We start from the raw sequence: 230,686 nt of genomic DNA, 5'->3' as shown, positions 1-230,686 counted from the left end.
GGCGGGGTTTGATGCTCCTCAGGATTTGAAGATGGGAGAACTTATTCGAATGGAGCCACCCATTGCAGTCTATGCCAATGAATTAGTTGCTTTCAGCATTGATCGGGTGATACTTGATCTGAGTGAGGAAGCTACTCCTCCAGAAGTGCTGGAGCATTTCGGTGTAGACGAGGCTTGGAAAGGATTATATATTGGTCAAGCCTTACTTTTCTTCAATAATGATCAGGGTGTAGGTTTCAATTTCAGGGTCAATGACTTACTAGTTTCTACCAATGGGGAGGTTAGTTTTGAAGCAGCACTGGATATTTATTTAAACAGCACCTTGGGCATACTCACCGCAGAGCCTACTTTTTATAATGGAGCTACTAAAGTCACAGAAATCAGAAGAGGAGTAATTTTTCCTCCTGTACCTACCAGACCCAGCGGCACACCTGCTGGCCAGGTCACTGTACTTCCCGGAGCTGTGATGCATTTGCAGATTCATGGGGGAATGCCGACATATCTCACTCAAGTACTTTTGCAGGATGGGACAGACATTTGGGATGCATCGAGCAGAACAGCTACTTTTTCAGACCTTGGCAATCAGGATATCTTTATTATAGTCACAGATTCTTCTACTGGAGCGGGTAGCCCATTGCGTAGTTCAGAATACTTAAGAGTGAAAGTCGAAATTGAAGAGGAAGCGGCTCCGCCAGATGGACTCCCAGAAGATAGGCCTGAGCCAGAAGATGCGCTACAGGCACTTACTCCTTTTGCAATCACTGGAAACACGGATAATAGAAGTCTTATCATGGTGTCCAATGGTCAAAATGTAGATCTGGAAATCAGAGGAGCCGGTAATTTCACTGTAGAATTAAATGGTTCTAGAAATGGAGCTCCATTGACCCAGACTTTTACAAACCAGCGAAGAATTTCCGTACCTGCCCCAAATGGGACAGAGTTGGATGTAGCAGTGAATTTTCCGGCCAGTACCGCACCTAACATTGTTCACGAAGTCAAATTCCAATTTGCAAGACCAAAAGATGGCCAACAATCAGGGTACATTTCCTATGCAAGCTCAGGCAATATGGGCGAGCCAGATCCTATTTTCCTAAGTAGTGTCAATGAATTACTCAACAATCACCTACCTACACCAAATTTAATTTCGTCGATTAATTTTACTGGGTATGCGAGCAAAAACAGACAATCAGCAGACGCAGACAGGGATTTGGCAAGTCGTAGAAATGAAGTAGTTAGAGCAATACTTCGAAGCAATCTTCCTACCGCCATTTCTATTCCTTTAGGGACGCCGAATGGACAAGATATTCCTCTTCCCTATTCTCCTGTAACCAATCCTAATAATCGCATGGTAAGAGTGACTATAGAACATAGCACCCTAGATCTCACCGAATTAACTGCAAAAATCGAACGGCCTGAGGTGCCAGCCACTCCAGACCCAACGCTTCCTGTGGAGCAGCCAGAGGAGGCTCCTGAGGCTCCAACTGATCCTCGGGATATTCCAGACGTCCTGAAGCAACTGGGAATAAGAATTAAATTTGAGCGGAATGAAATGAGTTTGCTTGAGCTCTATGGGAAAATTGATTTTGAAACTAAATTAGAGTCTGAGATACGATCAGAATCAACAGAACTTATCACGGGTGAGCTAAGAGAGGGAGGAAATCCTCAAGATGGACTAGTGGATTTTAAATTGGGTTACCAATACAATCGAGCAACTAAAGAGACTGCGTTGAGCTTTTTGCTCAAAAGTGACGAACGAGATACGGATGGCATTATTCCTCCATTGACTAATAATGCCTCAAATGACAATCTCCTCATCAATATTTTTGGAGCACTACTGATCTTTGCCCCTATCATAAACAGTGCTGCCAAAAATGTTGGAGAAAACAATGAAGATGGAGCTGCATGGGTTGGTCTAGGCGCTTCTGTAGCTGTACCCATAGTGATTGGTAGCTTAGGTATATTCCGCACCCGAAAAATAATTCTGCATGGTGGAGAAGCCCGAACAAGATGGGTGACACCTGCACCGGGTGAGCCATTACGAAGTCTGGATGTAGGGATTGTCTTTGACTATGAAGTACACTTTGATATAATCGTTCAGCCGTTAGGAATAGGACTGGATCGACAACCAAGAGAAGGACACACCTTACCAGAGCCATTGAAGGCTAGGTATAAAGCAATTGGATTCAATCTGAATTATTCAAAAACGGAAGAATATGATGGCCTGACCTATGAGCCAATTTTTGATGCTAGCAAAGGTTATGACTTAGACCTAAGTGATCCTGCATTATTTGCGATTCCAGAACCACTAAATAGCTTATTTAACATTGCAGGAGCACGTTTAGCTCGATTTAATCCGACTACGCTAGAAGTTGACTTTGTGATAAAAGTTGATCTTGGTATTATCACGGTAGATAAGTTTAAATTAAAAATCCCAATCGACACGGATGACGCCCCACAGATTATTCCTAGTGGGGTTAAAGTAAATATTCCAGGAGTAATAGTTGGAAATGGATTTGTGGAAATCATTGACTCCAAATACATAAATGATTTAGGGGTAGAAATTTCAACCAAGGGAGTAGAAGGTGGATTGGATTTAACTTTAGTTAGCCTTAAAATCAGGATTGCTGCCAATGTTGGAATAGGCACTTTGAAAGACCCAATCTCCAAACGTGAAGCTGTAAGTGTATTTTTAGGTCTTCGGGTAGAGTTCCCAACACCAATAATCCTGGGTGCAACTGGACTTGGAATCTACGGGCTGATGGGTCTTTTTGCCATGCACTATAAGCGACTGGAAGCTGAGCCAGATCCTACTAAAGCAGTGGGACCAGCATTAAATTGGCTGATCAAAGCAAGTGGTGACCCTACCAAATTGCGTACTGATTCCGCAGAGACCACAGCAATGCTACCCACAGGTAATAAGCTATGGGGAATGGCATTTGATCGTTGGAGCTTTGGCATAGGAGTGCTTCTGGGAACAGTCGAAGGAGGATTCTTGGTCAATTTGCAAGGAATGCTGGTACTGGAACTTCCTGGGCCTAGGATTCTCATCATGGTGAAAGTCAAAATGGTGAGTGTGCTTCCCTCCAATCCTGCAGATCCTGCCAAAAATCTAGAGATGGGGATCATCGGAATTGTAGATATAGATTTCGGCAGAAAGCAATTGACTCTGGGTGTGATGATCAACTTCAGCATAGAGGAGATTTTGGAGATTTCATTACCTATTGAGCTATTCTTCAAATGGGATGAGCCTAGTAATTGGCATTTGTACCTGGGTACAATTGCTCAGCCTGCCTCTGCTACTATTCTGAACATAGTAAGAGGTAGTGCTTATTTGATGATTCAAGGAAATCAGCTTGTCTATAGCGAATTCGGATCACGAGTTCCAGAGTTCTTCCGTGACAAGACGTTAAATGGAATTGCGATTGCAGTTGGGCTTGAGGCCTCCATTGTTTTTGGAAGAGAAAGTAGCGGCATTTATCTTAAAATTGCCGCAGGTGCACATTTAGGCGTAAGCTTTGCCCCTTTCTTGGTGGTTGGCAACATGTATTTTGAAGGTCATCTACGTCTATTGATAGTGAGCATCAGTGCTCGTGGAGAGTTCAATATCCTTGTGAGTAAGAGATCCGGACAAGAAGGATTAAAGACATATATCAATGGCAAGGTTTGCGGAAGCATAGACCTTTGGTTCTTTGAAATATCAGCATGTATTGGTGTGGAGATCGGAGACGAGGGCTATGAAGTAGAGCCACCTAAATTAGTTAGAGGCTTGTATTTGCAGAGTTTCAGCCCTGTATTGAACAGTGGTCAGGGTAGTATCAAGCCTATTGATGCAAGCCTTGGAAACGGAGAAGAAATTACGCTGGGGGCGATTCCTTCGGAGCTTATCAAAGTTCCCATTGATACACTTCCAGTCATTCAATTCCACGCCTCTCCTAGGATAGCAAGTACGTTTGTAGGTGATTCCTTTGTGACAGACCCAGGCACTTTTAGTGGTATAGGTGGAAAGTTACAATTGAGTGAGGAAGTGGAAGTAGAGTATATTTTGAACAAGGTCCAACTACTGGAAAATGGAGCTGTTTATGAAAGTACATCTGAAGAAAAACCACCTTCAGTTTGGCGAATTGATAGACCTAGTAATGGTAGCACAACCGATACTGCTATAGATCTTGCCACCTTCAGTCGAACTCCAGCTACTGCTCCCTATGCGATAGAGCGTAGTTCTGAACTAAATACAAATGTCGAGATAACTTGGAAAGATGCCTGTAAACAAGCAGCGCCTCCAGCTTCAGTATTTTTTAGTTTCTGCGGACAACACATTGGGTACTCGCAGTCTGGATGGACTCTAGACGGAATAGCAAAAGCTGACCCGGAAGACACCATACGTGTAAAGCCTGTTGATAAAACTATGCGTGTAATTCACGATAGAAAAGCTCAGGCAGACCTAGCAGATATTTTCTTGGAAGGAATTGGGTTTCCACATTCTAATCAAGCTCAGGTGATTGGTATTGACAAAATCAGCATCTCACCTACCTCGAGAAAAGAGAAAAAATGCTTCAATACCTTAGTGAAAGTCAAAGACAAGTATGAATCAACTTATACGTTTGGCAAGGAAATTAAAATTTCACTTCTGAACCAAGGTATAAAGCCTATTGCTCCAGATATTAAAGTAGTTGCAAATCCAGCAGGAATTAAATTAGATCGAATCATCATTACCAAACCTATTAGTGGTACAAATACCATTAATACTCCATTAAAAGATCAACCTAAAGAGAGAGTCACGAATCTTAAAAACTTAGCAACTATTATGGATGCTCCAATTATTAAGCGTCCAGATTTGGTGTTTCCTGAGAGGTTTATTGAAGCTAAGGAGACTGGGATTCCAGTAGATCCAGAGATCAGAATACACTTCTTAAACACACCTGTGACGACTGCTTTAATAAATTTTGAATATGAAAATACCACCCTGATTAAAAGCACAAGGTTAACAGCAATTGCATTTGATACTAAAGGAATAATCATAAGTGAACAAACATTTTCGCCTAAATCTACAAAACCTGGAAAAGGATCAATCACGCTATCTGGTCAAGACATATCATACGTGCAGGTACATGCTTCCAAATTCCATGTTGAGGTTATAGAAGTATGTTATGAAAAAATCATAGTTACTCAACCCACAGAAGCTCAGCTGACCTTTCCCTGCTTCCGCGCTTTGCAGCTTCCATGGTTCCAAAATCAAGATCGCGAATTACTAAAACGATACAATAAGCTTGTCAAAGCGGTTGAAAATGACACAAAATCTCTACTCGACCAAGAGGCGGGTGTAATTTTCGAAACTGGCGCTTGTGATGAGCTATTCATTCTTGGAGCAAACTTCAAAAAGGGAACTTCTTTCGTCTGGATGGAAGAATTAAGTAGTGCAGGAGAAGTCCTTGAGCGCTATCAATTTAACAGCCTACCTGTACAAACATTAATTAATTACTCAACAACATTGCCTGCACATTGGATTATGCCAGGAGCTGCTCTTCGAGAAAAAGTGCTTTATCTACTTTCATTCCTATCCACAGAGGATTTGAAGAACTATTATAAGTTCACATTAAACTTTAAGCCTAAGAATTCAAAGATGACTAAGCTTAGAATGTTTGTGACAGGTGGAATGTCAGGAGCTCCCATGTTTCTAATCAGTGCGATTGAAGTACTGAGAAAATCAGAAGTTCAGCATCATGCAGATCTGCAGATCAAACAAGATACAAGTAGAACAACACTAGATGCATTCATCAATAATGACTCTGAAATCCCCATGTTACGACCTGGTAAGACCTATCAGCTGATTGTTGATTACACTTCAATAGTTCGTACAAGAAAGAATAAGAATGAAGCATATGTGGAACATTCAAAACCTGGAAACCAAGTTTTTGCTTTTGCTACAGATAATACACCTCCGCTGCCACTGGCGCCTTATGTGCTAGGAACTACTCCTGAAATGGACGAACAATTTCATTTCTTCCAAGATCCAATTAAGGTGGTATTCAATGACAATGCATTCTTGAAAATGTATGACCTATACGGTAAGGAATTGCAAGGTATTATCAGAGGTGCAGATGGTAAACCAGTACTCAATAGCCCTGAAGCTGTGGAAGAGACCGGTAGTATTCCTGCAATTATTACTAGTCCCTATCGAGCAGCAGTAGAGCGATTGATAGAACTAGGATTTTTGCCTTGTACTGGAGTTCTGAATATTCCTTTACATCCAGTTTATACTCCAAGTTTTGAGCTTAAGCCTAATATGCCATACACATTTGATATTGACATCAGTCCAGAGATGCCACTTCCGGAATCAGGAGTAAAGACACCGTTTTTCCGTAGAAGCTTTAAAACCAGTCGCTATGCAAATTTGGAAGGTATGGCTGATCATATTAAAAAAGGTCAATACTATCAAAAAGCATTGACAGCTCAATTGTCTGCCACACCTGGTGGATCTGGGCCTGATATTCCAGTCGCAATTCTAGAAGATTCGCAGATGGAATCAATGCTGAGGAATGCTGGCTATATGCCAAAGGATGCCCCAGAGGAAACCATCATTACATTACTTTGGGTGCAAATGGGAAGCTCGGGTGATTTTGTCCCTTATGGAATTCTAATTGATGCGTTGGAGCCACTTTGGAGAGACATCACTATCTCTTCTGAGACTAATCCTAGAAACGAACAGAACCAAATTATTGATCCAAATTTCATTATCTACGAAAACCATAAAACCAAAAGTGTTGAGCTTGTCGCATTGCCTGGTGAGGATAGAATTACCAAGTTTATTAGGACGAGTTCTGGAGCTAGAACATTGATTCTTCTAGATCCTACTGTGCTATGGAATCCGGACGGAGAAGAATTAACGATACAAATAAGGCAAAATCAAATCGCCTTCTATGAAATGACGGAGAAAACCGTAGACCTCATATCACTTCCGATATTCCCGGATGCACCATGGGAAGAAAGCTAAGTCATACCAATAGTATTTATTCAAACCAATGAACTCTTTTTGACATGCGTATTACTCATCCTTCTTTCAAACTAATCTTAGCCCCTCTTTCTGATGCATTTCAGGAAGGAAAAATGAAACAGTTTGTGGATTTTGCCCGAAATCATGATCAGCTTCAAACGCTTAAATTCAATTCTGAGCAAATGCCAGTGGCACTACGATGGAATATGCATCCTGAATTTGGATTTCCGCGCCAGCCATTTTCTGTCTATCGTAGAGTCTCAGATTATTCTAAATTTCAAATCAAGTCCATCATTTCTGACACCTCAGCACCGATCGTTTTTCAAAGGCAATTCATCTCTTCAGTAGATGTGTTTTACTTAATGGTGGTCTCTGTGACCGTCACCCCAGGACAAAGTATGGTGCTCACGCCAATGGGTAAAGGCATGATTGAGATAGGAAGTAAAACTATCACACTAAATCAATCTGGAACTGTGCTTTTTAAAAGTCCATTTATGATAGGAGTGAAATGTATAGGGCACGGGACGATGACTCGCGTGGAAGGAATTCTACAAGACGATATCCTAAATGCTTCAGATTGGGGTAAAATCCAAACAGTTGGTCTTCCATTTAGAACTGGAAAAATTCAGGGTGAAGGATATAATGGGGATCTGCAAGGATTCAATCCACACGTGATGATAAATGCAAAAGATGCAGCGCTTTTTAGACTTATGATCGGTCAGTTCTTTTCTGGCAAACCCGGATCACTTACGAGTATTGATAGTCAGGTACCAGATGTGGACTGGCAGTTTCCTGATCCCGGACAGTATTTAAATTTTTTGAGTAGTGGCTCTGGCAGTCAATTAGATATAATTAAATCATGTCTAGAAAAGTCAAAAGATCAATCTTGGCTTTCAATCGAAAGGCAACCTGCCTATGTATATGAAACTTCCATCGATGGAATAAGTCAAGTCGGAAGTGGGAATACCGGTGAAGATGCTAATGTTAGGATTCCAGTTGTAGCTCATACATTACTTAGCGTATCAACTGAAAGTCCGGCTGCATTAGGGCTGGGTTTTGGCACAACAGACTTTATAGAACCTGCGAGAAATGCTCAAACTAGTAAAGACAGTAAACCGTTGGTAATACATAGTGCTGCGTCAAGTCAAACTCCAGTTACATCTGGTTTGATGGATTTGACCTGTGATTACATGATTGGAGCAAGTTATACTATCAGACCATCAGAATTTATTGAGTTACCATTCTTCAATCAGGTTTCAAAAGAGACAGAATTCTGTGCTTTGGGAGATGAGATGCCTATTTTAGTTCAAGTTCAAGATTTAGTAGTATTAGGGCTTCGCCAAAACAGACCTGAGCGAATTGATTTGTCATATACTGAATCTCTAAAATTCAGGTGGGGAAAGCCAAATTTTATAACTAGTTCTGCTTTTGCAAAAAGCTATTCTCCCAGCATGGTGGAATTGGAAAACGACCACTATCCTTTCAACGATAAAGCCAGGATTGGAATTTTCTCACCTATACCAAAAGATCAGTCCAGTGATTGGGAAAGAGCTGATCACGGAAAACCTTTACATACCTTGCCAGAGGAACCAGTTCCTATGGTTGGTAGCCAGGTCAACACCTATTTCATGGCACCAATTGATGTGTTTGGAAGATGGGGGGCCTGGATAAGAAAAAGGCATTCCGTCTCCGCTCCTAAGCCTCAAAAGCCAGGAATAATGTCCGTAAGATTGGTCTTGCCAAACGGAGAAGACACAAGTGGCTTTAGTCCTTCTATTAATCAGGTGGAGTGTAGATTGGAAATAGAATTTTCTTGGGATTGGATTGATCGTTCACCAAGGAAAATTGAGTTTACTGGGAAATTCTTTTCGGCCTTATTAGCTACACCATCAGGTCCTGTACCTACCAGTTTTGCAAAGTCAGATCCAAGCACAACTGCAGATAAAATCGTAATTACTTTTTCCAATGCAGGAATTAATCAAACTCCCAGTACATCTATAGGATCTGTGAGTTTGATCGAGTCTTCAATCCCCGCTGATGACAGTGGCAATCCTACTTTTGGTAGTCAGGAGAATCCTGCTGCCAACCTACGCAAATACAAACTGATCATTGATGATATGACTGCAACTTTCACAGGAGCATTTCCTTATGAAGTAGCTTATGCTCTCTATGCCAGAGGCTTAGAAAAGGTCAGGGAAACAGCAGATGTGTGGAGTGCGTGGCTAGAAATTGACACTTCTATACCAGAGTCTCAAAGAGATAGACCAGCAATTACTCGTCTGCCAGACCCACGTCCTCCAGCAGTGACCGCAGTTCTAGCTGACGTACAATACACTGCTCTTCCAGACAACACAAGGGTTGCAAGGGGAACTTTAAACTGGCCGGCAGCAAGTGGAGCTATTTTCTATCATGTTTGGGAGGCTTCGGAATCGGCAATAAGAGCAGTTTTGGAAAAAGAATTAAAAAGAAGATTCCCAACTTCTCCAGAGCTACATTTATTACCATTCACATCAGGCTTAGTAGCTAGAGCGACGCAAATCAAAGATCTTCTCGATCAGGCTGAATATATGAACATGTGTCAAAATACGTTTAGCAGGATCTCCAAAACTCCTTTAACTGGACGAAGTTTTCAGATAGAAATCCCAGGTGGAAGTCAAGCATTGATGCTCTACTCTATCTCTTCAATGAATAGTGCAAATATAGAAAGTGGAAAAAGCAATCGAGCATTTTTTGCTGTTCCCAAAATTGTAAAACCTTCCGCTCCTTTAATTCAAATAACAAGCCTACCGACAAAATTCTCACCCCCAGGAACGGTGGAAGGTGTCGAGGTGAAAGTGATCAATAACGGAAGAGATGAACCCGAAGGCTACAGACTATTTAGAATACGAAATATGCCAATAAACAATGACGTCGGAACTATGGGTTTACCAATCTTGAAAGAAGGTGATCTCACATGGGAAGATGCTACGATGAACCTCCCAGATGGCACTATATTATCCGGTAAGAAATTCATTAACACAAGCATCGCAAGAAGCTGGAAACCTCTCGTTTACCAGGCAGTAGCTATAGGACAAAGTGACCCAGCCAATGGAGTATATGGTGGTGAAAGTGACGCTAGCGTAACTAATATCGCTTGGTTCACGCCAAAGACTGCACCTTCCTTATTGTTAATATCAACCTCTGGCAATGCTTTGGGACAAGTCTATATTCTCTCAACATCCATCACTTTTGAGCATATCCCACTTGGTAAATCAGTGATCCAAATCTTGGAGTTACATGAGGATGGTTCTCGACAGAAGGTTTTCGAATTCATTGCTTCAGATACCGCCAGAGGTCAAAATTCGTTGACCCTTCCTTTGAACGCTGCAGAAGTAGCCAGCTACCCACGAATAGTAAGAAAAAAAGCAGTGCTGGCCACAGGCATCACAGAATTTAGCATAGCGATTCCATTGAATCCAAAACCTTTGATTCTTAAGGTGATTGATCCTCAGAACAGAGCATCGGAAATTGAGCTCTAAAGCAACTTTTATCATAATAAATCCCTATCCGCATGACACTTCTCCAAACACTCGCTAAGACTAGCCTTAAGGAAAAAGGGATAGAGGGCCTTGGTCTAACTATGCCTGCCTGCACCCCAAAGTGGATAGATGTTGCTGATATTGATCCAGGATTGACTTTGAATGAGGCTACTTTGACCTTGTCTGGTTCATCTGAGAACTGGCTAGCCCCGCTCCCTGGGCTCTTTTCTAAAACAAATACTTCAGATCGTCCCATTCAATTTTCATTACAAAAAGCAGATGGCTCCATGATAAATTCTATAGGAGCAGTGATTCAGATTTTTCCACAGGTTATTTTGAGATTGAGAAGACTTATAGCATTAAAAACAGAGACTGAAAACACTCATACTCCCCTACGCGCTGAAGGCACTACAGTAAGACAAGTACCTGCATTTATTTTTATTGAAGGAACGGCACCAACAGACTTGATATCTACCAGTATCCAAGCAGGAGAAGATTCTGAAATATCTGGTACGATTAGTTTCTTTGACGAACAAGGATTTATACTCCATCCACTTTATGTCGCTTCAATGCTCAATGCAATACTTAAGTTCTACCCTATTTTGTCTATAGAAGGAAGTCCTGAAAATCAATTGCAAACAATAATTGGACTGCAAACTGCAAGCAAAATGATCAGGGTTGTAGAAATGAATGGATTACCATACACTGGAGATCAGTTTGAAGGCATCACAGTTAGAGAATCCAGCGCTGCATTATTTGATCTTGATGTATATACTGGCTCGGACACTGAACTTCAGGGAGAAATAAAAAGAAAAGCAATCACCACAGCTGCAGATGGGGATTTCCCAGCAGAATTAGCAAATAAATTCTTGATAAGTAATGTGTGCTATGGAAGAATGCTTGCTGAGGTAGTTGTTCCAAAAATGAGTATTCCTGAGACTGATGATCCAAATTGGATCCATGATTTTTTTACTTTTCAAGTAATGGACCTAAGGAACTTCCTTACTGGCTCTCCAAATATTGAATTCAATGGTACAAAGTTGGAGCCTAAACCATATATCCGATTAAATCAAAATCTGACACTTTTGTCAGACGGAAATTCAATCTTAGGTCATTTAAACGAGCTATTCTCAGATACTCCAGATGAAAGTTTGCTAGTAGCTCCTACGATTGATACGAAAATACCTTTGCCCCCAAACTCTATAGATTCGAGATGGCCAAGCTTTCCTACGATCCCTGCAAGTATTACACCTCCAGCAGATGATGTTTTTTTTCCCACCAATTTTAAAAGTCAAGTCCAAAGCAACAGCACCGCTCAATTTATCAATCATCCGGCAGCAGGTCAGCCCACGGAAGTTCTATTGACATTAAGAGGAATTCCTTCTGGAGCGGCAGTAAGAGTTTTCAATCGAGATTTTGATGATGATGCAACTGTCTCTCGAGGCGATGGAAAAGGTGGTGTCTGTATCACTGAAATTGTTGCGGAGGACGGAAGGACATTTAACGGGGAGCTTATCCTAAAACTGTCAGATCCTCTAGGTTTACTAAGACCTACCGGAACCACTACCGTTCCTACAGACCCGGAGTTGATCTTCGATATGATGATAATCCGTCAAAACCCTAAAACAAAACGACTATTTGGAGCACTGACGATCCCCATCACAGCTCCGAATGTGGTAGATCCAACTGCTCCCGCAGACAATAGTTTTGAATCTGTAGCTAAAAAAGGGGTTTGCAATTCGGCAATTCTAGGATTAAAAAACTCTTTTTCTGGTGATTTCGACTTTAGTGATTCCACAAGTACTCTGAACACAATTCTCAGTTTCATGGGCGAGACCAATCCTAGAGATGCACCTCGCCAACCTACCATGGCTAGACGAGAAGTGCTCTATGCTACCAAGAAAAATGATGTTTGGAAGGGAGGAATCTCAGGAGGATTGCTAAATGCTTCATTCCATCATGCCCAGCAAGATCTGGGCTCTCCTGGCTCTCCAGGTGGAGCAGAAAATACTGTAACGGGAATTCAAACTTCTGGTCAACTTGCTTATGATCTTGCGAGAATGGCATTCAGAAGAACAACCTCTTTTTATGAGCGATTTTTGCCTATTCGAGACGATTTATGGGAACAGCCAGATAACCCTACAGCCTTAGCGGCATCTGATAGCCCTACAGTTAGTGCAGGAATTTTCGCAGGTGCCTTATTACAAACAGTCAGTCCTAACTGTGAAACTCCAGAGCTTTCTATTTCGAAAATTTTCTTAGAAGATAGGATTGATGATATCCCAAAAAATCTTGATGAATTAATTGATCTACTTGTAGAGTTTATAGATAATTTGAATCTCGATTTATCTGGAATGCCTGAGCCAGTTGGAGGCGCTTTAGGCAATATTGAGACTGAATTAAAAAATCTTTTAAATGGATTAAAAGATGGAGATCCACTTTCTGAAAGCCAAAATGAGCGATTTTATAATGAAGTTCTTAGAGAGCTAAGTGCCTCAATATATGGAAGAAGAGATAGTCAATGGGCTTTGGAGCAAGCAATAGGTCAAGCGCGAAAATCTATATACATCGAGAGTCCAGGTTTTAATTTTACAGAAGGAGAAACACCCGCGAATTATACCGTCAATCTTTTAGCAAAATTAAGTGCAAGACTTGCTGAATGTCCAGGATTAAAACTAATTATATGTATTCCTAAACATCCTGACTATTCATTTGCATACAACCAATGGGAGAAAAGTGAAGTAAAAGAACGCTATGACTATTTGCAGGCAGTATCTGGAAGGCAAATGGTAGTTTTTCACCCTATCGGCTTTCCTGGACGTCCAAGCAATATATCTACACAAACCGTACTGATCGACGACAACTGGGGAATGGTTGGATCGGGTTCATTTAGACGTAGAGGTCTGACTTTTGACGGATCAAATGACCTAGTCTTCACTGCATTTGATAGAGTTCATGGTAAGGTAAATGAACTTAAGGAGTTTAGAAAGTCAATTCTAGCTCAGCGCATTGGTGTAGATTTGAGCAATGCTGATGATTCAAGAAACCAACTATTACAAGATTTTGGAGCTACTTTTCAGCTAATCCGTGAAATGCTTGTTGTTGGTGGGCTTGGAAAGATAGACAGACTTTGGAATGGCCGCACAGCAAATATTCCATATGTGGAACCTACTATTCACAAAGATTTGGCTAACCCAGAAGGTTTGGAGTTCAATGCATTAAGTGCAAGTATATTCAATATGTTTTCCACCTTGGAAACATAGTATTGAATCATATCTTAAACTCATTATCCTTAACTCTTCAGAAATTCGAGCAATAACTTATTCACTTCTTCGCGATGCGTGAGATTCAGTCCATGTGGAGCATTTGGAATCAGATGGTACTCATTGTTTTCGATTCCTTCAGCCGCTTGCTTTGCAGAAGTTTTATAAGGCACAATATTGTCAGCATCTCCATGTATGATCAACGTTGGTACGCTGACATTTTGCAGTTCATTTCTAAAATCGGTGGTCGCCCAGGCTTCCGCAGATTTTAGCGTGGCAATAGGTGAAGCATGACTTGCTATAGAAAAATCATAATCCAAATTCGCCTGACTCACTTTATCATCTTTCAGTTCTTTGAAATTGTAGAAATTCTCATGAAATCCTTTAAGGAAACCAATCCGATTAGAAGACAATGCCTCCACAATTTCATTCAGATTTTCCTGCGGTACTCCATCCGGGTTATCATCTTTTTGAGCTACCAAAGGTATAATTGAAGCAATCAGCGCTGCTTTTATAACTCTTTCTCCTTTAAAATCTGTAAAATATCGAACTACTTCTCCACCCCCCATGCTAAACCCTACCAAGGTGACATTCTGAAGATCGAGCTCCACAATCAGCTCCCGCAAATCAACTGTCAAGGTACTGTAATCATAATTTCCACAGGGCTGAGATGATTTGCCAAATCCGCGTCTGTCATATGCAATTACTCTATAACCTGCATCTACCAAATCACTAATTTGTCCCTCCCAAGCTTGGTGGCTCAAAGGCCAACCATGTAACAAAATTACAGGATCTCCTTTACCGTAATCTTGGTAAAAAATTCTAATTTTTTCACTTCCGTTACTGTGTTTTAAAAATGGCATAATATGGTTTTGTTTTGTGGATGAATTCTATAAAACTGGTTTTAAGCTGTAATAGTCTAAAGTCACTACTCTTAAATTTTTATATTATATAATATGATTATCCGCATTCTTGCAAGCAGCCATTAATTCTTTGCTCATCCGGCTGGAAGACCGAAGACAGGTGACCTCCCTTACGGTAGGCAGGTCGAAGTAGCCTAAAATTTAGAGTTGAGCTTATTTTGTATTGCTTTAGTCTGCTTACTGGTAGAATTGCGGATATACACATTATATAATGTAAGAATCTATAATGTAATTCAGGCAAAAACGTGTTTACCCTAGCACAATACATTTCAATGGTGGCATGGATGAAGCTTTTTAATCTAATACTTTAAGACTTCCTGAGGAATAGAATGGCTGTAGCGTAGCTTTTTTCTCCTTCATTCCAGCTAATTTTTTGCATTCTTCAGCGCAGGATTTACAGGCATCCACACATAGTTGGAGCATCGAACCAATGTCATGCCCTACGGATTCGCAAGCGACTAAGCAATCGTTACAAGCTACTATACAAACTTTGCTTAGTTCAATACAGCGTTCCATCCCTGAACGCTCATTTTGAGTACTAATGATTAGCTCGCAATCCTTAATACATTGCTGTAGTGTCTTTAGATATAAGGAATTTTCTTGTGTCGGAGTTTTCATGGCAGCAGAATTTTAGTCATGAAAAAACATCCAAATACTCCGCCAATTGGAACAATTATAACTATACGCTAATCAGAGGCAGGTAAAGCATATTTCGTCATCCTAGCGAAAAAATTTACAAGGAAAAAAAACCTCACTTTGTAGAGGACTTCACATAAATAAATTCCCTACTGTGCATTCTAAGTTGAATTAAAGATCCTTAATGCACATCGACGCTATAATTCTTTTGGTCTTACAGCGGCTTTTGATTAAAAGAATTTCTCTGATTTTGGCTTAGTAAGTCCTCGTTTTCTTAGGATTTTCTTAACATCTCCACATGCTCAATACCATCCTCATCGTAGGTGTCTCCATCGATTTTAAAACCCAGAGAAGAATAAAAACCCAAGGCATAGGTTTGGGCACCAATCCGAATATCGCTGGCACCAAAAAGTTGCTCACATGCAGCTATAGAGTGTTCCATTACTTTTCTTCCCAACCCTTTTCCCCTACCAGCAGTCGAAGAAACCACTCGACCTATGGACACTTCCTCATATGATAAGCCCGCAGGAACAAGTCGGCTATAACCCACCAATTTACCCTCTGAATGTAAAAGTAGATGGTGACACTTCTGATCTTTATCATCCTGATCCAAGAAAACACAGTTTTGCTCCACAACAAACACCTCGCTCCTGAGCTTCAGGAATTCATATAATTCATCTACGCTGAGTTCTTGAAAAGCTTTTACAGTATGTGTTAGGGTCATAGATTTATATTTTTGGAAGGTAAGTAATTGGTAAAGTTAAAACTCATCTGGCAATCTGTGTTTATATCTTTTTATATAACCAATACCTCATCTGGAAAGACAGGATAAATCTTCGCACCCGCAATCTCCTTTAGAATATATAGACCAGTCAACTTCCCGAAAGCTGGAAGTATCAAAGATTGCTCATGATAATAAAAACAAGGTAAACGGAAGAGCTGTCGGCCTTTGCCTTTGATCATTACTCCCGGATGTATATGTCCTGAAATATTTAATTTATCTTCTTCCAAATCGATCATTGGCTCATGAGTTAGCAGGAGATCATTCCCTACTTCCAATTCATCTACCACCTCTATCGATGTATTTTCCATCACCTTCGGTGAAAGAATATCATGATTTCCTTTTGTCAACACAAAACGAATCATAGGATACTTTCTTAGGAAATCCTTCAATTCCTCCCATTCTTTATTTAAGCTACTATGAAACAAATCTCCAAGAAAAACCACTGTAGATGGGTTTAACTTATCTATCAACTCATCCATTTTTAGCAAATCTGGAGAAACGTTTGGCAATGGAATCATGATTCCTGCTTTTCTGAAATGGGAAGCTTTTCCCAAATGAAGATCGGCAACAACCATCATTTGATGTCCTGGCAAAAAAGCTACTTTCTCGGGTAATAGTTGTATTAATTCTTCCTTGTAATAAAAATCCATGATTGATACTGGAGCTGTCATTTCTCCAGTCTTTCTTTGAGTTTGCTTAAGCGTGTCTGCCAATCCTCGTTGCTGTACTTTTCTCGGAATGACTCTGCAAAAATAGGAAAAGAAAAGGGAGTAAGTTTATCTGGAAAAGTCAAATTAATCGCATGCGTGCTGATCCGGACAAATGCCGCATACATCCGCGCAGATTCCAATTGAAAATCCATAACCTCGTCGTATGCTTGTCGCAGCAGCAGATTACCAGGATCATAATCTTCAAAAACCGAAAAAAACAAGGAGGAATTGGCTTGGAGATGTTTGGTTTTCATAGGCTTGCCAGGATATCCCTGAAAAACCAAACCAGCAATACTGGCGATATCTCTAAATCTACGTCTAGCCATCTCCGTTGTGTTGATTCCCAAACGAATATCTGCCATCAAATTGTCCGTAAAAAACAAACCTAACTCAAGCGCTTCTTCCACAGGAATAGGTGAATCAGAAAGCAATTCAAATCCATACTCATTTGTAGCAATACTGAAGGTAGCAGCTTTGATCTTACTCAATCTATACGCGATAACAGCCGCCATTCCTTCATGGACAAATTTTCCCTCAAAGGGATAAACAAAGAGATGGTACCCGTATTTGGTTTGAATACTTTCCATCAGAAGCGTTCCTTCTTCAGGAAGTGCGGAAAGTTCTTTTTGTTTAAGAAAAAGCGGTTTTAAGAAATGTAATTCCGGATTACTCTTGGTGATTGGCTGGTGGACACTGTCCATAGCGTGTCGCAACGCCGCACCCAAATCTGCTGAAAGTGGCAGCCTACCTCCCATCCATGAGGGTATTGCGCCTTTTTTGCCAGAACTATTCCTGACCAAGGCCTGCATCTCTCGCACTTTGATCAATTCTAGATTTCTTCCCGAAAACCAAAATGTATCCCCTGGCTTCAATCTGGATATAAACCACTCTTCTATAGTACCCAGGAATTTTCCGCTCATAAATTTCACCTGCATCATAGCATCGCTGACGATGGTACCGATATTTAGCATATGTCGATGGGCGATCCGGCGACTAGTCACTTTAAATACACCCTCTTCTGCCACCACCTTGTGAAATTCATCATAAGCACCCAAGGATCTTCCGCCTTTGGTGATCATTAACAAACATTCGTTGAATTCGTCAGTGGTGATGGATGAAAAACAATGCGTGCTTTTCACTTCTCTATAGGCTTCCTCAGCTTTAAATCCTTCGGAAATCGCAAGTGTGACTAGGTACTGGATCAGTACGTCAAAGGATCGGACGTAGGGAATTCGCTTTTCCATCATGCCTTCTTTTACCGCATATTTCAAAGACGCTCCCTCCATAATCTCCAGAGAATGGGTGGGTAAGAAATAAACTCGGCTGAGTGCGCCAGGCTGATGGCCACTTCTTCCTGCCCGCTGTAGAAAGCGTGCAATTCCTTTTGGAGAGCCTATCTGAACTACCGTATCCACAGGCCTGAAATCAACGCCAAGATCCAAGCTACTTGTGCAAATGACGGCTTTCAAACTTCCCTCATGGAGCGCTGCTTCCACCCAAACACGGATCTCGTTACTCAAAGAACCATGGTGAAGAGCAATTGCTCCCGCCCAATCTGGCTTAAGTTCAAGTAACTGTCTGTACCAAATTTCAGCCTGTGAGCGGGTATTGGTGAAAAGTAAGGTTGATTGACTTTTCTCGATGATGGGAATGACTGTAGCTGCCATGTGTACGCCCAAGTGGCCTGCCCAAGGAAAACGCTCTAAGACCTCTGGCAAAAGTGTCTCTATCTGAATCTTCTTTTTTATCGCCGACTTTATTAAAACACCTGCGTTCTCGGTGCCCAGAAGGATTTCCTGTGCTTCCTCCAGATTACCGATAGTAGCAGAGATTCCCCAAATTTTCAATTTTGGATTCAGCGCTTTCAGTCTGCTCAAAGCGAGTTCGATCAGCACGCCTCTTTTACTTCCCATCAGTTCATGCCACTCATCCACAATCACAAATTCCAGTTCTGAAAAGTAATCAGTGTAGCCTTTGCCAGCGAACAAAATATGTACACTTTCTGGTGTAGTCACCAATGCTTGCGGTGGTTTCTTCTTTTGCTGCTGACGAACCTTAGTGGATGTATCTCCTGTCCTCAATCCAATCTGGTAATCAAGCGCAAGATCATCGCTAACGATATTGGTGGCTTGATAAATTTCACTGGATAAAGCGCGCAGAGGTGTAATCCAGAGGCAGTGAAGCTTTCTCTCACTTTTACCTTTTTTTACTTTCCGCTGTATGTAGTAATGATGAAGCACGCCAAACCAAATAGCCATGGTTTTTCCATAACCAGTAGGTGCATTTAATAAGCCAGAATTGCCATTGGCCATAGCTGACCAAGTTTTTTTTTGAAAAGCATGTGCCGTCCAACCTTCATTTGAAAACCATGCGTCTGCAAAACTGTTCATGAATTAACGGCTTCAAGTAATTGCAATAAATCATTTTTGGTATTCGCATCCTTGACAGACTTATCTTTTCTCCATCTCAAAATTCTAGGAAATCTAAGTGCCACACCAGACTTATGTCTTGGGCTGGAATTGATCCCCTCAAAAGCAATTTCAAATACATACTCAGGTTTTACACTTCTCACAGGGCCAAATTTATCAATAGTGTTTCGCTTGATCCAATTGTCCAAGACATTGATTTCTTTGTCGGTCAGACCCGAATAGGCTTTGGCAAAAGGAACCAGCACATCTCCATCCCACACAGCAAAGGTGTAATCCGTAAAGAGATTCGCTCTCCGACCATGACCACTTTGTGCGTAAAGCAAAACCCCATCCACCGTCATGGGTTCTGTTTTCCATTTCCACCAATTGCCACGCCTTCTGCCAGTCTCGTATTCACTAGTTTTTCTTTTTAGCATCAATCCTTCACAGTTGAAGTCACGAGCATTTCTTCTAAACTTTCCTACCTCTTCCCAAGCCTTAAAATCCATCGCTTCGGATAGTAGCAACTTGTTTTCGGTATGCTTTGCTATTACTTCGTTCAGAATTTCTCGCCTTTCAGACAAAGGTCTAGCTCTTAAATCAACTCCGTTGTATTCTAGGATATCAAAACATACCATGACCAATGGTGCTTCTTTGAGGTATTTAGGAGAAATATTCTTCCTGCCAATTCTGGTTTGCATTATTTGAAAAGGCAAAGGGCTACCATCTCTCCAAGGAATGATTTCTCCATCCAGTACCGTCCCATTTGGAAGGGAGGTTTGAAGGGAGTTGAACTCAGGAAATTTATCCGTTAGCAATTCTTCTCCTCTGCTCCATACAAAAAGCTCCTCATTTCTCACGATGATCTGGCCACGTATTCCATCCAGTTTTCTTTCTATATACCAGTTATCAATATCTCCTAAAGTAGCGGGATCCGTATCTAAGGGATACGCCAAAAAGAAAGGGTAAGGCAGGTAGTTTTTGTCCAGATGTGTTTCCCCGGCAAACATCGAATCCATGGTTTCTGCATAAGGATCCCACTTTCCCATCAACTGATGCGCGATAGAAGTTTGCTCTTGTTCTAAATATTTCGCGAGCGCTTTGATTACCAATTGCTTGGAAACACCCATTCGGAAATTTCCTGTGATCAGCTTATTAAACACGAAGCGCTCTTGAACTTCAGCGCTCATCCAATACTCTATAATTCTAGCCTTTTTAACCTCCAAGGGCAAATCAGTCAATTCGGAAAGAAATTCTAAATTCTCACGGAGGGAAACATGTTGTTCTTTATCTGGATCTGGAAGCATCAGGGCTATTGCTTCAGCTAAATCCCCGACAATGTGATAAGACTCTTCATAAAGCCACATTGGGAGCTCGGCTAGTTCTGCAGCCCATTCTTTTAGCTCAGAAGTTTTTACAGGTCTTTTAGGCTTATTGCCTATTAAGATAGAAACCGCAAATATCTTATCCTCCTCCTCAGCATGAGTAAAATAATCTACCATGGCCTGAACCTTTTGGTTGGTCTTAGTGGTCTGATCTATGGCGGTAAATAATGCTGTGAATGCCTTCATGAATAGTTTATTTGAGTTTCCGAAATAGCGGCAATAAAAGACCAAATTGGCCTCTTACATGGCAAATACCAGAATTGAGGTTACTTCGGTCACCTACCATCGGTCTTCCAATCTGGCAGGCATAGAAAATAAGGCTATAGATATGATTGTGGATAAACATATTAGTCTAAGTCTCCTGTGGCAGGTTCAAATTGAGTCTTTATTTCAATAGCATTAAGTTGATATCGATCGCATAACCATTTCGCATAGGTAGTTTGATAGCCATGGGTCACATAGATGTTTTCCGCTCCTGTTGCCAAAACAGCTTCGTTAAGTTGTGACCAATCGCAGTGATCAGATAATACAAACCCTCGGTCAACTCCGGAGCGTCTTCTCGCTCCTCTAAGTTGCATCCATCCACTGCAAAGTGCGGCACGTGAAGGTGAAAATTTCCGGATCCAAGGAGTGGATAAGGCAGATGAAGGAGTCACTATCATTGCTCCTTTGATAGCTTTGCGATCCATTTCTGGACTCACCCATGTGCCGGGGAAATTATGTCCATTTTCGTTAAATGCATTATTGACATTTGCTACAGCTCCATGCAGAAATATGTCTCCTATCTCCTGATCCAAATGATGTAGAATGGATTGAGATTTCCCCAAGGCATAAGCGATTATTACAGAATTGAAGCCCTCAGCAGCATTTTGCTTCCACCATTGATTAATGCTAGCATATACTTCTTCTGTGGAGGGAAAATTGTAAATAGGTAAACCAAATGTAGATTCTGTGATAAAATGATGGCATTTGACCGGTTCAAATGGAACGCTCAATCCATCAGGAATGAGCTTATAATCTCCGGAAACTACCCAGATCTCACCTTTATATTCCAGGCGAACTTGAGCTGAACCTATAATATGACCTGCAGGATGTAGGCTGATTTTGACTCCGTTGATGCTAATTTCTTGATTATAAGGCAAGCTTTGCACGTTTATGTCAGCCCCTAATCTCAACCTGAGGATTGGCATTGTTTCAGTATGACAGAGGTAATTATTCATCCCACTTCTAGCATGATCACTATGTCCATGGGTGATAATGGCGTTTTTTACCGGTTTCCACGGGTCGATGTATAGATCAGCCTGCTTACAGTAAATACCTTTGTCAGTAAATTTCAGCATAAGAAGGGGTTACAGTTTTGATAAGTGACTGAAAGAAATACAACTTTTGTACCGATCGGAATGTTTGATGGAATTGAAACTGAATGAGTAAATAATTGATGATGACAGATGGAAATTTAAAGATTGTGCCAGGGTAAAAATTTTATAAAATGATGTAATATCGATCCTAATTTTTGGCACTTTTTATAGATCCTAACTTTGGTGTTTTACCCAGAATTGTATTTTGAAATTTTACAGTTCATGTGAAAGGCTAAATATTTAGAAGCAACAAATGTAATTGTGTTCAGACCACGAGTTTAAGGCAAACTTTGTCAAAATATCAAACTGAGAAAAAGTTATACCCATAGATCAAATAGGCATAAAATGAGGCCTAATATTTTTAGCTAAAAATTTCGATTAATCTCTGTTTCTAATCATATTTCACAGCAATTTAAATCCCAAAATACTGTTAATTGAACATCAGGTAAGCTTAAATCAAAAAAATGCAAAATAGATCCAAAGGTTTAAATCAATGAGGATTACACATAGATTTAAACCTTTGGAAATCAAAAAAAATACTTGATGATTGAATTATAATTTTGAAAAAAGATCTGATTATTTAATTATGATCTCATCTTCCTCATCAAAAGAAAAGGTGCCAGCATTTAACTTCCCACCACTTCTTAAAACTAAATAAGCACCCACTACACCTAGTGCAATTCGCAATCCCACATGTTTTTTAGTAACAGCAAGAGATAGCACATAAGTACCAGCAATTAATGAAGTCAAACCTTCTGAGTAGTCAGTGATTCTTCTTACTCCAGACTTAATATGATAAATTTCAGTTTTCATGATTTTGTATTTTATACTAGTAGTTCAAAATACATGCTAAAGGCAAATTGCTTCCAGCGTGCTCAGTTTTCATTATTTCATTTCAATAATCTGCAAAAACAAGTATTATCTGCCCCAGATTGGGGATTGATGTTATATTAGCGACTGGCAATTCTACAAGTCATAGCATAGAGATCCTGTTATAGATTTAGCAGTAAATACAAGACATTATTTTTTCGGTAAAACCAATTCCCGAAGAAAGCCATAATTTGGGATAAACTATCAATACAACAGTAACACCAAACCTATTCTTACCTTCAAATTCAGTACATGCGTATTTCCAAAAAACTAAAACTAGTCTATGGTGTTTCACTGGTCATTTTTGCCAGTTGTACACCTCAAAAATCCCCCTTTGACGTTTCTCCTGCTGATTCTTTAGATCCAAAAAGAATGGAAGCTCCTTACCCATCTATTACTATTCCCGATGGCACAGATATGGAATCTCCGAGATGGAAAGGCATAGACCTAAGTCCAGTCCCGCCAGTAGTTCCTGTCTCGGCAAACGAGCAATTGAAATCATTTATACTTCAGCCGGGCTATAAACTGACTCCTATTCTTTCTGAACCACAGATCAAAGAACCTGCGGCTATTCAATTTGACGGGAATGGTAGAATGTATGTGCTAGAGTTAAGAACTTATATGCAGGATATTGATGCAAATGGAGAGCTAATGCCTACTTCTAGGATTTCTAGATGGGAGGACACAGATAATGATGGCGTCTATGATAAAAGTGTGATTTTTCTAGACAGCCTAGTTTTCCCTCGCTATGTGGTTCCTTTTGGAAAAAACACCATTTTGTCCATGGAATCTAATGAAGATAATGTCTATAAATACACAGATACTGATGGAGATGGTAAAGCTGATAAGAAAGAACTTTTCGCTTCAGGCCTAGGAAGATCAGGAAATGTTGAGCATCAGACGAGTTTCCTGACTTGGACGATGGACAACTGGATGTACAGTACCTATAATTCCCATAGAATTCGCTGGACGCCAGACGGGGTAATTCAAGAACCAACTGGAAATCCATGGGGACAATGGGGCGTAACACAAGACAATTATGGTCAGGTGTGGTTTCAAGATGGAGCAGGAGGCATTCCACAAGGATACCAGTTCCCCCTTGTCTATGGCAATTTTAGTGTAAAGGGTCAGTTGAAAGAAGGTTTTAGAGAACCATTCAGTTTGGTGAAATTAGCGGATTTCGAACCTGGGATGCGAGAAACCAAGCCAGATAATTCATTAAATAACGTGACAGGATCGGCAGGGAATGATGTATTCCGTGGAGATAGACTTCCGAAAGAACTTCAAAATCAATACTTCTACGGAGAGCCAGTTGGAAGGATTGTACGTCAAGTGCAGGTAGAAAAAACTGAAGGCCTCTCCTATCTTCAGAACCCCTACCTAGAACAAAAATCTGAGTTCATCCAATCCACAGATCCACTTTTTCGGCCAGTTGATATGGCTACGGCACCTGACGGCACGATGTACATTGTAGATATGTATCGGGGAATTATCCAGCAAGGAAACTGGACTCAGGAAGGCAGTTACTTGCGAACCAAAATTCTCCAGTATCAAATGGATGATATTGCAGGAAATGGCAGAATTTGGCGATTGACCTATGAGGGAATGGAGAGAAATACAGAGAAGCCAAGAATGTACGAGGAGACTTCTGCTGAACTTGTCCGCCATCTAAGCAATCCAAATGGATGGTGGCGCGATCAAGCGCAGCAGTTGATTATTTTAAATCAAGATAAATCAGTTGTGAAGGAGTTGGAAAACTTGATAAATACTTCTGATAATGAATTGGCTAGAATCCATGCACTGTGGACATTAGAAGGATTGAGCTCATTGAAGGTTGATCAGGTCCGAAAGCTGATGAAAGACGGCAGTCCTCAGATTCGGATTCAAGCATTACGAGCCAGTGAAAGTTTGTATAAATATGGCGAGAAAAGTCTGGAGGAGAATTATAGAGAATTGATCAAGGATTCATCTACTGAGGTGGCCTTGCAAGCATTGCTTAGCGCTTATATATTGAATATAGATCAAGTAGAAAATTTGATCAAAGCCACTTTGAAAGGCAATCAAGCACAAGGAATTCAGGTGGTTGGAACCCAGCTTTTGGAGAGAATGTCAAAAGAGAAAGAAATGGCTTCAACCAAGTTTGCACCACAAGAACTAGCACTTTTTACAAAAGGAAAGAGCATCTATGATAGCTATTGCTCTACCTGCCACGGACCAAATGGTCTCGGCACACCTATTGGAGGTGGCGAACTCCTCGCTCCTGCATTTTCAGGTTCTCCTAGAGTTATGGGGCATCCTGAATATGCTGTTAAAACGCTTCTTCATGGTTTGACAGGTGCTATAGAAGGGAAGGAATATGAGGGTATAATGATTGCTATGGATAGCAATGATGATGAATACATTGCTTCTGTTGTTTCATATATCCGAAATGACTTCGGGAATTCAGGAAGTTTCGTGAGTCCAAAGTTTGTCGCTCAACTACGAAAAGAAACAGCTAGTAAAGAAGGTACTTATGATTTTGATGAATTGATCGGAGAAATCCCTAAGGCAATTTCTCTCCAGGATAACTGGAAAATCACGGCAAGTAGTACTGCTTTACAGGGCGTGGGTTCAACCAAGGATCCATCTTATGCATTTAGCTTCAAGGGATGGAAAACTGAAAGCCCGCAAGAATCTGGTATGTGGTTTCAGATAGAGCTACCAAAGGAGAAAAACTTAGCTGAAATACAATTCAATTCCGGTGAGAAAGAATATCCTAAAAAGTATAAAGTATCGCTTTCTGCAGATGGAAAATCCTGGACTGAAGTGGCGAGCGGATCTGGAGTAAAAGGCATAAATACTATTCAGTGGAAAGCTCAGGAGAATACAAGATTCCTGAAAATCGAAGCGTCTGAAAATGGCGAAGAACATTGGGCAATGAAGCAGTTTATGCTTTTCGCTAGGTGATTACCAACTTATAAATGGCTTGATAAGAAAAACGATGGGTGAATAGCTCATCGTTTTTTTATTTTATTAATGTGTTTATAAACAGTTGATTACATTAGTTGAAGTTAGTCCAGCGGAGCTTTCCATAACTCAAACAGATCCTTGAGTGAGCTCCCTATTCCTTGAGGATCGCGATTGATGATCATTGCACCAAGAATGAGAATTCCTGTGGCCACATTCAGGCCTTTTTGGATATTCTTCAGGTCTTTAATTGAATCCTTTATCTCTTGCGTAATTGTATTTATTTTTCCCAAAGAATCAACAACTTCATCCATGATTAGAGTTGTGGAAAGTGCCAGAATATTCTCACCAAAACTTAAAAGAGAATATTGAATATCACTGAGTTCTTTAATATCATCATCAGATAACTTCTCCCAGTTTGCAACCCTGAAGTCCAGCATCGAAGAACTCAGGTAATAAAAATTATCTGACAGTCTTATAGCTTGGTCGGAAGTCAAATTTGCCATGGGTTTAGTCGTTAAGTTTGTTAAATTCAGAGATCAGATCCTGTATATTACTGGAGTAGTCTATCATTAAGCCTGAGATATCTTTTACCGAAAGTTTATTTCTATTCTCATACAAGACCTGATGTGCCTGAGCAATCTGATTAATACTTTTTGAAAAAACTTCCAATTCCTTTTCCTTTCGTTGAATGGCTTCTAATGCCTGATAATAATCAGAAGTAGCCTTGCCTTTTTCATAGTCAGAAAGCAAGGTCCTATTCATTTTCATCTCTATATAATAGCCGTAAAGTCGCTCTCTTTTGAATCGCAGTTCTCCTTTAAGCGAGGTTCCTACAATTACCCCAAACTTTTCAATTAAAACTTGAATTGGTTCATTTGCCTGTTCGATATATAACTCTAATTTTTTGCGCCTGTAAGTATCTGTTGAAGCTCTTAGCAGCAGATTGGAAAGACTGGAGAAAGCATTTACCGTGCGCTCGTCAATTTTTACAGGACCGAGTTCATCGGAACTCAGCGCCTCCATCACCCCATTTGTACTATAGTTTGTAAGTTCATTGTATGAGAGTTTACTAAGCCCTTCAAAGTACCCTTCAATTGATCTGTAGATAACCTGAGTGACACTGTCAGCTTCTATAAAGATCGAGCAATCGCAATCTTGAATCCGTTTTATCTCATATTTTCGAATCGCTTCATCAGTACATCTATCCAAGCAATGTTGCAAAAAAGAGTAGTCAATCTGCTCAAAATTCTGGATTCCTATCACGGATGTTTCAGAATAATCAGCAACAGTCTGCAGATTTATACAACTAAAAAACCAGATTGGTGATCCTAATAGAAGAAGTAATTGTGCCGTATTTAATCTGCGTCTTATCATCTATAGCCTCATTAAAAGTGATCATTACTTATCTTTTGAAATTCTTTACCTAAAAAGATAGCATATTACTAATGAATAAGATACAAAGAAGATTCAAAAGAAAGCTTATCAAAACTCCCCTTTTAAAAGTCTCAGAATACAGGTCTGAGCCAATAATCAAAAATTTGTTTTAAATGAATTGCGAAGTGTTTCATTATCAAAAATGAATATCTAGGAAGGCTGACATTAGGTGGCAATATTTATAATTAGGGTATTACCTTTATGTTTTCAGGCTAAAATACAGTTTAATGAACTTACGATTTGTCTTTTTTTTCTTTTGTATTGTTTCCTCCGCAGCATATTCTGGAGAGATAAAGTCTGATGTTATTATAAGCACATATACTGTCCCGTTAGGCGGTAATGCGTACCAAACCAAAGGAGTTTCTCAGGAAAAAATATCTGCTGATGGTATTACAAATTGGAAAAATTCGGATACTGAGTTTTCGATTTTTGTGAAATCTAATGTGGATTCAAGGGTTTTATTGGATCTCGATATTTTTGCTCAGGAAGGCAATAGCGAAATCAGTATTGATCTAAATGGCCAAAATCAAAGGGTCGAGATTTCTTCTGGAACTTCTGGGCTTGTATCTGCAGGTGAGCTGAAACTGATAAAAGGTTATAATGAGATCAAACTGCAGGGAGTAGAGAAATTAGGAACTGACTTCGTCAAAATTAAAAATATTGAAATCAAGTCGGATGACGTAATAGTTTTGGACTACGTCAAAGACAATATCGATAATCGTTTTTACTGGGGACGTAGAGGCCCATCGGTCCATTTAAGTTACTCCCTTCCCACCGACAAAAACTTCCAATGGTTTTACAGTGAGGTTACCGTACCAGAAGGCTCCGATCCAATAGGCTCTTATTTCATGGCCAATGGTTTTGGGGAAGGATACTTTGGAATTCAGGTCAATTCGGAGATTGAAAGACGAATACTTTTTTCCGTTTGGAGTCCATATAAAACAGACAATCCAGGAGAGATTCCTGATGCCGAAAAAATTATCCTTTTGAAAAAGGGGGAAGATGTATACACAGGTGAATTTGGAAACGAAGGTTCTGGCGGACAGAGCTATCTCAAATACACTTGGAAAGCCGGCAAGACCTATAGCTTCCTCAATTCAGTGACCCCTGATGGTAAAGGAAACACGGTTTATACAGCCTATTTTAAGGATCCAGAAGTTGGAGAATGGATGCTGATAGCAAGTTTCTTACGGCCAAAGACAGATACTTGGTACAAACGACCACATTCATTTTTGGAAAACTTCGTCCCAGAAACTGGCTATCAAGAACGTAGTGCTAACTACGGGAATCAATGGGCCGCTGATACTGAAGGCAATTGGCAAAAACTGACAGAAGCGAAGTTCACTGGTGACGACATCGCGAAACGAGGCTATAGAAAAGACTTTGAAGGCGGAGAAAAAGCTGGGCATTTCTACCTTAGAAATGATGGCTTTTTTAATGGCCATGTCAACTTGAATAGCGTGCATCAACGAAAACCTATAGGAGTCTCTCCTACTGTGAACTTCGATAAACTACCCTAATCTCGGTTTAATTGCATCACCATTGACTTGTGTCACAGAGCACACTACTAGTTTTACTCACAACCTATTTATAAATGAATTATACCCTCCAATCAGCTGATCTTTCAGTTGAAATAAATCCTATAGGCATGGAGCTAAGCTCCATAAAGTCATCAACAACAGGTATTGAATACATTTGGCAAGGAGATTCAGCTATTTGGGCAGGCCAAGCACCAGTACTTTTCCCAATAGTTGGTGCATTGAAAGAGGGTTTTACCCTGATTGCTGGCAAGAAATATGAAATGCCTAAACATGGCTTGATTCGTAATTCCAACAAACCGAAACTCATTGAGCAAACGGATACTTTCCTTAGATTTCGATTGACATCGGATGAAGAATCTTTGCAGAATTACCCGTTCCAATTCCAATTTGATATGGTTTTCCGGCTGTTCGATAAAACTCTTACTATAGAGCATCACATTTCTAATTTAGGAGCTAATGTTATGCTTTATTCGATTGGAGCTCATCCAGCATTTAATTGTCCATTGAGAGAAGGAGAAGTTTATGAAGATTATTCATTAGAATTTGCTCAAGTTGAATTGGCGTACACACAGCTAGTGGACCCTTCAGGTCTAATAGGATTAAATCAGAGGCTAGTGCTAGACAACACGGCTAAACTACCGCTTCATCCCCATTTATTCGTTGATGATGCCTTGATTTTCAAGCAACTTAAATCGCGAGAAGTTACCATTAAACACAAGGACAAAGGTGATATACTATCAGTAAACTTTGAGGATTTTGACTACCTGGGTCTTTGGGCAAAACCAGAAGCTCCGTTTGTATGTATCGAACCTTGGTTGGGTATAGGAGATAGTTCTGATTCTAACCATCAGTTTGCAGAGAAAGATGGTATTATGAAATTGGAAGCTAATCGAAGTGAGATGAAAACTTACTCGATTACAATCATAGAGTAGCTCATCAAATGCTCTAAAGCAAAAAGTGGCTGATTCTCATAGGAATCAGCCACTTATTTTTTAAATTATCTGAGGTTATTTAGCCCATTCGATGTAATCTCTATTTACCTGACCATCTAAGATTGTTTCATTGGAGTAAATGATAATTCTATACTTGAATGTAGCTGATTGACCTTTATCCAATTTAAAATTAAGCTCATCCTTGCCATCACTAAGCGCTTTTTGACCCAATGGATTAGCAGAAAACAATCCATATCCACGTGCATGCCAGTAAGTTGGATAGCCTGGATTGGATGGATAGTCTAATATAGCAACAGAGATATCTTCGTTGTCAATCTTTCCACTAAGACTGACCCACGCTCCTCTTGTACCCCATACATCATCCCCTTTTATCCCTTCACTGCTGAGGTACAATCCTGTAATACCCTCATTATTCATTGTAGGCACATCTGTAGCTTGCCCTGAAGCATCTGTGAAAATCTCAGGTTTATTCGATGGATGCTCCAGTTGCCTTGCTGTACGAAGTCCAAGCATACCTTCCTTGTTGTCTGTAAGTTTCACTTCCCCGTTTGGAGCGGTTAAGGTTGCTATTCGATCGATGCTACGCTGATCATCATTTCCTCTGAAAATAAAGGTTGTGTTCTCAGTCAAAAGCACTTCACCTTTGCTGTTTACCCAATCTAAACTCACTTTCAATACGCCTTCTTCATTTCCGCTTTTTGCCGACACAATTGATTTATGCACGATATGGCCATAGTTCGTCTTGTCTTTGATATCGGAGGAATTGTTCCAAAAATCCAGACCATTCACATCTCCATAGTTAAACCATAGTCCTAAGTGATGCGGATGATCTACTCGCTCTCCAGCTCTAGGTGTTAAAGGCCAACCTCTCGTGATTGCATTTTCGTTTGCAGTGTTGATTGGATATAGAACGGGTTTCTCCAGAGAGTCTGGATAGATATAAGATGTAAAAAACTTCCCATCAATGATGACATCTACTTTCTTTGCAACATCGTCACGAACAAGTTCAATTCTATCTTTCTTTTGCTCAGCGCTATGTTCTGTCTCGGCTTTAGTCTCTTTACTTCCGCAAGCGAAAGCCACTGCTGATAAGGCAATTAAGGCAGTGTAGTTAAAGAGTATTACTTTATGTTTTTTCATGTTCTAATTTCCAGATCTGTTATTATTTTTTTGGTAATGGAGTAGTTAAATATTCGGTCTCGAAGATTATTATTTTATCAATTGATTGAATAATGCCAACTGCTCTTTCAGAGCGGCCACTCGATCTGCTGGTTCTGTTCGTGCTTCCATCAGAATCCATCCTTCGTATTTAATCCCCTTGAAAAGTTTGAAAAGTTCTGGATAGGGATAATCTCCTTCGTTGAATTCCCGTACGTGTACGGTATCTCCAAACCATTTCTTCACTGAATTGAAATTTGCTTCCAATCCTGGAGCTAGCAAATCCTCTGCATTACAATTCCAGCAAATCTTCACTGCAGGTTCTGTCACTTGGTCGAAAATTGCCTTCATAATTGGAAGTTCCTGTGTCAAATTTCCGTGGACTTCCACTCGCACCAATTGTCCATAATCAGCTGCAAATTTCCCAACTTCATTGAATGAAGCTGCGATCTGTGCGATGGTTTTTTCTTTCGGCACATCCGCGGGCAAATTGTTTGGCTTCACCTTGATTCCAGTCGCCCCTATATCTTTACAAAGCTTGATGTATTCCTTCGTTTCTTCTATGTTTTTACGAACCACCGCCGGATCTGGGCTGTGGTATTCGAAGTTACTTCCATAACCCAAGCAAGTCACTTTGCTATTTTTGAAGCGCTTTTTCACTTCGGCCCTTTCTGCTGCATTCAGGCTTGTCTCTACACCATGTGCGTGCTCAGTACGAAGCTCCACTCCTAGCACACCTGCTTTTTCACAGTTTGCTATGAGTGTAGGCAAATCCCAATCCTTGCCCCATTGGTAGGTTACCAAGCCGAATTTCATCCCTGATTTCGCCATTGCTAATGCTTCAAAGGGAAATTGCATTGCTGCTAGACTTATTCCAGCAGCTGCACTTTTTTGCATAAAATCTCTTCTGGAATTAGACATTGCTTCTTTAGTATTCACTTTTTTTGAATTCATAAAAATTAAACCTTAGATGGAACAGTGTATGGATCACGGTAATCTCTCGTAAGCAATTTATCCGCTTCTTTGTCCTTGATAAACTTTTCAGTATTTCCATCGAATCTCAATTCACGTTTGGTGAGGTAAGAAACATTAGCGATCAGCGGCAGAACTGAAGATCTGTGACCTTCTTCTATATCACAATGAAGTGCTTGGTCATTTCCTGCACGGATGGCATCGAGGAAGTTGGCATAATGCTCTGCACCTCCTGGCGCTGCCAACACTTGTGTGCTTTGCGCTGGCGCAGTTGCCTTTTTCGATTGGGCAAATGGTTCGGTTTCTTTCTGTCGAAAGGCTTTCCAAGTTCCCCCATCGAGTTCCAAATAACCATCTGTTCCGTAAAACACATTTCCAATATGTATTCCTAAGCTTGATTCTCCATTGGTATACCTTCCCCGAGTTTCAAATTCCAGCATAGTTCCATCTGCATATTTGAAAGTGGAGGTTTGTGTATTTGGCGTCTCTTGAGAGCATTCATTTGGGTCGATACCATAGATTCCTCCTGCGGAATAAACAGAAATTGGATGCTCATTCTTGTTCATCCCCCATCGAGCTACATCAAACTGATGCGGGCCTTGATTTCCTGTATCACCATTTCCTGTGGCCCAATGCCAATGCCAGTTGTAGTGCACTTTCTTCTCATTGTAAGGTATCATCTGTGCCGGTCCTCTCCAGTAGTCGTAGTGCAAGGAAGCTGGCGGTGCACTATCGGGCACTTTTCCAAAAGAATCACGTGGTTTGTAGCAGGTACCACGCGCCATGTAAATATCGCCGATTCCACCGCTATGAAGGAATTCCATCGCTTCCATCACATTAACAATGGAACGGTTCTGAAAACCAACCTGCACTCTTCTATCATACTTACGGGCAGCCTCTACCATTTTTCTACCTTCCCACACGTTGTGGCTGGCAGGTTTTTCTACAAACACATGTTTTCCTGCCTGACATGCCCAGATAGTTCCCAATGCATGCCAGTGATTTGGAATTGCTAAAGAAACCGCATCTATCTCCTTATCTTCCAATACCTTGCGCATGTCCCACTCGGTCACTGGAGTAATTCCAGTTTTCTCAATTACAATTTTTGACTTTGGTTCGAAGTATTGCTCATCTGCATCACATAGTGTCTTTAGCCTCACGTTGCGGTTATCTTTCAATGCGCACCACTGGTTGATGTGATTGCTTCCTTGTCCACGGATTCCGACCACTGCAATATTGATTCTTTCGTTGGCTCCAATAATAGATCCATAAGATTTCGCACTCATGCTCATTCCGGCCATTGCGATTCCAGCAGTGCCTAAGAGACTTTTCTTTATGAATTCTCTTCTTTTTTCCATGTTAATATTAGGTAATTGGGTTTGTTGTTTTTCTTAAAAAGCTTCTTTAATATTCTATTTATTCACTGATAGACAGTATTTAAGCTATTATTTTTTAATCTAAACATTCTCATCCTACCAATCAATACTATTTATTTGGATGCCATAATAAGATGTGCAAACGATTGCGTATTTTTTATTCCTTCGCTAATAAACTCAAACACTTTATCACTACTTACGGTGATAATCTGATATATCACCATTTACGGTGATATTTGGATATATCACCATTTACGGTGATATTAGCGATATGATTGCATTACTTACAGGAGACATTATCAATTCGAGAGAACTGAAGAACCAGAATTTATGGCTCATTCCATTTAAGCAACTGCTTTCACACTGGGGAGAAACTCCGAAACAGTGGGAAATCTTCAGAGGCGATAGTTTTCAGCTGGAAATCTCAGACCCAAAAGAAAGTTTGCTTGCAGCCTTACAGATCAAAGCATTGATGAAAAGCCTGCCTTATCCAGATCAAAATAAAAGAAGCTCTCCCGTAGATGTGCGAATGGCAATTGGGATAGGCACAAAATCCTATGATTCAGATAGAATCTCCGAGAGTAATGGAGATGCATTCATAAGATCCGGAGAGAAATTTGAGCAACTGAAAAATGAAATGATTACCCTGGCTATCAATTCACCATGGACAGAATGGAACGATGAAATGAACCTTTACCTCAAACTGGCGGGAATACAGATGGACAGCTGGTCGATCTCTTCAGGCGAATTGATGTCCGAGATATTCTCCAATCCAGATCGAACGCAAGCTGAAATTGGCGAGGTACTTCATATCAACCAAAATTCTGTGAGCAAGAGATACAAGGCAGCAAATGGCGAGGACATCTTGTCAATGGAAAAGCTATTCAGAAAGAAAATCAGCCAGTTGATATAATGTTAGTCCTAATCAAACTTATACTCGCTCATCTAATCGGAGATTTTCTCCTACAACCTACCTCATGGGTGCAGGAGAAAGAAAGCCGAAAAGCAGCTTCTCCAAAACTATATATCCATGTATTAATTCATGGTTTACTTATACTGATACTTCTCTGGGATCTTAGCCTTTGGTACCTGGCAGTATCAGTGGCTGTAGTTCACTTAGCTATAGACCTCACCAAACTTTACGCTCAGAAAATCAAAACCAAAACAACTTGGTTCATTGCCGATCAAGCGATGCATCTAGTAAGTATTGTCATCATATGGGCATCATTTACAAATGTTGCGGTGGATTGGCAGTCGATATTTGAAAACCCTTCAACTCTAGGGTTGATCACACTCGTACTTTTCCTCACTCAGCCTACCTCGATTATACTTTCCAACTTGCTCAAAAAATGGTCTGATTCCATACCTTCTCAGCCTGATCAGTCTCTTCAGGATGCAGGTAAATACATAGGAATCCTAGAGCGTCTTTTTGTCTTTACATTTATTGTTACCGGAAACTGGGAAGCAGTAGGATTCTTACTGGCTGCCAAATCTGTATTTAGATTTGGCGATTTAAAAAAATCCAAGGAGCGAAAACTCACCGAATATATTTTGATAGGAACCTTGCTTAGCTTCGGTACAGCTATGATTTCAGGACTTATCTATTTATCTATTTCGAATTAAATGAACACAAGCAATGAACTAGATTCAATTCAACTCAATTTCTCTTCCAGTGATTTATTACTATTGAATCTGGCGCTTGCGCTGATCATGTATGGAGTAGCGCTGGACCTGAGATTTGAAGATTTTAAATACTTAGCTAAAAATCCCAAAGGCTTTATTTTGGGCATTTTATCTCAGTTTCTACTATTACCATTTCTCACTTGGTGTCTGGTATTGATCATGAAGCCACCACCCTCGGTGGCTTTGGGTATGTTCCTGGTAGCTGCTTGTCCTGGGGGAAATGTTTCTAATTTCCTAAGCAGTCTCGCAAAAGGAAATACAGCACTATCGGTCAGTCTAACGGGGTTTTCCAGTATAATTTCCATTATTAGTACACCTTTAAATTTTGCGCTTTGGGCAGGATTCTATGCGCCCACTTCAAATTTGCTCAGGGAAATAAGTCTGGATTATTCAGAAGCATTTACCACCGTAGCATTGATTCTTGGCATCCCTTTGATCCTAGGAATTATCACACACATGTATACACCTAGCTTTGCGGAAAAAGCTTCAAAAATCCTTAAACCCTTAAGTATTATCATATTTGCGGCGTTTGTGGTGATTGCCTTTGCAGGGAATTTCGACCTGTTCACCAAGTATATTTCCCTGATATTCCTCTGGGTCTTAGCGCATAACTTCGTAGCCTTGGGAACAGGATTTTTTACTGCGAAACTATTCAAATTACCCCTGCCTGATGTGAAGACTATGACGATAGAGACAGGTATTCAAAATTCAGGTTTGGGTCTGGTTTTGATTTTCACTTATTTTGATGGCCTTGGCGGAATGGCTATTATTACGGCTTGGTGGGGTATCTGGCACTTAATCTCAGGTATGACACTCGCAAGTCTTTGGAAATTAAAGGTCTGAATATGACAACAGTCTGTGAATTATTAACAACTCAATGAAATACTTAATCAACCAATACCTTCGCTTTCTGGTCAAGCTCTCATTGAAAGGCTATTACAAAAAAATCATAGTCGATGGCAAAGAAAATATCCCGAAAAATGTCCCAGTTATTATGGTATCAAATCACCAAAATGCACTGATAGATCCTTTGCTAATAGGTACACATACTACAATAGAACCTTACTTTCTGACACGTGCCTCTGTTTTCAAAAAGCCTTTGGTTGCTAAATTCCTGCACTACATTCAAATGCTTCCTGTCTATCGTGTACGAGACGGGTTTTCCACTATTCAGCAGAATCAAGATACTTTTGATCAAACATATGAAGTACTTCGAAACAATGGAGTAGTACTTATTTTTGCTGAAGGAAGTCATAGTCTCATCCGTAACCTTCGACCACTGAGCAAGGGATTTACCAGAATGGCTTTTGGCCTCAAAGAAAAATACCCTGAAACACAACCTGTGATATTGCCTACCGCTATCGATTATTCTACTCACAAAAGATCTGGCGGCAAGGTGAGAATAACTATAGGAAAAGCTATTCCAGTCGATATGCTACCTTCCAAATCAGGATTGCTCACCAAAGCTGTAGAAAGGGCATTGAAAAGTATGGTAGTAGAGATTCCTATGGACACTTACGAACAAGATTTGGCTAGGCTGATTGAAAACGACGTAGACTTAACTAGCAAATCAGACGTAAGCCTATTTATTGAAACCGGTCAAGTTCGAAATCCTGTTTCAGCCCCATCAGGATTGGCAAATAAACTGATGAAAATCTTCCATTTCCCTCTGTATTGGATTTGGCTATGGAAAAAACCAAGTGTTAAGGATCCTGTTTTTTCATCTACATGGAAGTTGATGATAGGCTATGTTTTAGCTCCTACATATTACTTGGTGTTAGTTTTACTCGCCCTATATACCTCCTTAGGTTCTTGGGCTTTGGCATTCCTGATTATGGCGTGGATCTCGTTAATAGTGAATAAAAACCCTCAGGAATAAAGATCTTTTGACCAAATATTCTTTGGGTTATTTTGTAACTTTGATTAATTAAATAACCCAAAAATAACTTTGCTATGAGTCAAGACTTCCTCCCAATAAATGGGACTGACTACATCGAAATGTACGTCGGAAATGCCAAGCAATCTGCTCTGTATTACCAATATGCCTTCGGTTACGAACTGATTGCTTATGCTGGACCAGAAACGGGCATAAGAGATAGAGCTTCCTACGTTCTGAAGCAGGATAAAATCAGATTAGTTCTCACCACACCTATTTTCCCCGAAGGACCTATCGCAGAACATATTCTAAAACATGGAGATGGTGTGAAAGTTCTGGCGCTTTGGGTAGACGATGCGCGGAAATCCTTGTATGAAACAACTTCCCGAGGTGCCACTGCTGCAATCGAGCTACAAACATTTTCAGATGAATTTGGTGAAGTAAAAACAGCGTCAATTCATACCTACGGTGATACTATACACACCTTTGTAGAGCGTAAAAACTACGCAGGAATCTTCCTTCCGGGATATCAACCTCGTAAGAGTAAATTTACCCCGAAACCCATAGGACTGAAGTACATTGACCATTGTGTAGGAAATGTGGAGCTAGGCCAAATGAATCGTTGGGTAGAATTCTATGAAACTGTCATGGGTTTTAAATTACTAATGACTTTTGACGACGAGGATATCTCTACAGAGTATTCAGCATTGATGTCCAAGGTCGTCTCCAACGGTAACGGCTTCATCAAATTCCCTATCAATGAACCTGCAGCTGGGAAGAGAAAATCTCAGATCGAAGAATACCTTGACTTCTATAGAGGACCAGGCGTTCAGCACATGGCTATTGCAACTGATGACATCATCGAGACTGTTTCAGAATTAAGAAAAAGAGGTGTAGAGTTCCTTGAGGTACCTACTTCCTATTATGATGATCTATTAGACCGAGTAGGCAAAATAGATGAAGACTTACAGCCTTTGAAAGACTTGAATATCCTAGTTGACAGAGATGACGAGGGTTATTTATTACAGATTTTCACCAAACCAATCCAAGACAGGCCGACACTTTTCTTTGAAATAATCCAGCGCAAGGGTGCCAAATCCTTCGGAAAAGGGAATTTCAAAGCTTTATTTGAAGCCATAGAGCGAGAACAGGAATTGAGAGGAAATTTATAAGATGGAAAGCCGATTAGAAATAGTCGGCTTTTTCCTTATTGATTCTTAGTTCAAGAGATTTATTTGCAAAGCAATATGAAGAATAACATCACAAAGACTTGCATGAGACTTGTAATGATTTTAGATCAAACGCTAACATCACAAATACATGGTTACTGCAGCCGAACTCCCAAAAGGTCTTGTGTATATCCGAGATTCACAGCCAGGAATAATTAGAAAAAAAAGAGGCCGTGGCTTTACTTTTTTAGATAAAGACAACCAAAAACTTTCAGATAGCTCCCATTTAGCGAGGATTGAAGATCTGGTGATACCTCCAGCTTGGAAAAATGTATGGATCAGCCCAAAAAAGAATAGCTATCTTCAGGCCACAGGAGTGGATGATAAAGGAAGAAAGCAATACCTCTACCATACAAAATGGTCAGAATATTCATCTAAAATCAAATACAATGACCTGCTCAAGTTTGGGTTTTATTTACCCAAACTGCGAGAACGCTACCAAAAAGACTTAAGAAAGAAAACTTGGGACAAAAATAAAGTTCTGGCGCTGGCAACAGCACTTTTGGATGAGCTGCATCTGCGTGTTGGTAATAAGCAATACACTGAAACTAACAAAACTCATGGCTTGACCACACTCCGACGTAAGCATTTAAAAGAAGATGGATCTAATCTTTTAATTAATTATATAGCTAAAAGTGGCAAGGAGCGATCAGTAGCTCTCACCAATAAGCGATTGATAAGGTTGCTCAAAGATTGTTCTCAGCTACCTGGACATGACCTTTTTCGATATCAAGAGGATGGCAAATGGTACACGGTAGATTCTTCAGAGTTAAATGAATATATAAGCCATGAGGCTCCAGAAGGAGATTATTACACTGCCAAATACTTTAGAACTTGGGGAGCAAACTGTGTTTGTATTAAGCATACTGATAAAGTGGCCACGCTGTGTCAAGAAAGTAGGAAAAAGCCAGAAACAACTTTGATTAAAATGGTTGCAGAAGATATGGGACATACCGTGGCAGTTTGCAAAAGCTCCTATTTACATCCCGTGATTTTATCCCAATGCCTGAATCCAGAAGAAATTAAGTACTGCTTACCCAATGATTTTTCCGAAGAAGGATACAAATCAGAAGAAATCAAACTCATGCAAATTTTATGTTCGCAGGTGAGCGAACACGTAACAAGCTGATTATGGCATGTTTTTTTGACATCCTACTTTAAAATAAGAACTATCTATTTATGAATTTAGCACAGATTTTCGGGTATGACACCCAACATGTTTTTGATAAAATCACAAATAAACTAGGCGGATGGCTTGACATCATAATAGTAAACCTACCAAATTTTGTACTTGCTATAATAGTTTTATTCGGGGCTATTTTCCTAGCAAAAACAATAAAACGATTCTCAGCTAAGTATATACAAAAACTAGGTACGAGTGCAACAATCAGTAGATTTTTAAGTCAATTGATATTTATAGTGATACTTGTTTTTGGTGTGATGCTGGCCTTATCAGTCATGGATCTGAGCAAGACCGTATCATCAATTCTTGCAGGGCTTGGGATTATAGGTTTGGCACTAGGTTTTGCCTTCCAAGACACAGCTGCTAATTTCATCTCAGGTGTTTACATCACTTTTAATCAGCCATACAAACTTGGTGATATTATTAAAACTCATGAAGGACATGAAGGATCAGTAATTGACATCAATCTAAGAGTTACTAAAATTAGAACTTTCAATGGTCCTATCGTATATGTCCCAAATCGATATTTATTTCAAGAAAGCTTTACCAATTTCACAGAATTTAAAAAACGAAGAGTTCAGATTGAATGTGGAATAAGTTATGGGGAAGACCTTGAGCAGGTACAAAAAGTAGCATTAGAGTCAGCTAGAAATGTTTCAAGCCGATTAGAGTCAGAAGAGCCCACCTTACACTGGACTGGGTTTGGTGATAGTTCTATTAATTTCACCCTTAATATCTGGTGTGAATACAAGGAAACAAATTTGACACTTGTAGCTGTTCGAAACGAAGCAATAATTTCTTTGAAGAAAGCCTTTGATAAAAATGATATTATGATCCCATACCCAATCCGCACTTTGGATTTTGGAATAAAAGGAGGCGTTCCGCTAAACAATGAGCTGGTAGGATTGTCAAATACATCGCAAAACGGCAACACTAACGAAGGTGAAGGCTAATGGAAACTGAAGAAAATATGGGTACAATAACCCCCAATCGATTTAAAATAACGCACATCCCCAGCTTAATGGTGGAGAGTTTTAAGCAGTGGAACAATGCTGATCCATGGAGACTCAGTGCTGTAATCGCGTATTATGCGGTATTATCTCTCCCCGCATTATTAGTGGTTGTAATCAATACGGTAGGTTCAATTTGGGGTGTGGAGATAGTAACGGGACGACTAAGTAATGAGTTGTCTTCCGCGATGGGCCCAGAGACTGCAGAATTTCTTACGAGCATGGTAGCGGAAACTCAGTCGAGCGGAAAGTCCACAATGGCTTCTATATTGGGTATTGGCGTTTTGATTTTTGGTGCTTCAGGAGTGTTTTTACATTTAAAAATAAGTATCAACGCGATTTGGGGTTTGAAGCAAAATGCCGATGTGAAATGGTATCAGATGTTTTTGGACCGCGCGGTAAGTTTTGGGTTTGTTTTAGTACTTGGCTTTCTATTATTCATAAGCTTTGCGCTCACAGCACTACTATCCTTCTTTAGCGATTACATTAATAGCATTTTACCAGAAGTTGTAATTGTTTTAGCTTTCTTGATTGAGTTTATTATTTCATTCGGAGTGATTGCCTCGCTATTTGCATTAATATTCAAATACCTTCCCGATGCCAAAATCCAATGGAAATCAGTTTGGATGGGTGCTATCCTAACCTCTTTGCTATTTTCAATTTCGAAATATCTATTGGGAATTTATTTCACGACTGCTGAGCCTGGCTCTACCTATGGAGCAGCAGGATCCATCATTCTTGTGTTGCTCTGGGTCTCTTATTCCTGTTTGATATTTTTCTTTGGCGCCGAATTTACCAAAGTTTTTTCAATCAGATACGGCTATGGGATCATCCCTAGAAAGAAGTATTCTAGGGTAAAAAAAAAGGAAATAATTCTTAAAGGTGATTTTATTCCACCCCCAGCGGATCCATTACCGGAAGGGGAAGTAGATGACCTTGAAGAAGATTTAAATAAGGAAATTTAGTTTAAGAATACTGGAGTCATATAGTTATGAAATATTGATTACTTAGCTAATCTCTTGGCATTATCATAAACACCCTTTCAATAGGCTCTATATTTTCATAATTCAAAAAATAAAAGTTAAGAACTTACAATCAAAACCTGTAACAGGTGGCATATTTTGGGTTTTTATATATCTTAGAACTCAAACAATTTTTAAAACATGAATACCATAGACCCTACAATTCAAGCTAAGGCTGACGCTTGGCTGAACGGCACTATCGATGAAGATTCGAAAGCCCAAATCCGTACACTTATAGATCAAAACCCCACTGAATTAACGGATTCCTTCTATCAGGACTTGGAATTTGGCACAGGTGGTCTCCGAGGATTGATGGGTGTAGGCACGAATCGTATGAATGTGTATACGATTGGAATGGCTACTCAAGGCCTGGCAAATTACCTACTGAAATGCTTTCCGGGTGAAACAATCCGTGTGGCTATAACGCATGATAGTCGGATTAACAATACGCTTTTCGCCATGACCACTGCAAATGTGTTAACAGCAAATGGTATTCACGTTTTGTATTTCAAGGAAATGCGCCCTACCCCTATGCTATCTTTTGCCGTAAGGCATTTTGATTGCAAAAGTGGTGTGATGATCACAGCTTCCCACAATCCTAAGGAATACAATGGCTACAAAGCATATTGGGATGATGGTGCACAAGTAGTAGCTCCCCATGACAAAAACATTATCGATGAAGTGAAAAAAATCACTTCGTTTGATATGGTAAATTTTGATAAAAACGATTCTCTATTTCAATACATAGAGGAGGACTTTGATGAAATTTACATGAAGTTAGTGAAAGGATTAAGCTTATCTCCTGCTGCTATCCAAGCTCAAAATGATATGCCGATCGTTTTTTCTCCAATTCATGGAGCCTCCGGTAAAATGGTGCCTGCGGCATTAAAAGCTTATGGATTTGATAACGTGAATATAGTAAAAGAGCAAGCAGAGCCAGATGGTAATTTCCCTACGGTAATTTATCCAAATCCGGAAGAAGCAGAAGCATTAACGCTTTCATTGAAGCTTGGAAAAGAAGTGGGCGCTGAATTGGTGCTGGCTTGTGATCCTGATGGTGACCGTTATGCTGCCGCTGTTCCAAATGGTTTCGGAGAGTTTGAGTTGTTGAATGGTAACCAAACTGGTGCTCTACTTACCTATTATTTACTTAGCAAATGGAAAGAGACTGGAAAATTAGATGGTAAGCAATTCATGGTAAATACCATTGTTACTACGGAACTTATTGATAAAATCTGTGAGGGCTTCGGGGTGAAATGCTTTTCGGTACTGACTGGCTTTAAAAATATCGCTGCCATCATCAAGGATCTTGAAGGCAAAGAAACCTTTATCGGCGGAGGTGAGGAATCATACGGCTATTTGATTGGTGACTTCGTACGTGACAAAGACGGCGTGAGTGCTTGTGCTATGGTGGCTGAATTGATTGCATACTATAAGACTCAAGGCAAAACAGTTTTTGATGTCCTTGCTGAAATTTATAACCAATTTGGTTTCTATAAGGAATCGCTAATCTCGGTTACCAAAAAAGGTAAAGACGGAGCTGAGCAGATTCAGGCTTTGATGATGGATTTCCGTGAAAAGCCACCTAAAGAAATGAATGGAATCAAAGTTGCAAAAATAGTGGATGTCAAAAAGAGTACGGTGACAGATGTACACACAGGCAAATCAGAGAATTTTGCTATGGATAAGTCTAATGTGATGCAGTTCTACCTAGTCGACGGAAGTAAAATCTCAGCAAGGCCATCAGGTACTGAGCCAAAAATTAAGTATTATTTCTCAGTAAATGCACCACTTACTACTGTTGCTGATTACAGATCAGTAGAAGCCGAGCTTGAAGAAAGAATCGAAGGCTTGAAGCGATATTTCAGTTAAAAATTTAGATATGACAAAATGAAAGCACTGAGAAATCAGTGCTTTCATTTTGATTTATGAGAATTTGACGATCGAAAAACCACGATATGTTGGAATGAAAATGCGAAAGCTATAACAAACTAATTATTAACTATAAATTGTATTATAGTAAAATCGAAACATCCAGACTGTCATGAAATATTCCCAATTGATTTTCCTGTTTTTATGCTTTTCAATATTTCAGAATTGTAACCAGAAGAATGATGTCGAAACAACAACTTCGCTACATACAATTGAAATCAATAAAGAGTTTTTGCTCAGTGAAGTAAATGAATCACCGTTAAAAGCAAAAGATACCATAGATTTAGAAGGTCCAGGTAATCCCTATCTTACATCAATCCAGGATATAGCTTTCGCAAAGGATTACATTTTCCTATTGGATAGAACACATGGTTTATTAAAGTATGATTACGGAGGGAATTTTCTTCAAACCCTAGGTAAAAAAGGTGAAGGTCCGGATGAATATCTTATGCCCACCTCAATCTATGTAGCCGAAAAAGATAATGTAGTTCTGGTAGCAGATTGGATTAAAATGGCAGTGAATTCCTATGATCTTAATGGCAATTTTATCGCTTCAAGTAAAAAATTGCCAGGGCTTCCAATATCCTTTTATCAGGAAAAGGGCGAGGTTTTAGTAGTACAAGAGGGAGTTGATACCAACCAAAAGGATCAGCAAACGGTATTGTTAAGTTCCATATCGCCAACTACGTTAGAAATAAAAAACCAAGAAAATTATTTGTATAGTTTTACTTCAAAATTCAACAGGGTCCACAATTTCCTCAGAGCTTTTGGCCAACTAAACGATACAACTCTCTTTTACTTTCCTCGTGTGCGATTCGAAGGGTTGACTGATCAGAAGGATACAATCTACCGAATGGAAGATGATCACTAGGTTCCTGAGTATCAACTTGACTTCACAGATTTTGGAAAGTCGGATACATTACGAATTGAGTCTGCAGAAATTAATGATGGCTATGCTAGCATACTCGTAGGTTACAAAAAAGATTCGTATCATCTAATGCTTGATTTACAAAACAGAGTCCCAAAATTCAGCATGAAACTTCCTTCGGAAAGTTACTCGTATGAAGTATTTCCAAAACATTTAAATGCGGACAACTACTTCACAATAATTAGAGATATGGATGGAGATGAAGAGAAAAACCCTAAAATAGTAGTGTATGCTTTAACAAAATAAGTGAACAAGATCACGAAAGTAAGTGGGGAATAGTTGATTCATTGATAATCAATTACTTTTTCTCCCATAAGACATCTGCAAAATACCCTTCTGAATCCATAAAGTTTTCCTTCACTTCAAAACCACCCAAAGAGGCTAGATAGCTAATTTCCGACAAGCTATACTTTTTAGATATTTCAGTGAAAATAGATTCAAATGCCTCAAACTTGAATATTTGATTTAGGGCTCCTATTGTAACATCCTGTGTTTTAAGAGAAACTAGATAGCTTCGACACTCTCCACTTACAGGATCATAAGTAGGCCAGTGCACAAACGAATCTCTTTCGAAATTAGCATCTAATTCTCTATTGATTCTATCAAGCAAATTCATATTAAACTCACGAGTAACTCCTTGCTCATCGTGATAGGCGCTGAGTATCGTTTGAGGGTTCTTTTTTAAGTCGAAACCAAGCAAAACAAGGTCGCCTTTTTTAGTCCCAACTCGTAAATGGTCAATAATATTCTTGGCTTCTTCTACTCCAAAGTTCCCCAAATTGGCTCCCATAAACAAGATCAGATTAGGTCTACCATCTTCCCAAACTTGCTTCTTTAACGAAACTCTATAAGTGTCTTGAAGTGGTTTGACCACTAATTCTGGAAGCTCATTCGCAAGACTTACCTCCAGTTCTTCCAAAACTGAGCCTGAAAAATCTACAGGATAATAGGTAAACTCGACTTTCTTTTCGGTCAGATATCTGAGCAAGATTTTGGTTTTCATTCCGTCTCCTGCTCCCAGCTCCACCAAATTAAAAGGTTGACTGGAAGCTAAAATTTGCTCCAAGATTTGCTCGTGTTGAAGCTCAAGAATCTCATATTCCTTGCGTGTAAGGTAATATTCAGGTAAAGCCATGATCTGCTGAAATAGCTTATCACCTTTGGAATCGTAGAAATATTTCGAAGGTAAAGTTTTAGGGGTTGAATTAAGCCCTAGCATTACATCTTGGGCAAATGATCCGAAATCCGTATTTTTTGCGTTCATAAATTAAATCGATTTGGCAAGGCGTATACCCATAAACTGCCATCTGTGTTTTGGATGAAAAAAGTTTCTGTAAGTCGGTCTTGAGTGCTCTGGAGAAGTTGCAACAGAAGCTCCACGAAGTACCATTTGATTGATCATAAATTTACCATTGTATTCTCCTAATGCGCCTTCAGCCACAGTAAATCCCGGATAAGCCAAGTAGGCGGAATTTGTCCACTCCCATCTTTTGCCCCAATCGAATTGATCTTGTGCTACTTCCCACTCAAATTCGGTCGGTAATCTCATCCCTTTCCATGCAGCAAAAGCTGATGCTTCATAGAAATTAACGTGAGCAACGGCCGATTCTTTATCTACAGGTTTCAAGCCTTCCAGTGTATAATAATGCCAGTCTTGATTCTTTGTTTCCCAATAGAGAGGTGCTTTTACTATCAAGTCTTTTGTCCAAGCCCAACCTTCGTCATGCCAGTATTTTGGTTCATCATATCCACCTGCATTCATGAATTCCAAATATTCTCCATTCGTCACTAATGCGGAAGAAATCTCGAAATCCTGGACATAAACTTTATGAGCATTTAGCTCATTATCATAGCAAAATCCATCTCCCTTAAAGCCAATTTCAAAAACTCCGCCATTGACAGAAATCCAGACTGATTCTGTTTCCGGCGTATATTCTGAAATATCCATGACGGAAGGATTTAATGGATTAAACCAGAGATTGTATTTTAAATCTGAAAGCAATAATTCCTGATGTTGCTGTTCGTGATTCATTCCAAGAATTACCAATTCACTTAGTTCCAGAATATTTTTTTGAATCAAATTACTCATCGCTTCATCCACATAAGCTCTATAAATTTTGACTTCGTCAACTGAAGGCCTAGACATTAAACCCCGCTGATTTCTGGCCGTTCTGGCTCCAAGTGAATTATAATAAGAATTGAATAGGAAGTTAAACTGAGGATGTTTTACCTCATAAGTGGAATCATTTGGCAACAAAATAAATTGTTCAAAAAACCATGTAGTATGTGCTAAGTGCCATTTTGGGGGACTTACTTCCTCTGAAGCCTGTAAGCTATAGTCCTCAGTAATTAAGTTTTTACAAAGATTCAGCGAGTGATTTCTTACTCTCTGATATGCTTCTACTAGTGACATAAAAGGTTGATATTAAGAGACTATAAGGTTAATGATTAAATGTATTATTCCTTACCGATATGCACTAAAGCATCGCCAGCATTGATCACAGGCAAATTGTTCATCCCTATTATATGACCATTTGTAGGTGCTTTGACAGGGATTTTTACCTGACCATATGGATCCGAAATCCGTGCCAGAATCTGCCCTTTTTTCACAGAATCCCCCACTTTTACACTCGAATTGAAAATCCCAGAAGCTCTAGCTCTTACCCAATTACTTTCTTTCAAAAATATACTCTCTTGTGCAAATGGAGCATTTGCAAGCATTCCTAGACTCGCTAGCATTCTCTTGGTGCCATTCACCCCTTCCTCTATCCCATATTCATCCAATCGCATAGATTCACCACCTTCAAACACTAAAATGTGTTTTTTCGCTTTGAAAGCCTCTTTTCTGAAGGATTTCTCAATGTATTTTGAATTAACTATATAATGAGTTCCAAATGCCTTTGCCAAAACCAATGCCGCCTTATCCTTATAATCCACTCGGATTTGCGGAAAATTAGTTAGCATACGACCACCTGTATGAAAGTCGATTCCATAGTCAATTTGAGGGATTATTTCATTGCTCAGAATAAAAGCAATACTTGCCGCAAGCGATCCTTTCTTACTTCCAGGAAAGCTTCGATTTAGATCTCTTCCATCTGGAAACGTGCGGCTATTAGATAGAAAGCCATAAATATTCACCAGAGGAATAAAAATAAGAGTGCCTTTGAGTAGCTCTAAGCCTTCATCCACTTCTTCGAGCAATCTTTTAGCAGTGACTATTCCATTGATTTCATCTCCATGTACGCCACCACTAATTAATACAACCGGACCTTCTTCTTTGGAAGATCGGATAAAAATAGGAAGATCAATTAAGGTGTGGGTAGGAAGTTTTGCAATGGCAATTTCAAGGTTCATTGATTGGCCAGGCCTGATCCTTACGCCATTTATTAGAAGTTCTTTCATGTATTAAATATTTGTTTTCTAGGGGCCACACCTGTCATGATATTACAGGGATGTAACCTTGCATGACTTTTATGCTATCGTGCTTGAGACGATTTAGTCATACTCAATTTCACTAATTCAACTTCATTAGCGTAATATCATTTCTTATTGGGCCAAAATCTTGCTTATTTCGCAAGGCACTATAGTCTTATGAATATACAAGAAAACATCTCCCTCAAGGCATTTAACACCTTTGGAATAGATAAAAATGCTCGCTTTTTTATCACTATAAAATCCATCGAAGAATTAAAACAGGCCTTAACCTGGGCTAAATCACAGAATATCAAACCTTTGATACTGGGCGGTGGAAGTAATATACTTTTGACCCAAAACCAAGATACTTTGGTAATCAAAATCGAGCTGGTGGGCGTCGAAATGATACAAGAGACTGAAAATTTCTATTTTATAAAGGCGGGTGCTGGCGTTAATTGGCACCAATTTGTACTCACTGCTATAGAAAATTGCTGGGCTGGGGTTGAAAATCTTTCGCTGATCCCAGGGACTGTCGGGGCCTCTCCTATGCAAAATATCGGGGCCTATGGTGTCGAAATCAAAGATGTATTTTCCAATTTGACAGCATTGAACATAGATAGCTTAGATTTAGAGAATTTTGATGCGGAACAGTGTCAATTTGGGTATCGAGAAAGTGTATTCAAGCATGATCTGAAAGGGAAGTATGTGATTTGCAGTGTCGTTTTTAGATTAAGTAAAAAACCTGAATTCCGCATAGATTATGGTGCTATTCAAGATACTCTAAAAACATCCGGTATAAAGAATCTAAGCCTAAAAGCTATTTCAGATGCTGTAATCTCAATTCGACAATCCAAGCTTCCAGACCCAAAAGAAATTGGGAATGCAGGTTCTTTTTTCAAAAATCCTACCATCTCTGCTGACCAGTACCAACTCTTAAATAGTGAATATTCAACAATTCCTGGATATCCAACTTCTGATAGCGTAAAAGTACCTGCAGCTTGGCTAATTGAGCAATGTGGATGGAAAGGTCAAAGATTTGGAGAAATTGGAGTACATGCCAATCAGCCTCTTGTGCTGGTCAATTATGGGGATGGCGATGGCAATGAAATCAAAAAATTAGCTGCCAGAATTCAGCAATCAGTTTTCGATAAGTTTAAAATCACTATTCATCCAGAAGTTAATTTTCTCTAGACTAATCTATCATTGACTTCAAGAGTCTTTTCATATTTGTCAACTTGCACACCAAATTTCCGCAAGAAGTTTACCCCTTCGTCAGATCCAATCCCCTTGTATTCTGCATATGAGTAGAGATAAATCACTCTAGATATGCCCATAGAGAAAATAATTCTCGCACAGGCCAAGCATGGAGAAAGTGTCACAAATAAGGTGGAACCTTCAACTGCCGTATTGTTTTTTACGGCATAAAGAATTGCGTTTTGTTCTGCATGAAGTGCCAAAGAACAACTTCCCTTACTATCAGTGGCACAACCATGGACTGGAAATTCCACATCACAGTTGTGCGTACCAGCGGGAGGACCATTATAGCCTATAGAAATAATACGCGTGTCTTTGGTAAGAACAGCACCCACGTGCTTTTTGATACAATGGGAACGCTTGGCCAAATTGACCGCCAGTTCCATATAAATATCATCAAAATCAGGTCTAATCATTTTTAATGCTTTCGGCAAAAGTAGCATTAGAAATCGAAGAGAAGCAAAAATTTCGGAATAATAGGTAGAACTTTTACGTTTAATAGTAAATTCTAACTTTCTGTTTCAATCCACGTTTTTCAAGAAAAAATATAAACCAATGAATCGAATATACCTACGCAATTCAATAACGCTACTTTTACTCATAGTCATAAGTTCCTGTAGCTCAATTGAGATATTCAAGGAAAACACAGAGGTGCCTGTAAAAAAACCTTATAGTTCGTTTGTCATCATTAATAAAGAAGTGGGTATGCAGGGGTTTTCTTCGCAATTCATTGATCAACAAGTTCAAATTCACCTACAAGAAGCACTCGAAGCTCAAGGCATGATTTACGACAAATCCGAACCTGAACTGGTGATCCGATATACCTCAAATGAAGATCTACGAAAAAGAGAATCCACCCAGAATTACAACCCTTATCCATATTGGGGCTATAGAGTTTGGGATCCATGGATGTATAATCCCTATTCGAGCAATCGGAATAATTCTAGCACCACATCTTATGAGTTGCTACAAGTGATAGTGGATTTCATTGATCAGAAAGAAGATAAATTACTGATGACTTTAACAGGCGTTACGGAAGTAAGTAGCCACAAGACCAAAAGTAAAAAAGTACTTAAAACGACCGACAAAATCATTGGTTATTTTATAGATGAAGTTAAGAGTAGCCAATAATCTCCAGCCGTAGGATTGTTCCTTTTTTTAAATAAATAAGTTAAAGGTTTCAGCTCTATATCGCATTTTAGTCCAATTAGACTATCCATACGAAGCTTTAATCATTAATTATTAATTTTTTTAATCTTATTTGTCAGAATATTTGCAAAAGATCAATTACATATTACTTTTGTAGTATATATATTGTATTTGACCCACAAGTTTTTGCATTTCGATGTTAAGAATAGTTTTAATAGACGACGACCCTATAAGTACATTTGTAACTGAAAAACTCATTTCTAGGAATGTGAAGGAGCCTTGCCAGTTTTATAAATACCAAAGTGCACGTGCAGCATTACTGGAAATTTATTCTATTAGGCCTAATTACTTATTTCTAGATCTTAACATGCCAGAAATGACAGGATGGGATTTCTTGGATTCATTCAATCCCGAACAAAATGAGGCACAAATTTACATCTTAAGTAGTTCTGTGGATGAAAGAGACATCAATAAAGCTAGCGGTTATAGTGTGGTCAAAGATTACCTGTCAAAACCTCTCATTAAAAAATACATTAAATCGATCTTTACCTGACCCAAATTTGGGTCTTTTTTTTGCTCCAACTTAAAACCTATACGCTTAAAACACCTTCAAAAAACCAGAAATTACCCAGGCAAGTTGATTTCTAATCGAGTTATATTTTAAACTTCAGCAAGCTTCGAAATCAGCTAGCTTCAATCCATATGACTTACCAAACTACATCGATAGAAGATTCGAAAAAAAGTTGTAAAAAAATTTAACCATCAGTATTGTGCTAATTATTTTTTTACTTTAATTAGTGACGTTTAATTAGTAAACCCTCTATCTATACTACTATGGCGGATTTTGAAGATGATTTAGCAGAAGACGATAACTTCGATAATGATGAAGATTTCGGCAATGAGTTCGAGGATGAATATGATCTCGACGATGATAATGAATTAGGAGATGACAACATCGTAACTTTCGATGATGACAATGATGAAGAGGAGGATGATTTTGACGATGATCAATTCGATTAACTAGAATCCTTTGGTAAATTGGAGTTAAGGATTTAACTTCGAGCAATCTTTAGAAATTCAACAAATTGATCATGATACTACTTGATGTTTTTAGTTCTCCACTTGCTGGAGGAGCCCAAACTTTCCTTGTGATTGTATGTGTTTTAATCGGTCTGGGTGCCGGAATCACTGCAATCGATACTCGTAGCGTTTTCACTAAGAAGAAAAAAACTGATCATTAATAATTTATAATTTACTTAAAAAGGAGGCTTAGGCCTCCTTTTTTTATGTCCCTCAATATGTTAAAGACGCAGAATTTCGAAAACCACGCGAAGTACTATCCACTCCATCACTTCTTCATTCTCCCTCTAGCATTAATCTTCTTAGGATGGACGGTAGTAAGAATGGACTTTAGTAATTCAGAGGCCATTTCAGATAGTTTGTACCAATTTTTGTTGGCATTTACTCTCTTTTTAATTTCCTATCTCCCAAGGATCTACGCCCTCAAAAATCAAAATAGAATTATTCGATTGGAGATGAGACAACGTTTTCATGAGATTACGGGCACTCAATTTTACGAAAAGGAAAAACTCCTCAATTCAGCACAGATAATAGCATTAAGATTTGCTGGAGATGAAGAGCTTTTGCCCTTAATGGACAAAGCTGTCAAAGAAAATACTTCCCCGAAAGAGATTAAAAAAAATATCAAAAACTGGAAAGCTGATCATCACCGAGTTTAAATCACCCTAATCAAAAGTCCAGAGAGAACTTCAGTTCAAGCAATAAACGGAGATTTTTTCTGGACCTTTTTAGATAATCCTGTTTAGAGAAATCTAGATCTGGTAATGTCAATACCTGATCAAATAATTTACAACCATCTTCTTCACCGGACGTAATTAAAGCGATCTTTTTAGACTGACTATGAGCCAATTGCATCAATTCAAAACAAGCTTTACCATCAGTAGATTGGCTGTCGTATCTCCCTTCTCCTGTTATCACGAAATCAGCCCAATTCACTTTTTCAACCAAGTTTACTTGTTCGAAAAAGTACTTTGAGCCGAATTTAATATCCGTTTTAAAAAAAGCTGAAAGACCTAATGCTATTCCTCCTGCAGCTCCGAAGCCTGGTTTATCTTGGAAGGCTAGCTTTTGCTTTCGATACAACTGTCCAATTACTACTTCACAATCAGATTCAAAAGTTTTAAGTTGGCTTTGAAAAAGACCTTTCTGTGGTCCAAAAACAGGTATTGCTCCTCTTTCGCCCAGAAACATGTTTTTAACATCACAAAGGAGCAAAAACCTAATTTTTGGAATATTTAGTGATTTCTGAATATGCCGTATTTTAGAAAGAAAATTAGGTGCAAACGGAATTAATTCTCTCCCATTTTCATCTAAAAATTTAACTCCTAAAGCGGCTAAAATCCCAACACCAAGATCAACCGTAGCACTCCCACCAAGACCCAAGATTATTTCTTCAGCTCCTTGATCGATTGCATGTCTGATCAGTAGGCCGGTGCCAAAGCTAGAAGCGACATAAGGGTTTTTCACTTCATTGCCTAGCAGTGCTATCCCAGATGCAGCAGAGACATCTATATAGGCTTTGTGTGAATGATTATCCCATCCATACGAACAGGCGATGGGGCGTCCATAAGGATCTAAAGACCATTCCTCACTTTTCTCCAAATCTAATAATTCTGTCAAAAGCTCACAGGTCCCATCACCACCATCAGCAATTGGCAGTAATTCAAAGTTAACCTGAGGAAATTTGACTTTAATAAAATCCTGAATAATTCCCCCAGCTTCCCGAGCACTCATGGTGCCTTTAAAAGCATTTGGAGAGATCAAGATATTCATAACTAGGTATTTTTCATTCGTTGAAAATAGTCCTTCATGGCTACTCTTACTTTTGGAGCTAAATAGATCGTGGAAATCATGGTGGGTATCGCCATTATGGCATACATCCCATCTACTAAACTAATCACAACTTCTAATGATGCCACAGCACCCACTACGATAGTAACCAAGTAGAAGTAGTTGTAATAATCAGCTTTTTTGGCTCCAAATAGATATCCAAAGCACTTATGACCATAATAAGAATAAGTGAACATCGTGGATAGCGCAAATACAAGCACGGCAATCATCAATAAATATCTTCCATAAAAAGGTAAAGCCATATCGAAGGCAGCAAGTGTAAGTCTCACCCCATCCTGCTCTGTCGATTCCCAAACTCCTGTAAGCATAATCACTAATGCAGTAAGAGTACAAACCACAATTGTGTCAATAAAAGGACCAAGCATAGCAATCAAGCCCTCACGAATCGGCTCGTTATTCTTGGAAGCACCGTGCACCATTGGAGCTGTTCCTATTCCTGCTTCATTGGAAAATGCAGCTCTTCTTGCCCCAACAATAATAACTGCTCCCACAGCTCCACCTGCTACAGCTTCCCCAGTAAATGCATCAGTGACTATTTTCAAAAGCATGTCTGGCACGTCACCAATGTATTTGAAAACGATTATCAGGACAGTTACAAAATAGAGTCCGACCATGAAAGGAACCATTTTAGATGCCACAGCAGCGATTCTCTTGATACCGCCAAGAATGACGATAGCTACAAGAATCATCATGGTAATCCCAATAATCCACCTAGTCTTATCTCCTTCATCCAAACCTGCTGGTTCAAGGATTACAGTTCTTAAAACTGCCGTCAATTGGTTAGCTTGGAAAATTGCCAGCAAACCTAAAACCCCAGCACTACAAAAAATAATCGATAGGAATTTCCATTTTTTACCCATGCCTTCTTCGATCACATACATAGGTCCTCCTTGAATGTTACCCTCAGAATCTTTGCCTCGGTACATAATAGCTAGACTACAGGTATAAAATTTTGTAGCCATGCCTACAAAAGCTGAAACCCACATCCAGAATATTGCTCCGGGACCGCCCATATTTATGGCGATTGCAACCCCACTGATATTCCCTAAACCCACTGTAGCTGCTATAGCTGCGGACAATGCTTGAAATGACGTGATCTGACCAGGAGCCATGTCGTCATTGTATTTACCTCTTAACAGTCCAATAGCATGTCCTATTTTGCGAAAAGGAACAAACCCGGAATGAAATAGGAGTAGCATTCCCCCACCCATTAAGATAATAAGCATAGGAGTTCCCCAAATCCAGTTAGCAAAGGAAATTATGTATTCGCCCATTAATGTTGTGTGGTTATTGTAATCAAGGTTTTTGACCGGATGATTTTAAAATTAACATCCATATTAGGTTCATTTTTACGAAAATCAAAGAATATAGCGCGTAAGGCAATAAAAAAGCCGGCTTAGACCGGTTTTTTTATTATTCAATTACTAATTACCATTTCACTTTTGGTGATCTGTAGAAACCTATTTCATTGATATCCCAGCGTTTACCTTGCTGGATAATTCTTCTTTGGAAATCTTCCCAATCCCTTCTTTCATTCGATGACCATGCAACTTCTGCCAGTGCTGCCAATCTTGGGAAGGCCATATACTCAATATCTGCTCTACCATCAATTGTCTCTGTCCAAAGTGGTGCCTCCACACCCAAAATATCTGATTTATTTATTCCATCTGCATACGTTGCTGGATCCCAATTATATGCATCATCTAGCTCTATATATGCCGCCCAATGAAGTCCCAATCTAGAAGTGGAATCATATTGCATATCGAGGTAAGCACGCTTTGCAGGTGACATTAAGATCTGATTACCTTGTTCTTTAGCGAGCTTTGCATTTTCGTCTTTCGCCCAAAACTGAGCAACTGTACCTAGGGACAGCTTAGCAGTTGCGATCTCATCCCAACCTATGCTTTTCTTACCGTACTTAGTTACAATCTCTTGTACACGCTCTATGAAATAGATATAATCATCCTTGTCGGTCACAAGAGACTCATCTCCACCGATGTGAAAATATGGACCAGGCGTTAGCTCAACTATCTCTCTTATCACGTCTTCTACGAAAGTGTAAGTGATTTCTTTATTGGTTGCAAATGTGCTAAACCCAACTTCAATACCTGTATAAATCTCTGCTGGCTGTGGATTTCTATCTAGAATATTAAAATCAATCTTGCCATCAGTAAGAGTAGCAAAATCACCATCCGGAAGATTAACTCCTGGATTCAATTCTGCATAAGCCGCCAATGCAGCGTTCGTATGACCTGGCATATCTATTTCCGGAACTACAGTGATAAATCGGTCTGCTGCATAGTTAACAAGCTCAGTATATTCTCCTTGGGTATAAAATCCACCTTCCGTACCACCTACCTCAGTCTTCCCTCCTATTTCAGTCAACTTTGGCCAAGATTTGATTTCAATTCGCCATCCTTGATCATCCGATAAATGAAGATGTAGGTAGTTCAGTTTCAAGGTCCCCATTTGATCGATGTAATGCTTCACATCCTCTACACTAATAAAGTGTCTTGCAACATCAAGCATCGCTCCACGGTAAGAAAACTCTGGCTCATCCTCAATTGTACCATTCCCTATAATCCAGTCCATTTCTACTAGGGATAAATTTTCAATCGCTACAGGCAAAGATTTGACTAGAGTTTGCATTCCGTAAAATAAACCTGCTGCAGACGTAGATGAGATTTTCACCTGCTCACTTGTAATATCTATGCTGTATTTTTCTGTTGCTTCACCACTAATTAATTCTATTACCAAATCCCCACTTTCTGTAGAAACAGGAATATCAAACCCAGTTGCTGGACGTAGTTTTTCAGCCAAAAAATTCCCTACCCTTGACAAATCCTCTCCTGAACCAATCAATTGAATGGAAGAAGCTTTTCCTAATTTAAAAACTCCAGAAGAGGATGAAATGGAACTTGGAATTGGTATAATGCTAGCCTCATCGAGTTTCGTTGTACTGGGAGTTTGGCAGGAATTGAGTGTCAATGCTACAATAGCAAATAAAGTAAGAAAGGAATTTTTCATAAAATAAAGTTTGAGTAAACTTAATATATTTTTTTAAGAATGTTTGAATCCAAAATTGATTTTATATCTAAACATTCAAACTTGAAAACATTAGTACTATCCTAGAGCAGAATTCTTTAAATGGATTCTAGATTGTAAGGAGTTTTTGATAATTTCAGATTTGGAAAATTAATTTGTAGGCATGAAAGCCAAAATAACAATTACCCCCTCTTCAACATAACTATTATTCTAATGAAAAGTGAAGGCTCAAATTCTGGGAGTTCCCGGAGAAAATTTCTGAAAGGCTCTGCTTTAGCAGCAGCTGGATTTTATATTGTTCCTAGACATGTTCTTGGCGGCCCAGGTTTTACCGCACCAAGTGATAAACTAAGAGTAGCTAGTATAGGTGTAGGTGGAATGGGTGGCAGTGATGTGCGCGGCATAACCCGGACAGAAAAAGTCGATTTCATCGCTCTTTGTGATGTGGACGATACCAGAGCAAAAGCGAGCAGAGAATTACATCCTAACGCAAAATACTACAGGGATTACAGGGAGATGCTTGAAAAGGAGGAAAAAAACATTGACGCAGTCTCTGTATCAACTCCAGACCACATGCATGCGGTTGCGGCTATGGCTGCCATGAAAATGGGAAAACATGTGTATGTACAAAAACCGCTTGCACACGATATCTACGAAGCAAGAATGCTTACAGAAGCAGCAGAAAAATATAAAGTAGTCACCCAAATGGGTAATCAAGGTTCTTCTGGAGATGGGGTTCGCCAAATGGTAGAATGGTATGATGCTGGACTGATAGGTGAGGCTACTAAGGTGTATTCATGGACCGATAGGCCAGTTTGGCCTCAAGGAATTCAATGGCCATCTGAGCCTGTGACTCCTCCAGCTGATCTGGATTGGGATCTTTGGCTTGGTACTGCTCCGCAGAAAGATTACGTGGGTAATTTAGTGCCATTTAACTGGAGAGGTTGGTGGGATTATGGCACAGGTGCACTTGGTGACATGGCTTGCCATATTATGGAGCCTCCATTCCGAGTGTTGGGCTTAGGATATCCTAAATCTGCTGAATGCTCCGTGGGGTCAGTTTATGTAGGTGAATTTAAAAGAGGTTATTTCCCAGAGAGCTGCCCTCCTTCTTCTCATATCACGTTACGATTTGACAGACCTGGAAAAGACGATCTAGAGTTTCACTGGATGGATGGCGGTATTCAACCAAATAGACCTGAGGAACTCGCTCCAAATGAGCAAATGGGTGACGGTGGAAACGGCGTAATCATCGAGGGTACTAAAGGAAAAATGATGTGCTCTACCTACGGAAAAAACCCACAACTGCTTCCAACTTCCAAAACCAAAGATGCAAATGTACCTCAAACACTTTACCGAGTTCCTGGTGGAGATGGTGGTCACTACAATAACTGGGTAGAAGCATGTATCGCAGGCCATGGTTCTGAAGAATTTAAAAATCTAAGTTCTCCATTCTCAATCGCAGGCCCTCTGACTGAATCAGTCCTGATGGGTAATTTGGCGATAAGAAGCTATGACTATAGAACTCCAAAGGCTGATAATCCAGCGCAATTTGATTACCCAGGCAGGGGAATTAAGCTCGTGTGGGACGGACCAAAAATGGAAGTCTCTAACTTCGAGCCTGCAAATCAATTTGTAAAACGTAAGTATAGAGGGGACTATTCTCTATAAAAGTAAAATGGCTTTGAAATTACTTTCAAAGCCATTTTTTTTACGTAAGTGATATCGAATTCAAATTTTATCTTCTTTACTAAAATTGGAATCTGATCACTGCAACTGATAACTACGATTTTACCTCTCTACTTCTAGCTCTACTCTTCTATTTTTAGATCGACCGGTTTCAGTGGCATTCGAAGCAGTTGGTCTCGTTCCACCCCATCCTGATATTCTTAGGCTTTCAAATGGAACTCCTTGCGTGATAAGGTAGTCTCTGACACTTCCAGCCCGCTCCAGTGAAAGTCCTTTATTCAGTCCAGGATCACCCGCACTGTCAGTATGTCCGTGAATTCTAAGTTTCATAGTAGGATTTTCAATCAGAAACTCAGCTAATTCTGACAGCGATTCTTTAGTCTCCTCTCCCTCCAATTCCGCTGTACCACGTTTAAAATTCACATTTTCTAATAAAACTATGCTACCAGATTCAGCCTTTGTCATTAAGATGACTGTTGGCTCTGCAGATTTTATTTCGGTTAGCAAAACAGATTTTGGAAAGTAACCGTCAGAACTGATTTTAACTTCCTTCACCTGCGAATTTGCCAAATCAGAGAATTTTACTGAATCTGCGAGACTCTTGGAGATTATACTTTCTCCCGACTTCCAGCTGATGGAAAAAGGAACCAAGGTTTTGTTTTTCGCATCTACTACAAACCATGAGATTGGCTTTTCTTTAATTTCAGATGCCTGCACAGTCATTTTCACTTCTGGGAAACCAACAGAAGAAGATGGATAGATCGGCTCTATTGTAACAGAATTCGGCTGAATTGGTCTCGCGATAGGAGTTATAGGCTCAAGTACTGCAGCAACAAATTCCTCAGGAATCACGAGTGGAATCACTGTTCGGAAAGTTAACAAATCGGCAAATCCATCACTGTTCTGCGTGCTAGTCCACACTACTTCCTCGTCATTGATAAATGTAACAGAAACTTCAGAACCCGGAGAACTTACTTGCTCCCATTTTACAGGCTTACTCCAATTGTTCCAGCCATCACCCATACGCTTCGCTATGTAAATATCCTTTCCTTCTGCACCTTCATGCATATTGGATGAAAAGTAAAGCTGTTCAGATTTCACATCGTAGAAAGGACTCATCTCCTGCCCAAGGGTATTTACAGCAGCACCAATATTTACAGGTTTTGACCAAGTTGTCGGGCCAGTCTTTTCACTTACATAGATATCTTCATTTCCTTTGGAGTCTGTTCCTAGCCCTGAAAGAAAAATCAGTTTCCCTCCAGAAGCTACTCTGCCAGTAACTCGTTTGGAAAGTTCATCCAAATCTTCCATAGACACTTGACGAAGGAAATTCCAATCTTTGCCAAATTTAGAATATTGATAAATTCCGAATCTTGCACCACCAGTATGGTACACTAGCAAAGTGAGATAGTCCTCTAATCCAAGAGAAAAATCATAGCCATCTGTACTAAGGTCAGCACGATGAACTGCTTCTTGCCACTCTCCTGAATCAGACTTCTTAGTCATCCAGATATCACCAGGATCAGATACTCCTCCTATATTTTCAGGGTGAAAAGCGCGTGTAAATAATAAAGTATTGTCCCCAATCCAGACAGGATTTATATCATCCTGAGGGCTGTTAGCGCCAGAGAGTGAAACTACATCTTGAGCTTGGAGATGGAATGAAATGCAAAAAGCAAGTAGCGTTAAGCTGCTTGCTTTTATAAATACGTTATTAAATTTTGTCATAGATTATTGATCAAGCACAATGGCGAATACCAAAGGTGCTACGATCGTTGCATCAGACTCGATGATATATTTCGGAGTATCGATTCCTAGTTTTCCCCAAGTGATCTTTTCATTTGGTACAGCTCCAGAATACGAACCATAAGAAGTGGTCGAGTCAGAGATTTGACAGAAATAGCCCCAAAGTGGCACATTTTCCCTTTGTAAATCCTGATGCAACATCGGCACCACACATATAGGGAAGTCTCCTGCAATTCCCCCGCCAATCTGGAAAAATCCGATAGTACTTTCTTCTGTAGCCGTATTTGTATACCACTCTGCTAAGTACATCATGTATTCAATACCAGTACGAACGGTATGTACATTTTTCACTTCGCCTGTGATCACATGGCTTGCAAACATATTTCCCAAGGTAGAATCTTCCCATCCTGGTACGATCATCGGTATATTTTTCTTTGCCGCTTCCAAGATCCAGCTGTCTTTAGGATCGATCTGGAAAGAATCGTCAAGTTTACCTGAAAGTAGAATTTTATACATAAACTCATGCGGGAAATAAGATTCTCCAGCTTGATCTGCTTTTATCCATTCTTCCAATACTACATTTTCTATTCTTCTCATGGCTTCCATCTCTGGAATACATGTATCAGTCACCCGATTCATATGGCGCTCTACAAGGTCCTGCTCCTGCTCTGGAGTCAAGTCGCGGTAATTTGGAATTCGCTCATAGTAATCATGTGCAACCAAGTTGAAAACATCCTCTTCCAAATTGGCACCAGTACAGGTAATTATTTGAATCTTATCCTGACGGATCATCTCAGCTAGAGAAATACCCAACTCAGCCGTAGACATGGCACCTGCGAGAGTTACCATCATTTTACCACCATTGTCCAAGTGAGTTTTGTACCCTTCAGCTGCATCTATCAAGGCTGCGGCATTGAAGTGACGGTAGTTGTGCTTTAAAAATTCAGTGATTTTCATTCTGTAAATTTTCGTTGATCTTTCAAAATTACCCAATTTTTGACCACAAAAAAACCCAGCCAATGCCGGGTTTCAATATTGTGATTGGTATATCTGTTTATTTTACTGTGTCCGTAGGAGCTGCAGCAAATTCTTTATTGATTCCTTCAATTACTGTTGCTGTGATGTCCAACGCACCATTGCCATACCAAACAGCTCCACCTCGAGTATAACTCAAGATCAAAGCAAGCTCATTTTGCTCAGCATACACTTTAAGGTAATTCTGTACTTTATCATAAACTTCACTATATAGTGCAGCTTCGTCGGCAGATAATTCTTGCATCAAATTATCACGATAAGTCATTAGGTTTTGCTCTTTTTTTCCTAATTCCTCTTGCTTTGCACGTTGCTGATTTACAGTCATGTTTCCGCCACTTTGTTGGAAATTTTGAACTTCTTGCTGGAATCCACTTGCCCTTCCCTGAAGATCACTTTCGAATTTCTTGCCTTTTTCAGTAAGTGCTTCAGATTTCGTCTTGAAGTAATCATACTTGTTGATCACACTGTCTGTGTAAATAAAAGCAACATTCAAATCGCCTTGTTTCACTTCTTTAGCCGAGCTTTCGCCTGTTGCAGTAGAAGTTCCAGCGGTATCACAGCCGTATAAAAGCACTGCAGCAAGGCTCAATGCACCGATTAGTTTTAATCCTCTTTTCACTTTCTAAATGTTTTTGATTACAAGGGCGCAAATATAAAGAAAGTATTGATTTTACAAGAACTGACTTGAGATCAATGGAGAAATTTGAATTTAACATACTAGAAATATAGCTCCTGTGCCAGTCGATATACTTGTGTATGAGCCTCTACAATCTTACCTACACTCGTAGAATAGCCACCTCCCATGCAGCACATAATGGGCACATTGAGTGATTTAGCGAGATTCAAGACTATCGCATCCCGCTTTTTCACTCCCGCTACACTCATCGCCAATCTTCCCAGCTTGTCACTCTCTAAAACATCTACTCCACATTGATATATTAGAAAATCAGGAGAAAATTTTTTTAAGATTATTTCAAGTTGCACTTGAAGCAAATTTAAATAAACTTCATCACCTGTGCCATCGGGTACAGCGCAATCCAAATCTGACACTTCTTTACGCATGGGATAATTTTTTTCCCCATGCATACTAAACGTAAAAACCTGAGGAGTATCTTCAAAAATCCTTGCAGTGCCATTGCCCTGGTGAACGTCCAAATCAACCACCAGAATCTTGATAGCCAAATGATTTTGGATCAAATACTTGGCTGTAATTGCAATATCATTCAACAGACAAAAGCCTTCTCCTCGGTCTGCGTACGCATGATGTGTGCCGCCTGCTATATTCATAGCTATACCATGGCGCAAGGCGTAAATAGCAGCTTGAACGGAACCATCTAAAATAGTGATCTCTCGTTTCACGAGCTCTGCCGATAAAGGAAACCCTGTCGCTCTAATTTCAGCTTTGGACAAGCTCAACGTTTTAAGTTTATCCCAATACTCCTTTGTGTGTGTCGTTAGAATCCACTTTTCATCAATAGGCTTGGGAGTAAAGAAATTTTCTTCTTTTACTATTCCCTCGTAAAGTAACTGGCCCGGAAGCAGTTCATATTTCTCCATCGGAAATCTATGATTATCAGGCAAATGGTGCTTGTATATAGGAGAAAACGCGATCTTCAGCATAAAAAAACGCTTGTGATTAGCAAGCGTCGTTTTTAAAATTCAAAATAAATTAAAATTAATCTTCGATATCTTCCTCTTCAGATTGAAAAGCATACATCGTATCGTCTAGCACTAATGTATCATCATTAAAGTCCTTGATAAAATTGGAAATCACGTCTTCATCAATTAGATCTACATTTAAACCTGCATCTACACCGATTCCGTAATCGTGGTGTGTATCTATATCTACGAACTCCTGAACTTTTACACTTTCATCCTCTTCTATCTCCATAATGATCTCAGTGATAAACCATCCGATTTCCTCCTCCTCACTCGTCAATGGTTTTAAATTACCATTTTCGTCCTCTTCATAGGAAATACTTTTGAAGTTCTGAAACTTCTGAGCCGCTTTATGCTCCGCCAACTCATATACCTCACTCGCATGATGAAGTCTGAGCGTATACAATGCAGCATCGTAGATTACTTCTTTGCCCTGATACATTCCTATAAAATAGAAATTAACAAACTCTTCAGAGTTTTCTTCCTCGGGAAGAATTTTGAAGGTCTTTTTAAGCTTTCCTAGCTCTTCCTTTAGCTCTTCGATGCGTTGTGGGTCAAACCCTGGATTTGAAATTGACATAGTCAAATAGTTAAAGAATATATTTTTAAGATGATTAGCAGTTCAATAGTACTAAATCCTTTAGTAAAATGGAATCAAAATCTAACGGATTTAAATTGAAACCACAAAACATACCTATGAATTTTATAAAAAAATTTGGTATTCTAAGGATTATAATAAACTGATAATCAATTAGAAAAATAATTTTCAAGCCGCAATTTTATAACTGTCCAACCTAATTCCCTTGATATTTCAATTTAGAAATTTTAATAGTCTGTGGAATTAGTTGGAATAAACATTTAGAATTCAATATAAGAGTATTCTTATCCAAATTTTAAAACTAGTCACACATTATAATTCTTGTAAAATAGTCAAGCTGTGGTCAATCTGTTGGGTTCATATTGTTACCGAAAAGGGAGTTGATTACACTTAAAACTATTGCAAACAAAATCGCCCACCAAAAACCATCCACCTGAAAACCTGGAATAATACGATCAGCCAGCATTATCATCAAGGCATTGATCACCAAGAGAAATAAACCAAGAGTAAATATTGTGATAGGTAAAGTTAAAATGATCAATAACGGTTTGAGTGTTATATTGATTAGGATGATGACCGCTGCAAGTATAAATCCTGTCACGAATGTATCGATGTGAATTCCAGACAAAAAAAACTCTGCAATCAAAACTGCTATCCCACCCAAAAAGATTTTGACCAGAAAGTTCATTGGTTTATTTGTCTTTGCCATAACTTCAAAATAAGCATTTTAGAAATAATTTTCTTTAGAATCTGATAAATATCATCTCATAAAAATGGAATCCATCCTATGCAAAATTCGTTACTTGAGCGACCTTTATCTTATATTTGCCTAACTAACATAAATCTTAAGCCGAGTGATAATCATTATCTTCTTTGTGCTGCATTGGTATTTCTCGCTGTTTTGCCAAAGCTTCTTCCTACATAGGTACGCTGCACATCAAATGTTCTATATGAATAAGTATTGGGAAAAATTCTTCTACTTTTTCACCTGGATGTGGCAAGGCAGCTCCTACCTATCACCACGAGCTTACGCTATTCTACACAGAATGCACCATGCTTACAGCGATACTCCGCTTGATCCACACAGCCCACACCACACAGAGAACTTGTTTACGATGATGTGGAAAACAAAAAACATCTATAACGAGTATTTTTCTTTCCGCTTGAAGCCTGAGGAACGGTTTTCAAAAGATATCCCGGACTGGAACAAGTTTGACAAATTTGCTGACACCATGCTCGTAAGAGTTAGTTGGGGATTATTGTACGTAGCAATCTATGTCTTATGTATCTCAGTTTTTGATCTGCCGGGTACGCACTGGTGGATGTACTTCTTACTTCCTATTCACTTCCTGATGGGCCCTGTGCATGGAGCTATCGTCAACTGGAGCGGACATAAATATGGGTATGCAAACTTTGACAATAACGATCATTCTAAAAACAGCCTTTTATTAGATGTTTTGATGTTGGGAGAATTATTTCAAAACAATCACCATAGGCTTCCTAACAGGCCTAACTTCGCAGTTAAATGGTATGAATTTGATCCTACATACCCTATCGTCAAATTACTGCACATGACGAAAATAATTAAACTACGTCCTGCATAGATCAATTAGCCTCTCTTGAGGCTTTTTTTTTGCAAACATGAATTATTATAGTATGAACAGCAGATCACACTAGATAAAAAATATTAAAACTAAAGGTGGTTTTCTTTGCAATTGTGAAACTAAACGAATAATTTTCTAACAATTAAAACTTAACACCTTATTTATGAAACCATTAACAAGAGCAGAAGAGGAGATCATGCAAATCCTCTGGGAAATCGAAAGAGGGTTTGTCAAAGACATCCTTACGCCAATGACAGACCCAAAGCCAGCGTACAACACTGTTTCAACGATAGTTAGAATTTTGGAACGCAAAGGATTCGTAAGTCACAAATCTTATGGAAAGAGTCACGAGTACTTTCCAATCGTATCGAAAGACGAATATCGTTCTTTCATTATTAAGAAAATGCTAGGTGGTTATTTCGATAATTCTTTCGGAAAACTATCTGACTTCTTTAAAAATGATGAAACGCTGAACACAAAATCGTTTCAGTAATCAATTTGAGTGAGTGAATTAGTCATAAAAAAACCTGGTAGAGAAACCAGGTTTTTTTATGCTTATTTTCTCAATTCACCTCTTTCAGCAATTCTTCAATTGCTTTTTCCAGTTGTTGGTCAATACCCTGATCTATTTGTCCTGGCATATTTTTCACTTCTATTTGTGGGCGCGTCTCGTTGTTTTCTAGCCATTCCCCAGCTTTGTTTTTAGCTGATATAGGCACTGCTCCCCATCTTGATCCATCTGGCAGTCCCTCCCATCCAGCGAATGAACAAGTACCCGGTGTAGGCATTCCTATAGTCTTACCTATTTTAAGATCTGTATAGCCTGACGCAAAGCAGTGCCCGTCAGAATAGTTAGCTTCATTAAACATCGCAAGCGTTGGCTTTATCCAACGTGCAGTTGGCTCATACCCTACTGCTCTGGCTTCAGTAGCATAGGTAAGAAACAGCTCACCAGTGAAAAACATCGCTAAGTCAGCAACTAAATCACCCCCACCATTAAATCGTGTATCTATGATTACAGCCTCCCGATCATAGTATTTCCCCATCATCTCTTCATATACATTTCTATAAGGACCATCGCTCATGCCTGGAATATGCACATAGCCAAGTTTGCCTTCGCTTAATCTTTCAACTTCAGCCTGATTCATTTTTACCCATCGCTTATAGAGCAATTGATTTTCTTCTCTGAGTGAAATAGGTTTTATAGTAAGTTGCTTTCTCTCTTTCGAAACAGGATTTACTAATTCAATCAAAGTGAATGTGTCTGCTCTTCTATTGAGGAACTTGGCTAGATCTGTATCAGAAGTTATAGTCACTCCATCAATTTTCTCAATTATCATCCCTTTTTTGATCTCCAAACCAGCCTTGTCTAATGGACCGCCAGCTATGACTTCAGTGATTTTGATACCATTTCCTTCGAAATCATAATCCCAAAATACGCCCAAAGCAGCAGTGGCATCTCCCATTTCAGTAGAGCGCGAAAAGCGAGAGCCAGCATGTGACACATTCAACTCGCCGATCATCTCAGATATCATCTCAGAAAATTCGTAGCTATTGCCTATTGAAGGAAGGTATTTTTCGTAATCAATTTTGGCCTGTTTCCAATCTACTCCATGCATGTCTGGAGTATAGAATATGCCTTTGGTACGTAGCCATACATGCTCAAACATGTATTCCATCTCAGCTTTTTTGTCATAAGTCATTTCTCCTGAAATTTTGATCGCCTCTTTCTTCATCCCCTCTGGATTGATCTTGGATATGGTACCATTACTTAATAAGAACAAATTCTTTTGATCCTTATCCCATACTAAACTTGCTGAATTAGCATCAAGACTAATCTCCTGCTTTGTTTCCTTCGTTCTCAGATTTGTACTCCAGAGATTCATGCCTTTTTCAAATGCTGCCAAATAATAAAGCTTCTCTCCGTCTTTAGACAAAATTGCATCACCCAACGCTGAAGAGTGGATCGTTAATCTAGCTTTGCGTTCTTCGATACCATCCCAATCAAATTTTAAATCCTCTACTTTTTTATCTTTTGCTTTTTCATCTGTCGCTTTGTCGTCCTTTTCATCCTTTTTATTCAATTTTTCGATCTCTTTCATCAATTCAAAATCATCTTTGGATAAGATGAATTTATCCCATGCGGTCTCGTCAAAGAATAGCATATAGACATCGTTTTGACTCTGACCACTTGTCGCATAACTACGCAAACCATCTCTGTTGGAAAACCACAGCATCTGCTTGCCATCGTTCACCCACATGGCATTATCATCTCCATAGCCACTATTCGTCAAGTTCTTAATTTTCTCTTTTCCTGAAGCGTCCAAAAGAACCACTTCTGAGTTAGCCATGGTAGGACGATAAGTCGCCAATAGCCACTTGCTATCTGGCGCCCAAGTGAAGTACTGATCTCCATCACGCATGTGAAAAAGTTCATCCGGAGTCATCAGAGTCACCGTTGTTTTGCTAGCCAAATCAAGGACTTTCAGCGTTCTTCTCCCTTCCACATATGCCAACTTTTTGCCATCAGGGGAGAGCTTGGGCAAATAGGCCTCGTCCTCCAAACTAACTACTAACTTTTCTTCAAGTAATGTAGACGCAAAAAAGAAAGGCTCCTCTGCTCTTAATTTGGTGCTTTGGAAAATCTGCCATTTGCCATCTCTTTCACTCGAATAAACCAATGATTTGCCATCTGGGGCAAACTCAACAAAACGTTCCTGCTCAGGCGTATTAGTAATTCTTTTGGTTAAAGATCCATCCACTGAAGTTACGAATACCTCACCTCTAGCCACAAAGGCTATTTCTTTGCCGTCAGGAGAAACCGACATTTCCCTTACTCCACCATTGATCGCGATGTAATTATCAGAATTGCTTATCGCTTGTGTTTGAATAGTGACAGCTACCTTCTTTGGGGTTTCACCTTTACGTAGCGTATAGAGTTCGCCATCGTATCCAAAACTCATTAAGCCATCATCAGAAATACTCAAAAAACGCACAGGGAAATTCTTTAGTGTAGTCACAGCTTCTGTTTGCGCTGGATTAGAAGCATTCATAGAAAAGATATTGAAGCTCCCATTGGCTTCGCTGAGATAAAATATCTCTGATTCATCAGGTGAAAAAACAGGATTTCTGTCTTCTCCATAAAATGTCGTCAGCATCTTATGCTCATTACTTTTAGCATCAAACACCCAAATATCTCTAGCTATGCCAGACTCCTGATGCTTTCTCCATTCATTTTCCCCACCTTTTTTATCATGGTAAAGCATCTTACTACCATCCTTGCTGATACTTACAGATTCTGCAGGAATAGTAAAAATTTGATCTACCCTACCTCCTTTTCTTGGGACTGAATAGAGTTCAGGCTGCGAACCAGTAGGATATTGCCTGTGCTCAGCGATATCCATTCGCTGGGTTCCAAAGACCACAGATTGATCATCTGCAGAGAATTCAAAAGGTTGTTCGTCGTTTGAATGAAATGTGAGTCTTGTGGCTAATCCGCCATCAGGACTCATTGAAAAAACATCAAAGTTACCGTAGCGATCAGATGCAAAAGCAATAGTCTTACCATCTCTACTCCAAACAGCCTGATAATCATGGGCTTCGTGAAAAGTAATCTGTCGTGCCGCTCCACCACTACTGCCTACCAAATAAAGGTCTCCTTTATAGGTAAATACAATTTGAGTTCCATCAGGAGAAATAGCAGGATAACGCATCCATTTGGGGATTTCCTGCGAAACTGCATTTTGTCCTATCAGGCAACTCAAAAGAATTGCAAAAATTTTAAGTCTATTAGTCATGAGCTTGATATTTGGCGCTTCAAAGTAGTCAAAATTGTAAAATGTATTACTTCACAATTCAATAAGAATGAAATCAAAAAAGAATAATGGATTGGAGCTTTACTTTATTCCTTGGGCAGACACGACTATATTTGCACCTCGAAAATCAACGCATTAGATGAACTCATTTATAGAAGAATTACGCTGGAGAGGCATGCTTCAGGATATGACCCCAGAAATCGAAGAACACCTAACTAAAGGTATGGCTTCTGCTTATCTTGGTTTCGACCCAACGGCAGATTCATTACATATTGGTCATATGGTCGGAGTGATGACTTTGCTCCATTTCCAACGTGCGGGACATAAACCATTTGCTCTGGTAGGTGGAGCTACTGGTATGATTGGAGATCCTTCCTTTAAATCTGCAGAAAGGAACCTTCTTGATAAAGCTACGCTAGATCATAACATAGCAGGCATTCAAGGTCAGTTGTCAAAGTTTCTGGACTTCTCAGGATCCACTTCCAACAAAGCTGAACTTGTCAATAATTACGACTGGATGTCCGAATTCAGCTTTTTGGATTTCATTCGGGATATTGGTAAGCACATCACTGTGAATTACATGATGTCCAAGGATTCTGTAAAAAAGCGTCTGGAAGATGGAAATGGACTTTCATTTACCGAATTCACATACCAGTTGATCCAAGGCTACGATTTCTATCATTTGTGGAAAAATGAAAATTGCACTATTCAGCTTGGAGGATCAGATCAATGGGGAAATATCTTGACAGGTACTGAACTGATCAGAAGAATGGGAGGAGGAAGCGCGTACGCCTTGACCGTTCCATTGATTACTAAGGCTGACGGAACCAAGTTCGGTAAAACTGAAGGTGGCTCTGTTTGGCTAGATCCTGAAAAGACCTCACCCTACGCATTCTACCAATTCTGGCTAAATGTATCTGATGAGGATGCATTAAAGTACATTCGAATTTTCACCATTTTGGATCAGCAAACCATAGAAAATCTGGAAGCTGAGCATGCTGAAGCACCTCACCTGCGCGTTCTGCAGAAGCAAATAGCCAAGCAAATTACAATCATGGTTCATGGAGAGTCAGAATTGAATATGGCAATGAAGGCTTCCGATATTCTATTTGGCAAGTCTTCCACTGAAGATCTGACCGCTTTGGATGAGCGTACTTTCCTTCAGGTTTTTGAGGGAGTACCTCAGGTTCAAGTGGATCATAATGAATATGCTTCATTAGGTTCAATTTTGGATTTATTCGGCGATATCACAGAGGGAGTTGTATTTGCTTCCAAGGGTGAGGCCCGCAAAATGATCCAAGGTGGTGGCGTGAGTATCAACAAGGAAAAGCTCTCTGATCCCAACGCAACTATAAATTTGACTTTGCTTCAAAACAAATATCTTTTGGTCCAAAAAGGAAAGAAAAATTACTACATCGTTGAGGTTAAGTAATGAGTTGATACTCACCAAAAAAAGGCTTCAGGAAATCCCTAAAGCCTTTTTTTATATCATTTAAACAAAATATATGATGTATCTACCCTAATTTTTTGACCCAAGTTTAATATCTTTGAAATCAATTTTTAGAAAAAGTAACAAACTCATGGCAGGAGAGAAAAATAAAGAAAAACTAATTTTGGATTCAGCTGTAGCACTTTTCACTTCCCGAGGTTATTTGGCCACCAGAATGGAAGATGTAGCTATGTCAGCAGGGATCAGCAAGGGCCTCACCTATTTCTATTACAAGAACAAAGAGGATCTTTTTATGGCATTGACCAAAAAAGCATTCGATCAATTCAAAGATGAATTTAGAGATGTGTATAGATCAAAAGGTAAGTCTGGATTAGAAATGATCAGTGATCTTATGGTGAAAATAGTGGCCTTTGCCAAAGCCAATCAAGTCTATTATGACTCGATTCTGAATTTTCTCGATCTACTTAAAAAATACAACAATCCAGAAACACGCAAGCTGATTGATCCAAAAACATTGGAATCTACGCATTTTCAAAAGCTTCTCGAGATTCATCATGAGCCAGCCAAAATTGGTATTATGATGGTAAGCCAAGGAATTAAGGATGGAAGTATCCGTGCGGAATTACACGCAGAAATTACATTTTATACAATCTGGAGCATGATTATAGGTTATGAGAAAATGCTTGGCCCGATAGAATTTGAGGGAAAAGACTTCAAACTTCATGCAGAAAATTGGGAACTTGGCTTCCTTCGCTTAATGCAAGAAATGCTAAAAGGAACACTTCAAGCAACAAAGAAAACTACTGTACAAGGGAGCTTATTCTAACTATGAAAATTGCAAAACTAGTACTGGTAAGTTTGATAATGTCCAGCTGCCAACAAAAAACTACAGTTGACTTTCTTATAAAAAATGCGACCATTTTAAACATAGAAGCTGGTTCTCAAGTTGATAACCAATTCGTTTTTATATCAGGAGATAGTATCATCGCAGTTGGTGATGTTTCTCTATTAGAAAATTATCAAGCTAGTCAAGAAGTTGATGCTGAAGGGAAATTCTTAATGCCAGGCTTATGGGACAATCATGTACATTTTGGAGGAGCTAATTACATTGACGAAAACGAGCAATTACTTCCTTTATACTTGGCTTTTGGCGTGACAACAGTGCGTGATGCTGCTGGTGATATCAGTTTAGAAGTACTGAAATGGCGAGATGAAATAAATTCGGGTAAAAGAATTGGACCAAAAATATTGACATCGGGGCCAAAATTGGAGGGAATTGAATCGATCTGGCCGGGCGATTTAGAAGTAGGTACAGAAGAGGAGCTAGATGCTGCCTTAGACTCCTTGGATAAACTGAATGTTGATTTTATAAAAATCACAGACAATACCATGAAGCCTGAGCTATTTCTCAATGCTGTAGAAAAGGCCACTGCTCGCGGCTATAGCGTATCAGGACATATTCCGGCAGCTTTGACATTAGATCAAGTTTCTGCGGCTGGGCAAAAAACCGTCGAGCACTTGTCGTATATGATGCGAACCACTACTTCGTTGGAAGCAGAAATATCAGCCGGAAGGGCATCTGGAAAATTATCAGGAGCTGAAGCTGCAACCCTTCAGGAAGAATCTTATAATGATTCTGTAGCCTTTGCCAACTTCCAGAAACTGGCAAGCCAAGGTACGGCCGTTGTCCCGACTTTGCTTATCAGTTATAACATAGCTTACTTAGATGAAAATGACTTCGCCAGTGACACGATATTAAATTATATAGGTCCTCAACTGAAAGCTAGTTATCAATGGAGAATTGAGCGAATGGCGGGAGAAACAGCTGAAGTAACTCAAGCAAGAAAAGATACCTATAAAAAAGTATCCGCACTTCTTCCAATGATTCAGAAATCAGGCATGAAGATTATAGCTGGGACAGATGCAGGGTACTTGAACACCTATGATATCCCAGGGCTTGCTATTCATTTAGAATTACAAAAGTTTGTAGAATTTGGTTTGACTCCTCAGCAAGCATTAATAGCTTCTGTAATTAATGGTCCAGATTATTTTGGGATGACGGATTTTGGATCCTTAGAAGCTGGTAAAAAAGCGAACATTATAATACTGAATCATAATCCTCTGGAGGATATCTCCGCTACTTTGAGCCTCGAACACGTGATCAAAGATGGAAAGTTTTATTCTCGTAAGCAGTTAAACTCTATGTTACACCAACTTAAAACCTGGGTCGCAGATAAAGAAGGTATTGAGTAGAACTAGTATATTAATCTCAAATAAAATAGGCTGTCGTTTTTCGACAGCCTATTTTATTTATTACGTACGCAGAATTTATCTAGTGTACATCTCCCATCATCTTTCGAATCACTGGTTTCAGCAAGAAGAGTAAAGCCGCAGACCCAAAAACGGTGTAAACAATCAACATGTATTGGTCTGGCATCTGAGCCAATGCTTCCTCTGTTCCGCCACTAGCTTCTCCAGCGATCAATCCCGCAAATAAATTTCCCAAAGCCACTGACAGGAACCAAATACCCATCATTTGTCCACCATAGCCTTCAGGTGCTAATTTGGTCACAAGGCTGAGGCCTACAGGAGATAAACTTAACTCACCAAATGTGTGAAGCATATATGTCAAAAGCAACCATGTAGGAGCAGCCAAATCACCAGACGCAGCTATTTTGGTAGCAAAATACATCACGAAAAAGCCAACGCCTAAAAGCAAAAGACCAAAAGTGAATTTCAATGGGGAGCTAGGCTCTAAATTTCTTCTACCCAGCCAAACCCAAAGTGCACCAAAAATAGGTGCAAAAATAATAATGAAAAGAGAGTTAACAGATTGGAAGTAACTAGTAGGAATCTCCCAACCCATAATTCTACGATCCGTAAAACGCTCAGCAAATAGATTCAGCGTAGAGCCAGCCTGCTCAAATCCAGACCAGAACATCGCAGAGAAAAGGAACAAAATTGCAATTACTCCTACTTTATTTTTGTCTGCTTTATTTAATCCTCCAAACGCGATAACATAACCCAGATATCCGAAAGCTACCAAAGCTATAACTGTACCTGACGCTCCTGCAATTGCAGAAACATTGATTGGTATTACTCCCATGAAAAGTATTCCAACTACCGCCATCAAACCAACTACCAAATAAGTAACTATTAATTTCAGCTTCTTTTGACTAGAAATTTCCTCTTTTGTCACCACTAATGGAGGATCTCCATGACCTTCTAATAAAGCACCAGACAATTTATATTGGATTAGGCCAAAGATCATTCCCAGACCTGCAAGGCCAAATCCTAAGTGCATGTCGTAAGTAGCAAGAGTACCACATGCTATTGGCGCAATGAACCCACCTATGTTTATTCCCATATAAAAAATAGAAAAACCAGCATCTCGTTTTGCACTTCCTTTAGGATATAGTTGTCCTACAATCGAGCTGATATTAGGTTTCAAAAGACCTGTGCCAAGTACAATTAGTATTAATCCAAGAAAGAATGAAGTGGTGTCAAGCGTACTTAACACAGGTTGGATAGTATGATCTCCCGTGATCAAGGCCTTAATTCCTGGAAGAGCCATGGTAAAGTGACCTATTGCAATGATAATACCTCCGTACCAAACTGACTTTTTTAGCCCAAAAAGTCTATCTGCAAGCCATCCACCAGGTAAAGCAAGTAAATAAACTCCCATCGTGTAAAGGCCATAAATAGCCCCCGAGGTCTGATCGTCAAAACCAAGTCCTCCTTCTGAGATAGCCATGGTCATAAAAAGTATTAATAATGCACGCATACCATAATAGCTAAAGCGCTCCCACATTTCTGTAAAAAAGAGAGGCATCAAACCTTTTGGATGGCCAAAAATAGTAGGCCCATCAAATTCAGGAGTAAGTTGTTTTTCCAAGGATAGTTTTATTTGGGTGAAATAAATTTTACAATGATAAACCTTTTTAGGGCTTGTTTCCAAAGTTAAGGACACTGAATTAACGTGTCATGCCCAATTATTCCACCATTGGAAATGAATATCCACTATATATCTCTGTTAGTATAAAAGACTTCCCAAATAAACATCTGTTTTTTGAATGCAACCGATTGTAATTAAAAATAAAGCACTTTTAATTGGTTTTTGTAAAAGCCTTTTTTGTAATTTTGGGCAGACAATTTTCAGATTGTAAACCCAAATAATTATGCAGGAACTAAATCTGGTGACCCAGACTTCATCCCTGGCTTTTCTTAGCCCAACCGCTTCTAGAAAGGTACACTTCAATCTTCCACCAGCAGAACTGGTGGAAATTGCTTTATCGAAAAAGGAAGGTAAACTCACATCCACCGGAGCATTGATGGCGGATACAGGTTCATTTACAGGAAGATCGCCAAAAGACCGATACATCGTTCTTGACGATAATACTAAAGAATCGGTATGGTGGGGAGATATCAATATCCCATTCGACTCTAAGAAATTTAATTCACTTCTAGGCAAAATGAAAGCTTTCCTGGCAGACAAGGAGCTTTTCGTTAGAGATGCATATGCAGGGGCAGATGAGAATCACAGGCTCAAATTGAAGGTGATCAACACCAAAGCTTGGCACAATCTCTTTTGCTACAATATGTTCCTCAGACCTACTGAAGCTGAACTAGAAAATTTTGAGCATGACTTCACCATCATCTGTGCACCAGAATTCGAAGCAAACCCAGAAGCTGATGGCACCAGAAACCCAAATTTTGCCATTATTAATCTGACCGAACGAATTATTTTGATCGGAGGAACGGGTTATGCTGGTGAAATGAAAAAAGGCATTTTCTCAGTTCTCAATTTTATCCTTCCTCACGATAAGAATGTGCTTTCTATGCATTGCTCTGCAAATATGGGAGCTCAAGGAGACACGGCTATTTTCTTTGGTCTATCGGGAACGGGTAAAACCACCCTTTCTGCTGATCCTAATAGAAACTTAGTCGGTGACGATGAGCATGGTTGGACTGAAGATGGTATTTTCAACTTCGAAGGAGGCTGCTATGCAAAAGTAATAGACCTAAGTAAAGAGAAAGAACCTGAGATCTGGGATGCAATCAAATTCGGGGCAATTGTAGAAAATACCAGATTCAAAGAAAATTCTCGTGAAGTCGATTTTACAAATAAATCCGTGACTGAAAATACGAGAACGGCCTATCCAATTCACTTTATTCCCAACGCATTGGATCCGTCTACAGCAGGCATTCCAAAGAATATATTCTTCTTGACCGCTGATGCTTTTGGAGTGATTCCCCCAATTTCTAAGTTGAATAAAAGCCAGGCCATGTACCATTTTATCTCTGGTTATACTGCCAAAGTCGCAGGAACAGAAATGGGTATCACAGAGCCAAAGCTGACCTTCTCAGCATGTTTTGGAGCTGCATTCCTACCACTTCACCCTACTAAATATGCTACATTATTTGGGGAAAAAATGGAGAAATATGAGACTAATGTCTGGCTTATAAATACAGGATGGACTGGTGGGCCCTATGGAGTAGGTTCTAGAATGAAACTGCCTTATACACGTGCGATGATTACAGCGGCACTTGAAGGGAAATTAGATCAAGTCGAATATGTAAAACACCGCGTTTTTGGTTTAGAGATACCTCAAGAATGCCCAAATGTACCTTCTCAAATACTTAATCCGAGACTGACTTGGAGTGATGAAGCGGCCTATGACAAGCAATCCAGAGAACTTGCAGAGGCTTTTAAAGCGAATTTCGAGAAATTTAAAGATTTTGCTTCTGAAGATATTTTAAAAGGCGCACCACTTTAAGGTTCAACGCAGAATCCTATCCCTGAATCTAAGTCTTATAGCTATTGATTAGTAGTACATTATGATGGATATTCATAATGCAGTAAGGTTTCCGTTACACAAAAAGGAATTCTATAAAGTCAATTTTGAATTTTGATTTATTTCAAAATCCTAAGTAAGTGCTAAAAATATACTGAATTGTTATATTTTTGCTTTCCTGAGAATTCAAAAAACTCCAGATTGGACAAAACGAAAACCAAAAAAGATGAAGACAGCAGAATTGATTACCGAGAAAGGCACCATGAAAGTGGAGTTTTACGAGAAGGATGCTCCAATTGCAGTTCAAAATTTCATTGATCTTGCCGAGAAAGGCTTTTACGATGGATTGACTTTCCATAGAGTTATTCCAAACTTTATGATACAAGGTGGTTGCCCTAAGGGAAATGGTACCGGTGGCCCTGGTCACACTATCAAATGTGAATTAGACGGCGAAAATCAGTACCATGACCGAGGTGTGCTGTCTATGGCTCATGCAGGTAGAAATACCGGGGGTTCGCAGTTCTTTATTTGCCACAGTCGTGATAATACTGCTCATTTGGATAGAAATCACACTTGTTTTGGTAAAGTAGTGGATGGCCTGGACATTATCGATGAGATAAAGGCTGGTGACAAGATCGAAAAGATTACGATCTCCGAATCATAATAGTTGAAAACAGTGTATGATTATCCTCAAAAATGCCAGTAGCCTTATTTGCTTTGATCTACTGGATGGAAGCGAAGTGTCATTAAATTCAGAATCTAGCTATTAATGAATGCTTTAATCTTCTTATTGGAAGACAAGCGGGTAAACATAAAATAAAAATCAAAAAGGCTTCATTCTTAACCTAATGGAGTCTTTTTTCATTTGATCTCTTGTAAAATCTTTAAAACTGAGGAATGAATTTTAGGTGCAGTTTCTGGACCTAGAGAGTTGACTTCCCCGTAAGGCCTTTTTTTATTAATATAAGTAAAAGGAGCGGCTTCATCCCATTGACTTTTTGGAACGATATAACCTATCATATCATTAGACATCCCTGCAAAAAACTTAAACTGACCTAGTATTTGGGTATGTATAGCAGGAACCTCTACCGGATAAATTCCAAAATCTGCGCCAGTTGGACTTTCTATTCCACCATACAAAATTTCCGGGTAAAGCTCTCCTGGTACATGAACAAAAGTCGCTGGACCTAATTTCCAAGCAGAAACTTCTGATCGGATATGCTTCCACTTAGTAAAACCTCGATCAAAAACCCCCAAATAGGCAGCGAGATGAAAAAGATTATTATCCATTCTTAGCTCTATAGTCTCCGCACGAATAGATAGATTGGCTCTGTTCACTTCTACATAATTGCTATCATGAAGTGTTTCTAAAGTAATTTTTGCAAGTGCTCTACCCTGAGCTATGATTTTGCCTAGACCTTGCTCTAAAAATTTCTCATTGGTGTATGGATCTTTCACTTCCATAGAAGGATGTGTTGTCATTAATCCTCCAATCGCACCATTTAAAAAAATAGCAATCCCTCCCACTCCTTCCAACAAAACACTATCCTTCTCTACAATACCATTTTCCACAAACTCTCGCCAGTGATGTGCAAAATCAGAACTCACTTGAATATTCTGAGACCATAGGGTTTCAGGATGATTTCCCCAGTTCATGATCGTACCAAGAGTTTCAAATGACTCCGAGTCTATTACTTGCATTAGCCTTAAGCCAGCATCGAAAACTTGAGGTTCCCTTGAATCACCAACCAGAGGCTTTAACTTATCATTTTCTTCAGAAAATCTAAAAAAAGCAGGTCTTACTTTCCCAAAAGCTTCCTTCACAGCATCTCTTATTCCTTCCTGAACCTGTAGTAGATAAGCTGGATCGACTCCTCTTTTATATTCCGAAGGTCCCCACATTCCCATCAAATCTGGTGAGGAATGCACATGTGTGCTAGAAATAATAACATAATCCAACCAAGGATTAGCATTCAAAATCATTTTACGAGTAGCTATCACTTCGTCATTCCCAAATCCTATCATATCGATTACTACCAAAGCCATCTTGACATCACCTGCATCTAATACCATTGCTCTAGCCCAAAGTGGATCCAAAACACCTTGCGCAGGTCGAGAATTATGAAAACCGGCTAACCAAACTCCATCAAATTGACCGTTTCCATTGCCATCTGTGTAAGTATCTCCATCTACCGGATTATACCGAAAGTCACCGTTCACATCAATCCAAGTATCAGGGATAGTTGGACTTATATCCACTTTCGCAAAACCTGCCAAGAGATTATTTTGGCTTGATTGGAGATCAATGTCAACCCAATAGTTAGGATGTCTATCTCTGAATTGGTATATAGAAAAAATATATGCTGCCAGTGCAAGGATTAAAATTGTACTTAAAATATATAGAGATATTTTCTTCATAAAATTGACAGATCTCAAATTTGAAAGACTTAAAATGTAGTGGCAGGTAGAATCTAAGTTAGCCTAAATCCCTTTTAATCTCATAAAATTATATGGCTATTGAAAAGATGACTTTCTTGGAATGGTTATTGAACCAAATTCATTTCTTTTAATAAAGTTTATGAAAATACAACTTTCTTTAATTTCTATTTTCTTTTTTGCTTCGCTTACCTTATCCCACGCTCAACGCTATGGGACTGCTGTCGGACTTAGATTTGGAAATAGCAATCTCTACAGAACAGTAGGATTCACTGCCCAGCAACGAATTGCAAAAGAACTTACAGTAGAAGGAATACTTCAATCCGACTTTAAACTGAATACTACCTTCACCGCATTACTAGAAAAGCACCGTCCAATTATATCCAAACGTTTTAACTATTACTATGGCGTTGGAGCCACTTTCGGAGTTGAAGAAAGCTTTGTTAAAGAGCCTGAAAGCAACCAAATTTTACATACGTATGGAAATAGCACTGTAGGTGTGGATTTGATTGGTGGAGTAGAACTCACCCTGTTAAATGCCGTCATTTCTCTGGATTACAAACCGAATGTCAACATAGCTGGTCGTGAAGAGTTTTACAGAGGCCAAGTGGGAATCTCAGCTCGAATGGTTTTGGTAAAAAGTAAGGAGCAGAAGAAAAAGCAGAGACAGCGACAAAAAGCTAAAAACAAGTCTCAAAAAATCCCTTTGAATGAGCAATTCAACTCCATATTTAAGAAGAAGAATTAAGCGATCTTGGTTTTTAAGTACGCTTTTTCATGCAAGTCAGGTCGTGTGACCACGGATCTAAACCATTTCATCCTTAAAAGTTGCTTTTCGTTTTCTGATAAATAGAAATCAGGGTGGTTATACTTTTCCACTTTTTTCACCAATTCATATAAGGATATAGAAGCTGCTACTGAAATATTGAAGCTCTCCGTGAAGCCTAACATGGGGATGTGAACTAAGCCATCCACATTTTCTTGTACTTCAGCACTTATTCCGTCATGCTCATTTCCAAATACCAGCGCAATCTTTTCATCCGGTTCTAAGTCATGAATTGATATCGAACCAGGTAATGGACTAGTACCATAGATTTTGTATCCTTTTTCCCTCAAAACAGAAAAGCAATCCTGAACTGCGTTTCCTTCTTTATTATGATACTTATGTAGATCAATCCATTGAGAAGCTCCTCTAGTCACAAAAGGATTGACCTTATAGGCATTGATCTTTTCGATGACATGAACATCCTGAATCCCAAAACAATCGCAGGTTCTCAGGACTGCGCTGGCATTATGCGGTTTGAAAATATCCTCCAAAACCACGGTCATAAATCTAGTCCTTTGGGTGAGGACCTTTTCCATTACTGTTTTTTTATTCTCAGTGATGTATTGGCTTATGTAATCCAACCAACCTTGGTCTATAGATTCTAAGTTACTTTTCTCCATACAAAAAATAGGGACTAAAACAGCCCTAATTGTTCATCATCTTCTTTCTTAATTGACAAATCTATTGTAGAACCTATTTCTAAGTCATCATCCGAATCCGATTCTTCATCACTTATGTCAGACTCAGTATCTTTTGATTCTGGAGCTTTTTTGGACTCGATCAAGTTCAAATCTTTCACCTCGTAGGTACTGAGCTTATTACCTAAGGCTTTCCAACCTTTGATATCTATCAGCATATCCAAGTCATATTCCATCACTTCTTCCTCTTTTCCTTTTACCAGCGTGGCACGGGCTTGAGGTTGTTTTTCCGTAGAAACAAGCTTTAAATAGGATTGCTTATGATCAGAGATGAAATTGAAATTCTTGTTTAAAGTAGTAGTTTCTATCTGAAAACGCTTTATATAATAGGTTTTACTTCCACCATCAAAGTAAATGGCAGACAGTACTTTATCAGCACTAAATTTCTCTATAAGAACAATATTAGAGGCATCGTATCTATTAGTCAATTCAAATGTCGTCAACTCATAATCACCATTTTTGTAGCAAACCAAAATCCTGTCGTCGCCAAGAAAATTACCAATCAAGGTACCTCGCTCATCTGTATTAAGTCGACCGACAATAGAGTCATAGAAGATATTTAATCCTCCAAAAGTAGAAACACCTTCCATCTTCAATTGAATCTTACGGATCGGGTATCGCGTCAGGATATTACCTCCAGCTCCCCTACCTTTGATCTCTATGGAAGCGAAGTCAAAGTCAAATACCTTTACTCGAGCTTTTGCTCCCTGAGTCAAATAAACTGTGATAATCTCTGCTTCTCCATTGGCATTTGCAGTCAGATAAAGATGCTTAGTTCCTTTACTTCCTTTGGTTAGCAAGTATTCCTTATCCCGTGTGACAGCCAAGACTTGAAAACGTTTCACCATCGCCCGACCTGTAGCACCGTCTAAATAGATATAGTTATAAACCATCCGCTCATCTCCCTTTCGAAACACAGCGACGTGCAAGATGTCTTTTCCCATGAAATTCTTCTCCTGAATCTTGGAAACCATACATACACCATCCTTGCGGATTACAATAATATCGTCCAAATCAGAGCAATCACAGATAAACTCATCTTTTTTGAGACTGAAGCCTACAAAGCCATCGGCACGATTCACATATAGTTTAGCATTGCTTGCAGCCACTGTATTTGCCTGAATTGCATCAAAAGTCCTGATTTCAGTTTTTCGCTCACGCCCTTTTCCATACTTGGTAAGGAGATTCTCATAATACGCTATCGCATATTCGGTTAAATGTCTCAAGTGATGATTTACCTCTTTCAGCTCATCTTGTAGGCGCTTCATGAGTTCATCTGCCTTGAAAGCGTCAAATTTGGAAATACGTTTGATCTTAATTTCTGTCAACCGTACTAAATCGTCAGTTGTGATTTCTCTGTAAAAATCTGGCTTGTAGGGATCCAAACCAAGGTCAATTGCTTTCAACACCTCATCCCAAGTAGTACACTCTTCGATGTCGCGATAAATTCTATTTTCGATGAATATTTTTTCCAGGGAGGAAAAAAGCAACTTCTCCAACAATTCAGCTTTACGAATTTCTAATTCGCGCTTAAGGAGTGCTCTGGTTTGTTTTGTATTGTACTCAAGGATCGCATTTACTGTAAGGAAAACTGGCGTATCCTTGATAATCACACATGCATTTGGAGAGATCGATACTTCACAATCAGTGAATGCGTATAGTGCATCAATCGTAACATCTGGAGACACTCCAGGTGCCAACTGAATTGCGATCTCTACATCTTTTGCTGTGTTATCTACTACTTTTCTGATCTTTATCTTGCCTTTATCATTTGCCTTTAGGATAGAATCAATCAAGGTATCCGTAGTCACTCCAAAAGGTATATCCTTAATAATAAGAGTTTTATTATCATCCTCTTCAATTCTAGCTCGAACTTTAACTTTACCACCTCGTAGTCCTTCATTGTACTCAGAGAAGTCAGCAAACCCTCCGGTCATAAAGTCAGGAAGTACATTTGCTTTATTTCCTTTGAGAATTTCTATGGAAGCTAGAATCAGCTCAATAAAGTTGTGTGGGAGGATCTTAGTGGAAAGGCCAACAGCAATCCCTTCTACCCCTTGGGCAAGCAAAAGTGGGAATTTGACAGGCAGCGTAACTGGTTCTCTTTTTCTACCATCATAAGAAAGCTGCCAGTCGGTAGTCTGAGCATTAAACACCACCTCCAACGCAAACTTAGATAGCCGAGCTTCAATATACCGAGCTGCTGCTGCACGGTCTCCTGTCCGTACATCTCCCCAGTTCCCCTGAGTTTCGATCAACAATTCCTTCTGACCTAAGTTGACTATGGCATCACCTATAGAGGCATCTCCGTGCGGGTGAAACTGCATGGATTGTCCGATGATATTGGCTACTTTATTGAATCTGCCATCATCCATCTCCTTCATTGCATGCATGATTCTGCGCTGAACAGGCTTCAAACCATCTTCAATTGCAGGTACAGCACGCTCAAGAATCACATAAGAAGCATAGTCTAGGAACCATTCCTTGTACATACCTGTCACTGGGACAGAAGTGTGTAGTGTCTCGTCTCCTTTCTCAGGCAAATTGTTTTCGTCACTCATGTTATAGTCTTGTATTAATAAAGGCTAATGGCCAAAGCCATCTAAACCTATAATCTTTATCAATTGAAATCAACGTATCTGATAAAAATGAAAACTAAGCAGCTGCTTCTTCCTCAGTTTCATCTTCTTTAGCTTTTGGGTCTTCCAGTGCCAAATCCTTCTCAATCTTAAGATTTTTGATAATGAACTGCTGTCTGTCCGGGGTGTTTTTGCCCATGTAGAAAGTCAGTAAGTCAACGATTTTGGTTTCCTTGTTGAGAATGATTGGCTCTAATCGGATATCCTCTCCTATAAACCCACCAAATTCATCAGGAGAAATTTCTCCTAAACCTTTAAATCGGGTAATTTCTGGCTTATTGCCTAATTTATGAATGGCACGTTGACGTTCCTCATCTGTGTAGCAATAGATTGTTTCCTTTTTATTTCTCACTCGGAAAAGTGGTGTTTCTAGAATAAACAAATGACCATTTTTTACAAGGTCAGGGAAAAACTGTAGGAAATAAGTCATGATCAGCAAGCGAATGTGCATCCCATCAACATCTGCATCCGTAGCGATTACAATTTTACGATAACGAAGGTTTTCTATCCCATCTTCAATATTTAAAGCATGTTGAAGCAAATTGAATTCCTCGTTCTCATAAACCACTTTTTTAGTCATCCCAAAGCAGTTCAAGGGCTTTCCACGAAGAGAGAAAACTGCCTGAGTCTGCACATCGCGAGATTTGGTAATAGATCCAGATGCCGAATCCCCTTCCGTTAAGAATAGCATGGTATTATTCTTCACTTCCTCATTGGCTTTTGGATCATCGTAGTGAACCCGACAATCTCTCAACTTCTTATTATGAAGATTGGCTTTTTTAGCTCGCTCGTTAGCAAGTTTCTTAATGCCAGAAATCTCTTTCCTTTCCCGCTCAGATTGCAGGATTCTCTTAAGTATAGCATCTGCAGCTGCCGGATTTTTGTGAAGATAATTGTCTAGATCAGTCTTCAAAAAGTCATTAATAAACGTACGGACAGTTGGCCCATCTGGCCCAATAGATTGAGAACCTAATTTCGTCTTGGTTTGAGATTCAAAAACTGGCTCTTGAACACGAATTGAAATAGCAGCCACGACACTTTGACGTATATCGGAAGCATCGTAATCTTTCTTAAAAAACTCTCGAATCGACTTTACCAAGGCCTCTCTAAATGCCGCCAAGTGCGTACCTCCCTGAGTCGTGTATTGGCCATTTACAAATGAATAATATTCTTCTCCATACTGATTAGAGTGCGTAAGTGCCATTTCGATATCATTCCCTTTCAGGTGGATAATCGGATAGCGCTGAGACTCCTCGTCAATTTTGTTAGAAAGTAAATCAAATAGCCCACGGTCAGAAAAGTATTTTTTCCCATTATAATTGATCGTAAGACCAGCATTCAGATAGGCGTAATTCCAAATCTGATTTTCTAGATATTCAGGGATGAAATGATAGTTTTTGAAAATGCCTCCATCAGGCGTGAAAACTATTTTTGTACCGTTACGATCCGATGATTTACCGATTGGCGCATCATTTACCAGAATTCCTTTTTCGAATTCAGCGACTTTAGTCTCACCTTCTCTGTAAGCCTGTACTTTAAAGAAATCAGAAAGTGCATTCACAGCTTTGGTACCTACACCGTTCAATCCAACAGATTTTTGAAAAGCACCAGAGTCATATTTTCCTCCAGTATTGATTTTGGATACGCAATCAATGACTTTTCCAAGTGGAATTCCACGTCCATAGTCACGTACTTCTACCTTATGTTCAGAAATTTTCACTTCGATGGTTCGGCCATATCCCATCATATGCTCATCTATGGAATTATCCAGAACCTCTTTTACAAGGACATAAATCCCATCATCCTGAGCACTACCGTCGCCAAGTTTACCGATATACATACCGGGCCTAAGTCTGATGTGCTCCCTCCAATCAAGGGATTTGATACTGTCCTCGGTATATTTTACTTCTTCAGCCATATTCTATTGGGTGCTATTCTGCTCAAGATTTAGTTGTAACCTGATTGAATTTACCGACAAGGATTACAAATAATCCTATTACCCAGACGACGAGTAGTCCTGGGAAGAGGTAAAAAAAGAAATTGTACTGACTAGCTGCAATTTCAGATTGGTTGTTGATTGCATGTACAAATAAAACCAACATACCTAAGCTCATATTCAATATACCTCCAAATGAGTAAAACCATCCCAAATAATAATCTCGAAACTTATCCCCGATGGGGAAAATTCTAACCAATCCTTTGTGGTTTTTGGTTTCAAGTAGTTTAGGCGGGAGTAAAACGAGTACATTCATAAGAATGAAAATTGCGACCATTCCATAGAAGAACGAACCTTTACTTAGCTTCTCAGTAGATAAACCATTTTCATCGAAATTATAGCTAACATTCTCTGGCATTGCAGAATAGAAGTATAATAAAAAGAAAATAAAGAGGAGAATACTCAGGAAATAAAAGGCTTTTCCGAATCGGTAATACATAATAGAGGGGAATTGAATGCGCTAATATAAAGGATTTGGACTAACTGAATCGGACTTATCCTTGTTCGTTTTATCATTATCTTTGACAAGTGGCTTCGCAAAAACTCCCAAAATAATGAACCTCAGTCCAGTAGTGATCGCTATCCCGATGTATTTCATCTTAATGGCTGTAGAGATGATCACCCTCAGATTTCAAAAACATCCCGGCTACCGGCTCAATGACGCAATCACTAACATCAATTGTGGGGTAATCTCTCAGGTCACGGGAATTTTCATCAAAGTCCTTTCCATCGGTATTTATGTGCTGATTTACGAAAACTTGGCGTTCTACCACATTCCGAATAATGTGTGGACGTTTTTTCTATTATTCTTTTTGTATGACTTCTGCTACTACTGGGCACATCGGATGAGTCATGAGATCAATTTATTTTGGGGTGGACATGTAGTGCATCATTCCAGTGAAGAATACAATCTTTCTGTAGCCCTTCGACAAAGTAGTACTCAGACCATTTGGACATTCTTCTTCTATTTCCCACTTGCTTTACTGGGATTTGATCCTGTTATGTTGGTGTTAGCATCAGGGATAAATTTGCTGTACCAATTTTGGATTCATACCGAAGCGATAGATAGAATGGGATTTCTTGAGAAATTCATGAATACGCCATCTCACCATCGGGTTCATCATGGACGGAACCCCAAATACATCGATAAAAATCACGCAGGTACGTTTATCGTTTTCGACAAATGGTTTGGAACATTCCAAGAAGAGGAAGAAAAACCCACCTATGGCATCACTACTCCCATCAATAGCTGGAATCCAGTATGGGTAAATCTGGCACATTATGCTAATATGAAAGATGAACTCAAAATGATCCCGAAATGGTCAGATCGGGTTAAATATCTATTCTATAAGCCAGGTTGGTTACCTGATTCACTTGGTGGATATCGTGCTCCACAGGAAGTTGAGGATGATTATCAGAAATTCGACACCGTAGTACCAGCATCTATGAACTGGTATATTTTTGCACAGTACTTTTTAATTTTATTACTGACAGGATTCTTTCTCTTCCAAGTTGATAGCTTCACTTGGTTGCCTAAAATACTCGTAAGTACAATAATCATTTGGACCACTGTAAGTTTCTCCGGAATATTTGAAAAGAGAATCTGGTACCTACCACAGGAAGTATTAAGAATTATCTCTTTTTCAGGACTCGTCTTTTTCTTGATTCAATCTCTCCTACCTTTGCCGATTCTAATCGGAATTTTAGCGGTCTATTGCTTGGGTTCCTTCTTTTGGCTCTGGTGAAATCAGCAGCTTAATTCTCAAATCCCCTCAATTTCTCTTTAATCATGAATAAATCTTTCTTGCTCTTTTCGGCTCTTTCTGTTTCTATTGCTTTTTCCTGCAGCTCCAAGCGAGATACTGGAAGTATGAATATGGAAAACTGGAAAGCTGATCACTACGGCTGCAAAAGCTTGAGAATGCAAGATTTGGATGAATTAGAACGGCTAAAGCACACTTTTTTAGGTGTTGACAATCAAGCTTTGATCAAGACCTTTGGTCGTCCGGACCGCGTAGAATTGGTGGATAAAAGCCAGACCTTTTTCTTCTATTTCCTGGAACCTAGTAACGGTTGCGATGGGGTGGAAATCGAAAAAAAACCCCTAAGAGTTCTTTTTCGATTAAATGCAATAAGTAAAGTTTCTGAGGTGACGATTACAAACCAGAACCCATAAAACAGAGCGCCGCTGCTCCGAGCGTTCCTGCATTATTTTCAAGCGTTGCCTTTTTCAAAATCAAATCTTTGCCATAATACTGTGTCAAATATTGTTTAATCGTACGATCGAGCGTAGGCATCATAAATTCTAATCCAGCAGAAATCCCACCTCCAAAATAAACTTCTGTTACATCGAGAATCCGGATAGCTGATACAATCGCTTCTCCTAAAATCCTCCCAACTTCCTCAAACACCATCAAAGAAACAGGATTCCCAGCTTTTGCTGTGTCTACTAGTAAGTGAGTTCCTAATTCAGCTCCCACCAAAACTCCAGCCTTTTCAGGGTAAGCATCTATGAGGCGAGACATGATATTTAATATTCCTTGCCTTCCGACTAGTGTCTCTAATCTTGCGGCTCCTTTAGAAAGCATATGTCCCATCTCCATCGCGTTGCCACGTGAGCCTTTGAATACTTCTCCATCTAATACCAAGGCACTTCCAATTCCGGTACCCATGGTGATAAACAAGAAATTTTGAGCAGGATCATCCTTTCCAAAATAAAACTCACCAATAGCAGCAGCTGCGGCATCATTTTCTAAGAAAAATGTATGTTTCGGAAACTTCTCTTCTAATCCACCTTTCAAATTGAAACCATTTAAGGCAGGAATAGCAGGGATCTCAAGTGCTGTAGTTCTGTCTTTGGATATTAAGCCAGGAAGACCTATTCCTACGTTTTTAACAGTTGGATATTTAAGAAGATACTTCTCTAATCCTGCAATAAAAGTAGGCCCAAACCCCTCAGGACTATCTCTATATGGAGTGGTATTCTCTTTTTCAAAGTCCAATATGTTACCTTCTCTATCTACGAGACCGATTTTTAAGTGAGTTCCACCCACATCCACTCCAAGGAAGTGTGCTTCCTGATTTTGCATAGTATTATTAATAGGTTTATGGTTTCAAAAAAGCAAAAGAAAAGTATTACTTCCTATAATCGTCCCCAATCTGCTGGAAAATTTTGAAAACTGCAGGACAAACAAGTGTATTTTTAAGAGAAAGCTCCAAAATACCATGCATTTTCTTACGATTAGTATGCGGATATTCTCGACAAGCCTTCGGGCGATCTTCATAGACCAGACACTTATTGTCTGCTCCCAAAAATGTACAAGGAGAGGAATTCAACACAAAATCCCCCTCCTCATCCCGATGCAAATACTCTTCAATAAAAGCACTGCTTTTCATCCGAAAGCCTTTAGCCAATCTATCAATATCTGTATTCAAAAAGATAGGACTCGTCGTCTTACAGCAATTTGCGCAGTCCAAACAATTGATTTCTCTGAAAGCTTTCTCGTGCAGTTCCGCAAATCTTTCATCTAAGGCTTTTGGCTTTACTTTTCTCAGCCTAGCTCTTAATTTTTGATTAGAAGAATATTCTGATTTACTCTCTTTATCAAAATTTCTGAGGTCTATTCTCAATTTATCTGGAAGTTAAATGATGTTTTAAATTCATTTGTAAAAAATAATTCTTTTTTAAACTGTAGATTATCAGTATCTTATTAATCACCTAAACCCTAATAATCATGAAAACTCACCCTTCAGAATTGTATTTCTATCATTCACCTTCACAGCAAATAGATAAGCAAACACTTGCATACGCCAAATCAATCTATCAATTTGTCAATACAATTGACCTAAGTAAAGAAAGGCTTACTCCCACTCAATGGAATACCCTGTTGCTCAAATTAAACCTTCGTGCAAAGGATCTTTTAAATAGAGCCCATCCTGATTATCAAAAGAATATTGCAGGAAAAAACTGGGATGACGAAAGCTGGCTAAATATTCTGATCAAGTCTCCTAACCTGATTAAAGCACCTATTGCAAGTCTTCGTCAAAAAGCAATTCTCTGCATTACTCCTACTGATATTCTAAAGCTTAATTCGAGGCGTTTAGCCTAATTCCATCTGGCTCGATTTGAATCATCCTAGCCTTATATAGCTGTCCAATGCACTGCTTAAAATGCTTCTTACTCATGCTCAAATGCTCCTGAATCTCCTCAGGAGCAGATTTATCATGCAGTGGCAAGAAGCCCTTTGATTCTAAAATAGCTATTATTTTTTCAGATCCTTCATCATATTTCACTCTTCCCGGCGCTAGTAGTTGTAAATCCAATTTCCCATCTTCACGGTTCTTTTTTACATACACCTTACGCTTCTCACCAAGTGCAATAGGTTGGAAAACTTCATTTTTGAAAAGTAATCCCTCGTACTCATTGTCTATCAAAACCTTAAATCCTAGATCTGTTTCTTCGAAGATAACTCCTTCTAATTCCTTTCCTTCTTCCCAGTCAAATGGAGCCAAACGCATGAAGTCTCGGTACTTATTAACTCCAATCAAGCGATTAGTTTTAAAATCGACGCAGATCTTCACTAAGTATTTCTGTCCAACTTCCATGTTTTTACCCATTTCAGATTTTGGCACAAAAAGATCTTTTGGTAAGCCCCAATCTACAAATGCTCCAAAGGATGTAACTTCCTTAGCTTCCAATACGGCAAACTCATCTAAAAGCGCAAGTGGCTTTTGCGTTACCGCTACTGGACGATCTTCACTATCAGTATAAACAAATACTTCAATCAGGTCCCCTTCCTTTTCCTCTCCAAGGAGGTAGCCTTTTGGAAGTAAAAGTTCCTCTCCTGAACCCAAAGCCAGATAAGCTCCGAAGTCAGTAAATCTATTGATGGGTAATTTTGAAATTAAACCGAGTTCTTTCATAGAACAAAGGTAGGTATTAATCGCAGTTTGAAACTGAAGTTTTGCGACAAACAAAGTCAGGAAACGAAAGTTAAAAAATTGGAATTGGTGAGAGTCGAGAGTAGCTTTGGTCTCTTCAACTGCTCAAATCAGTTCAATTCACCCAAATTTTAACTTAAAAGTAAATCACTTCCTTATGAAAAATATCTCAGTCATTGGTTCAGGAACGATGGGTAATGGTATTGCTCACGTTTTTGCACAGCATGGATATCATGTCAGCTTGATCGACATCAAACAGGAATTTTTAAGCAAAGCGCTGGCTACAATCACCAAAAATCTAGACAGACAAGTTGGTAAGGGCTTGATTTCTGAAGAAGATAAAAACGCTGCTTTAGGTAGGATTCAATTATTCACAGAATTAGAAGATGGCATAAGATCCGCTGATTTGGTTGTAGAGGCTGCTACTGAGAATATGGATCTCAAGTTGGATATTTTTAGAAAACTCGATCAATTCAGTCCAGAGCATGCAATTCTGGCTAGTAATACATCATCCATATCGATTACCAAAATAGCTGCAGTCACTAAAAGACCAGAACAGGTGATAGGAATGCACTTCATGAATCCAGTACCCGTGATGAAGCTAGTAGAAGTGATTCGTGGATATGCGACTTCTGATGAGGTAACTAAGAAAATCATGAGTTTATCGGCTAATCTCTCCAAAGACCCGGTAGAAGTGAATGATTATCCTGGCTTTGTGGCAAATAGAATTCTAATGCCTATGATCAATGAGGCGATTTACACGCTTTTTGAAGGAGTCGCTGGAGTACATGAGATTGACACGGTGATGAAGCTCGGTATGGCGCATCCAATGGGACCTTTACAACTGGCAGATTTTATAGGATTGGACGTCTGCCTATCAATTTTAAAAGTACTGCATGACGGTTTTGGAAACCCTAAGTATGCTCCATGTCCCCTACTAGTCAATATGGTGGAAGCTGGATTTAAAGGGGTTAAAACTGGAGAAGGATTTTACAGATATACCCCTGGAAGCAAAGATTTAATAGTTTCTCCACGCTTTACAAAATAAATAAATGCACATCGCTGTATCTGGAAATATCGGGAGTGGTAAAACTACGCTTACCGAAAAACTTGCCAAACATTATGGTTGGCAAGCTGAATTTGAAGCTGTAGATGGAAACCCTTATCTCTCTGACTTTTATGGAGATATGGAAAGATGGTCATTTCACCTACAAGTGTATTTCCTCAACTCAAGATTCAATCAAATAAAGATAATTCAGGAGAGTAAAAAGCCAACGATTCAGGATAGAACTATCTATGAGGACGCCTATATTTTCGCAGCCAATCTGCATAAAAGTCAATTACTAACGGAGCGCGATTATCAAAATTATCAGGGTCTATTCCATAGCATGGTTGCTCATGTGAAAGCTCCAGATCTATTAATCTACTTGAAAGCAGATATCCCAAAGCTCGTGGGGCAGATTGAAAAGCGCGGTAGAAGCTATGAAACAACGATGCGAATAGATTATCTAAAAAACCTAAATACCCACTACGAAGAATGGATTGCTAACTATACAGAAGGGAAATTGTTGATTATTGACGTCAATAATCTAGACTTCGTTGAGAACCCAGCGGATTTTTCCTTTGTAGTTGAAAAAGTAGAACGAGAGATTTTCGGGTTGTTTGCATAGTGGGTGAAGAAAAAGGAAAGCAAATACCATATAGTTCACCTAATTATCACAGCATACATTTCTATGATCTCTAGGTGGCTATATGGTATTTTTTTTAACCACTGCAAATCCTGCGTGGCCTCGGCCATTAAAATTTACGACTGATATTTCCTTATAAACCAATTTAAAAGCATCGTGCGTTGCTCTTCTTTTGGGTTGATAAGCAACTGATCCAGTCGCTTGAGAGAACCTCCAGTCATAAGCGTTTCATAGGGTGTGATCCGAAATAACTTATAACCATGAATTCGTGTCTGCAAATCAAACTGAGCATCGTTGTATGCAGAGAGCTTCCATCCTATTGCACCATTTCCAGAGAAATCTCCTGGCTCACTTGCCTCTCCAAAACTATGCTTGGCAATGGGAGCTCCACTCCAAATTCTTTCCTGCATCCCTACTTTTAGACATTCCTTTTCGTAGCTTCTACAAAGTCTTTTTTGAGTCTCAAGAAATGGGAAATTAAGTTCTGAATAAAGATCTGATCTAAAGGTAAGTAGTCTATACCTATTAAAGTGATATTCCGCATCATATACAAACAGGTTTCGATTGATTTTAAAGTCAAATTTTAACTTTTGCAACAGAGGTATCGCGCCTATCCCTCCCAGATCTGTAAAGATTTCTGCAAGCCATTTCTGACCTTTTTGATCCAAATAATTAGGTTCTATTTCTAAATCAAAATCCCGCTCGAAATCCACATCGCCCTCACGTAAAATGAGGTCTAGCTGTCGGGTCATTAAGTTATCCATTGAGTTGGTTTTTGCTCGGTAGTGCTACCGAATACGTGAAATCCATTTGTACCGCAATGACAAGAGGGGAATTATTTACCACCCTTCTCTAGATCATTTCCTATTCTCTGTTCCAAATTACCTTTGGAGCCAGGGAAAGTAGTTCTCTGCGAAATATCGTAACCGATATAACACATGATCAACATAAAAATCACAAACAGAATCAAAAACATTTTTTTATTCCTAGGCATTCCGTACTAATTTTCTGATTTTATCACATGCAAAATTAACCAATCATAGGAGATCTGTGGCCATTGTTAATGAAATATTGAAAGACCTTGTCCTAAAATTATACTTTTTGGAAATTGTGCTTAATTTTAGGAAGATAGACCAAATCCACTTTTACAACTTACCGACATTTACCCCATACATGAATCAATATATAAGTGAGCAATCGATTTATCAGTATTTCGGCGATGATGATCCTGAGATGATAAAAGAGATGATTCAAATAATTCTAGCAACCAACGTAAAAGATTTGAAGGAACTGGAAACTTTCCATCAGCAAGATGATTTCACTTCCATTAAGAAACGCTGTCACAAATCAAAACCTAGTATGAGTTACATAGGAGCGTTAAAAACACGAAAGATTTTAGAAGAAATGGAGCGCAATGTGGAAGACTTCACAAGATTAAATGAAAAACTACAGACTCACCTTGTAAATATCGAAACTGAGCTCAATCAGTTTCTTGAAACTCTTAATTAAATACAGAATAAACCAACCCATAAGAATATGCAGCGAAAATTATTGTTTTTGCCTTTGCTATGCCTTGTCCTTTTGCAAGCTCAGGCGCAATCAACTTTAAGCGTGGATTACATCATGCGAGATCCGATGTGGATGGGAACTTTCCCCTCTTCAGCATCTTGGAGTGATAATTCACAATCGATTTACTTCAGATACAATCGTGACAAGGATCCAGCTGACTCATTATATAAATTAGCCTTGGCACAAAAAGGAGTTATTTCTAAAGTTGGCTGGAAAGAAATGAAAGAAAACGAACGCAGTTCAGAAGAATTCAATGCTGATAAGTCACTGCGTCTTTATCAAGTGGACAAAAAACTAATGCTTGAGGACATGTCTTCCAACACTTCCTCTGTACTTATGGAATGGCCGGAGAACTTCAATGAGCCGAAGTTCATGGCTAATGAGCAAGAAATTTCTTTCGTATCTAAGGGTAATGTTTATGTTGTAAATAGAACTACTAAAGCATTTCGAAAAGCTACCAATATCTCCACAGAAACAAAGCCAAAAGAAAAATCTAAAAAGGACGATGAAAAAGTGAACTGGCTGGAAACTGAGAATTTAGAGCTTCTCAGCGTGGTAAATGAGCGCAAAGAAAATGGCAAAATGCGTAGTGATTATCGCGAAGCATATCGTGAATCAGCAGAGGAGGAATTCACCTATTATACAGAAGGAAAAAGCCCCGTGAATCTGCAAATATCTCCTGACGGTAAATTCGCAACCTTCACTCTTTATACTTCTTCCAGCAATAAAAATACAATCGTTCCTGACTATGTGGACGCATCTGGATTTACTACCGATCTAAAAACTAGATCTAAGGTGGGTAATGAACCTACAAAAACCGAGGTCGGGATTTATGATTTACAACGGGATACAGTTTATTTCATCAGCGCGTCTGAGTTGACTGGCATCAAAGATCTTCCTGATTATGTAAAGGACTACCCTGATAAAACTTGGGAAGAAAAGGAAAGAGATGTGATGTTTTCCAGCCCTTATTTTTCTCCTGATGGAAAAAACGCAATTATAAACATTGGCTCGGTAGATAATAAAGATCGATGGATTGCATCTATAGAGTTAGAGACTGGAAAATTAAACACGCTAGACCGTCAACGTGACGAAGCATGGATTTCTGGACCTGGCATTGGAAGATCTTCTTTTGGAGGAACTTTAGGCTGGTTACCTGACAACAAGCATATCTATTTTCAGTCAGAGGAAAGTGGCTATTCACACCTTTATCTATTGGATGTAACGACTGGAAAAAAGAAACCATTAACCTCCGGAAACTATGAGGTGTTCAGTCCATTTATGTCAAAAGACAAAAAATCATGGTACTTGACTACTTCCGAAGTTGATCCTGGAGAGCGTCATTTCTACAAGATGCCATTGATGGGAGGTAAAATGCAGAAGCTTACTTCCATGACAGGCAATAATGAAGTTTCCCTTTCTCCTGATGAGAAAAAATTAGCCATTATTTACTCATATAGTAACAAGCCTGCTGAGCTTTACTTCCAAGAGAATAAAGTGGGTGCCAAAGCCGAGCAACTCACCTCAGGTCAAAGTGAAGAATTCAAAGCCTATAATTGGAGAGATCCACAATTAGTACGATTTACTGCAGAAGACGGCGCTCAGGTCCCGGCCAGACTTTACACCCCAGACCCAGCCAAAAGTAATGGCGCAGCTGTCGTTTTCGTCCATGGGGCAGGCTACTTGCAGAACGTCCACAAATGGTGGAGCAGTTACTTCAGAGAATACATGTTCCATAATTTGTTGACAGATTTGGGCTATACCGTATTGGATATTGATTACCGTGGATCTGCAGGATATGGTAGAGACTGGAGAACTGGTATCTATCGTCATATGGGCGGAAAAGATCTTTCAGATCAAGTAGATGGAGTAAAATTCTTGGTTGCTAATCATGGAGTAGATCCTGAGCGAGTTGGCTTGTACGGTGGTAGCTACGGTGGTTTCATTACTTTGATGGCACTTTTCAATAACCCAGAAACCTTCAAGTCAGGTGCGGCTCTTCGTTCAGTAACTGATTGGGCTCATTACAATCACGGTTACACTGCCAATATTTTGAATACTCCAGAAGAAGATCCAATAGCCTACCGTCGATCCTCTCCTATTTACTTTGCCGAAGGCCTTGAAGGACACTTACTGATGGCCCATGGTATGGTCGATGTGAACGTTCACTTTCAAGACGTGGTGAGACTTTCACAGCGATTTATAGAGTTAGGAAAAGATAACTGGGAAATGGCGATCTACCCAGTAGAAGACCACGGATTCGTAGAGCCCAGCTCTTGGACAGATGAATACAAGCGTATTCTGAAGTTGTTTAATCAGACTTTGATAGAAGAATAATGTAGTGGCGAAAGATTTTTCGCCACTACGCTTATCCATAAATGTAAAAATGGCTGGTCATCCGATCAGTCATTTTTTTTGTATGTATTCTATCAGGCATCATCATCTTGATTGGTGCAATGAGTTGCAACCCTGAAGGTGTTGAACTGACATATGTTCGACCCCTTCAGGGTCGTGGGACATTTGTCGTTGTTTTGAAACCATGGGTTGCACCCATGGCTATTCAGAAGTTTGATCCTTTCAGGATCATAAAAGTTTTACAAAATCTCCAACCTATTATTAACAAAAATCATGACCAGGAACTGGTCGAACCTTTCAATAGCCGCGGGTGCAACCCGTGGATAGTGATATGAAGGGTTGAACTGACTTATGTTCGACCACCTTCAGGGTCGTGGGATCAATCGTTATCGTTCCAAACCATGGGTTGCACCCATGGCTATTCTGAAGTTTGATCCCTTCAGGATCATAAAAGTTTTACAAAATCTCCAACCTATTATTAACAAAAATCATGACCAGGAACTGGTCGAACTTTTCAATAGCCGCGGGTGAAACCCGTGGACAGTGATATATAGATCAGAAACGACAACCCTGAAGGGGTTGAACTGACATATGTTCGACCACCTTCAGAGTCCGTGGGATCAATCGTCATCATTGCAAACCATGGGTTGCACCCATGGTTATTCAGAAGTTTGATCCCTTCAGGATCATAAAAGTTTTACAAAATCTCCAACCTATTATTAACAAAAATCATGACCAGGAACTGGTCGAACTTTTCAATAGCCGCGGGTGAAACCCGTGGACAGTGATATATAGATCAAAAACGACAACCCTGAAGGGGTTGAACTGACATATGTTCGACCACCTTCAGGGTCGTGGGAACAATCGTTATCGTTCAAACCATGGGTTGCACCCATGGCTATTCAGAAGTTTGATCCCTTCAGGATCATAAAAGTTTTACAAAATCTCCAACCTATTATTAACAAAAATCATGACAAGGAACTGGTCGAACTTTTCAATAGCCACGGGTGAAACCCGTGGACAATGATATGAAGATAGAAAACGACAACCCTGAAAGGGTTGAACTGACCTATGTTCGACCACCTTCAATGTCGGTGAGATCAATCGCCATCGTTCAAACCATGGATTGCACCCATGGTTATTCAGAAGTTTGATCCCTTCAGGATCATAAAAGTTTTACAAAATCTCCAACCTATTATTAACAAAAATCATGACCAGGAACTGGTCGAACCTTTCAATAGCCGCGGGTGCAACCCGTGGACAGTGATATGAAGATTGGAAACGACAACCCTGAAAGGGTTGAACTGACAGTCTTGTCCTACATTTTTCTAAAAAAAAAGAGTCCCGAACATGTGGGACTCTTTTCGATCGTAGGGGGCTAAAGATTTTTCGCCTCTACAATGTTGTCAATTAACTCATCAACAACTCTATAACTTGTGCTGGAGCTGTTATACCAGCAATTTTATCATCTTCCAATTCTCGGTGGAGCTCGTATTCCAACTCGAAAATCAAACCTGAAACAAAAACTTTGTCCATCCTGAGATCCTTCTCGAACGAAGCGTATTTTTCTTTTCCTGAAATGTCAATTCCATATTGTTGGAAGACTTTAGAGATTTTCCGTAAATCAGTAATGTTTTTCATGTGATTATAGATTTTAAAACCCTTGCTAATCTTGCAGACTAGCAAGGGTTGTTTTTTTATCATTTTCAATTTTTTCTCTCTTCTACTAAATAATGAGAAGCAAAATAGGTTTGCAAAAACCTAGTATTGAGGTTACTTCGGACACCCGTCTCCAGTCTTCAGTCGCATTTTTTTTCACCTAGACGTACGCGGCTGCTTCAGATTCAAAATCCTCCACATTAGTATCCTCTAGTTCTATATGCTTCTTCTCCCCTTTGCCTATTTTCATCATAAATCTGTCAAATAGATAGTAAATCACAGGGACAACGATCAAGGTCAGGAACATGGAAGAAAGCAATCCACCGATGATCACCCATGCCAAGCTGTTTTTCCATTCAGCACCGGCACCCGTAGCCAAAGCAATTGGCATCATACCGATTACCATCGCAATGGTAGTCATCAAAATTGGACGGAATCGGATTTTCACGGCTTTCTCAAGTGCAGCTTTCACTTCTACTCCTTCTTCTTTCAGCTGATTTGTGAAATCGACGAGAAGGATCGCATTCTTAGCTACCAATCCCATCAGCATAATCAGACCCATGATAGAGAAAATACTTAGTGTGCCTTTGGTCAATGCCAAAGCCAACAAAGCTCCTATCAATGCCATAGGAAGTGAGAACATTACAACCAATGGATACACATATGAATCATATAGAGCTACCATGATTAGGTAAATCAAAATGATCGATGCCATTAGCGCAAGCCCCAAGGACCCGAAACCTTCAGCTTGATTTTTCATATCCCCATCGTAGTTGATCTGTACCTGCTGAGGAAGATCCATCGCATCTATGGCGGCGGTCAATTCAGCACCTACAGTACCAGAAGGCACACCGGCAACTTGTGCAGTAATTTTTGCAGAAGAAACTCTATCTCTCCGCTCCAACTTGGTTGCCCCTTCAGACTGGTTCACGCTAGCAAACTGCTCCAACTTCACCAATTTTCCATTTCTATTGAGGAAAGTTAGGTTTTGCACATCAGAGATTGACTTACGGTCGAACTCATTCAGCTTCACGAGAATGTCATATTCGTAGTCACCATCAGTGTATTTAGAATCATCATTTCCGTTGAAAGCTACCTGTAACGTCCCACCGACCATATCCATGGAGAGTCCAAGCTCATTCATTTTGTATCGATCAACCTCTACTCGGATTTCTGGATTACCTTCTTCCAAAGAACTCTGTATTTTACGTGTGCCTTTCAAACCCACTAGTATCGCCTCTATTTTCTCTGAAACAATTCGAATAGAATCCTTATCTGGACCAGAAACGATCACCTGAATTGGTGCATCATTTGCAGTACCCATGATCGAAATAGGAACGCCTGTATATTCTGCTCCTGTGATATTTTCTTCTAGATAATTCTCTAGATTTCTTGCATAATCGGGACCAGACAAAGATCTGAATTCTGGACCCACCAATTTCACCAAAATCTCAGAAGTAAATGGAGACGATTGAGAACCAGTAAACTGGCCACTCGCCACACCTACGGTAGTGAATACTTCCGTGACCTCAGGTAGTGTTCTTAGGTAATCTTCAACTTCACGCGTCTTAAAGTTGGTCTGCTCTAGCGTTGCATCTTTTGGAAGTTCTAGCCTTAGCAAGAATTCTCCTCTGTCTCCTTCGGAAACAAACTCAGATCCAATAAAACCTTTGATCACCAAAAAGAAAGAAGATATAAAGAGCAGTACAGTCAATCCCAGTAATGCTGCTTTATGCGCAAATCCCCATCTCAGGATGTCCAGCATCCAATCCACGAAAGCGTCAAGACCAGCTTCAAAGCCATAGACAATTTTTCCAAAGAAAGAATTCTTATCCAAATGCTCCAACTTGGAAAATCGCGATGTTAGTAGCGGAATCAAAGTAAATGCTACAAGCAAACTGATAAGCGTGGCCGTAGCCACTGTAATACTAAACTGTGCCAAAATACCTCCAATCAACCCTCCTGTCATCGCAAGTGGCACGAATACTACTACTATAACTAAGGTGATCGAAACTACCGTAGCACCAATTTCTCGAACACCATCATAAGATGCCTGAGCAATGGTTTTACCCATCTCTAGGTGACGATAAATATTTTCAATTACCACAATCGCATCATCGACTAGAATACCTACGACAAGTGAAAGGGCCAGCAATGACATCAAGTTCAGCGTAAAGCCTGCCAAGAACATCACCGTGAATGTTGCTACAATAGATGCCGGAACTGCCACCATTACGATGACTGCATTTCGAATACTGTGTAGGAATAATAGCATAATCAAAGCCACCAAAACAATCGCAATAATCAAATCTGTAATCACGTGATTCGCTGCCTCTAAGGTAAACTCTGAAGTATTTTGAGATATCTGGAAAGAAATTCCTTCTGCAGAATAGGTCTGCTCTAAAATTTGAAGCTCGTTAACCAAAACCTCAGAAACTTCCACCGCATTGGCATCAGACTGCTTTTGTATGGTCAGACCAATAGCTGATTTACCATTAAGTCTTGTAAGTATATCATCGTCTTTGTAGGAATCTTCCACCTCAGCAACTTCTTTCAACTGGATCGGTGACTCATCTGTACGATAGGCAATCACGAGGTTTTCTATATCCTGAATAGTCTGAAACTTTCCTGCAAGACGAATCAAAACCTGGCCTTCATTATCTTTCAATCTTCCTGTAGGAAAATCAAGATTACTTGCATTGATTGTCTGAGCTACAGCGATCGGAGAAATCCCGTATGCATCCAGCTTGTTCCTATCCAGGTTTACTTTGATTTCACGCTCGGTACCGCCCAGCATATTCACTTGCGCCACACCTTTGATCTGAGCTAGTGATGGCTGAATCTTATTTTTCAGCAAATCATAAAACTCGGAAGGATTCAAATCTGAATAAACCGCCAATTGCATGATCGGCAAATCATCCAAATCGAACTTGCCTAAACTTGGTGGATCTGCATCTTCAGGAAGATCTCCCAAAATCGCATTCAATTTTCGTTGTGCATCTTGCATAGCATAATCCACATCTTCTCCAGCATTTAGCTCGATCGTAATGATCGATACACTTTCTTGAGAAATTGAATTCATCGATTTGATCCCTTCCAAAGAAGCGACGGCGTCTTCGATTTTCTTAGTCACAGAAGTTTCCACCTCTGAAGGTGCTGCACCTGGATAGATCGTAGAAATGGTTACCACATTGGTTTCCATTTTTGGCAAAAGCTCGTAGGACAACTGCGTGTAGGAAAAGATCCCCAGCAAGGTCAATACGGTAAACAATACGACCACCATGGTGGACCGTTGTATTGATATTTTAGTGATTTGCATAGCTTACTGAACTTTGACTTTTGTTCCTTCTTTCACATTGATCAGACCAGAAGCGATCACTTCGTCACCAGCTTTCAAGCCATCCAAAATCTCAACTGAGCCGTCATCTAAGGGATGGATTTTCACAGACTGATAGACAGCCACACCGTCTTTGATCAGGTAAACTCCTGGGTTTTTCAAACTTCCTGAAATAGATTTTCTATCAATCATCAACACCATCTCTTCCTGAGAAAATTTGAACTGAGCAGTTCCAAACATCCCTGGCTTGATCTCATCCTGATTTTTGCTATTCATGATCAGTTCTACTTGGTACTTGAAAGAGGCATCAGCCATATCAGAGATGAAATGTACTTTACCAGTAAAATCTTGATCGGACATAGCGTTCACCCGCACAGCGATTTCGTCACCTTTCTTCACTTTTGAGATTTCAGTTTCAGTCACATTCACAGATAGCTTCAAAGGATTCTTATTGATGATATCTGCCAAAGGCATTCCTGGGCTAACCAAAGTTCCCAATTCATAATAGTCTTCGTTGATAAAACCGGCAATCGGAGCAGTGACTTGCGTATCATCCAGTCTCTTTTTCAAAGCTAAAAGTTGAGCATCTGCGATTTTGAACGCATTTTCGTTTTCTTCCAATTGCTTTTTCGTAATCGCATCTGTTGATGCGAGATTTTCAAAACGTTTCAAGTCTTTCTCAGCTTGATCTCTAGTCAATTTTGCAATCGTATATTCAGAGCGGATCAATCGATCATCGATCTGTACGATCAAATCTCCCCTTCTCACATAGTCACCTTTTCTTCGCTGGATCTTCACAATCGCTCCAGAAGTTTCAGCCATTAACTTCAATTCCTGAGAAGGTTCAAAAATCCCGTTTGCTTCAAAGTTTCTATTTACTGTCCTTTCTTCCACCTTTTCCACAGTCACAGAGATATATTCACTGGATTTCATGGCAAGCGTGGCAGCTTCATTCATTTCTTCTTTATTATTGTAAAGCGTGAAAGCTACAGCACCTACGCTTATTAATAGAAGAGCTATGATTAGTATTTTTTTCATCTGATTATGATATATTTTAAGTCGGTTAAGAAAATCTCGCATAGTTCATATATCCCTATCAGGGAGGCATAGGATATGCTCGATTTCATCATTGGTTTGAGTTTTTTTTTACAGTAAAAGGTTAGTGATCTTGCCGGAAGAGTTAAGAATCTCCAGTTGTGCAATTCTCACCTGTATGATTTGATTGTTATAGTTAGCTTGTGCTTGTCTCTGCGTGGTCTCTGCATCTAGCAAGTCCGTCAAAGGGCTTAATCCTTCTTTGTACAGCAGGGTAGTTTCTTTCATCACTTCATCAGCCAAATCCAGGTTGCTATCCAGAGAAGCAAGCGTAGTTAAAGAATTGTAGTACTTGTTAATCGCATTTTTATATTCCAAATCAGCAGCATCTTCCAGCTGAAGGCGATCTAAATTCAATTGCTGTGCACTAACTCTTGATTGTGCAGCTTTGTATTTGGTCTGCATTCCATCAAAAATTGGTATCTCCAATTTTACCCCGATCAGGAACCCCTGATACCATACTTTATTTTGGCTGAGGAAATCAAAGTTATTAGAGAAAGCATTCTTGTTGAAATCAGCGAATCCAACTAACTGAGGTTGATTTGCAGCCTTGATATTCTTGTATTCATACTCGTACAACTGCTCCTGCACACCAAGCACTTGAATATCTTTTCTATCGAAAATATTGAAATCACCTACTTGGAAATTCTTCACTTTCTGGTCCATATCTGAAACAGAATGATCTAGGTTGATCTCTGTATCCACCGGAATCCCCATCAATAGCTTGAGGTAACCTTCCTGCTGAAAGATTGCGATATCTAGGTTTTCTTGCTCAGATTTAATTGAAGTCAGGTTCACCTTAACTCGGTTTAGATCTACTTTTCGCGCTAGATCATTGTCATATCGCGCTTGGAGGATTTTCTCCAAACTTTCAAGCTGGTTGATATTCGCAAGCAAATTCTCCTTTTGAAGTTCTAGCTGAATCACGCCTAAATAATTCATGGAAATTTCGTGAATCACATCCTCTTCGGATTGCTCTGCCAAAATGCGGTAAAACTCTTCGCCAGTTTTGGCTGCTTTCAAACCAATTAAATAGGAATTACTAAAAATCAATTGGTTCAATTGGAAGCCAGCTTTGAGTGACTGAGGTACGCCAAGCGAGATCACTTGAATATCTCCTGGATCTCCACCGAAAATACCACCTGGTACTGCCTGAGGGAATACATCCAAGAAATTGTTGTACTGACCATAAGCAGAGAACTGTGGAAGACCTGCTCCTCTGATCTCATTTCTCTGATACTTGGCCTTCTCCTCGTCTAAAATCGCTTTTTTCAGGGTTCGGTTATTTTCCAAACCAATCTGAATGCTCTCCTTCAGTGTAAGCGTATCAGGGAGACTAAATTCCTGCACCGATTCTTGGCCCATAGCCATAGCTGGAGCCAATAAGAAAAATGCATAAATTAAATACTTCTTTAACATGTCGTTGAATACTAGTTGGTTATAATAAATATAGTTGGTTCTGTTTTTTATGAACTAAATGTTCAAATTTTTTTATCCCTGTTGATTTTTAAATCGCTCAAATAACAATGGTATTTCCTTTTTGAAGAAGCCCAAGAAATTAGAGAAGTCCTTCATTTTACAATTGAACTCAGGGTTTTTTTGAGTTCTGACTTCCAATACCTCGTCAATGAATTTCTGGATTTCTGCGATGTCCAATAATTCCTTTTCAAAATCCTCTCTCCAATCACTTACCTTCAGAGCGAAGTATCTTTTCCTATCTCCAGGCCGCGTAGAATACACACATCTATCTTTGGCCTGAAGGAAAGTCAATGCATTACTAACGGCACTTTTACTGACCCCTAAGTTCTCTACGATTTCATCGAATGAAACCTCACCTTCTTCATGTACCAATAGCAAACCGATAATTCTACCTACTAAAGGCTGCATTCCTTTGTGCTCATGGAATACCCCTATTCTTTCAATTAGCTCTTTGTGTTTAGTGGTTAATATCATCTTCAATTAATTTGGATTATGATCTGGTAACGGGACAAAGGTAATATAAGTTCTGTTGGTTCTGCAAATACAGAACCTAATCTTTTTAAAATATTTATGAAAATCTACTCAAACCTCTCGCTCAATGGTATTTGCATAGAAGAAATACCTAAGTTAGAACTTTTGAATAACTGATTCCCTTTACCATAGAAACCTTCACACAAAATGCCAACTCTAATCATCAAAAACATGGTTTGTCCTAGATGCATCACTTCTGTAGAGGATGTATTGCAACAGTTGGCACTACCCTACTCTTTTGTAGAATTGGGAAAAATTGTATTAGACAATCCTATTAGCAGTTCACAGAAGGGACAATTAGATGTTTCACTACGAGACAGAGGATTCGAAATGCTAGAGGAAGGTAAGTCTATGCTGATCTCTCAAATCAAAAGCATACTTATTGAGCAGATCCAGCATTCGAACGAGCCTATGTCTGAAAATTATTCCAGCTTTATAGCCGAGCATCTTCAGCATGAATACACTTATTTGAGTAAACTTTTTTCACAAGTAGAAGGTATAACTATCGAGAAATATATCACCAAATTGAAGATTGAACGAGTGAAGGAGCTGATTTTTTACAATGAGAAAAATCTCTCTGAAATTGCAGATCAGCTTAACTATAGCAGCGTGGCTTATCTTTCTTCACAATTCAAGAAGGAAATTGGCATGACTCCCACAGAGTTTAAAAAGCAAGTTGAACCACATCGTAAAGGCCTCGATGAGATTTGATACATATTTGGATTTTCTGGTGTAATTGGATTAGAAGTCCTTTCTCTTCAGTGAAATATCTAGCCTATTTCAAATCTTTTCCATGACCATTAATAAAGAATATTTTTTAAAGCCTGTATAAAATCCGTTACTTGGCACATCAATTTAAATAACCCAAGATTTAATTGTCTTTTTCAAATACTATTCATCTCAAAAATCTCACGATAGACCATCTGTGGAATTCCCTTAGATCTGGAGAAAAGCCTGCTCTTGAAGCTATTTACACTCTGTACATCAAAGATTTATATAGTTTTGGAATGAGCCTTCACGCTGATGAAGCACTAGTAAAGGATGCAATTCAAGATGTCTTTATAGATCTGTGGAATTACAGAGCTAAACTTTGCAGTGACGTAATCGTCAAGCAATATTTATTCAAATCACTGTCAAATCGGATTCAAAAAGAATTAGGTAAAAATGCCCGAAGATCCAGTGTTCATTGGTTAACTGATCAAGAATCTTCGGTGAACTCAATAGAAGATGAGTTGGTGAAAAATCAAGCAGAAACAGAAATCACTGATAAGATGTATGGAGCAATGGATAAACTGCCTATTCGCCAAAAAGAAGTGCTGCAATACCTATTTTTTGAGAAGCTGAGCTATGAGGAAACTGCCAACCTTCTGGATATTAATATTCGTTCTACTTATACATTAGCTTGGAAAGCCATCAATGCTTTAAAGAAAGCAATCACTGTTTTAGGGCTAGTTATATTTCTCTTTTAACATTACATATCATCAATTTTCAATAAGCTTTATTGCGAATTCCGCAATCGATCGCATTTTTTAATAACGAAACTGTAATTGTTAAAAAAAATTAAAAATTAGAAGGATAACTTTCCACTCTTCGCTCCTTAATGTACTGAATAGGCTCATTATGGATAAATCAAATTTCTCGGTAGAAGATTTCGTTTTAGACTCTGACTTCAGAGAATGGATACTGTATCCCAACAATCAAAGAAATGTTAGGTGGGAGCTTTACTTAGAAAAATACCCTGATCGCATCAAAGAAATTCAGATAGCTCGGGCGATAGTGCTGAATATCCGAAAGACTGACCACCAAATCAAAGAAGATGATATCGCTTCTCTTTGGACAAAAATAGATACCAAGTTAGTGGATCAAGTATCAGAAGACACTGAAAAATCAGCGATTCCGATTAACTCACAGGCAACAATCAAGCGATATACACAGGAGTCCAGCCAAAGAAATTTTAATTATCCTCTGCTAAAAATCGCTGCTATAGTTTTGTTGGCGGCATTGCTTGGATTTCTTTACTATTCACTGCCTGAAAGAGAAATACCTCAAGAAATCAATTGGCTTACCTACAGCACCAAACCAGGCGTAAAATCCTCAGTTACTCTGAGTGATGGATCAGTAGTGAAGTTGAATGCAGGAAGTAGCATTAGATATGTACAAAATTTCGTGGGGGAAACTCGGGAGATATTCCTGGAAGGCGAAGCATTTTTTGAAGTAGCGCATGATAAGCTAAAACCATTCATAGTTCACACACAAGATATCACGACCAAGGCACTTGGGACCTCCTTTAATATAAAGGCAAATATTTCAGAGAAAATCGAAATATCTCTGATTACCGGTAAAGTTGAGGTTAAATCACAGGAAGTTCAGGAGTTTATGGACTACCTCATTCCTGGTGAGCAAGTGATCACTTTTGCAAAGGGGCATTCTTGGGAAAAAGACGTTTTCGATCAAGAAAATGTGATCGCTTGGATGTATCAAACCATCATTTTTGACGCCACTCCCCTACCTGAAGCTATTAAGATTCTAGAAAACTGGTTCGGTGTAACTATCACAGTGAACCAATTTAAAGATCAAAATCTGACCCTATCAGGGAAATTTAAAGGTGAGACGCTAAAAAATATTTTAGAAGGATTGAGCTATACCGCTCGATTCGATTATGAGATAGAAGGCAAAGAAATTCAAATAAATTTTAAACAATAACCCCCTATTATCTATGAAAGAAACCTCAATAAGTGAAAAAGCAAAAAAACTGAAGATGCGTCAACATCTCCAGTCTGAAGTTTCCGGGTGCTCAGTAAGCATTCCGGATTTTAAGAATAAACCATACCAAGTAGTTTAAACCAATTGAAAGTTATGAAAAATGACGTACGGTTACACGTTTTAGCTGTATCTAAGAGATTTTTCCAGATAATCTTAGTACAGTGCCTCACCATGACTGTCCTCTTTGCCGCAACGGGTAAGATTCAGGACAAAAGAATGGACGAGGTTCAAGTAAGTATGCATTTAAAAAATGCATCTGTAGAAGACGCTTTTAAGAAAATAGAAGCAGCTACAGGATTTAATTTTGTCTTCACCAACAAGGAAATCAAAGGGATTCCAGCTGTGGCAATAGACATCAATACAAATGTTTTTGATGCTTTGGTGGAAATGTCTAGACAGACTAAGCTAGAGTTCAAGCAGATTAATCAGAACATCATGGTGAGAAAAAGAGCCGTGTATGTTCCTGAAACAGCTGTTACTATCGAGGAGGCTGCGGCAATTACCGTAACAGGTGTAATTGTGGACGAAACGAATATGGCACTTCCAGGTGTGACTGTGATCGAAAAGGGCACTACAAACGGTACTGTCACTGACATTGATGGAAAATTTAGCCTTGATGTGACTTCTGGATCGTCTGTTCTTACTTTCTCATTCATCGGAATGGAATCTGTGGAGATGGCAGTAGGCGAAAGAAGAACATTCAACATCACCATGATGGATGATATTCAGTCACTCAATGAGGTTGTTGTGATTGGGTATGGTACTCAGAAGAAAAAGGAAATAACTTCTGCAGTAGTGAATGTATCAAGCGAGGACTTTATCCAAGGAGGCATGCGTTCCCCAATGGAACTGATTCAAGGAAAAGTAGCAGGATTGAACATTGTAAGAACACAGGGAAATAACCCTAATGGACCTACTAACATCCAATTGAGAGGTCTTAGCTCAGTGAAAGGTACCACTCAACCATTAATCGTAATCGATGGTATTCCTGGTGGAAGCTTGGATCTATTGCAGCAGGATGATATAGCTACTTTCGACGTGTTGAAGGACGGTTCAGCAGCAGCTATTTACGGTACTAGAGGTAATGCAGGTGTGATCTTGATCACTACCAAAAAAGGTAAATCAGGTCAGTCTAGATTTGATTATTCTACCTACGTGCAAAGAGAATATGTAGATAAAAGGCCTGAAAATCTTACTGCTTCTCAATACAGAGGCCTAATTGATCAGGGACTTATCGGTGAAGGAAATGATTTGGGATCTGATACCGATCTTTATCAAGAACTGATCAACAAGGATAATTTAAGCCAGTACCATAATTTTGCTGCCTCGGGTGGTGGAGAGAATACTACGTATAGAACTTCATTCTTTTTCAATGATGCTCAAGGTATTGCTGTTGAAAACAGCAGAAAGCAATATGGTGGAAGAATGAGTTTTACTCAAACCGGACTTAATGATCGTCTTACTATGGCGTCAAACTTAGCCACTACCTTCAGCAAAGCTAATTTGCTAGGCGGTAACACTGGCGATTTTGAGCAAGCTATACAAAGAAACCCTACAGCACCTATTTTCAATCCAAATGGAACATTTGTAGAAACGGAGGCTTACAATAACTACAATCCGCTTTCTAGATATGCTAATAGAACCTCTGAAAGAGATCAAATGAACCTTTCCGGTGATGTGAGATTGACTTTGGAAATTATGGAGGGCTTGACTGCATCTGCTTTTGGCGCTCATCAGCGCGTATCTTTTAATGACAGGTATTATCAGTCAAAAGATGATTTTGAAAACAGAGAATCATCTCAATTTAGAGAAACTGGCTATGCTTCCAAAAGCAATAATGCAAGTTGGAATAATACGTTCGAAGCTACTGTGAACTATAAGAAGATGATCAATATGGATCATTCGCTTGATTTACTTGCAGGATACAGCTACCAGTATTTCACCACAGAGAGTTTTAATGTAAACAACTCTGGATTTACTACAGATGGATTCCTTGATTGGAATTTAGGTGCAGGCTCAGCGATTAACAATACGCAATTACCTCGCCCAGGAATGGGAAGCTATAAAGATGACAACACGTTAATTGCGTTTTTTGGAAGAGCAAGTTATTCTTACCAAGAGAAGTATTTTGCACAAGCAACTTTAAGAAGAGAAGGTTCTTCCAAGTTCGGAGCAAATAACAAATGGGGTAATTTCCCTGCAGTCTCTGTAGGATGGGCAGTTTCAGAAGAGGGTTTTTTAAGCTCAAGCGAAGTGGTAAATAATTTGAAAATGCGTTTGGGTTACGGTGTTACTGGAAACCAAGGTATTGGCAATTATCTCTCCTTGGTGACATTGGGTACTGGTGGGGTTTATCCTCAGGAAGGTATCTACTACCAAACGTATGGAGCTGCAAGAAACCCAAATCCAGACTTGAAATGGGAAACCAAAAAAGAATGGAACTTAGGTTTTGACTTTTCGCTATTCAACAATAAGCTTACAGGCTCGCTAGATCTGTACGATAGAAAAACAGAAGATCTGCTTTATGATTACACAGCTCAGCAGCCTCCTTTCGTAAAAAGCAGCTTGCTGACAAACGTAGGAAGTATCAACAACCGAGGTGTGGAATTGTACTTGTCATCGAGAATCATAGATAAAAACGACTTCTCTTGGACAGTTGATTTGACTGCAAATACGCAGAGAAATAAGCTTAGCTCTCTTTCTAACGAAACCTTTACGATCTCTTGGATCGAGGACGGCGGACTTCCTAGCCCAGGTAATTTGGGTAATGCAATCCGTGTGGAAGAAGGTGGCGTAATCGGTAACTTCTACGGCAAGCGCTTTGCTGGATTTACTGAAGATGGAAAATGGCAGTTCTTCAAAGCAGATGGAACTATCGGTGGAGCTGGCGACATGAACTCTGAAGATTTAAGTGTGATCGGAAATGGTGTTCCTAAATATATGGCTTCTTTGAATAACACCTTCAGATACAAAGGTTTTGATTTAACCATTTTCTTTAGAGGAAAATTTGACTTTGATATCTTAAATACAAAGGACCTGTATTTTGGTAACAAGAGATGGTTGCCTAATAATCTACTTGAAAGTGCTATCACAAAGCATGATCAGTTAGATGATGACCCACAGTATTCTGATTATTACTTAGAAAATGGCTCGTTTGTAAAACTTGACAATTTGACTTTAGGATACAACTTCAAAATGAAGGGCAAATATGTAAGAAACCTACGTGTATATGGATCAGGACGTAATCTGATGACTATCACAGGTTATTCAGGAATTGATCCAGAACTTCAGGATGTAGGCTTTAACACCGGCATCGATGGAAGAGGATTCTATCCTAGAACAAAAAGCTTCACCCTAGGTCTACAAGTTGGATTTTAACTAAGAAGAAATCATGAAAAAATATTTCAATAAAATAGCTGCTGTCTTAACTCCCGTTGCACTTCTGACTACTGTCTCTTGCATGGATTTAGATGAGACAATCTACAGTGAATTATCAAAGGATAACTTCTACAACAATAAGGTAGAAATTATGCAGGGCGTACTGAGACCATTTACGCATATGCAAGCGTGGCTCGCTCCCACAGGACAAAATGGTTTTTATTTCCACGGTGAGTCTTCAGCAGATCAAATCGCCTGGCCACAAAAAGGTCGTCATGGTTATGATGGTGGAGATCACGTAAGATTGCATCGCCATGAATGGACCGATCAGGAACCTCGCTTAAGAAATGCCTGGTCACTAATGTGGGAAGGTCTAGGTTATGTAAATGCTGTACTCGAAGATTTAGAAAGTGTTGACTACAAAGCTGCTGGACTTACAGATGCAGAGATGGAATCCATCCTGTCTGAAGTACGTGTCATGCGTGCATACCACTACATGAGAATCATGGATATGTGGGGTAATGTTCCAATCGTAACTACTGTTGGTACTCCTGTCAATCCTCAAAACAACACAAGAGCTGAAGTATTTGCTTTTGTAAAAGAGGAATTGGAAGCTAACGTAGAAAAACTTCAGCCCCTATCTCAGGCATTGGTAGGTCGTGTATCCAAAGCTGCTGGTTATTCTATGCTCTCAGAGTTGTACCTCAACGCAGAAGTTTGGGCGGGCACAGCTATGTATGATGAATCAATCAAATATTCAGATAAAGTCATCAATGGTGATGGTGGTAGCCTAACTGGCAGCATGAGCTTAGACCCAAATATTCTAGGTCCATTTAGCAATCAGAATCAACTTTCTCCAGAAAACATCTTCCAATTTGCTTTTAGTCGCAAAGGTGGTTTTACTTTCGGTTGGGGTGGATTCTTCTCTGGATATGGCAATATGTCTAGAGCTCTTGATGTCACGTATAGTGGTTGGAATGCGTTCGTAGTTACTCCAAATGCATTTGACGCTTATGCTGAGAATGATTTGAGAAAGAAAAATTGGTTCTTATTTGGCCCACAGTATGATATTAAAACTGGAAAGCCTATCCTAGGCACTGAAGAATACGACGGTGAGCCACTAGTATATGTAAATAATATTCGTAGAAACTCAGAAGGAGCTACAGGTATAGGATCAATGACTGAAGGTGAAGAAAACTCGGGAGCTAGATTTCATAAGTATCGCTCTGGAATATCTGACGATCCAAACTATCAGGAAAATGATTATGTAATCTACCGACTTACAGAGATCTACTTCAATAAGGCTGAGGCAATCATGAGGAAAAATGGTGGAAATGCCAATGCAGAAGCGGTTGAGCTAATCAATGCATCGAAGAAAAGATCTTTCAGCGATTCAGATTGGGCAAATGCATCCTATTCTGCAGGAACACTAACTATGGATGAACTACTTGCTGAAAGAGGTAGAGAGTTTATATTTGAGGGCAAAAGAAGAACTGATTTGATCAGATTCGGAAAATTCACAACTGCTACTTGGTGGGATCACACAGCATCTGATCCTAACAAAGCATTATTCCCTATTCCTCACGTACAGATTTCTTTAAATCCTAACTTGACTCAAAACCCTGGTTATTAAGTATCAAACAATCTGGTAATTTTAAAGGAGTTTTGTGGGGAAGCATTTTTCTTTTCTGCAAAACTCCTTCTTTTGTATAAGCATTGTAACCTATCTGTAATAACTTAACACTTAAATTCACATGATTTTGAACAAACATGTAGGCTTGCTCACCGCTGTATTAGCTCTCCAGCTCGGTGTAGTGCAAGCACAACAAAATCCTATCAAGCTCGACTTAAATTCCTTCAATGGAAATAAAGGCAGCTGGACAGAAGTAGGGAAAGTCTGGGCTGATCCAGCAGTTCCCAATATGCTTCAATCTGCCACTGGCTCAAGCATTATAGCCAATCTTCCCTCTAAGAAAAAAGCGGGAGCTGACATCATTTCTTTAGAAAAATTCGGAGATGTGGATCTATCTTTGGAATACATGGTCGCTCCAGGATCTAATTCGGGAGTTTACCTTCAAGGAAACTATGAAATTCAAATCCTAGATAGCTGGACTACCACCAACACCAAACCAGGTGACAATGGGGGAATCTATCAGCGCTGGGATGAGAGCAAGCCGGAAGGTCAAAAAGGCTATCAAGGATATGCTCCTAGACAAAATGCTAGCAAAGCTCCAGGTGTTTGGCAAAAGTTGGAAGTGTCTTTTCAAGCGGCTCGTTTTGATGCTGCTGGTACAAAAACACAGAATGCTCGTTTTCTTTCCGTAAGACTTAATGGCGTCACAATCCACGAAAATCTTGAAGTTTACGGCCCTACTCGAGGTTCCATGTCTGGAAAAGATATTGCCGAAGGCCCCCTTAGAATACAGGGAGACCACGGAGCTGTAGCCTTCAGAAACATTGAAATCACTCCTTTCAATGCCAAAACTCCAACAGTTTCAAATGTAACTTTTGAAACTTTCCAAGGTTCATTTAACAACTTAGATGAGGTGGCAGGTAAAACTTCTGTTGCCAAAGGGTCTGTAGCTACCCTTAATGAAGTTCCAGTATCAGTATCCGACGTCAATTTGACCAAATACACTGCTGATCTTTCAGTAATAGAAGCTGGAGAATATGAAATCAGGCTTCAGGTACCTGGTGGATTAGCCGGTTTTGCTGTAGGAGGTGAAAGCATTTCCAATCTTTCAAACAACCAAATTAGAGTAAGAAAGCAGCTGAAAGCTGGAGCAAATCCAATCCAAATCATTGCTTCCAAAAATAGAAACTGGTCTGTCGATGGATTCAATTTGGCCATTTCTGGTCCAGGACTTAGAAGCACAAACCTCCTGGTTTCAGAAGCTGGTGCTTCCCAAGATACCGATCCAATTCTAGTAGATGCTGACGAAACGCCAGTTTTGCGTAGCTTCCGTGACTATCCTGGATCAAAAAGATTGAGTCACGTGGTATCAGTTGCCAGCAAGGAGCAGGTGAACTACGCATATGACATGGAAACTGGCACACTGATCCAAGTATGGAGAGGTTTGTTTTTGGACGCTACTCCTATGTGGAATAGCCGTGGAAATGGCGTTTCTGTGCCTAGAGGTACCCTAATCAATTTAAGTGCTCCAGCTGTAAATGCAGTTGGTAGTGATTACAGTGCTTCGAAAGAATTCAGAACCAAAGGATATCAATTGAAGAACGGTTCAGAAGAGATCATTTTCTCCTACCTGCTTGGTAGCGAAACGGTAAAAGATGAGATCAAAGTATTGGATTCAGGTAAAGGAATCAGAAGATCTGTCACAGGCATCAGCAATGGATTTTACAAAGTAGCAGCAGGAACTGAGATCCAAAAAATCAACAAGGGTTACTACTTATTGCCTGAAACGGGTGTTTATCTAGAATACGACGAGGCAACTTACGGAGCTCCAGTGACCCATAACACTGACGGTAAACCTGGTATTTTCTTGCCTTCAAAGGGAAACATCTCTTATAATCTTCTCTTTTAATCCTAGGACTACGCAAAGATGAAAAATATACTAAAGAATAAATTCACAAAAATTGCATTTGGGCTAGCAGCTGTTATTCAGCTGATACCTGGGCAAGTGGATGCACAGGAATCCCCAAAAGAAGAGGATTTCTTTAAAATAATGAGAGTTACCGCACCAGAGGGAACACTTCTGGAAGTTGGTGGCTTGACTGTTTTACCTAACGGTAATCTCGGTGTTGCCACTCGTAGAGGCGACGTATATATTGTAGAAAATCCAACTAGCTCTAAGCCTTTCTTCCGAAAATTTGCTTCTGGACTTCATGAGATTCTAGGTCTACATTACGAAGATGGTGCATTTTATATGGCACAAAGAGGCGAGCTAACCAAACTGGTTGACACGGATCAAGACGGTACAGCCGACCTGTTCGAAACAGTTTACGCTTGGCCTATTTCGGCTCACTACCACGAGTATAGCTTCGGCCCAAAAGTAGGTCCTGACGGCTCATTCTTCGTTTCTGCAAACGTTGCTTTTGGCGATCAGGAATGGTGGAGAGGCGAAAGTCGTGTGCCAATGCGAGGCTGGATCATGAAGATCAATCGTGACGGTACCATGGAACCTTATGCAACCGGAATGAGATCCCCAGCTGGATTAGGAATGCTTGGTGATAAATTGGTATACACTGAAAATCAAGGGGATTACATGGGTTCTGGTGGGCTTTGGTTCATTGATAAAGGCGATTTTACCGGTCATCCAGCAGGATTGGCTTGGACAGGGCGTCCTGATTCTCCTTTGAAACTTACTACTGAGGAATTCAATAAAGTTGTTGATCCACAGAAAAACCCAAATGGAACTGGTGGCTTCTCTAAACCGGAGAACGTAATTGATGCTCCCTACATCACCATGGCTCAAGCGAAAGAGAAGATACCGGCATTGAAGTTACCAGCAGTTTGGTTGCCGCACGGAATTCAAGGGATTTCTAATGCAGAGCCAATCTTGATTCCTGAAGGAACTTTTGGTCCTTTCGCAGGTCAGGTTTTGATCGGTGATCAGGGACAAAGTAAAATCATGCGTGTCATCTTGGAGGAAGTAAACGGTGTGATGCAAGGCGCTTCTATTGATTTCAGATCTGGCTTCCAGTCAGGTATTCTTAGAATGGCTTGGGCTCCAGATAAGTCTTTATTTATCGGAGAAACCAACCGTGGTTGGGGTTCAGCTGGTGAAGCAAATGAAGGTTTGCAACGCTTAGTTTGGAATAACAATATTCCATTTGAAATGAGAACTGTTAAAGTTCAGCCTGATGGATTCTTAGTAGAATTCACCAAACCGGTCGACAAAGCTTCTGCTGAAAATTTGAATTCTTATGCTGTAGAAAGCTTTACTTATAAGTATTTCCCTGTTTATGGCAGTCCTCCTGTTGACAACAAAACTCTGAAAATAATAGGAGTTGAAGTGGCAGCAGATGGCATGTCTGCTAGAATTGCTGTTGATGGTTTGAGAAAAAACTACGTGCATAAGCTAACACTTAACGGAGTTCGTGCAGTAGAAGGAAGTTTTTCTTTGGTGCACCCTGAAGCGTATTACACCTTGCATAACATTCCAGCTGGGAACAAAATGATAATCAAACTCACACCAGCTAAAGAGCCAGCAAAGCAAGTAGCCGCCACCAAAGTAGTTCCAGCTAAGGCTACATCTGTTGCCTCTGCAATTCCTACTGATATAGAGATCAAAGCAATTTTGGCTAATAATACCTGTTCTGCTTGCCATATGAAGGATAAAAAAGTAATCGGACCATCTTATGAAGATGTGGCGAAAAGAAGATATTCAAATGAGAAAATCGTTGAATTGATTTACAATCCACAGCCTCAAAACTGGCCTGACTATGCTACCCCTATGCCGCCAATGGCACAGGTATCCAAAGAAGATGCGATGAAAATCGCGAAATGGATCAACTCTTTGAGATAAGAATAGCTATCGGTTTTCGGACTATAACTTTACAAAAAGGCTCAGTGATTTATTCGCTGAGCCTTTTTTTTGTTTTACCTATACGCCATGCATGGCCTATGGAGAACATACATAGACTTGCTGTTAGACACTTTTTCCAAAGTTCAAAATTTTGAAAAAGTTGGACGCAACAAATACCATTTATATAAAGGAATTCCATTCCTGACAAAAACAAACAATCTTTGCTTTCTTCCTTTTTCTAAAAGTAATACCCTTTTCCGCTATGAAAAAAATCTTACTATCCCTAGCTATTTTGGCTGCAGGCTTATACTCTTGTTCTCCAAAAATAGGCTCAATCATTAACGTATCTGAAGTAGAGCGAATAGAGAAAATCTTATCTGCAGATGATATGAGAGGAAGAGCACTTTTCTCACCAGAACTGGACAAGGCTGCAGAGTTTATTGCTGGGGAGTTCCAGAAGAGCGGGCTAAAATATTTCGGTGAAAATGATTCCTACTTGCATTCGTTTTCCATGATCCAAACAACTCCTACAGCAATCAGTGGCAGTCTAGATAAGGAAGCATTGAGTCTTAGCAACGTAATTATCAATAGCACCTCAGCTTCACTTACTGCCAATTCTTTAGCGAATTACGAAGTGGTAAAAGTAGGAAAGGATGCCAATTTCAATCAGTTGGCAACTCCCGCATTTCGCTCAAAGAAAAATATGCTCGTTCTGATCGATCCTTCACATGCTACTAGTTATGCTAGACTGACCAGAAATGCAGGTAGAGCTAAATTCCCTTCGGAGTACTCACAGATATTTATTCTGACAGAGAATTTAGATCCAAAAGCAATCGATCTAAAAGTCACTAATAACGTCAAAGAGCAAAAGCTACAGAATGTTGTGGGTGTAATTCCAGGTAAATCTCTAAAGGATGAATACGTGGTTTTTGGTGGACACTACGACCACATCGGCATAGGCAAATCTGATGCAAACAATGATAGCATCTACAACGGAGCAAATGACAATGCTGCAGGAACTACTGCGGTGATGATGCTAGGAAAATATTTTAATTCCCTAAAAGACAACGAACGAACTCTGATTTTTGTAGCATTCACAGCGGAGGAATCAGGAGGATTTGGAGCTACATACTTCTCTGAGCAGCTAGATCCAGACAAGGTTGTTGCCATGTTCAACATAGAAATGATCGGTACAGAAAGTAAGTGGGGAACCAACTCAGCTTATATCACAGGTTTTGAAAAGAGCTCCATGGGAGAAATACTTCAGAAGAATTTAACTGGCTCAAAATTTCATTTCGAGCCAGATCCCTACCCTAAGCAAAATTTATTCTACAGATCTGACAACAGAACTTTGGCAGCCTTGGGAGTTCCAGCGCATACAGTTTCCACTGCCAAAATGGAAGAAGCACCAAACAACGAGCCGAATTACCACCAAGCAAGTGATGAGATCGGCACGCTAGACATGGTAAATATGACCGAAGTAATCAAGGCAATCGCCCTAAGCAGCAAAACCATCATCAGTGGTGAAGACACACCGACGAGAGTAGAGAAATTGGATTGATTTGGTAGGGGCGAATAAACATTCGCCCTTTTTTTTATTATTGGGCGAATTATGAATCAGGCGGAGCAAATTCAACCTCGTCAGGGTCGCCGTTTCTACGCTTAGTTTAGATATTTTGAAATTCCTTCGATTTCAGTTCTGAACACAGTAACTTGGAAGAAATCCAAGGATATTTAATTCCTTTAGATTCGAGTCAAGCGCTACAGTTAAATGAACATCGAAACCTCCCTATTAGTAGAAATTTTCAGGGACATTACTCTTCCAAAAGAAGCCTGTAACCTGATTGCAGAGAAATTTGAGAGAATCAGTCTGAAAAAAGGTGATACTCTTTTACACGCTAATGAGATAGTGCACAATCAATATTATGTTTGTGATGGTTGTCTGAGAACGTTTTTCATAGATCATTCTGGTAAAGAGCACACCTTACAGTTTGCTATCAAAGACTGGTGGATAAGTGATTACACCGCATTTTTTACTACCTCGAAAGCCGTTATGACTATTGAATGCATTCAGGACGCAACTGTCTACAAAGTGTCCCGAACCAGCATGGAGAGCCTTTATGATGAAATCCCTCAACTAGAGACTTTTTTCAGAAAAAAAATGGAAAAGGCTTTTGCCGCTTTCCAAAAAAGAATCCTTTCTAGCCTTTCCTTCACAGCAAGAGAAAGATACTCTTCATTTATCAACACCTATCCTTTTATAGAACAAAGTGTAAAAAACTATCATATTGCATCCTATTTAGGCATCACTACTGAAAGCCTGAGCAGAATCCGAAAAGAAATTTCACAGTAGTTTTTTATTACCCTACATCAATTTTTTTGATAGGCGATACACCTAATTTTGCTATTGTAAATTTCACATGAATGAAAAAGTTATCCTTTCTAATAAATGGAATCGGCTTACTATCAGCATGTAGAAATAACACATTCAACAGCAAAAGAGTTGAATAGGATATCATCACTAAACCATAAAACAACACAACTATGAAAAAGGTATTATTTGTATTAACGAGTCATGACGAATTGGGAAATACTGGGGAGAAAACAGGATTTTGGATTGAAGAATTTGCAGCTCCATATTATTTGCTCAAAGATAAAGGAGTAGACATTACCATAGCTTCACCAAAAGGTGGTCAACCTCCTATCGACCCTAAAAGTGAATCTAAGGATTCACAAACACCAGCCACGGTGAGATATTATGGGGATAAAGAAACTCAAGACATTTTGTCGAAAACAATTAAACTAGCAACCGTTAATCAGGCTGATTATGATGCGGTATTTTATCCAGGAGGTCATGGTCCATTGTGGGATTTGGCAGAAGACAAAAACTCAATTGCTCTAATTGAAGCGTTTTACCAAAATAATAAAATGGTAAGTGCGGTATGTCATGCACCTGCTATTTTCAAGCACACAAAAAATGTAGATGGAACCCCTTTGGTCAAAGGCAAAAAAGTTACTGGATTTACCAACGGTGAAGAAGATGCTGTACAATTAACAGATGTGGTGCCATTTCTAGTAGAAGACATGTTGAAATCAGCCGGCGGGATTTACTCCAAAGGAGATGACTGGGCATCGTATGCTGTAGAAGACGGATTGCTCATTACGGGGCAAAACCCTGCTTCATCAGAACTTGTCGCTGAAATGCTTTTAAAAAGGCTGGAGAAATAGAGTTTCTAAGGGTAAGAATCAAAACTGATTCTTACCCTATTTTTTTCTGTAAAAATACGGGGCAGTCCGCTTGCTACTAATTTCTATCGCATGGGATTGCGTCCTTAATAGTTTCGGTAAGTTTTACAGAAAGCTTAAAGACGATTTACTCGTCAACAAATAAGCCCTATTGGATGTATTACTTATAGTCAAAGTTATTTGGCACCATACCCAAGCTCCCTAGAAAATCCTTGCTGGCTGCAGAAGTATTGTAATCATCATTTTCTCTCCTGTAAACTTTTTCTATGACTTTGATAAAAGGAGACTTATGATCAGAGTAAATCAAATAATTGATGGTCATCAGCGCCAAGTGCTTATCGCTACTTAGAACATGCTTTTTAAGCAAGTCAGCAGCATCCCCATTTTGATTCATTTCATATAAAACCGCGGCCAAAGTGATCGCAGCTGGAGGATAAGTATCATCCAAACTTGCTGCTATCCTATCTGTAAAAGGTAAAAGCAACTCTTTCTCTTGAGACCTTAAGCCAAGTGCTGCCCAGTAGCGTTCGATATCATTTTCTGATTTTAAAAAATCCAGTTGTTGAAGGATTATCTTTTCGCCTTGTAAGCCAGCCAACTTTGCCACGTTGTATATATCCTTAATTGGATATCGAGAACTTTCCTGTCGAAATTCATAAGGTGTAGAAACTTTTGATATCCGCTCCAATTCATATTCCGGCAGGAATAATACATCCTTACTCTCAATAATATGCGACTCTAGCGCAGTTCGCATTTTTTCAACCAAGGCTTTGTGTTGCTGTTGATCGATCAAGTTATTTGTTTCCCAAATGTCATTTTCTATGTCATAAAGCACCTCAGGGGAACGTGGCTCAAAGAGGCTTTTTTGCAAAGGATTCAAAACATCATTTTCATAATCTCTCCTCATAAGCTGCTTGATCTCCCCTATCTCCATGTATCTGATGTATCGGGCCTCAGGCATAAATGGCAGATAATTTCTCGAATAAACATACCTTCCATCAGTCACTGTACGCACCATATCTATCCCATTATCAGAGCGATCGGATGAAATAAATAGCTTGTCTACTTCATCATCCCGAGTATCTCCAAGTAGGACTCTGCCTTTTAGATATCCAGGTACTTTTTCACCGACTAAACTAATCAAGGTAGGTGCAAGATCTTCGAAGCTCAGGAGTTCATCTGTGCTTGTACCGATTTTCCAAGGGGACAGATGAGCATATTTTGGTGGAAACCAAATCGTAAAAGGCACACGATAGCCGAAGTTGATCCCATTGGTTTTCCCTCTTGGCATTCCTTCTCCGTGATCGGCAAAGATGAAAATGATGGTTTCATCCAACAAGCCATCAGCTTCAAGTCTGCCAATGAGTTCTCCAATTCTATTATCCGTAAGCTTAATACTATTGTAAACTCTCGCCATCTGCTTTCTCATCTCCGGACTATCCCGGTAGAATGGTGGCATTTCAAACTCGCTTTCTCCTATTCGATCTTCTTCCGGCAACTGATTCAACACCTCCTCCAAGTACCAATCATAGGGGTTGGTCATTGTTCGAGACTGGTGAGATTCATTGTAATTGAAAACTGCGAAAAACGGTTGCTCATCCTCTCTATCCCACCATCCAGCTTTGCCAGAACTTTCATTCCATGCTTCAGCAATGAATGCTTTCTCGTTGGCGACATTGTAATCCGTCTTGCTATTATTCGTTGTGTAGTACCCTGCCTGTTGCAAATAATAAGGAAACCCTTTGATATCCGATGGAATTGCGTAGTTACTTCTATGATTCCCAGTTCCCAATTCATAGGTTTTCACTCCCGTGATAATGGCCGTTCTGCTTGGTGAACAAACTGTCCCGGTGGAAAATGCATTGGTGAACTGCACGCCCTCCTTGGTAAACTTATCCATCACCGGTGTGCTGGCATTTTCGTTCCCATAACTACCTATAAACTGCGGAGAAGTATCTTCTATGGTGATCCAGAGGATATTCGGCTGCTGCGCAAAAGTGCTCAAACAAGTAAATAGGAATGCGAATACTACTGAGTTAAAAAACTTCATTTCGGGCTTTTGCTAATTTTTTAAAGATACTTGTATGTGTTTTCAGACCGAATTTAAAAGGAGTTAAAGCTGTCCTCCACAGGTTTACCTCTCCAGCTTTTTGGCATATCCAGTCCCAAAATCCAAGCGATAGTAGCACCTGTATCGTAGGTCATAATCAGGTCTTTGATTTCATGATTTACTTTCACACCTGGCCCAGAAATTACCCAAGGAATGTATATTTCATCCAGTGATTTCCCACCATGGCCTTTGTTCACGCCCCCATGATCGGATGAAAGAAGTATGATGGTATCATCCGTCTTGCCAGCTGCCGAAATAGCATCTATTAGCTGACCGATTTTAGCATCGACGGTTTCCAACTCTTTGTAATATTCTGGGGTATCGTGACCGATGTTATGTCCCACACCATCAGGTTCGCTGAGATGTAAAAACATAAATGTTGTTTCTCCTTTATTAATAACTTCTATGGCTTTGGCAATATTAAGTTCTTCTGACTCGCTATTATGTACCAAATCAATTGCCTCTTGCTCTACCAAATACCCGATTCCTTCCCAGGTAAAAATTACAGCAGTTTTAGCAATTGGAATTTGATCTCTGATCAGCGAAAAAATAGATGGGAATATGCCATACTTGGTAACTTCATGCGATAGAATTTCTGGAGTCTTGCTACCCCATTCGGTAAAACCATGCGCCGTAGGACCAGCGCCCATAAGCATAGATGCCCAGTTCACAGCACTTGAAGAAGGCAACACTGTTCTCGCCTCCATGGAATATGATCCGCTTTCCATCAGCTTGTTCAGGTTTGGCATAGTTGCCTTCGGAATGGCATAGGAACCTAAGCCATCAAAACCAATCAGGATCACATGTTTGGCTTTATTGACTTGGGTGATCCCTTCATTTTGAAAAGCAAAAATTAGAAATAGGCAGACGATAAAAAGACGTTTCATGGATAATTTGAGCAAAACTGATAGGGTAAAGATTTAATTAAAGACCGATAATAGGGAATATTATGATTTATAGAAAATAGGCTAGCTTTTTTAAACTGAAATGAAGTTTAAAATTTAGCTTAAAAATCATTTCATGGTTTTGGCGAACTGTCATCTTCCCGATTGACATCAAACCAGGCTAAACGGGAAAAATTTATTGTTATCTTTTACCTCAAATTAAATCCTGAAGTAAAAAACGTGTCGCATCTAGGATGCTGTTTCCATGATTGGATATGCAATTCTATGCGAACTCTGTTTTCTATGTGGTTAAAAAAAATAACCCTCGATCCCAATAATTTCCGGGACCGAGGGTGTCATATGGATTATGACATTGGAGATGTATATCTAATTCTAATCAAATAAATCGGATGATTCATACGGGCTATTTTCCCCAGTGAAAAAAGAACCATCAATAAATCGGTGGCTTATTCCAGCATCCCGCAGCTCCATCACATCATGATCATCAAGATTGATTTCGGATGAGGCCAGATTGCCTTTAATCCGATCTTTGTTCACTGACTTCGGGATCACAGCAATATCTCTGGCCATAGACCACGCAATCAGAACTTGCCCTACTCCCACCTTGTGCTTGTCTGCAATCTCTTTTACCACTGGATCCTCCAGCAATTTCGGGTCATTGGCATGTTTCTCCGCTCTAGAATCTGGAGAACCTAGGGGTGAATAAGCTGTCATCAAGATGCCATGTGCTAAGCAAAAATCCACCAAACCCTCCTGTGGCAAATAAGGTTGCATTTCTACCTGATTCATTTCTGGTTTTTGCCCTCCTACTTTAAATACCTCATTAAGTTTATTCTGATTGAAATTTGAGACACCAATATGCTTGGCCAATCCCTTTTCCTTAACAGCTTGCATCGCCATCCAAGTCTCTCCAATCGGAACTTCGTCATAGGTGTAAAAATCTTCTCTCTCCTTCGGAAAACCTACTTCGGCTTTGAAAGCAATCGGCCAGTGGATCAAATACAAATCCACATAATCCAACTTCAGATCTGAAAGTGATTTCTGCAAAGCAGGCAGTACCTGATCTTTTTTATGTGAATTATTCCAGAGTTTGGAAGTGACGAAAAGCTCTTCCCGCTTCACCAATCCTTCGTCTATTGCTTTTGCGATCCCTTCTCCTACTTCATTTTCATTTTGATAGACTGCTGCACAATCAATGTGGCGATATCCAGCCTCAATAGCCCAATAAACAGCCTGGCTAACTTCACCAGGATTGCTTTTCCATGTACCCAATCCTATGATTGGAAGTTTATCTCCATTCTTGAAACTTAAGTTTTTCATGTCTCTAAAAATTTTTATTAATGATTGATAATAACTACAACCGTCAATCTGTGGATTTAATTCTGTCGCTTTCTTAAATATTTTTTGAACCTATTCATCACCCAAAGATGAATTTTAGCTTGTGTATTCACATAAATCAGCCAAGGCAGTCTCGGTACAAATTCATGTATAGCAGTGATAATATATTTGTTATTTAAAACCCCGCGAAACTCCAACCATCCGTGTTCAAAGTTCTTTACTAACCAACCTCCAGAAATGTAAAACAGCTGTCTATTATCTTCACTTCGATCTGGAATCAGCGTCAATTGAAGCATGGGCTTCTTGCTCCAGAGCATGTAAAACACGATTTCTCCAGTTTCCAGCATTTCTCCATTGATCCAAAACTTGAAGAATGTAGGCAGCCAAATGTTGTAGCGTTTAGCTACCCAAGTTGCCGAATTCCCTTGAGGATTAGCCATCCGTTGGATGCTTCTTACTGTATTCTTAATTTTATCTTGCGGAAAAAAGCTTGGATTTTCAAGGGTAATTTTCGAATCCAATGCTTCTCTGACAGACTCTTTATAAGTCAGATAGTCGATCTTCATTTCACGAAATTTAAGCTCCTCAGAAACTGTCAGCGTATGTTTGAGACTTTCAACCAAAGGTGAAACTAGCTGCGGTGGCGATTCACCAAAAAGCCCAACCCACAGTTTGGAAAGACCTAAAGAGAAAACCGGAACGGAAAAAACCAGTCGCTTCTTTCCCATTTCCTCAGCAGTGATTTCCAACATTTTCCGATAGGAGATTACCTCAGGATTTCCTATTTCTATAGCTTTCCCATATACATTCTCATTGGCCACGCAGGTATCAATGATATCCAATGTATCACGAAGAGATATAGGTTGAGTCAAAGATTCTGTCCATTGAGGACACATAAGAACCGGTAAATTTTTCACCAGATTCTTGATCATATCAAAGGAAGATCCTCCTGGCCCAACTATAATCGATGCTCGAATAGCAGTAAGTTTAGCAGACATTGATCCCAACGTTTCCTCCACTTCCAAGCGACTTCTCAAGTGTCGAGATAGGATCTCCCCGGATTCTTTAGGCAAAAGTCCTCCCAAATAAATGATCTGCTTGACTTTGTTCAGATGAGCAGCACGACAGAAATTATCGGCTAGAAGTAAATCTGTATCTTCAAAACTCCCTTGATTCAGACGGGTGGATGCATTCATGGAATGCACTAAGTAAATTGCAACATCCACTCCTTTTAAAACCTCTACAGTGCTCGAGATGGAATATAATTCAACCTGCTTCCAAGTCACTTCAGGATAGGGATTATCCTTTACCTTCTTTCGGCTCAGCGCAATGATATTGTACTTATGCCGAAATTGATAAATGAACCAACGCCCAACATATCCTCCCGCTCCAGCGATAGCGATAGTTGGTTTGGAAACAGTAATAGGTTGATCAGTTAATTCCATATGATAAGTGCTTAACTAACCAACCTATTTATTGGTATTGATGTTTAGAAATAGACTATTTTTCTTGTGCTTTTCTTAATCCTTCGGTAGTTGTAAAATACTTAACAATCATGTTTGGCACTTCCCAAGATGGCATATTCTTATTGGTAAAATACTCCAAATACTTCTCTGTTACCTGCGCGAAGTGTGCCTCATGACCATTGTGATATTCTGTAGGAATCAAAACCTTATATTTACCAGGACCTGTTTTCTCCAAATCAAGTCCAGGAAAACGATTCTGAAGCTTCTCTTTAATCAGGGCAGTCAACGCTTCGTCCTGATCATCCAGAAGCTCTACATATAAAGTAGCAACATAACCTTCTGCTTCTCCTTGCTGAATGATCAGATTTGCTTTGGTGCCACGCATCATACTATAATGCGTGTCTGCAGCTCCTTCTGGTGCTTGATAATTCCAGATCACGCTCACTTTTGAATGCACACCTTTCAGCGTATAATTCATCTCACCGTTACTGTTGACGCTTAGTTTATTGTCAGTTACGTATTTCTGCAAGAAATCAGAGAACTCAGCTTTTCCAGTCACCAATTTGAACTGCTCTAGATCCATATCTGTGGACCATAGCTTTGCTGTCAACATTTCCACATCAGTAGTATCCAATGTCACATTAGGAAATGCTTCCCACTGAATTAAATCCACCAAGTGAGTTGTCACATCCACTATTCCAGTGCCTTCTATATCGGTATCGAAAAACCAATCTGGTCTTACCAGAGGATTTCCAGACACGTATTTAAAGAAATGATGAATTGACTCTTTGGTAATCGCTGGATTCTCTAGGGTTCCTTTTTCCAATTCTCCAAAAACGGCAGGATCTAATGATAGCTCCTTCTGCAAAATCGTACTGATCTCAAATCGCTCCGTCATGATGTCATAAAGCAGCAGATCCTTTTTGCCGGCTTCTTCGAAGGTCTTTACCAATTTCTGAAACCCACTTTTATTAATCACTAAAGGCTTATCCGCATATACATTGATTCCATTGGAAATCGCCGCAGAGATGTAATCGATTTTGCGATCATTTTTCCCGGCCACCATCATCACATTTCCCGGCTTAGATGAGATCATTTTTTCCAAATAATCATCCCCTGTACTTACTTGTAAATTCCAAGCAGTGGGAACTTCTTCACGCTGATTGTAGCCAGAGAGACGAGTCATGTAGTCTTTCAGTTCTGCCCCTTCAGGAGCAAAAACATATACCGTAGAATCCACCTGGGGATACATGGATTTGTGAATTAGACCTGCGTGAAAATGCCCTGGATCTAGGGACATAATCGTAATCGCCGCAGAAGATTCAGGAGCTTGATTCACATTTTCTTTGTTATCGCAGGAAAGTAATATTCCTGCTGCTATAGCTACTAGAGCAGTATTTTTCAAAATATTCTCGTATTAAATTTTAATATGATTTGTACCATAGGGTGCTCTCTGTGGTCTTCCCAACATAGCGTTTGCTTCCGCATCGCCAATGAATTGCTCCTTGCTGGCATCCCACTCTAGCTTTCTACCTAGCTTCATAGAGATATGCGTCACTAGACAAACTGAGCAAGAACGATGACCTATTTCTACTGGAGAAAGCAATTCGTTATTTCCCTGAATTGCTCCTAGCCAGTTGCCATGATGCTCAGTACTTCTAGTCAACTGAATCTCGTCAGGACCGATCACAGATTTCAAAATCTTAGGATCTGAAGCATCCAACGCCTTGGCACTATTGCCTTGGGCAACTGGATCAGAGGAAGAGGCTACGTAGCTGCCACGAGACACCCAAATCCATCCTTCGGTACCTTCATAGCGAATACCATTAGGATAGCTACCACCTGAGTACATAGTGATACCATTGTCATATTCCGCTTTTGCGTAGAAATCGCCATGCACATCCCAAAGTCCTGAATGAGGAAACTCAGCTACTGCCTGGATATATCTAGGCCCTGTCAATTCGGTATCCATTCCCCAAGCCGCTGAATCGTAATGATGCTGACCCCAGCCAGTAATCATCCCAGCACCAAACTGCTCTCTTCTAAGCCATCCCGGTCTGTCATATCCAGTTGCTGGATGAACTCCGATTTCTGTATAAGGAACTTCTGGAGTAGAACCCAACCACATGTCATAATTCAAGTTCTTAGGAATAGGCATTGGAGTTGCTTCTGGTCCAGCTGGATCTCCTGGAAGACCAATCTTCACGGTGTGAAGTTTTCCTATTCTACCGTTTCTTACAAGCTCGGCAGCATATCTAAATTGCTCACTGGAGCGCTGCTGGGTACCAAGTTGAAGTACGGTTCCTGATTTTTTCACTGCATCTACCAATTGTCTTCCCTCTCGGATAGTAAGAGAAGTTGGCTTTTGGACATAGACATGTTTTCCTGCCAAAGATGCTTCCATCGCTGGCTGCGAATGCCAGTGATCTGGTGTACTGATTACGATTGCATCGATATCCTTATTCTCAAGCATATCCTTGTAGTCAGCATATTGCTTGACGTCTAGGTAAGCTTGTCCCATTTTCTTGGTGTAATAATTCTCCACCAGTTTTTTACCATCTGCCATGCGATTACTATCCAGATCAGACACCGCGATGATTCGTGCAATGTCATGCTGCATCACTCCTGGCAAATCATGGTCACGTGCTATTCTACCGCAACCAATTTGACCTATATTGATTTTATTACTAGGTGCATTTTTTCCAAAAACTGAAGAAGGAACAATGGTTGGAAAACCGATTGCTGCACCTGCTAAGGCGCTGTTCTTAATAAATTCTCTTCTTTTCATCTTTCTTAGGGGGTTAATTAATTAAGGGTTTCTTTTTGTTATTGACTTCTTCTTCGGCAATATGAGTTAACTAAGCGTATTTGAAATAATAATAATTTCAAACTCATTTTACAAAAGCAGACCAATAGGCATTTGCTTCTGCAGCAGTCATCTCACCGTCGAAGACAATCATTCGGTATTTAAGTGTGTAGCGTTGGTTGGGGAGTAGCTCCCAAGAGTCATGGCGGATCGGAGTAAATTCGATAAAGACGTTTCCAATCCCATCATAATTATTTTCTGGCCAAACTCGAAGTGGTTCAGGATGAGATTTATTCGTATTGTGGCTAAGGAAGAGAATGCCGCTTTTGCCAGATGCATCGTCAGTATCTCCCTGCACTATGATCCATTTGGTATTTGTGCCATCTGCGGTTTTTCGAGTATCTCCATCAGCAGTCAAAATGCTGCTATTTTCAGTTCCCCATTTCTCAGTGGCACGAAAGCCAATTCCTCCACCATAACGGTAGTCATCAAGCAAAATACCTCCTGGGATTGCAGTCTCAATAGTAGTAGTGTAATCCACCATATATCGACCTTTATCAGTTGGTTTTACTTTGATGCGAAGATCTTCAGCTATAGCAATACGCTCCGACTCAGGAGCTTTCAGATCGAGATGATTCTGCCTTACGTTGAGCTCTGCTGCACCCCCAGCTTCCTTTTTAGAAAGCACATGAGAAAAGTCCACTCTACCCTTTTGATCACCTAGATTCCAGAAGTCAACTTCTCTCCCACTAATAGTTGCTCTTGTCCAAGGACCCCAGATTCCGTAGTGATGGTAATGGTCTTTTGGTTGAATTCTGGTAAGAACCTGTCCTGATGGGGACTTTAAAGGATGAATAAATCCAGATTTTGCAAAATCTTTTTTGATGCCTTCTGGGACGTCTGCGACGACAGTTTGATAGCTTAGAACTGACTGATTACCAATTACGAAATCAATTCCGTTAGTTGTCTCTTTAAGGGTTACTTTTTGAGCAAAAGCTACTACCATTAAGCACTGATAAACAGCTAGTACGCAGAAAATTCTTTTGAATATCATATAAAAATCAGGTTATTAGGATCGAATTTTAAAGATAGAGAAACTAAAAGAATGACTAACCCCATTTATCCAAATACCCCATGAAGAAGATTATTATCTACGGAATCGTTTTCCTAACAAGCATCAATTTTGCTCTTGCGCAAAACCCAAAGGAGATTCCATTGGATCAGGCCTGGAAAGACAAAATCACGGAACTAGCTCCGGACAAAGCCACTTTCCCATTTAAAAAGAAAAAGAAAATCTTGGTGTTTTCTATGCACACAGGTTTTTGGCATTGGGTAAACCCACACACTTCGGCGATGATTCAGATTATCTCCGATAAAAGTGGAACGTTTGAAGTGACTACCAGTACAGACATCGCCATGATGGAAGCTGATAAGCTAAAGGAGTTTGATGCAGTGGTATTTAACAACACTAACTCAAAGCCGCAATACAGAAATCTATTTGTTGACAAAATCAGTGAAGACACTTCTTTAGACAGTGTTACAGTATGGGCTCAGGCGAATAAATTGGAGCAAAATATCATCAATTATGTGAAAAAAGGCGGAGGAATCCTACTTGTACATGGTGGTGACACGATGCTAAATAATTCTGCTGAGTTCTCCAAACTAACTGGCGGTAGCTTCGATTACCACACCAAGCAGCAGGCTTTCCAAGTGAGAATAGTGGATGCTTCACATCCTTTGACCAAGTCACTTCCAGCCGATGGTTACAATCACGTTGATGAGCCGTATTTCTACAAAGGCGCCTACGATAAGCTGGATTTCCATCCTTTGACATATTTCAACAATGCGGAAATTGAAGGTCAGAGAAAGGGACAGGAGAAAACTTCAGGTAAAACTTATGTCTCTTGGATCAGAAAAGAAGGTAAAGGAAGAGCGATGTATATCTCTACTTCTCACAATGCCCATAGCTTCGAAAACGCAAACATTTTAGCTTACTTCTTGGATGCACTTCAGTATGTAGCTGGAGATGTGAAAGTGGATGAGACGCCTATTGGGAAGTAAAAGTTAAAACGTAATAGGTAAAAAGTAAGTAGTGAGAAGCATGAAGAACTGCTTCTCGCTACTTTTTTTTATTTTATAACGCTTGAATAAAAAGACATTTCGAAGAAAACGTTTTCGTACAAATGGGCACAACTCCCTTTTAGTTTTAAAAAACTTGGATAATGTAATTATCCGGACAAATCTCTGGGAAATTAAAAAACCATAAATCCCTAAGCTTTCTTGACAAACTCACTTTTCAGCGCCATAGAGCCAAATCCATCGATCTTGCAATCAATGTTGTGATCACCCTCTACTAGTCGAATACTCTTCACTTTAGTACCTGCCTTGATCGGTTTAGGTGCTCCTTTTACAGGTAGATCTTTTATGATGGTCACTGAATCACCATCAGCAAGCAAGGCTCCATTGGAATCTTTGACTACTAAGCCTTCGGCTACTTCTTCTTGAACTTCGCCGCGAGTCCACTCAAAACTACATTCTGGACAGATCAGTTTCTCATCTAATTCATAGCCATAAGGCGAGTTACAAGCGGGGCAAGGTGGTATATTTTCCATGTCGCGAAGGTAAGGAAAAAGTAGAAAGGCGGGAAGCAACTATTTTCTATAACAATTATTCCAAAGCTTGTCCATAGTAAAAGAAGACTAAATCTGGCTACTCACCCAAGGAATTCCTATCAAAAAATACTGGTTCAGAATCTTTTGAAAACATACTGGATCTTTTTGTAAAACTTTCAAAATTAACTCTGGAATAGTTTTTCCAGCGCAATTTTTCGCTGACTCTAGCCATACTTCTGAAAGCAATTTATTATCCTGTGTATCCACTTTTTCAGTACTTGCGAAGATGCATTTTGTAGCACCACTTTGGTACCAGGCCAGTGCAATATTCTCTGGATATTCCCTTTCCAATGTAGTGCATGTAAACCATAGGGTAGAATTAAGAGGTTTGGTACATCTGTACGTCAGGAGCTCTGATGTGTGCAGATGGCCATAGCCGCGCAACTTATCCCCTTCCCCGTGTCCCCAATACACCCAATTACCTCTCATCTTAGAAATTGCTGGCAAAATATCCTCCTTGAAGTAGTCGCCAGGATGATAGGTAATTCTTCTTTCATTCTGCCAGCTCTTAACTATAGAAGTATAAGGAGGCTGGTATTGACATGTCAAATGAGTTTCCATTTCCTCGTAGTTATCTTCTACATCAGTAAGTTGCAGCAAAGCTAGTTCTGCTTCCGTCCAGGTATCTGCAAAAATAATGGCCAAAATCCAACTTCCAGTACTATGACCTTGAATCAAAGATGGCCATAAATCAATTTTATCTCCAGATGCAAAATGCTTTGGAAGAAAAATCAATGCTGAATGAGCTTGCTTTTGGTTCAGTAAATCTCCCAAGCTTAAAGTATAATCATTCAACTTCATGAGTGCAGACGCTGGATAAGGAATATTAAAATAGAGAGGTTGAAGTGAGTTCAACCTCTCCATAAAAATTGTAGCTTCTTCATACCAGAATTCAGGTAAAATGACAGCTCTCATCAGCTTAAAAAGTTAATTATTAACGAAAACCAGATTAGTCTTTAATTGTAAGTCGGTCAATTTAAATGGCCTAATTACAAATCTTGACTTATGAACTTGCTTAGCAAAGGGACGCAATAAATCCACAGAAATCTTGGTTCTTTCACCATTAAATTCAGCTTTCCAGAACTCTTCAACCACTACGGCTTGCTGCTCTCTTTCCAAGCTTAACAACCTACCACCTGCTTTTTCAAGGTCCTTTTCTGAAAGATTGTATCCTTTACCAAAGAACTGTGAATGAAGCGCTTCGATCATATATACACCACCAGAGGTGACTGCTTGCCACACATGAGTCAATTCATGAATCAATGTATCCATAGGTAATGTTGATCCTGATTTGTAGTTGATTACATACATAGTGGTGAACGGACGGTTTTTATTCATCCACATGATCAGATCAGCAGCGAGGCTGGCATCAGTTAACTTCACACGATCCAAATCTATAGAAACACCGAACACCTTTTCTGCCTGTATTCTCTCAGCTGCATTCAAACCTCTGTGAGAACCAAAAATATCAAGCAAAACAGCAAAAATAATTGCAGCAATAGAGGCTCCTAGTTTTGTTGCTTCAATCATTAAGGTGACGACAGATTTTCCGATTTCTATTAATCCTTTGATCAATCCATTTCGAAAGGCGTCTCTAACATTTGTCGCGATTTCATTAAGCACATCCCTCCAATGATTCACCGTGCCTATGAGGGCAGTGATAAGTGTACGGATTACAGAAGCAGATTTTTGAGCGATCACTTCTAGCACTTCTTTGATTTGAGTCCAGATGACACGTAGAGCCTGCATTAATTTCCTGGCCTGAGCAGCGGTAAATCTGGCAATGTCATTTAGAAGTGTACCTAGCGAAATGGCCAAGTCTTTAATGGCTCCAATTATGACAGCCAGTTGCTGTGCCGTCTTGTGAGCTACAACTCTTAATATGTTAAAAATTGAATTTCCCAGTTCCTTCAAGGCATCTATAACCACTCTTGCGATTAGTCTAGACTGATTAATAACTGCACTCATGATTTCACCCAAACTTCTGCCTAACTTTTTTAATTCCTGAACTAGTCTTTTTGCAAAAGAGAGAGCAAATCGGTTTAATCTAGCTATAAAATCAACAGACCTTTTTCCCGCACTAATCAGGGCTTTCACAATAGCATTAAGTCTGGATGCGGCCATTTTTGCTACTTCCATAAGCAGTGAGGTGAAAGAACCTAAAAGTTGCTCTAGTTTGCTTAAGGCTGTTCTCAAGATACTTTCAGCCTGACCGATGGCCCAATTCAACACCTCCAACCCCTTCTTCCCTGCTTCGATTACAGCCTGAATAAATTTATTTACTGCGGCAGTTCCTTTCTTGACGGCTTCCGACAGTACTTGAGCCACAGACTTGCCTGCTGCCAGGACTGCTTCTACGAAATCTGAAATTTTATCCTGAGTCCAAGTCACAACCTTCGCTACAGCCTCGGCCAGGTTCTTTCCAGCGGCGGCTATAGCATCTGCCACCGTATTAATCGCTCCGACTACGGCGTCTACTACAGTTCCTACCGTATCTTTCACCCATCCCCAAAGTCCGTCAGTGTCGTCTGGCACCACGCCTGTTTTGAGGATTTTTCCTGCAGCACTCAGCCATTCTGCTACGTCCTTAATATCGCCTCCTTCCCCAAAATAATCGGCCATCATATCTTCTGCCTCATTTCTTTTCATTCGCGCTATCTGATGTACTAAAAGTGGTGCCTGCTTATTTCTCAAAAAACTCTTAACTATAGTTTTGCGGGTAGTTGGTTTTGCTTTAGCAGACCATGAAGCAAGTTCAAACGCTTCTTCAAAATCGCCCGTTTGACTACGAAGTAAAATAGCTTTTGAGGTAAGATCCAATTCTTTCACGCTCGTCTCTTCGCTGCTTTTCAGGACCTGATGGATGTTTTTCCTATCCACTTTCAAAAGCTGCATACTTTCAAATCTTGCTTTCAAGCTCTTGCTTGATTGAATTTTTTTCAACTGTGTTTCATTAAGATTTCCCATGAGGATAAAAGTTTAAGTAGTAAAAATTATTTAATTGAAAGACTAAAAATACTTGTAAAACAAGGCTTTATCAGCAATATAATTACTAGAAAAAAAAATAAAATAATGGCTGAGCAATAATTTTAAAAGTCAATAAACAGTTCACTGTCACTAATCGTAACTGCTTGTATGTAGTATATTTCTTACTTAATAAGACAACATACTCTGCTGGAATTACCTATTTTGGCTACAGATTAAAGCGACCAATTATTCATTTTAGAAGACAACAATAATCCACAAATGGTCTGTCGATTTGAGGATTATTTAGTAAACTCATCCAAATTATAACTTCATGAAAAAGCTAGTCAGCAGCCTCCTACTCTGTGTCATTTTTTCTTCAGTGGTGAATGCCCAAATTTACTTTCCAGAAAAAAACAAGTGGGAAACTAAAAGTCCTGAGTCGATGGGGATAGATGCAGGGAAAATCAAAGTCGCTATTGACTTTGCTATCGCACATGAAAGCCAGGAAGATCCAAATCTGAAAATAGCTCACTATGAAGGTGGCTTTGGGCGTGAACCCTTCGGCTATCCAATTGGGCCAATGAAAACCCGCGGATCAGCAGCAGGTCTGATTATCCATAAAGGATATGTAGTAGCTCAATGGGGCGATCCCAGTCGTGTAGACTTGACTTTTTCAGTTGCCAAAAGCTTCCTTTCTACCACGGCAGGACTAGCCATAGAAGCTGGACTGATCAATTCTGAAAATGACTTAGTGTATCCCTACATGGCACCCATCTACCCATATGAACCCAACAAACTCAGTATAAATAAAGCTGATCACTTTGAGCAAGATGACACCTTCGAACTCTTTGCTACCGAGCATAACCGCACCATTACATGGGACCACTTGCTTCGGCAAACGTCTGATTGGGAAGGTTCACTCTGGGGCAAACCAGATTGGGCGGATAGACCGCGTGAAGGAGCAAAAGAGAAAAGAGCAAGACTACAAAATACTCCCGGCTCAGTCTATGAATACAATGACACTCGGGTTAATGTCCTTGCACTAGCGTTGATGAATGTGTGGAGAAAGCCACTTCCGGAGGTCATAAAAGAGAAAATGATGGATCCTATTGGCGCAAGCGATACTTGGAGATGGACAGGCTATGAGAATTCCTTTGTAATCATCGATGGACAGATCATGCAATCAGTATCAGGAGGCTCTCATTGGGGAGGTGGAATGATGTTATCGGCTTGGGATCAAGCAAGATTTGGGTACCTCACTTTAAATGATGGCAACTGGAAGGGACAGCAACTGATACCTGCCTCTTGGATCGAGAAGTCCAAAACTCCTACCCCTGCAAATCCTGGCTATGGCTTTATGAATTACTTCTTGAACTACGATCAGAAAGATATTCCTGCCGCTCCAAAAACTGCTTTCACACATATCGGAGCAGGCACAAATATGATTTATGTAGATGAGGAAAATGACCTAGTGATCGTAGCAAGATGGATCCCTGCTGGAGATAAGAATGAGTTGGTGAGGTTAGTTTTGGAAAGTTTGAAGTAGTTCAACAAATTCTGGTTTTTACTATCCAACTCATACTCCTGAAGATTCAAAATCATAAAAACGTTTGGCTAAAATACTTAGCAGAAGAAAGATTATAACTCACTCCCTTTACTCCTTCCAATTCCTGTTAGCCTTCTTCTGAGCTTGGTTTTTCTTGGCTTTGAGCCGCTTTTCTATCGCTCCTTTTTTGGGCTTGGTAGCTTTCCTGACTCTCTTTTTGTGAAAAGCTTTGCTTAGCAAATCTTCAAATTTACGGATCACCAATTCCTTATTTTGGATCTGCGAGCGTTTTTCTTGGGATTGAAGTTGAACTACTCCCAGCTGATCGGTCTTAGTAGAAAGCTTTTCTAGTAGCAATGTCTTTTCCTCCTCACTTAAATGACGCGAATTGCGAATATCAAACTTCAGTTGAACTTTGGTTTCCACTTTGTTAACATTTTGCCCGCCTGCTCCTCCGCTTCTGGAGGTTATGAATTGCAGCTCTCCGAGAAAGTCACCCCTAACAATTCTATCTACAATACTTTTCTCTTGATAATCCATTTCCTAACTTATAGTAATAGTGGTCAACCTACAAACACGAATATGACCAATCAACCCAGAAATAAATTTAGGTGTAAACTTTTCGGTAAAAAAGAGAAAGTAAATACTAATTTGAAGTCTAGCTCAAAACTCAAACCCAGAATAACATGAAATCGAGACTAGAGAGGCATGCATAAATGAAGCTTTACTCAAACCAATGCTTGTCAACGTAGCCAGATTCAATGTTACCTTAAAAAGCACCTAATAAACATATGAAAAACAGAAGAGATTTTCTCATCAAATCCGCACTTGGATTAGGCGGACTAGCTTTAGCTCCATCTTGGCTTCAAGGCGCTCCCTCCATTATCAGCTCCCTCAATAAGCCTAATTCTTTAATAAATGGCGTTCAGATAGGCTGTATAACTTATTCATTCAGATCTATGCCTGATCAAAGTGCAGAAGCTACTTTGCAATATGTGCTAGACTCAGGAGTATCTGCTATCGAGCTCATGGGAGATCCTGCTGAGTCTTTCGCTGGAAAGCCCACAAATCCAGTGAATATGAGAGAAATGAACCCACTTAGATCCAAGCAGAGAAAAGGCGAAGAACTAAGCACTGATGAAAAGGCAAAACTGGCAGATTTGACAGCACAAGCTGAATCCTATGGAAAAGAAGTTGAATCCTGGAGAAATAAGGTTGGCACGGCTCCCTTTGAGAAAATGCGTAAAATGTATAAAGACGCTGGAGTAAGTATCTATGCATTCAAGCCCAATGCATTTGGCATGAATGCTTCTGATGCCGAAATCGCTTATGGCATGAATGCCGCAAAAGCTTTGGGCGCCACCCACGTCACCCTTGAACACCCTTCTAATGACGCGCACACATTACGTCTTGGAAAACTAGGCGAAAAGTATAAAATGTCTGTGGGCTATCATGGGCACGAACAAGAAACATTTACCTTCTGGGACACTGCGCTAGAGCAAAGTAAAAGAAATGTCTTAAATCTAGATGCTGGACATTACATCGCAGCTGGAAACACTGATTTAATTCCTCTTATCGAAAAGCAGCATAATCGCATCCTAAGTATGCATACAAAAGATCGCCAAACTCCTGCAAATGGCAAAGGAAACTTAGCCTGGGGGACAGGCGACACACCTATCCCAGAATTATTAAATCTAATTTCAAAAAACAAATACACCTTCCCTGCTACCATCGAGCTAGAGTACCAAATACCTGAGGGATCAGATGCAGTTAAAGAGGTGCAGAATTGTGTTGAATTCTGCCAAAAAGCGCTAGCTTAAAATAGATATTTTTGTTTCCCCCTTCTCAATCTATTTTTAAATGCGGCAGAGAACACTGCCGCATTTTTTTGCAATAAAAAAACCGCTGCTTATGCAACGGTTTTTTTATTTGGTTTAGTTATAGTTCTGCTTACTTGGAGAACATGGTAAACATCCACATTCTTTTTTCTATATCTCCTACAAATTTGGTAAGCAAGTCTGCTGAGGCAATGTCATCAGCCTCTTCAGCGGCTTTTGCTGCTTTTCTGTGCGATTGTGCCAATATTCCCAAGCCATCAATGACATGCTTCACGCATTCCTCACCATTAGACACATCGGTAATTTCTTTATGAATCGTATTTTTCAAATAATCTGAATATGAGTGCAAAGGATGGAAACCAATTGTGACAATTCGCTCTGCTAACTCATCAATATTTTCGTAGAGTTGTGTGTATAATTCTTCGAATTTGACATGTAGATCGAAGAAATTTTCTCCTTTCACATTCCAATGAAATCCTCTTACATTTTGATAGAATATATGGTAATCAGATAGTAGATCATTCATTTTATCTGACACATTTTTCATTGCTTTACTGTCTAATTTCAAATGGTTTGCAAGTGTTGCTTTAGTGGTGGTCATATGTATGTAGTAATAATTAAGTTAAATATTTATAGTTATATACCTCCAAGCTGTATGCCATGAGGTGACATACAAAAGAATACACGGCATTTATCCCCATCAAACAATACTATACTGATTAGTTGCATGAATGGAGAATAATAAACTGTAAACCAAAATTACTAGTTTTAACAAGATATCAGCATCACGAAAAATATTCCCCAATCCGTAGAAAACAAGCACAAAAAAACCCGCACCTAAGCCCGGGTAAAGTGAACAACTGTAACTTATAAATCGTATTGCTTCATCTTATTAAAGAGCGTTTTACGATCTATTCCTAATTGTTTTGCCGCCTGCGTTCTATTGTATTTTACTTCTTCAAGTACTTTTTTCAATACTTCAGCTTCAGCTTCAGCTGCGGCGTCTTTAAGATTTAATGGCATTTTACTGGGCTTACTTTCGGTTTCAGATTTTTCTGATTCTGAATCCCAAGAATTAAATTTTTGTGAGTAGACAATTTCAGGAGGAAGAGCAGCAACTGACATCTTGCCACCATCCGTTAATAGCGTTGCTCGACGTATTACATTGAGCATTTCTCTGAGGTTACCTGGCCATGGGTATGCTTTCAGTACATCCATCACCTGCTCCTCAAATCCAAAAACTTTCTTATTCAATTCAGTGTTCGATAATTCCAAGAAATGATAAGCAAACGCTTCTATATCACCTTGTCTATGACGCAACGGTGGAACGGTTATGCTAAATTCATTAAATCTAAAGTATAAGTCTTCTCTGAATTTACCTGCAGAAACTGCCTTCCTCAAATCTTCATTAGAAGCAACTAATATTCTTACGTCAATAGATTTATCTTTAGTTCCCCCTATTCTTCGAAGTTTACGTTCCTGAACCAATCTGAGTAAGCCGACTTGAGTTTCATAGGTAAGATTAGCAATTTCATCTAGAAAAATTGTGCCTCCGTCTGCCAATTCAAACTGACCTGGTTTATCCGCCAATGCTCCGGTAAAGGATCCTTTTTCATGACCCCAAAGTTCTGATCCTGCCAGCTCCTTGGTAAGTGCCCCACAATCTACCGCAATAAATGGCTTTCCAGCGCGCTCGCTTTGATCATGAATAGTACGTGCGATATTTTCCTTACCTGCACCACTTTCACCGTATATTACTACACTTAGGCTTGTAGGAGCCACTAAAGCTACTTCTTTGTAGAGTTTTTTAGATTCAGCACCTGTCCCCTTTAAGAATTTCGAATCCGATTTTGGGACATTTGTGCCAGAATCCTTCTTTAGCTGGGTAGCTTGACTGAAAGTTTGAGTGTTTGATTTATTTGCTTTGGAAGTAATTAATGCACGTTCGATGAGATTAATTATTTCATCGGGTATTAGAGGCTTGGTCACATAATCAAATGCACCATTTTTGATCACTTCTACTGCAATTTTCACATCTGCATATCCTGTGATGATAGCCACTTGTGTTCCAGGAGATATTTCTCTGACTTTCATCAGCACATCTCTTCCTTCCATATCGCGCAACTTAAAATCACAGAAAATAAGGTCAAAAAATGTCTTTTTAACCATATCTAGACCAGTTTTTCCTGAAATAGTTGTTTCAACGTCGTAGCCCTTCTTTGTAAGAAATCGCTCTAAAAGTTGACAGATATCTATATTATCATCGATTACTAGAATCTTAGCCATGATTTTAATTTGATTTATTTATGTTGGATAATTGGGCTTGTACCACTTGATCCAGTCGCGCAATATTAAAAGGTTTGCTGAGGAAGTCTAATGCTCCGTATTGGATTGCTTCATTTTTTACTTCATTATGATCAAAAGCGCTCATCATGATTACTTTGGATGGGAAATCACCAGCATTGATATGTTTAAGTTCATTTAACCCATTACCATCAGGAAGGTTTACATCCAAAAAAACTAATTCAGGCTTAAAGTTATTAAATAACCTTCTGCCCTCCTCAAGGGTACCCGCAGCAATTACCGAAAATCCTTTTCTTTCTAAAAATCTTGATAAAAGGCTTCTTATTTCCGGCTCATCATCGATAACAAGTATTAATTTTTTCTTCATCACACGATTATCTGCTCTGGTAACTCTTTGAGTATTCATTATATTATTGAATAAGTATTGAAATTCGCTAAGTCTAAAGAATCTAAAGAAAAGGTGTAGCTATGGGCTACACCTTTTCAGAATTCTAAACCTATTTCACTTCACTTTATCTACTTTATCTTTTGCAGATAGCAAGGCAGTTTTCGTAGCTTCAAGTCCTTCTGACTTTGCTTCAATCATTTTGGTTTTCAAATCGCCAAGTATGTCCTTAACGTCACCTATAAGCTTATCTAATTTCTTCTTTTGAGGACCAAAATCATCCTTGTTCTTGTAAAGGTAAGCTCCTACTAATGCCCCTGTTAGTAATCCACTAAGCCAAAGGGTTTTGTTTATTCCTGATTTGTTCATGATAATAGTTTTGTTAATTGTGGTTGAATTTCAAAATATAATAAGCAGATTTCACGAGTAAAGAGTCTAGACTCCTCTTCCTGAAATTAATCTAAATAGCACAGCAATAACTGCCAATACTAGTAAAACGTGAATCAATCCTCCTGCGCTATAGGCAAATACTCCGACTAGCCAGCCGATAAGAAGAATCACTGCGATGAAATACAATAATGAGCTCATAATTTTGGTGTTTAGGTTGTATGATATAATTTCATAGTTTATTTCAACTGCTGTGCCTTAATCGAAATAAATTTTAAAAACACCGTTAATTTTACTTTTAGAGCACTTTTTCAGGTTTTTAGACCAAAAAATAGAAAAATATTCAATCTTAATGAGAAACATATTCCCCAAGTGGGGGAAATTTAAAATGAAAGACGAACATAAAACATCACTTCGCCAAGTCAAAATCTATTCTATCGTCACGCTTGTTCTTATCATTATAGGCAGCGGTGTCTCCTACTGGACTTCAGGTCGAATAGACTACTTTACCAAGGAAGTAATGCAGACGAGTGACGTACTTCAACGCACGTCTGAACTATATGCCAGCATACTGGAAAGAGAAACCAATATCAGAGGTTATGTAATTACCTCAAATGATGAGTTCTTGACACATTATTACCAGTCAAATATTGATGCCGATTTGCTACTGGCTCAGCTGCAGGAATTGACAGAGGATAATGGCCAACAGCAAAATAACATTGCAGAATTAAAAGCTTTGATTGATACAAGAGTTAGGGTTTTTGATGCAACTATTAAACATATGCAACAGCATGGAGATTTGGTAGATTTCATTGATCCAAGTAAAGTGAACAATGCACTTATAGGTTACTCTTTGATCAAAGCAACTGTGCTACGCATCAATGAAGTGGAAAATGCTCTTTTCAGAGAAAAAAACAATAGTTTGATCAACAACATAAACGCACTACCGCTTATAGTAGGTCTAATTTCAATCTTCTCTATCACAATAGGCCTTGTCACCTTTTTCTCAATATATCAGTACAATAGAGCTCAAAAGGGAGCAAATATGGAAATCAGTAGATATCAGCAAAAACTGAGAGATCAAATTCACCTACTGGATGACTCAAACAAGGAACTTGAACAATTTGCCTATGTAGCATCACATGATTTGCAAGAACCCTTGAGGAAAATCACCGCATTTTCCGATTTACTAAATGAACAATATTCAAGCATTTTGGAAGGAGAAGGGGAAATTTATCTAAGTAGAATAACTGCTGCTGCTGTGAGAATGCGCCTATTGATCACAAATCTTCTAGAATATAGTAGAGCTGGTAGAATTGTGGATGAACAAGTTAAACCTGTAAAATTGTCTAAAGTTATCACTGACATGTTAGAGGATTTTGAAATATCAATCCAAGACAAATCTGCTAAAATTACGGTAGAAACGCTGCCTGAAGTTAAAGGCTCGGAAACAGAGTACCGACAAGTATTTCAAAATTTGATTTCCAACTCTCTCAAATTCTCCAAACCAGATTTCCATCCTGAAATTATTATAAACTCTGAAACAGCTAGTCCAGAACTTGTGGGCAGATTCTCAATGCTTAATCCAACTTTAAGCTATCATTTAATCAAAGTAAGTGATAACGGCATAGGATTTGAAAAACAGTATGCTGATCGGATTTTCTCGATCTTCCAAAGGCTTCATGGGAAAAAAGAATATGAGGGTACCGGAATAGGCCTTGCTATCAGCCGTAAAATTATAGAGAAAAATGGTGGAGTAATATTTGCCGAAAGCAGCGCTGGTAATGGAGCTATTTTCAACATTTTATTGCCTTTCATTAGTATATAAATGGCAATAATCCTAATAAGTTAAGATCTCACTTAATTTACCAAATAGTGTTTATCTTTTCTGTAGAATTTAACCCTTGTACAACACAGAATTTATGCTAATGTCCTTCGAAAAACCTATTCAAATCCTAGTTGCAGAGGATGATGAAGATGATAAACTATTAATACTGAAGGCCTTTGAGAGATCCTTACCTAAGGAAAACGTCACTTGTGTAGAGGATGGGGAAGCTCTTCTTAAATACTTAAAGCGCATTGCGCCTTATGACGATTTGAAAAAATATCCTAGACCGGATATTATTTTGCTAGATCTAAATATGCCCCGCAAAGACGGCAGAGAAGCATTGGCTGAAATAAAAAGCAATGATGACCTGAAGTCTATTCCCGTTATCATATTTTCTACTTCAAACAACAAGGATGATATTCGAATCACCTACAAATTGGGATCCAGCAGTTTTATCACCAAACCATCCTCTTTTGAAGAATTAGTAAAAATCACTGAAGAAATTGAGAACTACTGGTCCAAAACAGTGTTGTTACCAGGATAATATATAAGCATGATTAGTACAGAAATAGTAAAAATACTTTATGTAGACGATGATCCGGATGATTTTTTCCTTGTCGCTAGTTTATTGAAAAGAATTAAGGACACCTCATATGACTTAAAAGGAGCAACTAGCCTTGAAGAGGCACTCCCAATGTTAAAAGAGAATTTTGATGTCTTCCTAGTGGATTATAGGCTAGGCAAAGACACAGGCCTAGAATTAATCCAGGAAATAAAATCACTTAAAAAACACGCTCCGGTAATCATGCTCACCGGAATGAGCACGGGAGATATAGATAAAGAAGCACTCCTCCTTGGTGCTTCAGATTACCTAATAAAAGGCGAATTTGACGCAAATATATTAGATAGAACACTCCGATATGCCATTCGGGATGCACGTTTGATGGAATCTCTAGCTAGTGCTGCAGTCAAATTTCGATCAATTTTCGAACTGGCTAGTGACCCTTTTCTATTGATGGATCATGAGGGAAGAATCTTGGAAGCCAATCCTTCCTTTCTGAAAAAGTTTGGAAGAAAAGCTTTCGACACTACTTCTAAAAAAAGCTCTTACTTCAAAGACCTTTTGCTAGATGATTCATCAAAGCAAGAGTTAGATGATCTATTTTTCAACAGTCAAGAGATCTATGATATGGAAGCACTGATGACCGTGGAGCATAGTCACACGATCAATAGCCTTATCAGTATAGTAAAGCAGGACATGGGTGTTTTCCAAGTTCTAATCAAAGATTTAAGTGCAATCAAAGCCAAAGAGGAGGAAGAATTGAATCTAAAAAAATTCTCCTCTACTGGTAGAATTGCCAGGCTTTTAGCGCATGAAGTAAAAAACCCACTGACCACTATTTTGCTTTCCGCAGACCAATTACACATGGAACTTCCAGAAAGTGTGCTTGCAGAAAGTGGAGATCTGATTGATGTCATCCGCAGAAACTGCGATCGGATCAACCACTTGGTCACTCAGTTGCTGGAAAGTACCAGATGTACAGAATTAGATTCCAAAAGTCACTCAATAAACACCCTGTTGGATGAATCTCTCGAACATGTTCAAGATAGACTGGAATTTAAATGCATTACAATCCTGAAACAATATCAAACTAATATTTGTGATGTAAAGGTAGACGGAGAAAAAGTCAAAATTGCTTTGATAAATTTACTGGTAAATGCTATCGAGGCAATGCCAGAAAAAACCGGAAAACTAATTTTGAAGACTACAATAAAGAATGGTCAATGCAGAATCGAGATTAAAGACAACGGTGAAGGAATACCTAAAGAAAATGTAGAGCGATTATTTGAGCCATTCTTTACTAGTAAGCCAACTGGCTCTGGTCTTGGTTTAACTAATACACAAAACATTATCCTTAGTCATGGTGGCTCTATTCGCGTTAAAAGCGAATTAGGAAGAGGCACTTCATTTCTAATTTCCTTTAATCTTCCGAGTTAAGAATTTCTAAGTTTTGATTTCTAATCCCTCCAACTATATTAGCTGGAGGGATTTTTTAATTTTAAACTAATCAGTTGAAAACGATTTTGTACAACCTATTTCATGATAGAATTCCAAGGTAAATTAGCCATTTTCGAGTTTAACCACTGGCAATATCATGTTCCAGTTTCTGATGAAATTTCCGGTAAAATGATGGATTCAAACCATCGCCGTGTATTGATCTGGATAGAAAACGAAGGCCCTTTTCACATGGCTCTGATGAAAGCCAAAGACTATTGGTATATACTGATCAATCAAGAACTTCGAAATCGATTCAAACTAAATGAAAAACCATCTTTCCCAATCAAGATAGATCGAGATCACAGTAAATATGGTCACGAGATGCCCGAAGAGCTACAAGTACTTATGGATCAAGATGAGGAAGGTGCCTCCTATTTCAGAAGTCTTACTCCCGGTAGTCAACGAATGATGGTCTATACCGTCACCAAGGTTAAAAGTCCAGAAAGTCGGATGAAGAAAGCATTGGCAATTATTCATCATCTCAAGCTCGCTAAAGGAATTCTGGATTACAAACAACTCAACGAACTGATAAAATATTATAATAAGCTATAGTAAACTGTATCTGCCTATGAGTTCATGTTGTATTTTAGGCTTTATTTTATTGAACCATCCTAATGAAGAATCTACTAGAGATAAACTGTGATTTAGGCGAAGGCGTACAAAACGAAGCGTTACTTTTTCCGCTTATAGATACGGCAAGCATCGCATGTGGTGGGCATTATGGAGATGATCAAACTATAAGTAACAGTATCAATTTAGCTTTGGCTCACCAAAAAAAGGCCGGTTCACATCCCTCCTATCCAGATAAGAAAAACTTTGGCCGAAAAACCATGGCGATCACAGACAAGGATCTAAAAAAGTCCCTTTTGATTCAAATTCTGAAGTTTGAGCAGCTAGCTGAAAAAGTTGGGCTTCCCATGGAGCATATCAAATTTCATGGAGCCCTTTATAACGATGCCGCCACAATTCCAGAACTTGCCGACAGCCTCACCGATTTCATTGCAAATCATTTTCACCACATACCTATTTTTACTTCGCCCCATTCGCAGCTAGAAAAGTACGCTATTGAAAAAGGCCTGAATCTTCGAAGAGAAGTCTTTGGAGATCGACGGTACGGAAACAATTACCAACTTATACCCAGATCTGAAATAGGCTCACTTTTGATTTCAGAAACTGAAATTTCAGTACAAGTAGAAAAGTTGATTTCCAAAGGCTGTGTGCGCTCAAATTCCGGGAAACTATTACCCTTGAAAGCAGATACTGTCTGCTTCCATGGAGACAACCCTGGAATCACTTTATTCTTGCCTAGCATCCGAAGAAGGTTATGGGCTTGAAACCTACTTTAACCCAAATATCTCCGCTGATCTATGAGTTTGAATGGAATTTAAATATTTCTGACACGCTGCTTCAGCTTCAATTAAGTCTTAAAACCAAGCTTTTAGAAAACTTTCCTAACAAAATACTAGAGCTCAGAATTGGCTTCAAAACTCTTGCGCTTGTTTTTACAAAGCCTATGGAATCTGCGAAACTCATAGATTGGCTAGGCTCCCTAAATCCCGAAGAAGCAGCCGAGCCACTTCCAAACAAAATCTGGCAAATCCCTGTTTGCTACGCTCCAGAAACAGGTAGAGATCTCAAGACTTTGGCAAGTGAAAAAAACTTAAAGCAGGAAGAGGTAATATTACTTCATTCTCAAGAGCTATATCGCCTTCATTTCTATGGATTTTTGCCAGGCTTTATGTACTTGAATGGATTGCATACATCTCTTCACACACCTAGAAAAAGCGTTCCAGACCGAAGTGTTCCAGCTGGTTCTATAGCTATTGGAGCTTCACAGACCGGCATTTATCCTTCTTCCAGTCCTGGTGGCTGGCATTTGATAGGACAAACTCCACTTTCTCTATTCGATCCTAGGCAGGCCAAGCCAGTTTTTGCTTCAGCTGGGGAGCAGATAGAATTTGTCCCAATTTCCCTACGAGAGTTTGAAAATGCAAAAAGACATCCTTCACAACCCCAGTTCAAATGATTCGGGATATTGGCTATTTAAAAATCATGAAAACTGGACCAGGAACATCTGTCCAGGATCAAGGAAGAGTTGGCTTTACTAATTTTGGAGTTCCTGTTTCTGGTGGCTTAGATACTCGATCTCTTACCTGGGCAAATCACCTACTGAAAAACGAGGTCACTGACGCAGTACTAGAAATCTGTCAGCCAGGATTGACTATTCAATTCGATTCGCCTACATTGATTTGCCTAGCCGGAGCTAGAACTGCCATTAAACTAAATGGAAAACTAATCTCTAGTTTTGGCTTACTAGAGATAAATAGTAATGATGAGCTGAAAATAGGCTTGTTCTATGAAGGGTCAGTGCTCTATTTGGGGATTAAAAACGGATTTCAGTCTGAAATGATCATGAATTCCAGAAGTTGGTATGCTGGAATTACGGCAACTGACTTTGCGAAAAAAAGAGACCTAATCCCATATTTCACAAATCAAGAAATCCCCACTTTCACATCTTCCAAAGTCAAGTGGAAGTTGGATTGGTCTTCTATTCAAATCATAGATGCCTATGCTGGTCCAGAATTTAAACTATTGGACAAAAAGTCTCAAGAAGAAATTGAATCAATGCAGTTCACTATCTCTGATCTCAAAAACAGGATGGCTATCCAAGTGGTAGAATTACTTCAAAATGGTATCCCAGAAATGGCAACCGCTCCAGTTTTCCCAGGTACTGTGCAGCTAACTTCTGGTGGAAAACTGATTATGTTGACGAAAGACTGCCAAGTCACGGGCGGGTATCCTAGGATTCTACAGCTTACAGATCAAGCACTTTCTGTTTTGGCTCAAAAGAATGCTAAGGACAAAATCAGGTTTCATCTGAAAGAACTGACTTAAAACCGGAGTATCTCAAATTGAATTCACAGGAAAAAATTAGTGTCTATGCTAGGATCACAACCGCATCCTCTGCGAAACAATTGAGTACTTTGTCATTAAAAAATCTTTCATAAAAAATCTTAACTCAATATTGAGGAAAGGCATATTCCCTAGTATCTTACACTTTTACACTGAACCCTATACCACATGAATACAGCCTTAAATGACCAAATTTTGGAGCAGGGAATGCACCCTGAAACCGTAGCTCAGCAAATTCAACATTTTGAAAATGGCTTTCCTTTTCTAAACATCACAGCTCCTGCTACTCCAGGTGATGGAATCAAAGTTTTGAGTCAGGAAGAATTAAATCACTTCCTATCTACTTATCCTGAAAAAGCTTCGAAGGTGGAAGTATTGAAGTTCGTGCCAGCTAGCGGTGCAGCCTCTAGAATGTTCAAAGATTTGTTTGCTTTTCTAGAGGGTGATGGCGACATCAGCAAGTCGACTTTTGTTCAGAAATTCATGAACAATATTGAGAAATTCGCTTTTTACGAAGATTTGGATGAAGTATTGGAAAGTCAAGGAAGTAGCATTTATCAGGCTCTTGACACCAAAGATTACAAAAGTATCTTGGCTGCACTCCTTCTGGATGAAGGACTTGGCTATGGCAACTTGCCAAAGGGATTATTGAAATTTCATCGCTATAAGGATGGAAGGAGAACTCCTGCTTATGAGCATCTGATCGAAGGAGTACAATATGCGATAGGTACAGGATCTATCGTACAAATTCATTTCACTGTATCTCCTGAGCACAACGCGAAATTCAAGCAAGAAATAGAAAAAATCCTGCCTGAGATAGAAAAAGAATTTGGTGTCAATTTCGAAATCACGTATTCCCAACAGAAAAAATCTACAGATACTATCGCTGTAAATACAGATAACTCACCGTTTACCGAAGAAGATGGAAGTATATTATTCCGTCCTGCGGGTCATGGGGCTTTGCTAGAAAATCTCAATGAAGTATCTGCCGATCTGATCTTTATCAAAAACGTGGACAATGTGGTTCCTGATAGATTGAAAGAGGATACCAAAAACTATAAAATGGCGATTGGTGGATTGCTTCTGGAAGTACAGGAAAAAGTATTTGACGCATTGAGAAGTCTGGAGAAAGAAGAGAATGAGGATACCGTTGCTAAAGCGGAAGAGGTAGCGACCGCTGATTTGGGCACAAAGCTTCCAGAGAATTTTTCTACGCTTTCCTTAGAAGCAAAAGCAGCATTTCTAAAAATAAAACTTGATAGACCAATGCGGGTTTGCGGAATGGTGAAAAACACCGGAGAACCAGGTGGCGGACCATTCTGGGTAAAAGAAGATGATGGATCACAATCACTTCAAATCCTAGAAACTGCCCAGATCGATTTGAACGATCCTGCGTCCAAAGAACATTTCAATGCGGCTACCCACTTTAATCCGGTTGATTTGGTTTGTGCTACAAGAAACTTTAGAGGTGACGCATTTGATCTGTTGAAGTACAGAGACATGATGACAGGATTTATCACAGAGAAATCAAAAAGTGGTAAAGACCTCAAAGCGCTTGAATTACCAGGATTATGGAATGGAGCTATGGCTGGCTGGAACACCATCTTCGTGGAAGTTCCGCTCATCACATTTAATCCTGTTAAGACAGTGAATGATCTATTAAGAGAAGAGCATCAATAAGTATTAAAGTTTCCCGCAGATTAGTGCCGATTTAAGATGCAGATTAACGCGGATTCTTTAAAAGAGATCTGCTTTAATCTGCGTTTTTTTTTGCGATGATCTGCGGGAAAATTACTTATTACTCCTCTTTTTTCCCTTCGTACAAGTCGTATTTCAGCAAGCGGCAATCAATTGTGCCATTCCAGAATTCCATTCTTCTAGTCGCTTTTAAACCGATTTTTTTGGCTAACTCCAAATTACCTGTAAAAATGTATCCTCTATATCCGGCGCATTTTTGCTTCAAAAAATCTCCCATACGCTTGTAGGTGATTTCAAGCTCATCGTTCTCCCCAAGCCTTTCGCCATATTCTGGATTGAACATGATTACGCCACGAGGTTTTTCTGGAATTTCTGTTTCTGCAAAATCACAAACTTGGAATTCTATCATGTGATCAACTCCTGCAGTGATCGCATTCTCCTGAGCAAAAGATATTGCCTGCAATGAAATATCCGAAGCAACAATCTTGAGATCAGGCAGCTCCATGATTTTACTCTCCAGCTTTAATTTTTTCGCCAAAAAAGCTTGCTCATCGTATCCCAAAATGTGCTGAAATGAATAATGATCTCTGTATAGTCCAGGATAGCGTTTAGTGGCCATCAAAGCAGCTTCGATCGCCAAAGTACCAGAACCACACATAGGATTGATAAATGGTACACGGGTATTCCACTCGGTAGCGTAAATAGTCGTCGCTGCCAAAGCCTCCATCATGGGCGCTTTGCCGGGGATTTTACGATAGCCGTGCTTCGCAAGTGTATCCCCAGAAGTATTTATATAGACAATGCATTGAGTTTCTTTCCAATACACCTGAAAAACCAAACCATTAAAATCAGAACCGGAATCAGGTCTTCTTCCTTTAAGCTCACGAAAACGATCTACTATGGCGTCTTTAACTTTCACATTAACGATCAAGGGAGTCGTGATACTCTCATTCTCAGCCACAGAGTTTACAGAGAAATAACCATCCACATCCAAGTAATCTTCCCATGGAATAGCCTTAAATCTGCGATAAATATCGTCGGCATTTCTAAGGTAAAAAGACTTGATTTCGTAGAGAACATGAGAAGCTGTGCGCAAATGCAAGTTGAGATCCATGCATTCTTCCATGGTAGCTCTAAGTTCTATTCCAGTCCTAGAGACTGTTTCAGGCACAAAACCAAGTTCACGAACTTCTTTTTCAAGATAAGAAACCGAGCGATCCTTACAGGTAACAAAAACTTTTCCTTTGAGATTAAAATCAAGCATGCGCAAAAGTAACAAATTGAGCACGACTAAAACTCATTCAGAGTAATGATTATTACTTACGAGATTCCTCACGATGGCTTGTGGAATATGCATTAAAAACAGATTGTAAGTCATTGCGAGATACCAAGCAATTTCATTAGCACCACCAGAAAGCATTGTTTCCGAAGGATCGGGACAAACAATAACTCCTCGCAGAAAAGTTGTATAATGACTTCATCGCGTCCGACATAAGTGTTAAGCAATATCGATTAATTGAATATGCCGATTATAAATCAAAGCGATTCTACTCCGCTCTATACTCAGACGCTATTATTCGTTATTTACTTAGCGAAAAAACTCGCAATCGATTGCGTAACTTTAAAAGAATACTGCTTGGTGCAATGACACTAAATCTTGAATTTTATATTGAACAACAATACTTCAAAGACATGAAATACACCCGAAATATACTCGCGGTTTTATTCACCTCTCTAACACTAGCTAGCTGTGCTAGCGAACAAATAGCAGATGATGGCTGGACTGATTTATTTAATGGAAAGGATCTCTCAGGCTGGAAACCTGTAGCTGGAACTGCCACATTTGAAGTGGTGGATGGAACTATAGAAGGAACTGCTGTAGCTGGATCTCCAAATACATTTCTGATTACCGAAGAAATGTACGGAGATTTTATACTAGAGCTTGATCTTAAAATAAGTCATTTATCTAGTAACTCAGGAGTAATGGCTAGAGGTCAATTTGATCCAGCAGCGAGAGAAGGAAAAGGTTTAGTTTTTGGCTATCAGATCGAAGCTGACCCATCAGAAAGAGCTTGGTCTGGCGGAGTATATGACGAAGCTAGAAGAGGATGGCTTTATCCTCTTGACCTCAATCCTGCAGCAAAAACTGCTTTCAAAATGGGCGAATTCAATCACTATAGAATTGAGGCAATTGGTAATGAAATCAAAACTTGGGTGAATGGTCAACCAGTAGCTTATGTAATTGATGACTTGGATAAAACTGGCTTTATCGGACTACAAGTACATAGTATTCAGAAAGCAGAAGATGCTGGAAGAAAAACTTCTTTCAAAAATGTAAAGATCCAAACGGAAAACTTTAAGTCTAAAGCATTTAACAAGGATATTTTCGTAGTAAATAATTCATTAAACGCGCTATCTAAATACGAGCTGGATAATGGTTGGAAACTTCTCTTCAACGGTCAAAATTCTGAAGGCTGGAGAAGTGCTAAAAAAGAAACATTTCCAGAATCAGGCTGGTCTATCAAGGATGGAATTCTTACGATTGAATCTTCGGATGGACGTGAATCTGCAAATGTTGGCGACATCGTGACTAAAGAGCAATATTCAGCGTTTGACTTAGCATTTGAATTCAGACTTACTGAAGGCGCAAATTCTGGAGTAAAGTACTTTGTGACTTTGTCAGAAGGAAATGTAGGTTCTGCAATTGGCTTAGAATACCAAGTATTGGATGATGATAAGCACCCTGATGCTAAAATGGGAAAAGATGGAAACCGTACGATGTCTTCTCTCTATGATTTGATCAAAGCTGATAAAAATGCTAGATTCATTAAGCCAGTTGGAGAATGGAACAAAGGTCGTGTGGTGGTAACTCCAGACAATAAAGTAACTCATTACCTTAATGGTGTGAAAGTAGTAGAATACGAAAGAGGATCTCAAGCTTACCGTGACCTAGTAGCAATTAGCAAATATGCAAAATGGGAGAATTTTGGAGAAGCTAAGCAAGGCCATATCCTTCTTCAGGATCATGGTGATGAAGTAAGTTTTAAAAACATTAAAATCAAAGAGTTGAAATAGGTCTCAATATGTCTATCGCTAGGTCGTAGGTACATCACTGATTTAAGGCAGAGATTTAAATCCGGCTTCTTCCGCTCTCGATTATTTTATCATAGCAGAGAAAGGTAATTTAAAAGTTAAAGCTATTTATACTTCTGACATTTGACAGTTTGCGAATTATACAAAAACTCAAAATCAATTATGAAAAAGAACAACAGAAGAGACTTTATTAAAAAATCAGCCGCTGTCACAGTTGGCCTATCGGCTTTAGGTTCAGCTGCTTTTTCAGCAAAATCTTATGCAAATATTATAGGAGCAAATGAGCGAATAAATGTAGCGATAGCTGGATTGGGAAGACGATTGGGAGCATTCTATGAGCCAATCGGCTTGAAATCAAGTAATGTTAATCTCCTGTATCTCTGCGATGCGATGGAGTCTCAAATGCCAAAAGCAGCTAAGAGCTTTTCCAAATTCATTGACTATACACCAAAGCTAGAGCAGAACATCATGAAAGTGATGGATGATAAGGAGGTCGACACCATGATCATCGCTACGCCAGACCACTGGCATGCTCCAGGAACTTGGCTATCACTTGAGCGAGGCAAACACGTCTATGTAGAGAAGCCTTGCTCCCACAATCCTCATGAAGGAGAATTACTGATTGCACTTCAGAAGAAGTATAATAAAGTAGTACAGATGGGTAATCAGCAGCGATCAGCTCCTGAAAGCCGTGAAATTATTGCAGCCATTCACAACGGCGCTATAGGTAAAGCTTTCATGGCAAAGGCCTTTTACAGTAATAATCGTGGAGAAGTTCCTTTGCCAAAAGCAGCACCTGCTCCTGCAGGTTTGAACTGGGAAATGTGGCAAGGGCCAGCTCCAAGAAAAGCCTATACTCATGATACTTGGGATTACAACTGGCATTGGTATGGTTGGAATTATGGCACTGCAGAAACCGGCAATAACGCTACTCACGAATTAGATGTAGCTCGTTGGGCCCTTCAGGTGGATTATCCAAGCGAAGTTCAGGTTACCGCAGACAAGAGACATTTTGCAGATGATGGCTGGACGATGTATGACACGATGGATGCTACATTTAAATTTGAAAACGGGGCAGTGATCCAATGGGATGGCAAAAGCCGAAACAGTTATAAAACCTATGGGACAGATCGAGGAACGATCATATATGGAACCGAAGGATCTGTCTACGTTGATCGAGGTGGCTACAAACAATTCGATAGAGCTGGTAAAGAAGTTAAAAACAGCATGTCATCAAGCAACGAAGCAGGTACAGCACTTGGGGGCGGCGGAGACATGAGTACTACGCATCTCGTTAATTTCTTCAATGCTATTCGTGGTTTGGAAAAGCAGAACTCAAACATCGAAGACGGAGCGGTGAGCACCTTACTTTGCCACCTTGCAAATATCAGCTATAGAACTGGCGAAACATTGACATGTAATCCAAGCAATGGGCATATTAAAAATTCAAAAGCCGCTTCTGCTCTTTGGACTAGGGAATATGAAAAAGGCTGGGAGCCTCCTAAAGTATAATTTACGATAGCTTATTATATAAAAAGACCAGCTTGTGCTGGTCTTTTTATTTTATGACTACCATAAGATGTATATCTTATTATGACTATTATAATCCGAGTGATACCCTATTCGTTTAGATAAAAAATAAAATAAGATTATATAACTTACGTAAAAAGTTTTTGTTGATGAAACTCAAAAATTATTTTTTTCCGATAAGTCTTTTTAACCTAGTGAAATCAAATCTCAATTAGCTATATATGCTCTGCAAGAAGTAGCTCTTCACCGAATAATCAGCCTCAAAGCCAAATAAAAGCTTTTTAAACCGCTTAAATGCGCAATCGATTTCGTAGATAGGAAACAGTATTTTTCATTATAAATTCCTAATGTTATACCTTAATACATGGATTTATATTCTGAGTTAAGCTTACAGGTATAAGCTAATTATTGAAAATAATTTCATAACTCAATTTTCTTAAACAAAAACCCAAAATTATGAAGGCAAAACTTTACACTTATTTAAGTGTACTATTCTTGCTGCTACTCTCCGTGTCAAATGGATATGCGCAAGATGTACAAGTGAAAGGTACCGTTTACGACGAAACAGGTCAGCCACTACCGGGCACGACTATCCTAGTAAAAGGAACTACCAGAGGTACCACCTCAGATTTAGATGGAAAGTATTCTATCTCAACTCCTGCTAATGGAACGCTTACATTCTCTTTTATTGGTTATAACCCAATGGAAATAGTTGTAGGAAATCAAACTGTAATAGATATCAACTTGACCCCAGACATAGATGATTTGGATGAGGTTGTCGTAGTAGGTTATGGTACAGCAAAAAAGAGTCAACTAACAGGAGCAATCTCCTCCGTAGGCGCTAAAGAAATCCTAGAGCTACCTATTAAAGATGCTAGACAAGCACTTCAAGGACGTGCAGCTGGTGTCGATGTAACATCGCCAGGATCTAAGCCAGGAGCTTCCCCTCAAGTAAGGATCAGAGGTAGAAGGTCTTTTTCAGGGTCAAATGAGCCTCTTTATGTAATGGACGGGATTCCTATCTCTGGTGGAATTGACGATGTCAATCCACAAGACATTGTATCGATGGAGGTTTTGAAAGATGCTTCTGCTACAGCTATTTACGGGTCTAGAGGCTCAAATGGTGTGATTTTGATTACTACCAAAAGAGGTAACGTAGGCAAAACAGTGGTTTCTCTTGATGCATATTATGGTATTAATAAATCTCTAGGCAGAATTGATGTGTTCAACGGACCAGAGTTTGCCGAGTACAAAAGAGAATCTCGCCGTACATCAGGTGAATATCCTGATGGACCTGCTACCCCAGAAGCCGATAATAAGCTTTTTGAACCAATAGAACTAGATGGAATTGCTACAGGAAGAACCACTGATTATCCAGCAGGACTTATGCAAAACGGTTCTATTCAGAGTTATCAATTAGGAATAAGCGGCGGTAGTGACAAAACTACGTTCTATGTCTCCTCAAACTATTTTAAAGATGAAGGTGTAATTATCAATCAGGATTACTCTCGTTATACTTTCAGAGCAAACATTGATCATAAAATCACTAAAAATATTAAATTCGGTACATCCACTTTGGTGTCTTATAGTGAGCGTAATGGAGAAAACTTCAATCCATTAGGAGGTGCACTAGCAGAGAATCCACTTGGAAAGCCTTATGACGAAGATGGAAACCTCATCTTCCTACCAACTTTGGATGGATTAAGAACTAACCCATTTGCTGAAATCGTTCCAGGTGCTCAGTCAGATTTGACTAAGAACTACAGGATATTCAACAGTATTTTTGCTCAGTGGGATATTCTTCCTGGGTTGAGCTATAGATTGGTTTTCGGACCTGATTTCACTATCAGCAGAAATGGCAGATTCACAGGATCACAAACTAACTCAAGACGTGGTGGTGCTGCTACAGGTAGTGTGGATGATAGATTCTCTTTCAACTATACGCTGGAAAATATCGTGACGTATAACAAGACTTTCAAGGAAAATCACAATCTAAATATCACTGCGCTTCAATCTATCCAAGAAGACAAGTTTGAACAAAGTGCAATCTCGGTTTTAGGAATTCCTGCGGAATCTCAATTATATCACAGATTGGGTGATGCTTCTCAGATCAATGGTGCCGCTACCAACTTGGTAGAATGGTCTTTGATGTCATTTATGGGTAGAGTTAATTATGACTTCAAAAACAAATACTTGTTTACAGCTACCTTGAGAGCTGATGGTAGTTCTAGATTTGGTGCAAACAACCGATTCGCATATTTCCCTTCTGTTGCGGTTGGATGGAATATCCATTCTGAAAGTTTCATGTCTAACTCTTCTTTAATAGATCAATTGAAGTTAAGAGCTTCTTATGGCTCTATAGGAAATCAGGCGATCAGCCCTTATCAAACTCAGGCACTTTTGGGTAGAACTAGTTATGCTTTTGATAACAGCGCTGCATTTGGTTATGGTCCAGGCACGATTGGTAATCCTGATTTGAGATGGGAAACCTCCACTACTTTAAACTTAGGACTTGATTTCGCACTTTGGAAAAGCAGAGTTTTTGGTTCTCTTGAGTATTACATCACGAATACCACTGATTTGCTAGCTCCACAGCCCCTACCAAACTCTATTGGTTTTGGTGGATTTACTACCAATGTTGGAGAAACGCAGAATAGAGGTATTGAACTTACCCTTTCTACGCTAAACATTGAGAAAGGCGGCTTCACTTGGACTTCTGACATTGTTTTCACAAAAAATATCGAAGAAATCATTTCACTTCCAAATGGGGATGATATCTCAGCAGGTAGATTTATTGGTCAGCCTTTGACTATTTTCTATGATTTGAAGAAAATAGGTATCTGGCAAACTGATGAGACAGACGAAGCTAAAGCTTTCGGCAGCAAGCCTGGTGAAATTAAAATTGAAGATTTCAATGGTGATGGAGTGATCAACTCACTTGACAGACAATTCCTTGGTTCAGCAGTTCCTAATTTTGCAATAGGATTCACAAACAGATTTAGCTACAAAGGATTTGATTTATCCTTCTTCCTATACGGAAGATTTGGATACATGCTTAGATCTCAGTTCCACACAGGAAACAATACACTTGCGGGCAGATACAACAACTTGGATATTGATTATTGGACTCCAGACAATCCTACCAATGCATATCCTAGACCAAACGTAAACCAGGAAAGCGCGAAGTATGCTAGTTCTATGGAATACTTTGATGGCACATTCATCAAGGTAAGGAATATCAACTTCGGTTATAATTTCTCTCCAGAGGCAGCGAAGAAAATCGGTATGTCCAACTTGAGAGTTTACACAAGTATTCAGCAGCCATTCATTTTTGCAAACTACCGATCTGAGCACAAAGGAATTGATCCTGAAGTTTATTTGGATGGTGAGCAAGGTGTAGGTTCGGGCGCAGTCAATGCAAATGTCTCCCCTGCTGTCACTTCTTTCACATTTGGTATCAATGCTAAATTCTAATTAACTATGAAAAAATTAGCTTTAAATATAAAATACTGGGCAAAGTCAACTGCCCTAATACTCGGACTTTCCGCTGCAGTTTCCTGTGATGGATTTCTGGAAGAAGATGTTATTGCTCGAATAGGCAATGACTACTTGAATACGCCAAAAGGTTTAAATGATGGCATTAATGCCGCCTACAGTTCAATGCGCATATGGTACGGCACAGAGCTCGGCAATAACTTTACTACGTTTGGAACCGACATCTTTACGAATGGCGCCGATGGTTCTTGGAAATTCATGAATACTTATACGAATCAATTTGATTCTCAAAATGGACATGTACGTGGACTATGGGACGGGTTTTACGCTGGTATAAACACCTGTAATGCTGTAATAGATCGATCTGCCAATGTAGTGGGTGTTTCTCCTGCCGTTTTAGCTCAGCGAGTAGCTGAAGCTAAATTTATCAGAGCTCACCATTACTTCATTCTGGTTCAGTTGTTCGGTGGAGTTGATCTTCAGCTGTCAGAAACCGTGGTTCCAACTAAGGTAGTTACGAGGTCTACTGTAGCTCAAATCTATGCAGCGATCATTGCAGATTTAGAGTCTGCAATTCCAAACCTCGAAACAAAAGCTAAGTCTCCAGATTATGGTAGAGCAACGAAAGCTGCTGCAGAGCATTTGCTAGGTCGTGTATATCTGACCAAAGCCACATCTGAAGCAAGTGAGGCAACAGATTATGCTAAAGCAGAGCCATTACTTCAGAGTGTGATCAATAATTATGGATTCAAATTATTGCCAGATTTTGCAAATGTTTATGCTTTTGGTAATGAAATCAATGATGAGGTGATCTGGTCCACTCAATATACTTATGACCCTTTGAACACAGGAGGGGGTAATAATGCTCATGTTTTCTTCCTGATGGAATACGATGTACAGCCAGGAATGCAAAGAGACACAGAGAATGGACGACCATTCAAACGTTTCATGTCAACTGACTATACGCTGAACACGATCTTTGCTGAACGGACAAATGACTCTAGGTATAAAAAAACCTATGTGGACTTCTTCCGATCCAATAAGCCTGGCACGTACAATACCACCTTCGATAAATCTAAACCATCTGTCACTTTTGCAACGGGAGATACGACCATCTGGCTTCCAGGCTACAATATGTCAGCAGCAGAAAGAGCAAAGAAAAACTATCAGGTATTGACTCCTGAGCTTTACACAGAAAGATTGTTTCCATCTCTTAAGAAGCATTTGGATCCAGGAAGAGCAGATAGAACTCAATTTGCTGGTGGTAGAGATTACATTGCTATGCGTCTTGCTGACACTTATCTTTTGCTAGCTGAGTCTCAGTTTAGACAAGGAAAAATTGATTTGGCTACTGCAAATATCAATATGGTGAGAAAAAGAGCAGCTTTCCCTGGCAAGGCAGCTGCTATGGAAATCACTCCTGCTCAATTGACATTTGATTTCATCACTGAAGAAAGAGCTAGAGAGCTTATCGGTGAGCAAACGAGATGGCTAGATCTAAAAAGATGGGGAATTTTGGTGGAGCGAGTGAAAAAATACAATCCTCAAGGAGCTCCTAATATCCAAGCTTTCCATGTGTTAAGACCTATCCCTCAGAATCAGATTGATCGTGCTGAAGGAGAAGCCAGCGGATTCCCTCAGAATCCTGGGTATTAATTAAAATTCACATAACTATAATTTAAGAGCTGCATCGGAATCCGATGCAGCTCTTTTTTTTATGCCTTTACATTAACTATTATTAAAGAAATATTATACTTCCACGGCAACAAATATTATCGTAACATTCTGATTGTAAATCAGTAAGAACTATGTTCTGTAAATTAATTACTTTTTAACTAATTATTATTTGCCAGTTTGCTCTCGAAATCGATTGCGCGAATTAAACAGAAATTATTAGGGCGTACGCTCCATATTACCAAAATTGTTAATGTTAATTATTCTTAATTAAGAGAAATTGACAACTCAGTAAACTTATTAATTAACATTAACCCCCAACTTATGCGGTACAAATTTTACAAAAACCTTTGGTTTATTGTATTCCTACTATGCATGAGCGTCACAGTGGCGTTTGCACAAGAAGTACAAATTACAGGAACTGTTCTCGATGAAACAGACATGCCTCTCCCTGGGGTAACTATCCTGTTAAAAGGAACCACTACAGGGACAACTACAGATCTAGATGGAAAATACTCTATCTCCGCACCTAAATCTAGTACGCTAGTTTTTTCCTTCATAGGGTACGATCCTATAGAAATAGAAGTAGGCAACCAATCTATTATTGATCTCATAATGAATCCAAATGCTTCTGATCTTGAAGAAGTAGTCGTGATCGGATACGGTACCGCCAAAAAGCGTGATATCACTGGTGCGGTTTCTTCTGTGAATCCAAGCAAATTGGAAAATGAGAATCCAAACTCAGTTCAGGATATCCTTAGAGGTAACGCTGCTGGTCTTAATGTAGGAATCAGTACTTCTGCAAAAGGTGGTGGATCACTTCAAGTTAGAGGTCAGACTTCTCTTAATGCAGGAAACTCTCCATTGTTAGTGTTAGATGGAGCAATCTACTATGGTGAGCTAGCAGATATCAATCCAAATGATATCGAGAACTTAGAAGTTTTAAAAGATGCCAGTGCTGCTGCAGTATTTGGAGCAAAGGCTGCCAACGGAGTAATACTAATTACTACTAAAAAAGGAACTGTAGGTAAATCAACTATCAAATTCAATGCAAATGCAGGTCTAGCTACAATGGCTACTTATCCTGACGTTTATGGTCCAGACGAATTCATAGGATGGAGAGAAGATGTATTCAAAAGTATCAATGCTGGTGGATACGATCCTTATGAATTCTCTGACCCGAGAAAACTACCAAGTGATATTTCTCTAGAAGATTGGATGGCATATGATGGATCATCAGGTGACCCAGTTACTGTCTGGCTTCAAAGACTAAACATGCAGCCTGAAGAAATCAAAAATTACTTAGCTGGAAATTCTGTAGACTGGAGAGATAAGGTCTTTCAGACTGGATTCAGACAAGATTATACTGTAAGTCTTTCGGGAAGAACTGATAACATTAATTATTATTGGTCTGTAGGTTACCTAAATAATGAAGGTATCATCATCGGTGATGAGTATGAGACAATTCGTACTAGAGTAAACCTAGAAGGCAAAGTTAACAAATGGCTTACTGTAGGTATGAATGTTCAATTTGCAACGCAGGACGAAAGTACAGTACCTGTAAGTTCAGGTCTTTATAGAACCCTCTCCCCATGGGGATCTGAGTTCAACGAAGATGGTACTTACAAATGGAGACCAAATGATGAGGCTAGTGGAGGAACACATCCATTCTACGACAGAACTTATATAGACAGAACTGATAGAGACGTAAATATCAACTCTACTCTTTTTGCTGCTATTAAGCTTCCTTTTGGTTTCAATTTCAGAACCAACTTCACCCCAAGATTTGAGTATTATGAATACTTCAATCATCAATCTGCTGAGCACGCTGTTTGGGGATCCTCAGGGGGAATTGCTTCTAGAAGACAACGTAAAGAATACTACTGGCAAATTGATAATATCTTGACTTGGCAGAAAACATTTGCTGAAAAGCATGATTTCAACGCTACTTTCTTGGTGAATGCAGAAAAATTCCAATCATGGGATAACACCATGACAAACAACGGTTTTGAGCCTCATGATCGTTTGGGTTATCATAACATTGGTGGTGGAATCAACCCGATTATCTCAAGTAATGACGAATACAGCACAGGTGATGCACTAATGGGTCGTTTGATCTATTCTTACGATGGTAAATATTCTACCACTGTTTCACTAAGAAGAGATGGTTACTCCGCATTTGGTCAGAGCAATCCTAGAGCATTATTCTATTCTGCTGCAGTTGGATGGGTATTCTCTGATGAGAACTTTATCAATATTGATTGGTTAGACTTCGGTAAAATGAGATTCTCATGGGGAAGTAATGGTAACAGAGATATCGGTAGATATGTAGCACTTTCTGATTTGAATACAGGAAAATACTTCTACGAAAGACCAAGTGGTGAGCTTTACCTAGTAAACCAGCTTTATGTAAACAGAATGCAGAACAGTAACCTACAGTGGGAAAGAACAGAATCTTTCAACTTAGGTATTGATTTCTCTATACTCAAAACCAGATTAACAGGTACAATTGAGATGTACAAAATGGCTACTACAGATTTGCTAGTACAAAGAAGTTTACCGGATTTCCTAGGGTTTAACTATGTATGGGACAACTTAGGACAAGTTGACAACAAGGGTTTCGAACTTACTTTGAATTCAACCAATTTTGAAACACAGAATTTGACATGGAGAACTACGGCTAATTTCCAATTAAACCGAAATGAGATTATTAGCTTATATGGTGATTTGGACGAAAATGGTGTAGAACTAGACGATCCAAGTAATGGATGGTTCATAGGACATTCAATCGACCAGATTTGGAATTACAAAACAGATGGAATTTGGCAGTCAGATGAAGCTGAAGCTGCTGCAGAATATGGTGTGAAGCCAGGTGATTTTAAAGTCGTAGATGTAGATGGCGATGGTAAATTCACAAACGCAGATAGACAATTCCAGGGCTATACAGAACCACGCTTCCGTTGGAGTTTAAGAAATGAGTTTACACTTTTCAAAAACCTAGATGTTTCTTTCATGATGTACTCGTATTGGGGACATGAAGGTTCATTTAATCAAATGAAAAACAGAGATGGCTTCTTGGATAGAACTAGCTCTTATGTGACTCCATACTGGACAGAAGAAAATCCAAACAATGAGTGGGCAAGACTTAACTCTAGTGAGGGCAGTGCAGGTGGTTATAGCATTTACCGTAAGAAATCTTTTATACGTTTAGAAAACATCTCTATGGGATACAATTTCCCTAAGCAAATAATAGAGAAAGCTAAAATCTCAAATCTACGAGTTTACGGAAGCATCAGAAATGTAGGATTCTTTGCACCAGAGTGGGACTTCTGGGATCCAGAAAATTCCGGCCCTATCCCAAGATATTTCACACTTGGAATTGATGTCACTCTGTAAGCTTAAAAAATATCAAAATGAATATAAGAAGTAAAACAAACTCGATAAAAATCCTTTTAACAGGATTAATTATAGCAGTCACTTCCGGATGTAATGAAGATTGGCTGGTGCCAAAGCCTTTATCTTTCTACTCCCCTGAAAACACCTATAACGACGCAAGTGGATTATGGGCAGCCCTAGTTGCCTGTGAAAGAAATATGCGCCATGAATATACTGGTGATGGGTCCCCCATCCTTACGGAACATATTTTCTCTGAAGTAGCTATAGAAGGCACAACAGATAAGTCTGGTCCTGCACAGGATATGAATCTGCTCATTACTCCAGATGCAAACTTGAACTCTACTAACACCAATAGAATTGGATGGTACTGGTATGAAGGGTACAAAGGAGTAAAGTATGCAAATACTGTAATTTCAAGAATTGATGAACCTCAGAATTACGAATCTGAAGCAGAGAGAAACCATCTTCTTGCTACAGCCTACTTCCACAGATCATTACGTTATTATAGACTCACGCAGCAATTCGGCGATATTCCATTAATTCTGGATGAAATTACTGTCCCCAAGCTTGATTTTTATTCAACAGATCGAACAGTCATTCTTAAAAAAATGAAAGAAGATCTTGAGTGGGGAGAAGAATGGATTCCAGTCGTAATGGATAGAGGTAGAGTTCCTAAGGGAGCACTTCAACATCTATTAATCAAAGTTAATCTTGCTCTTGGCGAATTTCAGGATGCACTTGCTGTAGCCAATAGGTTGATTGATGCTGGTCCTTATGCTTTAATGACACAAAGATTCGGAGTAGACAAAGGCGACCCTACTAAAAATGTAGTATGGGATCTTCACAGACCTGAAAACAAGTCTCCTATTTCTAACACAGAAACCATCCTGCTTGTAATGGATAGAATCGATACTGATGGAAGCTCTGGAGGAATTATCACAATGAGAAATGCTGTCCCTTTCTGGGGATCTAACATTAATACTCCTGCTGGAAATAAAGGAACTTCTGATGTACCTAATTTGGCTATCGACCAGGTAACTCAGATTGGACGTGGAATCGGAAGATTAAGAGGAACTTGGTATCACCAGAGCATGATCTGGGATGACGAAAATGATTTAAGACATGCTCCAGGTAACTGGATGAATATGACTGACTTGGTTTACAACAACCCAGGTATCGCTTCTTCAGACCCGTACTACGGTAAAAACCTTGAATTTAGAAACGCAGCTAACGTTGTAATTGTAGTCGATACAATCAGAAGCTGGTTCTCATGGCCACACTACAAATTGTATGTGCCAGATCCAAAACGAAATCAGCCTCAAGGTGGAGAAACCGACTGGTACATTTTCAGACTTGCAGAATCCTATTTGTTGAGAGCTGAAACCAAAGTTTGGATGGGTGATCTTGCTGGAGCTGCTGCAGATATCAATGCAGTTAGAACGCGAGCAGGCGCTGCTCCTTACACTGCAGCCGATATCAATATTGGGACTGTATTGGACGAAAGAGCACGAGAGCTATACTATGAAGAGCCAAGAAAAACTGAACTAACCAGAATGGCAAGAATCTTTGCTATGACAGGTATTGCTGCTTACAATGGTAAAAGTTATAATGAGGCTAACTTCTCTAATTCCAATTTCTTTTTCGACAGAATCATGGAAAAGACTGATTATTACAATAAGGGTGTATTCACAAGACACGGGGATACATACACAATGAGCCCTTATCACGTATTATGGCCTATCCCTCAAAATGCTATTAACTCAAACACCAAAGGTCACCTAAACCAAAATGAAGGTTACTACGGTTTTGAAAATAACATTCCACCACTTACCTCTATCGAAGACGGTGGTTAATTAAGTCTTTGACCCTTATTATAATCCATAGCTTTAATAAAAAGCGACTGGATTAAAACTACTACGGAGACCAGTGTGAAACATTGGTCTCCGTTTTTGTTCCATTACATTACTAGCCGGTCACTCGTCACAGACGCTACTGTACAATCAACCTATTCAGTGGAATAAAAAAAGCTGCCCTGATAATCAGAGCAGCTTTTCACCTAGTCAGTGATGTGAATCTATTCTTGCAATGTTGATTCTCGGATTGTAAGCTGTGAAGGGATAGTGATCACTTGGTCCAATAGCTCATAGTGCTTCGGCTTAGTCAGTTTTTTGATAAGTAATTTCGCGCATTCATTTCCTATCGATAAAGCCGGTTGAGTGATGGTAGTAAGGGAAGGATTGAGTAATCCTGCGATAGAAGAATTAGCAAAACTGATCAATTTCACATCAGAGGGCATTCTTAGCTTTGTTCTTTTTATCGCTTGATAAGTGGCAAATGCCAATTTTTCAGCGGATGATAAAATACCATCTGGTCGATCTGAAGAAAGAAGCAATTCCTGAATCAATTTCACATTATGCGGTTCTTCATGACTACAATACAGCGTCAAAGCAGGGTTTAATTCCATTCCTTCACTTAAAATCGCGTCAGAATAACCCCGTTGTCGTTCCTGGCTTATCGAAAGATCTTTCCCTAAAGTCAGCAAAGCAATCTTTGTACATCCTTGCTTGATTAAATGTTTGGTCCCTTCAAATGCACTTTCATAATCATTTGTGATAAACTTGGTGGTAGGAATATCTGCCCTGATTCTGTCGAAAAAAACGATTGGAAGTCCACGATCATGCAATTTTTGCAAATGAGAAATATCACTTGTTTGGCTTGTAACTGACATCACAATAGCGTCTGCACGTCCATTAAGTAATAAATTTACGATTTTACGCTCCCGCTCTAGATCCTCATGCGTATTGTAAATCAGAAGATGATAACCATGCTCCTGGGCAATTTCTTCTATTCCATCCACTACTTGAGCAAAAAAGTTATTAATACGCTCTGGGATGATTACTGCGATAGTTTTACTTTTGTTTTCTCTCAAACTCCTCGCAAATGGGTTGGCGTGATAATTTAGCTTTTCAGCCATACTTATCACCCTCTTTTTTGTTGCGTCACTTATCTCATAGCTATCATTTAACGCTCTTGAGACGGTGGAAGGGGCAAGCTTTAATTCAGCGGCCAATTCTTTTAGACTTATACCTCCGGCCATGTGTATTGGTTTATTGTTTCAGTGTTGAAAATACAAATCCTTTCTCAATTAGTCCCAATCGAGCAAAAATTTTCGAAATCGATTCCGCATTTTATTCCCCAAATGCTACTGATTCAAGGTATTTTTAAGTGAATAATAAGTTGTATAAATAAAGCCACAATAACCAATGCCCTATTCAACGACTAAAACGTCATACCTTTCTGACGACTTTTTATTGAGAAATGATTTTGCAAAAACGCTGTACCACCAATATGCCAAGGATTTACCCATCATAGATTATCACAACCACCTTCCACCAGCGGAAGTCAACACCAATAGAAAGTTTGAAAATATTTCAAAAATCTGGCTTGCTGGTGATCATTATAAATGGCGGGCGATGCGAACTTTCGGTATCAATGAAAAATTCATCACAGGTGACTCTTCAGATGAAGAAAAATTCAAGCAATGGGCCAAAACTTTGCCTCACACCCTGAGAAACCCATTGTATCATTGGTCACATCTGGAGCTGAAAAGATATTTTGGCATAGATGAACTACTCTCAGAGGCAAATGCAACTGAAATTTACAGCCACTGTAATAATGTGTTAAAGCAAGATTCTTTCTCTACTCAAGGTCTTTTGGCACAAATGAAAGTAGAAGTAATCTGCACTACAGACGATCCGATTGATTCACTTGACCAGCATGTCTCCTTCCATAAGCAAGGCACGGAGCTAGGCATGTATCCAGCTTTTCGACCAGATAAATCTTTCGCAGTAGAAAACGCTAGTACCTACACTACCTACATCGCAAGTTTGGCGGCTAGTGTAAACTTTGAAATTTCCTCTTACGAGAAACTACTCGAAGCAATGAGCAAAAGGATAGATTACTTCCACGAGCGTGGATGTAGATTGTCTGACCATGGCTTGGAGCAACTCTATTTCTTCAAAGAAAATACGTATTCAATAGAGACTATTTTCTCACAAGTCACTTCGGGTAAAGAGCTCAGCAAACAAGAGGTAGATTTTTTCAAATTCACTACCCTCCTAGCGCTTTGCAAAATGTATCATGCCAAGGGCTGGGTTCAGCAATTTCACTTGGGTGCACTTAGAAACACCAATTCGCGTTCACTTCGAATCCTTGGTGCTGACACTGGTTTTGATTCTATCGGTGATTTCGATCAAGCTACATCTATGTGTGGGTTCTTCAATGAATTAAATACAGAGGATCAGTTATGCAAAACGGTGATATATAATCTCAATCCTCGTGATAATGAAGTTTTTGCAACCATGATTGGTAATTACAACGACGGTTCGGTGAGAGGCAAAATTCAATTTGGCTCCGGCTGGTGGTATATGGATCAAAAAGACGGTATGGAAAAGCAAATCAACACCTTGTCGAATATGGGGTTAATTAGCTGCTTCATCGGAATGCTTACAGACTCTCGTAGCTTCCTTTCTTTTCCACGTCATGAATATTTCCGCAGAATACTATGCAATTTATTTGCTGAGGATGTTGCCAATGGCGAACTTCCTTGGGATGAAAAATGGCTGGGAGGCATCATATCTGATATCTGCTACCATAATGCAAAACAATATTTCGACTTTAGTCCAAAAAACATTCAAGTTTAATTATGAGTAATTCACTGTTTTCTCTAGAAGGGAAAAAAATAGCTTTTTCAGGTGCAACCGGAGTACTCGGTCAATCGATGAGTCATTACTTAGCCAAAGAAGGTGCTGAAATCCTGATCTTAGGCCGTACGCAATCCAAAGTAGATGACTTAGTAAAACAGATTTCTGACGCCGGAGGCAAAGCTTTTGGCTACATCTGTGATGTGACTGATGAGAGCAGCATGCAAGGAGCCTATTCTGAAATCGAAAAAACACATGGCTACATTGATATTTTGATCAACGCTGCTGGAGGTAATATGCCAGGAGCTGTAATTACGCCAGATAAAACCTTACAGCATTTGGAATTGGATGCCTTAAGAAAAGTATTGGATCTAAACTACCTCGGTACGGCCATCCCATCTAAGGTTCTCTTTCCTCTAATGTTGAAAAATGGAAAAGGCAACATTATCAATATCAGTTCAATGGCTGCCTCTAGACCCATGACACGCGTCATGGGATATGCCTCTGCCAAAGCAGCAATAGATAATCTAACCAAGTTTCTATCTGTAGAACTTTGCACTAAGCACGGTGCAGAATACAGAGTGAATGCCATCGCTCCAGGTTTTTTCCTGACAGAACAAAACAGAGCCTTGCTCACCGAATCTGACGGAAGTCTCACTGGAAGAGGAAGTCAAATTATGAACCATACACCTATGGCTAGATTTGGCAAACCCGAAGATCTCAATGGAGCTTTACATTGGCTTTGCGCTGAAGCTTCTGCTTTCGTCACTGGTACCATCGTAGCAGTGGACGGTGGATTTGGAGCCTATTCAGGCGTGTAATTATTGTTAATTTCGAATTAGCTATTTCGAATTTAACAGAACTTGAAAATTGAACTTTGAATTTGAAAATTGACCATTAACCCCACAGTAATATGACCTATAAAATGGAGCAAACCATGCGTTGGTATGGCCCAAATGACCCAGTAAGCTTGAGAGACATTCTGCAGGCTGGAGCATCTGGAATCGTCACTGCCCTTCACCATATTCCCAATGGAGAAACCTGGTCCCGGGAAGAAATTAAAGAACGCAAAAACATTATCGAAGCTGCCGGCTTAACTTGGTCAGTTGTAGAGTCAGTTCCCGTACATGAAGTGATCAAAACTCGAACTGGAAATTATCTGGATGTAATCGAGAACTATAAGCAAACCCTTCGAAATCTAGCCGCAGAAGGTATTTTTACGGTATGTTACAACTTCATGCCTATACTGGATTGGACTAGAACAGACTTAGAATATGAGCTTCCAAACGGTGTAAAAGCGCTGCTTTATGAGAAAAAAGCTGTTCAGGCATTTGATCTTTTTATCCTAGAGAGAGCAGAAGCCAAAGCTGAATATTCAGCCGAGGAATATGCTGAAGTAAAGGCATACTATGAAGCACTTAGCCCTGCCAAACGTCAGATGATTTTCGACAATATGTTGAAAGGACTGCCAGGTTCGGAGATCGGCTATACGCTAGAGGAATTCAAAGCTATGCTAGCCACCTATGATGGAATAGATGCTGCAAAACTCGCTGAGCATTTGCGCTTATTTCTTGACGCAATAGTTCCTGTGGCAGAGGAAAATGGCGTTTGCGTAGCGATTCACCCAGATGACCCACCATTCCCACTTTTTGGGTTAGCAAGAGTAATGAGTACCGCGGAAGATGCTAGAAGAATTCTTAGAGATCAACCTAGCCCGTCCAATGGATTAACTTTCTGTACGGGTTCATTTGGCGTGAGAGCCGACAATGACCTGCCAGCTATGGTCAAAGAATTTGGTGATAACATCCATTTCATCCATTTGCGAAGCACCAAAAGAGACGAAGCTGGCAATTTCTTTGAAGACAATCACTTGGAAGGAAATGTACCCATGGTAGCTGTGATCGATGAGATCATCCAAGTACAACAAAAGCGAGGCAAAAGCCTGCCGATGCGACCAGATCACGGTCATTTGATGTTGGATGATTTGACTAAAAAAACTAATCCAGGTTACTCTGCAATTGGAAGACTGAAAGGTCTGGCAGAAATCAGAGGTGTAGAAGCAGGATTGCTTTACTCCCAAAAAAAATGACAGAAAAAGAAAAAATGCTTGCAGGCGAACTCTACCAAGCCGGAGATCAGGAACTGGTGGCAGAGCGCCTGCAAGTCAGAAAATTGGTGAAAACTTTCAATGATTCAGACCCTGAAGATGCTGATTTGAGGGTTTCTCTTGTCAGAAAAATCTTTGGGAAAGCAGGAAAGAACTTCTGGGTAGAGCCACCTTTTTACTGCGACTACGGTACAAACATTGAAGTTGGAGATGATGTCTTCTTCAACTTCAACTGTGTCGTATTAGACGTCTGTAAAGTCACCCTTGGCGATCGCGTTTTTGTGGCTCCAAATGTGCAGTTTTACCCAGCAACACACCCATTAGACGCTATTCAAAGAGGCCAAATGTGGGAATATGGCAAGCCAATTACCATAGGCTCGGATGTTTGGATAGGTGGATCTGCAGTGATTTGTCCCGGAGTGACTATAGGCGAAAGAACCGTCATAGCAGCTGGTGCGGTTGTGACCAAAGATTTTCCCGCCGATGTGGTTATAGGTGGTAATCCTGCTAAGGTGATTAAGAAGCTGGGTTGAAATAATTAAATAGCAGCCATTGAAACCTAACTAACGGTCAGGCAGGAAAAAAGGGAGGCTTACTCATCATGCATTTGCTCTAGCGAGCAGTTCCTGAGATTGGAACCTTAGCATGATCGACCAAAAACTGATAAATCATGGATAATTCTCGTCTTCTATCTCTAATCACTCAATCTCTATTCTTTAATCTCTCAATCTCCTTTTTCCCGTCTCTCGTCTTCTATCTTCTGTCTTCCGTCTCCAGTCTTCCGTCTTCCCTTCATCCCTTCATCCCTTCATCCCTTTGCCCATAATTATCTTATTTGAAGGCATTCATATTTCATTTCCTTTATATTGATAAACATTTGCTTATTTTTGGCCTCTAGTGTTTATAAACCTTTTGTTTTGACTGAATGAAAAGAGTATTAGTTAGTGGTGGTGGCGGATTTCTTGGCAGCCATTTGTGTGATCGCCTCTTAAAAGAAGGAAATGAAGTCCTTTGTGTAGATAATTTTTTCACAGGTAATAGAAGAAATATTCATCACCTTCTTGACAACAAGAATTTTGAGTTACTTCGTCACGATGTTACCCATCCGCTATATGTAGAGGTGGATGAGATTTATAATTTGGCCTGCCCTGCTTCGCCTATACATTATCAATTTGACCCAGTTCAGACTACCAAAACGTCTGTAATTGGAGCGATGAATATGCTAGGACTTGCGAAACGCCTAAAAATTAAAATTCTACAAGCGAGCACATCGGAGATCTATGGTGACCCGGAAGTTCATCCTCAGCCTGAATCATACAAAGGAAGTGTAAATACCCTTGGTCCAAGAGCGTGTTACGATGAAGGTAAAAGATGTGCAGAAACGCTCTTTTTCGATTACTATCGTCAGCATAATGTTGCAATCAAAGTCATGCGTATTTTCAACACCTATGGACCAAGAATGCACCCAAATGATGGTCGTGTAGTTAGTAATTTTATCGTGCAAGCATTGAGAGGAGAAGACATCACTATGTATGGAGATGGAAAGCAAACTCGATCTTTCTGCTATGTGGACGATAATATCGAAGGTATGTATCGCTTGATGAACAGCCGCGATGGATTCACCGGACCCGTAAATATTGGTAATCCAGGAGAATTCACCATGCTGGAACTTGCTCAGCAAATCATAGAACTAACTAATAGCAAAAGTAAAATGATCTTTATGCCATTGCCTCAGGATGATCCTATGCAAAGAAGACCCGTGATCGATCTAGCGAAAAAAGAGCTGGATTGGGAACCAACGGTAAACCTAAGAGAAGGATTAATAAAAACCATAGCCTATTTTGAGTCTGTAATTTGAAATACAGAATAAGTAGTAAACACAAAAGCCATCTCACGATGGCTTTTGTGTTTTACTTCATTACTTTTTCCTTGGCTTCTTTTTCAAAAACCGCATCATACGCAGGGTTTTTGATCGACGGAATTGGCGCTCCATACGAAAATCTCCAAGTCTCTAATCTCTTCAAAAGTTCAGCTGCTTTTTTAGGATTACTTGTTGCTAAATTTTTCGATTCAGAAGGATCAGAAACGAGATTATAAAGCTCTAAACCTCCATCTTCAAAATACTGATGCAGCTTCCAGTTTCCAGAACGAATCACAGAACCCGGACGTGTTCGGAAAAGTGGATCGCGAGAACTATCTTCTTTGGGATCATAAGCCTCTAGGTAAATTGGGAAATGCCAAAAAAGATCTCTTCCCATTGGTTTCTTATTCTTTAGCAAAGGCAATAGACTTTCTCCATCCAATTTCAATTCAGATTCTGAATCAATTAAAGCTTTAAACGTTGGGAAAAAATCCAACTGAGTGACGGGAGTATTTTCAATTCCTGCAGTTATCTGATTTTTCCACTTGATTAACAAAGGCACTCTAATTCCACCTTCATAGTAGCTCCCCTTTCCTGCACGCAGCGGATCCTGGTGGCTAGTAGCACGAATTCCGCCATTATCGGAGGTGAAGATGATCAGCGTTTTATCCGTAAGATTTAGGCTATCTAATGCGGCCAGAAGCCTGCCTACATTTTCATCCATACTATGGATCATAGCAGCATAGACAGGATTGTTCTGTCCCTTGCTCCCCTCCTTCTTTCTATACTTTTCTACCAGTTCGGGCTTCCCCATAAGTGGTGTATGAACTGTATAAAACGGTAGATATAAGAAAAACCGCTCTCCTCTGTTTTCTTCCACAAATGAAATCGCCTCTTCAGTTAAGCGATCTGTGAGGTATTCTCCTTCAATTTTAGCTTCCAAATTGATTGTATAGGGACTGAAATAACCATCTTTGCCTGGATTCCCTCTATGGCTTCCACCTTTATTTACTTCAAATCCATACGTCAAAGGATCGTCCGAGACATGCCATTTCCCAAATACACCGGTTCTGTAGCCATGGTCTTGAAAAAAATTCCCAAGAGTATAGCTATCCTTAGGAATTGAATTCGCATTTGGCGAAGCTATCAGCTGCCTTGTTTTAGGATTCCCTCGATCTGCAGGATCTACGGTATAAATCCCGTGCGTCATTGGATAACGGCCTGTGATCATTGTAGCTCGGCTTGGAGCACAATTTGAAGCTGCTGCATAGGCATGCATAAATATTTTACTTTCTTCGCTGAGTTGATCGAGGTTTGGCGTTTCATAATACTCCGAACCCATAAATCCCAGATCTGCCCAGCCTAGATCATCCACATTAATCAAGACTACATTTGGCTTGTCTGTTTCCTGAGTTTTATGCTGCGCAAAAGTACTCTTGGAGCCTAAAATCAATAGAAAACTCAAAATTATATACTTCTGCAACGATTCCGATTTTATACTAGTTAAACGCAAGAAAACTATTTCTACAAGCCTCTTACAACTCTACCCAACTCACTTTATTCCACTTACAAACCTTACAACTTTTACTTTTCACTACTCACCTTTTACTTATCACCTCTCACCTTTTTACCTCATAAAACCCTAACACCACTTACAAAATTTACATCTTTTACTTACCCTTCTCACCTATCAATCCTTCGTTACCTTGCTCCCCCACCAATCGGCATTTGGCTGCCATCCTGGTGCAAGAATTTTTACACGTTCAGATTCCAAATCTGGCATTCTTTCGTTTTTGTTTTTATCCAAAACGGCTTGATGTAGCACCGCATCGTAATCAGGATCAGCGATTGGACGATTTGCATTCGTTTCATCAAGCCATTGCATCAGTTTTCCTGAAAGTCTTTTTACCTCATCGCGATTCTCTGATGCTAGATTCTTTTGCTCACCTGGATCCCTCCCGAGGTCATAAAGTTCTACTACCTTATCCTCCCAGTAGTAGATTAACTTCCAATCGCCTTCCCTGATAATAGAGCTAGGATCTCCTCCTTGATTGCCATAGTGTGGATAATGCCAATAAAGCGCACGATCAGCCATTTCCTTACCATCCATCGCAGGAGCTAAACTTACACCTTCCATAGGAACATTTTCTCCTATAGCTACTCCTGCCAATTCTAAAAGTGTAGGATAGAAATCAATTCCACTTGCCGGAGTGGTGAGTGTAATCATCTCTTTTTGCCCTGGTACTTTGATGAAATATGGTACTCGAAGACCACCCTCCCACTGATACCCCTTGCCACCTCTTAGGGGCAAATTGGAAGTGGAAAAGTTATCTCCAGAAGCTACTCCTCCATGATCTGAAGTAAATACCACAATAGTATTTTCATCCATTCCCTGCTTTCTAAGTGCTTCAAGAACCACACCTACAGCATCATCCATAGACTCTACAAGGCCAGCATATATTGGATTGTCCTGAACCTGTCTGATTGGAAGCCTACGCTCCATACTATAGCCATGATCCGCAAGTCCGTTTTCGATTGCTTTGGTTCGATACTTTCTCCATTTCTCTTCAGTAGTTTGAATCGGCCCATGTACAGCGTAAAAAGACAGCATTGCAAAAAATGGTTTTTCATGTTTTCCTTCAATGAATTTTGCCGTTTCATTGGCCAAACGCATACTTAGATTTTCACCATCCGGCCCTTGCTCCATTTTTGGATTGTCATAGGGAGCAAAATATCCTCCTATTGGACTTCCCGACGAGTAGCCACCTCTATTGGTATCAAAACCATGATCTTCGGGATAGGATCCCTCTCCACCTAAATGCCATTTTCCAGCAAAAAACGTCTCATATCCAGCGCCTTTCAGTGCCTCAGGAAGTGTGACATAGGATGGATCTAATGCATGATCATAGGTTGGCGGCAAAAGCTTTGTATGACGGCCGTATTTTCGCCAAGCTTCTCCCTCTGGTGCGCCTATCCAGTCTGTGATGTTGTGGATAGCTGGCGTGACTCCGGTCATTATACTTGCCCGAGCAGGACTACAAACTGGCGATGCTGAGTATCCCTGTGAAAATTGGTAAGACTGTGAGGCCAGTGCATTTATATAAGGAGTCTCGTAAAACGCACTACCAGTGACACTTAGGTCATGATAGCCCAAATCGTCTACCAGAATAAAAACAATATTGGGTTGCTCAGGCGATTGGGCAAAAGACTGAAAACCACAGAGCAAAAGTCCTGCAATAGGAATATATTTCTTCAGCATAAGTAAGTGTAGTATTGAATAGAAAAACTAAGATGGTCAAGATCTATGAAAATCAAAAAAGGAATGTGATGAGCAGGTAGTAATTATAAAAAAGAATGCTGCAACATGACTAAAAATATAGCCTAAAAGTACGTTTAAAATATACCTGCATAGATGGAACAATAGCTCCCTTATCTCTTTTCCAGAGACTTATCCGACTTGCTCGGAAACAGGTAAAACCTCTAAATCGAGAGCAGTTGAACATTCAGAACCCCTTTTTGATCAAATGCAAAGCAGGAGATTTAAAATTTGGCATTCCTCCAAATTAAATTTTTGAATTATCTTAACGAAAACATTTTTCAAAAAACCAGCAGCACGTGCACGAAAACTCCAGCGAAGAACTTCAAGAAAAATTACCGAGAAACCTTGGCCTTTGGGGCGTATGGATGTTAGTCGTCAATGGTTTTATAGGTGCTGGAATATTTGGTTTACCTTCTGGAGCTGCCAGACTAGCCGGTGAATACAGCGTATTGATTTATGGTTTCTGCGCACTCCTGATGTTGCCTGTGATTCTGAGTTTCGCTGAGATCGGAAGTTATTTCCGAGGTACAGGAGGCCCTATTCGATATGGCAAGTTGGCCTTTGGATCATTTGTAGGGTTTCAGGGAGGATGGCTTTATTATTTGGCTAGACTGATTTCCTTCGCCGCCAACACCGTATTATTGACCGATAGTATTGCCTATTTCTTTCCAATCATGGGAGAAGGTATAGGCCGATTGATTTCTCTGGCCTTGACCTGTGGACTACTCAGCCTCATCAATATTCTAGGTTCCTCAGAGTCCATTCGTTCCATGACTCTTTTTACTATCATCAAATTTGCAGTTTTAATCGGCTTGATCATCGGAGGGTTTCTTCTGATCGGCCCAGATGTTATTCCTCACTTCGATACTCCACTGCCTTCTGGCTCTGACTTCGGTGCTGCCACCTTACTTTTGATCTATGCATTTGTTGGATTTGAGGGAGCGATAGTTCCTGCGGGAGAAGCTAAGCGACCTAAGCGCGATATGCCGTTGGGATTAATTCTTGGATTGATCGTAGTCACCATTATATACATGCTGGTACAATTGGTATCACAGTCAGCCGTTCCCAATTTGGCAGCTAGTAACAGTCCTCTGCTCGATGCATCTTCAGCTCTCTTTGGAAGTACAGGTGCAGTGATCTTGATGGTAGGCGTAGCAACCTCAGTCTTAGCAAATCTTATCAGCTCGATGTTTTCAGCTTCCAGAATCACTTATGCCTTAGCATTGGAAAAATCCCTTCCAGCCTGGTTTGGAGAGGTAAGCAATAAGTTTTTAACTCCAGCCAATTCTGTTTTTTTCTTTGGGATAGCCGCCTTTGTGTTGGCTGCGATGGGTTCCTTCACCTTCTTGGCCGCCATGACCGTGTTGTCCCGATTGTTCCTTTTTATTATGACATGTGCAGCGATTCCAGTATTAAGACCTAGATTTCGAGATCAGGGCTATTTCATACTCAAAGGTGGTTACTTAATTCCAGCGCTAGGCATCATAGCATGTATCTGGCTAATGTTGCAGGTTAGTTGGACTTCTATTTGGCTCACTGCAGTTTTGATTGGGGTCGGAACAGGCCTGTATTGGTTGGGGAAAATGCAGAAGTAAGCTATAGCCTTGGTTGATAAGGGCTATAATAGGGTTTATGCTGTGTCATTTGTACCAACACTTCACCAACAAAATACTGCGAGTCAACCCAAAAAAAAATACCCTGTATAGGGTATTTTTTCAAAAATTAGTTGACTGCGATTAACAGTTATATTAATATTTCTCTATATTTTTTTTAAAAATTTTTGAAGGCTAAGTAAGTTGACTGACAACTAAATACTAACAACTACCCTTTACTTCCCCATTTTCTCTATGTGTGCTTCTTTGATCAATCTTCTTAGGATCTTTCCTACGTTTGATTTCGGTAACTCATCAGTGAAATGCACTTCTTTTGGGCACTTGTAGTTAGTCAGGAATTCATGGCAGTGGGTCATGATATGCTCTTTGGTAATCGCTTTATCTTTCACTACTACATATGCGACCACACGCTCCGTGGATTTAGGGTCTGGAATCCCGATCACGCCAACTTCCAGCACGCCTGGATAAGATGCAATTACGTCCTCTACTTCATTGGGATAAACATTGAAACCGGAAACAAGAATCATCTCCTTCTTCCTATCCACAATCTTGGTAAAGCCATCTTTGTCCATGACTCCGATATCTCCTGATTTGAACCAGTCTCCCATCATCACCTCTGCGGTCTCTTTCGGTCTATGCCAGTATCCTTTCATCACTTGTGGACCTTTTATGCAGATCTCTCCACGCTCTCCCACTGGAAGTATATTCTCCTCATCATCAATGATCATCATCTCAGTGTTGGGAAGCGGCACGCCTATGGTACCATTTCTCTCTGTACCATCGATAGGATTACAGGAAGCCACTGGAGAGGTTTCGGTTAGTCCATAGCCTTCGGCCAAAGGGGTTCCTGTCACGGCGAGCCACTTTTCAGCAGTTGCTTTTTGCACTGCCATTCCTCCACCAACTGCTATTTTTAACTTGCTAAAATCCAGAGCTTTAAAAGCATCTTGGTTAAGCAAACCATTGAACAAGGTATTAACTCCCGTGAAGACCGTAAACTGCTTTTTTGAAAGTTCTTTGATAAAGGCTGGCATATCTCTCGGATTCGTAATTAAGAGATTATGCGCACCGATTTTGAGCATCGCAAGGCAATTGACCGTCAAAGCAAAAATGTGATACAAGGGCAGTGCTGTAACTACTATTTCCTCCCTCTCCTTCAATTTAGGTTTCATCCAGGCAGAAATCTGCTGCATATTGGCCACTATATTTCCATGGGACAATTCCGCACCTTTGGACACTCCAGTGGTGCCTCCGGTATATTGAAGAAAAGCGGTATCCTGTAAAGCAATTTCTACTGCTTTGAATTTATGATTTGCACCTTGTGCCAAAGCTGATTTGAATGAAACTGCCTTTGGAAGAGAAAAAGCCGGCACCATCTTCTTGATGTATTTAACTACAAGATTGACTATCGTTCCTTTGAAGCCTCCCAGTAAGTCACCAATCTCAGTTACAATCACATGTTTAGCAGCGATATCAGGTAGGATTTTCTCCAGATTATCTGCAAAATTGGCCATAATGATGATCAATTCAGCTCCTGAATCTTGGAATTGGTGCTTCATCTCCGAAGAGGTATAAAGCGGGTTGGTATTTACCACGATCATTCCAGCTCGCAAGGCGCCAAACATCGCAACGGGATACTGCAGGGTATTTGGCATCTGTATCGCAACCCGAGTTCCTTTTTTTAATCTTAAAACGTTTGTCAAATAGGAGGCGAAATCCTCACTTAACTTGTTCAACTGATTAAATGACATTGTCTTTCCCATGCATTCATAAGCCACTGCATCTCCGAAGTTCTTTACACTTTCATCAAAAAGTTCTGCTACACTGGAAAAGGCTGTACAATCTATTTCCTTTGGCACAGATTCCGGATAATGTTTCAACCATGGAAAATCATTCATGTTGTAAAGTATTTTGGGATGTATCTATTTTTATGGAAGTAATCAAAATCTTAGCTTATGTCAAAAGCATTTTTTACTATTTCAAAATTTTTCTTGCTATCAGCTCTTTCATTATCTCATTGGTGCCAGCATAGATTCGCTGTACTCTAGCATCTGCATAAGCTCTTGCTACCCCATAATCCCACATATACCCATATCCACCGTGCAGCTGAACGCATTCATCGGCGACTTTGCACTGCAGCTCGGTCATATTGTATTTTGCTGCTGAGGACATGGCTGAGTCCAATTTGCCATCGTTGTGAAGCAAGACCAAGTGATCACAGTAGATCCTTCCCTGCTCCAGCGCAGCGCACATCTCCGCTAATTTGAATCGTGTATTTTGAAACTCAGAGATGGCCTGATTAAATGCCTTCCGTTGTTTTACATACTTGACCGTCTCCTCCAGCATGTATTCTCCAAGTGCCAAGGCGGCCAGTGACACTACTAGACGCTCTTGAGCCAGTTCGGTCATCAAGTACTTGAAACCCTCTCCCTCTTTCCCAAGCAGGTTTTCCTTAGGCACTTTCACATCTTCAAAAAACAACTCGCAGGTATCTTGGGCATGTAAGCCCACCTTATCAAACGGAAGTCCTTTGGTAAAACCAGTCATGGAATTATCCATTATAATTAGGCTAATTCCTTTCGCTCCTTTCTGTGGATCAGTCTTCACTGCTACCACTACCACATCAGACAAATAGCCATTTGTAATAAAAGTCTTACTACCATTCACCAAATAATAATCTCCATGGTCTATGGCGCTGGTTCTCATCCCCTGCAAGTCACTTCCAGCACCTGGCTCAGTCATCGCTACTGCTCCTATATACTCACCAGCTACCATTTTAGGAATGTATTTGTCTAGTGCTTGTTCTGTCGCATAATGCAGAATATAGGGCATCACAATATCACTATGAAGTGGATATCCTATTGCAGGGCCAGAGCATCCGCTCAATCCTAGCTCCTCTATTAATATCGCATTGTATCGAAAATCCTTAATGTCCATGCCTCCAAAACGCTCTGGGGCCTGTAAGCCCAAAAACCCACTCTCTCCAAGCTTGAGCCAACTTTCTCTCGACACCATTTTATCCTTCTCCCACTGGGAGTTGTATGGCACTATTTCCTTGGCTATAAAATCTCTGACGCTGACTCTGAAAAGATCGTGCTCTTCAGTAAAAAGGGTTCGGGGAAGTCCAAACATGGTATGTATACTTTAGGGTTTTATTCTGTTCGAAATTAAGGAATTAACTTCTTACACATTGAATTTGTCTTAGAAAAGACCTTTTTGCAGTCATATCACATATATATAAAAACATTTCAGTCTAGTTAAACTTATTTATAGTTTGTGTACTTATTACATAAAAACAGGAAAATGATCGATTTAACTGAGCAATCAAGTCTTGAGTTGCTCCATTCTCTCCCACTCTGGAAACAAAATGAAATATTGATTTCTTCTGAATCCGCAGGAGACAGCAACATGAATTTGGTTTTACGTGTGAAAACAAACTCAAGATCTGTAATTCTGAAGCAATCGAAATCTTTCGTCCGGAAATTCCCACAGATTCCCGCACCAATCGAGAGGATAGAAATTGAGCTACGTTATTACCAGCTTTTTGAAGATGACGAGTTACTCAGTAGCTGCAGTCCCAAAGTGATTATTTATAATAAAGAAAATCATATTCTTCTCCTAGAGGATTTGGGAAATGGAACTGATTTCAGCGCTATTTATGCTCCAGATTACACTTGGGACATCAATGATTTTCATTCTTTAAGTCAGTATCTCAATTCGCTCCATGATTTACAAGTCAGTAATTTTCCTGAAAACGTAGAAATGAAAAAGCTTAATCATGAGCATCTTTTTCATTATCCTTTCATGGAAGAAAACGGATTTGATTTGGATACCATTCAGCCAGGTTTGCAAGATCTCAGCTTAGCCTATAAAAGGGACACTCAACTGAAATCTGCACTGGAACTATTAGGAAAGCGATATCTATCTCAGGGCACAACACTTCTGCACGGAGACTTCTATCCAGCCTCTTGGCTAAAAACCGCTAATGGAGTCAAGTTTATCGACACGGAGTTTGCATACATGGGGGACAGAGAATTTGATCTAGGGGTTCTATTCGCACACTTTGCTTTGGCAAAAATGGATGCTAGACTTCAATCTGATTTTTTAAAAATTTATCAACATAGCTATTCCGAATTACTGGTAAATGCCTACCTCGGTATGGAAATCATGAGAAGGCTGATAGGAATAGCTCAACTTCCCCTATCACTTACCTTAGCTGATAAGAAATTACTTTTGGAAAGAGCCAGAAAACTTATTTTAGCCCAATGAAAAACTTTTACCTGCTTGTCATTTTTCTAGTTCTATTTTCCGCCTGCGGAAAAAAGGCAAACAAAACTACACCAGCTTTTTCTGATAAGGAAGTTCCTGAAATGGGACTTACAGAAAAGCAATTGCATGACAAAATATTGGGGATGCTAGTTGGATCCGCCATTGGTGACGCGATGGGTGCTCCCACGGAAATGTGGTCGAGAGATCAAATCATGCTGGAATATGGATTTGTAGAGAAGCTAGACTCCATGGTTCGAGAGGTTTCACCGGAAGGAATATGGCAGGCGGATCTTCCTGCAGGAGGCACTACAGACGATACACGATGGAAGGTTTTGACTGCTGAATATTTGCTTTCGCAAAAGCTGGATGTGTTAAATGCAAAGGATTTTGCGAAGCAAATAAACAACACCTACCTAACCTATCACAAGGAACTTGAACTATTAGATAGTACTGATATTCAATCTATTGGTTTCACGGAGCTAAAGTTAGGTTGGCTACATGAATGGGCAAAAGTGAGTGCCCCCTTTATTGAGAATAATCTAGTGGGTTATGCAGATTCACTGGGGAAATTCTATGGCGGTGAGATGGTTTGTGCAGGATTGCTTTATGCAAATATGTTAGGCTCCTACTTCCCAGGAAACCCAGAAAAAGCCTATCAGGAAGCATATAAACTTTCAATATTCGATATTGGCTACGCGAAAGATATCTCGGCACTATCAGCAGCGATGACTTCGGCAGGTATGAGGCGAGAGGCAACAAAAGAAGACCTGCTCCTTGCCTTAGGTTGGGACCCAATTCACTATAAGAAGAGTCGCCTGGTAGGTAGATCAGCACAAACTATCTTTGAAAGAGCAAGCTGGATTTCGGCGGAAGCAGCAAAGCAAGACAGTTTGGGGAATCAACTGCAGTCAGACGGAAAAGCACTTCAATTTGCTTTTGAGCAACTCGATCAGAGACTGCAAGACATGCCTTTTCATGCAGGTGAAATATGGCTACAGACGCTCACCGCAATGATTTACTCGGATTTTGATTTTATGGGCACTATGACCTTTCTTGTGAATTACGGCAGAGATAATGATACTACAGCGGCAATAGCGGGTGGGATTTTAGGCGCTTTTTATGGATTTGATCAATTGCCACAACTGGAACGAGAACAAATTCTTAGAGTAAATAAAGAGCTATTGGGAATTGATTTGGAGCTAGTCGCAAATGACCTAACTGCTCATATGATAGCCAGATAATAACCATCTCCGAAGAAAATAAATGAATCTAAGAGGCAAAACCTTTTCCCAAGAATCATTTTTCTTAAAAAATTGCAAAAATCATAGATCATGCCTACGGAATTCATTAGTCTTTAATTTCCAAATCTAACTACGAATTTCGCTGAGTTGTATTCGCGACTATTATGGGATCATGCATTGTGCATGAATCACTAGAGATAGGAATATTTTGTTAATGTAAGAGTTCGTGTCGCAGTAACGAATAGGTGCTCTTTTTGAAACTTTGTGTCATTGTGGTTAAATCTTATTCACCAATATGTATATCCGCTTTTTTACCAGTAAAGAGGGAAAAGCAATCTAGAATTTGTTCAAATTTATAATTGAGGTCACTTCGGTCTTCGGTCATCGGTCTTCCGACCAGATAAACAAAGAATCTAAGGCAACTGGCATCATTGCGGATAATCACATTCACCAATTACTAGACTCTCTCTATGATTTTATTTGGTTAAGATTTAAAGCAAAAAACCCCGAATCTATCGATTCAGGGCTCAATCAAAAGTGGTTGGTTTAGAATTCAAATGTAAATCTTACGAGACCTCCCAGTAGCATCGGTAACTTCGAAATAAACGTCTTCCGCATGAATTCCATTTAATTTATAGTCTTTTCGGAATCCCTCTGGTTGATCTACCATTTCCTCATAGATAATTCTATCGTCGCTTACTCGCTTAATCTTAACATCAACACCAGCTTTTGAAAGTCCAATTACAACTAAATTAGCTGTGTAATCATTTACCTTTTTTCCGTAAGCCATCAGTGGATATACAATCGGAGTTTCTACCACTTTCTCTACGGTCTCTATAGTGTAGGTCACTTCTTCATCGTCGGTGGTTATCATCACCTGATACGCTGCACAAGGCAGGCCGTTTAAATCGTAAGGGACGCGAAGATCCTCATTGACCTTTACAGTGCGTTGATGAAGTTTTTTCCCGCTCATATCATAAATGGCAATTTTTGCTTTGCCTACCCCTTCATTTAGAAGTACAGAGATATTCTTGTAGTTCGTGTGGACAGAGGTATTTGCTTTCAAATCTTCAGGTTCGTTAGCAAATGTACTGGTGGCTAAAAGTCCAGCTAGTGCGAAAGTGAATAGCGTTTTCATAATGTTTGTTGGTTTAGAGTTATGCTATTCCCTGTTGCGAACGATGTACCAAATGTACCAAATAGTAGTTTTGAAGGCATTTGACGACGACTTTACCTATTTAAAAATTAAACCATTTGCAAAATATAATTTGGTTTAAAGCAGGTTTCAGTACGCCAAAGTGTACAAAAAATGATCATATTTTCTCAAATTTGTATTACACCCGAACAGATTTGGGTTGATTAGAGAAAAATCCAGGTTACACTTTATTGCTTTTATTTATAAAAATTAATATTAAATAAAATTATAAGTGACTGAATTTAAAAAGGTTGAAAAAATAAAACCTGTACGGAGATGCACAGGTCTTGTTCGCTGAGAGACAGAAATTTGATTTATATCAAGATTATTTCAATTCATGGATAAGTGCTTTCACTCTCTCTTTGATCTGAATGCCGGAAATATCAACACTCATGGAAGTAGCAGTAAGAAACTGATCTACAGCCCCCTCATGATCAGTAGATTTACCCTCAGCTAGTGTCACATAGCGCATCGTGGTCCATAGTAAGGTTTTCAATTGCACTTCATTATCATCAGTCATGAAATACTCTAGTATCACTGTATTGTGATTATGCCAGAGAATCCGGCTTTTAATTCTTACCCATTCGCCTACCATTGCTGGCTTCACATAGGATATGTTATGGTTGTAGATCACCCAAGCAGCCTTATATTTTTTAATGAAATCCATCATTTCTACGCCATATAGCTTTGGTACTTGATCTTCCCTCGCATTGAAAAAATAATCAAAGTATTTGGCATTATTCAAGTGTCGAAGGGGGTCGCAATCCTGAAATCTGATCAGAACCCTACTTTCGGTTTCTTTAGGATAATTCTTCTCGGCGTTAAATTCAAACATGGTTAATCAAGTAAAGCTGAACTGTCTATTATTTTCACTCCTGCATTTTTCATTTCTTCCAGTGCTTTCTCCCCATCTTCTGGCTGGAGATTTACAGCTCTAGTTGCGTCGGTAATCAAGTAAGTGTTAAATCCCAAACTGACTGAATCCAAAGCTGTGAATTTAACACAGAAGTCTAAAGCAAGCCCCGTTACAAATACATTCATTATTCCTTCATTCTGCAAAAAGTCGCCAAGGCCGGTATCTCCCCTACGAGCATTGTCAAAAAACCCGGAGTAGGAATCCACTTCTGGGTTTTTCCCTTTCTGGAAAATAGCTTTCCAGCGTACAGGATTAAGTTCCTTGTGAAATTCAGCTCCTTCAGAGCCTTGCGCACAGTGAACTGGCCAAAGTGTTTGAGTCAATCCATTTAGCTCAATTTCTTCATAGAGATTTTTCCCTTCATGATTTGCAGCAAAACTTCCATGATCTTCAGGATGAAAATCCTGCGTAGCTACGATGAAATTAAATATCTTCTGCAACTCATTGATGACAGGGATTACTTCATCACCTTGATTGACAGCCAAAGCTCCTCCAGGCAAAAAGTCATTTTGAACATCTACGATCAGCAATACGCTATTTTTCAGATTCATTCCCATGTCTAGCCTTAGAGAGTGTCTTTACTCCCTGTTTTAGTAAGTTATTTTTCAGAATCAACCCCATTAGAACCAGGTGATTTTTCTGTCTCAATGCCATTGTCAACTTGCTTTGCTTTCAACACCAACTCCATTCTCAAGCGATGTAGATTTTCTTCCAAACCTATAGGATACAAATGCGGATTTACCATTCGTTTATGGGTCTTATCTAGGGAATCTAATTGAAGCTGAACTCTATCTCTGATCTGGTTAATTTTCGGAAGTATATAAATCAACTTACCTCGTTTGAAAATCGGTTTCAGTAGAATTTCCTCCTGATAAAATGCAGGCATCATTCTCTTTCTCCTAGTAGGATCATTTGGATCAATAATCAGAGCGGCTTGTGGATTCAGCTCTTGAGACTCCAGATAAATCATATCTGCAACAGCTTTCCCTTTAGAGAAAAACCGCTTTACAGTATGCAATCCAGGTATGTTTATTTTCAAGGATTGCTGCGAAAGCTTAATTTTTGGAATCCATTCTCCATTTTTATCCTTGATCGCAGACAGTTTATACACGCCACCGAGTGCGGGCTGATCAAATGCTGTCACCAATTTAGTACCTACTCCCCATACATTTATTGAAGATTCCTGACCTTTCAGAGATGTAATGATATTTTCATCCAGGTCATTAGAAGCAACAATTTTAGCATTTGGGAATCCTGCTTCATCCAGCATCTCTCTCGCCACATTACTGAAATAAGCCAGGTCACCCGAGTCGATTCGGATACCTATCATTTCCTTACCATTATCGCGTAATGCATTTCCAACTTTTATGGCATTTTTAATACCATTAACTGTGTCATAAGTGTCTACAAGAAAGATGGATTGATCTGGAAAAGCATCCGCATAAGCTTCAAACGCTTCCAATTCAGTCTCAAAAGACATGATCCAGCTATGTGCATGGGTACCTGAAACAGGAATACCAAATAACTTACCCGCCATCACATTACTCGTGGAAGTACAACCTCCGATATACGCTGCTCTCGAAGCCGCCAAGCCTCCGTCAATTCCTTGCGCACGACGCAGACCAAATTCCAGCACAGGTTCTCCCTGAGCGGCCAGATTTATTCGTGCTGCTTTGGTGGCAATGAGGGTTTGAAAATTGATAATATTTAAAAGCGGGGTTTCCAGCAACTGGCATTGAATTAACGGTCCTTTAACTCGTACCAAAGGCGTGTTTGGAAAAACCACTGTTCCCTCTTCCACAGCATCTATGTCGCAGCTAAATTTCATTTCCCGCAGGTAATTCAAAAACTCAACTTCAAATAAGCTCTGATTATCCTTGCTCTTCATCGTAGCCAAGTAGCTAAGATCCTCTTCGCTAAACTTGAGGCTATTGCAATAGTCCACTACATAATCCAGCCCGGCTGCGATAGTAAATCCGCCTTGGAAAGGATGTTTTCGAAAGAAAAGATTGAACACCGCTTCCTGCTCTGCCTTACCTGACTTCCAATATGCATAAGCCATCGTCAACTGATAAAAATCTGTCAGAAGCGCCAATGAGCTTTGATAAAGGTCTTTAGTAATTTTCATTATATCATGTTTAACAAAACTCAAAAATAACCCTCTTAAGCTTCCTTTCCAATTCTATTTTGAAACTTGCTTCACCCTCATATTCAATAGAATCCCCAGCAGCACAAGCCCCATTCCTACATACACGAAAGCATTGAATGTCTCTCCAAAGAAGAAGAAACCGAAAATCAAGGCGTATACTATGCCTATATAAGTTAGACTGGCAACCTTGGATACATTGGCATTTTGATAGGCAATCGTCAAGAAATACTGCGCTGTCTGCGTGCATATCCCTATGAAAAGCAAAATTGCCCAATCCCATCCCACAGGATTTACCCAGCCAAAAGCAGAGACGATCAGCGCAAAAGGCAAAGTCACTAATGGGAAATAGAAAATGATTACCAATGGATGCTCTGTATTCTTTAGCTTCCGAATGACATTATATGCTAAGCCTGAAAAAATCGCCGAGATGATCCCTACTACCGCCCAGAAAGTATCCACTCTAGCATCTACTCCCTGAATCACGAGTACACCAGCAAAGGAAATCGCAAAGAATACAAATTGGATAGGTTTCACTTTTTCTTTCAAAAGAAAAATCCCAAAAATTGTGGTGAAAACCGGAGATAAATATTGGATGGTCACTGCACTCGCCAACGGGATATTTTGAAGGGTATAGAAGAAAGAAATCAAGCCAATAGACCCCACTATCCCACGGATGATCAGCCATTTTTTATTATTCCCAAAGACATTTATTTTTTGTTTTTTCAGAACTAAATAACTGAATACCAGAGAGAAAATAGATCTGAAAACTATGATTTCTATGGCAGGGATATGCGGAATGTGTTTGACGGAAACATTCATCAAAGCGAAAAATACTCCAGCCAAAAGCATGGACTGGACACTGTTTACCTTCAAAATATTAAAATTTCAGTGTGATGCATTTCTAAGGAATCTAATGGTCCAATAGTTCATTTTACAACTAATTTTGCTCCATTTTAAAAACTTACGTATTTCAAATGCCATTCTGTAAGAATTAGAGACAATTGTATGAGCACAAGCGGTAATTAATAGAGAACTCGTATTGAGAACATAAAATTAGTTTAATGGCAGAAAAATATATTTCAAATAAACTTTTATGCATATTGAACCATTTTACAATTTATTGGTTGTTCAATTTATGGCATTGAAAATAGGAAGTATCGCACCAAATTTTGATTTGAAATCTACAGGAGAGAAATCCTCTGTCTCATCAACAGATTTAAAAGGTAAAGAATTTATACTTTATTTTTATCCAAAAGACTTCACTCCTGGATGTACAGCTGAAGCCTGTGAATTCAGAGATCAATTTGAAGCTTTTCGTGAATTAGACATTCCTATTTTCGGTATAAGTAAGGATACAATCCTTACTCACGAGCGTTTTAAAAAGGAGCATAAGCTTCCATTTGAGCTACTTTCTGATCCGAATGGTGAAGTATGTAAAGCCTACGATGCGTTGATTCCTTTGATCAGAATGCCGAAGCGTGTTACTTATTTTATTGATAAAGATTATAAAATAGCGGCTGTATTTTCAGATATGTTCGAGTCGAAAAGACATATAGAAGCAATGCTGGGCAGTTTGGTTGAATAAAAGTTGCTTTCGGAACAATGCGGCGGCCCAACGCTTAATAACCTTTGAGGTATTTGTCTTCAAAGGTTTTGTTCATTATTTATCGACCATAATACGCTAGACTCTTAATTAAGAGAATTCGAGCCAAACAATGCTTTCTCTTGACTGCTTACTATGGTTAATTAATTCCCAAAAACAACGGCACAAGACTTAAGTCTTCCACCAAATAGATTTTTTCCACTTCGGGAGGTTTGCTGAAATCTCCAATCTCTTTTCTCATACTCTCAATCTTTTTTCTCAATCTTGAGTCTAGCGTCCATAGCCTTAGAGAATCATCCCATCCTGCATTACTACCTTGCGATCTGCCATAGCGGCCAACTCTTCATTATGTGTAACGATTACAAATGCCTGGCCCAATTCTTTGCGAAGCGTGAAAAACAATTCGTGTAGACTTTTGGCATTTTGAGTATCCAGATTTCCGCTAGGTTCGTCTGCAAAGACAACCGCTGGGCTATTAATCAGAGCTCGAGCCACAGCCACTCGTTGCTGCTCTCCCCCCGATAGTGTAGATGGTTTATGATCCAGTCGATGTGAGATTCCAAGTAATTCGGCCAACTCTCCAGATTTCTTACTTAATATCTCTGGTGAAATATTTCCGATTAGTCCAGGGATGATTATATTTTCTTGAGCGGTAAATTCAGGCAGAAGATTATGAAATTGAAAAATAAAGCCAATTCGTTCATTTCTGAATTTGGCTAGTGCATCTCCCTTTAAATCAAGAAGTTTTTTTCCATCCATCTCCAAGAAACCCTGATCTGGATGATCCAATGTCCCGAGAATATGAAGAAGTGTGCTTTTCCCTGCTCCAGAAGAGCCGACTATGGAAACAATTTCAGAAGATAAAATTTCTAGATCTACTCCTTTTAATACTTGTAGGCTCCCATAGGATTTATGGATTCCGTTGGCTTTCAGCATGCTAACATTTTTTATAATCTCAAAAATAGGACAAATGCTTATCCCGGAGGGGAATTAACGGCTTTTTTTGTTGAAAAAGGAAAAAGGCTGGTTTGATTTATCGAGTCTAAGGACTTAACTTCGCACAAAAATTTCCAAAGGATGAATATTCACGAATATCAGGCTAAAGAAGTATTAAAAGGTTACGGAGTCCGTATTCAGGAAGGTATAGTCGCCGACACACCTGAAGCAGCTCACGAGGCAGCCGTTAAGTTGAAAGAGCAAACTGGTACAAGCTGGTTTGTGATCAAAGCTCAGATTCACGCAGGTGGTCGTGGAAAAGGCGTTGTCAACGAAACAGGCTCTCATGGAGTTATACTTGCCAAGAAATTGGAAGAAGTCGCTGAAAAAGCAAAAAACATCCTTGGCGGTACATTGGTGACTCACCAGACTGGCCCAGAAGGAAAACTTGTTAATAAGGTTTTGATCGCTGAGGATGTCTATTATCCAGGGGCATCTGAGCCAAAAGAATATTATTTATCTATCCTATTGGATAGAGCTACAGGTAGCAACGTAATCATGGCCTCTACCGAAGGTGGAATGGACATCGAGGAAGTTGCGGAGCATACTCCTGAGAAAATCATGAAAGAGTGGATCGATCCTAAAGTTGGTCTTCAGCCTTTCCAAGCAAGAAAAGTAGCTTTTGCGCTTGGCCTTTCAGGAAACGCTTTTAAAGAAATGGTGAAATTTATCACTGCTCTTTACAATGCATACGAAGGAACTGACTCTTCTCAGTTTGAGATCAACCCAGTATTGAAAACTTCTGACGATAAGATCTTGGCAGTAGATGCTAAAGTGAACATCGATGATAACGCACTTTACAGACAAAAAGAATTGGCAGCATTTAGAGATGTGGCTGAAGAGGATCCTTTAGAAGTAGAAGCTGGTGAATCAGGTTTGAACTATGTAAAACTTGACGGAAACGTAGGTTGCATGGTGAACGGTGCTGGTCTTGCGATGGCGACAATGGACATGATCAAGCTTGTAGGTGGCGAACCTGCTAACTTCCTTGACGTGGGTGGAGGGGCCAATGCTACTACTGTAGAGGCTGGTTTCAGAATCATCCTTAAAGATCCTAATGTAAAAGCTATCCTGATAAACGTTTTTGGTGGTATCGTAAGATGCGACAGAATCGCTAGCGGTGTAGTAGAAGCTTACAAAACTATCGGTGACATCCGAGTTCCAATTATAGTAAGACTTCAAGGAACAAATGCTGCTGAAGGAGCAAAAATCATTGATGATTCAGGATTGAAAGTATTCTCTGCGATCACCTTGAAAGAAGCTGCGGACAAAGTAAAAGCTGTACTCGAAGCATAATATATCAAGTGTACTGAAGAGCAATCTTCGGTACATCATGCACTCGTAGTTCAACTGGATAGAATATCAGATTTCGGCTCTGAGGGTTGAGGGTTCGAATCCTTCCGAGTGCACAAAAAAGCTCAGGCATTATGTCTGAGCTTTTTTCGTTGGCTAACATTTGAGGTTTCCAAAACCTCGAATGTTTACATAGTTTTTTTATGGATATTTTATACCCTCAGTAAGAGGTATTAGATTATTACCAAAACCTAATCATTCCAGCCTTTGCCCCAATCTTCCCAAAAATAACCCCAGGGTGCCTGACGATAATATTGCCCTCTGACTTTAGCATTTTCCACTGACAAATACGATCCATCCTCAGCTTTTAGCAGTCCAGAAAACGTAAAAGTTGCTTCCACAGATGCAGGAAGGCCATTATTTCCAGCTGGCTCCTGATTAAAATCCGGTTTAACATTTACAAGATTGGATACATTCAGCTCAGAGTTGGAATTATCCACACCTAAAGAACTATATCGTTTTTTGCCATCGTAATAATTGAGGGTAAATGCACTAAAATCATCTTGAGTAAAGGCTAGTTTGTAATCGCCCTGACTAAGCAAACCATAGAATTTTTCCTGTGTACTGTACTGGTCACAACCAAAGGATACTAATATTTCCAAGTATCGCTTATAAGAATACTGGTCAGGATCTGCTGCTGTATCAAATTCTGCCAAAGATATACCAGATGCAAGACGTGGGTTGGTGATATATTCATATCCATCTCCACAATTCCCTGTACCTATCCCTCCTATTTGAATTGGATAGGTGTTTTCCCAGCAAAGAGCTTCATAACTTATATTTTTGATAGAGGATGATTCCTGTGGATTAGAATTATAGAAGGCTAATGAGAATTGCCCAAAATGATCAGTGTCAACCTCACAGTTCTCAAGCTCTGGTACGAAATCTACATCTTCTAGACATGAGCTGAAAATAAAAAGGGCTAAAATAGCACTCAAAAAGGAATATGAAAATTGCTTCATATAAAGTTGAATAAGAAAACTAAATTTTAGTAACGATTACTATAAGTTCAGAGTTGCTTGAATTTTCAATGAATAGCCTTAAACTCAAAAATGACGCTTAAATTGATCAATGACAATGGAAAATTAAATTGAAATATATCAGGGCAATGATGGCCAAACTCAAATTGAAGTAAAGTTTGAGAATGAAACTACCTGGTTAACGAATAGCCAATAAGTAGAGCTTTTTGAATCCAGTAAAGCAAACATGAGCGAACATATCAAAAACATCTTCGAATCTGAGGAACTACAAAAAGACACAACTGTTCGGAAATTCCGAACAGTTCAAATGGAAGGTAAAAGGACAGTTGAAAGAGATAGAGCACATTATAACCTAGATGTAATAATCGCTGTCGGTTACCGGGTTAATTCCAAAAGAGGCACTCAATTCCGCCAATGGGCAACCCAACGACTCAAAGATTTCCTTGTTCAGGGCTATGCAATCTATGAAAATAGGCTTTCTCAGAAGCACAAGAAGTTCAGACCCTTAAAGACGGAATCCGGATACTCAGCCGTACAATTGAACAAAAAGCACAAGACCAAAACTTGGATTGGCTTAATCATTTTGCAAAAGGGCTTGAGTTACTGGATGATTATGATCATGAGAACCTTGATAAAAAAGGATTAACTAAAAGACAGGCAAACTATCCTGAGTTAGCGCACTAACAAGAAGTGATCTTAGCTATGAGATCAGATTTTAAATCCTGAGTATTTGGGAAAGAAAAGACGGAAGCTTTGAAAGCGCAGTTGCACAGATTAGCAAGGGTTTTGGTGAAGAAGACTTCTACCCTACGCTTGAAGAAAAAGCAGCAACTCTTCTATACCTGATCGTCAAAAATCACGGCTTCGTGGACGGAAACAAACAGATTGCTGCAGCTTGCCTCCTTCTCTTTTTGCAGTCAAACGATCTGTTGCATAATCAGGAGTTAAACCCTATAATCAGCAATGGTGCACTGGCCAGCTTAACCTTGTTCATTGCTTCCAGCAAACCAGAGGAAATGGACACCGTAAAGAAATTAGTGATCAGCGTTCTGAATAGAAATAACTAGTTTATCAAGAGTTTAAAGGTTTCTAGTAGTAAATTATGTATTTACTTTGCTTTTAGGTAAAAAAATTCATCAGTAGCCATTAAACTATACTTCAGGTAAAATCAAAATTTCGAAGTTTCGAAAAATGGTGGTTTCCGAATTTTTGAGACTATTTTTGTAATACTCCAGTATGGGTATAAGTTATTTTCCCTATTTAGCCGTACTTTCAAAACGAGTCATTTTTTCATTTCTCATCCATAGGAAAAGAAAACATTTGATTTGAAGTATAAATTAAATTCCTTTGCAAGCGGTGCGCACTTTCTCCAAGATAATAGCTCGATTTCTACTCAGCATGTTCTGCTTGTTCATGTTGCATCAATTGGCGCCCCATTCTCATCACCAGCATGAAGTAGAAGTTCTCTCAGATTATCATGCTCACGACCATGAAAGAACAGCGCATGAGCATCATTCAGACGAGAATAGTCCTTTAGACTTTCTTTCCATACTTTTTGCTAATCATGCCCATTCACAGCAGCTAGTTGATCATTCTCCTTCACAAGCACAGTCTACCGAAAATAACGTAAACAAGAGCAAAGTTCAGAGAACGGTTCCAGAACTTTTTCGAGTACCAGTTAATGAGATAAGGCCAGCTTTAGAAAAGACTGTTCCTGAATCGTTAAGGATACCTAAGAACACCTACTTTGTTTCGATTGCCCTTCGAGGGCCCCCTTCATTAGGATAAATCAATCTTTGATGACTTATCAAAGTCAATGAAATAAGCTTTCATTGAGAACTATTGATTCATTCTAAATTCAACTTCATGTTAAAAAATAATGTACTCGCTTTTTGCGTGTGCTTATTTTCGTTTGTTGCTGTAGCTCAGTCTCCCAATACAATGGATGCTTTACAGCAAATCGAACAGAATAATGCCACCCTAAAGGCTTTTTATTCCTTCTTGGAAAGTAAAAAGCTATCGCAAAAAGCATCAAATAACCTCCCTGATCCACAGGCCGGTGCGTATTACCTGCCTTTTGGAGATCATGTAGCGGGTGACTATACAGAGTTTCAAATTACCCAGTCATTTGAATTTCCAACGGTATATAGCACTCGTGGTAACCTCATTGAGATGTTAGAGGCACAAAGCGCCTTGGAATATCAGTTGAAACGGCAAGAGGTATTACTTCCAGCTGTCAAACTCTTAAATGAACTGATTTTCTTAGCCAAAAAAGAGAAGGTTGAGCAAGTCAGAGTTTTGCAGTCTAAGAAGTTATTTGATCAGACTAATGAGCTCTTTGAGCTCGAACAAGCCGGGATTCTGGAACTCAATAAGGCTAAAATCGCCTGGATTCAAGAACAGTTTAAGCTGGATATTTTGACTGCTGATCGAAAAAAGATCATGCTTCAACTTCAAAATCTGAATGGCGGAACTGAGCTGGAGTTTTCTCAAAAAGATTATTCGACCTCTCTGATTATCGAAGATCCAGAAAGTTTATGGCTAGAAAAAATGCAGGTAGATCCTGAATTGAAAGTCCTTTTGGAGCAAGAGAAAGTTGCTCAGCAGCGAATCAAACTTTCTAAAAGTAAATCACTTCCTAATCTAACTGCAGGATATAATTACCAAGGAGTTTCTGGGGCTAACTACTCAGGTATTTATGGAGGAGTTTCTATTCCCTTATGGAGTAGCCGAAATACTGTCAAGGCGGCTGAGGCAAACTATGATTACCAAAAGTCTTTTACACAAGTCCAAACAGATGAGATGCATACCGCTTTTCTGGGTGAATATGAAGTGTATCAGGCGATGCTAAATAAATATCAGGAATATCAGTCCACTCTTCAGTCCTTGGGCAGTGAAGCATTGTTGCTTCAGGCATTTGAATTGGGTGAGCTCTCTTTTATGCAGTATTACCTCGAATTGCAATTTTATCAGCAGGCAATCGATTCCATGTTGGATATGGAGAAACAGTTAAATCAATCCAAATCTGTACTATTAAAACATCAATTATAATATACAAAACTAAAAAATTATGAAAATCTCAAATATTTTATTCGCACTTCTATTGATTATTTCTGTCTCCTGTGGAAACAAAAAAACTGATGACGATCATGGTCACGAACATACAACAGAAGAGGCCCACGGTCATGAACATGAAGCTGAGGATGCCGATCATCATCAAGAAGAATTCAAAGTAGAAAAGGATTCTGCTGTTCATACCCATGAAGATGGCGCCACTCACAGTGACCATTAATCTAGTCGAATTATATTGATTATGCGATATGTAATTCTAATGATTACACTGATCCTAGCCTCCTGTCAGGCCAAGGAAGAGGACGATCATGCCCACGACGTGAGTGGAGAGCATGTGTCAGAGGCATCGGTTGTTCCAACTGTGGATGCCACAGTGTGGACAGATAAAACAGAGTTGTTTGTAGAATATCCAGCTTTGGTGGTAGGTGCTTCCAGTCGATTTGCAGCCCACTTTACGATTATGGACAAGCATCAACCTGTCCGTGAGGGCACATTGACGGTAAGTCTAATAAAAGGTGAGACTGGAATTAGGAATACTGCTGAAGCTCCGGATTCCCCTGGTATTTTCAAGCCCACTTTACAGCCAAAGGAAGCAGGGGTTTATCAATTGGTATTTGAGCTAAAAACACCTACTGTAACTGATCGAATTGTAATTGATCAGGTAACAGTTTATGCTAATTTGGAAGATGCGATAAAAGCATTGGGCACAGCGGAAGTTGATGACGGCTCCATTACTTTTCTGAAAGAGCAGGCTTGGAAAATAGATTTTCAAACTGCAAAAGTTGTAGAAAAGGAAATCTATGAAACCATCCCTACTTCCGGGAGGTGGAAAGTATCTCCTTCGGATTATCAGACGCTTATCGCCACAACTAGTGGGAAAGTGAATTTCAACAGCAGTAATCTCAACGAAGGGATGAAAGTGCAAAAAGGACAATTACTGATGTCTGTAAGCAGTGCCGGATTGACTTCAAATAATCTTTCAGCTGAAATACAAAAAGCGAAAGCTGCTTTTGATCAGGCAAGTCTTGAATATGAGCGAAAGAAACAGCTGTTTGAATCCAAGATAGTTCCCCAGTCCGAATTTGAGATAGTGGAACAGAGGTATCTGGTTGCCAAGTCAACCTATGAAACACTCAGTGCAGGCTATACATCCAGTGGCAAGCAAATCGTTGCTCCATTTGAGGGTTATTTGAAATCAATTTCCGTAGATAATGGAGCATTTGTTTCTGAAGGCGCGAGTTTGGTGACCATTACAAGTCATAAAACCAGTCTCTTGGAAGTCCAAGTGAGCCCATCCTATGCAACTCAGCTTCAGAATATCCACGATATCTACTATCAAAATAGCCCTAATCATTGGTCAAGCCTGAAGACAACCCAAGGTAAAGTGTTATCTGTGGGTAAAGAAGTGGAACGTGATCAACCCTTGCTGTCGGTATTTGCAGAAATCAACGATGTGGTGGAAATGCCTGAAGGTAGCTTCACCGAAGTCCAAATAGCTTTTGGCTTGTCCAAATCGGCAGCAGTTATTCCTGAATCCGCATTGCTGGAAGACTACGGGAATTATTCTGTGATTGTAGAATTGTCGGGAGAAAGCTTTGAAAGAAGAGCTGTACGGATAGGCAGAAGAAATGGGGAAGAAGTTGAAATTTTAGATGGAGTGAAGGTTGGTGAAGTTGTTGTCACACGTGGTGCATACCAGGTGAAGATGGCTTCTATATCAGGACAGGCACCAGCGCATGGCCATGAACATTAATGTATCTACGCTATGCTAAATAAAATCTTATCGATTTCACTACACAATAGATTGTTAGTGCTTTTTGGTGCTGTTGTACTCAGTATAACAGGACTGTTTTTGGCACGAACGATGAATGTGGATGTGTTTCCTGATCTGACAGCACCCACTGTTACGATCTTGACAGAAGCACATGGGATGGAATCAGAAGAAGTGGAAAAACTGGTTACATACCAGTTGGAGACTGCAATGAACGGTTCTCCCAATGTCAGAAGAATCCGTTCTTCATCTGCTGCGGGGATATCGATTGTGTGGATAGAATTTGACTGGGGCACTGATATTTATCGTGCCCGGCAAATTGTGAGTGAGCGAATTCCTATGGTTCAGGAAAATTTACCTGATGGAGTAAGTACTCCTACGATGGCACCGATCTCATCTATCATGGGTGAAATCATGCTTTTGGGAGTTACCTCGGATAGTCTTTCTCCCATGGAGTTACGTACCCTGGCAGATTGGACCATTCGCCCACGAATCAAATCCATAGGTGGAATTGCAAATGTGGTGGTGATCGGGGGTGACTTTAAGCAATACCAAGTTTTTGCCAATCCTGAAAAACTGAAATACTACGATGTCACTTTGGGAGAATTGTTGGAAAAAGTAACCGAGTCCAATATTAATGCTCCGGGAGGTGTATTGAATGAATTCGGAAATCAATACATCATCAAGGGAAGCGGCAGAGCGTATGCAGTGGAAGATTTGCAAGAGGCAGTTTTGAAGCAGGTAAATGGACAATCCATAAAAATAAAAGATGTAGCCACCGTGCAGATTGGAGCAGCAGACAAAATCGGAGATGGATCTCTGAATGCATCCCCAGCTGTGATTCTGACTGTTTCTAAGCAACCTGATGTCAATACTTTGGAGCTTACTGAAAGTTTGGATGAGGCTCTGGCAGATTTGCAGAGCACGCTACCGGCTGGGGTGGAAATCAAAAGTCAGATCTTCAGGCAGTCTGATTTCATCGAGTCTTCTATTTCGAATTTGAACCAAACTTTGCTTGAGGGAGCATTTTTCGTGGTGCTTGTCCTGTTCATCTTCTTGATGAATTGGCGAACTACGGTAATCTCTTTAGTCGCAATTCCAATTTCGTTATTGGTATCCGTGATCGTTTTAAACCTTTTGGGATATACGATCAATACCATGAGTCTAGGAGGGATGGCTATTGCAATAGGTGCATTGGTGGATGATGCGATAATAGACGTTGAGAATGTATTCAAAAGATTGAGAGAGAACGTTCGGAAGCCTATTGAACAGCGGCAGTCAGTGCTAAAAGTAGTTCGGGATGCTTCGGTTGAGATCCGTAGTTCGATCATTATAGCTACCCTGATTATCATTGTTTCTTTTATTCCGCTATTCTTTTTAAGCGGAATGGAAGGACGATTATTACAGCCTTTGGGAATTGCATTTATCACCTCAGTTTTGACATCCTTGATCGTAGCAGTGACGGTGACTCCCGTTCTTTGTTCCTATTTGTTGAAAAATGAAAAGGTACTTGAAAAACAAGCGGAAGGAACCAAAGTAGAACGATGGTTGCAAAAGCACTATTCCGCAGTCTTACGCAGAGCCCTGGAAATCCCCAAATGGATCATAGGTCTGACTGCTGCTGCATTTATAGTGAGCTTAATCCTTTTCTCACAACTGGGACGCAGCTTTCTTCCGGAGTTCAATGAGGGTTCCTTGGTGATCAGTGTAGTGGGTATTCCTGGAATGTCTTTGGAAGAAAGTAACAAAACTGGTTTATTGGTAGAGCAGATTCTCTTAGACATGCCGGAGGTGAATGTAGTAACCAGAAGAACGGGACGGGCTGAATTGGACGAGCATGCGCAGGGCGTAAATGCTGCTGAAATCGATGTTCCATTTGTCCTTTCAGATAAAACCAAAGAGGAGTTTTTCGAAGAAGTGCGAACTAAACTGAGTTTGGTCCCAGGCGCAAGTATAACGCTTGGGCAGCCAATTGCACATCGGATAGACCATATGCTTTCTGGTACTCGCGCTAATATTGCTATCAAAGTCTTTGGCTCTGACCTTCAGCGCTTGTTTGAGGTGGGGAAGAATATCGAAACGAGCATCAAGTCAATTGAGGGTATTGCTGATGTGGCGGTAGATCAGCAAGTAGAAGTTCCTCAACTGAGGATTACTCCGAATCGACAATTACTTGCCGCTAACGGAATGACGGTGTCTGATTTGATGGAGCAGATTGATATTGCTTTTGCCGGCGAAAAGGCAGGCGAGATCTATGAAGGACAAAAGTACTTTGATCTGGTAGTAAGATTTAGACCTGAATCAAGAAGCACAAGAGCTAGTATTGACAAAGCCTTGATTTCACTGCCTAATGGAGGTCAAATCCCTCTGGATCAACTAGCTAGTATAGGGTCAGTGAGTAGCCCAAATACCATAAGTCGAGAAAATGTTCAGCGCAAAATTGTAATCGCAGCAAACGTACAAGGCAGAGATCTGCGAAGTGTGGTCAATGATATCCAACAAATCATTGGAGATCAAATTCAGCTTCCAGAAGGATATCGTGTCGAATATGATGGACAGTTTGAAAGTGAGGCAAAAGCTTCTCAGCTTCTCTTAATTACTGCAGGTATGGCAGTTTTGGTTATTTTCCTTTTGCTGTATTACGAGTTTCAGGATATTAAACTCTCCTTGGTGGTGCTACTTAATTTACCTTTAGCACTGATTGGTGGAATTCTGATTGTCTACTTTACTTCGGGTGTGATTAGTATAGCTGCCACAATTGGTTTTATCAGCTTGTTTGGTATCGCGACCAGAAACGGAATACTCCTCGTTTCTAGGTATGAAGACCTGAGAAAGGAAGGGAAAGTTGGAGCTGAACTCTTGCTTGAAGGTGCAATGGATCGTCTCAATCCTATCCTAATGACAGCATTAACTACCGGGTTGGCATTGATTCCTTTGGCACTAAAAGGTAATGAAGCTGGAAATGAGATTCAGAGCCCAATGGCTGTCGTTATTTTGGGAGGGTTGCTTACTGCCACCTTACTGAATCTATTTGTGATACCATGTGTGTATGAGTTGGTTTTGAAAAGGGAAAACCGGCAATTAGATTAATAGATTAGATGCCTCGTTGTAAATGCAGCGGGGCATTTTTTTTAGTTGGATACGATCTAACTGATTCTCGAATCATTCAAACAAATCGAGTTGAACTCTATAAAATCTTTTAGATTATTTACACAATGAAAACGCTGACAACAATTGGCTTAGTTAAAGTCTACCAATTCTCTTGAAATCCCCCTACCTAAGCTTAAATTTTCTTAAAAAATCTATGCTCCTTTCATTGCATTTTTAAACTGTCCGTTTTTCTCTAATTTTATAAATTATCACCAATCGCACCTGTGGTTAAATTAGGAGTTATCCCAACGTATTTTGCTTTTTAATTCGCTGGACTTTGCAGTCTTTCTGCCCATAGTATTTGTATTATATTGGTTTGTACTAGGTAAAAATCTAAAAGCCCAAAACATTCTCATTGTAGCATCAAGCTATCTATTTTATGGATGGTGGGACTGGAGATTTTTGGCTTTGATCGCGTTTAGCACCTTAGTTGATTATTTTGTAGGAATCCAGCTATACAATGCAAAAGCCTCATCTCATCGCAAATTGCTCTTGATTTTAAGTCTTTTGATCAATATTGGTCTCTTGGGTTTCTTTAAATACTATAATTTCTTCCTCGATAATTTTGTGGACGCTTTCATTGTTTTGGGAATGCCGATCAAGGATAATACCCTGAATATTATTTTACCTGTTGGAATCAGTTTTTACACATTTCAGACGATGAGCTATTCCATAGATATTTATAGGAAAAAGTTAAAACCAACCAAAGATTTGGTCGCTTTTTCGGCATTTGTTAGTTTCTTCCCCCAGCTGGTAGCGGGCCCAATTGAGAGAGCATCAAATCTTCTACCTCAGTTTTATCAAAAAAGAAAATTTGATTATTCGCAGGCGACCGATGGATTAAGACAAATCTTATGGGGATTATTCAAGAAAATTGTTATTGTGCAGAATTTGCCAATACCATATTTAATAACTCCTCTCAGTACGAAGGAAGCACCTTATTGCTTGGGGCAATATTTTTTACTTTTCAGATATATGGGGATTTTTCCGGTTATTCTGATATTGCGATTGGCACATCCAGGTTATTTGGATTCAGCTTAATGCAAAATTTTGCTTTCCCATATTTCTCCAGAAATATGGCAGAATTCTGGAGACGATGGCATATATCCCTATCTACATGGTTTAGAGATTATGTTTACATTCCATTAGGCGGCAGTAAAGGAAATAAATTACAACAAATCAGAAACATCTTCATCATATTTATACTTAGCGGCTTTTGGCATGGTGCAAACTGGACATTTATAGTTTGGGGGGCGTTGAACGCACTTTACTTTGTTCCGTTATTGCTGTTAGGCAGAAATAGACAACACTTAGATATCGTGGCATCGGATAGGAAATGGCCAAGTTTAAAAGAATTAATAGCCATGTTAGGAACATTTTGCCTAACCGTATTTTCTTGGATTTTCTTCAGAGCTGAGGACATGGATCATGCACTTAGCTACATCTCCAGAATTTTCACCATTAAATTGGTTGCATTACCAAACTTTTCTTTATTCCCTGGAGCTATCACTTTATTGGTATTGATTGGTTGTTTTCTTTTAGCTGAGTGGAAAGGCAGAATCGGACAATACGGGATATCAGGATTAAAAGATGTTCCAAGAAAAGCATACAGATGGTCAATTTATCTGTTTATAATTTTGATCATTGATATTTTCGGAAACACTTCCGAAGAAATAGAATTTATATATTTCCAGTTTTGAAAGCATAATGATAAATCACTTCTTTAAAAGAATAATTTCTTTTCTTATAATGCTGATGGCTCTCAATATTTTCATGTTCTTTTTAATAAAAGGTTTTTATATAAAGGATTACAATGAAGTTGATTTAAATTATTCCTCGTATTTGCTCGCTGACTCCCATGGCACCCCATTGGGTGATTTTACTGAGATTAATAATGTCCATAATTTTTCAGGACAAAGTGATTCGTATCTTGATATGGAGCGTAAGTTGAAGTACTTAATTCGGAATACCCAAGTGGAAAAAATCTATATCAGTGTTGATGACCATACACTTTCTCCAACCAGAGAAAATCAAAATAATTTAGACAGATCCGCATACTATACTACTAAAAATGACTACTCAAGTTATTTAAAATATATACGTGAAAAATACCTTGTTTATTACTGTGTATTTTTAAATGACCGATATAATCTAGTGATAAAGCATTTCATACAGGATGAATTATTTAATACTTCAAAATGGGGAGGAGTCAGATCAAAAAGTTCTTGGGAAAATCTATCAGCTATACAGCAACAGGAAATTAGCAGAGATCGTATTAATAATTATTTTAAAACCTCAACTCCATCTGCAGGAATGTCAGAATCCTTACTTAGGATTATTTCACTCTGTCAACAAAACGATATTGACTTAATAGGACTGAGATTTCCATTTACAAAAACATATGCCGACATACTGAATAATGAAAGTTATAATGCAGACAGTGTATTAATGAACTATGATTTACCAATTATAGATTTTGATAGTTTATACTTAGAACAGGATTCCTTGTTTAGGGATATGGATCATTTAGATAGAAAAGGTGGGGAGAAATTTGCGAAGGTTTTGTTCAACAATCAAGGTGTAAGTAAAATAAATAATTGAATTGCCATAAAATCAGATTTTGAATACGGAGTTTTTGGGAAAGAAAAGACGGAAGCTTTGAGAGCGCAGTTGCACAGATTAGCAAGGGTTTTGGTGATGAGGACTTCTACCCTACGCTTGAAGAAAAAGCAGCTACTCTTCTATACCTGATCGTCAAAAATCACGGCTTCGTGGACGGAAACAAACGGATTGCAGCAGCTTGCTTCCTTCTCTTTTTGCAGTCAAACGATTTGTTGCGTCATGAGAAGGGTGCCTCTATCATCAGCAATCATGCACTGGCCAGCTTAACCTTGTTCATTGCTTCAAGTAAACCCGAGGAAATGGAGACAGTCTAGAAATTAGTGATCAGTGTTTTGATTAGGAATAACTAATCCCAAATAAATTATTTGAGGGATATCTTTTACTATCCCTCTTTCCTTACCACCAAATGCATCTGCCCTATACCTGGTATCAATAAGGAAATTAGTGCAGGAATTCCATGCTTCTGATTGGTTATAAGTCAAATTTCTAAGTGTAAACGCCCTTCCTAACTCAACTACAAATCCAAAACTGTAAATTTCTTTGGTATTTTATTCACATCTAGGGGAAAATTTGTAATCAAAGATATAGTACCCACACGATATAAGATTACATCATCCAAAACTATACACGCTTACCATGCCGAATATTCGTTCAGTTTTTTTCCTATTACTCTTTTTATGTTTTTGTCGGATGCCTACGGCTATCGCTCAGCAGTCTATCCCCTACCTTAATTTGGACATACAGAATGGAGATCTTGTGTTTGTCGGGGCACAGGAAGAGCATTTGTCTGGCGCCATCAACAGAGTTACTCATCGAGATAGTCATATCTCTTTCGACCATGTCGGTATCATTGAAGTATGCGACGAGTCTGTCTTTATTCTTCATACGATTGGCAAAAAAGGATCTGTACGTGAACCGCTGGATAGTTTGGTCCTAAGCCAAACCGCCCAGAACCGTCGTTTCGCAGTTTATAGGCTAACTAATACGGATCAAAACTCCATCAATCAGGCTATCAGTACGTCCAAAACACTGCTGGGAAAACCGTATAATTGGAGCTATGTCCTAAATGATACTTCCTATTATTGTTCGGATTTTGTAGAGCGAGCTTATCGTCATGCAGGGATATTTGAGTTGGAACCCATGACCTTCATCAACCCAGACACTCAGAAAACAGACATATTCTGGGTGGACTTCTATCAGAAGCTTGGTATTGATGTGCCGGAAGGGAAACTGGGTTGTAATCCGAACGGTCTGGCAGCAAACGAGAACCTGAAAGTCATTGGGTATCTAAAAATTTAAAAACTCCAGAGGTAGTAGTATGATTTTTTTCCTCTTACATGGATTTACTTTCCTATTTAATGGCTCAAGTCTAAGATAAGCTACAGGGTTAATTCTACACGCTTAGTCTGCGCACTAAGTTGAAAAGCTAGCATGAATAAGGCTGAAAAATATTGTCCAGCTTTTTGTAGCAAATCCATTGGGAGATTATTCATCCCTAGTTACTGTAGCTTGAGCATTTAAAACCGATGGAAGATTGCGGGGCAACTTTCTCGCTGTCCTGTATACAAATCATTCCCATGGAAAATGATTATAGTATCTTAGTGCCCTTATGAAAAAACTTCAGATCCATTCTCTTCCCTTAGAGGAAGTAATGGCAGATATAGCCAAAGGTTTAAATACAAGTTATGTAAATGATTGCGGCGAATATACTGTACTCCTTCCTGATGAATGGGGCTCAGGTATCATCAAAGCAATCAATTTTAATGGCGGTTTAGGTATCTTGATTTATGCATGCACATTCAATTGTGATATAGAAATGTGCTTTTCTGTTAATCTCACACACCCTTTAAAGTTTCTATTCTGTCTGGAAGGCAGTATTTCACACTTTTTTGAACAGGATGAGCAAAGACATTCTCTCCAAAAGTATCAAAACATCATTGTAGCAAGCCAAGGGCACAATGGGCATGTGTTACACTTCAAAAAAAACACGTTCACTGAAATCTATAGCCTGGAAGTAGACCGAGAAATATTCAAGGAGAAAATGTCCTGTGAGTTAAAAAAGACCAAGCCAGCCCTGCGATCAATTTTTAATGATCAAAAAGCGAAGCAATCCTTCTATTACAATGGATTATACAGTCTGGTGTTGGGAGAAATATTTGATGAAATGAAATCACAACATCACGAACATCTCATTAAAAAAATATGGCTTGAAAGCCAATCCTATAGAATGCTCGCTCAACAGCTGATCCAATATAACGATGATTTAGAAGGGAATTCAGAAAAAAAGATTCTTCGAAAATCAGAAGCTGATGCGATTAAGGAAGCTGTTGAAATTATGAAATTGGAATTAGACACAATCAATTCATTAAATTCCATTGCACAGCGAGTAGGACTAAGTTCAAAAAAATTTCAGAATGGATTTCGCCATTTCTATAACAAAAGCGCCAATGAATACCTTCAATATTTGCGACTTACATTAGCAAAAAATTTACTAATAAACACGCAGGAAAGTTTACAGGAAATAAAAGATAAAGTGGGGTTTAGCAGTCAGAGCTATTTTAGCGAACTCTTTAAAAAAATGTATCATACCACCCCTTCCAATTTCAGAAAAGAATTTAGAAATAAATAAGCAATCATAACCAACTAAACAACAATTAGAATTATAGAAGACAACAGGTAATGGTGTAGTTATATTTAATAGACCTATGTACAACTAGTTTTAAAGCTAAAAGATATTTATTTTGTATTCAATACATCGTTATTTATGATTTGCGTAAGGTCTCCTTTACGCGTATGTAAGCTACCTTACAAGCATCTATAAAATCCCTCGCCCAGAAGCTGCCAAGAATCTCCCCATTTTTTAAAACCTTATAGGTATAGTCTTTTTCATATGAGATGATCGGATTCTCCTCCAGAGAAACTTCCAGTATCTTAAATTCATTATTCAACCTAACAGTAAAAGCCTGTAATTCCTTCTCTATATTTCCAATTATTGGATCAAATGGAATTTCAAGGTAAGTCAGTAAGCTAGCTGTTTTACCCACTGAATTCCTTTCAATCCACTCTATACATTTTAGCTCCTTACTGAAAACTCCTTCAATTCTAAAAACCGGTAAGCTTCCTTCCAACTGCCTGGAACTGACTTCCATAAGGTGATGTTCTCCAGAAAAAACCACAAATACGCTATCCATTAATTTCTACCTAAAAGTCAATTATCCTCCTGAAATCATTACAGAGGAGAAAATTACAGACTGATTAGGTAATTCTTTATCGAATTTGCATCAATAAATAACGATTTAGATTCTGAATTAAGAATGTATAAGAAGGATGGTAATTCGTGTTCACTCTTCAAGACTTGGCTGGCGATGCTATATCTATTGACAGCATCACAAATAAGGTAAAAACACTTAATGAGATTAGAGATAAGGTCAAACGTTAACTTTGAACATAAGCTGTACTACAGCTTTTTATAGGGCGTAAGGAAAAGAAAGTCGCAGCATATTTTATTTAGCTCCGTGTAGAAGAAGTCCTTCCCTAATACGCAGGATTACCTTTCCTCAGATAAACACGCTCACCTTCAATTCTATCTATTACCATCACATCATTTTCTAATATGCTTAAGGCTCTTTTCCATTGGTCTGGATCTGTGATGAAATTTTCATACGCTAAATCCAGAATCTGTCCTACCTCAGGCATTTTAAACATCACAGGACATATAAAAGAAATCTCAGGCTCAGTAGGGATGTGGATAATTACTTTTGCTACCACATCATCCTCTTTCGAAGTCATGTTATTAGGGTCGTCAGTCATTGTTTGATAATTTTAAGAAGGTTACAAAATATATAATTTTTTAAGAAATTCCAGAATACAGTTCCTTTCGAATTAGTCAATATAATCTACTTATGACAGTAAATTAAATAGGATCTGTTTTCCATTTTTAATGCTGTTGCATTATCCAGAATCAACGGCATTCGTTTTTTTGGTATTATGAATTTGCGACATCAGTGAATTTGCTTCTGTAGTGATGATAGAATACGTTTTTTTTATTTCACCAGTTTCTTTATCTGTCCATTCCTCCCAAATCCCTGCCAATGCAAAAATACTTAAACCCTCTAGATGAATGAAATAGGATAGGTCCTACTCTTAAAATGTCTCCACTCATAGAAACCTGTTACCGGGAGAATGCAACGTCTCTTAAGGATTGCTGACCGAAATGATGGAAGCTCAAAAATTGATCATTGAGATGATAGTGATCACTTGTTGACTTAGCCCTGTCATTATGAATACTCTCCTAAAAATCTTCATCAAAGTCCAGAGATGACTGGCTTATGTGGTAGCACATCTTATTTGACCATTGTTCTAGTTTAAAATAGAGAATTTAACAACTCTTTAAAAATAAGATATCTGAGTAGGCTAGGAATTATTATGTAGATAATCGCATTTACTCAACTTTGACATAAGCTACCAAATCAATCCATCCCCATTTCATGAATTTCATTTTGTCCTCTGCGTGGTAAAAACGAATACAAAAATCAAGAAAGAAAACTGCACAAATCATTAAATCGAAAATCTGTAGAAGGGTGGTTATCTCCTCTGGAAGCTTAAAAAAGGCAACTATTAAAAGTGCGAAAAGGAGATATATGGATAAAATAATCACCAAAACATCTAGAAAACGAACTCTATTGGTAAAGCTTCCCATGAGAAATTTCCTTATTAGTTATTAATCAATTCGCACCCCTACCATCGCCCAAAAAACAGGTTCAGCAATTACCTTTACGCCAATTTCTCTTGCCTTCAAAGATTTACCAGAAAGTGAGTTCCGATATAATTGGTTTGGACGTATATTTTTTTTTAACAGTTTGGTTCACAGGGTCTACTTCATTTCCAAGTGCTTGAATGCGCCAAGAGTCCATTGAGCTTAGTCTATTTTAACTATTTTTGTTTCTGATGAAAGTTTGTATTGCTGAAAAGCCAAGTGTCGCCCGTGAAATTGCCTCTGTTCTAGGAGCTAATATTAGGCACGATGGATATTATGAGGGGAATGGCTATATAGTAACCTATACTTTCGGACACTTTTGCACCTTATTTGAACCGAACGATTATGATCCTCATTGGAAGAGTTGGAGCCTTAGTCACCTTCCTATGCTTCCCGAAAAGTTCAAGACTAAAGTCGTTAATAATGTTGGGGTCAAGAAGCAATTTGACATTGTAAAAAAGCTATTTGACACAGCTACGCTTGTGATTAACTGTGGTGACGCTGGCCAAGAGGGAGAGTTGATTCAGCGATGGGTAATTGAACAAGCGGAGTATAAAGGGGAAGTCAAACGCTTATGGATTTCATCTTTGACCACAGAGGCAATCAAGGAAGGCTTCGAAAAACTGCAACCCTCTGCTAAGTACGACAATCTGTATTATGCTGGATATTCCCGGGCAATCGGGGATTGGCTGTTAGGAATGAATGCCACGCGTTTATACACGGTGAAACATGGTGGATACAAACAGGTCTTATCCATCGGAAGAGTCCAAACGCCTACGCTAGCGATGATTGTTAACCGCTTTAAAGAAATTCAAAATTTTCAGCCACAACCTTTTTGGGAATTACAAACGGTATATAGAGAGACCGTATTTAACTGTGAAGAGGGGAAATTTTTAAAGAAAGAAGATGGAGAGGCTTTTGCCAACGTGGTAAAAGAACATGACTTTGAAGTCGTCTCTATTGCTAATAAAAAAGGAAAGGATTACGCACCTAAGCTTTTTGACTTGACAGGATTACAGGTGTATTGCAATAATAAGTTTGGCCTTTCTGCCGATGAAACACTTAAAATAGCGCAGCAACTATACGAACAGAAATTAATCACCTACCCAAGAGTGGATACCACTTTTTTACCGAATGATATTTACCCCAAAGCAAAAGGAATTTTAGAAAAGCTAACGAATTATACCTCGCTAACTCAACCACTTTTCGGCAAAAAATTAAAAAAGTCTACCAAGGTTTTCAATGATAAAAAAGTAACCGATCACCATGCCATGATTCCTACAGGAGTTCAAAGCAGTTTACACGGGAATCACCTAAAAGTATATGATATTATTTCCAGGAGATTCATCGCCGTGTTTTATGATGATTGTGCGGTGTCCAATACCACAGTATTAGGAAAAGTGGATACGGTTCCGTTTAAAACAACCGGGAAAGTTATTTTAGAAAAAGGCTGGAGGGTTGTTTTTGAAATTGCTGACGGCAAAGATAAAAAGGAGAAAGATGAGTTGCCACTCTTTACTAAAGGAGAAAAAGGGCCGCATGAACCTTCGTTCCTGGAGAAAGAAACCAAAGCACCTCATCAATATACCGAGGCAACTTTGTTAAGAGGCATGGAAACAGCCGGCAAGCAAGTTGACGATGAAGAGTTGCGTGAATTAATGAAAGAGAATGGCATTGGTCGTCCATCTACTCGGGCAAATATTATTGAAACACTCTTCAGGCGACAATACATTGAACGGAATAAAAAGCAAATTTTGCCCACCCAAACAGGAGTGCAATTGATCGATATCATTAAGAATGATCTACTGACCTCTGCAGAACTCACAGGGCGGTGGGAAAAACAATTGAAAGAGATAGAAAAAGGGAATTTCAACGCGGGCTCTTTTGTGAAGAACATGAAGATAATGGTGGAGCATTTGGTCTACGAAGTTATAAGGGAACAAAGCCGTACTAAAATATCTCACCCCACTGAAACCAAGGTTCCTGAAAAAGAAAAATCAACAACCGCAACTGAACTTGTGGGATATGCTTGTCCAAAATGCAAGGAAAGTTCGCTGCTCAAAGGAAATTCGAGTTACGGATGCAGCGCCTATAAAACAGGATGTGACTTTTTACTTCCTTTTTCCTTCGAAGGAAAGACTATATCAGAGAATCAGTATTTGCGTTTGCTCCAGAAAGGATCTACTGTCAATTTGAAAGGATTTAAAACAGCGACAGGCGACAAAGAAGGATTGCTACGTTTCAATGATCATTTTCAACTCGTTTTGGAAGAAAAGAAAGTAGCCAACTCTTCTAAAAATAATCCTCCTGTCATTTCCTGCCCATTATGCAAAAAGGGAACTATCATAAGAGGGAAAACGGCTTATGGATGCAGCGCTTACAAAGAAGGATGTGACTTTAGATACTCTTTTGATGCCCTCCGAGAAAAAGCGAATAAGAAACCTTTAACCGCTGAGCTAGTGATATCATTATTGAAGGAGAGCGTGAGTGTTTGAGCTGTTAAATGAATGATATAGCGGTTTTGACTTGAGAGTCAGTAGAAATAAGAGAGGGTTCCAAGGCAAGTTTAAGCAAGCCTTAGGAAACCCTATCAAAGCTTATAGCATATCTTAGTAATTCCCTTCCTGCTCCCTTTAATCAACCTTATAACATGTGAGAAACAGAATGCCTATTTTTTTCATGTGTCTGAATATGAAAAAAGAACGACTCACTAGATTTCACTCTGGGAATAATGTGTCTATTAAGTAAGCTTTTCACCAAAATCTGTTCAATACGAACATAATTTATGTTCTCAATTTAAATATGATTTTTCCTAACTCTATAATACAATAGAATGAATATCCTTCATTGAATTTCTCACAATAGCAGATAGTAGATCCCCTACTGAGAATTTGAATACTCTGTCCCAGGATTACATTGCTATAGTTATTTGAGCGTCTTTATATAGGCCAACAAGTCTGACACCTGCTCTTCCGAGAAATTATCTATCAGTCCTTTAGGCATAAATGAACGACCACCCAAATGACCTTCGAATCTAATTTCAGAAGCTTGAATAAACTGTTTGCTGCCCCCCATAAACCCAATGGTGGTACCTCTATCGTCTTTTTTGACTAGATATCCCTCAATATTACTTCCATCATTCTTGGTCACCCGATAGATAGAATAATTACTTTCCACAGCAGCATCAGGTTCAAGGATCGCAGTCAGCAAGGCTTCATTTTCACGTAAAGAAGATCCATCCAAAGCGGGTGCAAAATCAAACCCCTGGTCTCCTACGCCATGGCACATGAGGCAGGTCTGGAAAAGAGTTTTACCATTTTTGGGGTTTCCTTCTCCTTTCTCCGCTATGGCCATAAATGTCTGTAATCTTAATTCCAAACCACTTTTCTCCTCCTTGATTCTTTTCTTCACCTGCTCAAAAAGTTGTATCCCCTTTTCATCGGCTGTATTTGATTGGAATACTTTTTCTGCGCTTGAAAGATCAAATTCATTGGCAGAGATTAGCTCTTCTTTGAGTATCAGTTTTAAGAGCTTGCTACCTTCTTTAGAATTAGCCAATAGGTTGATGACCTTTTTCTTTTGCTCCAAATCCAGATTGGGTACCCAGTTAGCCAAAATTTTATTGGCTGCATTTAAATCTGCAATGGCAACAGTCTGAACAGCTGAAGCCCGTAACTCAACCTCCAATGTTTCCATCTGTGAAAGCTTGATGAACGTTTCTTTGTTTTCAGTAGGCTGGTTGTTAAGCGCGGACATGACCAATTTGATCATTTCAGAAGACGAATTAGCATCAACCAACGGCAACACCTCGTTTCTTAGGCCTAGGATTTTTAATTTACCAACGGCCTCTAATCCTAACATCTGTTTTGACACATCTGCGCTTTTTAGCAAATGCCTAATAGGTGCTTTCAATGCTTTTGTCAATTCCTCTGATTGTACTTTAGCTAGATTCTTTAAGGTGAGCGAAACATGTTCCACTGCCTTTTCCTCATTGCCTAAAATTGGTAATACTAGGTTCAATACGTTCTTGTTCCCCAGCATTTCAGCCACAAGCACGAATGTCACTTCGTCGAGATCCTTTAGGTTATTTTTCTTCCATAGATCTATGAATACTTGTTCCTTTTCAGCTTTTGGCAATGCTTGACTAGCCCATATCAAATTGGATGTTTCGTATTGTGCTGCAACAGGAGATCTGATGAAATTCAACAGCTCTTTTGGATAGTTCTCTAGTGCTTTTCTGGCAAGAAACCGTTCAAAATTTCTTTCGTATGCACCACCCATAGCATTTCCTTCCAATGGCGCCTTGCAGGCTCCGACTAGTATTCCAATAGTTTCTGCATTCGCAGTATTAACTGCTTCCAAGGTCCGCAGCACCTGAGATCGTACCATGGGATTGCTATCAGAGGATGGTTTTTTGAGTAAAGTTGCGAGTGCATTTGCATCTAGTGGAAATGACTGCAATGCACGAACAGCTTCTCTTCTAAGGTTATCTGATCGAGTATCCAATAAAGCCTTCATCAGATTCTGATCGTAATGCTTTATACCCTCCAGTGACCAAAGAGCCACTATTCTGGTGATTTCATCCTGAGCGCTATCGGAAGCGAGCGAGACAAGTTCTTTGGCAAGGCCACGGGTTTCTTCAATCGGACGATCAGAGATCTGGTGCCATGCGGCCCTTTTTGCCCATATAGATGGAGACTTCAAATAGGCTACAAGCTCACTTGTTATTACTTCATAAAAATTTGGAATAGCCCGAGACTTTTGAGATTTATGGCGAACTCTCCAGATACGTCCATGCGATTTATCTCGGTCTGGATGCGTGGTCCCTACTTCGTTATGGGAAACTATTTTATTGTACCAATCGGCAATGTATAAGCTACCATCAGGTCCAAACTCCATATTGACAGGTCTGAACCAATCGTCTTCTGAAGTCAAAAAGTCTGGTAAATGTTCGGCTGTCACGGTACCATCGCTGTTGCGTACGATTCTCACAGCGTTGATAGAACTGGTAATGGGATTTGCAATGAAGCCTACATCTTTCCATTCCTTGGGGAAACTTCCTTCCAGGTCATCTGCAAAAGCAAGTCCAGAGATACCAGTTCCTCCTATACGAAATTTATGTAACTCTGGCATCCAAGGTTGATAGGAACGAAGACGTTCACTACCTATTCCCGGAAAACCCGTCCCTATTTCCATGGGAACGATGGAATATCCCATGTCATTGGCTTCCATACCATACCACTGCCCATTTCCCCTAAGCTTATATCCCCAGATATTATTCAAACCGGAATTAACCAGTTCTATCTTCTTGGAGTCTAGTGAGAAACGAGCGATTTTACTGTAGTCTATTCGCACTTCAGCATCACTGACAAGCGAACTTACTTTTCCCTTATTTAAGGCTCCATGGCTAAAATGGATCCAATCACCAGGTCCACGAACCAGTGCATGTGCCATGGTATGTGTATCGGTGATTCCAAAACCAGTGAACAAAGGCGTCCGTTTGTCTGCCTTTCCATCGTTATCTGTATCCTCTAAGAAAAACAGTTCGGAACCTTGAGCAACATAACTTCCATTTTTGTATGGCAAAATACTTTGGGATATCGCAAGTCCATCTGCCCAAACTGTAGAGGTAACGCCATCTTTTCCATAAAGATCAGAAAGCACAACTATCTTGTCCGTCCCTTTAGTTTTACCACGATACAGATCAAAAATTCTTTTAAAACTTGGATCCTTTTCCTGAGCTTCAGGATCGTCCATTAGTTTTAATAAATCCTGCCAAGCGATATCGGCTACCGGATCCAAAGGATACATCTCAGCGGTTTGGGTCCACAATTTCCCAGCATCGTCAAAAGCCATGTGGATAGGATTAACCACTCCGTCTCTTTCACTGGCTACCAATTCTACTACAAAACCTTCAGGGACTTTAAAGCCTGCCAATTCCTTTTCAGGAGTAAACAGTTCCGTTCTGGCAGACTGGGTTTTACGGTTGTAATCAATGTATTCATTACCTGCAGCATCTCTTTCTGAGGTAGATGATTTTTCCTTACAGCTAAAACCGGCAAAGATTATTACGCTAAAGAATAAATAGAATGCTTTTTTCATTTGTAATGCTTAACTGTTCCGTTATTAATTCTTAAAGCTTGGTGATGGTAATGTGCTTAAATTCAATCTTGGCGTTTCCGCCACTGTGCAACTGAATACCAATGACACCATTTGATGGAATTTCAGAGTCCATTTCGAAATATTCAGTCGTTTTGACCCCATTGATATACAGTTCGTGCTTGTTTCCTATACACCTAATGATGTAACTGTTCCAGCCATCTTCGTTCAAAATATCGTTGAGCGTGCTGAGATCTCCGCCAATAAGCTTGGCCCTACGGTGCTCATCGTAGATATCTCCCCAATACCCCTTTCCTATATCAGCCTGATACCCGATGATAGTATTTCCTTCGATAAGGGATCGGTATTGAATACCGCTGTTGATCAGGCCAGTGCTGTGATCACCAGTTAAGCGGAAAAGAGCACGAAATTCAAAATCTTCAAAACTTTCAGTCGTACGCAAATAGGTGTTTGTCGGAATATTGATTGTTCCATCCCCACCCGTAATGACACTATCCTTTACTGACCAGAATTTTCCGTTTTCCGGATTTACCACTTCCCAACCTTGTAAGGAGGTGCCATCAAATAGCGAAGTCGTATGACTTTTACTTTGGGCGTAGCAACTCAAATTACCGATTAAAACAAAAACCAAAATCAAGGTGTAGGTTTTCAAGCTGCTCAGTTGCTCCTTTCGATTGGGTATTTCGTTGTGATTGTTCAGGTATTTATTTTGGTTACGGGTTCATTTTGTGAAAAGTACAATCAAATGAAAGTTCTGCTATACTAAAACAAGCCAAAAAAGTCCCAGACAGCTTTTGGGACATCCCAAAAGCTAAAACCCCCAATCAGATGCATGATCTAAGTGCATTCAATAACTTACAAAAAAATGATTGAGTTATTAATGCCGATAAGAATGTTTGTAGAGATTCCATCTCGCTAAATTTTAGGAACTTGTATTAAACTATACTTCCTAATGTAGCAATCAAGAAGAAACTTACCTATCATCGTGCGGCATGTCCTGTCAAGCTTAAGAAAAACAAAGGTTGCCAACTTTCAACGGGTGTTAATCCTCTAATAATTTAACATTTAAAGGATTGAATATAAAAACCGGAGAATTTTAAACAATAGCATGAAAACACTTCACTCAATAGTTGCTAAGCTAGAGCATACTTATTGATTTTAAAACAGGAAAAAAATACCTAAAAGCAATTCCAATTTTCTATAACTGCTTCTTATAATCGGTAGGGGTAATTTTGGTCACTTCTTTAAAGATCCTATAAAATGAAGTTTTGGAACTAAAGCCACATTGATTTGCTATGTAAATCATGGTATAGGCTTTGTTTTTGGGGTCATTCAACTCTTTTTTAAATTCTTCGACTCGCAACTCGTTTACAAATTCCGAAAAGCTTTTCCCTTCTCCAGCTAGAAATAACTGTTCAATGTTATCTGAATCTATCCCCATAGATTCAGCGCATATTTTTGCATTATATTTTTGGTTCAAAAATACTTTATCAGCTATTATTTGATCTTTTAATTCTTCTAATTTGATTCGATCCGTATCGGAAATTTCTTTTTTGGGCCTATTCCGAATCTGAAAAAATATCAGCACAGAGCTTATTAAAATAATTACAAAAATCACCCCTGCTAGTCTAGCAACTTCCTGCCACCATGGGTTATTAAAAAAAACAATTTCATCTACCATGATATGTCCCCATGAGCCAGAATGATGATCTACAATTTCTATGGTAGCCATTTCTCCCTTAAAGCTGCTTACATCCCATTCCTTAAGCCTCAAATTCCCATCATCGTCTCCGGTAGCTGAACGAGCCACCTTCCCATCAATTAAAAGGTTAATACATGTCTCACCTTCATGACTTCCCCCTCCTATCAAAAATTGTATTTTATCATACTCTATCTTAAATGGTTTAGAAACAAGTTTTCCTTGTCTGGCATCCTGTTTATCACCAAAACTAAAAGCATAATAATTTCCTTTGTAGCCGTTTGCTGATAAAGGACAATAAACTTTTGTTCTGCTATTCGGCTCCGAGAAAGCTTCACCAATTACTTGCCAGTTATTGAATGTTCCACTTTCAAAATCTTCAAAGACCGTAATCCGATCTACTTTTTTATCTGTTAAAAGAAGGTGATCAACCAACACCCTGTTGTCATACCCATTTTCTGAATCAGGAGCCAAGGCATCCACTATTTCCAAATAGGCTTCCTTTCCCAGATATTTTTCAATATCCCAAACAACCTCTCTAAGTATTAAATCATCTTTCCCAGTAGCCGTTCTTACTATGGTATTATCGATGATTAGATTGACGCTGGATCTAGTTTCGTGCTGATGTCCAGCAATTAAGAAACTTAAAAATTTTCTATTGATAGTAAAACGGTTAGAAATCAGCTTCCCAACTCCTCTAAATGATCCCGAATCTATAAATACAGAATATGCAAAATACTTACCGTGTACATTAAAATTTTTCTCTGGTATAGAGTCAATATTTATAGGAGCATTGAAGGCCGTGCCCTGAATCTCCCATTTATTGAGATAGCTGCCATCTTCAAAATCCTCCAAAACAATATCCGGGTTATCCTTTGGAAGACAGGAATAGAAAAAGAAAAATATAAATGCTAAAAATCCATTTCCAAAATATAATCTCTCTGATCGCATCCTGAGTAAAATATAATCCTGTTTATTTTGTAAGTGTAAAGCAACAAATCAGCTTGATTGCAAGAATAATGTTCGCGAGCTGAAAAAGGAAGGCCTTTACGTGATTGGATCCGAATGTCAGCTACTAGTTGTACAATTTACCATCAAAGCACAATGGTTCTTGAAGGACGAATGTAATCAACCTGTTTCATTCCCCTCCAAAGGGAGAGGTTTTTAATGAAGAATATCTTTCCTGTCTACTTTAAAATGTAATCGCATAGTTCCTCCCTTCCTTAAGTAAAAAAATAACTTTTCCTGTTTTGCTGTCCAGTTGATATGGGATTTCCTTTTGATCATTTAGATCTCTTAAAACTGGTTTATCTCCTCCAAGATCACTTACCTGTATCGTACTGCTCACAGTATCGCTACCAAAATAATGAACGTAAGAAACTGCCTTTTGTCCTACCGGGTAAATATGAGCATACTGTTCTTGTTCTGTTTCTCGCAGGACAATTACCCCATTTCCTCCTACATAAATTGGTGCCTTATTAAGGTCAAAGTCAGTAAGGGTCAAATAGGTTGCTCCTTCATACCTTTCCCCTGTTTCAAAGTCAAACCATATTCCTTTTGGTAAATATACAAGGTGGTCTCTCTGGTCAGTTGATAGCTTGGGAGCAGCTAAAACTGATTCTCCAATCATCCATTGATAAGCTTTCAAATCATAAACAGCGCTATCCTCAGGGTAGATTAGAGGTAGCGGGGTTAACGTATACGGGAAACCTGACTGAAAACTTTTCATTGCTGCGCTGTACAGGTATGGCCCCAAGCTGTAGTGAAAATCAATAGCCTTCTTTAAAGTTAATTTTTCCTTTAGTGGCCAAGTTTCAGGATATGCTCCCACCGCCATTCCAGCAGTTAAAGAGAGTAACCATGCGTGGCTTATATTCGCTTGTAGTTGACTTAGATTATGCATGTTATAAACCCCTGCAACATCCGAATACACATTTGGAAAACCTGAAAATGCATATTGAAAGTAGTTTATGGGAATTCTAGAATTTCTCTCACCAACTGAGGTATCATTAATCCTGAGTAAAGTACCAGGAGCGACAAACTCTCCGTTTCGAGCCATCACCAGTCCTCCTCCCTCACTTATATTTTTGAAAGGATGATTAAATATTCCAGTTAATGAATCAAGATCCATCATGGTATCTTCCTTGATACCATCCACATCCCATTTCCTGTAATGATTAAAATACCATTCAGCTGCCTCCAAATTTTCACCATTCAACAAATAGCTGGGTACAATTGGGAAGATGGATGAGGTAAACTGAAGAGTTTTACCATCCTTATCCTTTACGAAAAATCCTTGCTCAACACCAAAATCTGATAATTCATTGCCATAAAATGAATCAACCTTTAAATTCTTATCTCGCTTAGCAGTAGATGGATAATAAGGCCCGCCAGAGGGGATAAAATTTGTTCTCTGCCCTATCATCCAGCTTATATCCTTACCATGTAGCCACTGCCTAAGTACATCAGGTGTAGGGAATTTTTCTCCCCATTTACCAAAACTGGTTGTCGTACCGCCTTTATCCCAAAATCCAGAGCCAGTTACTGCCCATCTGATTGGATAGCCGGCCTCAAGGAACTTTGACAATATATTCTTGATACTTTCCTCATTGGTATTCCAGCCCAAGGCATCCCAAGACTCCCATCCCAGTTCAAAAAGCCTCGATTTGGGTAGTACATCTTCAAATCCATTTGCCTCTCTAACAACTTTGTATTTACCATAGATTTCATACATATCTCCAACAAAAAAATAAAAGCTGGACGAACCTTTTCCTTCCACATTCAAAGAATAATTTTCCTTTGATAAGGTCACTGATTTTTTTCCAGGTGTAAAGAGAACACCAGCAAAATTGTTTTTAGGAAACAAAGCGAATGAGCTCATCCACCTATTAGAACCCCCATTATTGATTAAGTCGTACGATTTCTCTACCTCGCCTATTAAATTGAGTTCTTTATTCCATCCTCCAGCATCACCTAAGCCAAAGGCATAGTCCATGCCTCCAAATCTTACAGAAGTTTTATGCAGTTGATTGCTTTGAGAATCTATAGCTACTAAAACTACACCTGCTTCAAATTTAATGGTCACATGTGCATGTTCTTTATTTGCGAAGGCAACTTCCAACAAAACTTCTTTGAGGCTACTGTTGATGATTTTGGCAGAACTGGCCTCATAATCATTGAACAACAGAGCTGATTCACTATGTGCGGGAACCAAAACATCACCATTGTTTTTTAAAAGCTCTAATCTAAGCGGTTCTAAATCTATCCGTAAATGATAATTACCATCGCTCAATGTAATTTGTTGTGCCTGAAGGCTTAGTGACATCAACACAACTAAAAGGAGGACAATAAATCCTGACCGTGTGCACATAAATTTCATTGCTTAAAAAGGTATTTTTACTGATCAAATTATATAGAAGAGGTAATAGATTGAGAAACTTTTAGGTCTTCAATCTTAGAATAAATCTACTTCACCTCTTACTTAGTTAATCTTATCGTTCATGTAACAGGGATACTGGTGTAATTACAATAATTATAACTCATTAGAATGGTCTATATCCACACACTCACTTCCTTTAGAGTGGTCAAAACCGAACTGTTTTTTATTATTAAACCTAATTCAGTTCTAAAGTCCTTTCATATATCCATGTCTTTCTAGAAAATCCTCTGAATCTTGAAGCATTTGAAAATAGGTCGCGGAGTAGCCTTTGCGATACAAAAAGATAGGATGTGCCGCTCCTTGGTACATTTTCAATTCCCCGTCAATTCCAAAATTTTGAAGGGCATTCATGTATTCCTCCGCTTTACGTTCAGACAAATAGGGATCTTCTGTACCTAAAAGTATCAAAGTAGGCGGTGTATCTACATTGACATTATGCAAAGGAGATATCTCTTTATACCTAGTTTTCATCTCAGTAGACCCATACCCATCCGGACCATTATCCAAAACTGGATAGTATAGCAGATTAAGGTTTGATTTGGAGCTTATTGTATGATCTTCATTAGACTCTTCAAAACGGGCAATTGTACCTGTAGCGGCCGCTAAATGACCTCCCGCTGAGGCTCCAGCTGCAGCGATTCTATCCGGGTCAATCCCATACTTATCGGCATTTGCCCTAATCCATCGGATGGCTGATTTGGCATCACTTACACTCTCAAAAACAGTTGTGCCATTATCAAACTCTGTTCTATAGTCAGCGGTAATTGCAACTATGCCTTTGGAAGCGAAATATGCAGCTTCTCTATAAAACTGTAGTGCTGTTCCCACCTTCCAGCCCCCACCAAAGAAGTAAACAATACATGCTCTTTTTTCATTTTTGAACTCCTTCGAATTTTCAAAAATATGCAGTTTTAATGTCTCCCTATCTGTGTTTTTATAGCTTACTATTTTAGGATTAAATGCTTCAGAAGGCTTGTCTAGCACTTTTTGGAGTTTTTCAAACCATACGCCCGCCATTTTTTTCGCACCACTATCATTTGGATGTACCATGTCCGCAATAGTATCCTCTTGCCAGTCGAATTTTCTTGACTGATCTACTAAGTAGATCCCATCGTATGACTTCCGCAACTCAGATACCAGTTGTTCAAGTCCGCTATTCAATTCAGGTATATAAGAATACTTGGGCAGCTTACCGCTTTCTACCACGGTGGCAAGCAAAATTCTGGCGTCAGGATTTATAAGCTTGATTTTCTCTACGATACTTTTTTGCGCAGCAATAATTCCCTCTATGGGCTTCTCTTCTGCAAAATGATTGTGACCAGCATGCAGCAACACGATGTCTGCTGGATATTTGGAATATATACTGTCAATATTTTCCCCTAAAAACTCAGCATTTTTCCCACTATATCCTGCATGAGCAATTCCTCCAATACTTGTTTGAGCTTGATTTGGTCCAATAAACTCAACCTGATATCCCGCCACAAATAGCTTCTCCCAAAGTGGATATAAATAGGAAGAAAAGTCCTTTCCTCCCTCAGTAATAGAGTCTCCAAGTCCTAGTAAGGTATAGTTCTTTTGCTGTCCAACTTGTACTTTCTGTGCCATAGAATATAGAGAAACTAGCAATAGTACAGATACGATCAAAGCTAGCCTGAGTACATATTTACTAGCACTAAAGTGATGTATCATTGAGCATTTTAGATTATTTCCTGATCTCCAACTTATGAGTTTGATTGCATTAAATCCTTCAATTCTCAACAGTCAACTTAGCCACTTTTTCCATAAAACCATATCCATACTTAACAGTAAGCTCATCGCCGGATTTCACCGCAAGGCTCTTTGCTCCTGATTCCACGCTTCCTTTAGTAATCTTAAATTTGCCAATATAAACATCAGAATAAGGAGACTCCTCCACCAATTCCACCCAGATATCTTGTCCATTACTATTGCTAAGTAATAGGTTGACAGGCTCTTTTTTGGTAGGGTCAAAATTCAATGATGCTTTAAGTTTGATAATCAACTCATCGCTTTGCTGCTCCATAGTAATGGAAGTATAGTAATTTGCCATATAGCCCATACTCGTATTGAAAGCGGTATTAAACTGAACCCAACCTTCTGTCCAACCCAGATCTCCAACTTCTGGATGGTTTGGGTAATGGAAGGATTTCGGAGAACCATCGAAGACAAACTTTACTTCATCGAGCAGCCCAATTCCTCCCTTGTGAAAGCTATACCAACCAAGCTCCACTCCTTCTATTTCGGCAGGTCCTCTAAATGAAAAATGCCTTCCTGTAGGATTTCTGCCAAAGGAATTGTCAAAGTGAGACCAAGCTAATATCTCCAAAGAATGCTTTATTTCTTGATCTTCCAGGACTGACATCGCCGAAAACAAAGCCGCTGGAAGACCTAATACATTACCTGTCTCATTCCAACTTGGAGGTGTCCATTCATCCTCACTAAACTTTCTAAAGTCCCAATAATTATTAGATCTTGAAATTGCAACTTTTGCCCAGTCTGCCACTTTCGATTTTAATCCCGAAGGTGATTTTTCAGGATATTCAGAGAAGAAGAACGCAAAGGCTCTCATCGTAATATGCTCAGACATGCGTTGCCCTTTTGTAGTCATCGGATCATTCCAATCCAGATTTTTGATCATCCAGTCCAACTGATTGAATGCTGCATCAAAGTACTTCTGAGCTTCAGGGTCACCCTTACTTTTCGCTGCTTCAAACATGATCAAATTTGGAATCACAGAATGCCCAGGAGGAAGCTCTCCTTTGGTGGTGCCCAACTTTGTTTTAAGTGCCAGTAAATTATGGCTTGGACTCAAATCATATTTAGTAGTAGAGTATTCTTCTACCGTCTCTTTTTCCCAGGTTTGTTGCAAATAGGCATATACCACATCAAAATTCTGCTGAGGTAGCCACTGCTTCAAATAAGGCCAAGCATATAGAAAGTAAGCCAACTCCGCCTTTTGCATTTCATGCTCTAGTTTATGGGAGATTTTCACATCTGCATCCCAGTGGATCAACTGTACAATATCTGGGGTATTTGCAGCATACGGTTCCAAGGCGCCCCAGGCACCTTCATATTCTTCAGAAAATGAATCGTTAGGAACATAGTGAATAGTTTGCTCCATTCTTTCAAAAGCGGCAGGATTGGAAAGGTAAAGGGATACCAAACTCTGCTGGGCCCAATTAAAAAAATCACCGTCCCTCCATGCCCATGATAGAGACCTAATTGCATCGGTAGTACCAAGGTAATGTCTGGAACCTATCATGAAGTCTACCATATTTCGATAGCTCACCCGCTCCATCCAATTCACTCCAATGCGAAAAGGAAATGACTCTTCCTCCGCCACCACAATCGCGTAATCATCTAATGATAAGGGATTGAAATCAGAGAAGTCCCCAACGTGATTAGTCAGCTTCCCCTTGAAAACAACCTGTCCTGTGGACTGATCGACTACATTAAAATCAGCATCAGCCGCTAAGCTAGGTGCTGAAAAACGTTTTGGTCTATTGAGATTATACCCACTTTGATTGACCAAAATCTTCTTGACATCCATCGCAGTACTATCCACATACTCTTGACCATAGATGGCCAATTCGGTGATGGCTAATTCCTTATTCGTTGTTGCAAAAAATCGAATACGATCCGAAAGCACAGGCTTTGTTAATTCTAAGGATATTTCCTTTTGATCATTTCCCTTGACCTCTTGCACGTTTTGCCATGTTCCATTGTGCATGATCTGAAGCTTAAACTCAGGCAAAATGACTGAACTAGCAGCCAAGGTCAGATCGATTCTCAAAATTTCAGTTGCACCAGGCAACCGCACCATTAGCCAACTGAATTCATCTTCGGAATCACTTTTCCAGCTACTCGATGGATCAGTTTTTCCATCAATTGCTTTTTCTGGATTGAATCCTTCTTGGGAAGAACTTGCACTTGCAGTACCCGTCAGCGACAGGTTATTTTGCTGTGCATGTACTATGCTTATGGAACTTAACCAAAGAGCAAAAACGATTAGTTTGATGTAAGTATATTTCATTCTCTCTTATCTGTTTTCTTGTATCGTATACGTTTTCCCTGGCTTAATCTCAAAGAAATAACCCTTCATTGCTTCATCCCAAGCTAATTCACTGGGAGCAATTCCAGCTTCGGTGATGCTATAGGATTTTCCTGCACCACTTGGTGTTTTTATCAGGGCCTGAGATTCTCCATCAGGAAAAGTGAATTCATAATCCTTTCCCTTGAAATTTAAAGGGAAATAATAAAGGTAGATTTTGTCATTCTTGCGAAGTACGATGCAATCATTTCCTCCTATAAATAATGGGAATTTATCATCTGGGAAATTGTAATCAGCATAGGTTTTTTCACCTTCCAATACTTCTCCCGATTCCCAATCCATCCACTTTCCTGCTGGTAAATAAAGATCTCTAGACTGTGCTGTAGCATAATCATTTCCAAAAACGGGAGTAGCCAACAAGGACTCTCCAATCATCCAGCTGTATTGACGTTTGGTCGAATCGGCTAGGTAAAAAGTGTTTTCATCCTGCGGAAAAGCCAATGGAAGTGGTGTCATCGCGTAAGGAAAACCAGTTTCAAATCCCCTGATCACTTCATTATATATATAGGGTACAAGCTGAACGTGCATGTCCACGGCTTTTTTCACTGAAGCTTCATAGGTTGCATTTTGCATGTGCCAAGGGCCAAAACCCAGAGACATTACAGGCATTACTGCTGCAAGCATTGCATTTCTAACAAAATATCGCTTCTGATCTTCCGTCAAGGGATTCGTCAAATACTTCCCTGCAACAATATCTGGATAGATATTCCCAACTCCGCTGTAGGCATAACTAAGCGCATTAATAGGCGTTCGATCCTGATCAAAACCATACTTGGTATCCTCCATTCGAAGGATATCACCGGGAACTCCAAAGGCAGAATTTCTAATCATGACCATTTGGCCTTTATCCATAAAAGCCGCGTTAACAGGATTCTGCTTCCCATCATTATTCAACAATACACCATCTTGAAGCATGAGATCTTCCTTGATACCATCTACTCCCCATTTGTCAAAATTGGAAACAAACCATTCTACGGCTTCAGGCATCTCCGTATTGAGTAAATAGGTTTTTCCCGAAGGAAAATTGACATCAAAAACCTCAGTTGACCCAGATTCATTTTTGATGAAATATCCCTTATCCATTGCCTCTAAGACAAATGAACCATCATTTGTAGGATTATAATTGCCTCCATCTTCTAGCAATGCTTTAAAATTGATTCTACTTCCCAACAGAAGTTTAATTCCTCTTTCCTTGAAGAATCCCTTCAGTTCCTGGACATTCGGATATCTTGGATTGGGCAGACCATCGTTCCTTCCAGCTTCAGGAAGACTGTCCCAAATCCCAAAGGAAGTGGTCGTACCTTCAGTTGGTTTCTTACGTTCTCCTTTCCAAAAACCACTGCCTACAACCGCCCATTTTAAGGGATAGCCTTTTACCAAATAAGTAGAAATATCCTCCTGAACGGAAGACTGATAGGTATTCCAACCTAGGGAACCAAATGCTTCGTAGCCAATTTCAAAAAAATCAAATTTTGGCTTCTTACTTCCATAGCCCTCAAGTTTTCTTACTTCATTATAGCTTTGATACAGCTGCTTAGGCTCTCCAAAAAAGTAATATGCGTTAAGCTTGGGAGCGCCACTCACCCCCATTTTGTTTTCTACAGAGTCTATCGCGATTCTTTTTTCACCTTTGTCAAATATCACCTGAGCAATTCCCTTGGATGGAAAAATGGCAAATGTGGATATAAACCGATAATGATTCCAGTTGTAGCTTTCCGTTTTATCATTCATAAAATGATCGTTTCTAAAGCCAAACAAGTCTGTCTTCCCCTCATATCCTCCATGATCTCCTAAGCCATAAACTGGCGACATGCTCGCTGTACGAATTTCCATCACCAATTCGGAATCTTCTTGCGCTGCCCAAATTTCTATATGTAGCTGATCTGCTTCTAATACCATTCGGAAATTAGCCGCAAGGCCTTCCGAATTTCTCAGTTTTCCGCGAAGTTCATTTCCACTTAACTCATAGCTTTCTACTTGTGCTGAGGAAGGCGAAATGTCTTTATCAGTAAAAAGAATTCCAGAAATAGCATGTGCAGGAAGGATTTCCTTTCCCAAATTATCCACTACAGCAAATGTAGAATTCGCCTTGCTCAGTTGGAGTGTGATCGAGTTCGATTCAACTCGAATCAAATCTCCCTCAGATGATTGCCCATCACAGGAGCTAAAAAGCAGGATTATTGGAAAAAAGAGTAAATAAACAAATGACTTAATTTCTAGAAATAACGATCTCATTGCAACTCTATTTTCAATACTGACATGCCGAATCCTTCAATCGCTACATTCCATTTCCCTTCTTTTTCCACCTTCTTGATAGATTTCCCATTGGCATCCAAAACCTGAATGGATTTTACATCAGAGGCTATTCCAGCTTCTTTCAAATCCAACATGATCGTACCTTCTTGCTGTTGATAATATTGGTTCAATAGGATAATATGAAGAGTTTTTCCATCCTCCGATTCTGCAACGATATGCTCCAAAGACGGATTACTAACTGTTAGGCCTTTTGTTAAAATCCTCAGATCTGCCCTTTCACCAAACACTTTCCCAGGAGCGAAACCATAACTTTGATGAGGCCCAACTTTCGGCGTGATAAATCCGCGAGGGAATACGATATTTTGATTGGAGCGCACTTCCACCTCAGCCATCAGGTAATCCGTAATCCACCCGATCTGCCACCAAGCATGATGAGGGAAAGGGCCCGAACCAGCATCCATGACTTTCCAATAGTATGAAGCAACACTCGTTTCTTTATTTACAAAGGCATCACGTCCAATAGCTGCTGAACGTGCCATATCTGCAAAAATCTGCTCTCCCGTCAATTCATACATCCGGATAAACATCCCTGCATGACTTGCCAATAAAATAGGGCCATGACCATTTGCCGAACCAATCGCTCCTCCATGCTCGAAACTCAAGCCTGCCTGTGCGATTTCCCAATCTTGCAGTGATTTCCCGTTTACAGATTTTACAGTTTGTGTAGGAATGGGATGAGTATAGACATGTGTTGTATAAATCTTTGCTGTCGCAATCGCCGCATCTTTATAGGCCTCGTCTTGGGTTAGATCATAAAGATCTAAAAATGCCTGTGCGCTTTGCCCAGTTGCAAAATCAGGCATGTAGCGTACATCTCCACATACGCCTAAAAAGCTTCCATTTTCAACGCCATTTGCAATAAACCAATTAGCTCCTTTTATAGCTGCATCAAGATATTTTTGATCGCCCAATAACTTGTAGGCTACCAGCAATCCATAAAAAGTCGGTCTGAAATCCTTCACTTCTTCAAAGATCTCCGATTCGTCTCTCTCATAGGCAGCAACCCAACTGCCATCAGCCTTCTGCCAGTCCACCAATAGATCGGCACCATACCTCAAGCGTTGCTGCAGCTCAGCATTATCAGGTTCAAAAAGCAAGATATTTCCCACATCAAGCATGATGTAATACATCAAACCAATTGGCTCGACCATCTGCCCCCACTCTTCTACAAATTTCTTCGATTTGTAAAGGTAATATTGACCAATCGCCGCTCCCTTGAAAAAGCCGTCGGTGGTTTGTTGTTGTTTCAGTTTAAAATTCAGAGCATATGGAAGTATTTGCTGATTGATTTGCTGGTTTTTAGTGCTTTTTGCAAGCATCCACATAGCTCCATAATCAGCATTCTTCATGGCGTCCTTATCAGACCCTACCACCCCTCCTAGATAGGATTGTGCTCCGATTTCCTTCCCATCAAATTCCTCAGTACGCCATAAAGATGTTTCTGGATCCATGAGGTAGTCATGCATCTCTTCCACTCTATTACTCAAAGACTGTTTGTTTTTTCTGAGGTTCAATCCAGCTTCAAAGTCATAAACATCATAAACCGCATGATTTAGCATAGCAAACCAATCCACCGTGTCAATGCTTACCCGAAATCCATAATTCATGGTATCCCCAGGCTTCATTTCGCTATTTACCTCTCCCAAAACAGGATAGTAAATGGATGGTGACAATTGCGCATTTCTGTTCATATGCGAAAGTCCAATTTGCCATTTGGAATGTGTGTTCTCATCGGCTTCCCATGGATCTCTATCCAATCCCGGATCAGGAATGACTGCAATTGTAAAGCCCTTTGCTGAGGTAATCATAGGACTCAATGTACTCGCAGTATTTTCGCTAAACACGATAGGTCGAGCAGGAACCCCATTCCCATAAGCATAGGACAGCGGAATGTTTTCTTCTAATTTTTTCCCATGAAAATATCCTGGAACGGTAGCCCATTGCAATTCTGATTCAGGAATGGTAAGCAGTGTGGGACTAGCCAGAGAATAATATCCCTTCAGCGTTGACTTCATTTCTTGCCGAATAGAAATATCCGTAGAATTCCCAGAAGCTAGTGTCCAAACACTCGTGATCTTACCTCTATCCGTAGTCTTTGTAAATCGAATACTTGAATCATTCAGCTTTTCAGCTTTGTCAGGATAAAATCTCAATTCCTCCCCAGCAGTATTCATATTCACAGGAGACGTTCTTTCTTTCCAGGTGGATATGATGTACTTATATTCTTCTCCTGGAAATGGCTTGCCTGTACTCGTAAGGAATTCCTCCTGAGGTTCATCCCCTGGTTTCTCATCAGCATAAAGCAGCATATACTCTCCAGAGGTATGTTCTATTGCCTGCCAAAATTCCCCATTCCTAATGGATAGGTTGGAGATCTCCCAACCCTTGGCAGATTCGGTCCATTCGATCTGAATTCGCTGATTTGATAGTGCAACCTTTTGCTGAGCGTATAGCTGTCCAGAAATCAGTAGGAAAAGGCTATAGAGAAGAAATTTAGGGTTCATTATTAGTTAATTTATATGTGTATCTGCCTTTGCCTTTAACCTGACAAATGCTTGATAGGGCATGTAAAACTTAAGAATTGAGACCATATCGGTCACCCGTCTTCGGTCTTCCTGCCAGCAAACCTAAGAAAGTAAGTCTACTGGCAACTCTTCGCTATTCATATAAAATTTCAATTAAGAATTTTACTTACAGATCAGTCCGAATAATGCAGCAGGAACGCTCTCACTTGGGTGATCCAATTCGATAATCAGTTCCTTGGTACTGACAGCTTGCTCAAATGAAATGATATTAATCGTTTGATGATTAGCTTCCTGGGTATGCAATAGCTTACCATTCCCATCCTTAATTCTGTAAGATTTAACACAGAAAGGAATCTCAGATTCAGGATGGCCCATCAATGTAGACTCCATCGGGTGATCAAAATCAGTATCAAAAAACAAGGTCACTTCTTTTATTGACTTGATCGAGCTCCAGCTAAGTTTTAGTTGAGGATTTTTGTCTTCAATAGATGCAACCCAGGCATTAGGTTTTACCGTTGGTCTGAATATTCCATTCCTTAAGTTGTCCTTTCCAAAGGCCTTCAGAGGATCATTTAATTCAAAGGCAAGATTGTAACCATTTGGCCTTCTTTCCGGAACCCAGAAATCAAACTCGTCAATCCCAATTCCCGGAGGAGGAGATTGAATACTACTAGTCGCAACTGACTTATTGAATTTATTGAAAATCGAAAGTACTCCCGTCAAGCGTGTTGAAGAGCATTTTACTTCCAATTCATCATTTTGCATTAGACATAAAGCCACATATTGTGTTGTGTCGCTTTTAAAATCAAAGTTAATCTGGTAGGAATGTTCCCCTTCGTTGACATCTATTTCCTTTCGCTCCACCAATTCATCTAAGGTATAATTACCAAGGATCTGACTCTTTCTAATTTCAAGCTTCAGCGTAGATTTCTGCTTCGACTTGATAATCAACTTCACTGAAAGCTGTTGTCCTTCTGATACAGGAAGCAACTGAGCCATAGAGAATTCCAACGATTTCCATGGTCCATCAGCTGCAAGTGAACTCAATTCAAGTTCACTGGAAACTTGGATTTCAGCATCTTGTAGAAAGTTGTTTTCTAACCCTAAACTCAATTTAGGAATGTATTGTCCCGATTGAATCAAGAGCGTTTGTAGCGCTTTCATAGGTTCACTGGCAAGCAGGTCAGATGGAAGCAAATTCCTTTCTTTGCAAAGCTTGGCAGCCATTGCAATAGCTTGACCATTGTGAGCACAGGTAGCCATCACTCGTGTAGAACCGAATGCGACATGGCTAGCACTAATCAATCTTCCGCCCAAAAACAGATTTTTGATGTTTCTGCTATACATCGTTCGGAAAGGGATCTGATAGACACCTTTGGAATGCCATTGAGTACATCCAGGTTTGTCACTGAACACCCCGTCTGCAGGGTGAAGATCTAGCGCCCATCCACCAAAAGAAACAGCATCAAAATGCTCTCGCTGCTCTACCACATCCTTTTGATGCATGATGTAATCTCCTTCAAATCTTCGGCTTTCTCTTTTACCAGGAATAGTGCCCACCCACTCTAGAGTCAGGTTTTCTACATTAGGATATTGACCAGAGTTTTTGACATGATCCCAAATTCCATAGATAATCCGCCATAGCTCCCATTTGATATCTTCACTGTTGTGTATGGTATCCGTACGTCCACCATATTCTACCCACCAAAGTCTGCAGCCATCTTCCCGAAGGTTAAAGGTTTTGAATCTTGGCAATTTTGATAATTCTGTATTGGCATATGCCGGAGCTATATAGCGAACAGGCTTGCCTGTGTCTTTGCTATAGAAATAAAGGGAATGTCCCAAAAGCTCTCCATACTTGTGATCAGGGGCAAATTGCTCATCAAATTCCTCCTTTGATTCAGCTCCCATTCTAAAGGCAGCACCGGATAAAAATCCAAGTATCCCGTCTCCCGATGCATCCATAAATAAGGGCGCAGACAGGATATATTCAGTGGAGTTTTGGCTACAAAAGGCTTTGACAAAGTCAATTTGATCCTCACCTCTTTTCTCCAACTCGTACACACTGGTATTCAATAAAAGCTTGATATTGTCCTCCAAATACACTTTTTCTATCAAGATGGTATCCAAAATAATCGGATTACCTTCTGGATTTCTGTACATATTTTCGACCATCAACTCATCGATAACTCCTCCTTCTCGAGCCCAGCGATTATTGTTACCCATATGCGAGGTCGCACCAAGTACCCAAAGTCGGATTTCCGAGGAAGCATTTCCTCCGAGCACAGGTCGATCTTGAACCAAAGTAACTTTCAAACCTTCTCTTGCGGCAGTAATTGCGGCACATGTGCCAGCCATTCCCCCACCCACAATCACCAAATCTGAAGCTAGCGTTATCGAATGAGATTTTCTCTTTCCGCTTTCAATACCTTCTAGTATCATAGTATGCATAAATGAATTATTTCTCTTTTTGAAGTTTAAAAGACTGTGTGGCATACCGATAGAGCAAGCCTCCTAATCCGGTGATCACTACACCAAGGATCATTAAGTAAATGGCAGCTTGATCCGCCCAAAATGTAAGAATCAGGAATAAAGCGCCGATGGTAGCCATCGCTATTGAAAGCACTTTGATCCCATACAAATTCTGTATCTCTCCGCTTGAAATTGAGGCTTCATCGATTACCTCTTCGATGGCGTAAGAATTGGGATCTCTGGCGTTCTCTTTTCCAATTAATTCATATGCCAAAAGCATTAGGAAAGGAAGTCCCACTCCCAGTATCATTTCTTCGCTTCTATCTAGAGAAAAACCGAGGAGCGTTGGAGACAAAAATTTAAAAAACAGGTTGACCGATAAACTTATGATCGTCACACCAAGAATTGAAGTGCCATTTTGCTTTTTTGAGAATAAGGCCCAAATAGCAGGACCATAAAGTGCCCCACCGGTCACAGCACCTATACTCAAAACTACCTCTACTATTCCTCCAGCAAGAGGTACCAAAAATGCGACTCCGATAGTCAAAATACCAAATACTAGTGTAGACAATCGTGCAAAACGCATCAGACTTTTATCCGATACTTTTGGTTTCAGGGGCTTGTAAATATCATTTGTAAGAACTGCAGCGGCCAAATTCAATGAGGTGTTTACAGAACTGGCAGTGGCGAAAATCATCCCTCCGATCATCAGTCCAAGCATTCCAACCGGAAGCACTTCCTTACAGATCATGAGGTAGGCTCCTTCAGCCTCTAATCCCTGTAATGAAGGATTTATTACTTTGTAAATCATTGGTGGCAACATCCATATAATCGGACTTACCAAGTATAAAGCGCCAAATAAATAGCCAACTTTACTTGCTGATTTCTTGTTTTTGGTACTGGTGTAGCGCTGCACATAGGCCCAGTTTCCGCCTATAAATACTAAGTTGTACGCACAGAATGCTATTATAAATAGCGGAGTATACTCCCCATTAAATACATTAAAAAAGGTTTCAGGAGCAGTTTCTGCGAAAGTGGCTAGTCCACCTACTTTATCTATTGATAAAGGCAATACAATCAATACTGCAGCTGTAAGTATCACGAACTGTAGCACATCTGTCACCACCACTGCCCATAGACCTCCTACCGCGGTATAGACCATGATGATTCCTCCTAAAAGAAGAATAGAATAGTAGATATCAAAACCAGTAGAAACGTTGACGATTTTGGCAACAGGATATAGAAAAGCACCTGTATAGCCTAGAGACAAAAACAAAAAGAGGTAGGTGTAATATTTTTGGACTTTCTGCCCAAAGCGTTTGGTCAAGTACTCTGCTACTGTTAATGCATTGGTTCCTCGCCACTTGGGTGCTATAAAATACCCAATCAAAAATCCAGCTAGACACATAGCCATCTGTATAGTGATCGCTACAAGCCCATACTCATAAGCAATTGATCCCCAGACCACAAAAGTACCTGCGGAGAAAAAACTCATGAACAGCGAAAGACCGTTTATTCCCCAAGGAACGGCTCCTCCAGCAGCGAAGAAAGACTTCATATCTCCTCCCTGTTTTCCAAAGGATAAACCCACAACCATGATGATCAGGGTAAAGAGAATAATGGTAGTGTAATCGAGGTAATCCATACTAAAATGAGCAAACTTATTAAGGCTTGCTGAGAGTTTGTTTATTGATATGCTATCGATGTAGCACTGAACTGAAAATTACCCGTAGTGTAAAATTCACTAGTACACTACGGGTAAAAGAATCTCTATTGCCAATCAGGATTTTGCTCCAAAAGCGGATTTGCATTTACTTCATCCAAAGGAATAGGGAAATAACGGTGCTTCGGTTCTGGTTTCCTTACAGGGAAAATAGAATTAACCGCGGTTGGAATAACTGTTAAAAATTTCCCAGTCCTAGTTAAGTCATACCATCTATCGGCTTCACCAAATAACTCCCAAGATCTCTCCTGAATTACTGCATTAATGAATTCTTCTTTACCTAATCCAGATTTAAGATCATCCAAACCAGCTCTATTTCTAACCTTATCTATAAAACCATAAGCTTTACTGGATGATCCATTCAACTTAGCTTCTGCTTCTGCAGCTATCAAATAGACATCTGCCATTCTGATTATCGGGAGGTTAATAGCATAACTGTTACCGTTAGAATTCGGATCTTTAAATTTGCCTACTAAGACACCGTCTGTAGTTACTGGAGTGATCTTTTCCTGAGGTACAACTACGCCACTTTTATTGATGTATGAAGTAGCTAGGAGATTTCTTCTCTGATCCTTTGGATCAAATGAATCGTAGAAAGACTGATAAGCAAAGGCAGATCCATACGAACTGTTGCCATATTCAGGTCCTGAGCTACTTGCAGGTCCATATAAGGAAGGTACTTGAGTTCCTCTACCAGGCACCGCAGAAATACTCTCGTAAGACCAAATGTTTTCGGCACGAGCCTCTGTCTCTTTATCCACATCAAATACATCCTCTACAGAATCCAATAGGCGATAAGTTCCAGAATTAATAACAGCCTCTGCCATATCTAATGAAGTCTGAAATTCACCACCATACAAAGCAGCTTTTGCATAAAGAGCCATAGCGGCCTCTTTGGACGGTCTTCCAAATTGAGGTGTCTGTGTAGCATATGAAGTTAAATTCATAACTGCTAGATCTAAATCTTCGAAAATCTGACCATATACTTCAGCCACAGAACTTTTTGCATTATAAGCATCAAGTTCACTTTTACTTGGAGCAGTTTTAATCACCACATCACCAAAGTTCTTGGTAAGCATCCATAGATAGAAAGCTCTCAGGAAATACGCTTCCCCCAAAATTGAGCTCTTCCTAGTTTGATCCATTACAATAGTTGGAACTTTATCAAGAATCCAGTTTGCTCGTTCTATACCCGCATAGCATGAGGTCCATGTTTGAAAAGGAGATTCGAAAGTTCTACCAAAACTTTTTTGAGAAGAGTAATTTTGGTCGTAAGTAAACAAGGTATAAGTATCTCTAGCCACAACAGGTCGTGGATAAATCTGATCTGTACCAAAATCTGAAGAATGCGTAGCCGCATTGTACAAATCAGCCATGGGATCATATGCAGCTATTAAAGCCGTTTCGGCATCGCCGGCAGTTTGGAAGAAGTTATCTGTAGTAATACTAGAATAAACATCTTCCTGAAGCTCACAGGATGTTAATCCGAAAGCGAGCCAAATGACACAAAGTATTGAAAGTAAATTTTTCATTTAGTAATTTTTTTTGGGAGTTAGAAAGATATCTGGACACCAACCAAGTATGATTTAGCAACAGGGTAAACCAAGTTGTCAATTCCTATAGCTGTGTTAGATCCACCATAAGAGTTGACCTCAGGATCATATCCTGTATAATTTGTGCTAGTCAGCAAATTATTACTACTCAGGTAAACCCGAATCTTCTGGAATCCTTTGACATCTGTCAAAGTATAGCCTAACGAGATATTCTTTAGTCTAATATAGGTACCATCTTCCAAGAAGCGATCTGAAATCGGCAGTCTTCCGCCTTGAAAACCAGACACATACTCCTGAGAAGGATTTGTAGGAGACCATCTGTCAGCAAGACCTGCAAGAACATTTCTGTTACCCAAAGGATTTTCAAGAGTATATCTACTCACATTATAAATATCATTACCCACAGAACCTGAAATGAAAAAATTCAGATCAAAACCCTTATAGCTAAGGTTATTAGATATTCCAAAAACATAGTCAGGATTAGGGTTTCCCGTAATTACCTGGTCAGCGTTAGATATCATTCCGTCCTCGTTGACATCTTTTACTTTGGTACCTCCAGTTCTACTTCCAGAGCCTGGAAGAATCTCTTCTCCTGTTTGATAAATGCCATCAAAAACAAATGTCTTAAATACACCTAAGGGTTGACCTACAGAAACTACACTGTAAGAGTTGACGAATGCTTCATTGACATCACCATCAAGTCCAAGCACTTTATTTCTATTAAATGAAATATTTGCGTTGACATTCCAGTTTAGCGCCTTATTGATTACAACCGCAGACAAGGACATTTCCAAACCTTTGTTTTGTAGTTCAGCAAAATTACCTACGATAGAACCATAGCCTGAACTCTGTGGCAATATTTTAGTGTAAAGTAGATCTTCAGTTCTCTTTATATAATAGTCAGCTACGAAGTTGAATCTATCATCAAGAAAACTTAAATCAATACCAAAATTTGTCTGAAAAGAACGTTCCCATTTCAAATCAGGGTTTGCAATTCCATTAGGAGCCAAACCTGTTGCATACAAATTGCCCAAGTTATAGGAAGATCCAGAGCCAATGGTTGCCAAAGATTGGTAAGGTGAAATAGCCCCTGCATTACCTGTCAAACCATAAGATCCTCGAATCTTAAAATCAGAAATTGCACTGATATTCTTGAAGAAGTCTTCTTCAGACACTCTCCAGGCAGCGGAAACTGCTGGAAAAAATCCATACTTGTTATTTTGTGG

175 protein-coding genes, 1 tRNA gene and 3 pseudogenes (1 of these 179 cut by a window edge) are annotated in these 230,686 nt (G+C 39.6%); 91 read left to right on the top strand and 88 right to left on the bottom strand.

Annotation, left to right across the window (positions count from 1 at the left end; all coding sequences use genetic code 11):
* The 3 genes in view from BVH02_RS13330 to BVH02_RS13320 are tightly spaced (at most 44 nt apart) and all read left to right on the top strand, a layout consistent with a single transcriptional unit that may run on beyond the window.
* Nucleotides 1-6,991, top strand: partial view of a DUF6603 domain-containing protein gene (locus BVH02_RS13330; RefSeq protein WP_086501937.1) — the 3' portion only. 647 nt of this gene lie to the left of the window's left edge; only the last 6,991 of its 7,638 coding nucleotides appear in the window; the start codon falls outside the window, past its left edge; it ends in the stop codon at nucleotides 6,989-6,991.
* A gap of 44 nt (nucleotides 6,992-7,035) precedes the next feature.
* Nucleotides 7,036-10,509 (top strand): hypothetical protein, encoded by a 3,474-nt coding sequence (locus BVH02_RS13325; RefSeq protein ID WP_086501936.1) that lies wholly within the window; start codon nucleotides 7,036-7,038, stop codon nucleotides 10,507-10,509.
* 32 nt (nucleotides 10,510-10,541) lie between these two features.
* On the top strand, nucleotides 10,542-13,772 hold the full coding sequence (locus BVH02_RS13320) for a phospholipase D-like domain-containing protein (RefSeq protein ID WP_086501935.1): 3,231 nt from the start codon (nucleotides 10,542-10,544) through the stop codon (nucleotides 13,770-13,772).
* A 29-nt stretch (nucleotides 13,773-13,801) separates the two neighbouring features.
* Here the strand turns inward: BVH02_RS13320 and BVH02_RS13315 are convergent, their stop codons facing one another.
* The 8 genes from BVH02_RS13315 to BVH02_RS13280 all read right to left on the bottom strand — a co-directional run bounded on the left by BVH02_RS13315 (nucleotide 13,802) and on the right by BVH02_RS13280 (nucleotide 22,789).
* Nucleotides 13,802-14,635, bottom strand: coding sequence for an alpha/beta fold hydrolase (locus tag BVH02_RS13315; RefSeq protein ID WP_086501934.1), 834 nt, complete (start codon nucleotides 14,633-14,635; stop codon nucleotides 13,802-13,804).
* A gap of 354 nt (nucleotides 14,636-14,989) precedes the next feature.
* A complete protein-coding gene (locus BVH02_RS13310) occupies nucleotides 14,990-15,313 on the bottom strand; it encodes a hypothetical protein (protein WP_086501933.1) in 324 nt (107 codons plus the stop codon).
* Nucleotides 15,314-15,605: 292 nt separating this feature from the next.
* On the bottom strand, nucleotides 15,606-16,055 hold the full coding sequence (locus BVH02_RS13305) for a GNAT family N-acetyltransferase (protein WP_086501932.1): 450 nt from the start codon (nucleotides 16,053-16,055) through the stop codon (nucleotides 15,606-15,608).
* Nucleotides 16,056-16,126: 71 nt separating this feature from the next.
* Nucleotides 16,127-16,786, bottom strand: a complete 660-nt coding sequence (gene pdeM / locus BVH02_RS13300) for a ligase-associated DNA damage response endonuclease PdeM (protein WP_143244215.1) — start codon at nucleotides 16,784-16,786, stop codon at nucleotides 16,127-16,129.
* The gene (locus BVH02_RS13295; RefSeq protein ID WP_086501930.1) at nucleotides 16,783-19,215 is read right to left on the bottom strand and encodes a ligase-associated DNA damage response DEXH box helicase; all 2,433 of its coding nucleotides are present in this window, start codon (nucleotides 19,213-19,215) and stop codon (nucleotides 16,783-16,785) included. Before BVH02_RS13295 ends, pdeM begins: the two co-directional genes overlap by 4 nt.
* Nucleotides 19,212-20,804 carry an ATP-dependent DNA ligase gene (locus BVH02_RS13290; protein ID WP_086501929.1) on the bottom strand — a complete coding sequence of 531 codons (1,593 nt, stop codon included), beginning with the start codon at nucleotides 20,802-20,804 and terminating at the stop codon, nucleotides 19,212-19,214. Before BVH02_RS13290 ends, BVH02_RS13295 begins: the two co-directional genes overlap by 4 nt.
* A 161-nt stretch (nucleotides 20,805-20,965) precedes the next feature.
* Nucleotides 20,966-21,958 carry a ligase-associated DNA damage response exonuclease gene (locus BVH02_RS13285; RefSeq protein ID WP_086501928.1) on the bottom strand — a complete coding sequence of 331 codons (993 nt, stop codon included), beginning with the start codon at nucleotides 21,956-21,958 and terminating at the stop codon, nucleotides 20,966-20,968.
* 594 nt (nucleotides 21,959-22,552) lie between these two features.
* Nucleotides 22,553-22,789, bottom strand: coding sequence for a hypothetical protein (locus BVH02_RS13280; RefSeq protein WP_086501927.1), 237 nt, complete (start codon nucleotides 22,787-22,789; stop codon nucleotides 22,553-22,555).
* Nucleotides 22,790-23,098: 309 nt separating this feature from the next.
* Between BVH02_RS13280 and BVH02_RS13275 the strand changes: the two genes are divergently transcribed.
* Nucleotides 23,099-25,792 (top strand): DUF7133 domain-containing protein, encoded by a 2,694-nt coding sequence (locus BVH02_RS13275; protein ID WP_086501926.1) that lies wholly within the window; start codon nucleotides 23,099-23,101, stop codon nucleotides 25,790-25,792.
* Nucleotides 25,793-25,896: 104 nt separating this feature from the next.
* Here the strand turns inward: BVH02_RS13275 and BVH02_RS13270 are convergent, their stop codons facing one another.
* Entirely contained in the window at nucleotides 25,897-26,298 is a 402-nt protein-coding gene (locus BVH02_RS13270; protein WP_086501925.1) for a hypothetical protein, read from the bottom strand.
* Between the two features lie 4 nt (nucleotides 26,299-26,302).
* A complete protein-coding gene (locus tag BVH02_RS13265) occupies nucleotides 26,303-27,169 on the bottom strand; it encodes a hypothetical protein (RefSeq protein ID WP_086501924.1) in 867 nt (288 codons plus the stop codon).
* Nucleotides 27,170-27,456: 287 nt separating this feature from the next.
* On the opposite strand from BVH02_RS13265, the gene BVH02_RS13260 reads away from it, so the two are divergent.
* Both BVH02_RS13260 and BVH02_RS13255 read left to right on the top strand, forming a co-directional pair.
* On the top strand, nucleotides 27,457-28,749 hold the full coding sequence (locus BVH02_RS13260) for a DUF3472 domain-containing protein (protein WP_086501923.1): 1,293 nt from the start codon (nucleotides 27,457-27,459) through the stop codon (nucleotides 28,747-28,749).
* A gap of 74 nt (nucleotides 28,750-28,823) precedes the next feature.
* Nucleotides 28,824-29,702, top strand: coding sequence for an aldose 1-epimerase family protein (locus BVH02_RS13255; protein WP_086501922.1), 879 nt, complete (start codon nucleotides 28,824-28,826; stop codon nucleotides 29,700-29,702).
* Between the two features lie 75 nt (nucleotides 29,703-29,777).
* Here the strand turns inward: BVH02_RS13255 and BVH02_RS13250 are convergent, their stop codons facing one another.
* The 3 genes from BVH02_RS13250 to BVH02_RS13240 all read right to left on the bottom strand — a co-directional run bounded on the left by BVH02_RS13250 (nucleotide 29,778) and on the right by BVH02_RS13240 (nucleotide 33,211).
* Nucleotides 29,778-30,863 (bottom strand): DUF6807 domain-containing protein, encoded by a 1,086-nt coding sequence (locus tag BVH02_RS13250; protein ID WP_191278279.1) that lies wholly within the window; start codon nucleotides 30,861-30,863, stop codon nucleotides 29,778-29,780.
* 69 nt (nucleotides 30,864-30,932) lie between these two features.
* Complete coding sequence (locus BVH02_RS13245) at nucleotides 30,933-31,835, bottom strand: sugar phosphate isomerase/epimerase family protein (RefSeq protein WP_223271749.1); 903 nt, start codon at nucleotides 31,833-31,835, stop codon at nucleotides 30,933-30,935.
* Nucleotides 31,836-31,840: 5 nt separating this feature from the next.
* Nucleotides 31,841-33,211: a Gfo/Idh/MocA family protein gene (locus BVH02_RS13240; protein ID WP_086501921.1), complete on the bottom strand. Its 1,371-nt coding sequence runs from the start codon at nucleotides 33,209-33,211 to the stop codon at nucleotides 31,841-31,843.
* Between the two features lie 289 nt (nucleotides 33,212-33,500).
* Here BVH02_RS13240 and BVH02_RS13235 point away from each other — a divergent pair, with 289 nt between their 5' ends.
* The 10 genes from BVH02_RS13235 to BVH02_RS13190 all read left to right on the top strand — a co-directional run bounded on the left by BVH02_RS13235 (nucleotide 33,501) and on the right by BVH02_RS13190 (nucleotide 44,035).
* On the top strand, nucleotides 33,501-34,142 hold the full coding sequence (locus BVH02_RS13235) for a hypothetical protein (RefSeq protein ID WP_086501920.1): 642 nt from the start codon (nucleotides 33,501-33,503) through the stop codon (nucleotides 34,140-34,142).
* Nucleotides 34,142-34,852 (top strand): DUF3307 domain-containing protein, encoded by a 711-nt coding sequence (locus BVH02_RS13230; protein WP_086501919.1) that lies wholly within the window; start codon nucleotides 34,142-34,144, stop codon nucleotides 34,850-34,852. Before BVH02_RS13235 ends, BVH02_RS13230 begins: the two co-directional genes overlap by 1 nt.
* Nucleotides 34,853-35,755, top strand: coding sequence for a bile acid:sodium symporter family protein (locus BVH02_RS13225; RefSeq protein WP_086501918.1), 903 nt, complete (start codon nucleotides 34,853-34,855; stop codon nucleotides 35,753-35,755).
* Between the two features lie 34 nt (nucleotides 35,756-35,789).
* A complete protein-coding gene (locus tag BVH02_RS13220) occupies nucleotides 35,790-36,791 on the top strand; it encodes a 1-acyl-sn-glycerol-3-phosphate acyltransferase (RefSeq protein ID WP_086501917.1) in 1,002 nt (333 codons plus the stop codon).
* A 74-nt stretch (nucleotides 36,792-36,865) separates the two neighbouring features.
* The gene (hppD, locus tag BVH02_RS13215) at nucleotides 36,866-37,960 is read left to right on the top strand and encodes a 4-hydroxyphenylpyruvate dioxygenase (RefSeq protein WP_086501916.1); all 1,095 of its coding nucleotides are present in this window, start codon (nucleotides 36,866-36,868) and stop codon (nucleotides 37,958-37,960) included.
* A gap of 148 nt (nucleotides 37,961-38,108) precedes the next feature.
* Nucleotides 38,109-39,146, top strand: coding sequence for a DNA topoisomerase IB (locus tag BVH02_RS13210; RefSeq protein ID WP_086501915.1), 1,038 nt, complete (start codon nucleotides 38,109-38,111; stop codon nucleotides 39,144-39,146).
* 50 nt (nucleotides 39,147-39,196) lie between these two features.
* On the top strand, nucleotides 39,197-40,153 hold the full coding sequence (locus BVH02_RS13205) for a mechanosensitive ion channel family protein (protein ID WP_086501914.1): 957 nt from the start codon (nucleotides 39,197-39,199) through the stop codon (nucleotides 40,151-40,153).
* 17 nt (nucleotides 40,154-40,170) lie between these two features.
* Nucleotides 40,171-41,175 carry a YihY/virulence factor BrkB family protein gene (locus BVH02_RS13200; protein ID WP_086501973.1) on the top strand — a complete coding sequence of 335 codons (1,005 nt, stop codon included), beginning with the start codon at nucleotides 40,171-40,173 and terminating at the stop codon, nucleotides 41,173-41,175.
* Between the two features lie 198 nt (nucleotides 41,176-41,373).
* Complete coding sequence (locus BVH02_RS13195; RefSeq protein ID WP_086501913.1) at nucleotides 41,374-43,104, top strand: phospho-sugar mutase; 1,731 nt, start codon at nucleotides 41,374-41,376, stop codon at nucleotides 43,102-43,104.
* Between the two features lie 172 nt (nucleotides 43,105-43,276).
* Nucleotides 43,277-44,035, top strand: coding sequence for a 6-bladed beta-propeller (locus BVH02_RS13190; RefSeq protein WP_086501912.1), 759 nt, complete (start codon nucleotides 43,277-43,279; stop codon nucleotides 44,033-44,035).
* A gap of 355 nt (nucleotides 44,036-44,390) precedes the next feature.
* Here the strand turns inward: BVH02_RS13190 and BVH02_RS13185 are convergent, their stop codons facing one another.
* Genes BVH02_RS13185 through BVH02_RS13175 form a run of 3 tightly spaced genes read right to left on the bottom strand, consistent with a single transcriptional unit; the run spans nucleotide 44,391 to nucleotide 47,494 of the window.
* On the bottom strand, nucleotides 44,391-45,356 hold the full coding sequence (locus tag BVH02_RS13185; RefSeq protein WP_086501911.1) for an L-histidine N(alpha)-methyltransferase: 966 nt from the start codon (nucleotides 45,354-45,356) through the stop codon (nucleotides 44,391-44,393).
* Nucleotides 45,357-45,359: 3 nt separating this feature from the next.
* Nucleotides 45,360-46,505: an ergothioneine biosynthesis protein EgtB gene (egtB, locus tag BVH02_RS13180; protein WP_086501910.1), complete on the bottom strand. Its 1,146-nt coding sequence runs from the start codon at nucleotides 46,503-46,505 to the stop codon at nucleotides 45,360-45,362.
* Between the two features lie 44 nt (nucleotides 46,506-46,549).
* On the bottom strand, nucleotides 46,550-47,494 hold the full coding sequence (locus BVH02_RS13175) for a succinylglutamate desuccinylase/aspartoacylase family protein (RefSeq protein WP_086501909.1): 945 nt from the start codon (nucleotides 47,492-47,494) through the stop codon (nucleotides 46,550-46,552).
* A gap of 189 nt (nucleotides 47,495-47,683) precedes the next feature.
* Here BVH02_RS13175 and murB point away from each other — a divergent pair, with 189 nt between their 5' ends.
* The gene (murB, locus tag BVH02_RS13170) at nucleotides 47,684-48,697 is read left to right on the top strand and encodes a UDP-N-acetylmuramate dehydrogenase (RefSeq protein ID WP_086501908.1); all 1,014 of its coding nucleotides are present in this window, start codon (nucleotides 47,684-47,686) and stop codon (nucleotides 48,695-48,697) included.
* Here murB and BVH02_RS13165 read toward each other — a convergent pair.
* Nucleotides 48,694-49,176, bottom strand: coding sequence for a deoxycytidylate deaminase (locus BVH02_RS13165; protein ID WP_086501972.1), 483 nt, complete (start codon nucleotides 49,174-49,176; stop codon nucleotides 48,694-48,696). The genes murB and BVH02_RS13165 overlap by 4 nt on opposite strands.
* Before the next feature lie 139 nt (nucleotides 49,177-49,315).
* On the opposite strand from BVH02_RS13165, the gene BVH02_RS13160 reads away from it, so the two are divergent.
* The 5 genes from BVH02_RS13160 (at nucleotide 49,316) to BVH02_RS13145 (ending at nucleotide 51,648) form a co-directional block, all read left to right on the top strand.
* Complete coding sequence (locus BVH02_RS13160; protein WP_169712842.1) at nucleotides 49,316-49,891, top strand: DUF4136 domain-containing protein; 576 nt, start codon at nucleotides 49,316-49,318, stop codon at nucleotides 49,889-49,891.
* A 214-nt stretch (nucleotides 49,892-50,105) separates the two neighbouring features.
* Entirely contained in the window at nucleotides 50,106-50,462 is a 357-nt protein-coding gene (locus BVH02_RS13155; protein ID WP_086501907.1) for a response regulator, read from the top strand.
* A gap of 281 nt (nucleotides 50,463-50,743) precedes the next feature.
* A complete protein-coding gene (locus tag BVH02_RS13150; protein ID WP_086501906.1) occupies nucleotides 50,744-50,929 on the top strand; it encodes a hypothetical protein in 186 nt (61 codons plus the stop codon).
* 71 nt (nucleotides 50,930-51,000) lie between these two features.
* A complete protein-coding gene (locus BVH02_RS21420) occupies nucleotides 51,001-51,150 on the top strand; it encodes a hypothetical protein (RefSeq protein ID WP_158093891.1) in 150 nt (49 codons plus the stop codon).
* Nucleotides 51,151-51,207: 57 nt separating this feature from the next.
* On the top strand, nucleotides 51,208-51,648 hold the full coding sequence (locus BVH02_RS13145) for a DUF6526 family protein (RefSeq protein WP_086501970.1): 441 nt from the start codon (nucleotides 51,208-51,210) through the stop codon (nucleotides 51,646-51,648).
* Between the two features lie 10 nt (nucleotides 51,649-51,658).
* Here the strand turns inward: BVH02_RS13145 and BVH02_RS13140 are convergent, their stop codons facing one another.
* The 3 genes from BVH02_RS13140 to BVH02_RS13130 form a co-directional block, all read right to left on the bottom strand.
* Nucleotides 51,659-52,762, bottom strand: a complete 1,104-nt coding sequence (locus tag BVH02_RS13140; protein WP_086501905.1) for a glycerate kinase — start codon at nucleotides 52,760-52,762, stop codon at nucleotides 51,659-51,661.
* 2 nt (nucleotides 52,763-52,764) lie between these two features.
* Nucleotides 52,765-54,114, bottom strand: coding sequence for an alanine/glycine:cation symporter family protein (locus tag BVH02_RS13135; protein WP_086501904.1), 1,350 nt, complete (start codon nucleotides 54,112-54,114; stop codon nucleotides 52,765-52,767).
* A gap of 154 nt (nucleotides 54,115-54,268) precedes the next feature.
* Entirely contained in the window at nucleotides 54,269-55,867 is a 1,599-nt protein-coding gene (locus tag BVH02_RS13130; protein WP_086501903.1) for a family 20 glycosylhydrolase, read from the bottom strand.
* 231 nt (nucleotides 55,868-56,098) lie between these two features.
* Here BVH02_RS13130 and BVH02_RS13125 point away from each other — a divergent pair, with 231 nt between their 5' ends.
* Nucleotides 56,099-57,556 (top strand): Gfo/Idh/MocA family protein, encoded by a 1,458-nt coding sequence (locus BVH02_RS13125; protein WP_086501902.1) that lies wholly within the window; start codon nucleotides 56,099-56,101, stop codon nucleotides 57,554-57,556.
* Nucleotides 57,557-57,676: 120 nt separating this feature from the next.
* Here BVH02_RS13125 and BVH02_RS13120 read toward each other — a convergent pair whose 3' ends face one another.
* The 6 genes from BVH02_RS13120 to BVH02_RS13095 form a co-directional block, all read right to left on the bottom strand.
* On the bottom strand, nucleotides 57,677-59,302 hold the full coding sequence (locus BVH02_RS13120; RefSeq protein ID WP_086501901.1) for an OmpA family protein: 1,626 nt from the start codon (nucleotides 59,300-59,302) through the stop codon (nucleotides 57,677-57,679).
* A 3-nt stretch (nucleotides 59,303-59,305) separates the two neighbouring features.
* Complete coding sequence (locus BVH02_RS13115) at nucleotides 59,306-60,277, bottom strand: deoxyhypusine synthase family protein (RefSeq protein WP_086501900.1); 972 nt, start codon at nucleotides 60,275-60,277, stop codon at nucleotides 59,306-59,308.
* 97 nt (nucleotides 60,278-60,374) lie between these two features.
* Nucleotides 60,375-60,974: an OmpH family outer membrane protein gene (locus BVH02_RS13110; RefSeq protein WP_086501899.1), complete on the bottom strand. Its 600-nt coding sequence runs from the start codon at nucleotides 60,972-60,974 to the stop codon at nucleotides 60,375-60,377.
* Between the two features lie 98 nt (nucleotides 60,975-61,072).
* Nucleotides 61,073-61,975 (bottom strand): histone deacetylase family protein, encoded by a 903-nt coding sequence (locus BVH02_RS13105; protein ID WP_086501898.1) that lies wholly within the window; start codon nucleotides 61,973-61,975, stop codon nucleotides 61,073-61,075.
* Between the two features lie 55 nt (nucleotides 61,976-62,030).
* On the bottom strand, nucleotides 62,031-62,594 hold the full coding sequence (locus BVH02_RS13100; RefSeq protein WP_086501897.1) for a hypothetical protein: 564 nt from the start codon (nucleotides 62,592-62,594) through the stop codon (nucleotides 62,031-62,033).
* A 361-nt stretch (nucleotides 62,595-62,955) separates the two neighbouring features.
* Nucleotides 62,956-63,300, bottom strand: coding sequence for a phage holin family protein (locus BVH02_RS13095; protein WP_205635735.1), 345 nt, complete (start codon nucleotides 63,298-63,300; stop codon nucleotides 62,956-62,958).
* Between the two features lie 166 nt (nucleotides 63,301-63,466).
* Between BVH02_RS13095 and BVH02_RS13090 the strand changes: the two genes are divergently transcribed.
* Nucleotides 63,467-64,216 carry an acyl-CoA desaturase gene (locus tag BVH02_RS13090; protein WP_086501895.1) on the top strand — a complete coding sequence of 250 codons (750 nt, stop codon included), beginning with the start codon at nucleotides 63,467-63,469 and terminating at the stop codon, nucleotides 64,214-64,216.
* Between the two features lie 163 nt (nucleotides 64,217-64,379).
* Nucleotides 64,380-64,709 (top strand): BlaI/MecI/CopY family transcriptional regulator, encoded by a 330-nt coding sequence (locus tag BVH02_RS13085; RefSeq protein ID WP_086501894.1) that lies wholly within the window; start codon nucleotides 64,380-64,382, stop codon nucleotides 64,707-64,709.
* Between the two features lie 70 nt (nucleotides 64,710-64,779).
* On the opposite strand, the gene BVH02_RS13080 is transcribed toward BVH02_RS13085, so the two are convergent.
* Nucleotides 64,780-68,013: a S41 family peptidase gene (locus BVH02_RS13080; protein ID WP_191278277.1), complete on the bottom strand. Its 3,234-nt coding sequence runs from the start codon at nucleotides 68,011-68,013 to the stop codon at nucleotides 64,780-64,782.
* Between the two features lie 157 nt (nucleotides 68,014-68,170).
* Here BVH02_RS13080 and tyrS point away from each other — a divergent pair, with 157 nt between their 5' ends.
* From tyrS to BVH02_RS13065, 3 genes are all read left to right on the top strand, one after another.
* Nucleotides 68,171-69,463, top strand: coding sequence for a tyrosine--tRNA ligase (gene tyrS / locus BVH02_RS13075; RefSeq protein ID WP_086501892.1), 1,293 nt, complete (start codon nucleotides 68,171-68,173; stop codon nucleotides 69,461-69,463).
* Between the two features lie 148 nt (nucleotides 69,464-69,611).
* Nucleotides 69,612-70,307 (top strand): TetR/AcrR family transcriptional regulator, encoded by a 696-nt coding sequence (locus BVH02_RS13070; RefSeq protein ID WP_086501891.1) that lies wholly within the window; start codon nucleotides 69,612-69,614, stop codon nucleotides 70,305-70,307.
* 2 nt (nucleotides 70,308-70,309) lie between these two features.
* Nucleotides 70,310-71,734 (top strand): amidohydrolase family protein, encoded by a 1,425-nt coding sequence (locus tag BVH02_RS13065; protein ID WP_086501890.1) that lies wholly within the window; start codon nucleotides 70,310-70,312, stop codon nucleotides 71,732-71,734.
* 79 nt (nucleotides 71,735-71,813) lie between these two features.
* Here the strand turns inward: BVH02_RS13065 and BVH02_RS13060 are convergent, their stop codons facing one another.
* Nucleotides 71,814-73,313, bottom strand: a complete 1,500-nt coding sequence (locus tag BVH02_RS13060; protein WP_394363987.1) for a peptide MFS transporter — start codon at nucleotides 73,311-73,313, stop codon at nucleotides 71,814-71,816.
* 346 nt (nucleotides 73,314-73,659) lie between these two features.
* On the opposite strand from BVH02_RS13060, the gene pckA reads away from it, so the two are divergent.
* Together pckA and BVH02_RS13050 are read left to right on the top strand one after the other, a co-directional pair.
* Nucleotides 73,660-75,258, top strand: a complete 1,599-nt coding sequence (gene pckA, locus BVH02_RS13055; protein WP_086501888.1) for a phosphoenolpyruvate carboxykinase (ATP) — start codon at nucleotides 73,660-73,662, stop codon at nucleotides 75,256-75,258.
* A gap of 244 nt (nucleotides 75,259-75,502) precedes the next feature.
* Complete coding sequence (locus tag BVH02_RS13050) at nucleotides 75,503-75,940, top strand: peptidylprolyl isomerase (protein ID WP_086501887.1); 438 nt, start codon at nucleotides 75,503-75,505, stop codon at nucleotides 75,938-75,940.
* A 197-nt stretch (nucleotides 75,941-76,137) separates the two neighbouring features.
* On the opposite strand, the gene BVH02_RS13045 is transcribed toward BVH02_RS13050, so the two are convergent.
* Nucleotides 76,138-77,694, bottom strand: coding sequence for a hypothetical protein (locus tag BVH02_RS13045; protein ID WP_086501886.1), 1,557 nt, complete (start codon nucleotides 77,692-77,694; stop codon nucleotides 76,138-76,140).
* 160 nt (nucleotides 77,695-77,854) lie between these two features.
* Between BVH02_RS13045 and BVH02_RS13040 the strand changes: the two genes are divergently transcribed.
* On the top strand, nucleotides 77,855-78,460 hold the full coding sequence (locus BVH02_RS13040) for a hypothetical protein (protein ID WP_086501969.1): 606 nt from the start codon (nucleotides 77,855-77,857) through the stop codon (nucleotides 78,458-78,460).
* Here the strand turns inward: BVH02_RS13040 and BVH02_RS13035 are convergent.
* The 4 genes from BVH02_RS13035 to BVH02_RS13020 all read right to left on the bottom strand — a co-directional run bounded on the left by BVH02_RS13035 (nucleotide 78,457) and on the right by BVH02_RS13020 (nucleotide 84,310).
* Nucleotides 78,457-79,158 carry a TrmH family RNA methyltransferase gene (locus BVH02_RS13035; RefSeq protein WP_086501885.1) on the bottom strand — a complete coding sequence of 234 codons (702 nt, stop codon included), beginning with the start codon at nucleotides 79,156-79,158 and terminating at the stop codon, nucleotides 78,457-78,459. The genes BVH02_RS13040 and BVH02_RS13035 overlap by 4 nt on opposite strands.
* A gap of 14 nt (nucleotides 79,159-79,172) precedes the next feature.
* Nucleotides 79,173-81,797 (bottom strand): DNA gyrase/topoisomerase IV subunit A, encoded by a 2,625-nt coding sequence (locus tag BVH02_RS13030; protein ID WP_086501884.1) that lies wholly within the window; start codon nucleotides 81,795-81,797, stop codon nucleotides 79,173-79,175.
* A 94-nt stretch (nucleotides 81,798-81,891) separates the two neighbouring features.
* Complete coding sequence (locus BVH02_RS13025) at nucleotides 81,892-83,793, bottom strand: DNA topoisomerase IV subunit B (protein ID WP_086501883.1); 1,902 nt, start codon at nucleotides 83,791-83,793, stop codon at nucleotides 81,892-81,894.
* 22 nt (nucleotides 83,794-83,815) lie between these two features.
* A complete protein-coding gene (locus BVH02_RS13020) occupies nucleotides 83,816-84,310 on the bottom strand; it encodes a DNA topoisomerase IV (protein ID WP_086501882.1) in 495 nt (164 codons plus the stop codon).
* Between the two features lie 115 nt (nucleotides 84,311-84,425).
* Here BVH02_RS13020 and BVH02_RS13015 point away from each other — a divergent pair, with 115 nt between their 5' ends.
* Together BVH02_RS13015 and BVH02_RS13010 are read left to right on the top strand one after the other, a co-directional pair.
* Nucleotides 84,426-85,616 (top strand): sterol desaturase family protein, encoded by a 1,191-nt coding sequence (locus tag BVH02_RS13015; protein WP_086501881.1) that lies wholly within the window; start codon nucleotides 84,426-84,428, stop codon nucleotides 85,614-85,616.
* Nucleotides 85,617-85,660: 44 nt separating this feature from the next.
* A complete protein-coding gene (locus BVH02_RS13010; protein WP_086501880.1) occupies nucleotides 85,661-86,047 on the top strand; it encodes a hypothetical protein in 387 nt (128 codons plus the stop codon).
* On the opposite strand, the gene BVH02_RS13005 is transcribed toward BVH02_RS13010, so the two are convergent.
* Together BVH02_RS13005 and BVH02_RS13000 are read right to left on the bottom strand one after the other, a co-directional pair.
* Nucleotides 86,028-86,960: an ROK family protein gene (locus BVH02_RS13005; RefSeq protein WP_086501879.1), complete on the bottom strand. Its 933-nt coding sequence runs from the start codon at nucleotides 86,958-86,960 to the stop codon at nucleotides 86,028-86,030. The two genes, BVH02_RS13010 and BVH02_RS13005, sit on opposite strands and share 20 nt — an antisense overlap.
* A 46-nt stretch (nucleotides 86,961-87,006) precedes the next feature.
* Complete coding sequence (locus tag BVH02_RS13000; protein ID WP_317045431.1) at nucleotides 87,007-87,501, bottom strand: YkgJ family cysteine cluster protein; 495 nt, start codon at nucleotides 87,499-87,501, stop codon at nucleotides 87,007-87,009.
* Between the two features lie 104 nt (nucleotides 87,502-87,605).
* On the opposite strand from BVH02_RS13000, the gene BVH02_RS12995 reads away from it, so the two are divergent.
* Nucleotides 87,606-87,980 carry an arsenate reductase family protein gene (locus BVH02_RS12995; RefSeq protein WP_086501878.1) on the top strand — a complete coding sequence of 125 codons (375 nt, stop codon included), beginning with the start codon at nucleotides 87,606-87,608 and terminating at the stop codon, nucleotides 87,978-87,980.
* On the opposite strand, the gene BVH02_RS12990 is transcribed toward BVH02_RS12995, so the two are convergent.
* Nucleotides 87,958-88,794: a CvfB family protein gene (locus BVH02_RS12990; protein ID WP_086501877.1), complete on the bottom strand. Its 837-nt coding sequence runs from the start codon at nucleotides 88,792-88,794 to the stop codon at nucleotides 87,958-87,960. The two genes, BVH02_RS12995 and BVH02_RS12990, sit on opposite strands and share 23 nt — an antisense overlap.
* Before the next feature lie 175 nt (nucleotides 88,795-88,969).
* Between BVH02_RS12990 and BVH02_RS12985 the strand changes: the two genes are divergently transcribed.
* Together BVH02_RS12985 and BVH02_RS12980 are read left to right on the top strand one after the other, a co-directional pair.
* Nucleotides 88,970-89,860 carry a 3-hydroxyacyl-CoA dehydrogenase family protein gene (locus BVH02_RS12985; RefSeq protein WP_086501876.1) on the top strand — a complete coding sequence of 297 codons (891 nt, stop codon included), beginning with the start codon at nucleotides 88,970-88,972 and terminating at the stop codon, nucleotides 89,858-89,860.
* 4 nt (nucleotides 89,861-89,864) lie between these two features.
* Nucleotides 89,865-90,482: a deoxynucleoside kinase gene (locus tag BVH02_RS12980; protein WP_086501875.1), complete on the top strand. Its 618-nt coding sequence runs from the start codon at nucleotides 89,865-89,867 to the stop codon at nucleotides 90,480-90,482.
* 134 nt (nucleotides 90,483-90,616) lie between these two features.
* Here BVH02_RS12980 and BVH02_RS12975 read toward each other — a convergent pair whose 3' ends face one another.
* Both BVH02_RS12975 and BVH02_RS21575 read right to left on the bottom strand, forming a co-directional pair.
* On the bottom strand, nucleotides 90,617-91,264 hold the full coding sequence (locus tag BVH02_RS12975; RefSeq protein ID WP_086501874.1) for a DUF7255 family protein: 648 nt from the start codon (nucleotides 91,262-91,264) through the stop codon (nucleotides 90,617-90,619).
* Between the two features lie 71 nt (nucleotides 91,265-91,335).
* Nucleotides 91,336-91,494: a hypothetical protein gene (locus tag BVH02_RS21575; RefSeq protein ID WP_169712841.1), complete on the bottom strand. Its 159-nt coding sequence runs from the start codon at nucleotides 91,492-91,494 to the stop codon at nucleotides 91,336-91,338.
* 179 nt (nucleotides 91,495-91,673) lie between these two features.
* On the opposite strand from BVH02_RS21575, the gene BVH02_RS12970 reads away from it, so the two are divergent.
* Both BVH02_RS12970 and BVH02_RS12965 read left to right on the top strand, forming a co-directional pair.
* On the top strand, nucleotides 91,674-92,009 hold the full coding sequence (locus BVH02_RS12970) for an Hpt domain-containing protein (protein WP_086501873.1): 336 nt from the start codon (nucleotides 91,674-91,676) through the stop codon (nucleotides 92,007-92,009).
* Between the two features lie 27 nt (nucleotides 92,010-92,036).
* The gene (locus BVH02_RS12965) at nucleotides 92,037-94,406 is read left to right on the top strand and encodes a S9 family peptidase (protein ID WP_086501872.1); all 2,370 of its coding nucleotides are present in this window, start codon (nucleotides 92,037-92,039) and stop codon (nucleotides 94,404-94,406) included.
* A gap of 1,428 nt (nucleotides 94,407-95,834) precedes the next feature.
* Here BVH02_RS12965 and BVH02_RS12955 read toward each other — a convergent pair.
* The 5 genes from BVH02_RS12955 to BVH02_RS12935 all read right to left on the bottom strand — a co-directional run bounded on the left by BVH02_RS12955 (nucleotide 95,835) and on the right by BVH02_RS12935 (nucleotide 102,468).
* Nucleotides 95,835-96,065, bottom strand: a complete 231-nt coding sequence (locus BVH02_RS12955; RefSeq protein ID WP_086501967.1) for an acyl carrier protein — start codon at nucleotides 96,063-96,065, stop codon at nucleotides 95,835-95,837.
* 178 nt (nucleotides 96,066-96,243) lie between these two features.
* Nucleotides 96,244-99,402: an efflux RND transporter permease subunit gene (locus tag BVH02_RS12950; protein ID WP_086501870.1), complete on the bottom strand. Its 3,159-nt coding sequence runs from the start codon at nucleotides 99,400-99,402 to the stop codon at nucleotides 96,244-96,246.
* A 3-nt stretch (nucleotides 99,403-99,405) separates the two neighbouring features.
* Nucleotides 99,406-100,458, bottom strand: coding sequence for an efflux RND transporter periplasmic adaptor subunit (locus BVH02_RS12945; protein WP_086501869.1), 1,053 nt, complete (start codon nucleotides 100,456-100,458; stop codon nucleotides 99,406-99,408).
* A gap of 108 nt (nucleotides 100,459-100,566) precedes the next feature.
* On the bottom strand, nucleotides 100,567-101,934 hold the full coding sequence (locus BVH02_RS12940; RefSeq protein WP_223271748.1) for a TolC family protein: 1,368 nt from the start codon (nucleotides 101,932-101,934) through the stop codon (nucleotides 100,567-100,569).
* Between the two features lie 72 nt (nucleotides 101,935-102,006).
* Nucleotides 102,007-102,468, bottom strand: coding sequence for a GbsR/MarR family transcriptional regulator (locus BVH02_RS12935; protein WP_086501868.1), 462 nt, complete (start codon nucleotides 102,466-102,468; stop codon nucleotides 102,007-102,009).
* Between the two features lie 204 nt (nucleotides 102,469-102,672).
* Between BVH02_RS12935 and BVH02_RS12930 the strand changes: the two genes are divergently transcribed.
* From BVH02_RS12930 to BVH02_RS12885, 10 genes are all read left to right on the top strand, one after another.
* Nucleotides 102,673-103,236, top strand: coding sequence for a helix-turn-helix domain-containing protein (locus BVH02_RS12930; RefSeq protein WP_086501867.1), 564 nt, complete (start codon nucleotides 102,673-102,675; stop codon nucleotides 103,234-103,236).
* Nucleotides 103,237-103,400: 164 nt separating this feature from the next.
* Nucleotides 103,401-103,994 (top strand): RNA polymerase sigma factor, encoded by a 594-nt coding sequence (locus tag BVH02_RS12925; RefSeq protein ID WP_086501866.1) that lies wholly within the window; start codon nucleotides 103,401-103,403, stop codon nucleotides 103,992-103,994.
* Between the two features lie 151 nt (nucleotides 103,995-104,145).
* The gene (locus tag BVH02_RS12920) at nucleotides 104,146-105,228 is read left to right on the top strand and encodes a FecR family protein (RefSeq protein WP_086501865.1); all 1,083 of its coding nucleotides are present in this window, start codon (nucleotides 104,146-104,148) and stop codon (nucleotides 105,226-105,228) included.
* Between the two features lie 153 nt (nucleotides 105,229-105,381).
* Entirely contained in the window at nucleotides 105,382-108,666 is a 3,285-nt protein-coding gene (locus BVH02_RS12915) for a SusC/RagA family TonB-linked outer membrane protein (RefSeq protein WP_223271747.1), read from the top strand.
* A 13-nt stretch (nucleotides 108,667-108,679) separates the two neighbouring features.
* The gene (locus BVH02_RS12910) at nucleotides 108,680-110,299 is read left to right on the top strand and encodes a RagB/SusD family nutrient uptake outer membrane protein (RefSeq protein WP_086501864.1); all 1,620 of its coding nucleotides are present in this window, start codon (nucleotides 108,680-108,682) and stop codon (nucleotides 110,297-110,299) included.
* 121 nt (nucleotides 110,300-110,420) lie between these two features.
* Entirely contained in the window at nucleotides 110,421-112,208 is a 1,788-nt protein-coding gene (locus tag BVH02_RS12905; RefSeq protein ID WP_086501863.1) for a 3-keto-disaccharide hydrolase, read from the top strand.
* Nucleotides 112,209-112,226: 18 nt separating this feature from the next.
* Nucleotides 112,227-114,152 carry a c-type cytochrome gene (locus BVH02_RS12900; protein ID WP_086501862.1) on the top strand — a complete coding sequence of 642 codons (1,926 nt, stop codon included), beginning with the start codon at nucleotides 112,227-112,229 and terminating at the stop codon, nucleotides 114,150-114,152.
* A gap of 262 nt (nucleotides 114,153-114,414) precedes the next feature.
* A complete protein-coding gene (locus tag BVH02_RS12895) occupies nucleotides 114,415-115,713 on the top strand; it encodes a M28 family metallopeptidase (protein WP_086501861.1) in 1,299 nt (432 codons plus the stop codon).
* Nucleotides 115,714-115,923: 210 nt separating this feature from the next.
* Nucleotides 115,924-116,505 (top strand): Crp/Fnr family transcriptional regulator, encoded by a 582-nt coding sequence (locus BVH02_RS12890; RefSeq protein WP_086501860.1) that lies wholly within the window; start codon nucleotides 115,924-115,926, stop codon nucleotides 116,503-116,505.
* Nucleotides 116,506-116,696: 191 nt separating this feature from the next.
* Nucleotides 116,697-117,380, top strand: coding sequence for a type 1 glutamine amidotransferase domain-containing protein (locus BVH02_RS12885; RefSeq protein WP_086501859.1), 684 nt, complete (start codon nucleotides 116,697-116,699; stop codon nucleotides 117,378-117,380).
* A 178-nt stretch (nucleotides 117,381-117,558) separates the two neighbouring features.
* Here the strand turns inward: BVH02_RS12885 and BVH02_RS12880 are convergent, their stop codons facing one another.
* The 7 genes from BVH02_RS12880 to BVH02_RS12850 form a co-directional block, all read right to left on the bottom strand.
* Nucleotides 117,559-119,448, bottom strand: coding sequence for a sulfatase family protein (locus BVH02_RS12880; RefSeq protein ID WP_086501858.1), 1,890 nt, complete (start codon nucleotides 119,446-119,448; stop codon nucleotides 117,559-117,561).
* Nucleotides 119,449-119,501: 53 nt separating this feature from the next.
* On the bottom strand, nucleotides 119,502-120,395 hold the full coding sequence (locus tag BVH02_RS12875; RefSeq protein ID WP_086501857.1) for an alkaline phosphatase: 894 nt from the start codon (nucleotides 120,393-120,395) through the stop codon (nucleotides 119,502-119,504).
* 390 nt (nucleotides 120,396-120,785) lie between these two features.
* A complete protein-coding gene (locus tag BVH02_RS12870) occupies nucleotides 120,786-121,733 on the bottom strand; it encodes an aldo/keto reductase (protein ID WP_086501856.1) in 948 nt (315 codons plus the stop codon).
* A gap of 56 nt (nucleotides 121,734-121,789) precedes the next feature.
* Nucleotides 121,790-123,196 (bottom strand): NAD-dependent epimerase/dehydratase family protein, encoded by a 1,407-nt coding sequence (locus BVH02_RS12865; RefSeq protein ID WP_086501855.1) that lies wholly within the window; start codon nucleotides 123,194-123,196, stop codon nucleotides 121,790-121,792.
* 55 nt (nucleotides 123,197-123,251) lie between these two features.
* Nucleotides 123,252-124,622 (bottom strand): putative oxidoreductase C-terminal domain-containing protein, encoded by a 1,371-nt coding sequence (locus BVH02_RS12860; RefSeq protein WP_223271746.1) that lies wholly within the window; start codon nucleotides 124,620-124,622, stop codon nucleotides 123,252-123,254.
* A gap of 12 nt (nucleotides 124,623-124,634) precedes the next feature.
* On the bottom strand, nucleotides 124,635-126,005 hold the full coding sequence (locus tag BVH02_RS12855; protein WP_086501854.1) for a Gfo/Idh/MocA family protein: 1,371 nt from the start codon (nucleotides 126,003-126,005) through the stop codon (nucleotides 124,635-124,637).
* A gap of 103 nt (nucleotides 126,006-126,108) precedes the next feature.
* Nucleotides 126,109-127,077, bottom strand: a complete 969-nt coding sequence (locus BVH02_RS12850) for a DUF6807 domain-containing protein (protein ID WP_086501853.1) — start codon at nucleotides 127,075-127,077, stop codon at nucleotides 126,109-126,111.
* Nucleotides 127,078-127,157: 80 nt separating this feature from the next.
* Between BVH02_RS12850 and BVH02_RS12845 the strand changes: the two genes are divergently transcribed.
* Nucleotides 127,158-128,084 (top strand): ThuA domain-containing protein, encoded by a 927-nt coding sequence (locus BVH02_RS12845; protein ID WP_086501852.1) that lies wholly within the window; start codon nucleotides 127,158-127,160, stop codon nucleotides 128,082-128,084.
* Between the two features lie 209 nt (nucleotides 128,085-128,293).
* Here the strand turns inward: BVH02_RS12845 and BVH02_RS12840 are convergent, their stop codons facing one another.
* The 3 genes from BVH02_RS12840 to BVH02_RS12830 all read right to left on the bottom strand — a co-directional run bounded on the left by BVH02_RS12840 (nucleotide 128,294) and on the right by BVH02_RS12830 (nucleotide 131,662).
* A complete protein-coding gene (locus BVH02_RS12840) occupies nucleotides 128,294-128,635 on the bottom strand; it encodes a zinc ribbon domain-containing protein YjdM (protein WP_086501851.1) in 342 nt (113 codons plus the stop codon).
* 87 nt (nucleotides 128,636-128,722) lie between these two features.
* A complete protein-coding gene (locus BVH02_RS12835; RefSeq protein ID WP_086501850.1) occupies nucleotides 128,723-129,610 on the bottom strand; it encodes a hypothetical protein in 888 nt (295 codons plus the stop codon).
* 12 nt (nucleotides 129,611-129,622) lie between these two features.
* A complete protein-coding gene (locus tag BVH02_RS12830) occupies nucleotides 129,623-131,662 on the bottom strand; it encodes a hypothetical protein (protein ID WP_086501849.1) in 2,040 nt (679 codons plus the stop codon).
* Between the two features lie 331 nt (nucleotides 131,663-131,993).
* Here BVH02_RS12830 and BVH02_RS12825 point away from each other — a divergent pair, with 331 nt between their 5' ends.
* The gene (locus tag BVH02_RS12825; RefSeq protein WP_086501848.1) at nucleotides 131,994-133,208 is read left to right on the top strand and encodes a serine hydrolase domain-containing protein; all 1,215 of its coding nucleotides are present in this window, start codon (nucleotides 131,994-131,996) and stop codon (nucleotides 133,206-133,208) included.
* 108 nt (nucleotides 133,209-133,316) lie between these two features.
* On the opposite strand, the gene arfB is transcribed toward BVH02_RS12825, so the two are convergent.
* Nucleotides 133,317-133,748: an alternative ribosome rescue aminoacyl-tRNA hydrolase ArfB gene (arfB, locus tag BVH02_RS12820; RefSeq protein ID WP_086501847.1), complete on the bottom strand. Its 432-nt coding sequence runs from the start codon at nucleotides 133,746-133,748 to the stop codon at nucleotides 133,317-133,319.
* Between the two features lie 251 nt (nucleotides 133,749-133,999).
* Between arfB and BVH02_RS12815 the strand changes: the two genes are divergently transcribed.
* The gene (locus BVH02_RS12815; protein ID WP_086501846.1) at nucleotides 134,000-135,028 is read left to right on the top strand and encodes a sugar phosphate isomerase/epimerase family protein; all 1,029 of its coding nucleotides are present in this window, start codon (nucleotides 134,000-134,002) and stop codon (nucleotides 135,026-135,028) included.
* A gap of 130 nt (nucleotides 135,029-135,158) precedes the next feature.
* Here the strand turns inward: BVH02_RS12815 and BVH02_RS12810 are convergent, their stop codons facing one another.
* The 5 genes from BVH02_RS12810 to BVH02_RS21260 all read right to left on the bottom strand — a co-directional run bounded on the left by BVH02_RS12810 (nucleotide 135,159) and on the right by BVH02_RS21260 (nucleotide 138,323).
* Nucleotides 135,159-135,647: a Dps family protein gene (locus tag BVH02_RS12810; RefSeq protein WP_086501845.1), complete on the bottom strand. Its 489-nt coding sequence runs from the start codon at nucleotides 135,645-135,647 to the stop codon at nucleotides 135,159-135,161.
* Between the two features lie 266 nt (nucleotides 135,648-135,913).
* Nucleotides 135,914-137,332: a sigma-54-dependent transcriptional regulator gene (locus BVH02_RS12805; RefSeq protein WP_086501844.1), complete on the bottom strand. Its 1,419-nt coding sequence runs from the start codon at nucleotides 137,330-137,332 to the stop codon at nucleotides 135,914-135,916.
* A 4-nt stretch (nucleotides 137,333-137,336) separates the two neighbouring features.
* A complete protein-coding gene (locus tag BVH02_RS12800) occupies nucleotides 137,337-137,756 on the bottom strand; it encodes a response regulator (RefSeq protein WP_086501843.1) in 420 nt (139 codons plus the stop codon).
* A 96-nt stretch (nucleotides 137,757-137,852) separates the two neighbouring features.
* Complete coding sequence (locus BVH02_RS12795; RefSeq protein ID WP_086501842.1) at nucleotides 137,853-138,104, bottom strand: hypothetical protein; 252 nt, start codon at nucleotides 138,102-138,104, stop codon at nucleotides 137,853-137,855.
* Nucleotides 138,105-138,170: 66 nt separating this feature from the next.
* Nucleotides 138,171-138,323, bottom strand: a complete 153-nt coding sequence (locus BVH02_RS21260; protein ID WP_111317745.1) for a lmo0937 family membrane protein — start codon at nucleotides 138,321-138,323, stop codon at nucleotides 138,171-138,173.
* A gap of 151 nt (nucleotides 138,324-138,474) precedes the next feature.
* Here BVH02_RS21260 and BVH02_RS12790 point away from each other — a divergent pair, with 151 nt between their 5' ends.
* From BVH02_RS12790 to BVH02_RS12755, 8 genes are all read left to right on the top strand, one after another.
* The gene (locus tag BVH02_RS12790; RefSeq protein ID WP_086501841.1) at nucleotides 138,475-139,950 is read left to right on the top strand and encodes a sensor histidine kinase; all 1,476 of its coding nucleotides are present in this window, start codon (nucleotides 138,475-138,477) and stop codon (nucleotides 139,948-139,950) included.
* A 100-nt stretch (nucleotides 139,951-140,050) separates the two neighbouring features.
* Nucleotides 140,051-140,494, top strand: a complete 444-nt coding sequence (locus BVH02_RS12785) for a response regulator (RefSeq protein WP_086501840.1) — start codon at nucleotides 140,051-140,053, stop codon at nucleotides 140,492-140,494.
* Nucleotides 140,495-140,503: 9 nt separating this feature from the next.
* A complete protein-coding gene (locus BVH02_RS12780; protein ID WP_223271744.1) occupies nucleotides 140,504-141,949 on the top strand; it encodes a hybrid sensor histidine kinase/response regulator in 1,446 nt (481 codons plus the stop codon).
* A gap of 102 nt (nucleotides 141,950-142,051) precedes the next feature.
* The gene (locus tag BVH02_RS12775; protein WP_086501839.1) at nucleotides 142,052-142,561 is read left to right on the top strand and encodes a YdeI/OmpD-associated family protein; all 510 of its coding nucleotides are present in this window, start codon (nucleotides 142,052-142,054) and stop codon (nucleotides 142,559-142,561) included.
* Nucleotides 142,562-142,623: 62 nt separating this feature from the next.
* Nucleotides 142,624-143,343 carry a LamB/YcsF family protein gene (locus BVH02_RS12770; RefSeq protein ID WP_086501838.1) on the top strand — a complete coding sequence of 240 codons (720 nt, stop codon included), beginning with the start codon at nucleotides 142,624-142,626 and terminating at the stop codon, nucleotides 143,341-143,343.
* Nucleotides 143,340-144,035, top strand: a complete 696-nt coding sequence (gene pxpB, locus BVH02_RS12765; RefSeq protein WP_158093890.1) for a 5-oxoprolinase subunit PxpB — start codon at nucleotides 143,340-143,342, stop codon at nucleotides 144,033-144,035. The genes BVH02_RS12770 and pxpB overlap by 4 nt, the downstream gene beginning before the upstream one ends.
* A 26-nt stretch (nucleotides 144,036-144,061) precedes the next feature.
* Nucleotides 144,062-144,904 carry a 5-oxoprolinase subunit C family protein gene (locus BVH02_RS12760; RefSeq protein WP_158093889.1) on the top strand — a complete coding sequence of 281 codons (843 nt, stop codon included), beginning with the start codon at nucleotides 144,062-144,064 and terminating at the stop codon, nucleotides 144,902-144,904.
* A 186-nt stretch (nucleotides 144,905-145,090) separates the two neighbouring features.
* On the top strand, nucleotides 145,091-146,602 hold the full coding sequence (locus tag BVH02_RS12755) for a DUF4301 family protein (RefSeq protein ID WP_086501835.1): 1,512 nt from the start codon (nucleotides 145,091-145,093) through the stop codon (nucleotides 146,600-146,602).
* A 118-nt stretch (nucleotides 146,603-146,720) separates the two neighbouring features.
* On the opposite strand, the gene BVH02_RS12750 is transcribed toward BVH02_RS12755, so the two are convergent.
* On the bottom strand, nucleotides 146,721-147,884 hold the full coding sequence (locus BVH02_RS12750; protein WP_086501834.1) for a THUMP domain-containing class I SAM-dependent RNA methyltransferase: 1,164 nt from the start codon (nucleotides 147,882-147,884) through the stop codon (nucleotides 146,721-146,723).
* A gap of 428 nt (nucleotides 147,885-148,312) precedes the next feature.
* On the opposite strand from BVH02_RS12750, the gene BVH02_RS12745 reads away from it, so the two are divergent.
* The 6 genes from BVH02_RS12745 (at nucleotide 148,313) to BVH02_RS12720 (ending at nucleotide 161,661) form a co-directional block, all read left to right on the top strand.
* Nucleotides 148,313-149,695 carry a 3-keto-disaccharide hydrolase gene (locus BVH02_RS12745; RefSeq protein ID WP_086501962.1) on the top strand — a complete coding sequence of 461 codons (1,383 nt, stop codon included), beginning with the start codon at nucleotides 148,313-148,315 and terminating at the stop codon, nucleotides 149,693-149,695.
* A gap of 180 nt (nucleotides 149,696-149,875) precedes the next feature.
* Nucleotides 149,876-151,225, top strand: a complete 1,350-nt coding sequence (locus tag BVH02_RS12740) for a Gfo/Idh/MocA family protein (RefSeq protein WP_086501833.1) — start codon at nucleotides 149,876-149,878, stop codon at nucleotides 151,223-151,225.
* A 474-nt stretch (nucleotides 151,226-151,699) separates the two neighbouring features.
* Nucleotides 151,700-154,717: a SusC/RagA family TonB-linked outer membrane protein gene (locus tag BVH02_RS12735; RefSeq protein ID WP_086501832.1), complete on the top strand. Its 3,018-nt coding sequence runs from the start codon at nucleotides 151,700-151,702 to the stop codon at nucleotides 154,715-154,717.
* Nucleotides 154,718-154,723: 6 nt separating this feature from the next.
* Nucleotides 154,724-156,394 carry a RagB/SusD family nutrient uptake outer membrane protein gene (locus tag BVH02_RS12730; protein ID WP_086501831.1) on the top strand — a complete coding sequence of 557 codons (1,671 nt, stop codon included), beginning with the start codon at nucleotides 154,724-154,726 and terminating at the stop codon, nucleotides 156,392-156,394.
* A 342-nt stretch (nucleotides 156,395-156,736) separates the two neighbouring features.
* Complete coding sequence (locus BVH02_RS12725) at nucleotides 156,737-159,808, top strand: SusC/RagA family TonB-linked outer membrane protein (protein WP_086501830.1); 3,072 nt, start codon at nucleotides 156,737-156,739, stop codon at nucleotides 159,806-159,808.
* 17 nt (nucleotides 159,809-159,825) lie between these two features.
* Nucleotides 159,826-161,661 (top strand): RagB/SusD family nutrient uptake outer membrane protein, encoded by a 1,836-nt coding sequence (locus tag BVH02_RS12720; RefSeq protein ID WP_086501829.1) that lies wholly within the window; start codon nucleotides 159,826-159,828, stop codon nucleotides 161,659-161,661.
* Nucleotides 161,662-161,882: 221 nt separating this feature from the next.
* Here the strand turns inward: BVH02_RS12720 and BVH02_RS12715 are convergent, their stop codons facing one another.
* The gene (locus BVH02_RS12715; protein WP_086501828.1) at nucleotides 161,883-162,905 is read right to left on the bottom strand and encodes a LacI family DNA-binding transcriptional regulator; all 1,023 of its coding nucleotides are present in this window, start codon (nucleotides 162,903-162,905) and stop codon (nucleotides 161,883-161,885) included.
* 166 nt (nucleotides 162,906-163,071) lie between these two features.
* Here BVH02_RS12715 and uxaC point away from each other — a divergent pair, with 166 nt between their 5' ends.
* The 5 genes from uxaC (at nucleotide 163,072) to BVH02_RS12690 (ending at nucleotide 168,476) form a co-directional block, all read left to right on the top strand.
* Complete coding sequence (uxaC, locus tag BVH02_RS12710) at nucleotides 163,072-164,511, top strand: glucuronate isomerase (RefSeq protein WP_086501827.1); 1,440 nt, start codon at nucleotides 163,072-163,074, stop codon at nucleotides 164,509-164,511.
* A 2-nt stretch (nucleotides 164,512-164,513) separates the two neighbouring features.
* Nucleotides 164,514-165,332: an SDR family oxidoreductase gene (locus tag BVH02_RS12705; protein WP_086501826.1), complete on the top strand. Its 819-nt coding sequence runs from the start codon at nucleotides 164,514-164,516 to the stop codon at nucleotides 165,330-165,332.
* Between the two features lie 92 nt (nucleotides 165,333-165,424).
* Nucleotides 165,425-166,600, top strand: a complete 1,176-nt coding sequence (gene uxuA, locus BVH02_RS12700; protein ID WP_086501825.1) for a mannonate dehydratase — start codon at nucleotides 165,425-165,427, stop codon at nucleotides 166,598-166,600.
* Nucleotides 166,597-167,151 (top strand): sugar O-acetyltransferase, encoded by a 555-nt coding sequence (locus BVH02_RS12695; RefSeq protein ID WP_086501824.1) that lies wholly within the window; start codon nucleotides 166,597-166,599, stop codon nucleotides 167,149-167,151. Before uxuA ends, BVH02_RS12695 begins: the two co-directional genes overlap by 4 nt.
* 392 nt (nucleotides 167,152-167,543) lie before the next feature.
* Nucleotides 167,544-168,476 (top strand): UDP-glucuronic acid decarboxylase family protein, encoded by a 933-nt coding sequence (locus BVH02_RS12690; RefSeq protein ID WP_086501823.1) that lies wholly within the window; start codon nucleotides 167,544-167,546, stop codon nucleotides 168,474-168,476.
* 52 nt (nucleotides 168,477-168,528) lie between these two features.
* Here the strand turns inward: BVH02_RS12690 and BVH02_RS12685 are convergent, their stop codons facing one another.
* On the bottom strand, nucleotides 168,529-169,962 hold the full coding sequence (locus BVH02_RS12685; RefSeq protein WP_086501822.1) for a sulfatase: 1,434 nt from the start codon (nucleotides 169,960-169,962) through the stop codon (nucleotides 168,529-168,531).
* A gap of 207 nt (nucleotides 169,963-170,169) precedes the next feature.
* A complete protein-coding gene (locus BVH02_RS12680; protein WP_086501821.1) occupies nucleotides 170,170-171,738 on the bottom strand; it encodes a sulfatase in 1,569 nt (522 codons plus the stop codon).
* 356 nt (nucleotides 171,739-172,094) lie between these two features.
* On the opposite strand from BVH02_RS12680, the gene BVH02_RS12675 reads away from it, so the two are divergent.
* On the top strand, nucleotides 172,095-173,393 hold the full coding sequence (locus tag BVH02_RS12675; RefSeq protein ID WP_086501820.1) for an APC family permease: 1,299 nt from the start codon (nucleotides 172,095-172,097) through the stop codon (nucleotides 173,391-173,393).
* A 233-nt stretch (nucleotides 173,394-173,626) separates the two neighbouring features.
* Here BVH02_RS12675 and BVH02_RS12670 read toward each other — a convergent pair whose 3' ends face one another.
* Both BVH02_RS12670 and BVH02_RS12665 read right to left on the bottom strand, forming a co-directional pair.
* On the bottom strand, nucleotides 173,627-175,309 hold the full coding sequence (locus BVH02_RS12670; RefSeq protein WP_086501819.1) for an AMP-binding protein: 1,683 nt from the start codon (nucleotides 175,307-175,309) through the stop codon (nucleotides 173,627-173,629).
* Between the two features lie 76 nt (nucleotides 175,310-175,385).
* Nucleotides 175,386-176,543 (bottom strand): acyl-CoA dehydrogenase family protein, encoded by a 1,158-nt coding sequence (locus BVH02_RS12665; protein ID WP_086501818.1) that lies wholly within the window; start codon nucleotides 176,541-176,543, stop codon nucleotides 175,386-175,388.
* Between the two features lie 171 nt (nucleotides 176,544-176,714).
* Here BVH02_RS12665 and BVH02_RS12660 point away from each other — a divergent pair, with 171 nt between their 5' ends.
* Both BVH02_RS12660 and BVH02_RS12655 read left to right on the top strand, forming a co-directional pair.
* Nucleotides 176,715-177,680, top strand: coding sequence for a phosphotransferase (locus BVH02_RS12660; RefSeq protein ID WP_086501817.1), 966 nt, complete (start codon nucleotides 176,715-176,717; stop codon nucleotides 177,678-177,680).
* Nucleotides 177,677-178,921, top strand: a complete 1,245-nt coding sequence (locus BVH02_RS12655; RefSeq protein WP_086501816.1) for an ADP-ribosylglycohydrolase family protein — start codon at nucleotides 177,677-177,679, stop codon at nucleotides 178,919-178,921. The genes BVH02_RS12660 and BVH02_RS12655 overlap by 4 nt, the downstream gene beginning before the upstream one ends.
* 553 nt (nucleotides 178,922-179,474) lie before the next feature.
* Here the strand turns inward: BVH02_RS12655 and BVH02_RS12645 are convergent.
* The 5 genes from BVH02_RS12645 to BVH02_RS12625 all read right to left on the bottom strand — a co-directional run bounded on the left by BVH02_RS12645 (nucleotide 179,475) and on the right by BVH02_RS12625 (nucleotide 184,030).
* Nucleotides 179,475-180,059 (bottom strand): T9SS type A sorting domain-containing protein, encoded by a 585-nt coding sequence (locus BVH02_RS12645; RefSeq protein WP_086501814.1) that lies wholly within the window; start codon nucleotides 180,057-180,059, stop codon nucleotides 179,475-179,477.
* Between the two features lie 382 nt (nucleotides 180,060-180,441).
* Nucleotides 180,442-180,951, bottom strand: a complete 510-nt coding sequence (locus BVH02_RS12640; RefSeq protein ID WP_086501813.1) for an acyl-CoA thioesterase — start codon at nucleotides 180,949-180,951, stop codon at nucleotides 180,442-180,444.
* 2 nt (nucleotides 180,952-180,953) lie between these two features.
* Nucleotides 180,954-181,589 carry a bifunctional nicotinamidase/pyrazinamidase gene (gene pncA / locus BVH02_RS12635; protein ID WP_086501812.1) on the bottom strand — a complete coding sequence of 212 codons (636 nt, stop codon included), beginning with the start codon at nucleotides 181,587-181,589 and terminating at the stop codon, nucleotides 180,954-180,956.
* A gap of 41 nt (nucleotides 181,590-181,630) precedes the next feature.
* Complete coding sequence (locus BVH02_RS12630) at nucleotides 181,631-183,160, bottom strand: nicotinate phosphoribosyltransferase (RefSeq protein ID WP_086501811.1); 1,530 nt, start codon at nucleotides 183,158-183,160, stop codon at nucleotides 181,631-181,633.
* Nucleotides 183,161-183,214: 54 nt separating this feature from the next.
* A complete protein-coding gene (locus BVH02_RS12625; RefSeq protein ID WP_086501810.1) occupies nucleotides 183,215-184,030 on the bottom strand; it encodes a DMT family transporter in 816 nt (271 codons plus the stop codon).
* A gap of 244 nt (nucleotides 184,031-184,274) precedes the next feature.
* On the opposite strand from BVH02_RS12625, the gene BVH02_RS12620 reads away from it, so the two are divergent.
* Nucleotides 184,275-184,766: a peroxiredoxin gene (locus tag BVH02_RS12620; protein ID WP_317045430.1), complete on the top strand. Its 492-nt coding sequence runs from the start codon at nucleotides 184,275-184,277 to the stop codon at nucleotides 184,764-184,766.
* Nucleotides 184,767-185,069: 303 nt separating this feature from the next.
* Here the strand turns inward: BVH02_RS12620 and BVH02_RS12615 are convergent, their stop codons facing one another.
* Entirely contained in the window at nucleotides 185,070-185,720 is a 651-nt protein-coding gene (locus BVH02_RS12615) for an ABC transporter ATP-binding protein (RefSeq protein ID WP_086501809.1), read from the bottom strand.
* Nucleotides 185,721-185,861: 141 nt separating this feature from the next.
* Between BVH02_RS12615 and sucC the strand changes: the two genes are divergently transcribed.
* The gene (gene sucC, locus BVH02_RS12610) at nucleotides 185,862-187,076 is read left to right on the top strand and encodes an ADP-forming succinate--CoA ligase subunit beta (RefSeq protein ID WP_086501808.1); all 1,215 of its coding nucleotides are present in this window, start codon (nucleotides 185,862-185,864) and stop codon (nucleotides 187,074-187,076) included.
* A gap of 39 nt (nucleotides 187,077-187,115) precedes the next feature.
* Nucleotides 187,116-187,189: transfer RNA gene (locus tag BVH02_RS12605), tRNA-Arg, on the top strand.
* A gap of 135 nt (nucleotides 187,190-187,324) precedes the next feature.
* On the opposite strand, the gene BVH02_RS12600 is transcribed toward BVH02_RS12605, so the two are convergent.
* Complete coding sequence (locus BVH02_RS12600; RefSeq protein ID WP_086501807.1) at nucleotides 187,325-188,095, bottom strand: hypothetical protein; 771 nt, start codon at nucleotides 188,093-188,095, stop codon at nucleotides 187,325-187,327.
* Nucleotides 188,096-188,339: 244 nt separating this feature from the next.
* Between BVH02_RS12600 and rhuM the strand changes: the two genes are divergently transcribed.
* From rhuM to BVH02_RS12540, 14 genes and pseudogenes are all read left to right on the top strand, one after another.
* Complete coding sequence (rhuM, locus tag BVH02_RS12595) at nucleotides 188,340-188,759, top strand: RhuM family protein (protein ID WP_086501806.1); 420 nt, start codon at nucleotides 188,340-188,342, stop codon at nucleotides 188,757-188,759.
* Nucleotides 188,760-188,832: 73 nt separating this feature from the next.
* Nucleotides 188,833-188,967 (top strand): annotated as a pseudogene (locus BVH02_RS21980) (hypothetical protein); the annotation flags it as partial.
* A gap of 12 nt (nucleotides 188,968-188,979) precedes the next feature.
* Nucleotides 188,980-189,180 (top strand): hypothetical protein, encoded by a 201-nt coding sequence (locus BVH02_RS21785; protein WP_240507428.1) that lies wholly within the window; start codon nucleotides 188,980-188,982, stop codon nucleotides 189,178-189,180.
* 346 nt (nucleotides 189,181-189,526) lie between these two features.
* Nucleotides 189,527-189,901, top strand: a complete 375-nt coding sequence (locus BVH02_RS12585) for a hypothetical protein (protein ID WP_086501804.1) — start codon at nucleotides 189,527-189,529, stop codon at nucleotides 189,899-189,901.
* Nucleotides 189,902-189,979: 78 nt separating this feature from the next.
* A complete protein-coding gene (locus tag BVH02_RS12580; RefSeq protein ID WP_086501803.1) occupies nucleotides 189,980-191,164 on the top strand; it encodes a TolC family protein in 1,185 nt (394 codons plus the stop codon).
* A 19-nt stretch (nucleotides 191,165-191,183) separates the two neighbouring features.
* Nucleotides 191,184-191,405 carry a hypothetical protein gene (locus BVH02_RS12575; protein ID WP_086501802.1) on the top strand — a complete coding sequence of 74 codons (222 nt, stop codon included), beginning with the start codon at nucleotides 191,184-191,186 and terminating at the stop codon, nucleotides 191,403-191,405.
* Nucleotides 191,406-191,426: 21 nt separating this feature from the next.
* The gene (locus tag BVH02_RS12570) at nucleotides 191,427-192,938 is read left to right on the top strand and encodes an efflux RND transporter periplasmic adaptor subunit (RefSeq protein ID WP_086501801.1); all 1,512 of its coding nucleotides are present in this window, start codon (nucleotides 191,427-191,429) and stop codon (nucleotides 192,936-192,938) included.
* A 12-nt stretch (nucleotides 192,939-192,950) separates the two neighbouring features.
* Complete coding sequence (locus BVH02_RS12565; RefSeq protein WP_086501800.1) at nucleotides 192,951-196,046, top strand: efflux RND transporter permease subunit; 3,096 nt, start codon at nucleotides 192,951-192,953, stop codon at nucleotides 196,044-196,046.
* A 315-nt stretch (nucleotides 196,047-196,361) separates the two neighbouring features.
* On the top strand, nucleotides 196,362-197,147 hold the full coding sequence (locus BVH02_RS21975) for an MBOAT family O-acyltransferase (protein WP_317045433.1): 786 nt from the start codon (nucleotides 196,362-196,364) through the stop codon (nucleotides 197,145-197,147).
* Complete coding sequence (locus BVH02_RS21970; protein ID WP_317045432.1) at nucleotides 197,048-197,806, top strand: MBOAT family O-acyltransferase; 759 nt, start codon at nucleotides 197,048-197,050, stop codon at nucleotides 197,804-197,806. Before BVH02_RS21975 ends, BVH02_RS21970 begins: the two co-directional genes overlap by 100 nt.
* 55 nt (nucleotides 197,807-197,861) lie before the next feature.
* A complete protein-coding gene (locus tag BVH02_RS12555) occupies nucleotides 197,862-198,707 on the top strand; it encodes a hypothetical protein (RefSeq protein ID WP_223271743.1) in 846 nt (281 codons plus the stop codon).
* Nucleotides 198,708-198,730: 23 nt separating this feature from the next.
* The gene (locus tag BVH02_RS21965) at nucleotides 198,731-199,042 is read left to right on the top strand and encodes a type II toxin-antitoxin system death-on-curing family toxin (protein WP_086501798.1); all 312 of its coding nucleotides are present in this window, start codon (nucleotides 198,731-198,733) and stop codon (nucleotides 199,040-199,042) included.
* 376 nt (nucleotides 199,043-199,418) lie between these two features.
* Complete coding sequence (locus tag BVH02_RS12545; RefSeq protein ID WP_086501797.1) at nucleotides 199,419-200,027, top strand: YiiX/YebB-like N1pC/P60 family cysteine hydrolase; 609 nt, start codon at nucleotides 199,419-199,421, stop codon at nucleotides 200,025-200,027.
* Nucleotides 200,028-200,337: 310 nt separating this feature from the next.
* Nucleotides 200,338-201,357: a helix-turn-helix domain-containing protein gene (locus tag BVH02_RS12540; RefSeq protein WP_086501796.1), complete on the top strand. Its 1,020-nt coding sequence runs from the start codon at nucleotides 200,338-200,340 to the stop codon at nucleotides 201,355-201,357.
* A 133-nt stretch (nucleotides 201,358-201,490) separates the two neighbouring features.
* Here BVH02_RS12540 and BVH02_RS12535 read toward each other — a convergent pair whose 3' ends face one another.
* The 4 genes and pseudogenes from BVH02_RS12535 to BVH02_RS21415 all read right to left on the bottom strand — a co-directional run bounded on the left by BVH02_RS12535 (nucleotide 201,491) and on the right by BVH02_RS21415 (nucleotide 203,427).
* Nucleotides 201,491-201,919 (bottom strand): hypothetical protein, encoded by a 429-nt coding sequence (locus BVH02_RS12535; RefSeq protein WP_086501795.1) that lies wholly within the window; start codon nucleotides 201,917-201,919, stop codon nucleotides 201,491-201,493.
* 343 nt (nucleotides 201,920-202,262) lie between these two features.
* Complete coding sequence (locus BVH02_RS12530) at nucleotides 202,263-202,538, bottom strand: hypothetical protein (RefSeq protein WP_086501794.1); 276 nt, start codon at nucleotides 202,536-202,538, stop codon at nucleotides 202,263-202,265.
* A 141-nt stretch (nucleotides 202,539-202,679) separates the two neighbouring features.
* Nucleotides 202,680-202,960 (bottom strand): annotated as a pseudogene (locus BVH02_RS22050) (SOS response-associated peptidase).
* Nucleotides 202,961-203,169: 209 nt separating this feature from the next.
* Complete coding sequence (locus tag BVH02_RS21415; protein ID WP_086501792.1) at nucleotides 203,170-203,427, bottom strand: hypothetical protein; 258 nt, start codon at nucleotides 203,425-203,427, stop codon at nucleotides 203,170-203,172.
* Nucleotides 203,428-203,675: 248 nt separating this feature from the next.
* Here BVH02_RS21415 and BVH02_RS12510 point away from each other — a divergent pair, with 248 nt between their 5' ends.
* Nucleotides 203,676-205,979 carry a type IA DNA topoisomerase gene (locus tag BVH02_RS12510; RefSeq protein WP_086501791.1) on the top strand — a complete coding sequence of 768 codons (2,304 nt, stop codon included), beginning with the start codon at nucleotides 203,676-203,678 and terminating at the stop codon, nucleotides 205,977-205,979.
* Between the two features lie 430 nt (nucleotides 205,980-206,409).
* Here BVH02_RS12510 and BVH02_RS12505 read toward each other — a convergent pair whose 3' ends face one another.
* The 12 genes and pseudogenes from BVH02_RS12505 to BVH02_RS12450 all read right to left on the bottom strand — a co-directional run.
* The gene (locus tag BVH02_RS12505) at nucleotides 206,410-209,586 is read right to left on the bottom strand and encodes a DUF7133 domain-containing protein (protein ID WP_086501790.1); all 3,177 of its coding nucleotides are present in this window, start codon (nucleotides 209,584-209,586) and stop codon (nucleotides 206,410-206,412) included.
* Between the two features lie 31 nt (nucleotides 209,587-209,617).
* Nucleotides 209,618-210,256 carry a 3-keto-disaccharide hydrolase gene (locus BVH02_RS12500; protein ID WP_223271742.1) on the bottom strand — a complete coding sequence of 213 codons (639 nt, stop codon included), beginning with the start codon at nucleotides 210,254-210,256 and terminating at the stop codon, nucleotides 209,618-209,620.
* Nucleotides 210,257-210,802: 546 nt separating this feature from the next.
* Nucleotides 210,803-212,254 (bottom strand): helix-turn-helix domain-containing protein, encoded by a 1,452-nt coding sequence (locus tag BVH02_RS12495; RefSeq protein WP_086501788.1) that lies wholly within the window; start codon nucleotides 212,252-212,254, stop codon nucleotides 210,803-210,805.
* Between the two features lie 241 nt (nucleotides 212,255-212,495).
* Complete coding sequence (locus BVH02_RS12490) at nucleotides 212,496-214,628, bottom strand: TIM-barrel domain-containing protein (protein ID WP_158093887.1); 2,133 nt, start codon at nucleotides 214,626-214,628, stop codon at nucleotides 212,496-212,498.
* A gap of 300 nt (nucleotides 214,629-214,928) precedes the next feature.
* Nucleotides 214,929-216,431 (bottom strand): alpha/beta hydrolase fold domain-containing protein, encoded by a 1,503-nt coding sequence (locus BVH02_RS12485; RefSeq protein WP_086501959.1) that lies wholly within the window; start codon nucleotides 216,429-216,431, stop codon nucleotides 214,929-214,931.
* A gap of 58 nt (nucleotides 216,432-216,489) precedes the next feature.
* The gene (locus tag BVH02_RS12480) at nucleotides 216,490-218,793 is read right to left on the bottom strand and encodes a discoidin domain-containing protein (RefSeq protein WP_086501786.1); all 2,304 of its coding nucleotides are present in this window, start codon (nucleotides 218,791-218,793) and stop codon (nucleotides 216,490-216,492) included.
* A gap of 6 nt (nucleotides 218,794-218,799) precedes the next feature.
* Nucleotides 218,800-221,106, bottom strand: a complete 2,307-nt coding sequence (locus tag BVH02_RS12475; RefSeq protein WP_086501785.1) for a TIM-barrel domain-containing protein — start codon at nucleotides 221,104-221,106, stop codon at nucleotides 218,800-218,802.
* Nucleotides 221,103-223,691, bottom strand: a complete 2,589-nt coding sequence (locus tag BVH02_RS12470) for a beta-L-arabinofuranosidase domain-containing protein (protein ID WP_086501784.1) — start codon at nucleotides 223,689-223,691, stop codon at nucleotides 221,103-221,105. The genes BVH02_RS12475 and BVH02_RS12470 overlap by 4 nt, the downstream gene beginning before the upstream one ends.
* Nucleotides 223,692-223,874: 183 nt before the next feature.
* The gene (locus tag BVH02_RS12465; RefSeq protein ID WP_317045429.1) at nucleotides 223,875-226,163 is read right to left on the bottom strand and encodes an FAD-dependent oxidoreductase; all 2,289 of its coding nucleotides are present in this window, start codon (nucleotides 226,161-226,163) and stop codon (nucleotides 223,875-223,877) included.
* Between the two features lie 7 nt (nucleotides 226,164-226,170).
* Nucleotides 226,171-227,829: a sodium:solute symporter family protein gene (locus BVH02_RS12460; RefSeq protein WP_086501783.1), complete on the bottom strand. Its 1,659-nt coding sequence runs from the start codon at nucleotides 227,827-227,829 to the stop codon at nucleotides 226,171-226,173.
* Between the two features lie 125 nt (nucleotides 227,830-227,954).
* Entirely contained in the window at nucleotides 227,955-229,439 is a 1,485-nt protein-coding gene (locus tag BVH02_RS12455; protein WP_086501782.1) for a RagB/SusD family nutrient uptake outer membrane protein, read from the bottom strand.
* 20 nt (nucleotides 229,440-229,459) lie between these two features.
* Nucleotides 229,460-230,686, bottom strand: a pseudogene (locus BVH02_RS12450) (SusC/RagA family TonB-linked outer membrane protein); the annotation flags it as partial.

It is taken from the genome of Algoriphagus ratkowskyi, from assembly GCF_002150505.1.
Classification (GTDB): Bacteria; Bacteroidota; Bacteroidia; order Cytophagales; family Cyclobacteriaceae; genus Algoriphagus; species Algoriphagus ratkowskyi.
This window is presented reverse-complemented; position numbering and strand designations above follow the sequence as displayed.

Excerpts from the sequence above, each read along its gene's own strand:
- BVH02_RS12785 (WP_086501840.1), top strand. The coding sequence starts at position 140,051 with ATGTCCTTCGAAAAACCTATTCAAATCCTAGTTGCAGAGGATGATGAA.
- BVH02_RS12990 (WP_086501877.1), bottom strand. The coding sequence starts at position 88,794 with ATGAAAGAACTCGGTTTAATTTCAAAATTACCCATCAATAGATTTACT.
- BVH02_RS12475 (WP_086501785.1), bottom strand. The coding sequence starts at position 221,106 with ATGAGATCGTTATTTCTAGAAATTAAGTCATTTGTTTATTTACTCTTT.
- BVH02_RS13160 (WP_169712842.1), top strand. The coding sequence starts at position 49,316 with ATGAATCGAATATACCTACGCAATTCAATAACGCTACTTTTACTCATA.
- BVH02_RS13065 (WP_086501890.1), top strand. The coding sequence starts at position 70,310 with ATGAAAATTGCAAAACTAGTACTGGTAAGTTTGATAATGTCCAGCTGC.
- BVH02_RS12465 (WP_317045429.1), bottom strand. The coding sequence starts at position 226,163 with ATGCATACTATGATACTAGAAGGTATTGAAAGCGGAAAGAGAAAATCT.
- BVH02_RS12760 (WP_158093889.1), top strand. The coding sequence starts at position 144,062 with ATGAAAACTGGACCAGGAACATCTGTCCAGGATCAAGGAAGAGTTGGC.
- sucC (WP_086501808.1), top strand. The coding sequence starts at position 185,862 with ATGAATATTCACGAATATCAGGCTAAAGAAGTATTAAAAGGTTACGGA.
- BVH02_RS12995 (WP_086501878.1), top strand. The coding sequence starts at position 87,606 with ATGAAAACTCACCCTTCAGAATTGTATTTCTATCATTCACCTTCACAG.
- BVH02_RS12845 (WP_086501852.1), top strand. The coding sequence starts at position 127,158 with ATGAAGAAGATTATTATCTACGGAATCGTTTTCCTAACAAGCATCAAT.
- BVH02_RS12555 (WP_223271743.1), top strand. The coding sequence starts at position 197,862 with ATGGCTCTCAATATTTTCATGTTCTTTTTAATAAAAGGTTTTTATATA.
- BVH02_RS13030 (WP_086501884.1), bottom strand. The coding sequence starts at position 81,797 with ATGAGTGACGAAAACAATTTGCCTGAGAAAGGAGACGAGACACTACAC.
- BVH02_RS13140 (WP_086501905.1), bottom strand. The coding sequence starts at position 52,762 with ATGAATATCTTGATCTCTCCAAATGCTTTTAAAGGCACCATGAGTGCT.
- BVH02_RS12575 (WP_086501802.1), top strand. The coding sequence starts at position 191,184 with ATGAAAATCTCAAATATTTTATTCGCACTTCTATTGATTATTTCTGTC.
- BVH02_RS12565 (WP_086501800.1), top strand. The coding sequence starts at position 192,951 with ATGCTAAATAAAATCTTATCGATTTCACTACACAATAGATTGTTAGTG.
- BVH02_RS12920 (WP_086501865.1), top strand. The coding sequence starts at position 104,146 with ATGGATAAATCAAATTTCTCGGTAGAAGATTTCGTTTTAGACTCTGAC.
- BVH02_RS13290 (WP_086501929.1), bottom strand. The coding sequence starts at position 20,804 with ATGAAGGCATTCACAGCATTATTTACCGCCATAGATCAGACCACTAAG.
- BVH02_RS13015 (WP_086501881.1), top strand. The coding sequence starts at position 84,426 with ATGAACCTCAGTCCAGTAGTGATCGCTATCCCGATGTATTTCATCTTA.
- BVH02_RS13005 (WP_086501879.1), bottom strand. The coding sequence starts at position 86,960 with ATGCAAAATCAGGAAGCACACTTCCTTGGAGTGGATGTGGGTGGAACT.
- BVH02_RS13095 (WP_205635735.1), bottom strand. The coding sequence starts at position 63,300 with ATGAACTTTCTGGTCAAAATCTTTTTGGGTGGGATAGCAGTTTTGATT.
- BVH02_RS13310 (WP_086501933.1), bottom strand. The coding sequence starts at position 15,313 with ATGAAAACTCCGACACAAGAAAATTCCTTATATCTAAAGACACTACAG.
- BVH02_RS13040 (WP_086501969.1), top strand. The coding sequence starts at position 77,855 with ATGAAAATACAACTTTCTTTAATTTCTATTTTCTTTTTTGCTTCGCTT.
- BVH02_RS12720 (WP_086501829.1), top strand. The coding sequence starts at position 159,826 with ATGAATATAAGAAGTAAAACAAACTCGATAAAAATCCTTTTAACAGGA.
- BVH02_RS12670 (WP_086501819.1), bottom strand. The coding sequence starts at position 175,309 with ATGAATGATTTTCCATGGTTGAAACATTATCCGGAATCTGTGCCAAAG.
- BVH02_RS13280 (WP_086501927.1), bottom strand. The coding sequence starts at position 22,789 with ATGAAAACTGAAATTTATCATATTAAGTCTGGAGTAAGAAGAATCACT.
- BVH02_RS12730 (WP_086501831.1), top strand. The coding sequence starts at position 154,724 with ATGAAAAAATTAGCTTTAAATATAAAATACTGGGCAAAGTCAACTGCC.
- BVH02_RS12750 (WP_086501834.1), bottom strand. The coding sequence starts at position 147,884 with ATGCTTGATTTTAATCTCAAAGGAAAAGTTTTTGTTACCTGTAAGGAT.
- BVH02_RS12855 (WP_086501854.1), bottom strand. The coding sequence starts at position 126,005 with ATGAAAAGAAGAGAATTTATTAAGAACAGCGCCTTAGCAGGTGCAGCA.
- BVH02_RS12495 (WP_086501788.1), bottom strand. The coding sequence starts at position 212,254 with ATGCGATCAGAGAGATTATATTTTGGAAATGGATTTTTAGCATTTATA.
- uxaC (WP_086501827.1), top strand. The coding sequence starts at position 163,072 with ATGCCCTATTCAACGACTAAAACGTCATACCTTTCTGACGACTTTTTA.
- BVH02_RS12850 (WP_086501853.1), bottom strand. The coding sequence starts at position 127,077 with ATGATATTCAAAAGAATTTTCTGCGTACTAGCTGTTTATCAGTGCTTA.
- BVH02_RS13125 (WP_086501902.1), top strand. The coding sequence starts at position 56,099 with ATGAAAAGTGAAGGCTCAAATTCTGGGAGTTCCCGGAGAAAATTTCTG.
- BVH02_RS13255 (WP_086501922.1), top strand. The coding sequence starts at position 28,824 with ATGAATTATACCCTCCAATCAGCTGATCTTTCAGTTGAAATAAATCCT.
- BVH02_RS12885 (WP_086501859.1), top strand. The coding sequence starts at position 116,697 with ATGAAAAAGGTATTATTTGTATTAACGAGTCATGACGAATTGGGAAAT.
- BVH02_RS12780 (WP_223271744.1), top strand. The coding sequence starts at position 140,504 with ATGATTAGTACAGAAATAGTAAAAATACTTTATGTAGACGATGATCCG.
- BVH02_RS12485 (WP_086501959.1), bottom strand. The coding sequence starts at position 216,431 with ATGATACATCACTTTAGTGCTAGTAAATATGTACTCAGGCTAGCTTTG.
- tyrS (WP_086501892.1), top strand. The coding sequence starts at position 68,171 with ATGAACTCATTTATAGAAGAATTACGCTGGAGAGGCATGCTTCAGGAT.
- pckA (WP_086501888.1), top strand. The coding sequence starts at position 73,660 with ATGCAGGAACTAAATCTGGTGACCCAGACTTCATCCCTGGCTTTTCTT.
- BVH02_RS21415 (WP_086501792.1), bottom strand. The coding sequence starts at position 203,427 with ATGGGAAGCTTTACCAATAGAGTTCGTTTTCTAGATGTTTTGGTGATT.
- BVH02_RS13210 (WP_086501915.1), top strand. The coding sequence starts at position 38,109 with ATGGTTACTGCAGCCGAACTCCCAAAAGGTCTTGTGTATATCCGAGAT.
- BVH02_RS12455 (WP_086501782.1), bottom strand. The coding sequence starts at position 229,439 with ATGAAAAATTTACTTTCAATACTTTGTGTCATTTGGCTCGCTTTCGGA.
- BVH02_RS12825 (WP_086501848.1), top strand. The coding sequence starts at position 131,994 with ATGAAAAAGCTAGTCAGCAGCCTCCTACTCTGTGTCATTTTTTCTTCA.
- BVH02_RS12775 (WP_086501839.1), top strand. The coding sequence starts at position 142,052 with ATGATAGAATTCCAAGGTAAATTAGCCATTTTCGAGTTTAACCACTGG.
- BVH02_RS13195 (WP_086501913.1), top strand. The coding sequence starts at position 41,374 with ATGAATACCATAGACCCTACAATTCAAGCTAAGGCTGACGCTTGGCTG.
- BVH02_RS13115 (WP_086501900.1), bottom strand. The coding sequence starts at position 60,277 with ATGAAAATCACTGAATTTTTAAAGCACAACTACCGTCACTTCAATGCC.
- BVH02_RS12955 (WP_086501967.1), bottom strand. The coding sequence starts at position 96,065 with ATGAAAAACATTACTGATTTACGGAAAATCTCTAAAGTCTTCCAACAA.
- BVH02_RS12985 (WP_086501876.1), top strand. The coding sequence starts at position 88,970 with ATGAAAAATATCTCAGTCATTGGTTCAGGAACGATGGGTAATGGTATT.
- BVH02_RS12870 (WP_086501856.1), bottom strand. The coding sequence starts at position 121,733 with ATGAAAAACTTAAGTTTCAAGAATGGAGATAAACTTCCAATCATAGGA.
- BVH02_RS12865 (WP_086501855.1), bottom strand. The coding sequence starts at position 123,196 with ATGGAATTAACTGATCAACCTATTACTGTTTCCAAACCAACTATCGCT.
- BVH02_RS13045 (WP_086501886.1), bottom strand. The coding sequence starts at position 77,694 with ATGAAGAAAATATCTCTATATATTTTAAGTACAATTTTAATCCTTGCA.
- BVH02_RS21260 (WP_111317745.1), bottom strand. The coding sequence starts at position 138,323 with ATGAGCTCATTATTGTATTTCATCGCAGTGATTCTTCTTATCGGCTGG.
- BVH02_RS13285 (WP_086501928.1), bottom strand. The coding sequence starts at position 21,958 with ATGCTGAAATTTACTGACAAAGGTATTTACTGTAAGCAGGCTGATCTA.
- BVH02_RS12880 (WP_086501858.1), bottom strand. The coding sequence starts at position 119,448 with ATGAAGTTTTTTAACTCAGTAGTATTCGCATTCCTATTTACTTGTTTG.
- BVH02_RS13295 (WP_086501930.1), bottom strand. The coding sequence starts at position 19,215 with ATGAACAGTTTTGCAGACGCATGGTTTTCAAATGAAGGTTGGACGGCA.
- BVH02_RS12795 (WP_086501842.1), bottom strand. The coding sequence starts at position 138,104 with ATGAACAAATCAGGAATAAACAAAACCCTTTGGCTTAGTGGATTACTA.
- BVH02_RS21420 (WP_158093891.1), top strand. The coding sequence starts at position 51,001 with ATGATACTACTTGATGTTTTTAGTTCTCCACTTGCTGGAGGAGCCCAA.
- BVH02_RS13150 (WP_086501906.1), top strand. The coding sequence starts at position 50,744 with ATGGCGGATTTTGAAGATGATTTAGCAGAAGACGATAACTTCGATAAT.
- BVH02_RS13145 (WP_086501970.1), top strand. The coding sequence starts at position 51,208 with ATGTTAAAGACGCAGAATTTCGAAAACCACGCGAAGTACTATCCACTC.
- BVH02_RS13200 (WP_086501973.1), top strand. The coding sequence starts at position 40,171 with ATGGGTACAATAACCCCCAATCGATTTAAAATAACGCACATCCCCAGC.
- BVH02_RS12655 (WP_086501816.1), top strand. The coding sequence starts at position 177,677 with ATGAAAAACTTTTACCTGCTTGTCATTTTTCTAGTTCTATTTTCCGCC.
- BVH02_RS12640 (WP_086501813.1), bottom strand. The coding sequence starts at position 180,951 with ATGTTTGAATTTAACGCCGAGAAGAATTATCCTAAAGAAACCGAAAGT.
- BVH02_RS13220 (WP_086501917.1), top strand. The coding sequence starts at position 35,790 with ATGAAATACTTAATCAACCAATACCTTCGCTTTCTGGTCAAGCTCTCA.
- BVH02_RS12895 (WP_086501861.1), top strand. The coding sequence starts at position 114,415 with ATGAAAAAAATCTTACTATCCCTAGCTATTTTGGCTGCAGGCTTATAC.
- BVH02_RS12770 (WP_086501838.1), top strand. The coding sequence starts at position 142,624 with ATGAAGAATCTACTAGAGATAAACTGTGATTTAGGCGAAGGCGTACAA.
- BVH02_RS12755 (WP_086501835.1), top strand. The coding sequence starts at position 145,091 with ATGAATACAGCCTTAAATGACCAAATTTTGGAGCAGGGAATGCACCCT.
- BVH02_RS12830 (WP_086501849.1), bottom strand. The coding sequence starts at position 131,662 with ATGGGAAATCTTAATGAAACACAGTTGAAAAAAATTCAATCAAGCAAG.
- BVH02_RS12945 (WP_086501869.1), bottom strand. The coding sequence starts at position 100,458 with ATGAAAAAAATACTAATCATAGCTCTTCTATTAATAAGCGTAGGTGCT.
- BVH02_RS12725 (WP_086501830.1), top strand. The coding sequence starts at position 156,737 with ATGCGGTACAAATTTTACAAAAACCTTTGGTTTATTGTATTCCTACTA.
- BVH02_RS13240 (WP_086501921.1), bottom strand. The coding sequence starts at position 33,211 with ATGGAAAAAAGAAGAGAATTCATAAAGAAAAGTCTCTTAGGCACTGCT.
- BVH02_RS13320 (WP_086501935.1), top strand. The coding sequence starts at position 10,542 with ATGACACTTCTCCAAACACTCGCTAAGACTAGCCTTAAGGAAAAAGGG.
- BVH02_RS12935 (WP_086501868.1), bottom strand. The coding sequence starts at position 102,468 with ATGATATTAACCACTAAACACAAAGAGCTAATTGAAAGAATAGGGGTA.
- egtB (WP_086501910.1), bottom strand. The coding sequence starts at position 46,505 with ATGTCACTAGTAGAAGCATATCAGAGAGTAAGAAATCACTCGCTGAAT.
- BVH02_RS13305 (WP_086501932.1), bottom strand. The coding sequence starts at position 16,055 with ATGACCCTAACACATACTGTAAAAGCTTTTCAAGAACTCAGCGTAGAT.
- hppD (WP_086501916.1), top strand. The coding sequence starts at position 36,866 with ATGAGTCAAGACTTCCTCCCAATAAATGGGACTGACTACATCGAAATG.
- BVH02_RS13325 (WP_086501936.1), top strand. The coding sequence starts at position 7,036 with ATGCGTATTACTCATCCTTCTTTCAAACTAATCTTAGCCCCTCTTTCT.
- BVH02_RS13085 (WP_086501894.1), top strand. The coding sequence starts at position 64,380 with ATGAAACCATTAACAAGAGCAGAAGAGGAGATCATGCAAATCCTCTGG.
- BVH02_RS12715 (WP_086501828.1), bottom strand. The coding sequence starts at position 162,905 with ATGGCCGGAGGTATAAGTCTAAAAGAATTGGCCGCTGAATTAAAGCTT.
- BVH02_RS13230 (WP_086501919.1), top strand. The coding sequence starts at position 34,142 with ATGTTAGTCCTAATCAAACTTATACTCGCTCATCTAATCGGAGATTTT.
- BVH02_RS12680 (WP_086501821.1), bottom strand. The coding sequence starts at position 171,738 with ATGCTGAAGAAATATATTCCTATTGCAGGACTTTTGCTCTGTGGTTTT.
- BVH02_RS12540 (WP_086501796.1), top strand. The coding sequence starts at position 200,338 with ATGAAAAAACTTCAGATCCATTCTCTTCCCTTAGAGGAAGTAATGGCA.
- BVH02_RS12705 (WP_086501826.1), top strand. The coding sequence starts at position 164,514 with ATGAGTAATTCACTGTTTTCTCTAGAAGGGAAAAAAATAGCTTTTTCA.
- BVH02_RS13010 (WP_086501880.1), top strand. The coding sequence starts at position 85,661 with ATGAATAAATCTTTCTTGCTCTTTTCGGCTCTTTCTGTTTCTATTGCT.
- arfB (WP_086501847.1), bottom strand. The coding sequence starts at position 133,748 with ATGGATTATCAAGAGAAAAGTATTGTAGATAGAATTGTTAGGGGTGAC.
- BVH02_RS12545 (WP_086501797.1), top strand. The coding sequence starts at position 199,419 with ATGCCTACGGCTATCGCTCAGCAGTCTATCCCCTACCTTAATTTGGAC.
- uxuA (WP_086501825.1), top strand. The coding sequence starts at position 165,425 with ATGACCTATAAAATGGAGCAAACCATGCGTTGGTATGGCCCAAATGAC.
- BVH02_RS13135 (WP_086501904.1), bottom strand. The coding sequence starts at position 54,114 with ATGGGCGAATACATAATTTCCTTTGCTAACTGGATTTGGGGAACTCCT.
- BVH02_RS12740 (WP_086501833.1), top strand. The coding sequence starts at position 149,876 with ATGAAAAAGAACAACAGAAGAGACTTTATTAAAAAATCAGCCGCTGTC.
- BVH02_RS12505 (WP_086501790.1), bottom strand. The coding sequence starts at position 209,586 with ATGAAAAAAGCATTCTATTTATTCTTTAGCGTAATAATCTTTGCCGGT.
- BVH02_RS12965 (WP_086501872.1), top strand. The coding sequence starts at position 92,037 with ATGCAGCGAAAATTATTGTTTTTGCCTTTGCTATGCCTTGTCCTTTTG.
- BVH02_RS13190 (WP_086501912.1), top strand. The coding sequence starts at position 43,277 with ATGAAATATTCCCAATTGATTTTCCTGTTTTTATGCTTTTCAATATTT.
- BVH02_RS12940 (WP_223271748.1), bottom strand. The coding sequence starts at position 101,934 with ATGTTAAAGAAGTATTTAATTTATGCATTTTTCTTATTGGCTCCAGCT.
- BVH02_RS12625 (WP_086501810.1), bottom strand. The coding sequence starts at position 184,030 with ATGCTTTTGGCTGGAGTATTTTTCGCTTTGATGAATGTTTCCGTCAAA.
- BVH02_RS12970 (WP_086501873.1), top strand. The coding sequence starts at position 91,674 with ATGAATCAATATATAAGTGAGCAATCGATTTATCAGTATTTCGGCGAT.
- BVH02_RS12665 (WP_086501818.1), bottom strand. The coding sequence starts at position 176,543 with ATGTTTGGACTTCCCCGAACCCTTTTTACTGAAGAGCACGATCTTTTC.
- BVH02_RS13260 (WP_086501923.1), top strand. The coding sequence starts at position 27,457 with ATGAACTTACGATTTGTCTTTTTTTTCTTTTGTATTGTTTCCTCCGCA.
- pncA (WP_086501812.1), bottom strand. The coding sequence starts at position 181,589 with ATGGGAATGAATCTGAAAAATAGCGTATTGCTGATCGTAGATGTTCAA.
- BVH02_RS13265 (WP_086501924.1), bottom strand. The coding sequence starts at position 27,169 with ATGATAAGACGCAGATTAAATACGGCACAATTACTTCTTCTATTAGGA.
- BVH02_RS13185 (WP_086501911.1), bottom strand. The coding sequence starts at position 45,356 with ATGAACGCAAAAAATACGGATTTCGGATCATTTGCCCAAGATGTAATG.
- BVH02_RS13250 (WP_191278279.1), bottom strand. The coding sequence starts at position 30,863 with ATGAAAAAACATAAAGTAATACTCTTTAACTACACTGCCTTAATTGCC.
- BVH02_RS13270 (WP_086501925.1), bottom strand. The coding sequence starts at position 26,298 with ATGGCAAATTTGACTTCCGACCAAGCTATAAGACTGTCAGATAATTTT.
- BVH02_RS12620 (WP_317045430.1), top strand. The coding sequence starts at position 184,275 with ATGCATATTGAACCATTTTACAATTTATTGGTTGTTCAATTTATGGCA.
- BVH02_RS13225 (WP_086501918.1), top strand. The coding sequence starts at position 34,853 with ATGAACACAAGCAATGAACTAGATTCAATTCAACTCAATTTCTCTTCC.
- BVH02_RS13275 (WP_086501926.1), top strand. The coding sequence starts at position 23,099 with ATGCGTATTTCCAAAAAACTAAAACTAGTCTATGGTGTTTCACTGGTC.
- BVH02_RS12645 (WP_086501814.1), bottom strand. The coding sequence starts at position 180,059 with ATGAAAACGCTATTCACTTTCGCACTAGCTGGACTTTTAGCCACCAGT.
- BVH02_RS12600 (WP_086501807.1), bottom strand. The coding sequence starts at position 188,095 with ATGAAGCAATTTTCATATTCCTTTTTGAGTGCTATTTTAGCCCTTTTT.
- BVH02_RS12480 (WP_086501786.1), bottom strand. The coding sequence starts at position 218,793 with ATGAAATATACTTACATCAAACTAATCGTTTTTGCTCTTTGGTTAAGT.
- BVH02_RS12535 (WP_086501795.1), bottom strand. The coding sequence starts at position 201,919 with ATGGATAGCGTATTTGTGGTTTTTTCTGGAGAACATCACCTTATGGAA.
- BVH02_RS12470 (WP_086501784.1), bottom strand. The coding sequence starts at position 223,691 with ATGAACCCTAAATTTCTTCTCTATAGCCTTTTCCTACTGATTTCTGGA.
- BVH02_RS12490 (WP_158093887.1), bottom strand. The coding sequence starts at position 214,628 with ATGTCACTAAGCCTTCAGGCACAACAAATTACATTGAGCGATGGTAAT.
- BVH02_RS12975 (WP_086501874.1), bottom strand. The coding sequence starts at position 91,264 with ATGGATAACTTAATGACCCGACAGCTAGACCTCATTTTACGTGAGGGC.
- BVH02_RS12915 (WP_223271747.1), top strand. The coding sequence starts at position 105,382 with ATGAAAAATGACGTACGGTTACACGTTTTAGCTGTATCTAAGAGATTT.
- BVH02_RS13245 (WP_223271749.1), bottom strand. The coding sequence starts at position 31,835 with ATGAATTCAAAAAAAGTGAATACTAAAGAAGCAATGTCTAATTCCAGA.
- BVH02_RS12745 (WP_086501962.1), top strand. The coding sequence starts at position 148,313 with ATGAAATACACCCGAAATATACTCGCGGTTTTATTCACCTCTCTAACA.
- BVH02_RS13130 (WP_086501903.1), bottom strand. The coding sequence starts at position 55,867 with ATGAAAAATTCCTTTCTTACTTTATTTGCTATTGTAGCATTGACACTC.
- BVH02_RS13205 (WP_086501914.1), top strand. The coding sequence starts at position 39,197 with ATGAATTTAGCACAGATTTTCGGGTATGACACCCAACATGTTTTTGAT.
- BVH02_RS13120 (WP_086501901.1), bottom strand. The coding sequence starts at position 59,302 with ATGACAAAATTTAATAACGTATTTATAAAAGCAAGCAGCTTAACGCTA.
- BVH02_RS12805 (WP_086501844.1), bottom strand. The coding sequence starts at position 137,332 with ATGGCTAAGATTCTAGTAATCGATGATAATATAGATATCTGTCAACTT.
- BVH02_RS12630 (WP_086501811.1), bottom strand. The coding sequence starts at position 183,160 with ATGAAAATTACTAAAGACCTTTATCAAAGCTCATTGGCGCTTCTGACA.
- pdeM (WP_143244215.1), bottom strand. The coding sequence starts at position 16,786 with ATGACAGCTCCAGTATCAATCATGGATTTTTATTACAAGGAAGAATTA.
- BVH02_RS12890 (WP_086501860.1), top strand. The coding sequence starts at position 115,924 with ATGAACATCGAAACCTCCCTATTAGTAGAAATTTTCAGGGACATTACT.
- BVH02_RS12510 (WP_086501791.1), top strand. The coding sequence starts at position 203,676 with ATGAAAGTTTGTATTGCTGAAAAGCCAAGTGTCGCCCGTGAAATTGCC.
- BVH02_RS13155 (WP_086501907.1), top strand. The coding sequence starts at position 50,106 with ATGTTAAGAATAGTTTTAATAGACGACGACCCTATAAGTACATTTGTA.
- BVH02_RS12585 (WP_086501804.1), top strand. The coding sequence starts at position 189,527 with ATGTTGCATCAATTGGCGCCCCATTCTCATCACCAGCATGAAGTAGAA.
- BVH02_RS12815 (WP_086501846.1), top strand. The coding sequence starts at position 134,000 with ATGAAAAACAGAAGAGATTTTCTCATCAAATCCGCACTTGGATTAGGC.
- BVH02_RS12530 (WP_086501794.1), bottom strand. The coding sequence starts at position 202,538 with ATGACTGACGACCCTAATAACATGACTTCGAAAGAGGATGATGTGGTA.
- BVH02_RS13080 (WP_191278277.1), bottom strand. The coding sequence starts at position 68,013 with ATGACTAATAGACTTAAAATTTTTGCAATTCTTTTGAGTTGCCTGATA.
- BVH02_RS12875 (WP_086501857.1), bottom strand. The coding sequence starts at position 120,395 with ATGAAACGTCTTTTTATCGTCTGCCTATTTCTAATTTTTGCTTTTCAA.
- BVH02_RS12580 (WP_086501803.1), top strand. The coding sequence starts at position 189,980 with ATGTTAAAAAATAATGTACTCGCTTTTTGCGTGTGCTTATTTTCGTTT.
- BVH02_RS13020 (WP_086501882.1), bottom strand. The coding sequence starts at position 84,310 with ATGTATTACCGATTCGGAAAAGCCTTTTATTTCCTGAGTATTCTCCTC.
- BVH02_RS12840 (WP_086501851.1), bottom strand. The coding sequence starts at position 128,635 with ATGGAAAATATACCACCTTGCCCCGCTTGTAACTCGCCTTATGGCTAT.
- BVH02_RS13050 (WP_086501887.1), top strand. The coding sequence starts at position 75,503 with ATGAAGACAGCAGAATTGATTACCGAGAAAGGCACCATGAAAGTGGAG.
- BVH02_RS12790 (WP_086501841.1), top strand. The coding sequence starts at position 138,475 with ATGAGAAACATATTCCCCAAGTGGGGGAAATTTAAAATGAAAGACGAA.
- BVH02_RS13100 (WP_086501897.1), bottom strand. The coding sequence starts at position 62,594 with ATGTCAATTTCAAATCCAGGGTTTGACCCACAACGCATCGAAGAGCTA.
- BVH02_RS13070 (WP_086501891.1), top strand. The coding sequence starts at position 69,612 with ATGGCAGGAGAGAAAAATAAAGAAAAACTAATTTTGGATTCAGCTGTA.
- BVH02_RS12905 (WP_086501863.1), top strand. The coding sequence starts at position 110,421 with ATGATTTTGAACAAACATGTAGGCTTGCTCACCGCTGTATTAGCTCTC.
- BVH02_RS12615 (WP_086501809.1), bottom strand. The coding sequence starts at position 185,720 with ATGCTGAAAGCCAACGGAATCCATAAATCCTATGGGAGCCTACAAGTA.
- BVH02_RS12460 (WP_086501783.1), bottom strand. The coding sequence starts at position 227,829 with ATGGATTACCTCGATTACACTACCATTATTCTCTTTACCCTGATCATC.
- BVH02_RS12950 (WP_086501870.1), bottom strand. The coding sequence starts at position 99,402 with ATGCAAATCACTAAAATATCAATACAACGGTCCACCATGGTGGTCGTA.
- rhuM (WP_086501806.1), top strand. The coding sequence starts at position 188,340 with ATGAGCGAACATATCAAAAACATCTTCGAATCTGAGGAACTACAAAAA.
- BVH02_RS12930 (WP_086501867.1), top strand. The coding sequence starts at position 102,673 with ATGCCAACTCTAATCATCAAAAACATGGTTTGTCCTAGATGCATCACT.
- BVH02_RS13025 (WP_086501883.1), bottom strand. The coding sequence starts at position 83,793 with ATGGCTGAAGAAGTAAAATATACCGAGGACAGTATCAAATCCCTTGAT.
- BVH02_RS13035 (WP_086501885.1), bottom strand. The coding sequence starts at position 79,158 with ATGGAGAAAAGTAACTTAGAATCTATAGACCAAGGTTGGTTGGATTAC.
- BVH02_RS13235 (WP_086501920.1), top strand. The coding sequence starts at position 33,501 with ATGATTGCATTACTTACAGGAGACATTATCAATTCGAGAGAACTGAAG.
- BVH02_RS13105 (WP_086501898.1), bottom strand. The coding sequence starts at position 61,975 with ATGCTGAAGATCGCGTTTTCTCCTATATACAAGCACCATTTGCCTGAT.
- BVH02_RS12735 (WP_086501832.1), top strand. The coding sequence starts at position 151,700 with ATGAAGGCAAAACTTTACACTTATTTAAGTGTACTATTCTTGCTGCTA.
- BVH02_RS13060 (WP_394363987.1), bottom strand. The coding sequence starts at position 73,313 with ATGCCTCTCTTTTTTACAGAAATGTGGGAGCGCTTTAGCTATTATGGT.
- BVH02_RS13165 (WP_086501972.1), bottom strand. The coding sequence starts at position 49,176 with ATGATTAGACCTGATTTTGATGATATTTATATGGAACTGGCGGTCAAT.
- BVH02_RS21575 (WP_169712841.1), bottom strand. The coding sequence starts at position 91,494 with ATGCCTAGGAATAAAAAAATGTTTTTGATTCTGTTTGTGATTTTTATG.
- BVH02_RS12570 (WP_086501801.1), top strand. The coding sequence starts at position 191,427 with ATGCGATATGTAATTCTAATGATTACACTGATCCTAGCCTCCTGTCAG.
- BVH02_RS12800 (WP_086501843.1), bottom strand. The coding sequence starts at position 137,756 with ATGAATACTCAAAGAGTTACCAGAGCAGATAATCGTGTGATGAAGAAA.
- BVH02_RS12695 (WP_086501824.1), top strand. The coding sequence starts at position 166,597 with ATGACAGAAAAAGAAAAAATGCTTGCAGGCGAACTCTACCAAGCCGGA.
- BVH02_RS13315 (WP_086501934.1), bottom strand. The coding sequence starts at position 14,635 with ATGCCATTTTTAAAACACAGTAACGGAAGTGAAAAAATTAGAATTTTT.
- BVH02_RS12660 (WP_086501817.1), top strand. The coding sequence starts at position 176,715 with ATGATCGATTTAACTGAGCAATCAAGTCTTGAGTTGCTCCATTCTCTC.
- BVH02_RS12810 (WP_086501845.1), bottom strand. The coding sequence starts at position 135,647 with ATGACCACCACTAAAGCAACACTTGCAAACCATTTGAAATTAGACAGT.
- BVH02_RS12900 (WP_086501862.1), top strand. The coding sequence starts at position 112,227 with ATGAAAAATATACTAAAGAATAAATTCACAAAAATTGCATTTGGGCTA.
- murB (WP_086501908.1), top strand. The coding sequence starts at position 47,684 with ATGAATATACAAGAAAACATCTCCCTCAAGGCATTTAACACCTTTGGA.
- BVH02_RS12835 (WP_086501850.1), bottom strand. The coding sequence starts at position 129,610 with ATGAGAGCTGTCATTTTACCTGAATTCTGGTATGAAGAAGCTACAATT.
- BVH02_RS13175 (WP_086501909.1), bottom strand. The coding sequence starts at position 47,494 with ATGAAAGAACTTCTAATAAATGGCGTAAGGATCAGGCCTGGCCAATCA.
- BVH02_RS12980 (WP_086501875.1), top strand. The coding sequence starts at position 89,865 with ATGCACATCGCTGTATCTGGAAATATCGGGAGTGGTAAAACTACGCTT.
- BVH02_RS12910 (WP_086501864.1), top strand. The coding sequence starts at position 108,680 with ATGAAAAAATATTTCAATAAAATAGCTGCTGTCTTAACTCCCGTTGCA.
- BVH02_RS12690 (WP_086501823.1), top strand. The coding sequence starts at position 167,544 with ATGAAAAGAGTATTAGTTAGTGGTGGTGGCGGATTTCTTGGCAGCCAT.